Annotated in this window: 227 protein-coding genes and 5 riboswitches (1 of these 232 cut by a window edge); of the genes, 48 read left to right on the plus strand and 179 right to left on the minus strand. The window is 48.2% G+C overall.

Features of this window, described 5'->3' with window-relative positions; genetic code table 11:
* Nucleotides 1-208: 208 nt before the first annotated feature.
* The 11 genes from NYE54_RS19315 to NYE54_RS19365 form a co-directional block, all read right to left on the minus strand.
* Nucleotides 209-595: a YkvA family protein gene (locus NYE54_RS19315; RefSeq protein WP_339265450.1), complete on the minus strand. Its 387-nt coding sequence runs from the start codon at nt 593-595 to the stop codon at nt 209-211.
* Nucleotides 596-871: 276 nt separating this feature from the next.
* A complete protein-coding gene (locus NYE54_RS19320) occupies nt 872-1,666 on the minus strand; it encodes a DUF2935 domain-containing protein (protein WP_339265451.1) in 795 nt (264 codons plus the stop codon).
* 160 nt (nt 1,667-1,826) lie between these two features.
* Nucleotides 1,827-2,744, minus strand: a complete 918-nt coding sequence (gene hprK / locus NYE54_RS19325) for an HPr(Ser) kinase/phosphatase (protein ID WP_076321691.1) — start codon at nt 2,742-2,744, stop codon at nt 1,827-1,829.
* A gap of 229 nt (nt 2,745-2,973) precedes the next feature.
* Nucleotides 2,974-3,420 carry a nitroreductase family protein gene (locus NYE54_RS19330; protein WP_339265454.1) on the minus strand — a complete coding sequence of 149 codons (447 nt, stop codon included), beginning with the start codon at nt 3,418-3,420 and terminating at the stop codon, nt 2,974-2,976.
* Entirely contained in the window at nt 3,410-4,000 is a 591-nt protein-coding gene (locus NYE54_RS19335; protein WP_339265455.1) for a nitroreductase family protein, read from the minus strand. The genes NYE54_RS19330 and NYE54_RS19335 overlap by 11 nt, the downstream gene beginning before the upstream one ends.
* Before the next feature lie 73 nt (nt 4,001-4,073).
* Entirely contained in the window at nt 4,074-4,547 is a 474-nt protein-coding gene (locus NYE54_RS19340; protein ID WP_339265457.1) for a MarR family transcriptional regulator, read from the minus strand.
* A 461-nt stretch (nt 4,548-5,008) separates the two neighbouring features.
* Nucleotides 5,009-6,172, minus strand: coding sequence for an MFS transporter (locus NYE54_RS19345; RefSeq protein ID WP_339265459.1), 1,164 nt, complete (start codon nt 6,170-6,172; stop codon nt 5,009-5,011).
* Between the two features lie 67 nt (nt 6,173-6,239).
* Nucleotides 6,240-6,339: riboswitch (purine riboswitch) on the minus strand.
* 33 nt (nt 6,340-6,372) lie between these two features.
* The gene (locus tag NYE54_RS19350) at nt 6,373-6,798 is read right to left on the minus strand and encodes a VOC family protein (RefSeq protein WP_339265460.1); all 426 of its coding nucleotides are present in this window, start codon (nt 6,796-6,798) and stop codon (nt 6,373-6,375) included.
* A gap of 117 nt (nt 6,799-6,915) precedes the next feature.
* Nucleotides 6,916-7,737, minus strand: a complete 822-nt coding sequence (locus NYE54_RS19355; RefSeq protein WP_339265461.1) for a helix-turn-helix transcriptional regulator — start codon at nt 7,735-7,737, stop codon at nt 6,916-6,918.
* Between the two features lie 60 nt (nt 7,738-7,797).
* Complete coding sequence (locus NYE54_RS19360; RefSeq protein ID WP_339265463.1) at nt 7,798-8,238, minus strand: hypothetical protein; 441 nt, start codon at nt 8,236-8,238, stop codon at nt 7,798-7,800.
* Nucleotides 8,238-9,476 carry an aminotransferase class I/II-fold pyridoxal phosphate-dependent enzyme gene (locus tag NYE54_RS19365; RefSeq protein ID WP_339265465.1) on the minus strand — a complete coding sequence of 413 codons (1,239 nt, stop codon included), beginning with the start codon at nt 9,474-9,476 and terminating at the stop codon, nt 8,238-8,240. The genes NYE54_RS19360 and NYE54_RS19365 overlap by 1 nt, the downstream gene beginning before the upstream one ends.
* A 131-nt stretch (nt 9,477-9,607) precedes the next feature.
* Between NYE54_RS19365 and NYE54_RS19370 the strand changes: the two genes are divergently transcribed.
* Nucleotides 9,608-10,813 carry an MFS transporter gene (locus NYE54_RS19370; RefSeq protein ID WP_339265467.1) on the plus strand — a complete coding sequence of 402 codons (1,206 nt, stop codon included), beginning with the start codon at nt 9,608-9,610 and terminating at the stop codon, nt 10,811-10,813.
* Between the two features lie 1,913 nt (nt 10,814-12,726).
* Here NYE54_RS19370 and NYE54_RS19375 read toward each other — a convergent pair.
* The 9 genes from NYE54_RS19375 to NYE54_RS19415 form a co-directional block, all read right to left on the minus strand.
* Nucleotides 12,727-13,056 (minus strand): four-helix bundle copper-binding protein, encoded by a 330-nt coding sequence (locus tag NYE54_RS19375; RefSeq protein WP_339265469.1) that lies wholly within the window; start codon nt 13,054-13,056, stop codon nt 12,727-12,729.
* Between the two features lie 227 nt (nt 13,057-13,283).
* Entirely contained in the window at nt 13,284-13,934 is a 651-nt protein-coding gene (gene catA, locus NYE54_RS19380) for a type A chloramphenicol O-acetyltransferase (protein ID WP_339265471.1), read from the minus strand.
* A 229-nt stretch (nt 13,935-14,163) separates the two neighbouring features.
* Nucleotides 14,164-16,380, minus strand: a complete 2,217-nt coding sequence (locus NYE54_RS19385) for a stalk domain-containing protein (protein ID WP_339265473.1) — start codon at nt 16,378-16,380, stop codon at nt 14,164-14,166.
* Between the two features lie 180 nt (nt 16,381-16,560).
* Complete coding sequence (locus NYE54_RS19390) at nt 16,561-16,704, minus strand: hypothetical protein (RefSeq protein WP_339265475.1); 144 nt, start codon at nt 16,702-16,704, stop codon at nt 16,561-16,563.
* A gap of 38 nt (nt 16,705-16,742) precedes the next feature.
* A complete protein-coding gene (locus NYE54_RS19395) occupies nt 16,743-17,012 on the minus strand; it encodes a histidine phosphatase family protein (protein WP_256720460.1) in 270 nt (89 codons plus the stop codon).
* Between the two features lie 33 nt (nt 17,013-17,045).
* The gene (locus tag NYE54_RS19400) at nt 17,046-17,420 is read right to left on the minus strand and encodes a VOC family protein (protein ID WP_339265477.1); all 375 of its coding nucleotides are present in this window, start codon (nt 17,418-17,420) and stop codon (nt 17,046-17,048) included.
* A gap of 143 nt (nt 17,421-17,563) precedes the next feature.
* A complete protein-coding gene (locus NYE54_RS19405) occupies nt 17,564-17,713 on the minus strand; it encodes a hypothetical protein (protein WP_215163912.1) in 150 nt (49 codons plus the stop codon).
* Between the two features lie 32 nt (nt 17,714-17,745).
* A complete protein-coding gene (locus NYE54_RS19410; protein ID WP_339265483.1) occupies nt 17,746-18,258 on the minus strand; it encodes a GNAT family N-acetyltransferase in 513 nt (170 codons plus the stop codon).
* A gap of 54 nt (nt 18,259-18,312) precedes the next feature.
* Complete coding sequence (locus NYE54_RS19415) at nt 18,313-19,185, minus strand: aminoglycoside phosphotransferase family protein (protein WP_339265485.1); 873 nt, start codon at nt 19,183-19,185, stop codon at nt 18,313-18,315.
* A gap of 178 nt (nt 19,186-19,363) precedes the next feature.
* Here NYE54_RS19415 and NYE54_RS19420 point away from each other — a divergent pair, with 178 nt between their 5' ends.
* A complete protein-coding gene (locus NYE54_RS19420; protein ID WP_339265487.1) occupies nt 19,364-20,332 on the plus strand; it encodes an S-layer homology domain-containing protein in 969 nt (322 codons plus the stop codon).
* 103 nt (nt 20,333-20,435) lie between these two features.
* Here NYE54_RS19420 and NYE54_RS19425 read toward each other — a convergent pair whose 3' ends face one another.
* Nucleotides 20,436-20,711, minus strand: a complete 276-nt coding sequence (locus tag NYE54_RS19425) for a CD3324 family protein (protein ID WP_076321710.1) — start codon at nt 20,709-20,711, stop codon at nt 20,436-20,438.
* Between the two features lie 219 nt (nt 20,712-20,930).
* Nucleotides 20,931-22,391: a serine hydrolase gene (locus tag NYE54_RS19430; protein ID WP_339265489.1), complete on the minus strand. Its 1,461-nt coding sequence runs from the start codon at nt 22,389-22,391 to the stop codon at nt 20,931-20,933.
* 239 nt (nt 22,392-22,630) lie between these two features.
* On the opposite strand from NYE54_RS19430, the gene NYE54_RS19435 reads away from it, so the two are divergent.
* Together NYE54_RS19435 and NYE54_RS19440 are read left to right on the plus strand one after the other, a co-directional pair.
* Nucleotides 22,631-23,911 carry an XRE family transcriptional regulator gene (locus NYE54_RS19435; RefSeq protein ID WP_339265491.1) on the plus strand — a complete coding sequence of 427 codons (1,281 nt, stop codon included), beginning with the start codon at nt 22,631-22,633 and terminating at the stop codon, nt 23,909-23,911.
* 249 nt (nt 23,912-24,160) lie between these two features.
* Complete coding sequence (locus tag NYE54_RS19440) at nt 24,161-24,574, plus strand: hypothetical protein (RefSeq protein WP_339265493.1); 414 nt, start codon at nt 24,161-24,163, stop codon at nt 24,572-24,574.
* Nucleotides 24,575-24,614: 40 nt separating this feature from the next.
* On the opposite strand, the gene NYE54_RS19445 is transcribed toward NYE54_RS19440, so the two are convergent.
* Nucleotides 24,615-25,718, minus strand: a complete 1,104-nt coding sequence (locus NYE54_RS19445) for a beta-eliminating lyase-related protein (protein WP_339265495.1) — start codon at nt 25,716-25,718, stop codon at nt 24,615-24,617.
* A 262-nt stretch (nt 25,719-25,980) separates the two neighbouring features.
* Between NYE54_RS19445 and NYE54_RS19450 the strand changes: the two genes are divergently transcribed.
* Both NYE54_RS19450 and NYE54_RS19455 read left to right on the plus strand, forming a co-directional pair.
* Nucleotides 25,981-26,904: a cation diffusion facilitator family transporter gene (locus NYE54_RS19450; RefSeq protein ID WP_339265497.1), complete on the plus strand. Its 924-nt coding sequence runs from the start codon at nt 25,981-25,983 to the stop codon at nt 26,902-26,904.
* Nucleotides 26,905-27,059: 155 nt separating this feature from the next.
* On the plus strand, nt 27,060-27,266 hold the full coding sequence (locus tag NYE54_RS19455; protein WP_076321717.1) for a hypothetical protein: 207 nt from the start codon (nt 27,060-27,062) through the stop codon (nt 27,264-27,266).
* A gap of 51 nt (nt 27,267-27,317) precedes the next feature.
* Here the strand turns inward: NYE54_RS19455 and NYE54_RS19460 are convergent, their stop codons facing one another.
* The 4 genes from NYE54_RS19460 to NYE54_RS19475 all read right to left on the minus strand — a co-directional run bounded on the left by NYE54_RS19460 (nt 27,318) and on the right by NYE54_RS19475 (nt 34,550).
* Nucleotides 27,318-29,105: an ABC transporter substrate-binding protein gene (locus NYE54_RS19460; RefSeq protein WP_339265499.1), complete on the minus strand. Its 1,788-nt coding sequence runs from the start codon at nt 29,103-29,105 to the stop codon at nt 27,318-27,320.
* A gap of 113 nt (nt 29,106-29,218) precedes the next feature.
* Nucleotides 29,219-30,505, minus strand: coding sequence for a histidine--tRNA ligase (locus NYE54_RS19465; RefSeq protein ID WP_339265500.1), 1,287 nt, complete (start codon nt 30,503-30,505; stop codon nt 29,219-29,221).
* A 259-nt stretch (nt 30,506-30,764) separates the two neighbouring features.
* Nucleotides 30,765-32,834: a catalase gene (locus NYE54_RS19470; RefSeq protein ID WP_339265502.1), complete on the minus strand. Its 2,070-nt coding sequence runs from the start codon at nt 32,832-32,834 to the stop codon at nt 30,765-30,767.
* Between the two features lie 234 nt (nt 32,835-33,068).
* Complete coding sequence (locus tag NYE54_RS19475) at nt 33,069-34,550, minus strand: PLP-dependent aminotransferase family protein (RefSeq protein WP_339265504.1); 1,482 nt, start codon at nt 34,548-34,550, stop codon at nt 33,069-33,071.
* Between the two features lie 97 nt (nt 34,551-34,647).
* Between NYE54_RS19475 and NYE54_RS19480 the strand changes: the two genes are divergently transcribed.
* Nucleotides 34,648-35,562 (plus strand): EamA family transporter, encoded by a 915-nt coding sequence (locus NYE54_RS19480; protein WP_339265506.1) that lies wholly within the window; start codon nt 34,648-34,650, stop codon nt 35,560-35,562.
* Nucleotides 35,563-35,677: 115 nt separating this feature from the next.
* Here the strand turns inward: NYE54_RS19480 and gcvH are convergent, their stop codons facing one another.
* A complete protein-coding gene (gcvH, locus tag NYE54_RS19485) occupies nt 35,678-36,067 on the minus strand; it encodes a glycine cleavage system protein GcvH (protein WP_076321723.1) in 390 nt (129 codons plus the stop codon).
* Between the two features lie 176 nt (nt 36,068-36,243).
* Nucleotides 36,244-36,365: riboswitch (glycine riboswitch) on the minus strand.
* 186 nt (nt 36,366-36,551) lie between these two features.
* A riboswitch (glycine riboswitch) is annotated at nt 36,552-36,653 on the plus strand.
* Nucleotides 36,654-36,873: 220 nt separating this feature from the next.
* Between gcvH and gcvT the strand changes: the two genes are divergently transcribed.
* The 4 genes from gcvT (at nt 36,874) to NYE54_RS19505 (ending at nt 41,932) form a co-directional block, all read left to right on the plus strand.
* Complete coding sequence (gcvT, locus tag NYE54_RS19490; RefSeq protein WP_339265508.1) at nt 36,874-37,986, plus strand: glycine cleavage system aminomethyltransferase GcvT; 1,113 nt, start codon at nt 36,874-36,876, stop codon at nt 37,984-37,986.
* Entirely contained in the window at nt 37,983-39,332 is a 1,350-nt protein-coding gene (gcvPA, locus tag NYE54_RS19495; protein ID WP_339265510.1) for an aminomethyl-transferring glycine dehydrogenase subunit GcvPA, read from the plus strand. The genes gcvT and gcvPA overlap by 4 nt, the downstream gene beginning before the upstream one ends.
* On the plus strand, nt 39,329-40,786 hold the full coding sequence (gcvPB, locus tag NYE54_RS19500) for an aminomethyl-transferring glycine dehydrogenase subunit GcvPB (protein WP_339265512.1): 1,458 nt from the start codon (nt 39,329-39,331) through the stop codon (nt 40,784-40,786). The genes gcvPA and gcvPB overlap by 4 nt, the downstream gene beginning before the upstream one ends.
* A gap of 363 nt (nt 40,787-41,149) precedes the next feature.
* Nucleotides 41,150-41,932 carry an arylamine N-acetyltransferase gene (locus NYE54_RS19505; RefSeq protein WP_339265514.1) on the plus strand — a complete coding sequence of 261 codons (783 nt, stop codon included), beginning with the start codon at nt 41,150-41,152 and terminating at the stop codon, nt 41,930-41,932.
* 42 nt (nt 41,933-41,974) lie between these two features.
* On the opposite strand, the gene NYE54_RS19510 is transcribed toward NYE54_RS19505, so the two are convergent.
* Nucleotides 41,975-42,454: a nucleoside deaminase gene (locus tag NYE54_RS19510; RefSeq protein WP_339265516.1), complete on the minus strand. Its 480-nt coding sequence runs from the start codon at nt 42,452-42,454 to the stop codon at nt 41,975-41,977.
* A gap of 228 nt (nt 42,455-42,682) precedes the next feature.
* Between NYE54_RS19510 and NYE54_RS19515 the strand changes: the two genes are divergently transcribed.
* The 3 genes from NYE54_RS19515 (at nt 42,683) to NYE54_RS19525 (ending at nt 45,396) form a co-directional block, all read left to right on the plus strand.
* Nucleotides 42,683-43,024, plus strand: coding sequence for a hypothetical protein (locus NYE54_RS19515; protein WP_339265518.1), 342 nt, complete (start codon nt 42,683-42,685; stop codon nt 43,022-43,024).
* A gap of 63 nt (nt 43,025-43,087) precedes the next feature.
* The gene (locus NYE54_RS19520; protein WP_339265520.1) at nt 43,088-44,794 is read left to right on the plus strand and encodes an ABC transporter ATP-binding protein; all 1,707 of its coding nucleotides are present in this window, start codon (nt 43,088-43,090) and stop codon (nt 44,792-44,794) included.
* A 254-nt stretch (nt 44,795-45,048) separates the two neighbouring features.
* Nucleotides 45,049-45,396: a hypothetical protein gene (locus tag NYE54_RS19525; RefSeq protein ID WP_339265521.1), complete on the plus strand. Its 348-nt coding sequence runs from the start codon at nt 45,049-45,051 to the stop codon at nt 45,394-45,396.
* An 87-nt stretch (nt 45,397-45,483) separates the two neighbouring features.
* Here the strand turns inward: NYE54_RS19525 and NYE54_RS19530 are convergent, their stop codons facing one another.
* Complete coding sequence (locus tag NYE54_RS19530) at nt 45,484-46,137, minus strand: response regulator transcription factor (RefSeq protein WP_339265522.1); 654 nt, start codon at nt 46,135-46,137, stop codon at nt 45,484-45,486.
* A complete protein-coding gene (locus NYE54_RS19535; RefSeq protein WP_339265524.1) occupies nt 46,134-46,961 on the minus strand; it encodes a histidine kinase in 828 nt (275 codons plus the stop codon). The genes NYE54_RS19530 and NYE54_RS19535 overlap by 4 nt, the downstream gene beginning before the upstream one ends.
* Nucleotides 46,962-47,201: 240 nt before the next feature.
* On the opposite strand from NYE54_RS19535, the gene NYE54_RS19540 reads away from it, so the two are divergent.
* A complete protein-coding gene (locus NYE54_RS19540; protein WP_339265526.1) occupies nt 47,202-48,047 on the plus strand; it encodes a chemotaxis protein in 846 nt (281 codons plus the stop codon).
* Between the two features lie 42 nt (nt 48,048-48,089).
* Here NYE54_RS19540 and NYE54_RS19545 read toward each other — a convergent pair whose 3' ends face one another.
* The 6 genes from NYE54_RS19545 to NYE54_RS19570 all read right to left on the minus strand — a co-directional run bounded on the left by NYE54_RS19545 (nt 48,090) and on the right by NYE54_RS19570 (nt 54,126).
* Nucleotides 48,090-48,566, minus strand: coding sequence for a GNAT family N-acetyltransferase (locus NYE54_RS19545; RefSeq protein ID WP_339265528.1), 477 nt, complete (start codon nt 48,564-48,566; stop codon nt 48,090-48,092).
* 75 nt (nt 48,567-48,641) lie between these two features.
* Nucleotides 48,642-50,504, minus strand: a complete 1,863-nt coding sequence (locus tag NYE54_RS19550; protein ID WP_339265530.1) for an ABC transporter ATP-binding protein — start codon at nt 50,502-50,504, stop codon at nt 48,642-48,644.
* Nucleotides 50,501-52,288, minus strand: a complete 1,788-nt coding sequence (locus NYE54_RS19555; protein WP_339265532.1) for an ABC transporter ATP-binding protein — start codon at nt 52,286-52,288, stop codon at nt 50,501-50,503. Before NYE54_RS19555 ends, NYE54_RS19550 begins: the two co-directional genes overlap by 4 nt.
* A gap of 239 nt (nt 52,289-52,527) precedes the next feature.
* Complete coding sequence (locus NYE54_RS19560) at nt 52,528-52,773, minus strand: hypothetical protein (RefSeq protein ID WP_076321737.1); 246 nt, start codon at nt 52,771-52,773, stop codon at nt 52,528-52,530.
* A 232-nt stretch (nt 52,774-53,005) separates the two neighbouring features.
* On the minus strand, nt 53,006-53,560 hold the full coding sequence (locus NYE54_RS19565) for a chromate transporter (RefSeq protein WP_339265534.1): 555 nt from the start codon (nt 53,558-53,560) through the stop codon (nt 53,006-53,008).
* Nucleotides 53,560-54,126, minus strand: coding sequence for a chromate transporter (locus NYE54_RS19570; protein ID WP_339265536.1), 567 nt, complete (start codon nt 54,124-54,126; stop codon nt 53,560-53,562). The genes NYE54_RS19565 and NYE54_RS19570 overlap by 1 nt, the downstream gene beginning before the upstream one ends.
* Before the next feature lie 107 nt (nt 54,127-54,233).
* Here NYE54_RS19570 and NYE54_RS19575 point away from each other — a divergent pair, with 107 nt between their 5' ends.
* The gene (locus NYE54_RS19575) at nt 54,234-55,112 is read left to right on the plus strand and encodes a LysR family transcriptional regulator (RefSeq protein ID WP_339265538.1); all 879 of its coding nucleotides are present in this window, start codon (nt 54,234-54,236) and stop codon (nt 55,110-55,112) included.
* A 122-nt stretch (nt 55,113-55,234) separates the two neighbouring features.
* On the opposite strand, the gene NYE54_RS19580 is transcribed toward NYE54_RS19575, so the two are convergent.
* Nucleotides 55,235-57,472 carry an MMPL family transporter gene (locus NYE54_RS19580; protein WP_339265540.1) on the minus strand — a complete coding sequence of 746 codons (2,238 nt, stop codon included), beginning with the start codon at nt 57,470-57,472 and terminating at the stop codon, nt 55,235-55,237.
* Between the two features lie 167 nt (nt 57,473-57,639).
* Here NYE54_RS19580 and NYE54_RS19585 point away from each other — a divergent pair, with 167 nt between their 5' ends.
* Nucleotides 57,640-58,263, plus strand: a complete 624-nt coding sequence (locus NYE54_RS19585) for a TetR/AcrR family transcriptional regulator (protein ID WP_339265542.1) — start codon at nt 57,640-57,642, stop codon at nt 58,261-58,263.
* A gap of 130 nt (nt 58,264-58,393) precedes the next feature.
* On the opposite strand, the gene NYE54_RS19590 is transcribed toward NYE54_RS19585, so the two are convergent.
* From NYE54_RS19590 to NYE54_RS19605, 4 genes are all read right to left on the minus strand, one after another.
* Nucleotides 58,394-59,029 carry a nitroreductase family protein gene (locus tag NYE54_RS19590; protein WP_339265544.1) on the minus strand — a complete coding sequence of 212 codons (636 nt, stop codon included), beginning with the start codon at nt 59,027-59,029 and terminating at the stop codon, nt 58,394-58,396.
* A gap of 124 nt (nt 59,030-59,153) precedes the next feature.
* The gene (locus tag NYE54_RS19595; RefSeq protein ID WP_339265546.1) at nt 59,154-59,603 is read right to left on the minus strand and encodes an Rrf2 family transcriptional regulator; all 450 of its coding nucleotides are present in this window, start codon (nt 59,601-59,603) and stop codon (nt 59,154-59,156) included.
* Between the two features lie 140 nt (nt 59,604-59,743).
* Nucleotides 59,744-61,747, minus strand: coding sequence for a Na+/H+ antiporter (locus NYE54_RS19600; protein ID WP_339265548.1), 2,004 nt, complete (start codon nt 61,745-61,747; stop codon nt 59,744-59,746).
* 193 nt (nt 61,748-61,940) lie between these two features.
* Nucleotides 61,941-62,699, minus strand: coding sequence for an SDR family oxidoreductase (locus NYE54_RS19605; protein ID WP_339265550.1), 759 nt, complete (start codon nt 62,697-62,699; stop codon nt 61,941-61,943).
* Nucleotides 62,700-62,924: 225 nt separating this feature from the next.
* Here NYE54_RS19605 and NYE54_RS19610 point away from each other — a divergent pair, with 225 nt between their 5' ends.
* The gene (locus tag NYE54_RS19610) at nt 62,925-63,533 is read left to right on the plus strand and encodes a TetR/AcrR family transcriptional regulator (protein ID WP_339265552.1); all 609 of its coding nucleotides are present in this window, start codon (nt 62,925-62,927) and stop codon (nt 63,531-63,533) included.
* A gap of 172 nt (nt 63,534-63,705) precedes the next feature.
* Here NYE54_RS19610 and NYE54_RS19615 read toward each other — a convergent pair whose 3' ends face one another.
* On the minus strand, nt 63,706-63,891 hold the full coding sequence (locus tag NYE54_RS19615; protein ID WP_339273571.1) for an Lrp/AsnC ligand binding domain-containing protein: 186 nt from the start codon (nt 63,889-63,891) through the stop codon (nt 63,706-63,708).
* A complete protein-coding gene (locus NYE54_RS19620; RefSeq protein ID WP_339265553.1) occupies nt 63,888-64,118 on the minus strand; it encodes an Lrp/AsnC family transcriptional regulator in 231 nt (76 codons plus the stop codon). Before NYE54_RS19620 ends, NYE54_RS19615 begins: the two co-directional genes overlap by 4 nt.
* Before the next feature lie 170 nt (nt 64,119-64,288).
* On the opposite strand from NYE54_RS19620, the gene NYE54_RS19625 reads away from it, so the two are divergent.
* Nucleotides 64,289-65,269 (plus strand): NADH:flavin oxidoreductase, encoded by a 981-nt coding sequence (locus NYE54_RS19625; protein ID WP_339265555.1) that lies wholly within the window; start codon nt 64,289-64,291, stop codon nt 65,267-65,269.
* A 140-nt stretch (nt 65,270-65,409) separates the two neighbouring features.
* Here NYE54_RS19625 and NYE54_RS19630 read toward each other — a convergent pair whose 3' ends face one another.
* Both NYE54_RS19630 and NYE54_RS19635 read right to left on the minus strand, forming a co-directional pair.
* Complete coding sequence (locus NYE54_RS19630) at nt 65,410-66,000, minus strand: TetR/AcrR family transcriptional regulator (RefSeq protein ID WP_339265556.1); 591 nt, start codon at nt 65,998-66,000, stop codon at nt 65,410-65,412.
* 71 nt (nt 66,001-66,071) lie between these two features.
* On the minus strand, nt 66,072-66,257 hold the full coding sequence (locus tag NYE54_RS19635) for a hypothetical protein (protein WP_339265557.1): 186 nt from the start codon (nt 66,255-66,257) through the stop codon (nt 66,072-66,074).
* A 160-nt stretch (nt 66,258-66,417) separates the two neighbouring features.
* Here NYE54_RS19635 and NYE54_RS19640 point away from each other — a divergent pair, with 160 nt between their 5' ends.
* Nucleotides 66,418-66,687 carry a helix-turn-helix transcriptional regulator gene (locus NYE54_RS19640; RefSeq protein WP_339265558.1) on the plus strand — a complete coding sequence of 90 codons (270 nt, stop codon included), beginning with the start codon at nt 66,418-66,420 and terminating at the stop codon, nt 66,685-66,687.
* 209 nt (nt 66,688-66,896) lie between these two features.
* Here the strand turns inward: NYE54_RS19640 and NYE54_RS19645 are convergent, their stop codons facing one another.
* The 10 genes from NYE54_RS19645 to NYE54_RS19690 form a co-directional block, all read right to left on the minus strand.
* Entirely contained in the window at nt 66,897-67,907 is a 1,011-nt protein-coding gene (locus NYE54_RS19645; RefSeq protein ID WP_339265559.1) for a LacI family DNA-binding transcriptional regulator, read from the minus strand.
* 150 nt (nt 67,908-68,057) lie between these two features.
* Nucleotides 68,058-68,858 carry a 5-deoxy-glucuronate isomerase gene (gene iolB / locus NYE54_RS19650; protein ID WP_339265561.1) on the minus strand — a complete coding sequence of 267 codons (801 nt, stop codon included), beginning with the start codon at nt 68,856-68,858 and terminating at the stop codon, nt 68,058-68,060.
* Nucleotides 68,859-69,076: 218 nt separating this feature from the next.
* Nucleotides 69,077-70,108: an inositol 2-dehydrogenase gene (gene iolG / locus NYE54_RS19655; RefSeq protein ID WP_339265563.1), complete on the minus strand. Its 1,032-nt coding sequence runs from the start codon at nt 70,106-70,108 to the stop codon at nt 69,077-69,079.
* Between the two features lie 24 nt (nt 70,109-70,132).
* Complete coding sequence (locus NYE54_RS19660; protein ID WP_339265565.1) at nt 70,133-71,578, minus strand: CoA-acylating methylmalonate-semialdehyde dehydrogenase; 1,446 nt, start codon at nt 71,576-71,578, stop codon at nt 70,133-70,135.
* Nucleotides 71,579-71,829: 251 nt separating this feature from the next.
* Entirely contained in the window at nt 71,830-72,843 is a 1,014-nt protein-coding gene (iolC, locus tag NYE54_RS19665; RefSeq protein WP_339265567.1) for a 5-dehydro-2-deoxygluconokinase, read from the minus strand.
* A gap of 268 nt (nt 72,844-73,111) precedes the next feature.
* Nucleotides 73,112-74,008, minus strand: coding sequence for a myo-inosose-2 dehydratase (iolE, locus tag NYE54_RS19670; protein WP_339265569.1), 897 nt, complete (start codon nt 74,006-74,008; stop codon nt 73,112-73,114).
* Nucleotides 74,009-74,261: 253 nt separating this feature from the next.
* Nucleotides 74,262-76,127: a 3D-(3,5/4)-trihydroxycyclohexane-1,2-dione acylhydrolase (decyclizing) gene (gene iolD, locus NYE54_RS19675; RefSeq protein ID WP_339265571.1), complete on the minus strand. Its 1,866-nt coding sequence runs from the start codon at nt 76,125-76,127 to the stop codon at nt 74,262-74,264.
* Nucleotides 76,128-76,311: 184 nt separating this feature from the next.
* Complete coding sequence (locus NYE54_RS19680) at nt 76,312-76,764, minus strand: hypothetical protein (protein ID WP_339265573.1); 453 nt, start codon at nt 76,762-76,764, stop codon at nt 76,312-76,314.
* Nucleotides 76,758-76,997, minus strand: coding sequence for a hypothetical protein (locus NYE54_RS19685; RefSeq protein WP_339265575.1), 240 nt, complete (start codon nt 76,995-76,997; stop codon nt 76,758-76,760). The genes NYE54_RS19680 and NYE54_RS19685 overlap by 7 nt, the downstream gene beginning before the upstream one ends.
* A 539-nt stretch (nt 76,998-77,536) precedes the next feature.
* Nucleotides 77,537-78,577, minus strand: a complete 1,041-nt coding sequence (locus NYE54_RS19690) for a Gfo/Idh/MocA family oxidoreductase (protein WP_339265576.1) — start codon at nt 78,575-78,577, stop codon at nt 77,537-77,539.
* A gap of 187 nt (nt 78,578-78,764) precedes the next feature.
* Between NYE54_RS19690 and NYE54_RS19695 the strand changes: the two genes are divergently transcribed.
* Entirely contained in the window at nt 78,765-79,652 is an 888-nt protein-coding gene (locus tag NYE54_RS19695; protein ID WP_339265578.1) for an AraC family transcriptional regulator, read from the plus strand.
* Nucleotides 79,653-79,824: 172 nt separating this feature from the next.
* Here NYE54_RS19695 and NYE54_RS19700 read toward each other — a convergent pair whose 3' ends face one another.
* The 9 genes from NYE54_RS19700 to NYE54_RS19740 all read right to left on the minus strand — a co-directional run bounded on the left by NYE54_RS19700 (nt 79,825) and on the right by NYE54_RS19740 (nt 91,986).
* Entirely contained in the window at nt 79,825-82,194 is a 2,370-nt protein-coding gene (locus NYE54_RS19700) for a DUF4962 domain-containing protein (RefSeq protein ID WP_339265579.1), read from the minus strand.
* A complete protein-coding gene (locus tag NYE54_RS19705; RefSeq protein WP_339265581.1) occupies nt 82,178-84,421 on the minus strand; it encodes a heparinase II/III family protein in 2,244 nt (747 codons plus the stop codon). The genes NYE54_RS19700 and NYE54_RS19705 overlap by 17 nt, the downstream gene beginning before the upstream one ends.
* Nucleotides 84,422-84,429: 8 nt before the next feature.
* On the minus strand, nt 84,430-85,197 hold the full coding sequence (locus tag NYE54_RS19710; protein ID WP_076321757.1) for a 3-oxoacyl-ACP reductase family protein: 768 nt from the start codon (nt 85,195-85,197) through the stop codon (nt 84,430-84,432).
* 15 nt (nt 85,198-85,212) lie between these two features.
* Entirely contained in the window at nt 85,213-87,084 is a 1,872-nt protein-coding gene (locus NYE54_RS19715; RefSeq protein ID WP_339265584.1) for a histidine kinase, read from the minus strand.
* A complete protein-coding gene (locus tag NYE54_RS19720) occupies nt 87,081-88,130 on the minus strand; it encodes a response regulator (protein WP_339265586.1) in 1,050 nt (349 codons plus the stop codon). The genes NYE54_RS19715 and NYE54_RS19720 overlap by 4 nt, the downstream gene beginning before the upstream one ends.
* Before the next feature lie 110 nt (nt 88,131-88,240).
* A complete protein-coding gene (locus NYE54_RS19725) occupies nt 88,241-89,818 on the minus strand; it encodes an extracellular solute-binding protein (protein WP_339265588.1) in 1,578 nt (525 codons plus the stop codon).
* 125 nt (nt 89,819-89,943) lie between these two features.
* Complete coding sequence (locus tag NYE54_RS19730) at nt 89,944-90,816, minus strand: carbohydrate ABC transporter permease (RefSeq protein ID WP_215162994.1); 873 nt, start codon at nt 90,814-90,816, stop codon at nt 89,944-89,946.
* 18 nt (nt 90,817-90,834) lie between these two features.
* Entirely contained in the window at nt 90,835-91,797 is a 963-nt protein-coding gene (locus NYE54_RS19735) for an ABC transporter permease subunit (RefSeq protein ID WP_339265591.1), read from the minus strand.
* A gap of 6 nt (nt 91,798-91,803) precedes the next feature.
* Entirely contained in the window at nt 91,804-91,986 is a 183-nt protein-coding gene (locus NYE54_RS19740; protein ID WP_076321763.1) for a tautomerase family protein, read from the minus strand.
* 261 nt (nt 91,987-92,247) lie between these two features.
* On the opposite strand from NYE54_RS19740, the gene NYE54_RS19745 reads away from it, so the two are divergent.
* Nucleotides 92,248-93,441, plus strand: a complete 1,194-nt coding sequence (locus tag NYE54_RS19745; RefSeq protein WP_339265593.1) for a glycoside hydrolase family 88 protein — start codon at nt 92,248-92,250, stop codon at nt 93,439-93,441.
* 25 nt (nt 93,442-93,466) lie between these two features.
* Here the strand turns inward: NYE54_RS19745 and NYE54_RS19750 are convergent, their stop codons facing one another.
* The 13 genes from NYE54_RS19750 to NYE54_RS19810 all read right to left on the minus strand — a co-directional run bounded on the left by NYE54_RS19750 (nt 93,467) and on the right by NYE54_RS19810 (nt 110,521).
* A complete protein-coding gene (locus tag NYE54_RS19750) occupies nt 93,467-94,549 on the minus strand; it encodes an ATP-binding protein (protein ID WP_339265595.1) in 1,083 nt (360 codons plus the stop codon).
* Nucleotides 94,546-95,238, minus strand: a complete 693-nt coding sequence (locus NYE54_RS19755; RefSeq protein ID WP_339265596.1) for a response regulator transcription factor — start codon at nt 95,236-95,238, stop codon at nt 94,546-94,548. Before NYE54_RS19755 ends, NYE54_RS19750 begins: the two co-directional genes overlap by 4 nt.
* A 149-nt stretch (nt 95,239-95,387) precedes the next feature.
* Nucleotides 95,388-96,227, minus strand: a complete 840-nt coding sequence (locus NYE54_RS19760; RefSeq protein ID WP_339265598.1) for a sugar phosphate isomerase/epimerase — start codon at nt 96,225-96,227, stop codon at nt 95,388-95,390.
* Between the two features lie 3 nt (nt 96,228-96,230).
* Nucleotides 96,231-97,298 carry a Gfo/Idh/MocA family oxidoreductase gene (locus NYE54_RS19765; RefSeq protein ID WP_339273573.1) on the minus strand — a complete coding sequence of 356 codons (1,068 nt, stop codon included), beginning with the start codon at nt 97,296-97,298 and terminating at the stop codon, nt 96,231-96,233.
* A 744-nt stretch (nt 97,299-98,042) separates the two neighbouring features.
* Nucleotides 98,043-99,062 (minus strand): galactose/methyl galactoside ABC transporter permease MglC, encoded by a 1,020-nt coding sequence (mglC, locus tag NYE54_RS19770; RefSeq protein WP_100537674.1) that lies wholly within the window; start codon nt 99,060-99,062, stop codon nt 98,043-98,045.
* On the minus strand, nt 99,040-100,596 hold the full coding sequence (locus NYE54_RS19775) for a sugar ABC transporter ATP-binding protein (RefSeq protein WP_339265600.1): 1,557 nt from the start codon (nt 100,594-100,596) through the stop codon (nt 99,040-99,042). The genes mglC and NYE54_RS19775 overlap by 23 nt, the downstream gene beginning before the upstream one ends.
* Nucleotides 100,597-100,691: 95 nt before the next feature.
* Complete coding sequence (locus NYE54_RS19780) at nt 100,692-101,744, minus strand: galactose ABC transporter substrate-binding protein (RefSeq protein ID WP_076321771.1); 1,053 nt, start codon at nt 101,742-101,744, stop codon at nt 100,692-100,694.
* 172 nt (nt 101,745-101,916) lie between these two features.
* Nucleotides 101,917-102,918 carry a substrate-binding domain-containing protein gene (locus tag NYE54_RS19785; RefSeq protein ID WP_339265602.1) on the minus strand — a complete coding sequence of 334 codons (1,002 nt, stop codon included), beginning with the start codon at nt 102,916-102,918 and terminating at the stop codon, nt 101,917-101,919.
* Nucleotides 102,911-104,647: a sensor histidine kinase gene (locus NYE54_RS19790; protein WP_339273575.1), complete on the minus strand. Its 1,737-nt coding sequence runs from the start codon at nt 104,645-104,647 to the stop codon at nt 102,911-102,913. The genes NYE54_RS19785 and NYE54_RS19790 overlap by 8 nt, the downstream gene beginning before the upstream one ends.
* Before the next feature lie 99 nt (nt 104,648-104,746).
* The gene (locus NYE54_RS19795; RefSeq protein ID WP_339265603.1) at nt 104,747-106,381 is read right to left on the minus strand and encodes a response regulator; all 1,635 of its coding nucleotides are present in this window, start codon (nt 106,379-106,381) and stop codon (nt 104,747-104,749) included.
* Between the two features lie 199 nt (nt 106,382-106,580).
* The gene (locus tag NYE54_RS19800; RefSeq protein WP_339265605.1) at nt 106,581-107,939 is read right to left on the minus strand and encodes an MATE family efflux transporter; all 1,359 of its coding nucleotides are present in this window, start codon (nt 107,937-107,939) and stop codon (nt 106,581-106,583) included.
* 320 nt (nt 107,940-108,259) lie between these two features.
* A complete protein-coding gene (purT, locus tag NYE54_RS19805; protein ID WP_215163008.1) occupies nt 108,260-109,420 on the minus strand; it encodes a phosphoribosylglycinamide formyltransferase 2 in 1,161 nt (386 codons plus the stop codon).
* Nucleotides 109,421-109,501: 81 nt separating this feature from the next.
* A riboswitch (ZMP/ZTP riboswitch) is annotated at nt 109,502-109,582 on the minus strand.
* Nucleotides 109,583-109,645: 63 nt separating this feature from the next.
* On the minus strand, nt 109,646-110,521 hold the full coding sequence (locus NYE54_RS19810; RefSeq protein WP_339265607.1) for a LysR family transcriptional regulator: 876 nt from the start codon (nt 110,519-110,521) through the stop codon (nt 109,646-109,648).
* A gap of 111 nt (nt 110,522-110,632) precedes the next feature.
* Here NYE54_RS19810 and dapA point away from each other — a divergent pair, with 111 nt between their 5' ends.
* The 3 genes from dapA (at nt 110,633) to NYE54_RS19825 (ending at nt 113,718) form a co-directional block, all read left to right on the plus strand.
* A complete protein-coding gene (gene dapA / locus NYE54_RS19815) occupies nt 110,633-111,508 on the plus strand; it encodes a 4-hydroxy-tetrahydrodipicolinate synthase (RefSeq protein ID WP_339265609.1) in 876 nt (291 codons plus the stop codon).
* Nucleotides 111,509-111,795: 287 nt separating this feature from the next.
* Nucleotides 111,796-113,238, plus strand: a complete 1,443-nt coding sequence (locus NYE54_RS19820) for an ATP-binding protein (RefSeq protein WP_339265610.1) — start codon at nt 111,796-111,798, stop codon at nt 113,236-113,238.
* A gap of 27 nt (nt 113,239-113,265) precedes the next feature.
* Nucleotides 113,266-113,718 (plus strand): hypothetical protein, encoded by a 453-nt coding sequence (locus NYE54_RS19825; protein ID WP_076321779.1) that lies wholly within the window; start codon nt 113,266-113,268, stop codon nt 113,716-113,718.
* 30 nt (nt 113,719-113,748) lie between these two features.
* On the opposite strand, the gene NYE54_RS19830 is transcribed toward NYE54_RS19825, so the two are convergent.
* Both NYE54_RS19830 and NYE54_RS19835 read right to left on the minus strand, forming a co-directional pair.
* Complete coding sequence (locus NYE54_RS19830) at nt 113,749-114,381, minus strand: YdcF family protein (RefSeq protein WP_339265612.1); 633 nt, start codon at nt 114,379-114,381, stop codon at nt 113,749-113,751.
* Between the two features lie 144 nt (nt 114,382-114,525).
* Nucleotides 114,526-115,047, minus strand: coding sequence for a GNAT family protein (locus NYE54_RS19835; protein WP_339265614.1), 522 nt, complete (start codon nt 115,045-115,047; stop codon nt 114,526-114,528).
* Nucleotides 115,048-115,782: 735 nt separating this feature from the next.
* On the opposite strand from NYE54_RS19835, the gene NYE54_RS19840 reads away from it, so the two are divergent.
* The 4 genes from NYE54_RS19840 to NYE54_RS19855 all read left to right on the plus strand — a co-directional run bounded on the left by NYE54_RS19840 (nt 115,783) and on the right by NYE54_RS19855 (nt 120,872).
* Nucleotides 115,783-116,955, plus strand: coding sequence for an ROK family transcriptional regulator (locus NYE54_RS19840; RefSeq protein ID WP_215163014.1), 1,173 nt, complete (start codon nt 115,783-115,785; stop codon nt 116,953-116,955).
* Nucleotides 116,956-116,973: 18 nt separating this feature from the next.
* A complete protein-coding gene (locus tag NYE54_RS19845) occupies nt 116,974-118,254 on the plus strand; it encodes a hypothetical protein (protein ID WP_339265617.1) in 1,281 nt (426 codons plus the stop codon).
* Between the two features lies 1 nt (nt 118,255).
* Nucleotides 118,256-119,437 (plus strand): MFS transporter, encoded by a 1,182-nt coding sequence (locus NYE54_RS19850; protein WP_215163016.1) that lies wholly within the window; start codon nt 118,256-118,258, stop codon nt 119,435-119,437.
* Between the two features lie 226 nt (nt 119,438-119,663).
* Complete coding sequence (locus NYE54_RS19855) at nt 119,664-120,872, plus strand: peptidase (RefSeq protein ID WP_339265619.1); 1,209 nt, start codon at nt 119,664-119,666, stop codon at nt 120,870-120,872.
* Between the two features lie 121 nt (nt 120,873-120,993).
* Here NYE54_RS19855 and NYE54_RS19860 read toward each other — a convergent pair whose 3' ends face one another.
* Nucleotides 120,994-121,713 (minus strand): YebC/PmpR family DNA-binding transcriptional regulator, encoded by a 720-nt coding sequence (locus NYE54_RS19860; protein ID WP_076321809.1) that lies wholly within the window; start codon nt 121,711-121,713, stop codon nt 120,994-120,996.
* A 509-nt stretch (nt 121,714-122,222) separates the two neighbouring features.
* Here NYE54_RS19860 and NYE54_RS19865 point away from each other — a divergent pair.
* The gene (locus tag NYE54_RS19865; RefSeq protein ID WP_339265622.1) at nt 122,223-123,428 is read left to right on the plus strand and encodes an MFS transporter; all 1,206 of its coding nucleotides are present in this window, start codon (nt 122,223-122,225) and stop codon (nt 123,426-123,428) included.
* Nucleotides 123,429-123,477: 49 nt separating this feature from the next.
* Here NYE54_RS19865 and NYE54_RS19870 read toward each other — a convergent pair whose 3' ends face one another.
* The 4 genes from NYE54_RS19870 to NYE54_RS19885 all read right to left on the minus strand — a co-directional run bounded on the left by NYE54_RS19870 (nt 123,478) and on the right by NYE54_RS19885 (nt 128,899).
* Nucleotides 123,478-124,605 (minus strand): DUF4179 domain-containing protein, encoded by a 1,128-nt coding sequence (locus tag NYE54_RS19870; RefSeq protein ID WP_339265623.1) that lies wholly within the window; start codon nt 124,603-124,605, stop codon nt 123,478-123,480.
* Nucleotides 124,598-125,149, minus strand: coding sequence for a sigma-70 family RNA polymerase sigma factor (locus NYE54_RS19875; protein WP_339265624.1), 552 nt, complete (start codon nt 125,147-125,149; stop codon nt 124,598-124,600). The genes NYE54_RS19870 and NYE54_RS19875 overlap by 8 nt, the downstream gene beginning before the upstream one ends.
* A gap of 155 nt (nt 125,150-125,304) precedes the next feature.
* Nucleotides 125,305-127,023: an assimilatory sulfite reductase (NADPH) hemoprotein subunit gene (gene cysI, locus NYE54_RS19880; RefSeq protein WP_339265626.1), complete on the minus strand. Its 1,719-nt coding sequence runs from the start codon at nt 127,021-127,023 to the stop codon at nt 125,305-125,307.
* Nucleotides 127,024-127,060: 37 nt separating this feature from the next.
* On the minus strand, nt 127,061-128,899 hold the full coding sequence (locus NYE54_RS19885) for an assimilatory sulfite reductase (NADPH) flavoprotein subunit (protein WP_339265628.1): 1,839 nt from the start codon (nt 128,897-128,899) through the stop codon (nt 127,061-127,063).
* 245 nt (nt 128,900-129,144) lie between these two features.
* On the opposite strand from NYE54_RS19885, the gene cdaS reads away from it, so the two are divergent.
* Nucleotides 129,145-129,762 (plus strand): sporulation-specific diadenylate cyclase CdaS, encoded by a 618-nt coding sequence (gene cdaS / locus NYE54_RS19890; protein ID WP_339265630.1) that lies wholly within the window; start codon nt 129,145-129,147, stop codon nt 129,760-129,762.
* A 218-nt stretch (nt 129,763-129,980) separates the two neighbouring features.
* On the opposite strand, the gene bshB2 is transcribed toward cdaS, so the two are convergent.
* From bshB2 to NYE54_RS20050, 32 genes are all read right to left on the minus strand, one after another.
* Nucleotides 129,981-130,637 carry a bacillithiol biosynthesis deacetylase BshB2 gene (gene bshB2 / locus NYE54_RS19895; protein WP_076321817.1) on the minus strand — a complete coding sequence of 219 codons (657 nt, stop codon included), beginning with the start codon at nt 130,635-130,637 and terminating at the stop codon, nt 129,981-129,983.
* Nucleotides 130,638-130,659: 22 nt separating this feature from the next.
* The gene (locus NYE54_RS19900; RefSeq protein ID WP_076321818.1) at nt 130,660-131,004 is read right to left on the minus strand and encodes a YojF family protein; all 345 of its coding nucleotides are present in this window, start codon (nt 131,002-131,004) and stop codon (nt 130,660-130,662) included.
* A gap of 102 nt (nt 131,005-131,106) precedes the next feature.
* Complete coding sequence (locus NYE54_RS19905; RefSeq protein WP_076321819.1) at nt 131,107-131,598, minus strand: DUF523 domain-containing protein; 492 nt, start codon at nt 131,596-131,598, stop codon at nt 131,107-131,109.
* A gap of 184 nt (nt 131,599-131,782) precedes the next feature.
* Nucleotides 131,783-132,577 carry a helix-turn-helix transcriptional regulator gene (locus tag NYE54_RS19910; protein WP_339265631.1) on the minus strand — a complete coding sequence of 265 codons (795 nt, stop codon included), beginning with the start codon at nt 132,575-132,577 and terminating at the stop codon, nt 131,783-131,785.
* A gap of 189 nt (nt 132,578-132,766) precedes the next feature.
* Nucleotides 132,767-133,855 (minus strand): Gfo/Idh/MocA family oxidoreductase, encoded by a 1,089-nt coding sequence (locus tag NYE54_RS19915; protein WP_076321821.1) that lies wholly within the window; start codon nt 133,853-133,855, stop codon nt 132,767-132,769.
* Between the two features lie 14 nt (nt 133,856-133,869).
* Nucleotides 133,870-134,817 (minus strand): AraC family transcriptional regulator, encoded by a 948-nt coding sequence (locus NYE54_RS19920; protein ID WP_339265633.1) that lies wholly within the window; start codon nt 134,815-134,817, stop codon nt 133,870-133,872.
* 22 nt (nt 134,818-134,839) lie between these two features.
* Nucleotides 134,840-135,841 (minus strand): Gfo/Idh/MocA family oxidoreductase, encoded by a 1,002-nt coding sequence (locus NYE54_RS19925; protein WP_076321823.1) that lies wholly within the window; start codon nt 135,839-135,841, stop codon nt 134,840-134,842.
* A gap of 157 nt (nt 135,842-135,998) precedes the next feature.
* Nucleotides 135,999-136,523, minus strand: a complete 525-nt coding sequence (locus NYE54_RS19930) for a YfiT family bacillithiol transferase (RefSeq protein ID WP_339265635.1) — start codon at nt 136,521-136,523, stop codon at nt 135,999-136,001.
* Between the two features lie 91 nt (nt 136,524-136,614).
* The gene (locus NYE54_RS19935; protein ID WP_339265637.1) at nt 136,615-137,523 is read right to left on the minus strand and encodes a hypothetical protein; all 909 of its coding nucleotides are present in this window, start codon (nt 137,521-137,523) and stop codon (nt 136,615-136,617) included.
* Nucleotides 137,520-137,885 (minus strand): glyoxalase superfamily protein, encoded by a 366-nt coding sequence (locus NYE54_RS19940; protein WP_339265638.1) that lies wholly within the window; start codon nt 137,883-137,885, stop codon nt 137,520-137,522. The genes NYE54_RS19935 and NYE54_RS19940 overlap by 4 nt, the downstream gene beginning before the upstream one ends.
* A 173-nt stretch (nt 137,886-138,058) precedes the next feature.
* On the minus strand, nt 138,059-138,694 hold the full coding sequence (locus NYE54_RS19945; RefSeq protein WP_339265639.1) for a DedA family protein: 636 nt from the start codon (nt 138,692-138,694) through the stop codon (nt 138,059-138,061).
* 18 nt (nt 138,695-138,712) lie between these two features.
* Nucleotides 138,713-139,954: a glycosyltransferase gene (locus NYE54_RS19950; RefSeq protein WP_339265640.1), complete on the minus strand. Its 1,242-nt coding sequence runs from the start codon at nt 139,952-139,954 to the stop codon at nt 138,713-138,715.
* Nucleotides 139,955-139,976: 22 nt separating this feature from the next.
* Nucleotides 139,977-140,513, minus strand: coding sequence for a phosphatase PAP2 family protein (locus NYE54_RS19955; protein WP_339265641.1), 537 nt, complete (start codon nt 140,511-140,513; stop codon nt 139,977-139,979).
* Nucleotides 140,514-141,131: a VTT domain-containing protein gene (locus NYE54_RS19960; RefSeq protein WP_215162567.1), complete on the minus strand. Its 618-nt coding sequence runs from the start codon at nt 141,129-141,131 to the stop codon at nt 140,514-140,516.
* Between the two features lie 332 nt (nt 141,132-141,463).
* Nucleotides 141,464-142,111, minus strand: a complete 648-nt coding sequence (locus NYE54_RS19965) for an HAD family phosphatase (RefSeq protein WP_076321831.1) — start codon at nt 142,109-142,111, stop codon at nt 141,464-141,466.
* Between the two features lie 31 nt (nt 142,112-142,142).
* A complete protein-coding gene (locus tag NYE54_RS19970; RefSeq protein WP_144023430.1) occupies nt 142,143-142,304 on the minus strand; it encodes a zinc ribbon domain-containing protein in 162 nt (53 codons plus the stop codon).
* Entirely contained in the window at nt 142,255-142,953 is a 699-nt protein-coding gene (locus tag NYE54_RS19975) for a YjjG family noncanonical pyrimidine nucleotidase (RefSeq protein ID WP_339265646.1), read from the minus strand. Before NYE54_RS19975 ends, NYE54_RS19970 begins: the two co-directional genes overlap by 50 nt.
* A gap of 86 nt (nt 142,954-143,039) precedes the next feature.
* Entirely contained in the window at nt 143,040-143,288 is a 249-nt protein-coding gene (locus NYE54_RS19980) for a hypothetical protein (RefSeq protein ID WP_339265647.1), read from the minus strand.
* A 9-nt stretch (nt 143,289-143,297) separates the two neighbouring features.
* Nucleotides 143,298-143,849: a GNAT family N-acetyltransferase gene (locus NYE54_RS19985; protein ID WP_339273577.1), complete on the minus strand. Its 552-nt coding sequence runs from the start codon at nt 143,847-143,849 to the stop codon at nt 143,298-143,300.
* Nucleotides 143,850-143,907: 58 nt separating this feature from the next.
* Nucleotides 143,908-144,564 carry an HAD family hydrolase gene (locus tag NYE54_RS19990; protein WP_339265648.1) on the minus strand — a complete coding sequence of 219 codons (657 nt, stop codon included), beginning with the start codon at nt 144,562-144,564 and terminating at the stop codon, nt 143,908-143,910.
* Nucleotides 144,565-144,616: 52 nt separating this feature from the next.
* A complete protein-coding gene (locus tag NYE54_RS19995) occupies nt 144,617-145,096 on the minus strand; it encodes a GNAT family N-acetyltransferase (protein WP_339265650.1) in 480 nt (159 codons plus the stop codon).
* A gap of 15 nt (nt 145,097-145,111) precedes the next feature.
* Complete coding sequence (locus NYE54_RS20000) at nt 145,112-145,813, minus strand: class I SAM-dependent methyltransferase (protein WP_339265651.1); 702 nt, start codon at nt 145,811-145,813, stop codon at nt 145,112-145,114.
* Between the two features lie 156 nt (nt 145,814-145,969).
* Nucleotides 145,970-146,716 (minus strand): GNAT family N-acetyltransferase, encoded by a 747-nt coding sequence (locus NYE54_RS20005; protein ID WP_339265653.1) that lies wholly within the window; start codon nt 146,714-146,716, stop codon nt 145,970-145,972.
* Nucleotides 146,717-146,837: 121 nt separating this feature from the next.
* Nucleotides 146,838-147,395: a GNAT family N-acetyltransferase gene (locus tag NYE54_RS20010; RefSeq protein ID WP_339265654.1), complete on the minus strand. Its 558-nt coding sequence runs from the start codon at nt 147,393-147,395 to the stop codon at nt 146,838-146,840.
* A gap of 36 nt (nt 147,396-147,431) precedes the next feature.
* The gene (locus tag NYE54_RS20015; RefSeq protein WP_339265655.1) at nt 147,432-147,899 is read right to left on the minus strand and encodes a hypothetical protein; all 468 of its coding nucleotides are present in this window, start codon (nt 147,897-147,899) and stop codon (nt 147,432-147,434) included.
* Between the two features lie 42 nt (nt 147,900-147,941).
* On the minus strand, nt 147,942-148,586 hold the full coding sequence (locus NYE54_RS20020) for a hypothetical protein (RefSeq protein WP_339265657.1): 645 nt from the start codon (nt 148,584-148,586) through the stop codon (nt 147,942-147,944).
* Between the two features lie 133 nt (nt 148,587-148,719).
* Nucleotides 148,720-149,265 carry a GNAT family N-acetyltransferase gene (locus NYE54_RS20025; RefSeq protein WP_339265659.1) on the minus strand — a complete coding sequence of 182 codons (546 nt, stop codon included), beginning with the start codon at nt 149,263-149,265 and terminating at the stop codon, nt 148,720-148,722.
* A 48-nt stretch (nt 149,266-149,313) separates the two neighbouring features.
* Complete coding sequence (locus NYE54_RS20030; protein WP_339265660.1) at nt 149,314-149,655, minus strand: DUF3139 domain-containing protein; 342 nt, start codon at nt 149,653-149,655, stop codon at nt 149,314-149,316.
* Between the two features lie 17 nt (nt 149,656-149,672).
* On the minus strand, nt 149,673-150,299 hold the full coding sequence (locus NYE54_RS20035; RefSeq protein WP_339265662.1) for a hypothetical protein: 627 nt from the start codon (nt 150,297-150,299) through the stop codon (nt 149,673-149,675).
* Between the two features lie 7 nt (nt 150,300-150,306).
* Nucleotides 150,307-150,432 (minus strand): hypothetical protein, encoded by a 126-nt coding sequence (locus NYE54_RS20040; RefSeq protein ID WP_339265664.1) that lies wholly within the window; start codon nt 150,430-150,432, stop codon nt 150,307-150,309.
* A gap of 53 nt (nt 150,433-150,485) precedes the next feature.
* Nucleotides 150,486-151,652 carry a metallophosphoesterase family protein gene (locus tag NYE54_RS20045; protein WP_339265666.1) on the minus strand — a complete coding sequence of 389 codons (1,167 nt, stop codon included), beginning with the start codon at nt 151,650-151,652 and terminating at the stop codon, nt 150,486-150,488.
* 199 nt (nt 151,653-151,851) lie between these two features.
* Entirely contained in the window at nt 151,852-152,256 is a 405-nt protein-coding gene (locus NYE54_RS20050) for a NusG domain II-containing protein (RefSeq protein WP_339265668.1), read from the minus strand.
* A 228-nt stretch (nt 152,257-152,484) separates the two neighbouring features.
* Between NYE54_RS20050 and NYE54_RS20055 the strand changes: the two genes are divergently transcribed.
* The 3 genes from NYE54_RS20055 to NYE54_RS20065 all read left to right on the plus strand — a co-directional run bounded on the left by NYE54_RS20055 (nt 152,485) and on the right by NYE54_RS20065 (nt 156,652).
* Nucleotides 152,485-153,495, plus strand: a complete 1,011-nt coding sequence (locus NYE54_RS20055) for an ABC transporter substrate-binding protein (RefSeq protein ID WP_339265669.1) — start codon at nt 152,485-152,487, stop codon at nt 153,493-153,495.
* A gap of 114 nt (nt 153,496-153,609) precedes the next feature.
* On the plus strand, nt 153,610-155,298 hold the full coding sequence (locus NYE54_RS20060) for a helix-turn-helix domain-containing protein (protein WP_339265671.1): 1,689 nt from the start codon (nt 153,610-153,612) through the stop codon (nt 155,296-155,298).
* Nucleotides 155,299-155,473: 175 nt separating this feature from the next.
* Nucleotides 155,474-156,652 carry an MFS transporter gene (locus NYE54_RS20065; RefSeq protein WP_339265672.1) on the plus strand — a complete coding sequence of 393 codons (1,179 nt, stop codon included), beginning with the start codon at nt 155,474-155,476 and terminating at the stop codon, nt 156,650-156,652.
* Between the two features lie 98 nt (nt 156,653-156,750).
* Here the strand turns inward: NYE54_RS20065 and NYE54_RS20070 are convergent, their stop codons facing one another.
* From NYE54_RS20070 to NYE54_RS20110, 9 genes are all read right to left on the minus strand, one after another.
* Nucleotides 156,751-157,734, minus strand: a complete 984-nt coding sequence (locus NYE54_RS20070) for an AraC family transcriptional regulator (protein WP_339265673.1) — start codon at nt 157,732-157,734, stop codon at nt 156,751-156,753.
* 75 nt (nt 157,735-157,809) lie between these two features.
* Nucleotides 157,810-158,280 carry a hypothetical protein gene (locus NYE54_RS20075; RefSeq protein ID WP_098746226.1) on the minus strand — a complete coding sequence of 157 codons (471 nt, stop codon included), beginning with the start codon at nt 158,278-158,280 and terminating at the stop codon, nt 157,810-157,812.
* 14 nt (nt 158,281-158,294) lie between these two features.
* Nucleotides 158,295-158,834 carry a methylamine dehydrogenase gene (locus tag NYE54_RS20080; protein ID WP_339265677.1) on the minus strand — a complete coding sequence of 180 codons (540 nt, stop codon included), beginning with the start codon at nt 158,832-158,834 and terminating at the stop codon, nt 158,295-158,297.
* A 10-nt stretch (nt 158,835-158,844) separates the two neighbouring features.
* A complete protein-coding gene (locus NYE54_RS20085) occupies nt 158,845-159,372 on the minus strand; it encodes a hypothetical protein (protein ID WP_339265678.1) in 528 nt (175 codons plus the stop codon).
* Nucleotides 159,373-159,394: 22 nt separating this feature from the next.
* A complete protein-coding gene (locus NYE54_RS20090; RefSeq protein WP_339273578.1) occupies nt 159,395-160,030 on the minus strand; it encodes a hypothetical protein in 636 nt (211 codons plus the stop codon).
* Between the two features lie 232 nt (nt 160,031-160,262).
* Complete coding sequence (locus NYE54_RS20095) at nt 160,263-160,865, minus strand: GNAT family N-acetyltransferase (RefSeq protein ID WP_339265679.1); 603 nt, start codon at nt 160,863-160,865, stop codon at nt 160,263-160,265.
* 15 nt (nt 160,866-160,880) lie between these two features.
* A complete protein-coding gene (locus NYE54_RS20100; protein WP_339265681.1) occupies nt 160,881-161,465 on the minus strand; it encodes a DUF6320 domain-containing protein in 585 nt (194 codons plus the stop codon).
* Nucleotides 161,466-161,557: 92 nt separating this feature from the next.
* Nucleotides 161,558-162,829 carry an alcohol acetyltransferase gene (locus NYE54_RS20105; protein WP_339265682.1) on the minus strand — a complete coding sequence of 424 codons (1,272 nt, stop codon included), beginning with the start codon at nt 162,827-162,829 and terminating at the stop codon, nt 161,558-161,560.
* 84 nt (nt 162,830-162,913) lie between these two features.
* On the minus strand, nt 162,914-163,510 hold the full coding sequence (locus tag NYE54_RS20110) for a polysaccharide deacetylase (RefSeq protein WP_339265684.1): 597 nt from the start codon (nt 163,508-163,510) through the stop codon (nt 162,914-162,916).
* A 466-nt stretch (nt 163,511-163,976) separates the two neighbouring features.
* Here NYE54_RS20110 and NYE54_RS20115 point away from each other — a divergent pair, with 466 nt between their 5' ends.
* The gene (locus NYE54_RS20115; protein WP_339265686.1) at nt 163,977-166,334 is read left to right on the plus strand and encodes an Ig-like domain-containing protein; all 2,358 of its coding nucleotides are present in this window, start codon (nt 163,977-163,979) and stop codon (nt 166,332-166,334) included.
* Between the two features lie 1,010 nt (nt 166,335-167,344).
* Here the strand turns inward: NYE54_RS20115 and NYE54_RS20120 are convergent.
* The 8 genes from NYE54_RS20120 to NYE54_RS20155 form a co-directional block, all read right to left on the minus strand.
* Nucleotides 167,345-168,808, minus strand: a complete 1,464-nt coding sequence (locus NYE54_RS20120; RefSeq protein WP_339265688.1) for a glycosyl hydrolase family 18 protein — start codon at nt 168,806-168,808, stop codon at nt 167,345-167,347.
* Nucleotides 168,809-169,507: 699 nt separating this feature from the next.
* A complete protein-coding gene (locus NYE54_RS20125) occupies nt 169,508-170,116 on the minus strand; it encodes a YdcF family protein (protein ID WP_339265690.1) in 609 nt (202 codons plus the stop codon).
* Between the two features lie 162 nt (nt 170,117-170,278).
* The gene (locus tag NYE54_RS20130; protein ID WP_339265692.1) at nt 170,279-170,821 is read right to left on the minus strand and encodes a GNAT family N-acetyltransferase; all 543 of its coding nucleotides are present in this window, start codon (nt 170,819-170,821) and stop codon (nt 170,279-170,281) included.
* 99 nt (nt 170,822-170,920) lie between these two features.
* A complete protein-coding gene (locus NYE54_RS20135) occupies nt 170,921-171,409 on the minus strand; it encodes a hypothetical protein (protein WP_339265694.1) in 489 nt (162 codons plus the stop codon).
* A gap of 30 nt (nt 171,410-171,439) precedes the next feature.
* Nucleotides 171,440-171,862 carry a hypothetical protein gene (locus NYE54_RS20140; protein WP_339265695.1) on the minus strand — a complete coding sequence of 141 codons (423 nt, stop codon included), beginning with the start codon at nt 171,860-171,862 and terminating at the stop codon, nt 171,440-171,442.
* 41 nt (nt 171,863-171,903) lie between these two features.
* Nucleotides 171,904-172,494, minus strand: a complete 591-nt coding sequence (locus tag NYE54_RS20145; RefSeq protein ID WP_339265696.1) for a 2-phosphoglycerate kinase — start codon at nt 172,492-172,494, stop codon at nt 171,904-171,906.
* 52 nt (nt 172,495-172,546) lie between these two features.
* Complete coding sequence (locus NYE54_RS20150) at nt 172,547-173,023, minus strand: 2'-5' RNA ligase family protein (protein WP_339265698.1); 477 nt, start codon at nt 173,021-173,023, stop codon at nt 172,547-172,549.
* Nucleotides 173,024-173,099: 76 nt separating this feature from the next.
* Entirely contained in the window at nt 173,100-173,684 is a 585-nt protein-coding gene (locus tag NYE54_RS20155; protein WP_339265700.1) for a DUF3267 domain-containing protein, read from the minus strand.
* Between the two features lie 353 nt (nt 173,685-174,037).
* Here NYE54_RS20155 and NYE54_RS20160 point away from each other — a divergent pair, with 353 nt between their 5' ends.
* Entirely contained in the window at nt 174,038-176,302 is a 2,265-nt protein-coding gene (locus NYE54_RS20160) for a PQQ-dependent sugar dehydrogenase (RefSeq protein WP_339265702.1), read from the plus strand.
* Nucleotides 176,303-176,403: 101 nt separating this feature from the next.
* Here the strand turns inward: NYE54_RS20160 and sulP are convergent, their stop codons facing one another.
* Nucleotides 176,404-178,167: a sulfate permease gene (gene sulP / locus NYE54_RS20165; protein ID WP_339265704.1), complete on the minus strand. Its 1,764-nt coding sequence runs from the start codon at nt 178,165-178,167 to the stop codon at nt 176,404-176,406.
* Between the two features lie 158 nt (nt 178,168-178,325).
* Entirely contained in the window at nt 178,326-178,661 is a 336-nt protein-coding gene (locus NYE54_RS20170) for a metalloregulator ArsR/SmtB family transcription factor (RefSeq protein ID WP_076321867.1), read from the minus strand.
* 192 nt (nt 178,662-178,853) lie between these two features.
* Between NYE54_RS20170 and NYE54_RS20175 the strand changes: the two genes are divergently transcribed.
* On the plus strand, nt 178,854-179,486 hold the full coding sequence (locus NYE54_RS20175) for a hypothetical protein (RefSeq protein ID WP_339265707.1): 633 nt from the start codon (nt 178,854-178,856) through the stop codon (nt 179,484-179,486).
* Between the two features lie 47 nt (nt 179,487-179,533).
* On the opposite strand, the gene NYE54_RS20180 is transcribed toward NYE54_RS20175, so the two are convergent.
* The 15 genes from NYE54_RS20180 to NYE54_RS20250 form a co-directional block, all read right to left on the minus strand.
* On the minus strand, nt 179,534-179,668 hold the full coding sequence (locus tag NYE54_RS20180) for a DUF6886 family protein (protein ID WP_339273580.1): 135 nt from the start codon (nt 179,666-179,668) through the stop codon (nt 179,534-179,536).
* A gap of 100 nt (nt 179,669-179,768) precedes the next feature.
* A complete protein-coding gene (locus tag NYE54_RS20185) occupies nt 179,769-179,921 on the minus strand; it encodes a DUF6886 family protein (RefSeq protein WP_339265709.1) in 153 nt (50 codons plus the stop codon).
* 107 nt (nt 179,922-180,028) lie between these two features.
* Complete coding sequence (locus NYE54_RS20190) at nt 180,029-180,682, minus strand: hypothetical protein (RefSeq protein ID WP_339265711.1); 654 nt, start codon at nt 180,680-180,682, stop codon at nt 180,029-180,031.
* Between the two features lie 199 nt (nt 180,683-180,881).
* On the minus strand, nt 180,882-181,307 hold the full coding sequence (locus NYE54_RS20195; RefSeq protein ID WP_339265713.1) for an NUDIX hydrolase: 426 nt from the start codon (nt 181,305-181,307) through the stop codon (nt 180,882-180,884).
* A gap of 285 nt (nt 181,308-181,592) precedes the next feature.
* Nucleotides 181,593-182,414 (minus strand): YwqG family protein, encoded by an 822-nt coding sequence (locus tag NYE54_RS20200; protein ID WP_339265715.1) that lies wholly within the window; start codon nt 182,412-182,414, stop codon nt 181,593-181,595.
* 110 nt (nt 182,415-182,524) lie between these two features.
* Nucleotides 182,525-183,337, minus strand: a complete 813-nt coding sequence (locus tag NYE54_RS20205; protein ID WP_339265716.1) for a DUF2785 domain-containing protein — start codon at nt 183,335-183,337, stop codon at nt 182,525-182,527.
* Between the two features lie 127 nt (nt 183,338-183,464).
* Complete coding sequence (locus tag NYE54_RS20210; RefSeq protein WP_339265717.1) at nt 183,465-183,632, minus strand: hypothetical protein; 168 nt, start codon at nt 183,630-183,632, stop codon at nt 183,465-183,467.
* Nucleotides 183,633-183,777: 145 nt separating this feature from the next.
* Nucleotides 183,778-184,305, minus strand: a complete 528-nt coding sequence (locus NYE54_RS20215) for a GNAT family N-acetyltransferase (protein ID WP_339265719.1) — start codon at nt 184,303-184,305, stop codon at nt 183,778-183,780.
* A gap of 110 nt (nt 184,306-184,415) precedes the next feature.
* The gene (locus NYE54_RS20220; protein WP_339265721.1) at nt 184,416-184,634 is read right to left on the minus strand and encodes a GNAT family N-acetyltransferase; all 219 of its coding nucleotides are present in this window, start codon (nt 184,632-184,634) and stop codon (nt 184,416-184,418) included.
* Nucleotides 184,612-185,304, minus strand: coding sequence for a GNAT family N-acetyltransferase (locus NYE54_RS20225; protein WP_339265723.1), 693 nt, complete (start codon nt 185,302-185,304; stop codon nt 184,612-184,614). Before NYE54_RS20225 ends, NYE54_RS20220 begins: the two co-directional genes overlap by 23 nt.
* 193 nt (nt 185,305-185,497) lie before the next feature.
* A complete protein-coding gene (locus tag NYE54_RS20230; RefSeq protein ID WP_339265725.1) occupies nt 185,498-185,959 on the minus strand; it encodes an 8-oxo-dGTP diphosphatase in 462 nt (153 codons plus the stop codon).
* A 313-nt stretch (nt 185,960-186,272) separates the two neighbouring features.
* The gene (locus tag NYE54_RS20235; protein WP_339265727.1) at nt 186,273-187,091 is read right to left on the minus strand and encodes a radical SAM protein; all 819 of its coding nucleotides are present in this window, start codon (nt 187,089-187,091) and stop codon (nt 186,273-186,275) included.
* An 86-nt stretch (nt 187,092-187,177) separates the two neighbouring features.
* Nucleotides 187,178-187,891 (minus strand): 2OG-Fe(II) oxygenase, encoded by a 714-nt coding sequence (locus NYE54_RS20240; protein ID WP_339265729.1) that lies wholly within the window; start codon nt 187,889-187,891, stop codon nt 187,178-187,180.
* Complete coding sequence (locus tag NYE54_RS20245; RefSeq protein WP_076321878.1) at nt 187,884-188,432, minus strand: methylated-DNA--[protein]-cysteine S-methyltransferase; 549 nt, start codon at nt 188,430-188,432, stop codon at nt 187,884-187,886. Before NYE54_RS20245 ends, NYE54_RS20240 begins: the two co-directional genes overlap by 8 nt.
* Nucleotides 188,404-189,015: a bifunctional transcriptional activator/DNA repair enzyme AdaA gene (locus NYE54_RS20250; protein WP_339265731.1), complete on the minus strand. Its 612-nt coding sequence runs from the start codon at nt 189,013-189,015 to the stop codon at nt 188,404-188,406. The genes NYE54_RS20245 and NYE54_RS20250 overlap by 29 nt, the downstream gene beginning before the upstream one ends.
* Before the next feature lie 189 nt (nt 189,016-189,204).
* On the opposite strand from NYE54_RS20250, the gene NYE54_RS20255 reads away from it, so the two are divergent.
* Nucleotides 189,205-190,143, plus strand: a complete 939-nt coding sequence (locus tag NYE54_RS20255; protein ID WP_339273582.1) for a DNA-3-methyladenine glycosylase — start codon at nt 189,205-189,207, stop codon at nt 190,141-190,143.
* A 97-nt stretch (nt 190,144-190,240) separates the two neighbouring features.
* On the opposite strand, the gene NYE54_RS20260 is transcribed toward NYE54_RS20255, so the two are convergent.
* The 12 genes from NYE54_RS20260 to NYE54_RS20315 all read right to left on the minus strand — a co-directional run bounded on the left by NYE54_RS20260 (nt 190,241) and on the right by NYE54_RS20315 (nt 202,379).
* Nucleotides 190,241-190,714: a DUF3574 domain-containing protein gene (locus NYE54_RS20260; RefSeq protein ID WP_071220445.1), complete on the minus strand. Its 474-nt coding sequence runs from the start codon at nt 190,712-190,714 to the stop codon at nt 190,241-190,243.
* A gap of 225 nt (nt 190,715-190,939) precedes the next feature.
* Nucleotides 190,940-191,986 (minus strand): hypothetical protein, encoded by a 1,047-nt coding sequence (locus NYE54_RS20265; protein ID WP_339265733.1) that lies wholly within the window; start codon nt 191,984-191,986, stop codon nt 190,940-190,942.
* A 39-nt stretch (nt 191,987-192,025) separates the two neighbouring features.
* On the minus strand, nt 192,026-192,445 hold the full coding sequence (locus NYE54_RS20270) for an alpha/beta hydrolase (RefSeq protein ID WP_339265734.1): 420 nt from the start codon (nt 192,443-192,445) through the stop codon (nt 192,026-192,028).
* Between the two features lie 12 nt (nt 192,446-192,457).
* On the minus strand, nt 192,458-192,736 hold the full coding sequence (locus NYE54_RS20275; RefSeq protein ID WP_339265736.1) for a hypothetical protein: 279 nt from the start codon (nt 192,734-192,736) through the stop codon (nt 192,458-192,460).
* Nucleotides 192,737-192,849: 113 nt separating this feature from the next.
* The gene (locus NYE54_RS20280; RefSeq protein WP_339265738.1) at nt 192,850-193,806 is read right to left on the minus strand and encodes an acetamidase/formamidase family protein; all 957 of its coding nucleotides are present in this window, start codon (nt 193,804-193,806) and stop codon (nt 192,850-192,852) included.
* A gap of 436 nt (nt 193,807-194,242) precedes the next feature.
* A complete protein-coding gene (locus NYE54_RS20285; RefSeq protein WP_339265740.1) occupies nt 194,243-195,325 on the minus strand; it encodes a glycoside hydrolase family 172 protein in 1,083 nt (360 codons plus the stop codon).
* A 100-nt stretch (nt 195,326-195,425) separates the two neighbouring features.
* On the minus strand, nt 195,426-197,108 hold the full coding sequence (locus tag NYE54_RS20290; RefSeq protein ID WP_339265742.1) for a ribulokinase: 1,683 nt from the start codon (nt 197,106-197,108) through the stop codon (nt 195,426-195,428).
* Between the two features lie 148 nt (nt 197,109-197,256).
* Nucleotides 197,257-198,264, minus strand: coding sequence for a LacI family DNA-binding transcriptional regulator (locus tag NYE54_RS20295; RefSeq protein ID WP_339265744.1), 1,008 nt, complete (start codon nt 198,262-198,264; stop codon nt 197,257-197,259).
* A gap of 315 nt (nt 198,265-198,579) precedes the next feature.
* On the minus strand, nt 198,580-199,434 hold the full coding sequence (locus tag NYE54_RS20300; protein WP_339265746.1) for an aminoglycoside phosphotransferase family protein: 855 nt from the start codon (nt 199,432-199,434) through the stop codon (nt 198,580-198,582).
* A 1-nt stretch (nt 199,435) separates the two neighbouring features.
* Nucleotides 199,436-199,969 carry a hypothetical protein gene (locus NYE54_RS20305; RefSeq protein WP_339265748.1) on the minus strand — a complete coding sequence of 178 codons (534 nt, stop codon included), beginning with the start codon at nt 199,967-199,969 and terminating at the stop codon, nt 199,436-199,438.
* Between the two features lie 58 nt (nt 199,970-200,027).
* Nucleotides 200,028-200,315 carry a hypothetical protein gene (locus NYE54_RS20310; protein WP_339265750.1) on the minus strand — a complete coding sequence of 96 codons (288 nt, stop codon included), beginning with the start codon at nt 200,313-200,315 and terminating at the stop codon, nt 200,028-200,030.
* Nucleotides 200,316-200,498: 183 nt separating this feature from the next.
* Nucleotides 200,499-202,379, minus strand: coding sequence for a beta-L-arabinofuranosidase domain-containing protein (locus NYE54_RS20315; RefSeq protein WP_339265752.1), 1,881 nt, complete (start codon nt 202,377-202,379; stop codon nt 200,499-200,501).
* Between the two features lie 192 nt (nt 202,380-202,571).
* Between NYE54_RS20315 and NYE54_RS20320 the strand changes: the two genes are divergently transcribed.
* The gene (locus tag NYE54_RS20320; RefSeq protein ID WP_339265754.1) at nt 202,572-203,432 is read left to right on the plus strand and encodes an AraC family transcriptional regulator; all 861 of its coding nucleotides are present in this window, start codon (nt 202,572-202,574) and stop codon (nt 203,430-203,432) included.
* A gap of 26 nt (nt 203,433-203,458) precedes the next feature.
* Here NYE54_RS20320 and NYE54_RS20325 read toward each other — a convergent pair whose 3' ends face one another.
* The 3 genes from NYE54_RS20325 to NYE54_RS20335 form a co-directional block, all read right to left on the minus strand.
* A complete protein-coding gene (locus NYE54_RS20325; RefSeq protein WP_339265756.1) occupies nt 203,459-204,253 on the minus strand; it encodes an SDR family oxidoreductase in 795 nt (264 codons plus the stop codon).
* Nucleotides 204,254-204,371: 118 nt separating this feature from the next.
* Nucleotides 204,372-205,217, minus strand: a complete 846-nt coding sequence (locus NYE54_RS20330; protein ID WP_339265758.1) for an aldo/keto reductase — start codon at nt 205,215-205,217, stop codon at nt 204,372-204,374.
* A gap of 125 nt (nt 205,218-205,342) precedes the next feature.
* Complete coding sequence (locus NYE54_RS20335) at nt 205,343-206,548, minus strand: MFS transporter (protein ID WP_339265760.1); 1,206 nt, start codon at nt 206,546-206,548, stop codon at nt 205,343-205,345.
* 191 nt (nt 206,549-206,739) lie between these two features.
* On the opposite strand from NYE54_RS20335, the gene NYE54_RS20340 reads away from it, so the two are divergent.
* Entirely contained in the window at nt 206,740-207,144 is a 405-nt protein-coding gene (locus NYE54_RS20340; RefSeq protein ID WP_076321900.1) for a helix-turn-helix domain-containing protein, read from the plus strand.
* A gap of 241 nt (nt 207,145-207,385) precedes the next feature.
* A complete protein-coding gene (locus tag NYE54_RS20345; RefSeq protein WP_339265763.1) occupies nt 207,386-208,015 on the plus strand; it encodes a dihydrofolate reductase family protein in 630 nt (209 codons plus the stop codon).
* A 121-nt stretch (nt 208,016-208,136) separates the two neighbouring features.
* On the opposite strand, the gene NYE54_RS20350 is transcribed toward NYE54_RS20345, so the two are convergent.
* The 4 genes from NYE54_RS20350 to NYE54_RS20365 form a co-directional block, all read right to left on the minus strand.
* Nucleotides 208,137-209,135 (minus strand): ABC transporter substrate-binding protein, encoded by a 999-nt coding sequence (locus NYE54_RS20350; RefSeq protein ID WP_339265765.1) that lies wholly within the window; start codon nt 209,133-209,135, stop codon nt 208,137-208,139.
* A 31-nt stretch (nt 209,136-209,166) separates the two neighbouring features.
* Nucleotides 209,167-210,882 (minus strand): ABC transporter ATP-binding protein, encoded by a 1,716-nt coding sequence (locus NYE54_RS20355; RefSeq protein ID WP_339265767.1) that lies wholly within the window; start codon nt 210,880-210,882, stop codon nt 209,167-209,169.
* Between the two features lie 94 nt (nt 210,883-210,976).
* Nucleotides 210,977-212,011: an iron ABC transporter permease gene (locus tag NYE54_RS20360; RefSeq protein WP_339265769.1), complete on the minus strand. Its 1,035-nt coding sequence runs from the start codon at nt 212,009-212,011 to the stop codon at nt 210,977-210,979.
* Complete coding sequence (locus tag NYE54_RS20365) at nt 212,011-213,066, minus strand: iron ABC transporter permease (RefSeq protein ID WP_339265771.1); 1,056 nt, start codon at nt 213,064-213,066, stop codon at nt 212,011-212,013. The genes NYE54_RS20360 and NYE54_RS20365 overlap by 1 nt, the downstream gene beginning before the upstream one ends.
* Nucleotides 213,067-213,298: 232 nt before the next feature.
* Nucleotides 213,299-213,359, plus strand: a riboswitch (Fluoride riboswitch).
* 75 nt (nt 213,360-213,434) lie between these two features.
* Here NYE54_RS20365 and NYE54_RS20370 point away from each other — a divergent pair.
* The 3 genes from NYE54_RS20370 (at nt 213,435) to NYE54_RS20380 (ending at nt 217,818) form a co-directional block, all read left to right on the plus strand.
* Nucleotides 213,435-214,757 (plus strand): voltage-gated chloride channel family protein, encoded by a 1,323-nt coding sequence (locus NYE54_RS20370; protein ID WP_339265772.1) that lies wholly within the window; start codon nt 213,435-213,437, stop codon nt 214,755-214,757.
* A gap of 120 nt (nt 214,758-214,877) precedes the next feature.
* Nucleotides 214,878-216,238 (plus strand): IS1182 family transposase gene (locus NYE54_RS20375; protein ID WP_339265774.1). Its coding sequence is split into 2 segments (ribosomal slippage): nt 214,878-215,445 and nt 215,445-216,238, totalling 1,362 coding nucleotides; the frame shifts between segments, so codons are not numbered across the junction.
* A gap of 219 nt (nt 216,239-216,457) precedes the next feature.
* A protein-coding gene (locus tag NYE54_RS20380; protein ID WP_339265776.1) for an IS1182 family transposase occupies nt 216,458-217,818 on the plus strand; the annotation gives its coding sequence in 2 pieces (ribosomal slippage) (nt 216,458-217,025 and nt 217,025-217,818; 1,362 coding nt in all).
* 115 nt (nt 217,819-217,933) lie between these two features.
* Here NYE54_RS20380 and NYE54_RS20385 read toward each other — a convergent pair.
* The 3 genes from NYE54_RS20385 to NYE54_RS20395 are packed head-to-tail and all read right to left on the minus strand — an operon-like array spanning nt 217,934 to nt 219,872.
* Nucleotides 217,934-218,617, minus strand: a complete 684-nt coding sequence (locus NYE54_RS20385) for a hypothetical protein (protein ID WP_339265778.1) — start codon at nt 218,615-218,617, stop codon at nt 217,934-217,936.
* On the minus strand, nt 218,614-219,504 hold the full coding sequence (locus NYE54_RS20390) for an ABC transporter ATP-binding protein (RefSeq protein ID WP_339265780.1): 891 nt from the start codon (nt 219,502-219,504) through the stop codon (nt 218,614-218,616). Before NYE54_RS20390 ends, NYE54_RS20385 begins: the two co-directional genes overlap by 4 nt.
* Nucleotides 219,504-219,872 (minus strand): GntR family transcriptional regulator, encoded by a 369-nt coding sequence (locus NYE54_RS20395; RefSeq protein WP_009591066.1) that lies wholly within the window; start codon nt 219,870-219,872, stop codon nt 219,504-219,506. The genes NYE54_RS20390 and NYE54_RS20395 overlap by 1 nt, the downstream gene beginning before the upstream one ends.
* Nucleotides 219,873-220,106: 234 nt before the next feature.
* On the opposite strand from NYE54_RS20395, the gene NYE54_RS20400 reads away from it, so the two are divergent.
* The 3 genes from NYE54_RS20400 to NYE54_RS20410 all read left to right on the plus strand — a co-directional run bounded on the left by NYE54_RS20400 (nt 220,107) and on the right by NYE54_RS20410 (nt 224,023).
* Nucleotides 220,107-221,240, plus strand: a complete 1,134-nt coding sequence (locus NYE54_RS20400; protein ID WP_339265782.1) for a phosphodiester glycosidase family protein — start codon at nt 220,107-220,109, stop codon at nt 221,238-221,240.
* A gap of 190 nt (nt 221,241-221,430) precedes the next feature.
* Nucleotides 221,431-223,602 carry a restriction endonuclease fold toxin gene (locus NYE54_RS20405; protein ID WP_339265783.1) on the plus strand — a complete coding sequence of 724 codons (2,172 nt, stop codon included), beginning with the start codon at nt 221,431-221,433 and terminating at the stop codon, nt 223,600-223,602.
* Between the two features lie 19 nt (nt 223,603-223,621).
* The gene (locus NYE54_RS20410) at nt 223,622-224,023 is read left to right on the plus strand and encodes an immunity 7 family protein (protein WP_339265784.1); all 402 of its coding nucleotides are present in this window, start codon (nt 223,622-223,624) and stop codon (nt 224,021-224,023) included.
* Between the two features lie 155 nt (nt 224,024-224,178).
* On the opposite strand, the gene NYE54_RS20415 is transcribed toward NYE54_RS20410, so the two are convergent.
* The 4 genes from NYE54_RS20415 to pxpB all read right to left on the minus strand — a co-directional run bounded on the left by NYE54_RS20415 (nt 224,179) and on the right by pxpB (nt 227,365).
* Nucleotides 224,179-224,817 carry a pyroglutamyl-peptidase I gene (locus NYE54_RS20415; protein ID WP_339265786.1) on the minus strand — a complete coding sequence of 213 codons (639 nt, stop codon included), beginning with the start codon at nt 224,815-224,817 and terminating at the stop codon, nt 224,179-224,181.
* A gap of 65 nt (nt 224,818-224,882) precedes the next feature.
* Nucleotides 224,883-225,641: a 5-oxoprolinase subunit PxpA gene (locus NYE54_RS20420; protein ID WP_339265788.1), complete on the minus strand. Its 759-nt coding sequence runs from the start codon at nt 225,639-225,641 to the stop codon at nt 224,883-224,885.
* A gap of 6 nt (nt 225,642-225,647) precedes the next feature.
* The gene (locus NYE54_RS20425) at nt 225,648-226,649 is read right to left on the minus strand and encodes a biotin-dependent carboxyltransferase family protein (RefSeq protein WP_339265790.1); all 1,002 of its coding nucleotides are present in this window, start codon (nt 226,647-226,649) and stop codon (nt 225,648-225,650) included.
* Nucleotides 226,646-227,365, minus strand: a complete 720-nt coding sequence (gene pxpB, locus NYE54_RS20430; protein WP_339265792.1) for a 5-oxoprolinase subunit PxpB — start codon at nt 227,363-227,365, stop codon at nt 226,646-226,648. The genes NYE54_RS20425 and pxpB overlap by 4 nt, the downstream gene beginning before the upstream one ends.
* A 235-nt stretch (nt 227,366-227,600) precedes the next feature.
* On the opposite strand from pxpB, the gene NYE54_RS20435 reads away from it, so the two are divergent.
* The gene (locus NYE54_RS20435; RefSeq protein WP_339265794.1) at nt 227,601-227,777 is read left to right on the plus strand and encodes a hypothetical protein; all 177 of its coding nucleotides are present in this window, start codon (nt 227,601-227,603) and stop codon (nt 227,775-227,777) included.
* Nucleotides 227,778-227,860: 83 nt separating this feature from the next.
* On the opposite strand, the gene NYE54_RS20440 is transcribed toward NYE54_RS20435, so the two are convergent.
* Together NYE54_RS20440 and NYE54_RS20445 are read right to left on the minus strand one after the other, a co-directional pair.
* A complete protein-coding gene (locus tag NYE54_RS20440; protein ID WP_339265796.1) occupies nt 227,861-229,072 on the minus strand; it encodes a VWA domain-containing protein in 1,212 nt (403 codons plus the stop codon).
* Nucleotides 229,073-229,075: 3 nt separating this feature from the next.
* On the minus strand, nt 229,076-230,686 hold the 3' portion of the coding sequence (locus NYE54_RS20445; RefSeq protein WP_339265799.1) for a DUF5682 family protein. Its footprint extends 744 nt past the window's final position; only the last 1,611 of its 2,355 coding nucleotides appear in the window; its start codon lies beyond the right edge, outside the window; its stop codon occupies nt 229,076-229,078.

The following is a 230,686-nucleotide window of genomic DNA, read 5'->3' on the forward strand; positions in this document are numbered from 1 at the left end:
TAAGTCATCGCAGTTTCCCAAAAACGAGATGTTCTATTAAAAGTATTCGTCCGAATTCATTAATATCCTTTTGTTGAAATCCTAACGTCCCTGTTGAAGAAACCGTTGATGAGATCACCTAAAAAAAGTGAAAAGGAGCCGCAATCGTACGACTCCTATCATTTCGTTGCTAGCAAACTACTCCTTGATCCATTGAAGCTTTCGCATCCTATTGATTCAACACATGCCGATATGCAATAAGTGAAATCCATAGCACAGCCGCTATCCATATAACAATAATCATACTACCTGCAAACCAATTTTTCGGTTTACCGCGCTTCATCCGTTCCTCGGCTTGTAGTTCATGCTCTTGGACCACGGCTTCCGGAATCATCTTCAATGTGATCGCAATTCCAAGAGGGACTAATATCACATCATCCAGATAGCCTAGTACAGGGATAAAATCTGGAATCAAATCAATTGGACTAAAGGCATAAGCGACAACACATATGGCGAATATTTTGGCGTACCAGGGAGTCCGACTATCTTTATAAGCAAAATAAAGTAAAAAGACCTTTCTTTTTAGCATCCTAGCCCATTTCTTTATCCGATCCATCGTATTCGTTCTCCTACGTTGCATTTTACTTCATATTACCACGCTATCCTGTCCAACAGCTAACTGATTTCTACTGGTTAGTTAGGCGGCTATCGTTACGAACTCCTAGCCCTTTTGGATATAACAAAAAAAGTCGCCAACATGACGACTTCGTAGGAGACCTTGCTTATTCGAGGCAACCTTGGTCAGTTCAAGATGCACCGCCATCTTTTTATTGATCAGCATCCATCGAGTGACAGGCTTTCGATCAAATCCAAGGCATGCGGGCACCACTCTTCAACCAGTGACTCTCGGCTTTGTCGGATCGCAGTTCGGGTTCTGTACTTCACCCAAAGCAGCCAACTTGGACAAATAGTAGCACTCTTCACGATACATATGATCCGGCATCAGCGGATTAATCCGGTCCAACACCTCTCCGCGCAGTTCAAATTCTTCGAGTTCCGCCAGAAAGTGCATGAACACCCTCATTTCCATATCGACATCAGCATGGAATTTGCGCAGGGCAGGGAAATCTTTTATATGGGTCCTTAAATAACCCGTCATTTCTACTGCCTTTAGATAAAACCCTTCAAAATCTTTCTGAAACGCCATGCTTTTTGCAATTAACGGCTTTTCAGCAAAATCCAGATCGGCCGCTAGGCTTGCTGCATGACCATATGCATCCTGCAGCCACACCATATCATAATGCAAGGGATGGAACAGAGGTACGCCCTTACCTTCTTGTAACGCCTGTAGTATCCGAAGGTATTCCTCCAATTCATTGACCATATGGTTGACAAAGGAAGGGGTCAGGAGAAAGTCAATTTTGCCTGCAAGCTGTCGTTCCAGCAAATTCAGCTTGAATTCACGCAGTTCATAAGAGGCTTTATAGGCATCCTTCGTCAGTTTCTCGATGAATGTGGAGGCATCGGGTCGCCGCGACTCCCCTAGCAGCATATCAAATTTAGCCATTAAGGACTCGGCTGTGGCGATATCCCCTTTTTCCTTGGGTGAAAGCGCAGTAAAAATAAAACGACAGTGGTCGCCAAGAATCTGTAACCAAAACCGGTGTTCATACAAGGGATCACTCATTGATCTAGCCCCTTCCAATAGCGTTATTCTCAGAAAATATATGCTACTGACAGCCGAGTAGAACGCGGAAGGGATAATCGTAAGACAATATTCGCGACTCGAGCATCATCCATAACATAAAACAGGACAAGAAAAATTCTGTTGTTTGTCTAAGGCCGGCTCACGACTGCATCTCGTTTTCGATCCGTTTCATAAAGTCTTCAGCCGCGCTGTATCCGAGTTGTTTAAGATACCAATTGTTGGCCGCCGCCTCGATCAGACTGGCAACGTCGCGTCCCGGTTGAAGCTGAACCTCGATATGCGGAATTTGAATGCCTAAATACTCTGTAAACTGAGGTACCGCCTCAAGCTCGTTGTTTAGGGAATTTTCCCGCCAAGGCGACAGCTCAATATCGAGCACAATTCGCGTCTCGTCCTGGAACGCCGTGCGTCCGTATTGACGAACGACATTAATTAAGCCGATGCTGCGTAGCGCCAGAAACTCGCGTGTTGTCTCATTATGTGTGCCAAGAAGTGTCGAAGGGCCCAGCTTTTTAAGCACCACAATGTCGTCAGCCACAAACCGGTGACCACGTCTGATCAAGGTGTGGGCTGTCTCACTTTTGCCAATCCCGGATTTACCCCGAAGCAGGATTCCTATGCCCGATACATTCACACATACCGCATGGATCGACATCTCCGGTGCCAGTGTCTTCACCAAATAGCTGTCTAACTTAGCGATAAATTCCGTTGTTGTCTCTGTCGTCCGCAATAATGGTATGCCTTCCTGATTACAGAATAGCGTCAGATAAGGAATCTCCTGCTGTCCTGACGTAACAATAAAGCACGGCGGATGATATTTGACGATATTCCCGATATGTAACTTGCGTTCTTCTATGCTAAGCGTCAATAAATAGTTGATTTCTTTGCGACCAAGCACCTGCACTCGCTCCATAGGAAAAAAATCGAAATACCCGACAAACTCCAGCCCGGGCCTATGCGTCTGTGGACGGGTAATCATACGATCCATGCGATTGGCTCCTGCAAGTACTTCCAAATGAAAAATTTCCGTAAGACTTTGAACGGTGATCGACTTCATGTTGTTCTCCTCCTGCGGTTGCAGTATGTATTCCGATATATTCAACGAACAACAGGTATTTTCCTGCCTCTTTGTCTCCATTTACGAGACACCCACCCTTCCGGCTAATTTAGATCCAGGACGACCATGACTGCCTCCAAACATGAGTTTACATCAAAAAAAGTCGCCTATTTGGCGACTCTTGTGAGTATATAATGTGATCATTATCGTAGGCTTGCATGGCATCCATCTACAACAACTCAAAGGTAAGGTCCGGTGTGCTCTCCACCTTCACAGGCTCCATGGATTGTTCATGATATCCCATTTCCAGAACGGCAACGATCCGTTCGCCATCCTGAACACCAAATCGACGGGTGGAAGCTCTATCATAAATCCAGTCATTCATCGTCATTCGCACATGGAGCATGTGATCCTGAGCGAGCAGACGGAAATTCTGTATGAGGCAGCTTGCAGCTCCGTAATCTTCTTCTATCTTATGAGGATCATGATCTTCCTTAATAACCAATATCAGATAGGCCGAAGCCTGGTCCTGCAATTCAGATAGCATGCCTGTATTACCGGAGCCAATAAATATAAACCGCCAAGGTTCCCGCATTCCGTCATTAGGAGCCCATACAGCAACATTTAACAATTCCAGAATATGATTTTCGGAAACAGGTTTAGCGCTATAACTCATCAAATGGCCCCCCTCGACTCGATATCATTGTCCATTTCTTTTCAGCTTGTGTACGTGCTCTGCCTCTTGGAGCCTTATCGAAGTATCCGAGATGAAAAATACCAACCAGCCTCTCATTAGGCTGCAGCTTCAACAGCTCGAATAATTCTTTGCTCTGCATCATCGGTTCTGTATCCCACAGCGTACCGAGCCGACGTTGCCAGGCAAGAAGCTGAAAATTTTGCATGATCCCGCAGACCGCTGCATAATTCATATCTCTTTTCCTTCTGTCCGCATCCGTAGAGGCAATGATGATAAGATGGCCAGGTATATCGGTGACCCTCTTCCGAACGAAATCCCGAACCTTTTCCGGCAGCCATTTGACCAGTCTGTTCTTCACCAGCGGTTCCAGCATACTGACAGCCAAACGTTCCTTCGAATCCGCCGTCCCCGCATACACGCTTCGGAAGGCCACTTCCTCTGTGGACGGATAAAGCTGCCGCGCAGCGTAGAGTAATTCGATCACCAGCTCCTGGTCCACGGGAATGGAGTTAAACTTGCGGATGCTTCTTCGTTCTCTGATCGTCTTCACGAAATTCATGCATTCAACCCCCAGCCATTGCTCGCTTGAATAACCCTTCAAGATTACAAGTATCGCATCGGCGAACATATTCTTAATGATAAAAGTCAACCAAATCTCCAAATAATCGCTTCATAAGTTCAAGCTCGGATTCGCTATATCTGTCCAAAAAATCGATCATCCTCTGCTGCTCCTTGATATGGAGCTCATCATGAATAGCAAAAAGCCTTTTCCCGGCCGCTGTTAGCCGGAAGTACACTTCTTTTTTGTTATCATTGAGCTGGGCCCTGCGAACCCAACCCGCCTTCAATAATTTATTGGTTATCTTGGAGGTGTTCCCTTTGCTCAGGTTCATCGTTTCGGCAATGGATGTAACATTAATCGGTTCTTGCTCACCAATACACGCAATGGTATGTAGTTCCGTTATGTTTAGTGTGGATTCTATCTCTATTAGTTTCCGGAGCTCTTCGATAAAAGCGCTGCTTAACCGGTTCTCATATTGTTCTTTTTGCTGCAGAAATTGAATGAAATTTTCATGGATAGCGTTTTTTATTTTGCTCGTACTCATGATTATGCAAGCTCCTCGACTCATTGTTTTTTCATTATAACCAAAATTAGTTTCGCAAGAAACAATATGAGCATACCAGGGAAGTTATACCTCGGAAAGTTATGATGATTTCAGTTGTCCAGTCCATATCACCCCCTTCAAATCAGAATATTGTTTCCATTGAATAGATAACTAATCAGTAAAATGGGAAGCGAATCTAAATAACATTGAAATATTTATTCACATGAAACAATTATATTTTAAGGTTATTTTGATCCGATGTCAATTCCGTCCGTTCTTCATATCAGCCTTTAACGCAGCAGGATCTTCGCCAGCAGAACGCGTTTATGCCTTGTGCTTCTAGCAGAGCTTCTAGCGGAGCTTCTAGCGGAGCTTCTAGCGGAGCTTCTAGCGGAGCTTCTAGCGGAGAAAAAAGACAGCTGCGTCATCGCAGCTGTCTTTTGATAATGAGCAATAATGGACTATTTGCTTGTCTTCAATGCAAGCGCAGGTCTCGTTAAGGAATAAACGGCGCAGATTAGCGACACCATGACAATTCCTCCGCCTACCCAAGACGTACTGGATACGGTACCTCCCTGCTCTAACACAAGGCCGCCGATAGCGGATCCCAGGGCAATTCCGATCTGCAGCGCGGAATTGTTGAAACTCTGCTGGATATCGGACGAGCCCGGATCCACTTGAATCAAGTAATTCTGCAGCGGAGGGGCCAGACTCCAGCTTAATGCACCCCATATCATCATCACGACCAAAAATACGCCGATCGAGAATGTGGAGAACGGCAATAGGAACAGCACCAACATGAATGATGTAATGATGATTACAATGCTCTTATGCGACCCCAGCCGGTCGGCGAGTGCGCCTCCAAAGGCCCCACCGCCGACTGCGGATAGTCCGAACAGGAAGTAACAGATGCTGATCCAGTATGGACTCAGCCCAAGTTCGGATTCAAGAAACGGCGTGAAGTATGCATAAATCGTGTAGTGCCCTGCAAGCATGAATAAGGTAGCGAGATGCGCTCCGGCGATTTTCGATTTGCCGAGCGCCTTGATCTGAACGGATAACGGCGTGACATTTTCAGGCTTGATCCGATCCAGAAACATATAAATCAAGATCATGGAGCCAATCGACAGAATGCCGATACCGAGAAACAGTACCCTCCATCCAAAAGCTTCACTAATCAAAATACCGAGCGGCACGCCAAGCACCAACGATGAGCTGATTCCCATATAAATAACGCCTAATGCTTTCGCCCGATGTTCAGGTTCAACCACCTTGGCGGTAATGGTCAACGATAACACGATAATCAGCGCTGTGCTCATGGCAGTTAATATTCTAGCAGCCAATAGCATCGTAAAATTCGGGCTTACATAAGCCAGCAAGTTACCAATAAAAAAAACAAATAAGGAAAACATATAAAGCCGTTTCCGCTCCACTCTTGCCGTAAGCGCAAGGAGAACCGGTCCTGCTACCGCATAAACTAGGGCGAACACGGTAATCAGCTGCCCAGCCGTGCCGAGTGAGATATGCAAGTCATCCGCGATGAGCGGCAATATTCCGCCAACAATAAGTTCAACCAACCCGACGGATATCGTCGAAATCGCTAGAATTAATACTTTCAGATTCATCTGGAATAGAATCCCCCTTCTTCGATGTCGTATTTGCCTATAATCAACAAAAAAATCCTGATTACAAAAAATGAGAAACATTTTCTGTAATCAGGATTTTACGGTTCCTGGTAGAGACCCTCAGACCATATTAATGAGGTTATACATTCAAAATATTTTATTCAGTCGCAAAACAATCGTTGTTTAATTTATCACATCCGTTACGAAATATCAAGCTCCCAAGCAGGATTCCAGCAAATCTCCCACAAATGTCCATCCGGATCGAGAAAATGGCCGGAGTAGCCCCCCCAGAATGTGTCTTGTGCTGACACGGTTACCGTTGCACCCGCCCTTCTGGCTTGCTCCATCACCTCATCCACTTCTTCCTTACTGCCGACGTTGTGACCGATGGTAAACTCTGAGGAACTCGGAGGGGACAGAGGAACATTCGCCTCAACTGACAGATCTTTGCGATTCCATATCGCCAGCTTCACGCCCGCTTGCAATTCAAAGAATGCTACAGCCCCATGCTCAAATTCCGTCCCAATGATCCCTTCGGTCGGGAGTCCGAGTCCATCGCGGTAAAACTTCAATGACCGCTCCAGGTCATCGACGCCGATTGTAAGTACGGATATACGTGCTTTCATTATGGCATTACCTCCTATGCATCATCGTTACCTCATACTTATTTTCGTCGATGACTCTATTGAATGATTGTAAAAAACGGACAACGTGCTTCTACACATCAACAATTCCATCATTGATCACTTCAAAGCCTGTACGGGTGACATGCCATATAAACGCCTGAAGTTGTTAATAAAATGAGGCTGATCATAGTAGCCGTATTGGGCAGCAATATCAGGAAATCGGATCGGCTTGGCCTGATGCAACTCCAGCAGCAAATTTTGAAAACGAATGATCTCCGACATTTCCTTCGGACTGACGCCGAGTTCCTTCTGAAATGCTCTTCTTATGGTTCTCTCGCTATAATTAAGTTTATCAGCCAAGGCACGAACCGTTATTCTCCCTTTGGCGGCGTACAAATACTGCATGCCATGCTCCAGCAGCGGCTCGGAACGGACGTTATTCTGTCCTAAGACGCCCATTAAAAACCTTTCAACCACATCCATTCGGTTGGCGGAATCCAGTGCTGTGACCATTTCCTCGTTCAACTGATTCACATCCAGCCCCCATGCTTCCTCTAAGAACACAGGACCCTCACGGAAATCGGAAGCTGGATAATGTATGAATGGGCGGACGGACTCCGCAAAAAAGCGGACACCGAACAATGCCTGATCCTGCGTCAATCTCATGGCTTCATAAGATGACATCAGTCCGGTAATAAAGCCGGAGGTTGAAGCATCCCGTACCTTCAGATTAAATATAATATCGACGCAACCGTCAGGAAGAATGCGATGAAGCGGCTGCTGAAGTGGCGAAGCTGTATAATCCAAGGTCCAATAACAGGCCACATAAGGACTTAATGCAGGGCTTGGCAGATATTCGTGATAGGTGTAAGAAGAGTCCGGAGACGGATTCTCTATCGTTGGAGCTTGTATAGGGACATAGTTCCGCAATGTGTTCACCCTTTATTAACGTTGGATAGCGAATGACTCAAGTAACTAACAACTGAATTACAGCATTGATTAATGCTGCCCTGCTTGAACCCGAAGGTTCATCACATGACCGTCACGTGTCGTAGTGTAAACCTTCCAATCCCCCGTTACTCCGGTCCCATCATTCATGACAAATGTTCGGATGCCCTCCCTGCCGGCTTTGACATCCATATATCCGAATTCCTCCGTTCCTCGGTAGACATTCAGAATCACTGTACCCGAGCTGTTCCTATTACGAACCTTAACGGTTAATTTATTTCCATTATCTGGAATGGTGGTAAACGTATTCTCGTATGCACCGATACTTCGGTACTTATCTAAGTCTATGAATTGTACCTTATATGGAGCATGGCTTGTATCGCCCTCAACTTCCTCTATGTACGATACAGGATGTTGAATGTGTTCGCCCGCACTCTGTGGGAACAGCGCCAGCCCCAGGAACATGACAAAGGAAACTCCAAGCCATTTCATTACGACTTAAGCCCCCGAATAAACTTCCCTATACGATGTGCCGCTTCGTGCAAAGCTGGCTCTTCCTGGACCAACGCGATTCGCACATAGCCCTCTCCTTCGGAACCGAAAGCATCTCCAGGAATAACCGCTACGCCGGTTTCAAGCAGTAATTCGCGGGCGAAACGGCGCGAGCTCCATTGAACATCACGAAAAGCTTCAGGGAGCCGGGCCCATAGAAACATCGTGGCCTGAGGTTTAGGTACAACCCATCCTGCTTCGGCGAGTGATGCCACGAGGACATCACGCCGAAGCTCATATAGTGAGGCGACAGCCTGTTCCTCATGGCCAGATGCCATGGCTTGACGCAGTGCATGGACAGCCGCAATTTGTACAGGCTTGAATACACCAAAATCAATATTGCTTTTGTACTCCCGCAGCGCGCCCACTGCTTCCTCATGACCGGCAAGAAAGCCGATGCGACAGCCTGCCATGTTAAAGCTCTTTGAGAAGGAGTGAAATTCTACTGCGATGTCGATCGCGCCGGGAACCTGCAGAATACTCATGGGGCGATAGCCGTCAAAACCCATTTCGGAATATGCAAGATCATGAACGATCAGTACGTCCCATTGTTTTGCCAACCCGACCAATTTTTCGAAAAAAGCATAATCTGCCCGGACCGCAATCGGATTCCCCGGAAAATTCAACAGAATGAATGTCGCTTTCGCCCAAACCTCCTCCGGAATGCTGTCCAGATCCGGAACAAATCCAAACTCTTCCTTCAGCGGAAGATACCAAGGCCTAACGCCTGCAATCGCAAGCGCTCCGGCATAGATTGGGTAACCCGGATTCGGTACAATGGCCACATCTCCCGGATTACATATGGCCTGAGCCAGATGCGATAATCCATCCTGAGATCCCATCAAGGCGAGTATTTCGGTATCGGGATTGACATTTACACCAAAACGGTATTCCATCCAAGCCGCTGACTGTTCTCGAAATTCCGCGATTCCTCTAGTACCTGGATATGTATAGTTATCTTCTTTCAGCGCTTCTTGGCTAAGCACCTCACGGATATCCGCAGAAGGACCACGGTCAGGGCTGCCGATGCTCAAGTCGATAATATCTCTTCCCTCATGAAGAGCCTCTTGTTTCCACTCGCTGACCTCGGCGAATATGGAAGAACCAATCTGCGATAGTTTGTCTGCACGCCATGTGCGTTTTGAAGTTTGATTCGGCAAGATATCCACCCACTCCACTTTTTCCCTACATTATAGCATGAAGCTGGAGGTGCATCGCTTTAAAATCCTCATCTCAGGCTTGACTTGAAAAGCCTTTCATAACGTAAGATCGAAGCATACAAAAAGAGAATTCAGGAGAAGAGACAACCATGACCAGAACACGAGAGACCATCTTTATTATCGCCTTTACTTTTGCAGCCTTTGTACTTGGTACTACCGAATACGTCATTGTTGGATTATTAAAAGACATCAGTGTAAGTCTCAGCATTTCGCTTGCTGCAGCCGGTGTCCTCGTATCCAGCTTCGCTATTGCTTACGCCATCGGAACGCCGTTTGCGGTCACGCTGCTCGGACGTATTCCTCGGCATGTTACCATTCTGACAGCGTATATTGCGGTGTTATTGTTTAATTATTTGACCATCTTTGCCACCACGTACCCCGTCATGTTATTCATTCGCATCATCACCGCGATTTTGTGCGGATTAACTTTATCGCTGGCCATTGCCGCAACAAGCGAGCATATGAGCGCTTCCCGCAGGGCTGGCGCGGTTGCCTGGATCATCGGAGGTTTCTCGATTGCGAATGTCCTTGGCGTTCCTGTCGGAACGCAAATCGGCCAGATGGCCGGATGGCAAACGGCTTTCATTGTTACATCATTGGTCGGGATCATCCCGCTAGTTTTGATGATGGTTGTCATGCCCAAGAGCAATACCATTAGCGTAAGCTCCATGAAACAGCAATTTGCCTTGTTCAAGAACAAGCGGATACGACTTGCCTTCTTCATTCCGGTCCTTGGCGTAGGCTCTGTATTTATCGTATACACGTACATAACGCCGCTTTTAGAGAATGTAATGGGAATTCCGCAGCAATGGATCAGTACCGTTCTGCTGGCCTATGGCGCCTTCACCATTCTTAGTAATTGGCTCGGGGCCAAGGTAGCGCAAGGAAATTCAAGGGTAAAATTGAAAGTGATTTTCATCATCCAAGCGATGATTATGATGGCGCTTGCTCTTACCCTATCACTCCCGTGGATGGCCTTAATGTCGTTAATGCTGGTCGCCTGCTTCTCCTTTGCGCTCAGTACCGCCGTTCAATTATACCTGATTGACCTAGCGGATGAATCTTCAGCTGGCTCCAAGGACTTCGCTTCTACACTTATGCCGGTCGCATCCAATCTGGGCATCGCCGTTGGTTCTCTACTGGGCAGCCTTGTCGTGGATAACGTTGGTCTCGAATATCTGCCTTGGGCTGCCGTTGTGTTCGCAATCGGAGCATTTGCCGTTACCTCCCGCTGCCATCAGCTGGATCAAGAGCATATGGGTTTAACGCCTCTGGCATCGGCAAAGGCTTCGTAGAACGCCCTTTTTTCAATCCTTCTCATTCTTTTCTATGGTCGACAACCAGACCATCGTATCGGGATGGGAAACATTCCAGATCAGCGTTCATTAATCGTTAAATTCAAAAAGCTTACCCGTTATGTAACGGCGTAAGCTTTTTGTTTTACTGTTATTCAGTTTATCAGGCATGCTTGAATGACTGTCGACTATATGCCGATTAGCCGTGTACAAATTTCCTTATTACGATTCCGCCATCCAACATTGTTAAAGTCCATGGATTTGCGATATTTGAGGACACTGATTCCGCTATTTCATTGGTTTTACGCTTTTCGTAGCAATATGTGGACAAGAGATCCGTTATTGCGGGATAATTGGGGGATTAACCCGTGATTATGGTGCAATAGCGGATCCCGTGTCCGCATGAACTCCATAATGGGCTGATTTCGACAAAATAACGGATTCTCTGTCCTCATGATCTCCATATTGGGAGAATTCCAGTATATAGCGGAGATTACTCTGTCTGCATGTGCCCCAAAGTAAGCCGATTTCCGCAATATAACAGATCCTCTGTCCCCATGATTTCCATATTGGGCGAATTTGAGCATATGACGGGACTCTTCTGTCCGCATGTGCCCCAAAGTAGGCTGAATTCCGCAAAATAACAGATCCTCTGTCTGCATGATCTCCATATTGGGCGAATTTGAGCATATGACGGGACTCTTCTGTCCGCATGTGCCCCAAACTAGGAAGATTTCGCCGAAATAGCGGATCCTCTGTCCGAATATACCTAATTTATCCTATTTTTGCGTATAACTGCAATTCATTTCAGCAGCGATAGCCGTGTACCGAATCCCACATTATGATCCGCCACCCGACATCGTTAATGTCTATCGAGTTTCGATATTTGAGGACACTGGTTCCGCTATTTCCTTGTTATCACCCATTTCGCAGTAATATGCGGACATGAGATCCGCTATTGCGAGATAATTGGGGGGTTAACCCGTGATTATGGTGCAATAGCGGATTCTGTGTCCGCGTGAACTCCATAATGGGCTGAATTCGCCGAAATAGCGGATCCTCTGTCCGAATATACCTAATTCATCCTATTTCTGCGTATAACTGTAATTCAGTTCAACAGCGATAACCGTGTACCGAATCCCTCATTATGATCCGCCACCCGGCATCGTTAATGTCCATGGATTTGCGATATTTGAGGACACTGGTTCCGCTATTTCCTTGGTTTTACGCTTTTCGTAGCAATATGTGAACATGAGATCCGCTATTGCGAGATAACTGGGGGATTAATCCGTGATTATGGTGCAATAGCGGATCCTGTGTCCGCATGAACTCCATAATGGGCTGATTTCGGCGATATAACGGATCCTCTGTCCTCATGTCCTCCATATTGGGCGAATTTGAGCATATGACGGGACTCTTCTGTCCGCATGTGCCCCAAAGTAAGCTGAATTCGCCGAAATAGCGGATCCTCTGTCTGCATCTGCCCAATTTGTCCGATTTCTGCGTATAATTTTTATTCAGTTCAGCAGCGATAACCGTGTACCGAATCCCTCATTATGATTTGCCACCCGGCATCGTTAATGTCTATCGAGTTTCGATATTTGAGGACACTGGTTCCACTATTTCCTTGTTATCACCCATTTCGCAGTAATATGTGGACATGAGATCCGCTATTGCGAGATAATTGGGGGATTAACACGTGATTATGGTGCAATAGCGGATTCTGTGTCCGCATGAACTCCATAATGGGTTGATTTCGGCGAAATAACGGATCCTCTGTCCTCATGTTCTCCATAACGGGCGAATTCCAGTATATAGCGGGGCCTCTTCTGTCAGCATGTACCCCAAAATAGTACGTTTCCCGCATATAGCGGTTCTTCCCGCGTCGTCCTACTGTTCGATGGATGCCTTACTTAGGCAACCATCTCCCGGCATACTTTCGCACATCGGAAGCATGCTTCAGCACATTCCTGGCAGTGCTTCATATCATGCTTCTTACACTCGTTGCCACATGCTTCACAGACATCGGCGCAGATCCTGCATATTTCTGTGGCATACATACTGTTCGTGGACAGCGCTTGAGCAGCAAATCCGCAAATATCCGCACACTGCCGGTCCAAGCGAATGCATTCTTTCATCATCGCCACATCATGTTCATCCAAACATGCGGTGTAACAATGGTTACAGGCTATCATACAGCGCAAGCATTCCTCGATACATTGTTGAACTTGTTCATGTGACATCATCCATTCTCCTTTCGGTCTTAGCGTTCATAGGATACCTTTTGTCAAGGTTGTATGTAATTAACCAAAACTTGTGAAGATAATATGAGGATATTTTATAGAGTCGAGATCATTGGTGTGAATAGAAAAGACGACTGCGCAGCAGTCGTCTCTTATTTTTCATGATTGCCATGAATGGAACATTACCCGTAAATATACGGTCGAGTTGAACATTAATTGGAGATGAATTAAGTTAACCAGCCTTCACATGAATCCGCCAAACTCTGCAAATCTTGAAAGAACATGCTGGCATGGTAACCATCACACACAGCATGGTGCACCTGCAATGAGACTGGGAGCAGAATACGGCCACCCTGCTCGATATATTTTCCTCCGGTTATGATAGGAAGAAGATAGTCTGCTTCATTGACAATGTTTAGATTAAATCCGCTAAAGCTTGCCCAGGGTATCATGGATATGGGAAACGTGTTCAGCGGTGGATTCTCTTTAACGAAAATCCCTTTTGCATCCCGATAACGCTCCATGTCCTGCTCGTAATGATCGTGAAATCGATAGAAATCATTCGAACATGCTGTCCATAAACAGGAGAAGGTATGGTCATCATTATGGAAAAAAGTATAGCTTGGCGTCATCCGATCCCAGTAACCCAATTCCCCTTCGGGACTATAGGACGTTTTGAATTCGACCCGGTTATTGACAACCCTGGTAACCATATAAATAAAAGCAGGATAAAGCTTGAATCCATTAGCTTTTAACGAATACAGCAAGCGAGTAATGTCGATATCCACGGTAATGCTAAAGGTACATTTATTCGATCGATAATGCTCGTAATAAGGTTTTCTCGTCCACTGTTCAACATCTATAATATGAAATTTCATCGTTTATGCCCTCCTAAAATAAAATCGTTCTATTTCAGGAGGGAATATCCACTGATCTAATCACACGCCATCACTCCAAAGTTTCCGTATTAGCAGATTTCTGTTACATCTTCGAGTTTAACTGATTCTGCCCAGTTTCATTATTATAAATGATACAGCAAGAGGCTTCACTCCTCAAGCAGCTGCTTAAGTCGTAAAGCCTCTATGTCATCCAATCTTAATGAAGAACTTAAGGCATTTGGGTAAACAGCAGGTTTACTGGCAAATTGCTTCCCGGCGCAGCCGTCAGCATGATTTCAACCTTCTGTTCGTAATCGCCTGTACGGTAGAGGACTGCTTGCTCGCCGGGAGCTACCTGTCCAAGGGAATAGATCGGTACAATCGTTCCATTTATCATGGCATATCCCGAGTACTTACCGCCCCGTGGGTTAAACGAGATCAGGGTATCCGGCGCTACGCGATCCAAAGTAATTTTATACAAGACACCAAAGTTACCCGTGTTGTGCGTAATGTCTCCAACCATAGGGTCCATACCTTCCAGGTTAGGGTCATCCTGATTGTCTCCAAGTACGAGACGTTCGGAATCTGCACCTACCAGTTCGGAATAACGGATGACCCGCGTCGAATCCGGATAGGTTCCGCGGTTGTGAACACCATCACGATTCAGGATCGGCAGCGTGCTCAGAACCTTCAATGGATCGGATTTCTCATCAATCATCACAACATCGAACTGAATCGGCAGGTCGCTGTACATATCCGAGTATAGGGAGATGACATGTCCTTGCTTCATTCTAACATCGCTCAGTTCCGTCATGACCAGCTTCTGTTCACCTGGTGCAAGCGTTACTGAAGTTCGCTTTGAATCGTCCTGCATGGATTGGAAGTAGTTCAGCACAGACTTCTTGCCTGCTGCCGTTGCGATCGGCGACGGGCCTGCAAATCCCAAGTAATCTTGTCTGAGCGTTACCGGAGTGCTGTTCTTGTTTGTTGCAATAACGTACATTTTCACATTTTTATTCAAATTGTTCACATGGTGAATCATAAAGCGCATATCGCCAACTGCCGTCTCTCGGTACACAATGCCTTCGGTGTTGACGGTTTCGGGACTGTTACTACGAATCAAGGTGCTTGGCTCGTCGTAAAAATCATAATTGATCTTCGCACGTGAAGTCACATTACCGAGGAACGTGAATTTCTCCCCTTCCGGGATAAAGAGCATATTGAAATCCTCTTCTTTATATAACGTTTCGTTCGTCACGTTAATCGTCGTCTCGTAGGTGGAACTAAGTCCCTTCTTATCGGTGGCCGTTAACTTGATCGTATAAACGCCCGGTGTGAAGAAAGCATACTGTTTATTCTCCCACTTGTACGTCAGATCCTCAGGCTTGTCCTGGTCATCAGTACTTAGGTTCGTATAGGTAATCAACTCACCCATTTTATACTCGGACTTATCGGTCTCGAACATGGCAACAGGAGGTAGATTCGGCTGAATGACCGTAATCTTTTGGCTATAAGGCTCGCTCCACGCTCCTGTAGAATCCTGAACCGAGTAAGTGACTATGTATTCGCCTGGTGCATCGAAAATATCCTGCTTGCCTTCCCAGCGCTCGTCGATGATCTCACCTTGTACATTCTCCAGCTGCGGTGTATAAGTCACTGTTGTTTCTCCTGCAAAAATCTCTTTAGGTCCCACCGTAAACTTGGCTACGGGCTTGGTTTCCAGATTCATGATGACACGTTTGCCTACATTATCCGCTTTATATTTAATATCCAGCGCTTGGGTTATAGCTGTCAGCGGAACCATGAAGGTGCTATTCGTCTGGTAGGAGGTTCCCTTCATCTCTTTCGTCACGCCATTCACGGTATACTTGCTGCTGTCTGTTTTGAAGCGAAGCTCAGTGGTTCCTTTGGTAATGACGGTTTCTTTGGTCTTCTTATCGTAAGTGACCTTGAAGCCTACACGGTCCACAAGGGCACGAATGGGAACATAGGATACTCCCTTTTTGACTTGCATCGGCTGTGGTGCATTGTAGGTAACGCCGTCTTGTACCATTTTTGTACTATTAAAATATAGAATAAGTTCTTTACCTGTTACGGTTTGTTGGTTATTCTGGTTGTCCGGCTCTTCCGTAGTTGTTGCCGGATCTTTCACTTCGCCAGTTTCCTCAACCGGTACTTCGGTTGTTCCTTCTTCATTCGGCACTTGAGACCCTTCCGTCACTGTCTCTGTCTGAGTGGTTGTCTCTGTAGTATCGGTTGTTTCTTGAGCAGCGTCTGTACCCCCGGATTTTAATGCTTTGGTTGCCGCAGCATTTTGCTCGTACACTTCTTGGGTGACTGACTGTTGTGGCTTGTCTGCGGTATTTGCATCCGCGCTCGCCGGATAAGCTGCAGCTAATTGGGCAACAGCCAATACGGTTAGCAATGATCGTTTCTTCAGTTTCATTCCATAACTCCTTCTAATCCTTTTTTGATATTTATTGAGGTCATACTATTAGACGCAAATTTTGGTAAAAAAGTTTCTCTGATCTGTTAATAATATTTACGATGATATAGAACATTGTAAAACCTATGAAAACTCCCGCAACAGCACGATGGCCATAGCGGGAGTTAAATATATATTATTTCACGATAGATGCTCCTGCAAATTCGTAGCCGCAATCATCTTTTTCCCGCTCCGATCATATCTCCATAGATGAACACCTGTGTCGCCAGTCGGGATATGAATGTCCGTATGATAAGGAAGATTCAAGAAGCTTCGGAATAACATCGAGATCATCCCGCCATGGGAGACAATGCATACTCTTTTCAAGTCAGGCCATTATTTTGCTCCATTAAATCATCGTCATAGGTAACGGGGACTTTTGTCGTTTCAGCTATTGCTGCCGCGGTCTGCTTGGCCCGGTTTAACGTGCTGGAGAAAATGGCATCCACGGTGTATTCACGATGAATCCACTCCGCTAGGAGCCGCGCCTGCTGCTGGCCAAGATCCGTTAGTGCATAGTCAGCCCGTCCTTCACACCGATTCAAAATATCCGCTTCCGATTGTCCATGCCTGACGACCAGAATCTCAACCATGTCTTATCCCCCCTTTTTTTCACGCTTACGGCTCTATAGCTTATTACCAACCGCAATCCAGCGCCCGTCCACATCCTCAAATACAAACTCATGATTGTTATAATCCGTCGTCGACAAGGCTCTGACAATCTTCACGTCCAAATCGATAAGCTTTTGCTGGATTTCCCGTTGTCCATAAGTAATAAAATAAGCATCATACCCATATCCGTAACGGATTCGATTCGGAACAACCTCAATTTCCGTCTTCGTTAATACAATCTCAACAGAGTCCTTGTATAGGCACACATGCGGTTCTGCTGCATTAAAATAGTTCACAGCACGGAACCCGATTCGCTCATAAAACTCGCTGGTTTTCTCGAAGTTAGACGTCGGGAAAATTTGCAAGCAATGGGAAAACCCTTTATTCATCGTTCGATCTCCTGTTCGAGCTTATTTATGATCCTTCTCATTTCCACGCTTAAAATTCCCGGTCACATTAGCCAATTAGTTGGGCTCAGTTGATTGCATTTATCCACATTGCCCATCTTTTCATACTCCTCTAGATCGTAACTCTACGGTTTATTCTTTAATTCACGTATATCTTTGATCATGAGATCGAGTCTCTCAATGATTCTCTCGTCATTATCCAACTTCTTTTTGAGTCTGACCTCAATCACAATGAGTTCAATGATAAGCACCACGATAAGAACGCCGATGATCATAGCCCGCTCCTTTCTGAACCTGCTTTAATGCTTTATTTAACCAGCTCTTTAATCAGATACAGATTCAAATCGTCATCCGCACATACCATGTCACCGGGCACCACAGGTTCATTGCTGTACATAATCCCGTTGCCATCAGGAATATAACCGCGACGGACATAGATTCTTTGTGCCGCACCATAGTCTCTGTACAATCCCACGCCGATACCGATACGCGGCATTTTTTGGCGGACGATGTTCTCGAATTCTTCTAGGATGCTGTTAGCTATGCCGTTTCTCTGGTACGCTGGGAACACATTCAGATCATTGATTTCCGGAATATTCTGATCTCGAAAATATGGATAACTCGATTCGTATTTCAAGTGGGAAACACCAGTCAGCTCCTCATGAACAAAAGCCAACAAGGTGACACGCTTGCCGATTTGGTTCTCATATTCGCAATAATCATAATACTCATCCGGGCGATTTATATTTTGCTGTTGAAACGCTTCTTTCCAGATGCTTTTCAGCTCCGTGTTATCTAACACCTTTAATGTAACGTCCATTGGTTTACCTCGCTGTTATGTATTTTAATGGTAGGATTCAACCCTGATATTGTCTCATCTAAAATCTCGCATGCCTGCCTCAAACGCCTCAGCGTCTTGATGAATGACTCCATGCAGCGCCTCTTGCAAGGCAAATGTGCTTCTATAAAAATGTACACGCTCCGCAATTCGGTCTCCATTCGGATACATGGCGATGCACTTTTCGAAGAACTCTTGACCGTACCCCGACAGAATTCCCGCTAGATCATAAGCCGGATCTCCAATCCCAGAGCCTCCAAAATCTATAATACCCGTAATTCGGCCTTTCTCCGGACTCCAGAGGATGTTGGACGTGCCAAAATCACCATGAATGCAGGTTGGACGAATGTCATGATTCGCAGGGTTGTTCAGAAACCTGGTGAAGTTGCTTGAGATTTCCTCTTGTGCATCAGGCCTGATATAACGAAACAAATGGTCTTGAATTTGAGTGTACAATCCGGACATCTCTTCGTGGACATTTACGATATTCGTATCGTCAGCAATCCATTCATTGATCTCCACAGCATGAAGTTGAACGAGAAATTCGACCAACTGTTCCGCTACCCTATCCTCGATGTTCGAATTCCGGTGTGGAAGCAGATCTTCTGTCCATAACGGTTGACCTTCGATTAACGGATAGCCCATGAACATTTTGCCCACCTGCATATCGTCAAATGAAACATACATCGGATTCGGTATAGGCAGCGTTACCTTGGTCTTAATCCCATTCAATAACTGTGTTTCTCTGATCATGGCTTTGAGACTTGCTGCGTACTTAGGAAATCTGAAGACAAGCGTTTGATTCACAATCAACACATCGTTGTTCTGACCGATGCTGTCAATCTCAACATCTTGAATATGTAAATGTGGATAAACTTCTTGTATGCGCTGGGTATATGATGGATTCATGTATAAACTCCTTCTACTTGCGAATGTCATTAACCTCTATTTTAATGCTTTTCCTTAACTTGGTAAATCATTACAGAGCAATTTTGCAATTTCGTTGGAATTACTCTTGCATGACAAGCCCAAAGATGACATTATATTCCACGTAAGAAATCTGTCGCGATGAGGAGAGAATCCGGAAATGAAAAATTTAGGGAAAGTGCTGGCTGTAACTCTGCTTACGATCTGTTACATAGGGACGCATAGTGGAGTTGCGCTTGCAGATGAGACTCCGTTCAAGGATGTACCATTGAATCATTGGGGTTACTCTCACATTCAATGGGCCGTGGAGCAAGACGTGGTTGACGGGTATCCGGATGGAACATTCAAGCCGAAACGGACCGTGACACAAAGCGAATTTTTGACGATGCTCATTCGAGCTGCCTACCCGAAGGTTATCCCTGACGACTCCTCAACGACACCATGGGAAGAACCCTATATCACGTATGCCCGGAACTTAGGCTGGAAGGCTGCGTCACCGAAGAAGAAGCTTACGCGCGGATTGGCAGCTCAGTTGTTGGCGAACGCCACCGGCAAAAATTACGATCTAAAGGATTCTATCCAATACATGCTTGACTTGGGCCTTGCACAAGGGATATCAGGAAAAAACATCGAGGGCTATCAAGCAAATCAAGAAATCACACGTGCTGAGGCCGTGACCCTAATCGAGAGGTTCTCCATGAAATACAATAAGCTCCATAACGTATCATCAAGCTTGGAGTTATACTCTCATGCTGATTTATTCCACGAGTATACAAACAGCACCTATCACTTTCGACTCGAGATTCCCAAGAGCTGGGACACGCGCTATGAAGTCCGTGATCAATCCATCTGGAACAGCCATCATCTGAACTTCGTCAATACAATGACTCAAGGCACGCTGTTCACCATCTCCGTCTGGTCCAAGAATGACTGGGCTAAGCAGGAGGAAGAAATCAAGGGACAAATACCAGCTGTACAGCTCGGGGAACGAGGCAATCAGGTGTATGTATTCCACACACCTACTGATGTCCAATACGATCCATCGAATGATAACGCCAAGAACGAGTATCAAGGCATGTTTTTGGACGTACAAAATATCAAAAGTTCGTTCCAAATTTCCGATAAGTAACTTTTCTTAATTTAAAAGCGGCCAGGACAAGTGTCCTAGCCGCTTTTTCCTTCTGATAACTAATGCTATATAACAGTCTTACTAAAATGAGCTATGATCTCGCCTATTCTTTCATTCGTTCTGCCCGAATAATTCTACGGATCGATTGCTCTGTTAAATAATATCGTTCTGACAATGTACGGATGGAGTCGCCATGCATATAACATTTGAAAATGTTCTGATTCCGAATATCCAGATCCTTCTTTACCCCGGTTTGCTCTCCCCAGGACTTCCGATTCTCCGACTTTCTCGGAATATAAATATAACTTCCATCAATATATTGTTGAATGGTTTTGACTATGTGTTCAGGCAAAATATCTAGTGCTTTCTCGTATTTCATTCTCCCTGCTCCTATCTACATAGAATCTTGTAAATAGTGAGCAAAGCCGACACATGAAATATTGCAGCTCTAATTAATGTTGAAGAAGGCTCCGAACAAATTCTCTGCTCGATATTTCCGTGCTGCTTTGCCCGGAGCCTGATTTAACGACTTGAACGGTTGTGCTTCTAATGTGAGCCATCATGATTTTCACCTCGCCAAATTTGGATGATTCAAAGTTCACTCGCTTCTACTCTCTATTCTAACAAATTCAATTTCCTTTGCACCAGGCTCGAATAACAAAATAACGGATAAGCGATCCACATTCCCGTTCGAGTCCGTAAGAAAAGTCGCTTTGGTTTTAATATCAAACTCCGTAACATGGAGTTCAAACTGATTCGCATTTTGATGTGTGAGGGGGAACAGCATTGAATTGAATCCTGCCCGAAGCTCTCCATCTGTATGTTCAACCATCATTTCTCCATACGCTGCATGAACATACGTCCCTGTTAAATCTAATAAGGAACTGGACAATGGAACAATGGGTTCTTTCGCACCTGAAGTTGCCTCACGGTTTGTGGCCGGCTCGTTCGCAACGGTTGCTTCCTTCTTTTGTCCCAACGCTTGCCCACTCCAGTCCTTGACCTCGCCACCGAGCAAAGAATCGAAAATGTAATTGGCTATAAATACAGGAAGCGGAGTACCATTGAGATTCGACAACACCACGACGCCAATCTTCTCCGTAGGAATAAAGGCAACATGTGCGGTGAAGCCGTCAATATTGCCTCCGTGACTCACCATCCGTAAGCCTCGATAAGGTTCGATCAGCCAACCGAGACCGTAGCTGCCCATATTTGTATTATTTTCATTGACCTCGGTCATCTCGCAAACCATATGGGGCGTGTGCAGCGTATCCAGCACTTCGCTAGAAATGAGGCGCTGCCCGTTGTGCATTCCATGATTCATTTGAAACCTTACCCAATTCGCCATATCTTTGATATTGGAATTGATCGATCCCGCCGGGCCAATGGTATCTATATTTCGAAACGGAATGATTTGAGCCTGATCTTCAATTTGCATATAGGGAATCGCATAATCATGTTGGAGCTGCGTCTTGTCTACAGAGAATTGACTGGATGCCATGTTCAGCGGCTCGAATATCCGCTTCTGAACAACGTCTTCCCAAGATGATTGACTCACATGCCCGATAACATATCCCGCCACCATATACATGATATTTTGATACTGCCATTTCGTCCTGAAATCTACATTTGGTTCCAAGTACTGTAGTCGTTCTATGATTTCTTCTCTAGTCAGTGATGCGTTATACCACATGAGCTCATGCCGCGGTAAGCCTGAACGATGGCATAACATATCCCTCAGCGTAATCCGCTCCGTTGCAAAAGCATCAAACATTTTGAAATCAGGAAGATACTCCTTCACAGGTGTATCCAAATCCAAGATTTTTTCATCCGCCAAAATTGCGGCTGCCAGTGCAGTAAAAGCTTTGGTGGACGAACCGATCGCGAACAGCGTCTCACTTGTCACAGGCAGGCTTTGGGCGATATTTCGATACCCGTAACCCTCCGTCATGACGATCTCCTGATCCTTGACCACCGCAACGGACAACCCCGGAACCTTCCATGCCTTCATCTGCTCCTCGATATATGTATGGATGCCCTTTAACGATTCCATTGTCATTAAAATCTCTCCCATATGATCTCCTTTCCTTCAACTATACAATTTATGAAACAAAATATATGGGTCCACAACCTATGCATCATACATCATTCGACACCCCAAGACACATTTCCTTGCTAACCGACACACCACTCTCAAGTGACTAGGTCCTTGTTCCCCTTTTAACCATCAGTCCGGATTGGACTCGCTCGGCATGGTATACTTTTCCCAAAATCCAGTTATAGAAGGAGTCTCCTTTCGTGTTAAAAGAGCGCATTGATTTCTTGTGCAAGAAAAAAGGAATAGCTCGCAAAGAGCTGGTAGAGGGATTAGTGACAACCACCCATTTTGCGAACATCCTTGCCGAGCGTTATCCACTGGCCGAGGACCTTGCCGAGCATCTGGCACAGCGTTTGCAAGTGACCCCCTCCTACTTAGTCAATGCAGCTAATTCCGATAAGGATACACTCGAGACCGCGGAACGCATCTTTGAAGAATTATCCCAATCGGTCTCTCACATCACAGAGGAGCGCATATACGATCTTCCGGATCGACATGACAGTCTTACGGTAGAACTCACAACGGCCTTAATGAAGGCGGTCTATTATCAACAAGTGAACGATGCGGTGTCCCATGAATATCTGCACCAGAATTACCTCAATTTTTATCTGGAAAAATACGGCCGTCCCGATGACGCAGAACTCCCGCTGCCCGCGAAAAAAGCGATGCTGTTCTATAAAATCCAGTTCTATCGATCCAAGAACCGCTATCATGAGGCTTTAAGCCAAGTGAACCGGTTAAGCGAACATGTTCAGATCGGCACCGATTTATGGCTGACCACTCAAAACTTCAAAATGGAGGCCTGTATATTTTTGAAGCAATATGACCAGGCCAAGCAGGTGTTTGAAGGAACGATGAGACAGGTTTATGAAGACCGCTTGTTTCACCGCTTATCCGATCTGTACATCGCGTACAGCGGCTACTGTTATTCCATGGGACTGTATCAGGAGGCGCTGGTTACCCTCTCTATGGCAGAAGCCCATTTGGTCTATGCGGTAAACCAGGGGAACATGGTGTCAACCATCCTGAACAATCGGATTATCATGCTGACGATGCAGGGAGATCATGAAAAAGCGGAAGAAGAAATCAACCGTTTCGAAGGACTACTCGCGCGGGAAGTGGCGGAAGTACGGCAGCAATTCCGTCCAGTCCTATTGATTTACCGGTGTGAATTGACCTTAGCACAAAAGCAATGGGGGCTTTTAACCCAGTATATTCAGGAGCTGAAAGCGATAGAGCTTACAACGGATCAAGAGATGTCGGTTGCCTACTACCAATGTCAGCTAGCCTTGGCACACGGTCATCATGATGAATTTATGGGGCATGCCCTGTCTTGTCTACCATACTACGAATCCAATCATCTTACATTGCGACTTGAATCCTTATATGAAGCATTGGCCGCGGTATCGGAGGAATTAAGGAAATACAAAGAGTCAGCATCTTACTACAAAAAGCTGGTCTATCTGCTTCGAAGTAAATAATTCATGAGCTTAAAAGGTTACAAAAGCATGTTCCACCCGCAAAACTTTTGTTGTTCCCTTCATTTTAATCGCTGTACGACAGGATAAAGAGTGCACAAACCTTTGAATACGGCAAAAGTTTGTGCAGAAGTATCGTGTTGAGTTACTCCTAATGCCGGAAGTTTTGTATCCTTGCCAAACCATTGTCTCCTCAGACCCCCACGGGTAACATGGAATTATAAATAATTCTACTAGTGAGGTGCTAAGCTTATGGGATGGTTTGGAAAAAAGAAAAGTCCGGAGGACGCGCTGGAAAAAGCAGATAAAATGATGAACAAAGGTTTAACCGGCATGATGATGAAAGGTTTTGTTCCGAAAGAGCATCGCAATGCCATCAATCAAAGTTTGGAGCAGGCGAAGCAAGCGCAGATGGCAGCGACCGGAGCCCTGGCATTAACGGCCACCGCTAAAGTACGAACCGTACGGGATACCGGAAAGCTGATCAATTTCGACCCGGTTGTCATCCTGGAATTGGATGTAACCGAGAACGATGGGAGCCAATATACCAAAACGCTGGAGACCCTCGTATCGAAACTACAAATTCCTAGAGCCGGTGATATCATTGGTCTTGCCCAGCATCCGGCCAATTCGTCAGAGCTTGTCTATATGGGACCGATTGGATAAATATAGGCAAAATAAAAAGGACCTCATTCAGGTCCTTTTGTCATGTGCTCATAACTTCCTGCAATTTCTCATTCAACAATTGGAAGGCCTCTTGAATGCTTTCTCTCGGTGTTTTACCGTACCGTTCCCCAATGTGAACTTCCGTAGAACATTGACTTTCCCCTGCTTCGTTCAAATAACTGATCAATCCGATGCCCGTGACACGGAAAACCTCGATAAGAATGAGTTCAAGCTGTTCTTTGTTCAATTCAAAATGGACATGAAACATATTCGATACAGGCACGGCAGGCTTCGTATTCACGCCCTCGCACGAATTAAACAAAGCTGCAAGCTCTTTAGCCTCCTGGTAATATCGGCCCATGTTACCTATTCTTTCGGTGTAATAATAACTTGAACTAATGATATACGGGTAAAGACTGACCAGATCACCGCCATGACGCCTTTTCCATACCTTAGACTTCGCCACGAAATCGGTGCCGCCAGCCAGAATGGCGCCGGCAATCCCACCTATACCTTTATAGAAGGACACATATACACTGTCAAACAGTGCACAGATTTCTGCCGCGGTTTTTTGATAATAAGGGGTGATCTCGAACAATCTTGCCCCGTCCAGATGCAGCTTAATGCCTTGCGAACGGCAATACGCCGATATCGCTTCCAACTCTTCGTATTCGGGCAACTGCCCTCCAATTTCACGCTGCGGCAACTCCAGCAGCAAACATGCAATGTCACGATCCAGGCTCTGCACGTCTTCAAGCGTGATCAAACGCTCTTTATCGGCAAGAAGAATCGGTTCGATATGATGCAGCTCCTTAAGCCCGTCCTCTTCGTGAATCTCCAGATGGCAGAGGGGATGATAGGCCACTCGTTTCAGCTCCGCATCATCACACCAGATCCGCAAAGCAATCTGCTGCGCCATGGTTCCGCTTGGGAAAAAGACAGCTGATTCCTTGCCCAGAACGTCTGCCATGCGCGCCTGAAACTCCTCAATGATGGCCCCTTTGCCGTATGTATCCCCCATCTGCGACCCATCCACATCCCGAAATGCTTCAAGCAGCACCTCGAGATTCCTGCGGCTATGTCCAATCAATGGATAGGCTGTTTCGCCATAAGCTTCACTAATCGATTTACGCTGTTCTCCCATGTCGCATATCACTCCTTCTCTTCAACCGATAATAAGAACAAATCATCACACAAAAAATTTAATTTCCTCACTTATCAAGCATACTAGATAAATGAATAAGTGAGAAATTATTTTCACTTCCACAAAACATTCGGAAAAACTTGACAAAATCAAACGGTAAGATTACATTATATATGAGCATATGCTCATATTATATATAACACAAAATGTTTTATGATCTTTGATTACAATCAACAGATGGATCCGAAGGGAGTTTTCGATTATGCATCATCATAACCACCATCATGGACATGACCACAGCCACCATGATCATGCCCGCTCAGGAAACAAAAAAGGCCTTGCCATTGCCCTCATCATCACAATTGGCATCATGATTCTAGAGTTTGTAGGGGGCTTGCTAACCAACAGTTTAGCTCTGTTATCCGATTCCGGACATATGTTAAGTGATGCCAGCGCATTGCTGCTCAGTCTGGTCGCATTATGGTTTGCTACGAAGCCAGCATCGCCGAATAAAACCTACGGCTTTTACCGTTTTGAAATATTGGCAGCACTATTAAATGGAGTCGCCTTGTTTGTCATCGCCGGTTTTATCGTATGGGAAGCGATTCAGCGCTTTGATAACCCGCCGACCGTCGCCAGCGGAAGCATGATGCTCATTGCGGCCATCGGGCTGTTGGCTAACCTTCTCAGTGCCTGGTTCTTGATGCGGACGGGGGATGTGAAGAACAATGTGAATCTCCGCAGCGCATACCTCCATGTTATCGGTGATGCACTCGGCTCTGTCGGCGCAATCATCGCCGGGATCGTGATGATTGCCTTCGGATGGTATATTGCGGACCCGATCATATCCATCCTGGTGTCGATCTTGATTCTGAAGAGCGCCTGGAGAATCATACAGAATACCGTTCATATTCTGATGGAGGGCGCACCGGAAACGATTAACTCTGAAGAGGTAACGAAGTCCCTCCTGTCTATTCCTGGGATCACCGGCATCCATGATCTTCATATTTGGACGATTACGTCCAATTTCGACTCCTTGAGCTGCCATCTCGTCGCCCAAGATGACGCGAACACTTATGAGATCCTGCAACAAGCGATTGATCTTCTGGACAGTCGATTCCACATCGAACATGCCACGATCCAGATTGAGAATTCCACCATCACCCATCGTGAGCATAAAGTCTAATCTCTTCTCTGCGGTAATCCTTTAGTTCATGAAAAGGGGAAAAAGGGCTGCCGAGGTTTACACTTTTTACAAATTCGGTTGACCTCCATAATGAGAGTATCAAGACATTCTACTGGCGTTACAGCGAAATCTGAATGTCTGATAGGGAGGTTAACATGATCAACGATGTATATACACTGGAAAAGCTGAACGAATACCAGCAAGCAAAATGGGACGAACTTGATCGTCAAGGAAGATTCATTATTCATGACGAGATCGCGTGTGAATCGCAGCATACCTCAACCCATATTCGAATTCTCGATAAACTTCATGGCTTCTTTCGAAAGCGGAGATCCCGAAGAAGCCGTACGAAATCCTTATAAGTAAAAAGAGCAAGCGCGAATAACCGCGCTTGCTCTTTTTATGGGAAGAAATCATTCTCGCCAAATCTGCTTGAAGTCCAGCCATCCCAGATTATTGATGACCACCCCTTTATAAGAAGGATCCAAGCTTGCGTAAAATCTCGTGTGAGTCAAGAATGAAACATGCGCTTCCTCCCGAAGCCTCTCTTCAATATGGGATAAAATACTCAAACGCTCCTCATACCATTCGCTGGCAAGCGCATCATCTATGCATTCTTTCACCCAATGATGCAGCGAAGGATCCATGAACTCTTTAACTACGCTTCCCTTCTGCACGTAGTTCTCGATTAAACATACTTCTTCACCTGGAAGAACAAGGCCGTGCAAGATACAATCCATGCTGTGCATCACGTCCAGTTGGTGCATGGTATCCATCCTCTCCTCTCGGATGATCAATGGAATCCCGATGGAAGCGCATTGATTCTGAACCCATTCGGCGTCTTTAATATGCTTAGCGAGCGTAGCCAACGTAATGGGAGAGCCGTCATAACCCGACTGTTTCAGCAGTGACTTTGCGAGTTCGGGATCATATCGGTCTTTACGATAAGGCGCTTGCTCATCCATGATGAACCCTTTGGCTGGGTAAAGCCGATTGTCACCAAGTTCGCGTATCATCTCCGCACGGTTCAGAATGAGGCTGAATGCCCTGCGAAATTCGATGGACTGATAGGGCCCCGGCTTTTTCATATTCCATGTAATCAACGTCGTGCAGCCTTCGGAGGATTCGATGATATCAACAGCATGCTTCTCACCGTTATGATCGATATGCTCCGGATTCCGCAGCAGCCGCTCCCAACTGACCTCGCAATGCTCCGCATCTTCCGGCATCAAGATAATGTGGATGTTGTCCAAATGCGGCCTCCCATGATAATAATGGGGATTAGCATGAATGGTCAGCCGATCATCGGTCCATTCCTCTACCCGAAAGGGGCCCGTTCCAACAGGTTGCTTCCAGAACTGTTCTTCATGGACGCTTACCAAATGTTTAGGCACGATGGACATGCAAATGGAGCTAAGAAACCGAATGAAAATTCGATTCGGCTTGTTTAGAATAAAACGAACCTCTCGGGGGGACACCACCTCTACCCGCTGCAGTTCACGCACGATCCAAGCATTTCGTTTATCCCGTCCCAGGCGTTCCACCGTGAATTTCACGTCCTCCGCCGACAATTCTTTACCGTCATGGAACCGTATTCCTTTACGCAGATGAAAGGTCCAGATCGTTCCATCCTCATTGCTCTTCCAATAATGCGCGATAACGGGGAGGTATTGATCATTTGCATTATCGTATATCACCAACCGGTCAAATATCTGCTGGATCATGTGAGCTTGAAAACTGTAGTAGCATTCGGCGGGATCCAACGTTTCAATCAGGCGGTAAACCGGAAGCCGCAGAGAATCCATTGCTTCTTCTTCCCCTTCGTTCATCTCCTTGCTAAAGCCAAAATGCCCGTTCATCCATTCCACATAAGAATCATTGGTGTGCATACCCTGACCATAGGTACGCAGCAGTTCGAAGGCTTGCTTATATTCCCCTCTTATCGCGAGCTGCTGCGCTGCCTCCTGTAGCAGATTTGCTTGATCGGCGAGAAAGGTAAGCTTGGAACGGATTCCGCGCCCACGTCCCGCCTTCCATATAATCCAACCCTTCTCTTCCAGTTTGCGTATAACGAGCTTGGCATTCCGCGTTGTGCAATACAGCGTATCGGCAATCTGCTCAAGCGTCACTTCCGTAGCTGTACTCGCTGGAGCGTTAACAGCAAGCTTCTGGTGCAGCATGAAGAATTGTTCGTGCAGCATTGCAATCCGCTCCCCCTGGTAAAATCTATACGCTTTATTCTACTTGGAGATCGTTTCGAGCGCGAGTACCTTTTCGGTAGAAAACCATTATATTCGAAAAATAACAAAGGCATTCATCCTTCACAGGATTGAATGATAAGCTCTACCGCTTCCTTCAGAATCAGTGTAAGCTCCTTGCCCTCGGTCATTTTCTTCAGTCGGACCATGCCCGAAGCCGCTTCATCTTCGCCAATCAGGATGGCATAAGGGATGCTTTCAGCTGAAACGGATGCTAATGTTTTTTTCAATTTGCGTCGGTTGTCCGCCAATCGAGTATGAATCCCGCGATTCCGGAGTGCCGCTGCTGCCGTCAACCCTTCCGGAACGGTTTCTCCTATCGGGATAACCATAACGAGCGGCTTGTTCGTTTCAATCGGACGGTTCCGGATCATCTCCATGATGGATTCCATGCCAAACGAAAGACCCACCGTAGGATATGCAATATCCTCGCGTCCAACGAGCTGCCCGATAATCGCATCATATCTGCCGCCTCCGCCCAAGCTTGAACGGAAATCGTGCGATGCATCAAAAATTTCGTATACGGTTCCCGTGTAGAATGACAAGCCTCTTGATAGAAACGGATCAAATATGCAGATGTCTTGCAACCCGACGCGCTGCAGCATATTTTGCAGGATCTGTACTTCCCGTGCGCCACGCTCGTTGTCCAATTTGTATTTGCTTGTTATCTGCTCAAATGTCGGCTCCTTGAGATCAACAAAATCCAGAATTTGACGACAAATCTCCGGTTCGAGTACCTTGCCCGCAAGTTCTTGCCGAACCCCCTCTTTGCCAATCTTATCGAGCTTATCCAGGGTCAGCATGACGGATGGTTTCATCTCTTCCGGTACGCCCATAGCGCCAAGAACTTCACCCAGAAAGCTTCGATTGTTCCACCGGAGAATGATTGGAATGTCAAGTCTCCGAAACACTTCGGCTGCAAGCTGCATTAGCTCAACTTCCGCTTCTGGTCCCGAGATCCCTACCACATCAACGTCACACTGCAGAAACTCCCGCAATCTGCCGCGTTTCACGGGACCATCCCGGAATACCTTCCCCATCTCATAACGCTTGAATGGCTGGCTGATGGCGGGATTCAGCGCGATCACCTTAGCGAATGGAATCGTCAGATCGTACCGGAGCCCCAGACGTCGCGTGCCTTGATCCGTCAGCTGGTACATTTCCTTCAGAATTTCTTCCCCTCCTGCGTATTTGGAAGACAACAGGTCCGCTTCATTCAGAATGGTTGTCTCCATTTCAGCATAGTCATAGCATTCAAACACTTCACGCAGCGTCGATTGCACCTTTCTTCGGACCGCCTGCTCTTGGCCAAAATAATCATACGTTCCTTTTATATTCTGCATCGCTAACTCATCCTTTCTTTCTAATGAAAATAAAAAACGCGCCGGACCTCATGGTCCCGCGCGCTTGATATGCGGCAGGGAGGCCAACGCGAACAGCGTTAGCCCACCCTGTAGAATGACAGGCGTGCTAACGCTGCTTGTGATGATGAAGTTGATTGAATTTAATGTTTATCATATTAGTATCCCCTTCACCTTTTTTAGCCAGTGATTAAGGGGGATTATAGCGCAATCCATTTATTAATTCAAGGGCAATCCATTCTTAGATGGTGCGCGACCAATGGCGATGCGCCGCGATCGCCTCAATGAAGGCTTCGCCAAACGGCTTCAGATCCACATTCTCCTGAGCAACAACGATCCCTTCGCCGCTGGATGAAGGAAGTAAATTTGCCCCTTCGGCGATGGCTGCGATCGGTTTGAAATGCTGATACGCTTCCTTGACGAAATCCAGCACCTTCTGCTCCGCCAGGAGCTCCGATACACTTAACGCGCCGCCTGCGACAAGCACCGCATCGAACAAGACTGAATCCGCCCCCAGCAGCGAATGGTTCACTTCCAATTCCGCGCCGGCCTTGCCTTGAATTACACCCAGCTTCGCGCTAACCACTTCGGTGATGATGCCGGCTTGCTGCAGCTGCGTAAGCACAAACGGCAGTTCATCCGTGAATCCGTTGCCTGCCAGTACCGCCACTTTACGGGTTAACGGGAGCTGCACGGTATTCATCATGCTCAGTGCCGGAGAAGACTCGCTGGAAGCGGAGCCACTGGTTTGCGGAGGCATGGTTCCAATCCCCTCCGAAATTCGGGTGGCAAGTTCGCTATCAACGTTGGCGAACAGGTCGACGACCTGCTGGCGAATTTCCTTTCGCTGCACTTTACCAAGCTCGAACTGGAATGCGGCTACGATATGCTGCTTCTCGACCTCAGACATGCTGTTCCAGAACAGGGCTGCTTGGCTGAAATGATCCTTAAAGCTGTCACTGCGTGCCTGCACCTTACGTCCTTCCACCTTCTCGGTGTAATGCTCGTAACCGCCGCGCTCCACTGGAACTGGCTTCGGTGTGTTACCGGCAATGCCGTTCTTGTGGTAGCTGACTGGTCCCTTATTAATGGTCATACGGTGCATCCCGTCACGCTGATTGTTATGAACCGGTGCAATCGGGCGGTTGATCGGAATTTCGTGGAAATTGGGTCCACCAAGCCGTGAAAGCTGGGTATCGGTATAAGAGAACAAGCGGCCTTGCAGAAGCGGATCATTGGTAAAATCGATTCCGGGTACGACATGTCCGGGATGGAATGCAACCTGTTCCGTCTCCGCAAAAAAATTATCCGTATTGCGATTGAGCGTCATCTTACCGATGATTTTGACGGGAATGAGTTCTTCGGGCCAAATCTTGGTCGGATCAAGGATGTCAAAACCAAAACTGAATTCCTCATCCTCCCGAATCATTTGAACACCAAACTCAAATTCCGGATAATTCCCTGATTCGATCGCATCCCACAGATCGCGGCGGTTAAAGTCAGGATCCTTGCCTGCCAGCTTCTGCGTTTCATCCCATACGAGGGAATGCGTGCCGAGCACGGGCTTCCAGTGAAATTTCACGAAATGCGCTTGTCCTTCTTCGTTCACGAAACGGAAGGTATGGACGCCGAAGCCCTCCATCATTCGGAAGCTTCGCGGAAGCGAGCGGTCGGACATCGCCCACATAATCATGTGCGCGCTTTCCGAATTGTTTGCGACAAAATCCCAGAACGTATCATGGGCGGATTGCGCCTGCGGAATCTCGTTATGAGGCTCAGGTTTAACAGCGTGAATAAAATCAGGAAACTTCATGGCATCCTGTATGAAAAAAACCGGCATATTGTTGCCAACCAGATCATAATTCCCTTCTTCCGTATAAAACTTGGTTGCGAAACCGCGTACGTCCCTGACAGTGTCCGCTGATCCCCTGGAGCCCGCAACCGTGGAGAATCGGACAAACACCGGGGTGACGACGGAAGGGTCCTGCAGAAATTTGGCTTTTGTATAATCTTTCATGGATTCATATAGCTGAAAATAACCGTGAGCCCCAAAACCGCGGGCATGCACAATCCGTTCCGGAATCCGCTCATGGTCGAAATGCGTCATCTTCTCTCTGAAATGGAAGTCCTCCATCAAGGTCGGACCGCGCTCTCCCGCTTTAAGCGAATGTTCATCCTCAGAGACCTTAAGTCCCTGATTGGTTGTCAGTTCCTTAGCGTCATTGTCTACCGTGAATTGTTCCAGCTGTTGGTCCTTGCTCGTCTTGTTGTAACTGCTGTTAGCATTCGAATTGGCGTTTGAATTGTCCATTTGTCGGAACCTCCTGGTATGTAGGTAGTAGATGAGTGTCTGACGAAGTTGCACTTGGTAATAGATCCGCTTGCGAACCCGAAATGTAATTACCCTGCAAAATGGAATACGAATCCAGCTTCAAACTTCCTTCATGAAAAGCTCATCTAACCGTTCGATTGGGTTTCGCGCCTGCATCTCCTGTCTCCAGCAAAAAACAGCCCCCTCCTAGAGGTGGGCTGCTCTGATTGTAATTCAATGATTGTCCAAACATATGCTGCGATTTTGCACATAACACACCCGCTCCGATATCTCGATGAGACGACGGACCCCTTCTTCCAGCTGAATCTCGCTGATATACGAATAACTCAGCCTGATCCACGAGTCCATCTGATCCAGCGGGTCGCAGATACGCCCCGGCACAAACGCTACCGATTCCGCCAGGCATTGCTGCAGCAACGCATCCACGTTGACGTTTTCCGGCAGCTGTATCCACAAATTCAAACCGCCGCCGGGGCTGTTCCATCGCCATTCTGTAGGCTCAAGCAGCTTCTCCATCCTCTCTTTACGAAGCTCCAGCGCAATCCGCAGCTTGGCCACATGCTCCTGAAGTCTGCTCGAGAAGAAATAGTGCTGGAAAATCTTTTGCGTCAGCAGCGGCGTCCCGTTGTCCGACAACGCCTTGATCGGAAGGATGACATTCATCAGTTCCGGACGGGCAGCCAGCACCGATATCCGCAAGCCGGGGGCCACATATTTGCTGAAGCTTCGAATGTGAATGACATAACCTTCGGTGTCGTAGTAAAAAAAAGGCAGCGGCGGCGGATCTCCAAAATAAATGTCGTGATACACCTCATCCTCCACCAGAATGCACTGATATCGCTCCGCCAGTTCCACCAGCGCCTTGCGCTGTGTGATCGGCACCGTATATCCCGTCGGATTCTGAAACGTTGGGTTCATATAGAACAGCTTCGGTTTCTCCGCTCGCATAAGACCTTCAATTCGTTCAAGGTCGTACCCTTCCGGTGTAATCTCAATTGGAAGCAGTTTGACATTTTGCTGCACAAAAACATCGATCGCCGGACTATACGTCGGCCGTTCGATCAATACACAGTCTCCGCTTTTGACGAGCGAACGCGAGATCAGGTCGATCGCTTGCTGGGATCCCGTTGTAATGAGCAGCTCTTCCGGATGGACCGTTATGCCTTGTTTGTCCATAAAATAGCGAGCCATCTCCTCGCGCAGCTCCAAATCTCCGGATACGGAAGAATACGTGCTTAATACTTTCGGATACATGTCAAACACTTGTTTCACGTGATTGGACAAGAATGCATTTGGCAGCAGCCCAGGATCAATCAGCGCTTCCGACATCTGGTATTCGACCTGATGCCTGTGAATGTCGGACAAGCGGCTGCGATTGACATACACCGATTTGGCCTGATATGCCCATCGCGGGCTGGTTGTAAGGGATTCCGGTAATGTGTCTTCCGTCTTACCCGCTACGAAGTACCCTGATTTATATTTTACTTCCACGATCCCTTCCTCAAGCAGCAGCTGATAAGCCTTCAGCACCGTTAATCGGTGAACGTTCAAACGCTCCGCCATCGCCCTCACGGATGGGATTTTGTCAGTCTCCTTCCACTCTCCCCGAGCTATTCCTTCCAGTATCGTGTCATAGACCGACTGCTGTAATGTTCGCTTACCATGATTCTTGTCGTCCAGCGTTGATAATTCCATCTGCTCCTCCCCAATCCACATAAATCATATCTGTTCTACCTATCGCCAATCTGTTCTATTAACTACCTATTATAGTATAGAAAAAGGAGGATGCTACATGATTATTTTTAACTACTTGCTTATGTGCGCCATTTTCAGTACGACGTTTCTCGCCATCAAGATTGGCGTTGAAGCAGGACTGCCGCCGTTTCTCTCAGCAGGGCTTCGATTTCTTCTGGCGGGCGCCTTCATCTTCCTATGGATGATATGGCAGCGGAAGGCAAAACCGAGCCTTCTCCTGCGAAAGGAATTCCTTCTAATCGGGATGACCAGCACATTCTTGACGTTTGCAACGCTGTATTGGGCCGAGCAGTACGTGTCCTCAGGGATCGCCGCCATCCTATCGGCAACAGGCCCCATGATGATTCTGATGATTCAATCGGTTGTGATGCGGAAAAATGCCCGGCGTAGTGATTATTGGGGATGCGCGGTCGGTTTTGCGGGGGTATGTTTGCTCATTATGCCCGAGCTAGCGATGGGGAGCGATCTCATCTGGATTCTGAGCTGTATCGCAATTCTTATAGGCGAAATCGGTTATAGTGTGGGCTCCCTGGCTACCCGGAAATTGTCCTTTGACATGCCGAATGTCTCACCGATTACGATCAATGCGGTGCAGATGATGTATGGCGGCGCAGCCCTATTGCTGTTATCCCTGTTCAGTGAACAGGTACAATGGAATGGTATTCTAACGTTGCCAGCCATCGGATCTGTCTTGTATTTGACGATGGTTGGCTCGATGCTGGGCCATAGTCTATATGCCTGGCTGCTAAAAGCAACGAATGCCTTTTTCCCGTCCACCTGGCTCTTTGTTTCTCCAATCATCGCGTTGGGGCTGGGCGCATTTCTGTACGACGAAGCAATTTCTTCCTATTCCATCATTGGCAGCATGCTCATCATCGGCGGGATTCTGATCGTGAATCTCCCTGAGCTTCGAGCACGCCGGACCGCGCGCCGTGTGGCTTCAAGCACTTGATATCGAACCTGCAAGGCTCCAAGGATTAACGCAAAAATTAAAACGGCTGCAACTCGTAAACCTCATCACGAGTAGCAGCCGTTATGTTTCATTATTTAAGGTTATGATTCAATACTTAATCCACTTTGGCACGATATGCCTCTGCGGTGAGCAGCTTTCCGAGTGCCTCCTCCAGGTCACCTTCCACCTCAACCTCAATGATCCATCCGCCTTCGTACGGCTCTCCGTTCACAAGCTCCGGCTGATCTTCCAGGGAAGTATTCACTTTCGTGATGGTACCGGATACAGGGGAATACAGTTCCGATACGGTTTTGACCGACTCAATGGTACCGATGCTGTCACCTGCAGCAACGACAGCGCCCGCCTCGGGGAGTTCTACGAATACGATATCGCCCAGCTGGCATTGCGCATGATCAGAAATACCGACGCGCACCACATTTCCATCTACCTTCAACGCCCATTCATGATCGTCGCTGTACACCAAATTCTCTCTGATTTCACTCATTACGGATACTCCTCTTTTCTTAAAGAAATGAAATTAAGGTGAATAAATGAAAAAAAGGACGCGAAAAAAGGCATTCGCCTTCTCTCTGTCCTCGGTACCTGAGAGTTTATGATCGACCGCTTCTTGTTTTCGGTTCGACCTTTCCCCTTGGGTGGCTTGCGCACTCTCCAGAGCTGCGTCAGATGGCGGTTCGTTTACCTGAGAGATTACTCGTCAGCCTGGCAGGCGTAACGGTTTGCTCCTTCGGTGCCGCCAAGGTTTGAACCTTCTCGTGGCGGTCTCTCCCATCCATCATCATCCGCATATTCGGTTGGCTTATTCTCCCACAGAATAAAACAGGGATGCAGTGATGTCAAGATATCTGACAAAAATTTTAAGAATGAAAATATTTTGGTGAAATAAAGGTTGACACTTTATGGAGAGGCACGTTTATAATAATCACAAGAACGTAGAATGATCTGACAACTCAATAATTTTCACGCGGATGATGGTAGCGGGAGAGATTACCGACAAGATTGACAGGTAGCGCCGAAGGAGTAAGCCGTAACACGGTGAATCTCTCAGGCAAAAGGACCTTTACCGGACGCACCTCTGGAGAGAATTCTGAATGTAGAATCACCCACGGGGAAACTCACACACGCTTGACATTATACTTACATGACATGTGGGGTAACTCTCAGGTACAAAGGACAGAGCAGAAGGATTACGCAACGAGCGGGCTTTTTTTAGCACGGCTTGTTATCCTTCTGTCTGTCCTTTTTTGGTGTTTCCCCCAATTGATCATGCCAATTAGAAGAGGTGAAGAGATGAGTTCATTACAACGTACACCGCTTTACCCGCTTTATTCCGATTTTCCTTCTGCCCGCTGCATCGACTTCGGCGGCTGGGAACTGCCCGTGCAATTTTCTGGCATTGTTCAAGAGCATGAAGCCGTACGCAAGCACGCCGGCCTGTTCGACGTCTCCCATATGGGTGAATTTATCGTCACCGGACAAGACGCTGAAGCTTTTATCCAGAAGATGACCACAAATGATGTAACCCGCATATCAATTGGCCAGGCCCAATACACGTTAATGTGTTACGACAACGGCGGTACGGTAGATGACCTGCTTGTGTATAAACTGTCGGCAGATCGATTCATGCTGGTTGTAAACGCATCCAACATCGACAAAGACCTCCAGTGGCTTCAAGATCATCTTGCAGGTGATGTCACCATCCGTAATGTGTCCGCTGAGACGGCTCTCATTGCGCTTCAGGGACCTGCCGCCGTGAACATCATGTCACAGGTAACCAATGAGGCGCCAAGCGAACTCCCTTCCTTCCATTTTATTCAGAACGCACAGGTATGCGGCTGCACCGCCCTGCTCTCCCGCACCGGTTATACCGGAGAAGACGGCTTTGAAATCTATTGCTCCGCTGGGGATGCTCCCACAATTTGGAGAGAACTATTAGCTGCCGGAGAACCACATGGTCTTGTTCCAACCGGACTCGGCGCCCGCGATACACTCCGTTTCGAGGCGAAATTACCCTTGTACGGCCAAGAGCTCTCAAACACGATCTCTCCGCTTGAAGCCAGTCTCGGTTTCTTCGTGAAGCTGGACAGCGGCGATTTCATCGGTCGGGAAGCGCTTCAACAGCAGAAGCAAGACGGTGTACCGCGTAAGCTGGTCGGCATTGAACTCATCGATCGCGGAATTCCGCGATCCCACTATCCTGTATACAACAATGAAGGAGAACCCATCGGTGAAGTGACCAGCGGTACCCAATCCCCTTCACTCAAGCGAAATCTCGGATTAGCCCTGATCGAAACCTCATATACGGGTCTCGATACCGAGGTATGGGTCGAGATCCGCGGTAAGAAGTTAAAAGCCAAAGTGGTAAAGACACCATTCTACAAAAGAGGAGCTACCTTAACATGAAGCATCGTTACTTGCCTATGACGGATCAGGATCAAGCCGATATGCTTGCTGCGGTCGGCGCGGAAACGATCGAAGATCTGTTTGCCGATATCCCCCAAGCGGTCCGTTACAACGGCGTTCTCCCCATGTCAAAACGGCTGGGTGAGCCTGAGCTTCTCAAGCATATGCGCCGCCTGTCAGACCGCAATGCCGATTTCGACCGTTATACAAGCTTTCTGGGGGCTGGTTTGTACGACCACCACATTCCTGTCGTACTCAATCATGTGATCTCCCGCTCTGAATTCTACACCGCGTATACACCGTACCAACCGGAGATCAGCCAAGGCGAGCTGCAAGCGATTTTTGAATTTCAATCCTATATCTGTGAATTGACCGGCATGAAAGTTGCCAATGCCAGCATGTATGACGGTTCCACGGCACTTGCCGAGGCTGCGGCGCTCGCCAGCGGGGCAACCAAACGGAAGAAAATCGTCATTTCGCGTGCTGTCCATCCCGAAGCCCGTGAAATCGTTCTGACTTCGGCCCGCGGACTCGATCTGGACGTCGTGGAAGTCGGCATCGTCAATGGCGTTACCGACCAGGATGCACTCGCTGCTGCCATAACGGATGATACCGCCGCCGTGCTCCTGCAATCACCGAATTTCTTCGGCTGCATCGAAGATGTGAAATCAATCGAGCCGCTGGTTCATGAGAAAAAAGCACTGCTTGTGCTGAGCGTAAACCCGCTGTCCCTTGGTTTACTGGAATCCCCTGGCGTGCTTGGAGCCGACATCGTTGTCGGCGATGCCCAGCCGCTTGGCATTCCGGCATCTCTCGGCGGACCGACCTGCGGATTCTTCGCGGTATCCGAACCGCTGATGCGCCGCATTCCTGGTCGTATCGTGGGTCAAACCGTCGATCAGGACGGCAAACGCGGATTTGTACTGACACTGCAGGCGCGGGAACAACATATTCGCCGTGAAAAGGCAACGTCGAACATCTGCTCGAACCAGGCGCTGCTCGCGCTGTGTGCGTCCGTATATATGTCTACCCTAGGTAAAGCCGGCATGCAGGAAGCAGCGCTGCTGAATGTGCGCAAATCCCATTACGCTGCCGACCGTGTCGCAAACGGCTCCCTCTCCCTCCCGTTCAGCTCGCCGTTCTTTAATGAATTTGTGGTGAAACTGCCCGAAGGAACGAATGTGAAGCAGGTCAACTCGAAGCTTCTGGGTGCAGGTTATATCGGAGGTTATGATCTTGGCGCTGTGTACCCTGAGCTTCAAGGATGCATGCTGATCGCCGTGACCGAACGGCGGACGAAGGAAGAAATCGACCAATTTATTGGTGAATTGGAGGCGATCGTATGAAACCGGAAAAAGCCTTGATATTTGAACTCAGCAAGCCCGGCCGTGTCGCCTATTCCCTGCCCGAATGCGACGTTCCGGAAACCGACGCCGCATCCTTGATTCCGGAAAGCCTGCTTCGCAGCAAACCGGCGGAACTGCCTGAGGTCTATGAAGTTGATGTCATTCGTCACTATACCGAGCTGTCGAGACGGAACTTTGGTATCGATAACGGCTTCTATCCGCTCGGCTCATGCACAATGAAATACAACCCGAAGATCAACGAGGATGTTGCCCGTTTTGCTGGCTTTGCCAAGATTCATCCGTACCAGCCTGAAGAAAGCATTCAAGGCGCTCTGGAGCTGCTCTATACCCTGCAGAATGATCTCGCAGCACTGACCGGCATGGATCAAGTAACACTTCAGCCCGCTGCGGGAGCCCATGGGGAATGGACAGGGCTGATGCTGATTCGTGCTTACCATGAAAGCCGTGGCGAGAAGCGCACCAAGGTCATTGTTCCCGACTCCTCGCACGGTACCAACCCTGCCAGTGCAACGGTAGCCGGTTACGACACGATTACAATTAAGTCCAATGAGCGCGGCATGGTGGATCTCGATGCCCTTCGCGCAGTTGTCGGTGACGATACGGCGGCTTTAATGCTGACAAACCCTAGCACACTGGGGCTGTTCGAAGAGCAAATCGTGGAAATTGCGGAAATCGTGCATGAAGCCGGTGGCCTGCTATACTATGACGGAGCCAATTCCAACGCCATCATGGGCATTACCCGCCCCGGCGACATGGGCTTCGACGTAGTCCATCTCAACCTGCACAAAACGATGAGCACGCCGCATGGCGGCGGCGGTCCCGGTGCAGGCCCAGTTGGCGTGAAGAGCCTGTTGATCCCGTTCCTGCCAAAACCGATCGTGTCCAAACGCGAGGACGGCACCTTCTATTGGGATTACGACCGTCCACAGTCGATCGGCCGCGTGAAGGCGTTCTATGGCAACTTTGGCATCCTGGTCCGGGCCTACACGTATATTCGCACCTATGGACCGGAAGGACTGCGCCGCGTCTCGGAGCTCGCCGTGCTGAATGCCAATTACATGATGCATCGTCTGGCTCCATACTACGAAGTAGCCTACCCAGGGCTGTGCAAGCATGAATTTGTGCTGTCCGGCAAAAAACTGAAGGAGTTCGGCGTACGCACCCTCGATGTTGCCAAGCGGCTGCTCGATTTTGGATATCATCCGCCAACCATCTACTTCCCGCTCAACGTAGAGGAATGCATCATGATTGAGCCGACCGAGACCGAGAGCAAAGAAACGCTGGACGGTTTCATCCACACGATGATCCAGATTGCCAAAGAAGCCGAAACCACGCCGGAGGTTGTCATAGGCGCCCCTTATACCACGGTCGTGAAGCGACTCGACGAAACGACGGCAGCACGTAAACCGGTTCTGAACTGCACCTGCGGTTAATATTGAGTTAATCTATACTCCTTAAGAAAGGGTGTCCCCTCGCCGTAGGATCGGCGGTAAGAGACACCCTTTTTTGTGCTGGACAATATAGAGATTTAGTCACCTGTTTAATGACTATTTCAGCAGCAGCCAACTTCCCCTCATACGATGGGACTAACTCCCCGGATAAAATTGGGGGGCATTCCCATTCCAGCCCAATAAACCTACGGTCATTCCACAAACTATCCATGCTATCCATTAGCAGAGTCCCTTCCGCCTCCTTCTTGTTCTCTATTAGAAAGCCCAAATATATGATATAAAGTATATAATTATATACGGCTTACTTCTACCAAGCTGACCAAAGACGAAAGATGCGGTGATCGAATGAGTAACCCGATACATGGCCTGGACGCAAACCAATATCTTGAGCGTATTGGATACACGGGCCCGATTGTAAACAGCGCTTATATGCTCGCCAGATTGCAGGAACAGCATGTGCATACCGTACCCTATGAAAATCTCGATATCCTTGATCGAATTCCACTTTCCCTGGATATCCCCGATCTTTACGATAAAATCGTAACCCGGCATCGCGGCGGCTACTGCTTCGAGCTCAATGCGCTATTTGGCTGGCTGCTGCAGGAACTGGGATTTAAGGTCACTCATTATTTCGGACGCTTCTGGCGTGATGAAACCGATACGCCTGCTAAGCGTCGGCATCATATTCTGCAGGTGGATATCGAAGAACAGCGATATATTGTCGACGTCGGTGTCGGAGGAGCCGGACCGCGCCACCCTCTGGAATTGGTTGATGGCCTTGTGCAGACTCAGGGGAACGAGACCTACCGGCTCGTCCAAACCGAAGCGTATGGCTGGATGCTCGAAGAGTGGAAAAAAGAAGCCTGGGATCCCGTCTTCTCCTTTACGGAGGAACCTAACTTACCGAGAGATTTCATCACCACTTCATTCTGGTGCGAGTATGCCCCCGATTCACCCTTTAATAAAACGGCTCGGGTATCCATACGTACAGCGGAAGGCAGAAATACTGTGGATGATGACGAATTCAGAATTTACAAGGCCGGCGGCGTCCACACCTTTAAACCGGGCAATGCACAGGAATATGCCGAAGCGCTCTATACATATTTCGGCATCCCTATCCATAAATAAGAATAAACCGGGCTTTCCCATGCAGGGAGCCCGGTTTTATTATTAATATTCGATTTTGCGCTCAGCAGAGCTCCACGCTTGAAATGGCAGTAAATAATCCTCTGTTTGAACCTGCTTCATAGGGATGGAGCGCTGGTCCAATGGCATCGCAATTTCATCGTATATAAAATGATCATCGAATCCGATCTCAGCCGCATCCTTCTTCGTGCTTGCATAATAAACGGCATCGGGCCTGGACCAGTAGATGGCCCCCAGACACATCGGACAAGGCTCGCAGCTGGTATAAATCGTACAGCCTTTTAATTGGAAATCCTCCAGGTGCAGACATGCTTCCCTTATGGCTTGCACCTCGGCATGAGCCGTCGGGTCGTTCAGCGCGGTAACCAGATTCCGGCCCTTGCCAATCACTTGACCCTCCTTCACCACAATCGCTCCAAAAGGACCACCCTCCACAAGTTGAACGTTTCGATGGGCCTCTGCAATCGCTTGACGCATCCAGTACTCATGTTGATGTTCACTCACAGTGTACAGCTCCCTTCCCATGTTCATTCTGATCCCGGTGTGCGTATTCATCATCCATGACAATCTCCTGGGACAGCTAATTATCATCATAGCATATCTTCCATCGATCTCCTCAATTTTTCCAATCCAATGGAGAAAAAACAGATTGACGAATCGTATACAAATGTATACAATCACTTTAAATGGTATACAAACGTATACGTTATTATCGTTGAGGAGGTTGATATTATGCGCCAAGAGGAACAGGATACATCGAGTCAAGAACGGTCGGAGCCTCGGGACCGGGATAACCATCGGCACGGCGGGAGACACGGAAGACGGCGTGAGGAAGGCTGCGGCGGCAGGGAAGGCGGCAAGATGGCGCAGACGTTCCGCCGGGGGCGCGCGCTTTCTTTTCTCGACAATTTGGTTGTGAAACGAGAGACCTTGAAGAAGCAAGTCAATGACCCAGACTTTGAAGCCATCAGAGAAGTGGTCAGCGGAGAGTTGAAAGCAGTGGACCAGATTATTCAGGAGTACATTCAAGCTTTTGAGCTGTATGATACGAAACCATCGCAAGACAGCCCCTAATGGCTGTCCGCTAATCTTAACCCAATAACCCTGACAGAGGTAGAACCTGGAGTGTGATAATTCTTGATCAGAAAGTTTTTTTCGTACTATCGGCCGTACAAGGGATTGTTTATTTTGGATTTTACATGTGCCGTTATTGCCGGACTGCTGGAGCTTGCTTTCCCGCTTGCCGTCAGCAAATTCATTGACGATCTGCTGCCAAGCCAGGATTGGCCGCTTATCCTGATTGCCTGCATCGTCCTTCTCTCCATCTATGCGCTGAATACCGCGCTGCAGTACATCGTAACTTACTGGGGGCATATGCTCGGCATTAATATTGAGACAGATATGCGAGAGAAAATGTTCTCCCACATTCAGAAGTTATCCTTCCGTTTCTTTGATAATAACAAAACTGGACATCTTATGGGGCGCATCACGAATGATCTTAATGATGTCGGAGAAGTAGCCCACCATGGACCGGAAGATGTGTTCATCGCTGTTATGACGCTGCTCGGTTCCTTCTCCTTAATGGCTTACATCAACCTGGAGCTAGCTTTGCTCACCTTTATCATCGTGCCGCTGATGGCATGGCTGATCATTAAATTCGGCAGCAGAATGACCACGACCTATCGTCAACTGTTCCGTAATGTAGGGAATTTCAATGCCCGCATCGAAGACAATGTTGGCGGTATCCGTGTGGTCCAATCGTTTGCAAACGAAGAGCATGAGAATAAATTGTTTCAGGAAGAGAACAAGCAATTCCGGGCCACCAAACTGCTCGCTTATAAAACGATGGCAAAAAGCTCATCCATCAGCTACATGCTGATGCGTTTGATCACGGTATTTGTCATGATCTGCGGCGCGTGGTTCTTCATTCAAGGCAAAATTGAAATGGGTGAATTCATGGCCTTCCTGCTGCTCTCCAACATCTTCTTCCGTCCGATCGAGAAGATCAATGCCGTCATTGAGAGCTATCCCAAAGGCATTGCCGGCTTTAAACGCTACCTGGAGATTATGGATACCGATCCAGAGATCGCCGACGTGCCTGACGCCGTATCCCTGTCCTCCGTGCGAGGAGATATCCGCTTTGAAGGCGTTACCTTCGGATACGAACCTTCCCGGACGATACTGAATAACATACATCTCACGATCCGTGCTGGAGAAACGGTCGCGTTTGTCGGACCGTCCGGTGCGGGAAAGACAACCATCTGCAGCCTTCTCCCCCGCTTCTATGATGTGGATCAAGGCAAGATCACAGTGGATGGAATCGATATCCGGAATATCAAATTGCAAAACCTCCGCAAGTATATCGGCATCGTGCAGCAGGATGTGTTCCTGTTCTCCGGTACGATTCGCGACAACATCGCTTATGGCGATTTACATGCAACGGACCAGCAAATCTGGGAAGCCGCACGGCGTGCTTCGCTGGATGAACTGATACGAAGCTTGCCGGACGGTATGGAAACGGTGATCGGGGAACGTGGGGTTAAGCTGTCTGGCGGTCAGAAGCAGCGCTTGTCCATCGCGAGAATGTTCCTCAAGAACCCGCCAATCCTGATCCTGGACGAGGCCACGTCGGCACTCGACACAGAGACGGAAGCGCAAATCCAGAAGTCCCTGGCTGAGCTGTCCGTCGGCAGAACAACGCTGGTAATCGCTCACCGACTGACCACCATTCAGAGCGCAGACCGAATTATCGTCGTCAATTCCGATGGTATTGCCGAGCAGGGAACGCACCAGGAATTGATTCATTCCGGTGGTGTGTACAGCAGACTTCATCAAGCTCACTAACGAAGCCAACGATCCAATGTTATACATGGATATTAAACTGAAAGTCATGAAATTCCGCAACAAATATGTAAAAGGATGACTCCGCACGGAAGGGAGTCATCCTTTTTTTCGAGACGGCTTAAGAATCTAATCCTTATGACAAGCTGTCATGATATCACGCAAGAGAACTTTGGCCGCATTGTCCTTGGATAAAAAAGTTGCCACGCGGAAACATTAATGGCGTACTACAATGACATCGTTTCAGGAGGCGCTTTATGTTTTATATCTACTGTGTCGGTCTACTTTTTGGCGGGCTGTCGATCATCAACCTTGTCTTCTCGTACCAAACCAAGCATATCCAGCATTTGTTCTGGCCAACGCTGCAGTTTCAGTTATTCATGCTTCCTCTGTTTCTCATTGCTAACATGTGCATCGGATACGGAATCCGTTATGGATATAAAGCCACCGAACAGTTAGGCTATACGTTGATCTTCTCCAAATGCCTGGAAATCCTGATTTCGTTAGGAGTGGCTTACTTGTTCCTGAAGGAAGTTCCAACATGGAAAAATTGGGCCGGCATCGGGATCATTGCGCTGGGCATATTCCTTGTTAAACAGAAATGAACGCGTACACTCCTTGGACGTCTCTCTCGCTCGCTTAAAGTCATCCTTTGAGTTATCTTAGCGGATAAATAGACGCGGGCGTGACCGTTACCTCTTCCCCATCCACCCTTGTTCAAAGGCATAACGGGTCAGCTGTACCCGATTTTCCAAATGGAGCTTTTGTAAAATGTTCTTCAGATGGTTCTTGACCGTATTCTCGGATATACACAAGGCAGCCGAAATATCGCGGTTGGACAACCCCTCGGCTACGAGTCCCAAAATTTCTTTTTCCCGCGCCGTTAATGGACTATTGCTTAGATTCGGCTTGTCATGCTGCGAAAACTCCTTCAGGATACGAAAAGCAAGTTCCCTGCTCACCGGTGCTTCGTCCACGGCAATGGCTTTGAGGTACTCGTGCCATGATTCGGGATTCAGATTCTTCAGCAGATAGCCTTGCGCTCCACGTTTCAGGGCGTCAAACAAATGAGCGATATCGTCGGATACCGTAACCATGACAATTTTAACGTAAGGGAATTTGTCCTTCACTCGCTTGGTCGCTTCCAATCCGTCCATCCCAGGCATCTGAATATCCATCAGGATAATATCAGGCATCCATATTTCGGTCAGTTCCAGCGCTTCCTCTCCGCTTTTTCCTTCAGCCACAACCTCAAAGGTCGGGTCGCTGCTTAGAATGGTGCGAATTCCTTCTCTCGCAAGATCGCTGTCATCGATGATTAACACGCGAAAAGGCTGCTCGTTCATGCGGTATTCTCCTTCCGAATGCTGATTATCGTCTTGTTGTTATGTCTTTCTACCATGAACTTCCAGCCCATGGCCTCGGCCCGGTCCTTCATGATTTTGATTCCATACCGGTTGCTGCCGAGCGGCTTGTCCAACTCAAAACCTTTGCCATCATCGCTGACGGAGCAGTGCCAGCTTGAATCAACCGCTGTCGCAGTTATCTTCACATGGTTCGCTTCGGCATGCTTATGAATATTCAACAAGGATTCCCTGATCGAAGCCAGCAGTTCCACCTTTTCTTTGGCGGACAGCATGGCATCCGGGATTTCCCAATGAACGTCGAAATGCAGATTGGTCTCCTGCTTGATTTCCTCAATTAAGCTGTTCATGCTATGCATCCACGGAATGGCTTGCGGATCTGCCGGATATCGGAGATTAGCAATGGCTTCTCTAACGTAGGTATTGGTTCGGTGGACACTTTCCTTAATTTCCTGGTATGGAATGTCTCCGGTTACTCCCGATTTCTCAATTCGATCAATTTGTGCGTTCAGCAAGAATAAGGATTGGGCGATTCCGTCATGAAGCTCCCGGCCAATCTTCTCCCGTTCATGCATGGCCGCTTGCAATGCCCTAGATTGGTTCAGTTCCTCCTGATTGCGTTCAATCAATGCGAACAATTGAGTAAGAAACAGTATGGAAACCAAGAACACGATAACAGGTGCCAGCAGGTTGCCAAGATCCATCGATATATAAGGCAGCAGGAACTCATGCCGAACATACTCCCAAATGCCAATCGTCAACGTAGGAATGATCAGAATCAACCATTTCATTTGTTTATAGGACATACCTTTCCTCCTATTTCAATCTAAAACTTGAATGTACCGCCTCTTTACCTATCATGTTACCACTAGATATCCCTTCATTGTAATCAAATTTGGCCATGAACGGAATGACTCTAAAGAGCTACTAACCTTACCAAGTTTCACCCGTACTGTAATAACCTATTTACAATTCAAGTATAAATCGCGTATAAAGAGTAAAAGATATCCATTCATTCCATTTCCGATGAAGGGAGCTGCAGTTAGATGAAGCAAAAAATTGCAGTGATCATTGTACACGGATTGGGAACACAAAAGAAAGACTATGCGGATAAATTTATGAAAAAATTGAGAGAAACCTTCTCTCAAACCTCCGGTATTCCGCATGAGCAACTGGCCATGGAGGCTGTGCATTGGGCCGATGTATTCGCGGCACGCGAGTCTGAGTTAATCAACAGCAGCATTAAACCTTACCGTTTACGTTATCAGCACCTTCGGCAGTACGTGATCCACAATCTGGCGGATGCCGTGGCTTATCAGCCCGTAGAATCCGAAGATCAGAACTATGAGGCCGTTCATCGGACGATCAGTGAGGCGCTCCACCGACTTGCCTTCTCTGCCGGCCCCGAGGCTCCATTATGCGTGATCTCTCATAGCCTGGGATCTGTAATCGCCAGCAATTTCTTCTATGATTTGCAATTTTCCTCCCGCGGGCATCGTCTGGTCGTTGACCCGAAAGCTCCGCTGGAGCGCGGAGAACTCCTGACCTTATTCTATACGCTGGGAACCACCTTGCCATTGTGGAGCATGCGGTACCGCGATTTTGACAAGCCGATCAACGTCCCTTCCGGGCATCTGAAGCACTATCATGATCAACTGCTGGGGGAATGGGTCAATTTCTATGATAAAGACGATATCCTTGCTTATCCCCTTAAGAGTATAAATGAAGCATATGACCGCACGGTACGAAACGATGTATCCGTTAACGTGGGAAACTGGTTGACCTGCTGGAATCCCCTGTCCCACAGCGGTTATTTCTACAGCAAACCGATTCTGGAGTATATTGCTTCAAATTTGGAAGCTACCTGGCGGAGCGTCAACCAAGTAAAATAAAGCAATGCCGCAAAGACCAGGTGTCTTTGCGGCATTTTTATATCAGATGGCTATATTCATAACCCATTGTTCTCCCGTAGGCCCGATCCTTCTTCTGCCCGTATCTTCGAAACCAACCCGTTCATACAGCTGCTGAGCCGGAACATTCTTATGGTTCACGACCAACACCACTTCATCGCAGGAAGGAAACTGACTTCGAATGAACGATGGCAGCGCAAGCATCCCTCTTCTGGCATACCCCTTACGCTGCTGACGATGGTCAATGGATAAGGTAGTAAGCAGCATGGCATGAGAATTGCTTGTATACTCCTTGACGCGCTCCGTGGCGTGCAGGATAAAGAAGCCGACAGGATGATCATCAGCTAAAATGACGATGGGAAACTGACCTTCCACTAGGTTTAATGCTTCTTTCGGATGAGCGGTAAATTGGACTTGTTCATCCGGAAGCTCGAATTCATTCAAGATAGGCAGGTGTTCTGCCGAACGGAATTCCAGCTGAATTTGTTCCGCTTTTTGCATGGGGGGATATCTCCTCTGTCTATGGTGAAATGGATACATCTTTTACTCTATCGATTGCAATCTTGATCTTACTTATTATCCTGTTTCTTCGCCATACCACAGCTGCCGGAAGCTTTCGCTTGAAGCCAGCAGCTGTTCTGCCGTGCCTTCAGCCTCAATCTCTCCGCCATTTAACACGATGATATGGTCCGCATGGTGAAGTGCTGCTTTTCGATGCGATACCACAAGGCAAGTCGCCCCGCCGCGCTCGCTGAACAGCCGCTCCCATAACTTACGCTCGGTCTCAACATCCAATGCGCTGGATAAATCGTCAAATACATACAGCTCCGCGTCCCGTACCAGCATCCTTGCAGCCGCTGTCCGCTGAGCTTGACCGCCGGACAGCTTGACTCCTCGTGGTCCTACCATCGTCTCCAGGCCATGCTGCAGATGCTTGATATCTTCTTCCATTACAGCCGCATGTAGTGCGCGGTCCAGACTGCCCGGCTCCTCGATTATACCTAACAGTATGTTGTTACGCAGTTTATCACTGTACAGCCTGGGGATCTGCGCAGTATACGCACTCTGTGGAGGTATAAAGAAATCAGCGGGTTCTGTTATCCTCTCACCGTTCCACCGGATCTCGCCCTTTTCAGCTGGCAGTAAACCCAGCAGGGTGCGAACCAGCGTCGTTTTACCGCTGCCGATCATCCCTGTAACGACAGTAAAGGTACCACGCTTCAGGGTCAGATTAATATTCGATATACCGCGTCCGGTTTCGGGATATTGATACGACAGTCCTTGCGCTTCAAGCAGTAAAAGAGGTGGCGCCTCGATATAAGCCGTTTCCACGCCGTCTTCGGCTGCAGAAATGGTGGAAGGATGGATTCTTTCATTGGTCAACAAATCTTTCTGTGTCCTACGATTAGGATTAGCTTCCTTCTCTTTATTCTGTTTGTTCTTAACCTTACCGATACCGATATAATTGGCTGCTGTAAGCAGCGAAGCCGGTGCCCCTTGCAGCATGGATTTGATGCGCTGAAAACTGACGCCCATCTGCTTGTAGTAGGTCATGAAGTTGCCTACGTTGGATATGAGCTGCGTGACAAAAGTTAAATAATATACAAAGAGCGACAAGTCCCCAACCGTAAAATCGCCACTTCGCATCTTAAGACTCGCAAGCACGAGGATCAATCCTGTGCCGAGGTTGACGGAGTTGGTGAATACGGAAGATAAGGTCTCCGTTAACAGCTTATCCTTCACCATGGATTGGCGCCGTTTCTCACTAAGGCTTACAAACCGTTCCACTACGCGTTTCTCAGCCCCTGCGACTTGAATGGCTTGCACGTTGGCAAACATTTCGCTAATCGCACCGGTTACCTTGGCCGTCGATTCCCGGCTTGCTGCCCTGTATTTCTGAATGCGAGCTGTCGCAATCTGGGCCGCAGTGACCACCAGGATCAAAGGAACGAACACGAGAATCGTCAGCTGCAGATCAATGGATATAAGAATCCAGCTGGCAACGATAACGAATCCGACCAGTCCTAAAGTATCCACCGACCAGCTTGTCGCTTCTTCGGCCTGATCGACGTCATCCCGAAAATTGCTGATGGCTTCACCTGGGGAGCAAGGTATCGCCCGAGCTCCAGGCTCCTTCATGACATGGGACAGCATATTGCGACGAAGCAAGGTGCTGATCCGGAAGCGAAAATGCACGTCTGTCATGAAACCGCCGAAGATCAGCGCAATCCGGGCTAAAGCAGCGCCAATGAGCAGCACGGCAATCGCCCAAACGCCGTAGGGAAAAGCATATGTACCTTCCAGATGGTCAAAGAAAGCCTTGGTTAACAGTCCGGGGATCAGTGGTGCCATATGGATAAGGGACCATGCCAGCAGGTTGATCAGATACAAGCCAGGCCGGTACAGAATCAACCGCCAGAAAAAATGTCTTGTTTTCATGCCAGCACCTCCTCCATTCCAACGGCCAGCATGCGGCTAAACCGTGATTGCGGGTCTGAGGCAAGCTCTTCCCGGCGACCACTTTCGAGCATGCGACCATTCTCCAGAATAAGAATCCGGTCTGCACGTTGAACCGTAGCCAAGCGGTGGGCAATGATAATACACGTCTTCTCCTGCAACAGACGCGTAATGGCTGCTTCAATCCGGTATTCCGTTAACGGGTCGAGGCGGGATGATGCTTCATCAAGGATGACGAGACCCGGATCCGTCAGAAAGACACGGGCAAATGCCAACAGCTGGGCCTCACCAGCCGACAGGCTCCCCCCGCCTGAGGCCAGGTTCGTATCGAGCCCTTCCTGAAGCGAAGCATACCAGTCCCCAAGCCCAAGCTCCTCGAGCACGGATATGATTCGGCTATCCGCGATACCTTCATCAAACAAGGTCAGATTATCACGAACAGTCCCTTCCAAAATCTCAATATTCTGCGTAACCATGGCGACTTTGCGCCTCAGTTCATGAAGCTTGCAGATCCGGATATCCGTTCCTGCCAGCTCGATCCTTCCATCTTGGGGATCATAGAAACGCAGCAGCAGGCGGGCGATCGTCGTTTTGCCGCTGCCTGTACGCCCGAGCAGCCCTAGAGTCTGGCCTGGTTCGAGCCGCAGCTGCAGATTTTCGAGCGTAACCTGCCCGCCCTCTTCATATGAGAAGTTTAGGTTGCGGAATTCCACCGACAACGGACCTGATGGAAGCGGAGCTCCAGGTCCGTCTTTGATCTGGGGCTCGGTTGCCAGCAATTCCCGGACCCGCATCAAGCTGGCATCTGCCTTTTGTAAGTCCTCTAATTGGGTACGGATCTTCTCAATCGGCTTGGCTAACAGCTCGGTATAATAAAATACTAAATAGATGGAGCCGATCGTCAAACCGCCATGTCCATTCTTCCACAGTATGGCGCAGACGATAAATGCGGCCGCATTGCCCAGCGCAAACACCAATATTGTTGTGCTCCACATAAGGAAAAATCCGATGAATGCACGAACTCGAACCGGCAGCATGCGTCTGGCCATCTCGTAGAATCGATTCATGACATATCCAGCCGCCCCGTTGGCACGCGTATCTTCAGTGCCTTCGAGGTGCTCGCCAATGAATCCGTAGAAATCCGCATTCAGCTCGCGCCATCGCTTCCATATCGGTATCGCAAACCGCCGAATATGCTGAATGACGTAGATGCTGCCGATAACAAACACTGTCATGACAAAACCAATCCAGAAGTTCTCCCGATACAGAAGAGCCAGGATCCCGATCATAAGGAGCAGATTGCCGAACAGATGGATAATAAAGCTGGAGAAGAAATTAGCAAGCGCATTCACATCGCCATCGACCCGTTCGATTAAAGAGCCGGACGTTTGCGTTTTGTGGAAGCTCATATCCAGCGACAGGCAGTGCTCCGCCAATTCAGCGCGAAGCTTGTTGGTTGTCGTCCAGCCCAGATTCTCGCTATAGTAAGCAGCCGCAATGGATACACCTTGTTGGAGCAATGAAAATACGATAAAAAAACCTGCCGCATAATAAAGGGATGTCAGATTTCCCTCTCCTTGAGCCGTATCGATAAAATACCGGATGATCTGCGGATTAATCAGTTGCAGCCCGATTGAAAATAATAGCAGCACCGTTAGGGCTGCCAGCAGTTTCTTATGCGGGAATACGTATCGGAATAGCATCTCCCGGTACATGCCAATCCCCGTGGTCCTTCGCTTGCTGTTTAACGTGTGATCGCTTTGCATTCGTCTATAATCCCCCCGCTTCAGGTTAACCCTCTTGATAATAATAAGCTTCCTGGGAAGATATGACAAGAACATGGGTTCCTGTTTTCAAAAAAATTTACAGTCGATTGATCAGAAACCATCTGCTGCCGCAAAATCACTCTGATTAAGAACTCTTTTGAGCCCCGCGCCAAAAAGACCAGCCCCCTGAGCATGGGACTGGTCTTCAAAACCGTTTACGTATAGAGAATCACATGATCTTATGTCTCTGCCACTAATTTTAAGAATTGATTAATCATTTCGGGGGTGATTTCCTGGTTCTCGGGCATTTTGACTGCCGAGCTCTTATTAACGGATTGGATGGCCACATTGGATCTAGCTGCACTTGAAGCGATACCGGATCGGGCTTGTCCATCATGCACATTGTCATGGTTAGCTAACATCATCATCAGAAAAGCACTTCCAAGTCCTAACGACCACATACTCATTTTGTTTTTCTTGTTCATCTGCGTTGCTCCTTCCATCACTTGTAGTGACATACTTAGTATAAGGTCCAAACCTTAACGAGAGATGAAGGCAACCTAAAATCCAGTTAAGTAAAGTGAGGATATGATGATTACCTCTCATTTTCCATAATTCCTTTTATATACCATATTTATATTGAACAGATTTGAATTATTTGTTTACATAATATGAATTATGTTTGAAAACAACTCGCGACGAGCCGCGAGGATTTCTTTAATAAATAATGCCTCCCAGTATCCCCGTCAGAACCATGAGAAGGATCGGGTTCATCTTCCATTTTCTCAATACAAACAAAGATCCTGTAAATACACCTACAGCAATCCAATTCACTTTAGAAGCCATGCTTATTGCCGAAGTCCCAAGAAACGTCATTAGTAATATGGTTGCAGCAGCCGAAATAATAAGCCCCAGTGAAGCCGATCTCAAGCCGTTCAAAGCTTCAAACACATAGATAGATTTATTGAATTTTTGAAAAAAGCGATACAGCAAAATAGAAATGCCGACACCTGAAATCACGCAGCCGAAAGTTGCAATCATTGCGCCCGGTATCCCCGCGACCTGTAAGCCAACAAATGTGGAGGTGTTTACTGCTAATGGGCCGGGTGTCATTTGCGAGATGGTAATGATATCGGTAAAAACCCTTTGCGATACCCATGCGTATTTTTGAACTGCCAGTTCCTGAATGTACGGGATGATTGCGTACCCACCCCCGATACTGAACGAACCGATCTGAAAAAAGACCCATAACAGTTTCAATAGTTCCCCCATTATTTCTGCCGCCTTTCATTAAGCCACACTCGCACAATGCATAAAAAACAACACACGATGAGGATAATGGCTACATTGATTTCAAAGATAAAATTCGCCAAAAATGCTGCCGGAATCATCAGAGTAAGTAATAGAGAACGTTCTTTGATCATCATACTGCACATATCCACAACGAAATCAACGATAAGGGCTGCAACGCCTGCCTGCATTCCTCTCAATACTGCGGAGATTAACGGATCCGCCGCAAACGCAACATAGAACGTGGAGATGAATCCCAATATGACGAGGGATGGAATGACAGCAGCAATATAACTGATTACAGCGCCCGTCATCCCCGCTACCCGAAACCCTGCGAGAGTTGACAAGTTGATTGCGATTGCTCCTGGTGAGGACTGTGCAATAGCAGCCATATTGACGAGTTCATCTTCGTTGAGTAGTTTTTTCCTGGATACAAAATACTTCCGAATCATCGGAACAACAACATACCCACCGCCAAATGTAAATGTGCTGATAAACAAATTTATGCCCAGAAGCCAGATATATAGTTTGGTTCTTTGGCTTATCATCAGATCGCCTCCTTGTCACCCTGTTATTATGGAGGTTGATGATTGATTAGTAAAATGATATTATTTTGCAATAACGATTAGTTTTATTCATGGGAGGGGGAGCATCAATGATGACTCTTCGGCATTTTGAAATATTTCGGGCAGTAGCAGAAACGGGAAACTTCACAAGGGCTGCGGAAAGGTTATATATCACGCAATCGGCAGTTTCTCATGCCATACGTGAACTGGAAGAAAGGGCAGAAACAGCATTGTTTGACCGACTTTCAAAAAGCGTTCAGCTTACAAAAAGCGGCCGGCTTTTGCTGGAGGAAGTTACACCGATTCTATCTTCGTGCGAAGCATTAGATGCACGGATCAGCTGTTTGGAAAAACAAGCTCCCCTGCACATCGTTTCCAGCATTACCATTGCAGCGTTCTGGTTACCAAAAATCTTGAAAGCCTTTCAAAAAGATTGGCCTGATATACTGATCCATGTCGATGTGGTCAGCGCAGCGAATGCCATTGAAATATTGCGGAACGGCAAAGCTGACATCGCTTTGATTGAAGGTGCGGTTCCCCAAGGGCCTTTTACATGCATCCCTTTTGCTTCCTATCCGTTATATGTTGTGTGCGCTCCTGACTATCTCATCACGCACAAGGAGTTGACTCTGCAACAATTTTGCTCTGAAAAACTATTGTTGCGTGAAAAGGGAAGTGCGATCCGCGATACTTTAGACAGCGTTCTTTATTTGTCCGGACATACCGCACAACCTGCCTGGACAAGCGTAAATTCCCTAGCATTGATCGAAGCTGCCAAGGCTGGATTCGGCATCACGATTTTGCCTGATGTTCTTGTAAGTGAGCAGCTATTGCAGGGGGAATTGATTTCACTGTCTGTTCAAGACCTCTTGTTGAGAAATGAATTGCTTGCCGTTCACCATCGAGATAAATATCTGACAACTCCGTTAAGGGCCCTTCTTTTGCACATAGAATCTACGATGTCATGAAGCCTCCTCCTTATCTTACTAGCCCCCCCTTCGCGCACGTCAAAATCGGCAACAACCACCTTCATCTCTTACATAACCTTAAGATGAGGTGGTTGTCACAAGAAATCCATATTAAGTTAAGGCTACGCTTTATTTTCAACGGTCAATGTAGATTTCTCTTCGGTAACCATCTGTTGTTTGCCTGGCCAGAAAGCCCACTTGCCCAGGAGCGTTGTGATCGCGGGTACTAGGAAGGGTCTTACTATGAACGTATCCAGCATAACACCGATGGCCGTTATGATCCCAAACTGTACCAATACTTGAATCGGAAGCGTGGCCAGTACGGCGAAGGTCCCTGCCAGGATTAAACCGGCTGAGGTGATCACCGAACTCGTCTCGCCCACGCCTTCTTTAATCGCCTGCTTCAGGGGCATCTGCTTCCGTTTTTGCCATATGCTCGAAATCATGAATATGTTGTAGTCTTCGCCCAGCGCGACCAGGAATACAAACGAATACAGCGGTATGGCTCCTTGGATGGCTTCTGCCCCCAGACCGTAATGAATGATAATCCAGCCAAGCCCCAGGGCGGAGAAATAAGACAAGATGACCGTGGCAATCAGATAGACGGTTGCCACAACCGATCTCAGATATACCAATAGCAACAGCGTAATCAAACCGATGACGACGGGAATGATCAGTTTGGCATCATGTTCTCCCGCGATCTCCGTGTCATACTGGGTAGCCGTTTGACCGCTGATCCACACGGCTTCCGCCGGATTCTCGACTCCTGCCTTCGCAAGTGAAACCTCCGCGATCTCTCTGAGATCCGGAATATGCTGCATCGCTTCCATAGAGTAAGGATTCATGGATAGCTCGATTTCATAACCGATAATATCGTTATTCTCCGCCCCATTCTGCGGTTCGGATACACGATCCACATAATCCAGAGCCTTCAGGCGTTCTTCAAGATCTAAAGCTTGCCCCGCACCATCCACTATCAGCCGAACCGGCGCAAGCTCTCCTTCGGAGAACTGTTCGCCGATGACGGTGAATCCTTCGCGGGAAGGAACATCCTCAGGGAATGAGGATAGGAGATCGTAGGTGAATTTGATTTGGGATGAGAAGGTCGCAAGTCCACCCAGCAATACTAAAGCTACCAAGACGACGGTCCATGGCTTCGTTGTCACCATACGGCCGATCCGGCTCTCCTTCTCTTTGTGCGGTGCAGGAACCGGCTTTCCTTTTTTCTTGGCGCGCTCCGCTTGCATCTCCGGCGTTCTCGGAATGAAAGGATAAAAGGAACCTCTCCCGAAAATAGCCAACAATGCCGGTACCAATGTCAGACTGGCTATGAACATGATCAGAATTGACAAGCTGAAAGGCACCGCAAATCGTTGGTATGCCCCGTACTGAGCCAGAAGCAGCGCAAACAGAGACAAAACAACTGTGAAGCCGCTCATCGCGATGGCGCCCGATGAACTCGTAATCGCCTGGAACAAGGCTTTGCGTTTATCGGGTTCATGCCATAGCAGCTGGCGGAATCTCGAAATCAGGAACAAGCAATAATCCGTCCCGGCTCCAAAGAGCAGCACGGTCATAATGGCGATGGATTGGGAATCCACGGTGATTACGCCTTGATCCGCCATAAAACCGAGAATCGGGCTAGTTACCATATAGGCAAAACCGACTGCTACAAGCGGGATTAGGGCAAGAATCGGTGAACGGTAAATCAGCAGCAGCAATATCAGCACCAGAAGCACGGTTGCAATCATGAGCGATACGTCGGCATCCTCAAACAATCCCGTTGCATCAATAGAGATTCCAACCGGACCTGTTACGCGAGCACTGATTCCGTCTCCGCTCTGGATGGCCGTCTGAAACGGATTACTGCCCAGCAATTGTTCCGAGCGCTTCTCAAGTTCTGCCGTTCCTTCCTTGAGCAGGTCCGTCTCCCGGTCTTCTTCAAAAAATAGCGGCATCACCAGCGTGCTCTGATCCTCTGACAACTGGGCGCTTAAAGCCTGCGGAGGCAGCTGATGGAAAGGAACAACGGAGGTTTGATACGGGAGCGGATCGGATTCAAGGCTCGCCGTCAACTCCTGCAGCTTGGTTAAATCCCCTTCGTTCAATCCATTGGCTTTATGCCACACGATGAGAGCCGGTACTCCCCCGTTGCTAGGAAATTCCTTATCGGCAATGGCTTCCGCTACGACGGATGGTGCATCCTCCTTCAGGTTGGCTGCATTGTTATCCTCTTTATCTGCAACAGCCGGCCATAACAAATTCAACGCCAGTGCGATGAGTACCCATACACAGAGCGTGACCCATTTGCTTCGCTTCCCTGCAACCCATTTACCGTAATTCGGTCCTGATCCGTGCATTTGTAGATCCTCTCCATTCCGTGATGTTCTTTATCATGATCTTGTTTCTTTCTTAGTAAGACTGAAAACAAACCGCGCAAATTAATTATATATACCGGTAGGTTAATTTTCAATATTCATTTTGAAAAAACGACCTGCATGTCTTACACTATACACAGGAGGTCATCATGACAAAAATACGAAACCCCCGAAATCCCGGGCGTCCCAAAGCAGCTGCCGATCAGGCTCCTATCCAGGAAACCATCCTCTGGACCGCCTCCAAGTTATTCATGGAAAATGGCTACGAGCCCGTATCCTTGCAGCAGATCGCGAAGGCTTGCCAAGTGACCAAGGCTTCCATCTACTATCATTTCACAAGTAAACCCGAGCTGTTTAAAATAGCGGTAACCACGATTCTAGATAAAGCATATGCTTCTACTCGTCGGTATCTGCAGGAAGCCGATACCCTAGAGTCTGGATTGATCCGGGTAGCCGAAGCGAAGATTGCCAAGCCTCATGCCGAGATGGAGACCATGATGCGGGAAGCACAGCCTTTTTTATCCCAGGAGCAGATGGCCGCTATCCGTGAGGCGGAACAGCGCATTCATGAAGTCATCGCCGATCGGTTTAATCAAGCCATGCGTTCTGGTGAACTTCGGGAAGGCAATCCTTTGCTCATGGCGCAGGCTTTTTCGGCGATGCTGATGCTGGGCAATCGTGAAGATACCCGAAGCGGTTATGCCAGCCCTCGTGATATGGCTGTTGAGATCGTAGATCTATTCTTGCACGGAGCAGTAAACCTTCCGAAGTAACACGCTGCTCCATAACTGCATGCTTCACACATGAATCAAGAGATTTAGTTCACGAATCATGAGCATCGATCATATCAACGCAAAAGAACGGAGATCATCAAGCAGGATCTCCGTTCTTTTTGCTTATGTGTTAGATTTCATTCCAGAAAGCAACGTCTTCAAGCGGCAATCTTACCGTTGGCCGACCTGAAGCGGCTGCTTTCCCGATGGCAATCAACATGACACTGCGATAATGGGAAGGAATATTGAACTCTTCCACGAATTGAACTTTGTTATATCCGCCCATCGGTACGGTATCATACCCTCTGGCCCGTGCACTCAGCATCAGCTGCATGGAGATCAGTCCGGCATCCACATCCACGATGCTTTCTTTAACGGATGGATCCAGGTTCGCATACATATTTTCGGCCGTATAAATGAAGCGCTCCTTCACCTCTTCGGTCATATAACCGGCTTCTTCAGACATGGAATAAATCTTCTCGCCTTTTTCATACCATTTCAGATCGCCCAATACGGCGATGACGGCCGAGGCTTGAAGAACATGCTCCTGATTGTTGGCAATCGGATGCAGCTTCTTCAAGAGCTCAGCATCATCGATCACCAGAAAGCGCCATGGCTGGAGGTTGCTTGAGGAAGGTGCCAGTGTAGCGTCCCTAAGGATGGCTTCCATCTCTTCTCTTGGAATCTTTACCGACGGGTCATATTGACGAACCGAGTGGCGTTCCCGAATCACGGTTTGAAAATCGGATTTTGTTATTGTTGACATGGTTTTTCCCCTCCAAAATTATATTGTGCATTTTTTTGCACAGTTTAAATCGCGAGTTAACTGTGTTGATTTATGCACAGTATATAGCAGAGTGAATTTCTTTGTCAACAACATTTTGAAAGGTTCACTGAGCGATGTCCGCAATCGTGCGCGATTCCAGTATTTTTAAGGTACTGTCCTCAATCTCGGATAAAATGCCAACAAAGGATTCCTTGATTTCCTCAGCAAAACAATGACCGGGAGCTGCGTCCAGCATACTGTCGCTGATTGAGCTGTGGACCTGGAGAATCGAGTACACTTCAGCCAAAGTAATATCGCAGGCGTTCTTCTTCAGTCGGTAACCACCATCTCTTCCTTCACGCGATTCAATCATATCGGCTTGTGCCAGTGTTTTCAGTATGCGTCGAATCAACGTCGATTCCGAATGCAGATACGAGGCGATATCGCCGCTTGAGCATTTGCCGGAATGACGTTCAAGCGTCACAAGCGCCTGCACGGCGAGACTGAAGGTTTTATAGGTGGACGGGCAGGCCATTGTCGATTTCTTGGAGGCCACTTCTTTATTTACGCTCATGTTCCTACCCCCTTTTTAAGAATGAGATTGCCTTTAAACCTTTAATAGGTGTTCTGCAGCAGAAGCAGATGTTCCCATCTTAGCTTTTCATTATTGTATCGTAAACCTGACACTCCATCAAGCACAACAAGGACCATCATCTAATGGCCCTCGTCTTCAACCAGTGCTTGGGACTCATACAAATTCGCCTCTCGGTAATTCACATCCATTCTCAGATGGCTCGCAAGTGCCCGGTCAATATCGCCATGTTCGAACATGCTTTGAATCTCGTTACGCTCTGACTGAATGGCTTTAAGTTCCAGTTCCCTGCGTTCACTGCTAAGCTTCTGCTTTCTTCGGCTCCATACACGATCATTCTGAAGAAAATGCTCCATTGCACGATAGTCTGCAATAACCGCTTGCAGGACTTCCTGCCTCTGCGCCGGCTTCACCGTTTGGATCTCATGGATTGCTGCACGAATGGCCTCCAGCTTCAATGCCTTATACATCTCCCAATCCGGGTGATCCGGAGACATGGGCATTTCTTTGGACTCGTTTTTTTTCAACAAGCGCTTTAAATTCCGCCATAAATTCTTCGTGAGCAGCCTGAACTTATATCGGCTGGTCAGCAGCATCTCAACTTTGTTCAGCGAGGACAGGAATTGCTCCGCGACCCTTGCAGAAGCTTTATGTTCCTTAAGCCATGTTTCTGTAACGTTTCGTTCCGCAGTAAGTCCGATTTTTCTAACGGTGATCGTGGCTTCCCAGAACTCTCGCATGTCGCTCTTATCCGTTATTTGAGATTGCTGAAGCCGTTTGGTATACGCATAAATAAGCTGAACCGCCTCCTCCCTGTTTTCATCCGTCATTTCTTCCCGCACGGTACGTATTCCCGCTTGCAGCATATGAAGCCGTGCTTCTTTCTCACGATCAATCACCGCCGCCGTATTCACAGGTCTCTCACGTGTCAGCAGCGGAAGCAGCACGCTCGCGATGACCAGAGTTAACAGGATGACACCCGCGCAGATGAATAACATTAAGCTTCGCTCTGGAAATGGACGATGGTCCGCAAGGGTGAGCGGGATGGAGAAAGCCGCAGCCAGCGTTAATGCCCCCCGTACGCCCGACAGTGCAGTCAGCAGGGAAGACTTGAACTGGCGGTTCGTTGAAGCCCATACCCATATGAACCGCAGCAATATCAGAACAGCCGTTATTAGGAATATATAACCGAGGACTTGTCCATTGTTATAGGCAGGATCACTCCATATTTGATTGACGACCCCCGGGATTTCATGCCCGAGCAGAATGAACACCAGCCCGTTTAACGTGAACAGGATTACAGACCAGGTGCTGTCCGATACAACTCTAAGTTTAATGGATGCTGATCGCATACGATCCCTCTCCACGGCGTGGGTGACACCCGCCGCAACGACAGCCAGAATCCCGGACAGATGAAATTCCTCGGCTATAAGGTAGATGATAAATGGCGTCAGAATGATGATCAGCATATGAAGCGTGACGTCCTCCATACCGAGCCGGCGCAGCAGCATTCTGAACCAAATCACAAGAAACCCTAGAAGCGCCCCAACAACGATGCCTCCAATTGCAATGACAAAAAAACTGCCGATGGCTTTCGTTAAAGAAAAATAACCCGTCACTGTAGCTGCAATCGCAAAATTAAACGCAACGAGACCGGACGCATCATTCATAAGCGCTTCGCCTTCAAGTAAATGCATGATTTTCCCCGGCAGCTTCACTCTGCCTGACAGGGAGCCCACCGCAACCGCATCGGTAGGCGAGAGTATCGCAGCCAACGCAAAGGCAGCTGATAACGGTATGGTCGGAATAAGCCAATGAATGAAAGGTCCCGCGATCAGAACGGTTGCAAATACGAGACCTAGCGCCAACAGCAGAATATTGGACCTGAGCTTCCACAACTCGCTCCGTGGGGTCAGCTTCCCATCATTAAACAAGAGCGGTGCAATAAACAGGACCATGAACAATTCCGGATTCAGTGGCACGTGATGGAACCCGCGGATATAGGCGGCCCCGATCCCAAGCGCAATTTGAATCAACGGGACAGGAATGAATGGCAGAAATCGATTGATGATGTTGGAAATACCGATAAGAACCAGAAAAATAAGTACCATAAGAAATATTTCCACAGTGCATCTGCTCCTTCCTCGAGAAGAATAACTTATGTAACATGGGCATGTCTGTCAATAGACTGATTTAGGTTGTGTAGAATAGTAAAGGTTTATTTATGAGCTGGAAAAGTTTCACCTTCATGCCGCCACAAAAAACAAGGCTTCCTAAAGGAGATGTCCTTTAGAAAGCCCTAGTGCTTGCAAATGCTTATTAATAGGCAGTCCAGCCTGCATCGGCTGTAACAACAGTACCGTTTACAAAGCTGGCTTCATCTGAAGCCAGGAACAATACCACTTTTGCGATCTCTTCCGGTTCCCCTGCCCGTGGGTTCAGGTTGATACCAGCCATAGCTCTCTCCATACCAAACGAATTCGGCGCGTTTAGAGTGGTGCCGATATTCGTGCTGACGCCGCCTGGAGCAACCGCATTGCACCGGATTCCCTGCGTTGCATATTGAAAACCGACATTTTTGGTTAATCCGACAACAGCATGCTTAGCGGCCGTATACGCTGCACCTGCTCTGGACCCCATAAGCCCTCCAGCAGAAGCAATGTTGACAATGACCCCGCTCTTTTTCTCCAGGAAGATTGGCAATGATTTACGAATAGTTCTCATCGGTCCTGTTGTATTGATGGCAAATACGCGATCCCACAACTCATCCGTTAGATCCGCAGCCGGTACGAAGTTGTCCATAATGCCGGCATTGTTGATCAAAATATCAAGCGTTCCATATGCATTAACAGTAGCACCAACCAACTGCTGCACATCTTCTTCCTTGGCCACATTCGCTACCAGTGCCAGGGCCGTGCCGCCTTTTGCTGTAATTTCGTCAACAACGGCTTGCGCCGCCTCAAGACGCAGGTCAGACACGACAACTTTTGCGCCTTCGGCAGCAAACAGTTCCGCTGTCGCTTTTCCCATACCGGAAGCAGCACCTGTAACAATCGCAACTTTACCAGATAATCTCACGTTCCATACCCCCATAATAGGTTGTGATATCATTTTGGAAATCAAGGACAACAAATCAACAACTGTACAATACACGACATATGTCAATTCTAGTATAATCGTAGTATGATTTAGGTCACAATCATTAAAAAGCGTGGAAATGTACGATACCGAACAAAAATCATAAAATTGTTTATATTTTAACTATTAAATTCGTTATATTTTTAACCGAAAGGAATCGAATCTATGCAAACAAGCAATAAAATGACCGATCGTCGCATCGTCCGCAGCAAAGAAGCTTTAAAGCAAGCGCTTCTATCACTCCTCTCGCAGAAGAGCTTTTCCAGCATTTCCATTACGGAAATCGTAGAGTTAGCCAATTACAATCGAGGAACCTTCTATACCCACTACGACAACAAAGAGGCTCTTCTCGATGATATCCTGACTCCTTTAATGGAGGAGCTGATCGCATCCTTCAGGGCTCCTTACGGGGAAGTCGACGTGTTTCATATCGATGAGCTGCCTGCCAATGCGGTAAAAATATTTGATTATATTCACCAAAATGCAGACGTATATACGGCCTTATTCAAAAGCGATGTTCTACCCCTTGTCCGGGATAAAATGTTCTCGGCATTAAAACAAATCGCCATGGAGGATTTGGACTACCCCAGGGGAGAACTCAACCATGAACTACTCATCATCTACAACATGCACGCCTTACTAGGCCTGGTATTCCACTGGATCGAGAACAATTTCCAATACCCCGTCCCTTATATGAGAGATCAACTGGTTCTCATGATCAACTGGAGGCCGAGAAGCGTAAGAACACAGATTAAGCGCACGGACCTTACTTGAAATCAATGAGCGGATAACGTAGAAAAATAACGTAGAAAAACCATCAACCCGTTCAAAACGCAAATTGAACGGGTTGATGGTTTTGGTTGTTGAATTAACGGTTTTTCTTACAAAGCCCCCTGCCGCCGATCCGGTCCAGATCGTGAACCAGTCTTATCTCCCGCGGATATTCTTATTCTTGTTCCAGAGGAGTGGAGAGAACCGTCATGGTCGTTGTATGTCCATACTCGCTGCAATCATAGATGAAGGCTTCGAGAGACTTCATGGAAGCAGTTTCGATTTTCATAAGAAAATTGTATTGTCCGCTGACTTGATAAATCTGGGTGACCTCCTGCGACTGTTTGGCGAATGCCGTCAGCCGGTCACAATGACTGGCTTAAACAGGATGAAGGCCGTTACGCCCTTCCCCATTTTGTCAGGAGATAGAACCGCACGATACCCCGTAATTACGCCCTTCTCCTCCAGACGCTTCACACGTTCGGATACCGCAGGCTGCGTCATATTGACCTTTCTCCCCAATTCGGAGAAGGAGATTCTTGCATTATTTTTTAACAGCTCCAAGATTTGAAGATCAATCTGATCCATGATTACACTCCTCTGTCTTACCCAAATTCAATTTCAAAGTTGGATGTGCGAAACGCTTATAAATTCAAAGTAATACGGTAGGGATTCCTTGGGTTTCATCTGTAACTATAGGGCTATGATTTATACAATAGAGCTAGGTTAACAAGCATTCATTCAAGGAGGAATATACAATGACAATCAACCTGCACGATCCTATACAAATCGGAACGGTACAATTGAAGAACCGAATGATCATGGCTCCTATGCAGCAAAATCAGGGAACGCCGGATTCTTATGCAACCGATCATCATGTGAAATTTTACAGTGAACGGGCAGAACATGTCAGTTTAATCATTATCGAATCTACCGTGGTGTCCGCAAATGGCCGTCTGTTCCCGGATGATATCGGGATATATACCGAACAGCATACGGCTCCATTACGTAAGATTGTCGATGAGGTCCATTCAAAAGGAACGCCCATCTTCATCCAATTGACCCACGCCGGCAGAAAAGCATGGCCCAGCGTCACCGAAAAAAGATTAGCCCCTAGTTCGATTGCCTACGACGATGAATATGGACTGCCACAAACGATGTCCCAAGCCGACATTAACGCAGTCATCGAACAGTTCCGGATGGCTGCTCATCGAAGCCTGCAGGCTGGCTTTGATGGAATCGAGCTTCATGCCGCCCACGGTCATCTTCTCCACCAGTTTCTCTCTCCGCTGTCAAATCAGCGAACAGACACATATGGAGGAAGCCTGGAGAACAGAGTCCGATTGATCCAAGAAGTTCTGGGGGCCATCCGAACCGAAGTAGGGATCAATTACCCGGTGCAATTGCGGGTTTCTGCATCCGACTTTGCCGATGGCGGCCTGACACCAGCAGAGGTTGCACTCGCCTTGACGTACCTGGAATCCGAACTTGATGCCGTGCACGTATCTTCGGGCGGTCTCGTTCCTGCTGCACCTTTAGCCACACCGGAGGGCTACCAAACACCTTATGCTGCAGTGATCAAACAATATGTAAAAATACCGGTGATCGTGGTCGGCAATATCCGCACCCAAGCGTTCGCCAATTTCATTCTAGCAGATGAGATAGCAGATATGATAGCCATCGGCCGCCCATTGCTGGAGGATGCCAATTTCGGTGAAAAAATGCTGTCCTTAGCCTAATACTCCATCTCAAGTGACATATATTCGTTTATTTGCGCACTTCAATAAGAAAGCCAAAGGCCGCATCCACAAAGGTAGGTAGATTTGAACCACCCTTGGATACGGCCTTTTCTTTAATACCGATCAATTTCATCTATAATCTAGAAAATAACGTCGAGTGTACTTTCGACGATTCGATCGGCCAGCTCGCGATTCATCGTAGCGGAGTTCATCACCCGCAGTCCATAGTAGCTGCTTAAGAATAAGCTAGCCAGCTGCTTTGCAGAGCGTTCAGCCGGAATTTCCCCCGATTGTATCGCCTCTTCCATCACGCTGATCAAGTCTTCCTCAAGATCATAAATATATTGCCCGAATATCCGTTCAACCATCGGGTCCCGCCCAGCCCGTTCCATACTGATATTAACCGCCATGCAGCCGCGGTGGTTCGGGTCCGAAAAATCCATGCCGATTGCCCATTCAAACAAGGCGCGCAGCCTATCCTTAACCGGGATGGACTGGCCCAGAATCTCTCTGGATATCTCCAGGCCTTCATCATTGTAACGTCGAAGCACCTGCTCGAATAACTCATTCTTGCTGCCGAACGCATTGTACAGGCTCCCTTTACCCAGCCCTGTCTTCTCGCACAGTTCTTGCGTGGAACTCGCTTCATAACCCTTGGACCAGAATACGTCCGTGGCAGCATCAATGACAGCTTCCTTCTTGAACTCACGCGGTCTTCCGTTCGTGGTCATTCCCCTCATCCCTTTTGAACATGATCTTTGTTACCTAAAAGTATAGGGTTTATGTACCACTCAGTCAAATATTACCCGAGTTCCCCCGAAAAGATTCGTCGAACGGTTTCATACGCCAGCTTCGGACGACGATATTCATCTACAATACCTTTGCTGTTCCGCGTGCATGAACGATTCAGCAGCCATCCAAGCCCTTCCGTCACTCGGCAATCGCTAAATTGCCATATAAACATCCCGGATATGTATTCGCGCTCCATGTATGCCTTCAGATTGCTCGCGATAATATCGGCCTGCCGTTCCTCAGAGCCTTTCTCCCGATTCGGACTGCGGAATCCGTAGAACCCGTCCCCTGAGGTTTATCAGCGGATTAAAACCGACATCGAGGACCATTACGCCGATCCGCTTCATATTGGAGCGTTGGCTAAGAAACATGCCATTTCGGAGTCGTATTTGCGAAAGCTGTTCATGAAGCATCTGCATGTTTCTCCCAAGGACTACCTGACCGACATCCGTATGCGCCATGCAGAGCGTTACTTGGCATACACGTCGTATACCCTGAGGTTTATCGCTAACGCATGCGGATTTCATGATGAATTTCATTTCAGTAAAGCATTTCACAAGTACAAAGGTGTAGCACCCGCGGAGTTCCGCAAAACCTCAAAAGATGCGGATCATTCAGCCCTGTAACGGTTGCTAATTGGTGTCTCGGCGTGTACTTTCGAATCTAAGAAAACCTTATGTAATCGAAATAAAATTCTAAACCAAAAACGGACTTTAGAGACGTTATTTAGCAGATAGCAGCAATTCGACTGCCAATGCCCATTGATAACGACTCTGTTGTCCGTTTTAACTAGAAAATGATTCTTTTTTGTAACCTATTGTCTCCAGAAGATTTTTTATCCCGGTGGCGGGGCCGTGGATCGGCGAATGATCAACTCCGGGGGGAGCACAATGCGCTGTACAGGTTCTCCCTGGCTGGCCAGATTCCTGACCACAAGGTCCACCGCTAGGCGGCCCATCTGTTCCATCGGCTGGGCAATAACAGTGAGCGGCGGATCTGTTACTCGGGCCAGAATCGTATCGTCAAAGCTGACGACCGAACAGTCCTCAGGAACGCGCAGCCCGAGCTCGCGAATCGCCTGCAGGGCGCCGATCGCCAGCATGTCGTTGCAGCAAAACAGCGCAGTAGGCGGTTCCTCCAGCTCCAACATAACTTTGGCTCGTCTGAATCCGTCCTCGATCTTATGGTCACAGGCCGCAATATAGTCGGGGGAAAGCCCTAAACCGAACGAGGCGGCAGCTTCGACAAAACCCCTTACCCGCTCATTGCTGCTCGTCACCCGTTCATGCTCGGCAAGTACGGCCAGCCTGCGGTGACCCAGGCGAAGCAGATGCTCAGCAGCGAGACGGCCCCCTTCCAAGTCATGAACCCGAACGCTGCTGGCTCCAAGTGCCGGATTGTCCCGGGCGATAAGCGCTATAGCCAGCGAATGCTCCTGAAACGGCTTGAGCAGCTCACCATGGGATACGCCCGTACCGATAATAACGCCATCCACCTGCTTTTGCCTCAGCAGGCTGACATAGCGTTTTACCTTCTCTTCCTGGTTGTCCGTGCTGCAGATGATCACGCTGTATCCAAGCTGATGCCCGTGATCCTCGACCGAGCGTGCAATCTCGGCAAAAAAGGGGTTGGAGATGTCGGGGACGAGCAATCCCAGGGTATAGGTTTTTTTGCCGGCGAGAGCTGAGGCAATCGCGTTCGGCCGATAATTCAGGCGCTGCATGATATCCAGAATCTCCTCACGACGTTCGCGACTGATCTTGCCCTTGCCGTTCATGACATGAGAGACGGTAGCAATGGAAACGCCGGCTTCGCGCGCAACGTCATAAATAGTCGCTCTTATCATCCCTTGTGCTCCATTTGTTTAATTTTGGCTATTTCAATTTATTATGGGCTTTCATCTCGTTTAACGCAAGGCCGTTTTGTCGTTAATACTGCCTGCAGACATGCACACCTAGGATCCTGGTCCATAGCACGTTCCCTGACTTAGCTTGCTTTATCTCATAAGCCAATCATGATCCGGATCATTGCGGAATTTCCATATTCGCTTCGGCCCCGCCATGACGTTCAGGTAGTACACATCATACCCGGGAGGCGCGGATACCGGATGATAGCCCTCGGGCACCATTACGGCCTCGCCGTCTTTGACCGCCATCGTTTCGTCCAGCGAACGGTCATCGGTATAGACCCGCTGAACGGCAAAACCGCACTCCGGCTGAACCCGGTAGTAGTAGGTTTCCTCCAGCAGCGATTCCTCCGGCAGCTCATCGCGATCATGCTTGTGCGGTGGGTAGCTGGACCAGTTGCCCCCATCCGTAAACACCTCGACCACCAATAGGCTATCCGCCGGCTTTTGCTCCGGCAAAATATTATGCACCAGACGCGACATGCTCCCGCTCCCGCGGTTCTCCACGCCGACATCTTTAGGCGCGATGAGACGGGCCTGGTGAGTGCCTTTCCCCGGAGCAAGACACACGGCCAGCTCCATTTCGGTTAATGCCGTGACCTCGAACTGTTTCTGTGATGGCACATAAACCGTATAGGGAGGCGTCTTTTCAAACACGCTCATGCGCTTGCCAATGTTGTCCCAGCTCTCTCCCCCTGCCTTCACGTCGGCTCGCCCGGTTAACAGAACAAGAGCCGCTTCTTGATCTCCCGTGGCTCGGCTCAGCGTCTGTCCTTCCCTTAAACGAAATACTTCAAAGCCCACATATGCCCAGCCTGCGCTTTCCGGCGTAATGGACAGCACGCGCCCGTCCAGGTCCGGCGTCGTTATGGGTACAATTAAGTTCGGCATGGTGTTCCTCCTCTTTTATGGATTTGGTCTGTTAATGATGTAGTTTCAATAGATACGCTCTCCCGTTTGAGCAAGATATTCCAGCGCTTTGGCAACAGCTTCTCATATACCGATTTCAAGCAGATACTTAGCGAATACAAACGGTTATATCTTCTTGTTCAGCCAGCTTAGGCATCTCCCTACATCACATCATGCTGCCAATTACAGACTCTCCAGATTTAGCCTGCCGAAATGCCGGTGGTGAGCTCGGCCAGCTTTACCGGGCGGCCCTGCTGCAGCGAACGCTTGGCCGCCAGGGCGATCAGCTCTGCTTGAAGGGCGTCATGGCCGCTGACCGGCACCGGGGTGCCGTTCTGCAAGCTTTCGATAAATTGCCGCGTCTCGTTCATGTACGCTTCCTTGTACCGCTCAAGAAAGAAATACAGCGGTTTGTCGCGGGTGACGCCGTCCGGACCGCTGATAACAGCGGTGCTTGGATAGTCGTTATCGGCGGATACGCTGCCTCCGGAGCCAAACACCTCGATCCGCTGATCATAACCGTAGACGGCCTTGCGGCTGTTGTCGATGACGCCAAGCGCTCCGCTCTCAAACCGTAGCGTTGTGAGGGCGGTGTCGATGTCGCCCAGGTCTCCGATGGCAGGGTCCACCAGTACCGCTCCCTGGGCGTACACTTCGATCACCTCGCTGCCCGATAGAAAACGGGCGATGTCGAAATCATGAATGGCCATATCCATAAACAGCCCGCCGGACACTTTAATGTAATCCGGATGGGGCGGGCTAGGATCGCGCGAAGTAATCTTAATCAGATGCGTTTCCCCGATTCTTCCCTCTGACACAATCTCCTGAACCCTGCTGAAGTTATGGTCAAACCGGCGGTTGAAGCCGATCTGCAGACTTACGTCGGCCGCTTCCACGGCCGCCAGCGCCTCGCGGGTCTGATCCACGCTCATGCTGACCGGTTTCTCGCAGAAAATATGCTTGCCGTTCGCCGCAGCCTGCTTGATCAGCGGGACATGCGTATCCGTCGAGGAGCAGATCAACACGGCATCGATATCCGGATGTTCCATGATATCGTTACTATTAGTCGTAACCATAGGAATGCCGCGTTCCGCAGCCCAGGCCCTCAGCTCGTCGCCGGCGAACAAATCGCTGATGGCCGCAATTTTCGCACCAGGCGTGCGCAGCAGATGATCCGCATGGATTTTGCCGATTCGTCCAACACCGATAATGCCGATATTAATAGTTTTCATATGAACGTCTCCTCTGCTTAAGGGCTACCAACGCGCTGTTACCATTTTCTTGCGGGTATAGAACTCCACGCCGTCCGTTCCATTCGCATGCAGATCCCCATAGAAAGAATTTTTCCAACCGGAGAACGGAAAGAACGCCATCGGCGCTGGAACGCCGAGGTTGACTCCAAGCATGCCGGCATCGATATGCTCACGGAACTGGCGCACGTCGCTGCCATCCTGCGTGAACAGGCAGGCCCCGTTCGCGAAGTCCGAGCGGTTGGAGATTTCAATCGCTTCCTCCAGCGATTCCGCCCGCATGACGGACAGCACCGGGGCGAAAATTTCGTCCTTCCAAATCTTCATCTCGCTGGTCACCTCATCAAAAATCGTCGGTCCGACAAAATATCCGTCACCGCTCACGGCCTCGTCGCTTCGACCATCACGAACCAGCTTAGCGCCTTCTTGCTCGCCCGCCTCGATATAACGGATCGTGCGCTCCTTGTGAGCTTGCCTAATAACCGGCCCGAGGAAAACGCCTTCGTCCGCTCCGTTGCCGATGGTAATCTCATCGGCCGCCTGCTTCAGCTTCTCCATCAGCGGTTCCGCCACGTCGCCCACGGCCACGACGACGGAGCAGGCCATACAGCGCTCGCCGGCAGAACCGAAGGCCGCGCTGACGATCTGGGTCACGGCCCCATCCAACTCCGCAGTCGGCATCACGATGCTGTGGTTCTTCGCCCCTGCCAAAGCCTGCACGCGCTTGCCATGGGAAGAAGCGGTTTTGTACACATACTCCGCCACCGGCTGGGAGCCCACGAAGGATACGGCGGCGATGCCGCGATGTTCCAGAATGCCGTTGACCACATCATGAGCGCCGTGAACGATATTCAGAACGCCCTCCGGCAGACCGGCTTCTGTGAACAGCTCCGCCAGACGCTGAGCCAAGAGCGGCGTGCGCTCCGACGGCTTCAGCACGAACGCATTGCCGCAAGCGATGGCGAGCGGGAACATCCAGCACGGCACCATCATCGGGAAGTTGAACGGCGTGATGCCCGCCACTACGCCGATCGGATACCGGTACATGCCGGACTCCAGATTGGTGGCGATGTCAGGAAGCTGCTTGCCCATCATCAGCGTAGGCGCACCGGCGGCAAACTCCACGCACTCGATGCCGCGCTGTACCTCGCCGTGGGCTTCGGCATAGCTTTTGCCGTTCTCCGCCGTAATCAGGCGCGCCAGCTCCTCCCAGTGCTCCACGAGCAGCTGTTGATACTTGAACAGAATGCGCGCGCGGCGAGGCACGGCCGTCTTGGCCCAGGTACGTCCCGCTTTGGCGGCCGCCTGTACGGCCTGATCCACTTCCTCTTTCGTGGATAGCGGGACGTAAGCAAGAATCTCTTCCGTTGCCGGATTGTATACGGGATCGGTTGTTTCGGATCGGGATGGAACGAATTGTCCGCCGATATAATTGCTAAGGGTTTGCGTCATGGCTGGTATGCCCCTTTCGATTGGATCAGTAAAGATAAAAAAATGAATGCTCTGCTCTACAAGAAATGAAGATTAGCAAAATCACAAGTAGGGGTGAAATTTCTAGAAAGAATACACTCTCAAGAACAGGAGTAATCTCACGAACAAGGGTAATCACAAAACAGGCCTTATCTCAAAAACACGAAATCTTATGAACGGGCGAAATCTCAGTATTGATAGATCTCAATAAAGATCCTGAGCATGGACTAAACTCAGGTATTGGCAGTAATCTCGCCTCGCTTGCAGCACTCGATATAATCGTGAACCGCCGTGCTCGTCGGCATCGCATCGGAGCAGCTGTGGCTGGAGATGACGATGCTAGCCGCCGCGCTGCCGAATTCCATGCAGCGCTCGATGGTCCAGCCCTGCATCAGGCCGTACAGAAAGCCGGCAGCGTATGAATCCCCCGCCCCGAACGTCTTGATGACTTTCGCCGGAAAGCTCCGAGCCGTATGGCTGGCACCGTCTGGGGTATATGCGATGGAGCCTTCCTTGCCGTGCTTGATAATCACGATCTTGGCGTTATAATCAAACCATTTGGCCGCCGTGATGCGATCGCTGCGCTCCGGATTGCCCCCGAACTGCTCCATCATGTCAAACTCTTCGCGCGTGCCGAGGATAATGTCGCATGATTCCGCCGCTAAATTGTAATAGGTTGCCGTCTCCTGCGGGGATTTCCATGTGTACGGACGGTAATCGAGGTCAAACGCGATCACGGCGCCGTGGCGCTTGGCATAGTCCAGAGCCAGAAACACGGCTTCCCGGGAAGGACTAGCCGCGAGCGCGGTTCCGGAGATCAGTACCATTTTGGCGGAGGCGATCAGCTCCTCGCTCACGTCCCCTGTTTCCAGCAGCAAATCCGCAGCGTTGTCGCGATACATTAGAATGCTGCAGTCGGTCGGGCTCTTGATCTCGGTAAAGGCCAGACCCGTTACGGCTCCCGTACGATCGATTGTCACGCCCTTCGTCGTAATTTGGTTATCTTCGAGGTACTTTGTAATAAAACGCCCCATCTGATCGTCCGCCACCTTGCCGATGAAGCCTGTATTCAGGCCCAGGCGGGCCATCCCGATACAGATATTGGCGGGTGATCCTCCGACATATTTGGTAAACGTGGTCGTTTCCTCCATCGGCCGGTTAATCTCATTGGCATTCAGGTCGATGCACAGCCTCCCTACAGCCACAAAATCCATCGGTTTTGCGTTATTGAACGTGATTTCACTCATGGATAAACCTCCTTGATCAGATCGGCCGCGGCTGAGCATTCATATGACTGCATGACTCCGTTCGCTAATGGCCGTAATCATTTGCAGCTCTCGTAATACTTACAGTTCAAAAATACTTCCAACCGGTAGACACTCCCAGATCGCTCCGCCCGCACTTGAATGAGTTTACTTTTGTCGATAAGTATGTTACGATTCCACCCTCAAACTCAGTCGCATCGCCTTGAGCCTGACTCGACCCTCGAGCCGTGGCTTCAGCCCTGCATCTTCGTCAGGTCTCCAGGCCGTCCAGGTATTCAATCGCCCGTTGAGCATACTCTTTGGCAGGATGCATCTCAGGATCCTGCTCACCCTCCAGCATCGCCCAGCCGTCATAGCCGCGTTCAACAAGCTCTTTGATAATCGGCGCAAAATCGATGCATCCGTCGCCAGGAACCGTAAACACGCCCCTGCGGATGCAGCTTACGAAATCGCAGTTGTCCAGGCGCGCCTGTTCCAGCACATCAAGCCGGATATCCTTCAGATGGATATACGCGATCCGGTCATAATGCTTGCGGAGCAGCTCCAGCGGGTCGTTTCCCCCGTAATAGGCATGACCGGTGTCGTACAGGAGAGACACCAGCGAAGGGTTAGTCATGGACATCAGCCGGTCGATCTCGTTCGGCTGTTCCACAACCGTGCCCCCATGATGATGATAAGCCAGCTTCATGCCGTAGCTTGCCGCAATCTCTCCAGCCTGGTTCAGTCCTTCCGCCAGGCTTTCCCATCCGGCGTCATCCAGACGGAGAACGATGCTCTCATTCGGCGTCCGGCGGGGATCGAAATGAAGTGATCCCCCTACCTCCGCCGTGCTGATCACCTTGCTGCCTAACCCGGCCAGAAACTCCGCGTGCCGTCGGTAATCCTCCAGCTCCTGCCTGCGATAGTCGGGATCGGAGAACAGCACCGACTTCCACTGGGAGACCAACTGAATGCCGCGCGCATCCAGCTCCCGTTTCAGCACTGCCCGATCCTCGGGGAATTTCCTTCCCATCTCCGTGCCTGTCAGACCCAAAGCCGCAATATCATCCACAATCATCTCAAACGTCGTGTCGTCTCCATGGTCCCTAACGTCCTCGCCGACCCAGTTAATCGGATGAATCCCTAGCTTGAACAGCCTGTCACTCATTACCATCGCTCCTTTGCTTTGTTTAGCAGGGGTTTGCTTCTTTCCTCCTGGCCCTTAAGTTCGACCGGCTTCCTTTCCAGAGGCACTTGTTTATCCTTCATTGCTCCGAAGCGCTTGTGCGGTCTTCCGTGCTCCGAGTCGCTTATTTATCCTTCCTTGCCCCTAGTCGCTTGTATAGCTTGCCTTCCGTCGCCGGCCACCCGAATTTAAGCTTTCTTCACCGGGCCAAATAGTATGGCGCCTGCTCCAGCCGCTAGTAGTGCCTTGCTTCCTTGCTTCGGGCCGCCATCTGGCGCTGCGCTTCGGCCACCTTGCTTGAGGCCGACACCTCCGGCACCTCTACGCGCCACCAGGACTCATAACCGTCGGTGTTCGTTCCCGGAACGACCGGAATCTCGATCAGCGTTGTCACGTTTTCCTTCTGCGCCAGGAGCAGCGCTTCATGCAGCGCCTCCGGCCTGTTGGCCTTGTAGGCTTTAGCGCCGAGCGCACGCGCGTGCGCGGCAAAATCAATCGGGATGTACTCTCCGGTCAAGCGACCAGTCCCCTCTTCGCGGCGTCGGAACTCATTGCCGAACCCGTCGCTGCCGTTGCTCCGCTGCAGATTATGAATGCATTGGAAACCGTGGTTGTCGAACAGCAAAATCGTTATCTTCCGCCCTTCCTGCAAGCTGGTGACCAGCTCCGAATGCATCATCAGGTAACTGCCATCGCCGACCAGCGCATAGACTTCACGGTCCGGCTCCGCGAGGGCCGCACCCAAGGCGCCGCTCACCTCGTACCCCATGCAGGAGAAGCCATACTCCATGTGGTACGTCTTCGGTTCGGAAGGTCTCCATAACCGGTGCAGGTCTCCCGGCAGACTGCCTGCCGCACAGACGATGACGGAAGATGGGGAGATGACCTCATTGATGACGCCAAGGGCTCTCGTCTGCGACAAGCCGTCCGGATGCTCGGCAGCGTACAGGCGGTCCACCTCGCTGTCCCACTCTGCTTTCAAACTGGCAAGCTCGTTTTCTTCGTAACCCGCTTGATAGCCGTCCCTAGACAGCATCTGATGCAGCGCTTTCAACCCTTCCTTCGCATCGGCAATCAGCGCTTCGCCGCCGAGCTTGGCGCCGTCCGCGCTGTTGACATTCAGGTTCAGGAACGATACGTCCTCCCTTTGAAACGCCCATTTGGAGGACGTTGTAAAGTCAGAATACCGGGTGCCGATGCCGATAATCAGATCAGCTTTCGCGGCGACGCGATTCGCCGCCAGCGAGCCCGTTACGCCCATGGCGCCGAGGTTCAGGGGGTGTTTCCAGGAAAGCGCGCTTTTGCCGGCCTGCGTTTCAGCGACCGGGATGCCGAAAGCTTCCGCAAATGCAGCCAGATCCTTGGCAGCTTCGCTGTAGTGCACGCCTCCTCCTGCAATGATGAGCGGACGCTTGCTGGCTGCAATCCGTGCCGCCGCACGCTTCAGTCCTTCCGCCGACGGCGGGCGGCGGTCGATGACGTGTACCGTTTTCTCAAACAGCGAATCCGGATATTCGTACGCCTCGGCCTGCACGTCCTGAGGCAGCGCCAGCGTAACCGCCCCTGTCTCCGCCGGATCGGTCAGCACGCGGATCGCCTGCCGGGCGGCCGCGATAAGCTGCTCCGGCCGGGAAATCCGGTCCCAATACCGGCTCACTGGCTTGAATGCATCTGCGGCCGACACGGTGTAATCCGACGGGGCCTCAATCTGCTGCAGCACCGGATCAGGCTGGCGGCAGGCAAAGTTGTCACCAGGCAGCAGGAGTACCGGGATGCGGTTCACCGTTGCCGTAGCTGCGGCGGTGACCATATTGAGCGCACCGGGTCCGATGGACGAGGTGCAGGCCCATATCTGCCGCCGGTTTTTTTGCTTTGCGTATGCCGTGGCGGTATGCACCATGCCCTGTTCGTTTTTGCCCTGAACATAAACCAGTTCTCCCGAGCTTCGTTCCAAGGCCTCGCCAAGACCGGTTACATTCCCGTGTCCGAATATCCCCATCACCCCGTGCACGAATTTCGTCTCCACTCCATCAACAGAAATATACTGTGCATCCAAAAACTTCAGCAGTGCTTGCGCCATCGTTAATCGTGTCGTCGTCAACCGGTTCATCTCCTTTTCAGCTTTTCATCGTCGTTGCATCCTATGGATAAAACTTAATGTGAATTAAGCGCTTAACCTGTTGGATCGAGGCGCTTAACCATCTAAGAGTTAAGCGCTTTACAGAAAGTGTATGCCTTACTGGCCACCCAGCATGCCTTTCAATTTTATGATACCCCCGCCAGCATCATGATGCCGGTCCCGTGATTGTCATTCGCCACCATGAGCAGATCCTGCTTGTAATAATCCCCGGTAAAGGAATAACGGGACCCGCTTTACCCCGTGCACGCTCCCGCGGCGATCGTTGGCTCTTCCGGTCAGCCCCTGCCATGCCCGAATGGCGATATCGACGAACGCTGGAATCCAGAATTTCCAAAAAGGAAACGCTGTCATTTATTATCAGATTAATCATCTGCTCCAACCGATACAATCTGACGTTTATCACCAGCAGACCCTGGCTTCCAAAGGGGAGCGGCAAATTTTTGTACATGGAGACGACCTGCTTCGGTTCGTTCTCCCCCAGACCCGTCATGGAGCGTACGGCCGACGAACCCCGATAATCGTGCTCCTTCGCGGCGTGCTCGATAAAAGAACGGTCCGGAAACGATGAGAGGGAACTCTGTCCGCTGGTGGTCAGCACTGATTGATCCGAATGACAGTACAAATAGACTGATCAATCAAGTCGCTGTCCGTTTGCAGCACGCGAAGTCGTTTCACCAGGGAGTACATCAGATTCTGGTCGGATGACGGGGTACTGAACAGATAGCTTGAATATAGGGAACTTGCCTCCACTTCGTTCAGCACGTTCATCTCGATCGCATGGATGGAGCGGTCAAGGTCTTCCATAATAAATCTGGTGGATATACCGTTCACCTTGGCCGCCTCTTCGCGTGAGGCCTTGTTAAACATAATAAAAGAAAGAAACACGATAAGCGTAATGGTGATAAGGAAAATGGGGAAATAGGAAAGCAGCTTGCGATACCAGTTTTTCCAGGTTAAGCGTTTTACTTATGCTTGTGCTATATTGTAGCACGGCTTTGTCCCTCAATGGAAGAGCGGTGACTCCAAAGGAAGGACTCCTGAAAGGCATCTTTTACCTTACACCATGGTCATTCTGATTCGAGAAACCAACTCAGACGATGTTATTAGAGCAAGATTTTACGAATACTGTCCTCTCCATCTCTAACACTTGAATGCAATCGGTTTCTTCCTGCTTCATGCATCATTCGCACCGAAAAAGCAGGTACAGTCTATCATCTTCTCAACACGGTACTTAAAACAAAAAAGCCGCGAATCTGCGGCTTCATTTACCCTATATGTTTTCGTCCCCAACAACACCTGCATGAGCAGGCTACCGTCCAGCCAAGGCCAAAGTTGTATCAAAATGTTCTAAGGCTACTCACTCGTTCCCTTCAACCCTTCATGAACTCCGAAATCATGACTTTTCGTCCCGTCTTGGCACTCTCCAATGCAGCCAGCACCATCGCCATGCTGTAGACGTTGTCGCTGCAATCCGTCTCCGGCTTGATGCCGGCCTCGAGAGCATGAAACATATTTTCCAGGCAGCCGTGATGTCCGGTCTTCTCCATTTCGGGCAGCGTACCTTCAATCCGTTCATACTTCCGGATAAAGTTTCCTGATTGATCCCCTTCCGCCACGATCTCCGCATAAATATCATCATGGCCGTCCCAGATCGCCGTTCCTTTCTCTCCCGTCACGCGCCATGCGGCTTCCCAGGAGGTTTGGGCTCCTTCGGCGCACCAGGAACCGCGGTAATTGAACACGGAGCCGTCCGACATTTCATAGATGCATATCGCCATCGCGTTACCGGCATACCAGGAACCCGGCGGGTTAAACTCCTGACAGTACACGGATACCGGATCGGCTCCGCTGATCATTCGGGCCTGATCGAAGGTGTGAATGGCCATGTCAAGCAGCAGGGGACTGTCCATCAGGTCCCGAAACCCGCCAAAATGGGCGCCAAGGAAAAAATCCGCCCCTATGAACCCGGGCTTTCCAATCACTCCACCTTCAATCAAATCCTTGTATGCCTGAATTCGCGGATCAAATCGGCGGTTTTGCATGACGGCATGGGTTCTGCCTGCCGACTCTGCGAGCCTCACGATATCCAGGCATTCCCTCATCGATTCCGCTAACGGTTTTTCGCTGAATACATGACACCCGTGCTTAAGCGCTGCCGTGCTAATCCCATAGTGGCTGGCGGGAATGGTCACATCAAATACGATATTCGCTTCGCTTGAAGTAAGGGCCTCCGTAATATTGGTATATAGGGGACAAGAAAGTCCATGCCGATCGGCAAATGCCTTTGCAAATTTCTCTTGGATATCCACGAGGCCCACGATTTCAACGTCCTCTCGCCCTTTCGCATATTCCGCCCATGTATTCGCCATACTGCCGCATCCTGCTATCACAACTTTAAATGTCGTGGTCATGCTAACTCCCCCTGAATACGTCATAATGTTGTAAACCGCTTACAATTTCACATCCTGACCCGTTGTCATCATTCCAATATTGGCTTAATGTAAATGAAGCAACTTCATTATAATGGCGAAACTCAACAATTTCTCTATACAACCTTGTGCATTACCACTCTTATCTTGCGGTCCGAGGTGAAATCACATGTCCAATCCAAAAGAGCTTCATGAAAATACGAGACTAGACTATAAAGCCTATCCTGTGCAGGTATTTAATAACTTCTGCTCCCATGCCAAAACGAAAGACTGTATCCTGTATCTCCACTGGCATGAACACTTTGAGATCATTAGCATGCGCCAAGGGCACGCGGTATTCCATATTGATACAACTCCGTATGACGTAAAGGCTGGAGAAGTTATCATCATTCCCGGCGGCAGCCTGCACGTGGGATATGCCCTTGAAGATGGCCACGTGCGATTTGATTGTGTCGTGGTGAATGCATCCCTCTTTAACGATTTCCTCCATGATCCGATTCATGTGCGTTATGTCGCTCCCTATATGGAAGGCCAGCTCCGTTTCCCAGTCAAGCCTGCCGAGAACCACCCTGCTGGCGCAGACTGCTATCCGCTGCTGGATGAAATCATTGAAGAGCTTGTTGCCCGCCGTCCGGCCTATGAGCTCATTGCCAAATCCAAGCTGTACACACTGTTCGTTCTGCTGGCACGTACATTCATGCCCTTACAGTTCACGGAGAAGTCGGCCGAGCCGTATTTTGCGAATCGGGATCGTTATAAAAAACTCATTCAGCACATCGAGAGCAACATCGGTGAGAAATTGTCGGTAGAGACCGCTGCTGCAGAGGTCGGTTTGAATCCGTTTCATTTTTGCAAAATGTTCAAGCGTTTAACAGGGCGCACATTCGTCGATTACGTCAACCTGACCCGGATGAATGAAGCGGAGAAGCTGCTTCGCGAACGGACGTTAACCATCACGGAGATTGCCGGCATCGTCGGCTGCAGCAACCCGAATTATTTTACTAAGCTGTACAAACAGTACAAGAGCATGACGCCTTCTCAGGCTAGGCAGTTATAGATCCGGGTTCCAGAACACTCCTTAACGAACGATCTGCGGCCATGACCTGTACGAAACGCCAGCTGAATCATAAGTATGGTGACGAATATGCAAAAAAAGACTCCACATGCAGCAGCTTTCGCTGAAGCAGAGTCTTTTTGTGAATTTTGGATCAAATCAGCGCCTCTAAGACCTAATATGCCTTAGGCACTTCCACCTTTCTGGTGTTCCCATCCTCATTCGTGAAATAGATATGAACCCCATGGTCCTGATCGTCCAGAAAATACGAGACGTATTTACTCTCTTGTGCCCTCATGGGAACCAGGAGGGTCGCGATGCGATGGCTTGCGGCTGATTTCGTTTCAGCATGCAGATGCCACTGATTATCCAGTCCATCGATTTCTTCGGGGTCGACATCGGTGAACTGATTATGCTGATTCAGCGACAAGTCGCCGGATGAGCAGTACACGAATCGCCCTTCCATTTCCGCTTTGCTGCCCATCACCCGAAACGTCTGCCCGGACAGCTTCATCCGGTTCAGGGTATGAAACAGCCACTCGATGCTGGCTGGCTTGGCAAGATCCACCGTATCCACGATGACAAAATAAGATTCGTCAAAAAAATAGATCTCGCGCACATACCGCTCCAGATAAGGGACATTCTCCCGATAGGCCTGCGTAGCGTTCATACGGGCGTACCCATAACCCGATGACGCATCAACTTGCTCGACCTTTCCGCTGGCTTCGATGCAAAGCACCTTATCTTTTCCCGCATACTGACCATGGCCATCAATGAGAATATTGTTCGTGGAACGCGTCTGCCTCCGCCAGTTCATATGCATCGTGCTTCCAAAAGCGATGTAATATCCACTTTCAATTGCGAGAGGTTCGCCATACGCGTGCAGCAAGAATCCGTTCTGGTCACCGTGACTGTGGCTCATGGAACCGTAACGGCTGCTCTTTGCAAGCAGCATAATATGCTCATCCGGATCATCCATGCGGTGATGCATCGCCACCCAGTCAATATCGCGGAACCATTTGACGGCTTGGATGGTTCCATCCTTCGCTTCCGAGACGTTATCTATAGAAAACGGAACGGTAACAGAAGGAGAAACAGCTTCCACCTGAGGGTAATCATGCCGATACAGCATATCGTCAAAGCGGAAATCCCACCAGCCGTAATTGTAAAACTTGGAGTCGGCGTCCGTATCCGCCTTAACTACTTGTTCATAATACCACTGATATAATCCATTCCCTGTAATGCCTGCAAACTGGCGAATATTGAAAGCCGTCTTCAGACTGACGGGTTCGCCGAGATAGGACTGGTCCCCGAAGCTGGCCCGGATCGTATCCGGACTGCTGCAGTAGAGTGGGAAATCGCCCGTGCGCCCAAAGAACGGCCGTTGATAGAAATCGATGGATACGTAGTTGCGAATGAGATTGAGCGCATCGATCACAAATGCCATGCCCGTTGTCCAATAGAGCGGCCCCTCGGCCCAGCCTCCATCTTCTCCGCCCCAAGGCGAATAGAGGCAGGCGTAGTATTCCAGCGTGTAATCCAGCCATGTCTGTGCCTCAGCCTCTTCATGAAGCATGGCAATACAGGCCGGGACAAGCACCGAGGACAACGAACGAACAGCATGGCTGTCATAAGGGACATGATGGATTTTCGAGCGCTCCATCACATGGAAGGCCACCTGCTTCGTACGTCGCAGAAGAGCTCCCCTGACGAGATCAATCTCCTCTGCGCTGAGGTAATCGTGGAGCCAGTCGTATCCCCATGCAAGTGCACCAACCATCCGAAACGCGGCTTCATCGTTATAATCTCTGGATGTTGTTCCCTCCGTATCCCACCGGGCCGCGTGGAGCAGCCAAGTCTTCGCTTTGGCTATTAAAACATCATCCTGCAAAATGACCCCTGCCACGCTTAAGTGCCGGATAACATACAACGTTTCTTGGCAATCCATGTACATTTTTCTCCACAGCTTGGCGACACGCTTATTGCCGGGATAACGTTCCGGCTCCGGGATTAACGGCTTATCCAGCCACGGAAGGACCGATTTCTCGTAAAAAGCGCGCCAGCCGCAGTAATCATCATCCTTTCGGAGACCTTCCCGGAACGCCTCAATTCCCTGTTCGTCCAGCCATAACCGCGGATGACCGGTATACGTGCGTTCGTACCTTTCCTCTCTGCCAGGCAGGGGAGTCTCGGGCAGCCCCTCCGGGACATGAAACATTCGGGATTGGCTCCAAGAAGAACGGTTATGGTCCAAGTCTGCCGTATCCTCCACTTGCTCCCCGGTCAGCAAGGCATATCGCCAATAATAAGTACCCGGCTCCAGAGGTTGCTCCGGCGTGTATAAGTTATAGGGAATCGGCGATATCGTTGTTGTCGCTTCAGTTTCATACGAGGGCGAGGTCGAAATTTGCAGCATATAACGGTCGTTATCCAGCTGTCCCGGCATCCAGGTGAAACGAGGAGGATTCTCAAGCAGCTTACTCTCTTCATCCGGTTGATATGGCACGGACAACAATCCGCTTTTCGGTTCAAACAAGGTTTTCATCGAGTACCCTCTCCTTCAACCCGTTGTTGGTCATCGTGAAGCTTCTCGCGGTCCTTCCATCGGACAGGCTGAGCCAATCCCCATCTCCCGACCGGTTCCATTCCAATGTGAGCGGCTCGGTGCCGGTACGGTAAACGGCAATGAAGCGGGCTTTCGAATCTAATCGGTGAAGCCGGATTCCTTCCATGAGGCGGCCGGGATCGTCAGCAAGCCCAGGTGACTCCACCTGTGAGCATTCCATACCCTCGAAGGCGATAAATGAGATTACCGCCAGTGGCCCTGATGCATTGGCAATGTGGAGATTGAATTGCAAGCCATCCTGGGACAAGACGTGGGTGCACCTCTCTTTTACATATGCGTATCCATCTTCGTTTCCAAGATCCGTTTTAACGCGGCCCTGATCAGCATTTTGAAGTCCGCTCAGCTGTCCCATGCCAACGTAATGGAACCACCAATCCACGACTGCCGGTTCATCCAATTCCACTTCAAACCAATCCAGCAGCCACTCTTCCGTCAATATCAAATGTCGGTCCAGAATGGCTTGATCGTAGGCCTCATCGGCCCGCACCCAAATATAGGAACGGTTTGAAGCGGATTCATACCGTATGCACTTGCCTTCTGCCGGATTCTGGGAACGGCCTCCTACCGAGACGGTATTGTGGCAGGCTGTATGGGGATACCACTCCTTCTTCAGGATCGAACCGTACGGCACGGTTCCACGGTCTGGTGAAAGAGGCTGGTTCCCGACATGAATCATCAGATTCAGTTTATCGAAGTGACCATGTGATCCTCCATGAGGGCCAAAATCGACTAACGCCTGAAGCCCATTCGAATGGTACGACTTCAACAGGGCGAATCCGCTGTGAGGAAGAAAGACGGTAGGAGTACACAGATCGGACAAGTCGTTCTCGTTTCTGCCTTCGATGTCCCATGCTTCATTACCTTCAAGTTCATGACCTGCTTGGTTTGCATGTTCTGCATCGCCTGCTGCCTGGACTTCTCGTGTAACTCGGACTTCGATGATGTCCCCTACTTCCCATACTCCACCCGCTGCCTCCTTATGAGAACCCTTCGCCTCAGAAGCAGGCATTCCGTATTTCCCATCCCAATGGCCCGTTCCGTATAACAGAGCTTCCAGCATGCCAACCCGGCCGGCTTTTCCATTCAGTTCACGATACACATTGTCTAGCAGTCGTTGATAGCTCTTGTCTCCAAATACGGATAAACCGATTTCCGCAATCTCGGCAATTTCTCGCGCATAAGGAGCCCTGCAATAAGGACCGTCGTGAAGTGCTGGCAGGAAGCCGTTTGGGTCTGCCAATCGAACCAGTACCGTCAGCATGCCCTGCATGGATTGGCCTTGCTCTCCTCTCAGGGAAAACAGCTCTTCACCAACCCGGCTCCCCATTTCCGCAGCAATCAGATAAGCACGGAGTACGAATACGTGGTAATAAATGCTTCCTTCAAATTCGAGCTGATCCGGCCTAATGGCAATGCTGAGATGATGCCGCAGGCCGCCTTCCTTCACGACCAGCTGCCGCAGCTTCTCCGTTTCGCCTTGTACCGCATAAATACTGAACAGCGCGGCAATCAGCCAGGCGGTATAGTTGTTCTCGGGATTTCCGCGCTCCCGGGTCAAAATATGATGATACTCTGTCATGCTGCTCTCGAGCATGTGCAAGAACCGGTTAATCTTCCGGCGATCAGCCTCGTCGAACGACACTTGCGCATCCTCCAGCAGCAGGTAGCCGCGAAGCAATGTCGTTGCCCATATGGCCTCGGTCAAAGCCTGATGGAATGCGCGCCCTTTCAGCATCCAGGGCTGCGCATCGGGATGAACCGGGTATAGCGGAAATTGCTCCGCATAGCGGACAATCAACTTTTTTCCAAGATCGGCGTAGGCCTTCTCTCCGGTACCGGCATAGACGGCGGCAGATTGCAGGACGTATCGGGCCATGGCCTGATGCTTGAATACCAGCCATGCCCCCCTGTACGGTTCTCCTTCCACTTCGCAGCCATACGGACAACGAAAGGTGCTGCAGTCCGCCTCGAGCGGATCAAACACCAGTTCCGTGTGATGTTCGGGACACACGTATTGGTGCCACCAGCCGCCTGGATCAACGGGAACATCCAGCCTCCGGTCGATGACTTGATCGAGCTCGGCCTTCAGGATATCGATCGTTTGCACGCTCCAAGGGTAGAATTTCGACTTCGCGTTGACCTTCATCCAATCCCTCATCGCATGAACATACCGCCGTTAATTTCGATCGTCTCCCCAGTTATATAAGAAGACAGCTCCGAGACGAGGAACAGAACGGAGCCGGCGACATCGTCCGGGGTGCCCTCTCGGCCCAGCGGGATACCCTTGATCGTTGCTTTTCGCGCATCATCCGGGGTAAAGGTCGCATGAAACGCCGTTTGCCCGATAAAGCCGGGGGATACCGCATTCACATTAATTCCGCTTGAAGCGAGCTCCTTCGCCAAGCCTTTGGTAAAGCTCAGGACGGCAGCCTTGCTCGCTGCATAAATGCTTGCGCCCGGTCCACCGCCATTGTGCGCCGCAACGGAAGTCATGTTCACGATACGGCCTTGACCGGCCGCTTTCATCCCCGAAATGACGGCTTTGCTCACGAATACCGTGCTTTTCATATTTACATCCATGACCTTGTCGTAGAGCTCCTCGGTCATTTCCGCATTCGCCAGACGCTCAACCAAATGCCCTGCATTATTAACCAGAATCGTAACCGGGCCGCCGAATGCCTTCTCTACTTCAGCTACGAGCGCCTCTGCCTGCTCCACATGCGTAACGTCTGCTTGAAATGCATGAGCCTCACCGCCAAAACCTCGAATCTCCGCTACGGCTTCTTCAGCGGCATCCTTGCTGCTCAGATAGTTTAGGGCTACCTTAGCCCCACTTCTTGCCAGCTTCAACGCAACTGCACGACCAATCCCTCCACTCGAACCTGTGACTAATGCGATGTTACCCGATAAGTTAATATGCATATTGATCCCTCCTGATTAGGTTTGCAGCTGTTTCAGTCTGCTTTCTTGTTCACGCACTCTTTCCATTCGCGGCATCGTCATGACGATGCTTGTGCCTTGATCCGGCGAACTATGAACCGTTATCCCGTACTCTTCGCCGTAAACCATCTGAATTCGCCGATGGACATTCACGATACCGATGCCACCCCTGCGCCGGGCATGCATCCCCTCTTCATCATCGACCAAGCGGTTTTCCTCGAGCCTTTTGCGCAGTTTATGAAGCTTATGGTCAGCTATGCCTGCCCCATTGTCCTCGACGATAACCAGCAAGTTGTCCTGTTCGATTCTCGTGTCGATCCGAATGTAATGCCATGCTTCGATCCCTTCCGGAAAAGCATGCTGAAAAATATTCTCGACAATCGGTTGTAAGGAGAGCCTGACCATCTTCTCCAATAGGAGCTCGGGCGGCGTCGCCACCTCGATCTCGAAATCGCGCCCGATCCGATGCTGTAAGATCATCATGTAATGCCGCACATGATTCAGCTCGTTGGCAATGGTGATTTCCTCCAGGTTGGTCTGAATGGAATATCGAAGCATGAAAGCCATGGCCTCCACCATGTCCGAGATCTCGTCGGAATCCTGAACGATCGCGTAACAATTGATCGTTTCCAGCGTGTTGTACAGAAAATGCGGATTGATCTGTAATTGGAGCGCCTGGAACTCTGCCCGCTGGCGCTCCAGCTGGATGTCCTGCAGCTCCAGCTGCGTTTTCTGATTGTGGAGCTCCGTGTCGTATACCTGCTCGATCATATCGGACAAGCGGCTAACCATGAGATTGTAGCTATGGATCAATCCGCCGATCTCGTCCTCCCGCGGCTTCACATCGGTGATATGCGTCCAGTTTCCTTTCTCCGTCTGCCTCATCCCGTTCTTCAGATTGCGGATCGGGTTCACGATCGATTTGCCGAATCTGTAAGCCAGAACGAGCGCAATGATCAAAGTGACAACGCCTACGATAATGGTGGTGGAGCGAATGCCCGAAATCGGCGCCCGAAGCTCATCCAGCGGCATCATAATGACGAGGCTCCAGCCCGAATACTCGGACTGGCGCGAGATGATCATCGCTTTCTCGCCTAGCACCGGTTCAATGAAGCGATGATCACCCTTAGCGATAATGCGCTTCGGCAGGTCCGTGGTCGTGATTCCCTCCATATCCACGTGATCTGGGGCATAGACGACCTCGCCTTCGCGATCCAGGATGAAGAAGAAACCCTGCTCTCCAAGATCGACGCCATTCCATAAACCCGACAACTGATCTTCATTGAACTCCACCGCGAGCACACCTTTAACGTCGTAAGAATCCATTCCCCGGATTTTGCGGGCAACCGTAATGACGTTGTCCCGATCCTGTTCCAGCAGGCTGGTCTTCAAGATGACGATCTCCCCGTTCCCCGGCGTTTTCTCCGTCAATTCACGAAGTCGGTCCGACGGATCGATCGACATGGCGGAGAAATTCTGATTCTGATCGAAAATCGACCGGCCATGGAACCCCAGTATGTACATCATATGGGTCTGGGTGGGGTATTGAATGAAGATCTTCTGAAAGACATCCTTTCGAATGAGATGGGTGAACCGGTAATGTTCGTAGCTGTCGCTGGGGTCCATATCCAAAAATCGCTTCACCGAATCCTGCAGCAAAATCGTATTGCTGATCCGCTCGAACATCTTCAGCTGATTATCCGTTTGCCTTGCGGCGTTCGTGATGACGGTGGTCATATACTTCTCGACCTGCTCGTCAATCGCTTCGGATGATTTCATATAGAAGAAGACGCCGACCGTCGTAAGCGAGAACATCACGACGATGAAAAAGTACAGGAAGATTTGACGGGACAGGCTCCTCCGCATCATTGTATCCCCAGCATCTCCCGGTATTCGGAAGGGGTGTATCCGGTGACCTTCTTAAAGGTTTTCGTAAAATGGGGATGATCCGCATACCCCACTTCGAACGAAATGTCCGTAATTTTATAATGCGGAATAGCAAGGAGCTTCTTCGCCTTCTCCATTCGTTTCTTGATCCGGTAATGGACAAAGGTCTCGTCCGTCATCTGTTTGAACAGCTGGCTGAAATACGACGGATTGAGTCCGAGCATATCGGCAACCTCATCCAGCGAGAGATCGCGGGACAAATTGCGCTCAATGTAGGCTTTTGCTTCCTCGACAGGCTCCTTGGCATTTCCTTTTCGCTTCTCGCGTATGAGCTTTACCGTCTGATCCACGGCTTGACGAAATCTCTCGAAATAATGATGGTTTCCTCCGGGTTCCGACCCCGAAATGCCTGTCATACGCTCAAATGAATACACATCCCGACCGTTTAATTGCTTGATCAGTTTCGCATACAATTCATCCAGCAATTCCTGAAGCTGAATCGATTCGAGCCTGCGCTCGTTGCAGTAATCCTCGATTTCTTGCAGCTTGTTCTGGATATCGTTCATTTGTAAATGCCATACGGCCAGTTCCAACTGCTCGAGCCAATCCTCCAGCTTGGAGAGCGGAAAATAAAACCGCTGCTTCTCCTGCATGGACTTTCGATCCGCCATCAATTTATTCATGGTGTTATGTACCACCGATTTGGTCACAGGCTTGAGCAGATACTCCTTAACCCCATACGACATGCATTTCTGGGCGTATTCGAAATCACCGTAACCGGAGATGACGACCACCGTGATATCGCCGTATTTTTCATAAAGCTGCTTGCTTAGCTCCAAGCCGTCCATCTTTGGCATTTTAATATCTGTAAAGATGAAATCCGGTCGTGTCGTCTGGATCGCTTCCAATGCTTCCATGCCGTTGCCGGCCGTTGCCGCTTGAATCATGGCCGGATCCGTCTGCGTGATCAGTTTCGCCAAGCCCATCCTTATCATAGGTTCATCATCAACGACCAGAATGCGGTACATCACCCATTCCCCTTTCAAAACAGCGAGAGTAGTTTAGCTTTAGCAAGATACTCCTCTGCTTAGACAAGCAGAGGAGTCATTCTTCAACACTATACTAAAACATGCTCTGCTTATTCGAAAGCGTTTTCTTTTTCGTTATATCGTTTCGTGGCTTCCTCAATAATCTCGCTGCCGCCTTTGGACAGATATTCCTCGAGCACCTTGCCATAGTTATCGATAGGCTCCCTGCCGTATACCATGCGGAGCACATGCTCTAGAATCAGCGGCGGCAGTTCATCCGATTTCGGATTCAGCTCCGGATATTTCACCATCGCCTCCAGACGCGGATCGAATTCAATGCCGCGGCGGCCCTCTTTCGTAAGCATATTATCAAAAGCATTAATCAGCTCTTTGCCGGAATCCGACAACTCGGATACGCGTTTGTTGTAGGTCGTGTCCTGCACCAGCCACAGCCAGTAGTTCAAATAACGCATTTTATCCGCTCCTGCCGTGTCCGTTGGAACCTCGAAGATCGGCTTGCCGTCGGTTACCTTATAATCCTCGCCTTCAAGGCCGAAGCTGAAGAACAATTCCGCATCTTCACTGACCATCCAGTTGAAGAACTTCACGATATCCTCCGCTTTATCCTTCGCCTTTGCGTTGATGAAGAAGGAACGCGTGACCGGATTGTAATGGGCATATCCCCCTTTACCGTCTGGTCCTACAGGGGAAGGAATCAGCGCTACTTTCGCGTCCGGCACATTCTCCTTCAGCTGGGTGCCCCAGATCGGAAGCTCATTCGCGTTCATGGACCACATGCCCGCTTTGCCGCTCGTGACAATGGATTTGAAGTCCGCGCTTTCAATCGTCGCGAATTCCTTGCTGATCAATCCTTCCTCGTGCATCGTCTTATAGATCTGAATGGCTTGCTTCATGCTTTCTTCATCAAAGAAGGTTGGCTTTACCTTCCCATCCGGGAACACCTTGAATTGGTTCAGGTAACCCAGCACGTCATACGCACCGAAGAAGGTATCCGCATATTTGAAATTCTGACGTCCGGCATAAGGCTGCTCCACCCCGGCTTCCTTGAACGCGCGCAGCACATCCATCGTCTCTTCCACCGTTGTCGGGATCTCCTTGCCTACCTTCTCCAGCAGGTCGGTCCGAATCCATGTGGCCCGTCTCGACGGATTGGACAAGATTTCGGGAATTCCGTAAATATTGCCCGTCTTGGAATCCGTCATCCGCTTCCAGGCTTCCTCGGGGATAAACTTGAGCAGGTCCTGCCCATGCTCCTGCAGGAGATCGTTCAGCGGGAGAAAGACTCCGTTCTCCACGGCACCCGCCAGCTCGGGACCGCTGATTCCGCCAGTGCCCTGCACCACATCCGGAATGTCATTCGTTGCGAACATCTGCACCATTTTATCCTGATATTCGTTATGCGGAATCAGACGGATATCCAGGTCCGTATTCGTCATTTTCTCTAGCTCCAGCACGTACTTATCCTTGTTGATATCCGGATTCTTCTCAACGTAGGATACGTTAAGCGTCCGCATCGAAATGGAAAATTTCGATGCCCCCGCTTCATTCCCGCCTTGGTCGTCTCCGCCGGCATTGGCTCCTCCGCCTCCGCCATTGTTGCCCGAACAGCCAACGAGCATGGCCAGTACGAGACCTGACGTAAGCGCACGTGTCCAGCTTTTTCTCATGAATACCCCTCTTTTCAAGCTATTATAGTCGCTTATAACAGCGCTTTCAAACTTAATATCAGTATAGAGAGCCGTCTGGGCGGGAACAAGGAATGTCTTTGGCTCGGTTTGTCGTTTTTTTAGGGTTATTCCTTGATCGACCCGATCATCATCCCATGAATGAAGAAGCGCTGCAGAAACGGATACAAGAGAATGATGGGCAGCGTGGCTACCAGAATAACCGCCATCTGAATGCCCTGCACGGACTGGGAGCTTGCTTCGAATGCCATATTGCCCGTATCGGTCAGGCCCTCGTTCACCAGAAGCTCCCTCAATTTTACCTGGAGCGGATACTTGGCCCGATCATTGATATAGTAAAGGGCGTCCATATATTTGTTCCAATTGGTTACGGAGTAGAATATCCCTACCGTCGCCAGCGCCGGTTTCGATAACGGAAGCACGATGCTCCACAGGGTACGGACCTCGCTGCATCCGTCGATTCGGGACGAATCGATCAGTTCGCTTGGAATTTGGGTGAAGAAGGTTCGAAGCACAAACAGATTGAATGCGCTGATCGCCGATGGCAGCATCAAGGACCACAGCGTGTTGACGAGATTCAGCTCGCGCATCAGAATGAATTGCGGGATCAGCGGTGCCGTGAATATCATGGTCATCAGGATGATAATCATGATTGTTTTCCTGCCGACGTATTCGGGCCTGGAGAGCGGATACGCCAGCGAAGCGGTTGCTGCCAGATTGATGAAGGTTCCGAATAGCGTAATATAGACGCTGATCCCGAATGCCCTCCAGATGGAAATATCGTTGAATACATGCTTATAGTAGGCAAAGGTAAATTCCACCGGCCAGAACATCACTTCTCCGCGATCGATAGCGCCTGGGCTGCTGAACGACTGGGCAATGACGTTGAGAAAAGGGAGCAGCATGGTGAGTGCAAGAAAGGTAAGGATGATATAGTTCAATACAAGAAACAGTTTTCTGCCCGCACTGTCATATTTCACGTTGGTGGTCACTCCCCTCTAATACAGCGACTCGCCGGTCGCTTTCTTGCTGATGGTGTTTGCAATGGAAATCAGGAACAAGCCGACAACGGATTTGAACACCCCGATGGCGGTGGCATAGCTGTACTGCAGCTGCTGCAAGCCCGCTTTGTAAATGTACGTGTCCAAAATTTCGCTGGACTGGATGTTGAGCGGGTTCTGAAACACGAATACGCGTTCAAACCCGTAATCCATGAAGTCCCCGATCTTGAGCAGGAACAGGATCGTGATCACGGGAAGCAGCGCTGGCAGGGTAATGCTGAGGGTCTGGCGCCATCTTCCCGCTCCATCAATTTCGGAGGCTTCGTAGAGATCCGGATTTATGCCTGCGAGCGCCGCTAGATAGATGATGGTTCCCCATCCGACATCTCTCCATAATCCGGAGCCCACCAATACCGTTCGAATGTAGGAATCTTCGCCAAGGAAATAAATCGGCTCTATGCCGAACCAGCCGAGTATCACGTTCACGATCCCCGATGACGGAGACAGGATACCTACAAAGATACCGCTTACAATAACCCATGACAGAAAATGTGGCGCATAGAATATCGTCTGGACTATTTTCTTGTAAACGACCTGACGAACCTCATTGAGCAATAAAGCCAGAACAATGGGGGCGGTAAAAGCAAACAGAATGTCATATGTACCCAGCAGAAGCGTATTACGCAGAATTTTCAAAAAATCATAGTGCTGGAACATGCGCCCAAAGTGCTCAAGACCCACCCAGGGACTTCCCGTTACGCCCGCAAACAAATTGTAGTTCTGGAATGCGATCACGGAGCCCATTAACGGAACATATTTGAATAATCCGAAGAACAGCAGTCCCGGCAGCGATATGAAGTACAGCGCCCTGTATTTCCACATGAAGCCAAGTATCTTTCTCCGTTTATCGAGCTTTCCCACCACATTCGGGCTTACCGCTGCTTTGCTTGGCTCGGCCATCTGTCATCACCTCTTGTTTCTCAAATTGGCCGGTGCGTTGTCATCTATCGGAATTTCGTCAAACCGGATGCTGATAAATTCAGGCTCCCGGTCAATGATCCGCGACAGCTCCTTTGTAAAAACATCAACGATTTCGTTCTTCTGCTCATCCGTGCGTCCTTCGTACATTTTAATCGTAATTTGCGGCATCGGCTTATCGCCTCCTTAGGTAATGGATGTGATGAATATCCTTATCCTATAAGTTTTCATGACCGGGCAGCAATGGAGGAAGATCGGTTCCTTTGTGTTTTTTTTAGGTGGTTCGAAAGGCTTGTGTTTTTTTAAGATCGGCTTGTTATTTCAATAGTTCTTAAGCGGTTGGTATAGAATTCCGAAGCGTTCTGTGGAACAATGGTTCAAAGCAGATGCCAACTCGGGCCGCTCGATGCCATCAGTTATGGGAGGTTAGCGATGAACGGACAAGTTAAGGAAGAAGAAACAACCTATGGGTCGTTATGGGGGAAACTGGAAAAGAAAGTAATGCGTATGACGGAACAGCTCCAAGGCAAAGTTCCTCATGCGACAAAGAACGGGATCTATGATTCAACCCGGATCGATTGGTGGACCTCCGGTTTTTGGCCGGGAATGCTCTGGATCATGTATGATATGACCAAGGAGCCGCAGTATAAGGAATGGGCTTGGGAATGGGATGTTCGACTTGAACAAGCGCTGATCGGGGACAGTAATTTTCATCACGATGTCGGCTTTCAATTTCTGCCGACAGCCGTCATCAAATATAAACTGACCGGCGATCCGGATGCCAGGCGGAGAGGACTGTTGGCCGCTACATTGCTGGCTGGGAGGTATAACCCGGTCGGGAAATTCATACGTGCTTGGAATCAGGTGAAACCAACCTCATGGAATCATGGGAATGAAGGCTGGTCCATTATCGACTCCACCATGAACCTCTCCCTTCTATTCTGGGCTTCCGAGGAGAGTGGCGACCCGAGATTCGCTCATATCGCCAGAGAGCAAGCCAATACGGTTGCCGAGTTTTTCATAAGACCGGACGGCTCCGTTCGGCACATCTGCCGATTTGATCCGTTAACGGGAGAATTCATCGAAGCGCTGGGAGGACAAGGCTATGGACCGGAATCTGCATGGAGCCGTGGAGCGGCATGGGCATTGCATGGCATGGCTAACACCTATCGTTATACCCGCGATATACGGTATCTTGAAGCCGCCAAGCGGGTTGCCCATTTTTTCATAGCTTCCCTTGAAGAGGATTCCATCCCCCGCTGGGATATCCGTGCGGAGCGCAAGGAGATGGAACCATCCGATCGTGAAGAGACGGAATTGACCCCGATGACTTCCGAACCACGGGATACGTCAGCAGCATCCTGCGCTGCTTCCGGTCTGCTTGAAATCGCGGACCTGGTGCCTTTAACCGAAAGCGCTCTGTACCGCCAAAGTGCCCTGCGTATCATCGACTCCTTGACGGCCCATTACGCCGAATGGGATGACCCCGCGTATGAAGGCATACTGAAGGAAGCCACGGGACATCTGCCTGCAGGACAAAATATAAATGTCTCGCTTATCTATGGCGATTACTATTATGTTGAGAGCGCAGCCAAGTTAATGGGATGGAAAAACCGGATCTTCTGATCCGGTTTTTTGCATGTCCATTCATCTATTCTTCTTTCGGAATCCGGATATAGAAGCAGCTCCCGCCGGCAAACTCATCTCCGCTTTCGGCCCACACTTGACCGCCATGAGCGGAAACCAGCTGCTTGACGATGGCCAGCCCCATCCCGCTTCCGCCGCTTAACCGATTTCTTGACTTATCGCCCCGATACAGCCTTTCGAAAATATACGGCAGATCGAAGGAAGAAATCCCCTGACCTGAATCTTTGATTCGAATCAGGGCGTTTGCCCCTTCGTCCACGAGCTCGGCTTGTACCGTTCCGCCAGCTGGCGTGTAGTGTAAGGCATTACTTAACATATTGATTAGAACCTGAAGCATTCGGTCGGCATCCACCTCGGCTAGGATCGGCGAACCGCTGACATATTGCAGGTCCACCTTTTTTTCTTGATACATTGCTGCCGCCAAGGTGATGGCTCTCTCCATAATTTGACCAAGCTCCTGCTTGGATCGGGATAGTTGAAACTCCGGCGATTCCATATCGTGCAAATCCTCGAGCTCCGTGACAAGCTGAATCAATCGATCAATCTCTTTCAGGCACGTTTGAAACCGATCTGCGGTCGGCTCCCATATGCCATCCTCAAGTGCACGGGTGTGACTCTTTAATGTGGTTAACGGCGTTCGCAGTTCATGTGCGATATCTTGGGTCATATTCCTGCGAAGCAACTCCTGCTTCTGTAACTGCACAGCCAGCTCGTTCAGCGAAGAGCCGAGTCCCGCGATTTCATCGTACCCTTTTGTTGTCACACGGATGTCCCACTTCCCCCGCGTCATCATTTCAGCTGCTCGCTTCATCTGGACGAGGGGGGCCGATATTCTCCTTGCAACATATATACCTATTACGGAAGCAATCGCAATGGATAAGAGACATGTCAAAATGATGGATTGCATCTGCGCCTGCTCCAAATGATAATTCAGCTCAGCCATTCCATCATGCACGGATGACTGCTGCTGGAACATGGCTATATGATAATGGTTGGTCACAATATTGATCACGGTAAACATGATCAGAATCCCTGCCGTGGTACTGATAATGATGGCGGCAAGCCTCAGGTCCAGCCGATGCTTCAAGCCCCATCACCTCCAAAGCGGTATCCGAAGCCGTAAACGGTGATGATATACTTGGGCTGTCTGGGGTCTGATTCAATCTTTTGCCTCAGATTCTTGATATGCTGATCAATAATTCGGATGTCGCCGATAAAGTCATAGCCTAACACCCGGTCGACCAGTTCTTCGCGCGAAAAAATGCGCTGGGGGTACTTGGCCAACAGAAGCAGCAGTTTGTATTCGCTTGGCGTCAAGTTTACAACCTGTCCATGGCAGGTAACTTCGTGTTTCATCGAATGAATGGCCAGCGCGCCTTGGTGATACACAATAACGTCCGCCAAGAGCTTGCTGTCGTCTCCTCGTCTCAAGACGGCCTTGACTCTGGCCACAACTTCCCGAGGATCGAACGGCTTCACGATATAATCATCGGCTCCGATGGCAAACCCGCCAATCCGGCTGCTCTGGGCCACCTTAGCCGTTAACATGATAATGGGTACCGAGCTGAACGTACGAATTTCCTGACATATCCGCTCACCATCCATATCCGGAAGCATGAGGTCCAGTATAACAAGATCGACGGATTGCTCTCGCAGGAAATCGAACGCTTCGGCACCGTTGGCCGCTTCCAGCGTCAGATAATGCTCTTTGTTCAGGTAAGATACAAGAACTTCTCGAATATTCGGTTCATCATCCACGATTAGTATAGTCCTCATTCTGGTTTCTCCTTATTGAATCCTTCGTCAGTACAAATCAACTTTAACATAAGACCCCATTGTAACTGAAACTTGTGAAGATTCGATGAGGATGAACCCAGGAGCCCATAACATTCATAGGTGCTGCTGTTATTGCGTTGAAGTTCGTGTCATAACATGGCCTCTGTGATTTGGGACTTCAGATAAGAGACGCTTTGCGGCACCTGACGTTCATGCAGGCCATGAAGAATCAGCGGACCCTTGAAATGATAAGCGTGCAGCAATTTCATGTAAGCTTTATAATCCAGTTCGCCAGTTCCTGCAGCCGTATAATGAAATCCCTCTACGGTCGAATAATCCTTGGCATGCGCAATAATGACATGTTCACTGAGCAGTGACAGCGCTTGATCGATAACTTCTGCCAGTGGCCTCCTCTCAGTCGGACTGAACAAGTTCGCTGCATCCAGAACGAACTTTAACCGGGGAGAATCCATCGTATCCAGCAGCCGTCTGGCTTTGACGGCATCGCTGATCACATTGGCAGGCTCAGGTTCAATTGCCAGTTCCAGCTCGAACTCCTCTGCCATATTCACTAATTCACGCAGGGTCGCAAGCAGGTCATCCCATGCTTCCGGCGAATCGTTGTCCGGATGTGCCCTCCACATATTGTCCTTATCCCTTGTGCCTGTGCACAGGGTAATGACGGACGTCCCCATTGAATGGCACATCGCTGCCAAATGGCGAAACCGGCGAATGTCATGCTGGCGTAACCCCTGATCCGGGTGAATCATATTGAAAGTTCCGGATACTGCGGCTATATGTAGATGCCGTTTCTCACATTCTTCTCTTATATGCACCGCGGTTTCCAGATCGATCTCGTCCGGCAGTGATGGGAGACCCGCGCAGGTAAGATTGAATTGAATCACACTCAGTCCGTTTGCTTTCACTGCGTCCAAATTCCCCTCCAATGTAGGTCGTTCAAACGTCTTGGAGAAGATGCCCAGCCTCATGCCTCATACACCTCCCGTTACATCAGCCAGCTTCACCGTATTCCCGCTCTCCACCGATCGTGCAATTGCCGCCATGGCACGCATGGCTGCCACTCCATCCTCCAGATTGGCCCCTCGCATGGGTGCCTGCTCCATAATCGTATCCGCAAAGGCTTCAACCTGCAGCTTGAAGAAATGCGCATCTTCCCCGAGCGGACGATGATAACAACCGTCGCGTGAGGAGAATACCTCGACGTCGCTGGACTTAAAAAGCCAAGGATTATAGGTCTTGCCAATAACGCTTCCGTGTTCGCCGTAGATCTGAAAGCCCTCATGCCAGTCCATCCGCACGGCAACCGTTAGATCCAGATGTCCTACAGCGCCCGAGGCATACTGCACCGTGACAAACCAGTTATACGCTCCGAACTTTTGCGTGTTCCAGGCTGTAACGCTATTCATCTCTCCACCTAAAAATCGAGCCGTATCCACCAGATGGCTGCCATGTGTCAGCATGAAGTAACGCAGCTTATCCAGCTTGGGATTGCCTTCCGGCCTTAAGGCATTCGGACTAAGCTGCACCATGGGCTGCACGTTCTCGGTGACCGTATACCGGTAGGTTGAGTCGCAGTACCATGCTTTCAGCGCCAGCATCTCACCCATTTCTTGATCAATAAACTGCTTGGCATAAGCGATGCCCGGGTCAAAGCGCTTCATATTGCCGATTTGGACAATACATCCGGAATGCCGCGCCTTCCGCTGCAATTCCTCACACTCTTCTACGGTGACGCCAAGAGGCTTCTCCACTAGAACATGTTTCCCTGCTTCAATGGCTTTAAGGGCAGCTTCCACGTGGAATTGATCCGCGATGCCAATGATGACAGCCTCCACCCCGGGATCGGCGAGCATTTTATCATAATCATTGTAGATCTTGGTTGGCTGGTGGATTTCGGCCATGCGGTTGAGCAGATCCTCAGCTACATCGCATATCGCGTATAGCCTGGCATTGCGCGCTCTCCGGCAAGCCTCGAAATGTCCGTACTGCGATATGGGACCGCACCCCAGCACGCCGATATTTAACACCTTCTTATCCATCAAGACAGCACCTCCTGTAATGGATGATTATAAGAAAAACGTCTATCGACGTACTTTCTCAGAAGACAGACCGCGGTTAGAGGAAGTTTTTCTTGCGATATCAGGAAGGCCCAAGCCTCGAAGTTTATACTTCCTGATATCTAAAGAAAAACGTCTATCGACGTACTTTCTCAGAAGACAGACCGCGGGTATAGGATGTTTTTCTTGCGATATCAGGAAGGCCCGTGCTTCGGAGTTTATACTTTCTGATATCTAAAGAAAAACGTCTATCGACGTACTTTCTCAGAAGACAGACCGCGGTTAGAGGAAGTTTTTCTTGCGATATCAGGAAGGCCCAAGCCTCGAAGTTTATACTTCCTGATATCTAAAGAAAAACGTCTATCGACGTACTTTCTCAGAAGACAGACCGCGGGTATAGGATGTTTTTCTTGCGATATCAGGAAGGCCCGTGCTTCGGAGTTTATACTTTCTGATATCTAAAGAAAAACGTCTATCGACGTACTTTCTCAGAAGACAGACCGCGGTTAGAGGAAGTTTTTCTTGCGATATCAGGAAGGCCCAAGCCTCGAAGTTTATACTTCCTGATATCTAAAGAAAAACGTCTATCGACGTACTTTCTCGGAAGACAGACCGCGGTTAGAGGAAGTTTTTCTTGCGATATCAGGAAGGCCCAAGCCTCGAAGTTTATACTTCCTGATATCTTTACAAAAGCCGCGGGATATATTCCAGCGGCTTCTTTTCCTTTTATTTTTTGGCCATATATTTGCGAATATCAAATGCGACCGCTGCTACGATAATAAGCCCTTTAATGATCAATTGCCAGTATGGGCTGACGCCGATAAAGGTTAATCCGTAATTGATGACGCCGAAGATAAGAACCCCGGCCATCACGCCTGGCACCGTACCGATGCCTCCCGCAGTGGATACCCCGCCAACCACGCATGCGGCAATCGCATCCAGTTCATACATATTGCCGTAGTTATTCGTCGCGCCCCCGGTCCTCGCAGCCTCCAGTACACCGGCGATGCCATACAATGCACCGGAAATCGCGTAGATCGCTATAAGATTGCGGGCTACATTGATCCCGGATACATGCGCCGCTTGCACGTTACCGCCGATGGCATACATGTTTTTGCCGAGCCGGGTTTTGTTGAATATGACCCAGCAGATGAACGCAACGAAGACGGCGATAATGACGATGTAAGGGAGTGAATATCCGCCGCCGAAGTCAATGTAGCCGCTGCCCCACACGGTAAAGTCCGGTCTCAAGCCGCCAATCGGCTGGGATTGGTTCGGCTCCATATCAAAATAGATGGAATTGATGCCGTAAATGCCGACCATCGTACCGAGCGTGGCTATGAATGGGGGCACATGCAGTTTAGCTACAATGAAACCATTGATTAACCCAACGATAAGCCCCGCTAATATACCGATAAGAATCGGCAATACAACCGATACTTGGGGCAGGTCCGGGAAGAAGCGGTTTGCGTATACATCCGTTTGCAGCATGGAAGCCGATACAACCGCCGTTAATCCGACAACGCGTCCTGCGGAGAGGTCAACCCCGCCGGTGATCAGAATGAACGCCGCGCCAAGGGCGATAATTAATCGGGTGGAGGATTGCTGCAAAATATCCCGCAGCGTGGAGAAGGCCAGAAAATTGGGATCTGCGACTGCAATCCCGACAACAAGTAATATCAATACTACAAATATGGCGCGCTGCGCCAAATAATCTTTCACCTTACCGATGGTTTGCGTATTCATCGACTTCCCCTCCCGAATCAGCTGACCGCTGCTGTGCGGCAAGCCGCATGATTTCCTCTTCGCTTGCTTCCTGCCCTGCGAGAATTCCCGTCAGCCGCCCTTCGCTCATCACCATGATTCGGTCAGACATTCCGAGCAGCTCGGGCATTTCGGAGGAAATCATAATAATGCTCTTTCCTTGCTTGACTAACTGCGTAATGATCGAATAAATCTCAAACTTAGCGCCCACATCGATTCCACGTGTCGGCTCATCCAGCAGAAGGATTTCAGGCTCGGTCAGAAGCCACCTTGCCAGCAGCACCTTCTGCTGGTTGCCGCCCGACAGGTTCCGTATCTGGGTATGGACCGATGGCGTTTTGGTTCTCAGCTGCTCCACGTTCGTTCGCGCATCCTCGATTCCTCTGCGTTCATTTAACAGGAACGCGAAGTTCTGATACCTGCGAAGATTGGCAATGACGGTATTCTCATAAACCGAGAGAACCGGGAATATGCCAGTAACTCTGCGCTCTTCCGTCAGCAGCGCCATGTTGTTTTTCTTGGCATCAGAGGGTGATTTGATCTTTACCGGTTTCCCGTTAATCGAGATGGTTCCGGATGCCACCGGACGAAGCCCGAATATAGCTTCAACCAGTTCCGTTCGCTGGGCACCGACAAGGCCGCCAATGCCCAGGATCTCCCCCCGTCTTAGCTCGAAGGATACATTCTGAAACGATTTCGGATTCGTGGAACTTAATTGGTGGACCTGCATCCGGGTTTCGCCGGGAACGTTCGTCCGTTCAGGATAGCGCTCCGTCAAGTCCCGCCCCACCATACGGGTGATAATCAAATCGGTCGTCAGCTCGCCGGCTTGCCAGGTTCCCACATACTTCCCATCGCGCATGATCGTCACGTCATCGGATATGCGCAAAATCTCTTCCATTTTGTGCGAGATGTAGACAATCGACACGCCTTGCGAACGCAGCCTGTTCATGATGCTGAACAGATGCTCCACTTCATTCCCGGTCAGCGATGAGGTCGGTTCGTCCATGACAATCACCTTGGAGTGATAGGACACGGCTTTGACAATCTCAAGCGATTGGATCTTGGATACAGAAAGCGCTCCTGTTCTTGCCCTGGGATCAATATCGATATCGAGCTCGCGAAACAGGCGGAGCGTATCTTCTGCCATCTGTTTCTCATTCACGAATTTCAAAGGCCAGAAGCCCGTCATCGGAAATCTTCCAAGCCATATATTCTCCATCACGTTGCGATGCGGCACGGGATGAAGTTCCTGATGGATCATGGATATTCCATGATTCAGTGCGTCCTTGGAGCTGTTGATGGCTACCTTGCTGCCGTTTAAATAAATATCACCTTCATCAGGCTTGTATATGCCGAATAAACATTTCATCAACGTTGATTTACCTGCCCCGTTCTCGCCCATAAGAGCATGCACGGTGCCTGGTCTCACCTTGAATGTTACGTCGTTTAGCGCCTGAACGCCGGGAAACGCCTTCGATATATTCCGCATCTCCAGCACATACGGTTCCGTCACCTTCGGGATACCTCCTTCGCTAGCCGGATTGAAAAAAGCCGAATATAAAGGGACAACGCTTCGATTAGCCGCTGCCCCTTCCTATAACCCTGCTATTATTTCGCGTCGGCGATATTGTCCTTCGTTATTTTTTTGTAAGCGATCCATACGTATTTGCCGTCGGTAATATCAAATCCGGTGTTGTCCTTGTTCGGCGTTTCCCCTTTGGATAGTGCTGCGGCAATCGCTACAGAAGCTTTGCCCTGGCTCTTGGCATCATTAAGCACGGTGCCGAGAAGCGTGCCATCTTCCAGCGCCTGAATAGCCGGAGCTGTCGCATCTACGCCCACGACCGGCATATATTTGTCGCCGCTGAAGTAACCCGCTGCTTTCAATGCCTCAATAGCGCCGAGCGCCATATCGTCATTGTTGGCCAGAACCGCTTCAATCTTGTCGCCATGGGATGCAAGGAAGGCTTGCATCTTTTCCTGTCCTTTCACGCGGTCCCACATGGCGGTATCCACCGCTAGCGCTTCGACTTCGATCCCCGCATCTTGAATCGCCTGAACGGAGAACTTGGTTCGCAGCTCGGCATCCTGATGCCCCGGCTCACCCTGCAGCAATACATACTGCAGCTTGCCATCCCCGTTCTTGTCCGCCTTCGGATTGGCCTTCCAATAATCGACAATAAGCTGACCCGAAATCGTTCCGGATTCCTCCGCTTTCGCCCCTACGTAATACACCTTATCCCATTTGTTCATGTCTTCCGCGATCGGCTCCCGATTCAAGAAGACCACTGGTGTATTCGCAGTTTTAGCCTTATCGATAATGACACCGGCCGCCGTCCGATCCACCGGGTTGATAATCATGGAGCTGTATTTCTTTGAAATAAACAGATCGATTTTCTCATTTTGAGTTGGCTGCGCATTTTGGCTATCCACGATATCCAGTTTGGCTACGCCATTCGCTGCATCGGACATCGCATTCCGAACGCCTGTCATGAACGTGTCGTCAAACTTATAAATCGCCACCCCGACTTGAGGGGTGCTGCCACCCGCCGCTTCACTTCCCTTGCTATCGCTGCCGGTTGAACTGCTCCCGCCATTATTGCATGCCGCCGTGGTCAGCATCATGCCGGCCATAAGGATTATCAGCCATTTTTTCTTCACCTGGGTTGACCTCCCTTGTTTCATTCGAATTTTCAGTGACGGGTACGGCATTTATATGCCATATCTCACTGTCTACCGCCATTATGCCGCAATGCTCCTGACATTCGAATTCAAAATCCTCATGCTTTCTAGCAAAATTCTCATCACTTTACTTCTAAGCATCGCATCTTCTTTACTTCACAAATGGAAATAGCACCTTCTGATTATCCATCCAGAACATGTTGTCGGCATCAATTACCTTGGTCTCAAGCACAATCGGCTTGTCATATTTCGAACCATCTAAGACCTTCACGGCCTGTTCTACTCCCAGATAACCCGTGCTGAACCCGTTCTGCACAACGAGCTTATGAAGGATGCCATCCTGCAGAAGCTGAAGCTGCTCCAGATCACTTCCGAAGGTGACAATCTTGATCTTCCCCTGAACTTTCCTTCTCGCGACTTCTTTGGCCGCTCCCAAGGAAGCCTGAATATCAAGTGCCAGAATCCCGTCGACCGATTCCCGGTCCAGCAGCTGCTTGGCTGCCTGCCAGCATGCATCTTCACGTTTGCCGCACGCAGCTCCGTCCGCGATTTGAATCCCGCTCATTTCCGACAGTACACTTTTGGCGCCCACTTCGCGGGCCATTAGGTCGGGATCCTCCCTGTCGGATCGAAGTATGGCGATAACACCCCGACCTTCAAGTAAGTCAGCCAGCTGCTCACCCGCCTTGCGTCCGGCCACCTCATTATTGATTGCAATGGCGGACAGGACACCTGTGGTCATTCGCTCATCATTCAAAGCAATGACGGGGACATCAGCCGCTGATGCCTGATCCCCTAATTTCTGCAGTACGGCTTCGGATGCCGGATCAATCAAAATCGCGGAGGAACCTTTCTCCAGCACCTTCAATGCAGCTTGCAGTTGCTCCGCTTCATCGTCACTTGGCTCCAGCGGGATATAATCGAGCACCAATCCGTTTTCCTTGGCAGCCGCCTCGGCACCTAATCGAATGGCATCCCCCTGCTCTTCGGCGTGTATGGGAGCCACGAGGGCAATATGCCGGAGTTCGGTTTCATTCTCATCCATGGTTGCGCCTGATGAACACGATGTTAATAGGAACGAGGTTAGGATAAGCACGACGAGTAAGGCCTTGGATACAACCGGTATACGTACCACATGATGAATTCTAATCATTCTCCCGCCCCTCCCCTATGTCGTGAATGACCGGAATCCGTATGCGAACGGTAGTGCCCACCTCGAGCTCGCTCTCAAATTCCAGACCGTAACGATGCCCATAATACAATTGGATACGGTCATGAACATTTCGAACGGCCACGCCGGAGCCTGCCGTATTGATAAATGGAGCCGGATTATGATGCAGCGCTTCAACCTCTAATATCCTTTCAACCATCGCGGGAGACATCCCGACTCCATTGTCCTTCACCGTCATCTCCAATAGGTCGCCTTTGATAGCTGCCGTTATGTGAATATGTCCATGATCCACCATATACTCGATGCCATGTACGATGGCATTCTCAATTAAGGGCTGAAGCACCAGCTTTAACGTGTAACAAGACTGCGCTGCTTCATCCGCTTCGATCATAAAATCGAATTTCTGTTTATATCTCATCTGTTGGATGGTCAAATAATGCCTTGCATGTTCCAACTCCTCACGGACACTTATCGATGTCTTCCCTTTACTCAAGCTCAAACGAAACAGCTTCGACAAGGAAGTAATCATCGTAATGACCTCCTCCTTCTTGCTCATGCCGACCATGCGGACCACCGAATTCAAGGTGTTATATAAAAAATGCGGGTTGATCTGAGCCTGCAAAGCTTCCAGCTCGTATCTACGCTTCGATTCCTGCTCCTTCACAATCTGCTTCATGAGCTGCCTGATCTTATCCAGCATTAGATTGAAGCGGCTGGACAACTGTACCACTTCCAGCGGCCCCTGCATCGGGAGCTCCACGTTGAAATCGCCCCGTTCCACCGCCTTCATCGTTCTGCCCATCCGGCGGATCGGGCGGGTCAGCATAGCCGAGAGAATTAGGGAGACCACGATGGCAAGCACCAGAACAATCGCCACAACCTGAACCAGATAGCGATTGACCTCTTCTCTTGTTGTCATGATTTCATCCAAATAGGAAACCCCAACGATTTTCCATCCGATATTAACGACCGACTTCACCGTATTCAGCCGCTTGACTCCATCCGATTCATCAATGTAACTGTCCGAAGAAGTAAGTGCCCGTTCTACGCTCTCATTCCGAAGCCCCATGTAAATTAACTGCTGCTGGGGATGATACACAATGTTTCCCGCTCCTTCATCGATGATGTACGCATACCCCCGCTTACCCAGGCTAATGCGGCTGCTCAGCTCATCGATTTTCTTGAAGTTGATATCCACCAGCAGAATGACATACGTCGGCTCTCCGTTATGAACAACTGTAATTCCTTTGCTCATCGTGACCACCCATTTAAATGTATGGTCGTACAAATTCTGCACATGCGGCAGCGAGAAGCTCAGATGGTCGGAGACTCTCATGGCCGAGTGAAACCAGCTCTGCTCCGTCACCCGGGCGCTGGGCTTAACCGGCATGGCCGGGTGGTTCCTCAGCATATCGCCCTGTTCATTAAATAAAGCGATGGAGACGATGTCATCCCGACTTCGCATGATGGTGTTCAGCTGTTGAGTCACCTGCTCATCGTCCCATTGCCCGTCCGCGAGCATATTTTCCTCAATGGCCCGATACAGCTGTGCCATCCCGTCCACATAATCCTCGAGATTATAGCTGACCTGATCCACGATTTGCTGGGCATTCAAAAACACGCTTTGCTCCGCCGATCGCGAGAATTTATTGAACAACAGAACAGCTACCACGATCACGATAAGCAGAATAAATGCCGAGAAGGACCACATGATGATCGATTGAATGCTGTGTGCGCGAAATCGCCTAACCCACCGCTGAATGGTTGGTTTAAACGAGTCCCGCTTAGCATACGTGATTTTCACCGAGTTCTACCCCCTCGCTTGTGTCCGGTATTCCTTGGGTGAGATACCGACCTGCTTCTTGAAGCAGAAGCTGAAATAATTCGGATCTGCAAATCCGACACGCTCCGCGATTTCGAACGCTTTAAGTTCCGATGATCGAAGAAGCTCTTTGGCCGTTTCCATCCGAAGCTGCATCAAATACTGCACGTAGGTCATTTTGACTTCTCTTTTGAACACAGCGCTAAAATAGCCTGTACTGATATGAAGCTGTACGCACAGCTTCTGCAGCGATAGCTCCGAGTCACCGTAATGCTCCCGGGTATAATGGAGTGCCTTCTCCACGATGTCTTTGTACGCATGCTGCCTGGAGCTGGCGATATGTTTGCGTATAGTCAAACAGACGTCCTGAAGCCAGGCTTTAGCCTCCTGCAATCCGGAAAACTTGAAGATCTCCGCATGCAGCTGAGACCCTGCGCCGAACAACGCCTCGATCTCAATTCCGGATTCTTGAGCCGATCTCAATATAGCCGTTACAACCTCCAAAAGGTATACCTGAACGTCCTGAATGGTACAGGAGGCACCCATGAGTTCATCAAATATGTGCGAGATTGCTTCAGTTAATTCCTCTTCCGTTCCGAGTTTTAGACTGCGGTTCAGCGCTTGCTCCTTTAATTCATCCAGACGAACTCCCTCCGGTCTCGGGCGCTCAACATCATCAATGAAGATGACTTTCTCGGCACCAAGAATCAACCGGTAGTCGAGCGCCAGCAGCGCATCCTGATAGGAATACTTAAGGTCGGACAGATTCCGCACCATAGAGCCCACTCCAATCGTAACCGGGAGCTTCAAATAATGAAGAATGCTTTTTAACAAGCGGTCAAGTGTCACCTGCAGCTCGCTATACCACGCTTCGTTTTCGCTCTCGTCATTCGTAATCAACAGCACAATGCTGTCCTGATATATGAATACGCTTACAAGAAATTCGGGATCCAGAAGCTCCTTAGCAATGTTCAGCATGGCATGCAGCATTAAATCCAAGTCTCCCGAATGGCGAAGGGAAGTTGAGGACGTATGCTCCTTATCTACAGAAGCGGGATATAATGCCATAACGGCAGCCAGGTAACTCCCCCCATTTAAAGACAAACCGTAATTTCGAGTCTTCTCCTCAATGATCGAGCGGGGCAATTTCCGGGTGAGCAGAGACGCAAGAAACGATTCCCGAAGCAAAGGCAGGCTCGTGCGGTAATGCTCCTTCAACTGGCGCACATCCTCACGCTCCGTAACCTCCATATCGATCTTGTCTTTGATCTTCCCCAATAGCTCCGTGAAGCTTTCGGCAGAGAATGGCTTCAGCAAATACTCGTCCACGCTGAGCGTAATCGCTTGACGGGCATAATCAAATTCATCATATCCGGTTAAGATCACGATTTTGCACAGCGGCTGAAACTCTCTGAGCCACGAGGCCAGCTGGAGCCCATCCTGAAACGGCATACTGATATCGGTAATGACGACATCCGGCTCCAATCGCTCCGCAAGCTCCATGGCCTCTCTCCCGTTCTCCGCCGTTCCCTCGATCGTAAATCCGCAGGCTCCCCACTGGATTTCCTGCACGAGTCCCTCCCTAACATCAGCTTCATCGTCCACTAACAGCACTTTATACAAGGCAACCTCTCCTGTTCTAATCTGTCAAATTAGTTAAAAGCATCTAATGTGATCTTACCCCGGCGCATCCAAATTTGGAATGCATCTTTTTTCAAGCTTGATGAAGCAAAAAAAAGAACGAATGCATGGCTCTTGAACAACAGAATGATTTCTGTTCATTAAGTCATGATTCGTTCTGATTTCAATTGTGTAAAAATCCTTACGCCTGAACAGGTACGGAGACGGGTTTAGCAGGCGCGCTTAATCTTTTAATGCTCAAGTAATAGGCAATACCGAGCGGAATGACGGCTCCGAGCCAAGCCAGCGGATTTGCCAGGCTTGCGCCGAGGAACCCAATCTGCGCGGTCAGGAAGATGGCTGCCAATACCCGCATAATCAGTTCCATAATGCCGGCTACGGTTGGGATAAAGCTCTGTCCCAGCCCCTGCAGCGTGAAGCGGTAGATGAACAACAGCGACAGAAGCAAATAGGTGCTGCCGTTCGATAAGAAATACAGCCTGCTAAGGGACAGCAATTCTTCTTGTCCTTGACCGACGAAGAGGCTGACGGCTGCAGGACCCGCGAATATAACCAGCAAGCCCACGGCGATGCTGAATGATCCCGAGACCCAGATACACTGTTTAACCCCAAGCTTGATCCGGTCAATGCGATTTGCCCCAAAATTCTGGGCAGCAAAAGTCGCCATCGTAATGCCAAAGGAACTCATGGGCTGCGTAGCAAGCATGTCAATCTTCTGAGCTGCCGTATATGCGGCTACGGCCGTTGCCCCAAGACCGTTAAGCGTAATCTGTAAGATGATGGCTCCGATCGCAATAATGGAGGCTTGGAAGCCCATCGGGAAACCGACCCACATATGCTGGCGTATAAATGTCCAATCGATGGACCAATCGGCATTCTTGAACTGCAGAAGCGGAACTTTTTTGTGAATGTATAATAAGCAGAGCAGGCAGGAGAACAGCTGCGATACCACCGTGGCAAGCCCCGCTCCGGCTACTCCCATCTTGAATACGAGAATAAATAACAGATCAAGTACGATGTTCAGAATGCTTGCGACCACCAAGAAGAGAAGCGGCGTCCGGCTGTCCCCAAGTGCTCTGAGCAGGTTAGCCAGCAAGTTGAACAGAACGGCTGCGCCAACACCCCAGTTAATAACGATTAAATACGAATAAGCATCATCCAAAATTTCTGCCGGCGTGTTCATCATGACGAGGACGGGCCTCGTGAATATGACACTCACAATGGTGAGGAAAACCGTGAATACAAGACTAATCCATATACTTGTTCCCACGCTTTTGCGGACGCCCGCGATATCCTTGGCGCCAAAGCGCTGCGCCGTTATGATGGACAAACCTGCCGTCAAGCCTTGGGCAAAGCCAATGACAAAAAACAAAATACTGCCCGTCGAGCCAACAGCCGCAAGTGCGTTTACACCAATAGTACGCCCCACGATCAGGGTATCCGCCATATTATAAAATTGTTGAAAAATATTTCCGATCAAAAGCGGGATCGTAAACATGATAATCAGCTTGATCGGACTTCCTTGCGTCATGTCTCTCATGTAGATTCTCCTATGCCGTCATAAACGTTCCTCTATATATTTATTTGATATTATAATGCTTTAAATATGCCTATAGAGCATCGCATTAAGAACATTATAATGGGTGAAGGTCGTTTGTATTCTTGTGTATCTTATCATGAAAGAACATAAATTTCTGCATATTTATCATCAAAACCGAAACAAGAACAAGTTATCAGCATTTGAACCGTTCGTAGCCGATTTTGATCCATGATCTTTCCATAACAGAAGAGGCCAACCGGTTATTCCGGTTGACCTTTTCAACATAATATAATGAGCTATATCAATGGAATCCCGATGATTTATGCTTCTTCAACAGCAAGCTTATCCAAAGCCAGCTTCGCACGCGAACGGGCTTCCTCCACTGTGCCGGCGGTTGACAACGCAACTGCGATCCGTCTTCCGATCTTGGTCACCGGTTTCCCAAAAATGCGCAGCTGCGTATTCGGAACAGCCAGTGCTTGCTCGGCGCCGGTAACTGTATAATTCTCCAGCTCTCTCGCCGCTTTTAGCGGACGGCTGGCTCCCGGCGTTATCAATTCGATCTCCGGGATCGGAAACCCAAGAATGGCACGGACGTGAAGCGCGAATTCAGATAAATTTTGCGTGACCAGTGTAACCAACCCGGTATCATGCGGTCGCGGAGACACCTCGCTAAAATACACTTTATCCTCAGTCAGGAACAATTCAACCCCAAACAATCCATAACCGCCAAGCTCATCGGTGATCTTCCTTGCAATATATTTAGCTTCCTCGATTTGCTCTTCCGACATATTGTGTGGCTGCCAGGATTCGATATAGTCCCCGCTCTCCTGAATATGTCCGATTGGCGCACAGAAGCTTGTTCCATTGACGGAACGAACGGTCAGAAGCGTGATCTCCGACTGGAATATAATGAATTCCTCAATGATCACTCTTCCGTTCTGCACACGGCCGCCCTCCATGGCGATGTTCCAGCAGGACTCGATATCTCCTTCGCAGCGGCATACGCTCTGGCCTTTACCTGAGGAGCTCATCAGAGGTTTAATTACACATGGAAACCCCATGTCCAGAACAGCCTGTTTAAACTCCTCATAAGTATCGGCAAATCGATAGCCCGCAGTAGGCAGCCCTAACTCCTCTGAAGCTAACCGGCGAATCCCTTCTCGGTCCATCGTAAGCTTTGCAGCTCTGGCAGTAGGAATAACCCGGTACCCCTCTTCCTCCAGCTTAACCAGTTCCGAGGTAGCCAGCGCCTCGATCTCAGGTACGATCAGGTCCGGCTTCTCCTGCTCAATGATTGCGCGCAGTTTCTCCCCATCCAGCATATCGATGACATGGCTATGATCGGCAACATGCATGGCAGGAGCGTCGGCATAACGATCGACGGCTATGGTTTCCACACCCAGTCTCTGTGCTTCAATCACGACTTCTTTTCCCAGTTCTCCCGAACCTAGCAGCAGTATTTTCTTCGTTTTTAACATCGTTGTTTTATCCCCTTTTCGTAGTTTCAGAGACTTATAGAATCAGAAAATAATAAAGAGGTAAGGGAAATAAGCTTCCCTTACCTCTGCCCAGGCGTACGGCCGTCGTCATCTATGTGCTCCCTCATGGTCCCCCATGCTGCGCCAGTCACACATAAACCTATACATTGTTATTTAAATCATACTGAATCTTCCCGTTAATTGCAATATCACCATAAGGCGACATTAGGATTTAGACTTCAGCATATCGATCGCATCCTTCAGCGATTGGGAAAACCACTTCTTGGGGTGAATAACCAACTGAATGTCCAGTCGAATGTCGGAATGCGCAAAGGGAAGAATCGCAAGCTCACCACGTTTGATTTCCTCCTCTGCTACCATCTTCGGCAATAATGAGATGCCCGTACCGGACATCACATATCTCTTGATTGCCTCCGGATTGCCCAATTCCAGGCCTATTCGCATTGGAACTCCGCTAGCACGCAGCACCTTTTCCAACATCATGCGGTAATTACAACTATCCTCGGGCATAATCCATTCGGCATCAGCCAGGTGTTCTAGCTCTATAACAGGTTTAACAAGAAGCGGATGATTCGGATGGGCAATCAGCAGAAGGGGCTCTTCCCGAATGGCGATCCAATTCAAGGAGGAGTCCTCTGGTTTTCTATCCAAAATAAGACCGAGATCATACTCGCCCTCTCTCACCTTACTGATAATGCTATCTTCACGATCCGGTTGTAAGCGGATGACAAGATCTTCATGCCTTTGTTTCAGCTGGTGAATGACGGACGGAAGAAAATAAGCGGCCAGCGAGTCTATCGTTCCGATCGATAAGGTGCCTCCGCCTTGCTTGGTCAGCTTTTCCTTCGACTGCTGGAACAGATCCAGCATTTGAACGGCATACTCAAACAGCTCCTCGCCGGACTTCGTCAGGCGCAAGCCTCTGCCATAACGTTCAAACAGCTTGACGCCATATTCCTTCTCCAGCTTCTGAATCTGGGTGGTTACGCTGGATTGAGCATAACCCAACTCATTCGCGGCTTTCGTAAAACTCTGGCGAATCGCAACCTCCCTGAAGGTTTGCAGGTAGATGAGTTCCATCGCTATCTCCTTATCAATAATACTGATAGTAATTATCTATTATTATAGTTAACTCCGATCTTAATTCCCATGTTAAAGTATAGCCATCACTCATGAATTGGAGGAAAGGTTATGTTGAGTCAGCAAGAACTGCATGGCATTTTTATTCCTGTGATCACTCCCTTTTTACAGGATTACGAACTGGATCTTCCTTCTTATCATCATTATTTGAAGAGTTTGTTATCCTACGATATTCAGGGATTGGTCATCAACGGAACGACCGGTGAAGCGCCGACCGTAGCTTGGGAGGAAGTCGTGCAGGTTGTGGAGCAAACGCGGGGGAGTTTGGGCGGACGGCTATTACCGCTCATCATTGGTACAGGTACCAACGATACGGTATCCAGCATAAAGCGAACGGAACTGGCAGGCCATATCGGTGCTGATGCGGTATTGGTCGTCACGCCGTATTACAGTCACCCTTCGATCGATGGCATTCTGCAGCATTTTCGAAGGGTGGCCGAGGTCGGGATCCCGGTAATTCTGTACGAAGTTCCATCGCGTACTGGAATCCGGTTACCGGTTGATGTCATAAGAAGAATCATGGAGATCCCCGGCGTGATCGGGATGAAAGACAGCACTGAAAGTACGGAGCTCATGAGAAGCTTATCCCATTACGATACGAAGCCCGTTCTATGTGGCAACGATGTCCTCTTTCATGAAATGCTGGTTCATGGAGCCTCTGGTGGAATATTGGCGTCGGCCAATGTGAATACCGAGGTTTTCATTCGGGTGTTTCAATTAGCTGCCCAAGGAGATTATTCACGATCCGAAATGGAATTCGAAGACCTGCTTCCCTACATTCGTAAGCTGTTTGAAGAATCCAATCCCGCTCCGCTAAAATGGTTGCTTGCCAAGCAGGGTATCATCTCATCGGACACCCTTCGACTGCCTATGGGACCCATTACGGATGAGCTTAAGCTCTCATTAGATCATGCAATGAAAATCTGATACAACCGGCTCGTTAATGTCATCGATTTCTCCTTGGAATGGCAAGGCATTCTCACTGCCTTGTCATTCTTGCTGCCTTGTCATTCTTGAACTGCGTACGTCATCTTCCTCTAAAAGCCCCGCTCTATTTCTTTCACGTCTATGACATGTGATAGATTTCACTGATTTTTCGCCAAAACAAGATGTTTCCGTTAAAATCTATCGCTTTAAAGGATTGATGAATGACAGGGTCCAACATATAATATGGGTACATTCAATCCTCCCAGAATTTTGAAAGGAGATTTGCAGTGCTGCCCTATTCCAGCCCTAATCATGATTTTGCCTTTGAACAATCTGTAATCGGAATGGCAATGGTATCGCTTGATGGAACGATTCTCAAGGTCAATTCGGCACTATGTGATCTATTGGGATATTCGCAGCAGGAGTTAACTGCCGGGGCGCCGCAAGAAGAAAACAGCTTCCGCGAATTACTGAATCGAGTGGTTCAGAACGCAAAAGCTGCACATGGGCTTCAGCAATCCCTAATCCCGTTTGAATATGCTTATTGCCATCCGTCCGGTCGCGAGTTATACCTTAATGCACGTTGCTCTGTTGAGCAGGATCCGGAGCAGGGTCCCAAGGGATATTTGGTACAATTTGAGGATCGAACGCTGCTGAGACAGCTCATGAAACAGCTGGAGCAGATGGAACAGAAGCTCAACGAGAAGGAACATTCGTTTCTGCAGCTGCTGGAAGGACTTCCCCTCTCCGTACTCATCACAAAAAAAGGCATTGTCCACTATGTTAATCCTGCCGCGCTCAGACTTGTTAACGCTGCGCATCCCCGTGACGTCCTTGGAATTTCAACCGACGTGATCGTCGACGCATCGTACCATAACGCATTGATGAAACGCAGGGCAAAATATGCGGAGAACGGAGAGCTCGGAAGCTTCAATTATCTGATACGCTGTCTGGACGGACAAAAGAAGATGGTCACCGGGTTCACGTTAATCATCAATTATGAAGGCGAGAAGGCCGCTGTCGGCATCTTTAAAGACATCACAGAGCAGCGGGCAGAAGAGGATCGCGTGATGCAATCCGAGAAGCTGACCACCGCCGGCCAGTTGGCCGCTGGCATTGCCCATGAAATTCGAAATCCATTAACTTCGATTAATGGATTCGTGAAGTTGCTGCGATCCGCGGAGCGCAGCAACGAGCTTTATTTTGAAATCATTGAATCGGAGCTCAAACGCATCGAGCTCATTGTCAATGAACTCCTGGTGCTCTCGAAACCGCAGGGCGTTCACATCAGCGGACCCATCGACGTGTTTGCCATTATGGAACAGATCATTACGCTGATGAAGGTTCAAGCTGCCCTCAAAAACATCGAGATCATCCCTCATTATCCGAGGGTTCCGGTCTTCGTTCAGGGTGAAGTAAACCAGCTCAAGCAAGTATTCATCAATCTGCTAAAAAATGCCATGGAAGCGATGAATCAAGGTGGTACCATTACCTTAGACATTTTGCACAATTCTCAAGAGGTTCAAATTATCGTGCAGGATGAAGGGGTTGGAATGACACAGGAGCAAATCCAATCCCTGGGACAGCCTTTTGTTACAACCAAAGACACCGGGACGGGACTCGGAATGATGATTACCAAGAACATTATTCATAATCATGGCGGAACGATGAACGTAGAGAGCATACCTGATCACGGGACAACCTTTACGATCCATTTACCGGCTTTATAACGCATACATATTATCGGAGGAAAAGGCATGGACAATCAGGAACCAAAAACACATAAACAATTTGCGATGGACTGCTTCAATCAGGTATGGGATATCTTGGAGAACAAACAACGTACACCGGAAGACGAAGAAAACATGATTCACATATGTCACAGCTCGTTTTGGCACTGGACACGGGTTGAAGATCATACACAGCGCAACCTTTCCATTGGATATTGGCAGCTCTCCAGAGTGTATGCGGTAGCGGGTCAAGGCGAACAAGCACTGCGTTATGCCAAGCGCTGCATCATTGTCGGATCATCGGCAAGCCTCGAACCATTCTATATAGGTTACGGGTATGAAGCGGAAGCCCGAGCCTATCTGGTCCTGGGAAACAAGGAGCAAGCTATGGCGTCCAAAGAAAACGCGACAAGGTATCTCGATAGGGTAACCGACAAGGAGAGCCATCAGATGCTTGCGAACGATCTCAAGAATCTGTAATCGGACACGGCCTTCCTCTGAGCAGACCCCTTATCGGAATGGTGCAGCCAGTTGATAACCGATATGATAAAAGACTTCTCTGATTAAAAAAGGGACTTTGCTTCTCAGGCTCTGATACGCACTCCGGGATGCGGGTGAAGGATTGGCTTCCAGGCCCATATCTTCTGCCATCATCATCGCCCGCTTCATATGCAGCGGGTCACTTACAATAAGGTAGGAGGACAGCCCTGCTGAATCTCCTACCTTATTGGCATAATGCAGATTTTGCTCGGTGATCCTCGAAGCCGTTTCGATAAGGATATCGCTCTCTGGAACACCGTGCTTGATGGCATACTGCCTGGCGACTTCCGATTCAGCAAGTTCATCCTCCGAACTACGTCCACCTGTAAATATCAGCTTGTTTACGAACTGACGGTCATACAGCCAAAGTGCATGATCAATGCGTCCCTGAAAAACAGGCGAAGGCTCTCCTTCCCATACTGCAGCCCCCAGCACTATTGCTGCATCAGCCGGGATATTCACTATTCTTTGTGCGTAGTTCCAAATCGTGCTGCCCACATATATCGTATAAATCAGCAGGATTCCCATTAGTCCCAGCAAAACTCGAATCACGATACGCTTTCTTCTGCCCCCCGCTTCCCTTGCCGGCATATTTCGCATCATGTTGCACCTCCAAGCCCAATCTTAATCTAGCTAAGGCATCCGTTCTAAGCAAGCCGCCCTTATTCACAGATTTCAGAAAAAATAAGCCCAATGCACCTCATTGTTATGAGAGATACATTGGGCACGCATGTTACAACAACAGAACTATGAAATAGTACGCCATTCAGACTTTAGCATAGCATAGGAATACTCATCCCACCAAATATCGCCACGAGGGATACACTGTTGAAAATAGCCTTCTCTCCTCATGCCCAGCTTCTCCATCACCCGGTACGAAGGTGTATTCTCGGGCTGGCATGTCGCAATGATTCGATGCAACCCCAATACCTCGAAGCCGTGCTGAAGCAAAGCTCTGGCGGCTTCCGTGGCAAACCCCCTACGATGATAGGTCGAATTAAACACCCAGCCGATTTCATACGTATGTTCGCCGAACCATGGATGAAACACCATGTGACCAATCACATGCTGATCTTCCTGCAGCATAACCGCATAATGATGAGCTTTTTCACCCTTGTTCTGCTCCAAAAATTGCTTCACCGTTTCTTCCGTATGCACCGGCTCAGGCATGTAATGCATCACCACCGGATCGGATGTATACTGCAGAACATCCTGCCAATCATCTGGTTCAAACTCGCGAATCACTAATCTTTCGGTAACGATATCCATTTGCCTAACTCCTCTTCAAGTTGTATTTAAGTGTCCTCATTCCTCACACTTCAATACAGAGGCAAATGCGATTCGCCGTATATGCAGATCTTTCTTGATAACGCCGGGTCACCCTCTTTCACTGTACAGACTACTCCGAATATATTCGCCCTAAATTATGAGACTCCTTCATAATATGTCAAATTCCCGGTTATTTTGGCTGAGAATCGATTTCATTTTATCAAAATGCATGCCTTCATGATATAAGCAAAAGCTTAAGAATTCTTCTACCCTGGTTAACTTTAAACCTTTGGAGGTTGTATAGGGAGATAAAACCGTTCAAATGGACAGCCCTTCTCCCTATAGATATTCTTAACTATAGTCTGTAATCCGTGACGGAAAATCAGCAGCAATAAAGATAGAATGTTTATTGCTGATTCAACTCGTCCAATAGCTGAAGCAGCGTTTCTTCCTTCACTGCGCTACCCCCTCGTCTTTTTCATCAATAACATGATCCTCCAACAATATGGTATCAGATATGCGACGACTTGAACGGGATCCAGTCGGCAACCATTTATTGTTTAATGAATTTCCATTGACACCGGTTTCATTAAGGATATATTATAAACTTAAATAGAGTTTTTCAATATTAATTCTTCATAAACATTTTGATAATCCCACATTCACGTCCTTTTAAGTTTATTTATTAAACTTAAAGGGCAGAGTGTTTAAAGAGGAAGGTAGTGATCGCACACAATGGAAGTACATTTGCCCAGCACGATTCGCAGGATGAACAAAGAGATTGTGCTCAACACCATTAAGGATATGGGACCTATAGCCCGGACCGACATTGCCAAAGAGACCGGGATAACCAAGGCAACCGTGTCCGATATCGTCAAGACACTCATTGAGGAGAAGTTAATTTTTGACGAGAAGGATGACGCCGATTTAAGCAAACGCGGCACAAGACTTCATTTTGCCAAGAACGCCGCCTTCGGTATCGCCGTTGATCTTGGGGGGACTACCCTCCATTTCGGACAATTCAATCTGGCCGGCGAATGCATCGCTAAGCATACCGTTGCTACTTATAAGCATCAGTCAAGCCGGGAATTTCTAGACCATATGGCAACCGACATCAAAGATTTCATTGAATCTACCAGACAGCCGGCCAACCGCCTCGCATTCATAAGTATTGCCACTCCCGGAATCGTTGATCCATCCTGCGGCATGGTCCTTGAAGGATCTCCCAACTTGCCGGAATGGAAGAACATTGATCTAAGGCAGTACTTTAGCAACGTATTTCAGGTACCCGTTACCGTTGAGAACGACGTGCGAGCTGCGCTTGTCGGCGAGATGTATGCCGGCGCGCTCCAGAATTTAAACTCTGCCGTGCTCATTGGCATTGGAACCGGGCTGGGTTCCGCTATTCTGATTGACGGCAAATTGATACGAGGTGCAAGAAACGCAGCAGGTGAAATTGGTTACATGCTGTTTCAGCAGCATCATTTGTATACCCCATCGGACAAGGGACACTTTGAAATTATATGTTCCGGTTCCGGTTTGGAAGCTGCTGCGCTTAAGATTTTCGATAAGAAGCTTACGGCTAAAGAAGTATTTGAGATGTCTGTGGAGGGAGATATCCAGGCACGTCATTTGGTTTCTAGATTCGAGGAGCATTTGGCCCTGGGCATTCTGAATATTATTTCCCTGCTCAATCCGGAGAAGATCCTGCTTATGGGTGGATTAACGCAATCCCTCTCGCTCGAAGGATTGAATGCCAAAGTGGGGCTCCACACTACGGACGTGACCGATGTTACGATCGAGATATCAACCCTACAGCATCAATCCGCACTGCAAGGCATAGCCATTCTGGGCTTAAAGCAAGCTTACCCGTCACTTCAATATATGAATGACAAACAACTCTACTAACAGGAGCGTGATTATAAAATGTCAGGAATCCAATTGCACCCGCATGATATTGTAGACGAAGGTATACCGCAGATTATGTCTTATATTCGTAAGCTGAAGGATGTCCGTTACATCTTCCCTGAAGTTAATACCATTTTCGAACGAAATCCGAACCCTGTTGGCCGTTTACCGCGAAACGCCGTGCACGAAGTTGTATTCGGTACGGGAACGATGCACGCCATCCTTCCTTCTTATGAGGGCTCTGGACTTGATCAGCGAAGAGAACTCACCCTCAGCCCGGATCAGGACCCTTTGATGATGATTAAAGAATCACTGCAGGACGAAGAGTACGAGATTATCCCGTGGCTGAATATTTTAAATGGCCATTTTGAAGGCCGTTTGCTCGCCAACAACCTAGTTACGGATATGGATGGACAAGTCATACCTCACTGGCTCTGTCCCAATGCCCCTGATGTCATCGGCTTCTGGGAAACAGCATTGCTCGACTTGCGCAAGCGCTACGGATACACCACTTACATGATTGATCGCATCCGGTATCCGGATTGGGGCGGCGAAGAAGTGAACCCGAAAGGATTGTTAACTTGCTTCTGTCCGCACTGCGAGAAGAAAATGCTGAAACAGCACATGGATGTAAGCGCCCTCAAGGATACGCTGAGACAATGGACCTCCCTAATTGCAGAGAAAAAATTCGAGGAGGCCGTAACGTTTGCCCAAAACCATGTGCTTATACAAGAATGGATCACGTTTCGTCAACGAAGCGTAACCGGCTTCGTGGAACGTCTCATCGATCGCGTAAGGAAAGTAAACGAAGACTTTACCTTGTGGCTGGACCTCTGGCCTCCTGCTTACAGCTGGATGCTCGGTCAGGATTATGCAAGCATCACGAAGTTTGCGCCCGCCTTGAAACATTTTCCGTATCATAAGCTGGGCGGCGGTGCGGACGTACAAGGACTGATTCATTATTTAGCGGATACTGCAGAGGAACAGGAACGTGCATTCCGAGCTTTTAAAAGATTCTTTGAGCTTCCGTACGACCTGTCCTATGAGACGTTTAAGCGAGAAGGGTTCCCTATTCAATTTGTCGCTGATCAGAACAACAAGGTGCGAAATCTATCCGCCCCCGATACGCGTATCTATAGCGGAATTCAGATGTGGAACATCTCTCCTCAGAATCTGATCGAGGCCGTGAAGGCCGGTGAGCGTAGTGCCGCAGATGAACTGCTGTACTACTGTTACGGCTGGGCTGCGGATGAACTGTTTGAAGCCATACAAACCTATCGAGAGAAAGGAATGAACTAGCATGCAAAAAATACAGCGCCCCATTATTTACTTTCTCATCTTTGCTACCATGTTTGTACTCGGCGGAATTCAGAACACCAAGGGGCTCATTCTGGAGAAGGTCCAGACCGATATCAATCTGGATCTCAGCCAAGTCGGCGTTATGGTATCCGTCTTTCAAGTAGGATTTTTGCTGGCAAGCCTTGTGGCCGGTATATTCGCAGACCGTAAAGGCATCAAGATTGTCATGACCTTCGGTACGGTTCTGATGATTCTCGGTTTAATCGGAACCGGCTCCTCCTATGCCGTGGCCTTCTTCCTCGGATTCTATCTGATTGTCGGTGTTGGTATCGGCTCCATGACAGTCTCTGTTGCGACGCTGATCCCCACCTTCTTCAAGGAACGATCCGGCGTGGTGTTCAACCTAGCCAACGCGTTATTCGGAGTTGGAATGATTGTTACTCCGCTCGTACTGAATGCGATTTTCTCTCACAACATCAGTTGGCGGATGTTCTATATCGGAGTAGCCGTCGTGATTGCCCTCATTCTGGCTGGACTTATGATGTTTAAACCGGAACGGAAGGTCGTCTCCGAAGGACAAGATAAAGTCAGCTTGATGTCGGTTGCAAGATTGTTTAAGGATCGCCAAATCTTATACGTCATTCTGTTCATTTTGTTCTATGTTGCAGCAGAAGCCGGATTCCTGAATTTCTTCCCTATCTTCTATACGTCGCTGGACATAGCCGGGATGGACGCGGCGCAGAAAGCCTCAACGGCAGCGTATATCATTGCCAGCTTTGCTTTCTTATTTACCATTGGACGTTTCGTGGGCGGGTTCATCATCTACAAGCTTGGCGAAAGACGCACCTTGATCGGATTCTCCGTATTCGCTTTTCTAGCCTTGATTCTCGGGCGGGTCCTAGTTGTGAACGCCAGCTATCTGATGATGCTGTTCGGACTTGCCCTGTCCGTATTGTTTCCGACGGCTCAGGGCATTGCTTCGAAACTCACGAAGCAGGCCGGGTCACTGCAAGGCCTCATCTACGTTGCCTCTGGTTTGGGAGGTGCCGTTGTTGGACTCTTGATTGGAGAAGTATCCGATTCCTTTGGCATTCAGCATGGATTTAATATGATCTTTCTTTTTACAGCAATTATTACAGTGTTGGCCCTGCTTATTCGCACCCCTGGACGGACAAAAGCCTAATCATTTCTGCATAATCATTACGCTCCCCAAGATCGCCCGCAGCATCGGGCGATCTTTTTATTTTTGGACTGCCACGATGCTCACAAGAGATTTTTCATCTTCTGTGCAACATTAGCACGTCCCGTCCGTCTATGGATATATAGCAGCAAGTACATATTACCAATTCATGATAAGACTTAGCTGAATCCTAGCGTTCTATGATAATCTACATTTGGAGGATACTACCATGAAAAAAATCTACAAAGTACTAACAACCGCTACAGTTCTAGCGATGGCGGCACTGCCGATAGCAGCGAATGCACAGGACGTCCCTCCTGCTTCAGCCCATACGGGACAAGGTAACATCATGAACCAGGTGAAGAAAAGCGTGCCTGGAACGATGGGCTACATAAAGGACTTCGTAAATGACAAAACAGGCACATGGATTACCGTAGCCGGCCGGGGGTTGGCAGCAACCGACCAACAAGAAATCAGGCTCTCCGTATCCAAGGATACTAAAATCATCGATGCCCAAGGGAACCAGGTCCAGCTGCAAACGATCGTGGATAAAAACAAAGCGATAAAAGCTTTCTATAGCCCAAACATAACGAAGAGCTTACCCGCTCAAGGTTCGGCGCTTACGATTATTGTTCAGGATCACGACTTTGCCGTTATAGATGGAACTATCTCCGAGGTTAACAAACAAGGTATCCTTGTGGAGGGAACCAATCTGTACAACGACAGCCAAGAGACCATTCTGCTTCATCTGGATCCAAAAGCAAAAATCATCGATCAAAATGGCAACACAATGAAAGCAAGCGACCTGAAAACCGGCATGAGCATTCGTTCCTTCTATGGACCTGCCGTTGCGTTAAGTATGCCGCCTCAATCAACAACGAATTATATTCGGGTCAACGCGGATGCCGAGAATAACGATCAGGAGCAAGCAGCCGGCATTGACGGAATCCTTACAGAAATGAAGGATGGAAGAATTAGCGTTTCCGGTAAACCAGTTAAAGCAGGTGACCTCGAATACATCGTGCTCGCTGTTGATGGCGACACAAAGATTGTAGATGCCGAGGGCAAACCATTAACAGCTGAAGCCTTGAAATCGGGTCTGCGAATCGAAGCTGAATACGTGTCCGTGATTTACCCTGCCCTGTCGCATGCAGATAAGATCGTGGTCTCCGATACCTCAGCGCCCAAAGTCGAAGGCACGATAACTGCATCCGAACGCACTTCTAAGGATCAACTGTATATCAATGTAGGTTCAGATCAATCCACGGATAACGATATCATCATCACCATCTCCAAGGATACTCAAGTGATTGGACTGAATCCCGACGAGAAGCTGGAACCCGGCATGAAAATCGTGGTCTCCCACTCCCCGATCATGACCATGTCCATACCCGCATTCACTTCCGCCGAAGTGATTATGGTTCAAGCCGACAACTAAGCTAATGTTCTGGCTGCTTACCGTAGCTAAAATAAATCGCCAAAAAACAAAAAAACATCGTACTCAGGAATTCCTGAATACGATGTTTTTTTAATGTAGTAAGATATCAATCGTTACTTAACTATTCCTCAAATTCCACGTTGTGATACACCTGCTGAACATCCTCGAGGTCTTCCAGTGCATCGATCAGCTTCTCGAACTGTACCTGTCCTTCTTCCGGTAAGGTGACAAAATTCTGAGCCAGCATGGTAAGCTCGGCAACGGTAAACTCCGTAATTCCAGCGGCTTTGAATGCTTCCTGAACCGCATGGAACTGGTCGGGTTCAGCATAGACGATCACCGCTTCTTCCTCTTCCAGGATGTCACGGACATCCAGATCGGCCTCGAGCAGCAGGTCCATAACTTCCTCAGCCGACTTACCTTCAACGCCGATTACTGCGGTTGGATCAAACATATAAGATACTGAACCGCTGACGCCCATATTGCCGCCGTTCTTATTAAAGGCAGAACGTACAGCAGGCGCCGTACGATTGACGTTGTTGGTTAAAGCATCAACAATGATCATCGAACCATTCGGACCAAAACCTTCATAGCGCAGCTCTTCATAATTCTCATCCCCGCTGCCTTTGGCTTTATCCAAGGCACGGTCAATAATGGCTTTCGGCACATTGTATGTTTTGGCACGCTCAAGAACAACCTTCAGCGCACGGTTGGACTCGGGATCCGGCTCGCCTTTTTTGGCAGCAACATAGATTTCTACACCGAATTTCGCGTATACGCGACTTGTATTAGCATCCTTGGATGCTTTCTTTTCCTTAATATTATTCCATTTACGGCCCATACATTTCCGCTCTCTTTCATCATTGAATCTGTAGCCGGTATTCAATAAATACCCTTGTCCATTATATCTCTATTAAGTCCCTTGAACAAGGTTAAGAGCGTATATCCGGAAAATAGACACATCCCCGTAATCATCAATCCGTGATGATCGCCGACGAGTAAGCTATAAGGAAGATTTTATATTCCAACAAATGAACGAGAAATTCTTGAAGGAGGCTGGAATTGCCCCCAGATATGTATGCCGGGTTGACGAACCTCCGGCTATTGCAAGTCTTGTTCGTGCTGGTCTTGGTGCTGCCCTCTTCGAATGTCTCAAAGGCACTTCCTGCTCATGAACAAATGCGGGAAGCGCTTTTTTTACGAAAAAAGTAGATGAAATAAAAAAAACAGTTGATTATTTATAGACAAAATAATATTATGTCTATGTATCAAACAACGAAATGCGCATTCGCTTGTTTTTTACGATATCCCATCTGTTAAGTACAGATCCCGAAAGGAGACACCTTCATTTTGCTTAACAATCCCTATGTTCGAACGATTGTCTTGTCACGCATTCTCTTGAATCTTGGCATTTGGGTTCGTAACTTTGCCATTCTGCTATACGTTACCGACTTGACAGGCAATAACCCTGTGTATGTATCCCTCATATCCGTAGCTGAATTTGCGCCCATTTTCTTGTTTGCCTTCATCGGCGGTACTTTCGCGGACCGCTGGCGACCCAAGCGTACTATGGTCAGTTCTGATGCATTGTCTGCGGTATCGGTATTTCTCGTACTGATCGCCGTTCATAACGGGTCGTGGCAGGCATTGCTGGTACTTACGTTCGTCTCAGCTTCGCTGTCTCAATTCTCTCAGCCCTCAGCGATGAAGCTGTTCAAACAGCATGTACCCGCTGAACAGCTGCAATCCGTGATGGCCATGTTTCAATCGATGGTTGCCTTCTTTACGGTCATCGGCCCGATCGCCGGTGCATTTGTATATCAAACGTTCGGCATAGAAGTATCGCTGATCGTAACAGGCGCGTTATTCCTGGGTTCTGGATTGATTCTGACAATGCTGCCCCGTGATTTACAGGAAGAGACACAATCCAAGCAGCAGAACCTGAAACAAGAGCTTATTGAAGGCCTTCGTTATGTGTGGAATAATCAAACGCTTCGAACCCTTGGCGCGACCTTCGCCGCGGCTGGCTTGGGAGCGGGACTTACTCAGCCGCTCGCGATATTTGTGACGATTGAGAACCTCGGTCAGGATAAGTCATTCTTGCAATGGCTGTTAACGGTCAATGGGGCGGCGATGCTCGTCGGAGGGGGCTTCGTCATGGCATTTGCTAAGAAAATACCCCCTCAAACCTTACTTGCTCTCGGCCTGAGCGTTAGTGCTGTCGGGACCCTTGGTATCGGCTGGTCAACCAGCGTCATCTTTACGATACTGCTTCTAGTGCTTAACGGATTCTTTTATCCGACCATCCACATTGGAATCAACACCATGATCCTAAACAATACGGAGGGGCCGTATATCGGTCGGGTCGGCGGCGCCCTAACCCCCATCTATATGGGAATGATGGTGCTGGGCATGTCGCTGGGGGGATTGCTCAAAGACCAACTGTCCCTGTTCGCCGTTTATGCGGCCAGCACATTCTTATTCCTGACCGGTTCGGCGCTGCTGCTCCCTCTGTTGAAAAAGAAAACGAGCACCGCAAGCGTATTGGAGCAATGAACAACAATAAGAGCCGCCTCACACATTTCTAGAGGCGGCTCTTATTCTCTTATTTTATTTTGAACTCCAGCATATGTTTTTCTACTTCTTGTTCAGATGCATACGATGAACGGGATTCAGGATACAACTTCAGTACCATAGACTCTGGATCATCCAGCATATTGCTGCTGAACGTATACTGAGACCCATCCTCCGTTCCGTGTCCCAACAAGCTGGACAATTTATAAGTTCGCCCATCTGCCGTCTTCGATACAATTTCGAATGGTTGTACCATGTCACTTATCGAAAGCTTGGTTTGAAAATCAATTTTTTTCCCAGGATCGTAAGCGAATCTTACTTGTGTCATGAGCGGAGAAATCTCAACCTCAGATAACACAATCTGATGATCGCCTAGCTTGAATGTTTGATTTGGTTGATACGTCTCCGTCTTGATTGAAGCAAATTTCGGATCCAAGTTGAACTTAATTTTCATCCTCTCGGAGTAATTCATCTCTGACTTGACCGTTCCTGTCTTGGGATCAGACAGTTTGCCTCGATCTACGGATGCAATTTGAAAATCCACTTCAATGCTTCTAGGGAAAGGTTGGCTGCGATCCAACTTTAATGTTCCACGCCCTTGCCAGCTTTGACTCTCCCAGCCTCCTATTTTTGAGGTATTTCCTAAAGAACGGCCTGTTTGCGCATCCTTCATTCTAACACTGTTCACATCATAGATCTCCTGGCTGTAATCCGTCTTGGCTGAATATAACAGTATTAATTTGTTCTCGTCCGCTGTAACAGCATCGATGTTAATCTCGTAAAGTCCCGATTTCACCGACTTGTTGATCATCTGAATATAATTGTTTCTTATCGCCGACTCCAATGTACTTTGATCGATATCATAGTCCATTCCCTTAAACTTGCTCAGTGCTCCCCAGTCCAACGTCTGCTCCTTGGCTGCCTGTGGAGCAACGGTGTCCTTGAACGGACTGAGCAGCCACAAACCGGCAGCCATAATAGTTATGAGTGTGATAGCAGCCACTTTCAAAGAAAGATTTCGAGATTTCCCGCGCGTCCGTCCCATCGCCAACCCGCGCTGAATAGCGTATGTAGCATCGATAGCATGAAGCTGCTGCCGTTGTTCCTGACGGATCTGTTCCGCATCGGCAAGCATTGCTTGTTCTTCAGGACTAGTCATCCTGCCATTCCCCCCGATTATTCATTAATTTTCGTAAATGCTCCAGCCCCTTGTACTGCCATGTCTTTACTGTTCCCTCCGGCTTGCCGAGGATCGCAGCTATCTCCTTCAGTGTCATGTCATTATAATATTTCAATATCAGCACATGTCGGTACTTGGGCTTCACCTTTTTCAGAACGGGCCACATAGCAAGCCTGTTATGATTGAACCCTTCCAAAGCTGGTTTGACAATCGCTTTTTCCAGCTCATGATCAGGCACTGGGACAGCTCGCTTGCGACGTCTCTGTTCGTCAATACAAACATAGATCAAGATGCGGATGATCCAGGCTTTGAATGCTCTCCCTTCTTTTAACGTTGAACGCTTGACCCATGCTCTACACGTCATCTCCTGCACTGCTTCCAGGGCATCATATCGGTTGCACAAATAACTGTAAGCAATATGGATCAGTGTGTCCTTGTGTTCCATAATAGCCTGGTAAAAATCGGTTTCTTCTTCCGTTGTTGTCAGTACCACCTTTTTCATCTCTGCTTGGGAGCCCATCATGATCTCCTCTCCTTCTCTCTCTATATGATGCTCTATGGGTTAAGACGGACGAACTCCCAAAACGGTTTTAATTTATCTCAATCCCATGTGCAATAAACAAAACAAACCGAAGCTCTCCTCAAGAAGAACTCCGGTTTGTTTATAACTGAGTATCATTATGCATGAAATTGTTGCCCGTCTAATACTTCCTTCACGTAACCGGCACGAATAACAAAGTCACCGAAATGCTCGCCTTGCTCGCGTTCTTGTGCAAATTGCTTCATGATGGGACGAAGGGAATCCAAAATTTCGGCCTCACCGATGTTTTCCTTATAAAGCTTGTTCAGTCGGTGTCCGGAGAAACCTCCACCCAGGTACATGTTATATTTTCCAGGCGCCTTTCCGATAAATGCGATTTCGGCCAGCATCGGTCTGGCACATCCATTCGGGCACCCGGTCATTCGAATGACGATATCCTCTTCGCGAAGTCCGTTCTCTTCCAGAATGACATCGATTTTATCCAATAACGTCGGCAAATATCGCTCGGATTCTGCCATCGCCAATCCACATGTCGGTAGGGCTACACATGCCATGGAATTTCTTCTCAGGGCAGAATCATGATGACCGTCCATAAGTCCGTAACGCTTGATGAGTTCTTCAATCTTTTTCTTCTTGTGGCTGCTGATATTGGCAATGATCAGATTCTGATTGGCCGTCAGACGAAAATCTCCATTATGGATTTGAGCGATTTCACGCAGGCCTGTCATCAGCAGGTAATCGGCTTCGTCTTTCACACGCCCGTTTTGGATGAACAGTGTAAAATGCCATTTGCCATTGCTGCCTTTAACCCAGCCGTAGCGATCACCATTATGATCAAAATGAAACGGTTTTGCCTCCTCCAGCTTCCAACCCAGACGGCTTGTGAGCTCGCCCACAAACCAATCGATTCCGCGATCATCAATCGTATATTTGAAACGAGCATGCTTGCGCACCGCACGGTCTCCGTAATCACGTTGGATCATCACCGTCTTCTCGGCCAAGTCAACGATCTGCTCGGGTTTGCAGAAACCAATGACTTTTGCCACTTGAGGATAGGTTAACGGATCACCGTGTGTCATCCCCATGCCACCGCCTACCGAAACGTTAAAGCCTTTCAATTGTCCTTCCTCAATGATTGCAATGAGGCCAAGATCTTGGGAATACACATCAACATCATTGGAAGGCGGCACAGCCATCCCGATCTTGAATTTCCGCGGCAGATACACCGGCCCATAAATCGGCTCCTGCTCCTCCTGGAGGCTGTCTACAATCTTCTCGCCGTCCAGCCAAATCTCATGATACGCACGCGAGCGCGGATCGAGATGACTGCTAAGCATACGTGCCCATTCGTATACCTCCGAATGAATTTCGGATTGATAAGGGTTCGGATTGCACATCACGTTACGGTTGACGTCACCGCAAGCAGCCAATGTACTAAGCATGGCTTCATTCACTTCTTGAATGGTGCTCTTCATATTCCACTTCAGTACGCCATGAAGCTGAAAAGATTGGCGTGTGGTCAAGCGAATCGTTCCGTTGGCATACTTTTGGGCTACATGGTCCATCATCAGCCATTGCTCCGGAGTTACGACACCGCCAGCGGCACGAACACGCAGCATGAACTGGTAAGCAGGCTCAAGCTTTTGCTTGTGTCGTTCGTTACGCAAATCCCGGTCATCCTGCATATAACTGCCGTGAAATTTCATCAGCCGGTTATCGTCTTCGGGAATCGATGCCGTAATGCGATCCTCTAATGTCTCTACAAGACTGCCACGCAGATAGTTGCTTCGACGCTTGATGTCCTCAACATCACTATGCGGCGCACTATGGGGTGATACTAGATTATTATCAGACATGTTCCTTTTTCTCCTCTCGAAAACCACAGGGATGATCTCAATACACATCCCGCTGATAACGTTTCTGTTGCTGCATGAGCGTCAGATATTCCGCAGCTTCTTCCGGACTCATGCCGCCTTCTTGCTCGAGAATGGACCCCAGGGCGGAATGCACATCATGAGCCATCTTCTTCTCATCGCCGCAAACATAGACGCAGGCTCCTTCTTGGAGCCACTGATATAGCTCCTTGCTCTTCTCCAGCATGCGGTGCTGTACGTACACTTTTTGGTCCGTATCCCGAGAGAAAGCAACATCCATACGCGTCAGTACTCCATCCTTCAACCAACGCTGCCATTCAATCTGATAGAGGAAGTCCGTTGAGAAATGCTGATCTCCGTAGAACAACCATGATTTCCCTTCTGCCCCCGTCTCTTCCCGTTCCCCCAGAAAGGCTCTGAAAGGTGCCACGCCTGTACCAGGTCCGATCATAATGATCGGAGTGTCCGAATTCTCAGGCAGCTTAAAGTTCGGGTTATGCTGAATGTATACCGGCAGCGAATCGCCAGCTTCCAGACGCTCTGCCAATTGTACGGAACATACGCCGTAGCGATGGCGGCCATGTGCTTCATAACGGACCGTTCGAACGGTAACATGAACTTCATCGGGAAATGCTTTGGAGCTGCTTGCGATAGAGTAAAGGCGGGCCGGAATCTTGCGTAGTATGGATACAAAATCACTCGCCGCCACTTGCTGCAGACCATAATCCTGTACCAGATCGAGTAAATCCCGTTCCTCAATATAGGTGCGCAATTCCTGCTCATGACCTGGCTTCAGCAATGATTGTAGTCCTTCATTCCCTGAAATCTTAACCACTTGCTCGATCAGAGGTTTCGTGAGAACCGTGATTTCATAGTGACGGAGCAAGGCATCTCGAAGCGTTCGCGCTTCACCATGCTTATTAATGACAACCACTTCATCAGCATTCCATCCCATAGCAGCGATGAGATCATCCACCAGCTGCGGGTGATTTTCCGGATAGATTCCCAAGCTATCGCCCGGCTCATACTGCAAATTCGAACCTTCAAGAGAAATTTCGATATGGCGTGTTTCACGGTCGGATCCTCTTCCGTTCAAGTTCAAATTTTCGAGGATTTCCGCTTGAAATGGATGGCTTCTTGAAAATTCCGATTCCGTACTATCGCTCAGGGCTACCGCACTCCCATTTTCAACAACGGATGATCCCGCTCCAGCCTCGTTCAACGATAGAAGAACCTGATTCATCCAATCTGCAGCCGACTCATCAAAGTCCACATCGCAATCTACTCTTGGCGTCAGCCGCTTGCCGCCCAATTCCTCGAGCCGCTTGTCGAAATCTTTACCCGTTTGGCAGAAAAATTCATACGAGGTATCCCCCAGCGCCAGTACGGAATATTGAAGATGGTCTACCTGAGGTGCTCGCTTGCTATGCAAAAATTCATAGAATGGGATTGCATTATCCGGCGGTTCACCCTCTCCATGCGTACTGACGATAATCAGGAGATTCTGTAACTTCTTCAGATTATTCGGTTTAAAATCGCTCATAGAAGACATCGTGACCTGCAGGCCAACCTCTTCCAGCTTCTTCGATAACTTTTTCGATAATCCATGACCATTGCCTGTCTGTGATCCGTATAGGATGGTGACTTCTTTAGCAGCTGTTGCCACTGGCGCCGATACAGCGGCTAACGTGTTCGCTTGCGGTGCTGCCACAACTGCTGCTGCGGCTGCCGTTCCCTGTAATGCAGCGATAAATCCGCTGAGCCAGGTCCGCTGGGATTCTGTCAGTGTGGGCAGTAGGCGGTTCAGCAGCTCCACCTGTTCCTGATTAAAAGGACTGTTCATTACTTGAAGTTCCAACAATATCCACCTCTCAAAAGCGCACATTATTAATTCCTACTATTACGATACAATTAATTTTATTTCTCCTTTGAACCTATCACAGCTTACCTGGACCGGTCAATTACAATGTTCTTATAGCATTTATCAGTTTTACTAATAAATCGGATTTTCCGAGTTTAACTATAAGTGAAACTCCACCAGCTTTAAAGAATATCGATATCCCCGAATGGTAATGATACCAATGATAAGGAGGAAGATATCGGATGCAAAATCAGGATTGTAATTTTACGCCGCTGAAAAACAAATTAAAGGAACAGCTCTCGGATATCACCAGACAATTACAGCATATCATCGTCAATTTGGACCAGGATAGTTCATGTCTGCTGGGTGAGTTAGACCTTGTCAGAACTAAATTTTTGGAAGCTGAATCGATTTCATCAACGTATTATCTCAATTGTTTTCTCTTCCCCTTCACAAGCAAATACCAAGAAATCGCGAAATCCATATATCATCTCAGTCAAAAAAAACGGGGTGCGCTCATTGTGATTCAACGGGAAGATGGTCTGGATTCGTTAATAACGCCAGGGATTCCCTTGTCTGCAGAAATCACAAGTCCCTTGCTTGAATCCATATTTGTTCCCGGCAGCCCGCTGCACGATGGGGCTGTGCTCGTACGTAAAGAGATGATTATTTCCGCCGCAAACGTGTTGCCTTTAACAGCAAAAACCTATGGTGAACGTAAGCTCGGAACCCGTCACCGTGCAGCCATTGGCCTATCCGAAATCAGCGATGCCTTGGTACTCGTTGTATCAGAGGAGACAGGCAAAACCTCCTTCTGTATGAAAGGAACGCTTTACCCCTTATCCATTAGTAGCCCCTAATTAGTCAGCACATGGATCTCGGCGTGGCCGGAATCGCTGCATCCTTCATCGTGCAATACTTAATCGATAAATACCGTATTTATATCCATCCGATTTGTTCTAAGAAGGCGGCACGTCGATTCATTCTCTCCGCAATGCATTAAGACCAAACCATGCAAAAAAGAGCCGCAGAATTAGCATCTGCGGCTCTTTTTATGGATCCATCCCATGTTGGAGATTTATTCAAATGTATAGGTCCAGAAACGTTCCGTCCCGAAGCGCTGCTCCACTTCCTTGGCCTTCATCTGTTTCTTGCCCAGCAGCTCCGCTGCTTGGAATTGAGAGCGATGGGCTTGAATGGAGTTCAGCTTCTGTACCATAAACATGGATACATCTTGATAAACATCCGGTTTACCCAATTCTTGCTCACAATTGTTGGAGAATGCCAGACATTGAACGACTGGTCGATCCCCGGCAGGCATACGCTGAATCGTGCGGATTACAGCCGCTCCCGTTGCATCATGGTCAGGGTGAACGCTATATCCAGGGTAGAACGTGAACACCAGCGATGGCTTTATCTCCTGAAGCAGGGAAGCAATCGCGCTATCCAGCTTATTTTGATCCTCGAATTCAATCGTTTTATCATGGAAACCAAGCAATCTCAAATCCTGTATGCCTATCGCTTTGCAGGATTCCTCCAGCTCTGCTTTGCGAATGGTTGGAAGCGTGATACGGTTTGCAAACGGGGGAATGCCCATATTGCGGCCCATCTCCCCAAGCGTTAGGCAAGCATAGGTCACATGAGCGCCTTCCATAATGTATTTAGCCAACGTTCCGGATAAACCAAATGCTTCATCATCCGGGTGCGGCAATATGACCAGTATGTTTTGCTCCATCAATCCTCGTCTCCTCTCTCTATTAAAAAGGCTCCCGGCTCAGCTGCAAAGCGACAACCAGTTTGCCCTGACTGTCATGACCTGCCATGATCAGCCGATCGGTATCACTCTGTTCGAAATGGGTGAGTCCTTCCGTATATACCCAGCCTTGACTCATTTTCAATCCAACCCGATAGGGTCCATTGCCGGATATAGAACCGTGGCTGTAACGAATGGTTGCATTCGTAATAAAGTTAGCCGCGGGGTGCTTCGTGCTGTCATAATGGGCAGCATAAGCGCCTGTTGTCATCTCAAGGTGAATATATAAATCCTGGTCCTTCAATTTATCAATCATTTGTTGTACTTCGGTTTGATTTATGAGTTCCATAATTCCCTCCAATATAAAGAATCACAACATGTAAGCAGTCGATATGATAATTCTATCATAATTATAGAGCAGGACGAAAATATATAAACGAAGACGTTTGATTTATCTCCCAATAAAAAGAGAGGCGTATTCCGGCTGTGCTGCATATACGCTAAGGTCGTGCTCTGAAATAACCTTATAACCTTCCCTGCGCAGCAGAGCCGTAGTTACGCCATAACCGGCTATCTTCTCATTGGCAAATTCTCCATTATAAATCATGGCACTGCCGCAGGAAGGACTGCTCTCTTTCAGGACGATCAGCAATGCTCCGAGCTCTTGTGCCACTCGAAGCGCTTGGTAGGCACCATTTATATACATCTCGGTCACGTCTTTCCCGGACAATTCAACCACTCTAGCATTCCCTGCCAGTACGTCATCACCGTTTCCTCCGACGATCTCCGCAGGCTCCCGTGGAGTTGAGAATCCGCCAAGAAGTTCGGGACATACGGTCACAGCTTTCTTCGATTTGACCAGCTGCTGAATGTTCGCATCCAAACTGTCCGTAGCGTTATAACGAACCTGCAAACCGGCTAAACACGAGCTTACAACAATCACAGGTGACACCTCAAATCTCTCGTTCTTACTTACAAATAACAATACTGCCTATGCCATTCGCCCTCATTTAAGTATCAGGAATCAGAATCCAAATGTCAACGAAATGCAATGAAGAGCTGCCATGGTGTGAGGTAGCCTTCAATGCCAAAAGTGTATCAACATACGAACCGATCCTCTCCAGGGCTCAACGCAGCATGGGAGCAACCCTTTTGAGAAAATGATTCATTAATAATGGCAAAGAAATCAGAATCGGCGGATCATCCAGCCGGGGAACATGCAATGTTACATGAAGATGCGGGGTCTTGAAGTTTGGGGTAACGATAATGGGTTCCTTCGAACGGGTACGCAGCGTGGTAGACTTAGGAAGCAGGAAATCAACCGCCTGCATGCCCCATGGGACCGAAGTGGCCATCAGATAATACGTTCCGGGTCTGACGTCGCCGAACCGAAACGAGCCGACGGAGGATAACAAAGTTCCGTATAACGGTAAACCTTCGGGAATCGGCTTGGCGAACAGCCCGATCAAGATGACACCCTGAAATGGAGCCGTTGCCTCTACCGTGCCCTCAACTGTCAGATTGGGATTCACAACCGGTATGGAGTCACGCCAGCTGTTCAGTTTCTGTAGGGATAACAGATGCTCGTCCGCCTCTTCCCTCGAGTTTCGAAACTGGGAAGGGGTCACTCCTACTCTTTCCGTAAAGCGTGTTGTAAATGTACCCAGACTCTGCTGACCGATCTCCATGGCGACATCCCGGATACTCAGATGTGTATGTAATAGCAAGTCCTTCGCCTTCTCCAAACGAAGCGAGGACACATAATATAATGGAGGCAGTCCGATTCGATCCTTAAATATACGCGAAAAATGATATGGGCTGTATCCTATGTAATCCGCCAGTGTCGATAACGGAAGAGGCTCATAAATATTATTGTGAATATACGCGATTACCTCATCGATTTCAGCATATCGATCAGTCATCAGGTCTGCACCATCCTTCATTCCGGATATTATGTCTGGGTCCAATCCAACTCTTCCGAGGAACAATTGTTCGCATTTATACTATCATATCCATCTAAAAAATGGAAGCTTTTATATGTTAAAAATATCACCTCACAAGTATAAACAATCACAAAAAAAAGCCGCGCTGCACGCGCGGCTTTCTTACCATCAATCCAAGTCCGGAATATGAATCTCAACCTCTTTTTTGCTTTGGGAAGACCGCAAGATGCCGTCCAGAATCGCTTGATTCCGAAGCACCTGCTCGCCCGGGATCGGTGCCGGCTTGCCTTCGCGCACAGCGCTTACGAAATCCTTGATTTTCTCCTCAAATACGTTAAGCTCATGGTGGACCAGCGGTATTGCGCTTTCGGTATGATGACCTTGGATATCATGGAACAAGGAGATCGATCCTACCTTCCCATCCCACACACCGCTCCAAGGGCCTGAACCTGCCGGTGTAATCTTCATGCCCGCATCCGTTCCAAGGAACATGGTCGCCCCCAAGGTATCCATATGCATAGCCCACGAAGTTTTAAAGTTAAGCACAAGGTCTCCTTCGAATCGTATCATCGCTACGCCGAAATCCTCGACGTTAAACGCTCCGGATTCGGAGTGATATTTGGGATTCGTGCCAAAATAATTCGATGTATACGCGGATACCGTCAACGGTTTGGGATATCCAAGTGCGTTCAGGGCCATGTCCAAGGAATAACAGCCAATGTCCGCCATGGCACCTGCCCCTGAAATCTCCTGTCGAACAAACGTGCCACCCGGCATCCCACGGCGGCGACCGCCTCCGGTTTCCACATAATAGACTTTTCCAAGCTCGCCGTTTTGGATCAGATTCTTAATGATGCCCATGTTCGGATCATAACGCGGCTGGAAGCCTACATTGAGCATATTCCCTGTCTTCTTCGCGATCTGGACCATCTCGATGGCTTCATCCAACGTGACCGACATCGGTTTCTCGAGCATTACGTGTTTGCCCGCTGACAGCGCATCAATCGTGGTACTGTAATGAGCGACGTTTGGCGTACAGATGCTTACGCCATCCAGGTCGAGATCCAACAATCTGCGGTGATCATCAAATCCGATTGCCCCCTGAAGTCCCCAGCGCTCAATAAATTGATCGGCTCTGCCGGGTAAAATATCAGCTACGGCAACAATCTGCACATCGTCAATTTGTTTATAATACTTTGCATGCTCCCCCGCAATGCCGCCGCTTCCAATAATTCCTATTCGAATGGTTTTGCTCATGGCTGATACTCCCCCTACAATTTCACATTCATTGCTCGATATGTTGATGGCGTATATCCATATCTCTTTCGAAACACGGTATGCAAATAACTTCCGCTTGAGAAGCCTTCGTGGATGGCGATTTTATCAATCGACCAATTGGTATCGATCAGCTTCCTGCATACGGCTTCAAGCCGGACATGTTCCAGTATTTCGCTGAAGGACTGCCCTTCCGCTTGCTCCTTGAATATTCGCTGCAGCTGCCTTGAGCTGATATGCAGCTTCTCCGCGACGTCATCCAGTACAACCTCTCCCGAAGAGTTTGCATGAATATACTCCAGGGCCAATTGATAGCGGTAAGCCTTCATATCTCGTGAAGGCAGTTCCGCTTCCGATGGCTCGGATTCATATGCGCGTACAGCGCGCAGCAATATCTGAATAATGCACTGCTTAATCGTTGTATACAGACCCGAATACTTCTCCTGAGAAGCCTGATAAGCCTCAAGGAAATAAGGCATCGCACGATGGATATCCATCGTTGGCTTCAGCGGTAATCCCCTCAGCTTCTCCATACAGTCATCGGCTTCCGCCATTTCCCATGGATCCGAAACAGGCAGCACCTGGCTCTCATGCTCGGATACCTCATCGCGTGGAATAATGTCCACATGCAGACATAATTCGTCCATCGGCTCCGCTGCATCCGCCTCCTGATAATGAAGCACATTCGGACCCGTTAAATAAAACATGCCTTCCCGCAGCGGATAAGGTTCCTCTTCCATAATAACGGTCCCCTTGCCGCGGGGTATGAAATGAAACTCATACTCCGCATGCTTGTGGAAGGAGACAATCTTTCCTGGCGGAAAGGTGGTGAGATGAAACCGAAGAACCCGGATCTCATAACGCCCCCAATAGACTCTCAGATCAAGTCGCTCCAAGGCATCCTGCCGATCTTTCATCAATTCGTATGGAAAATGGTTATTCATCCTGATGCATCATCCCTGTATCTTATGCTTGCAGTTCATCCAAACGAATGGCGCGATGCTCTTTGGCCGAACGGTTGGATGCTTCCATTAGTTTGGTTAGTTCAACCGCAAATGCGATATTTTCCTCTGCAATGGTATCCTCTTGAATATGGGAAATCCATTGTTCAAATGCACTTGCACGATTCGCCGGTACCGGCAGCTCAATCCAAGCATCCTTGTACTCTTCTTTTTTCGTTGAACGAATCAGAAGTTTGCTATCCGGCGTTCCGTACAGAATCGTTCCATCCGTACCATGAATTTCAATCGTAAATGGCGAGAAGCTGTTAACAAATCCGGCTTCAACCACACCGACCGCTCCCGTAGCTGTAGAAAGCGTAGCAACGGCGTTGTCTTCCACTTCCTTACCCGTGATGTATCCGAAATTCGCATTGACATCAACCGCTTCTTCACCCAGGAACAAGCGTGTCAAATACATCGGATGACATCCCAGATCGATTAAGGCGCCTCCACGGCACTGCTCCAGGCTGTAAAAATGCTCAGGCAGCCATCCGGCAGTCGCGCCATTATGAGACAAGCGTACACGAACAAGTGTTACGGTGCCAAGCAACTCTTGCTGCAATACCTCGCGGATCGCCAAAGTATAACCGTCATTCAGTCGCGGTAGCGATACCGTTAATTTGACTTGGTTCTCATTCACGGCATTGATGATATCATTGACTTCTTGCAGGGTGGCAGCAATTACTTTTTCCGTGAAAATGTGTTTGCCTGCTGCCGCAGCTTTCAACATCACTTCTCTATGCATGGATGTCGGAGCATCCACGATCACAGCATCGATATCGTCACTTTGCAGCATGTCATCCAAGGATTCATAAAAAGGTACGCCTTGCTTCTCCGCTGCTTCTCTTCCGCGCTCTGGGTTCTCATCCCATACCGCTACGATTTGAGCATCCGGATGCTCCTGCGCTTGTTTCGTATAATCCCACGCGTGCACATGCCAATAACTAATTTTTCCGATTCTAATCATTCTCGTCACCTCAGTATCTAATATTAGGACATCATGCCATTAATCTATCACACGAACCGCCCGATTCACAGTGTAAAATTGCGACAATCAAGTTAGATATCACGACACGGTGACACGTAAAAAACTCCGCCAGTTGACGGAGCAGGCTGTGCTGTATCTAAAATTTCAATCGTTCTTTTGCAGATGTGACATGTGCAGTATGGTGCTTTCCATGCCAGGCGTACATGCCCATGGCGTATTCCAGACTGGTTTTTCGCTGGTTCTCTGGGTGATAGAACGTTCTGAGATAGTCTCCGTTATCCATGATGTCTAACAAAGCACCCCATCTGGCATGCATGCCATCAAGCAAAACAAGCGATGCCTCAATGTCCAGGATCAATGAATCTTGAAGGGCAGCCCACTTCTGCTCGTCATAAGGCTTAATTGTTGGGTTGTCTTCCGTTAAAGCAAGTTTAAACCGAATATAGCTGTTCATGTGGCTATCTGCAAGATGGTGAACGACTTGACGGATCGTCCAACCTCCATCTCGATAAGATACATTCAGTTGTTCCTGGCTTAGCCCCTGGACTGCAGCCCTCAGTTTCTCCGGCAGGCTCTTAATCTCTTGAATCCAGAGCTCCCTTTGTTCAGGCGCGGAGTGCCCTTCCCATTCAAATTGCCCTATCGGGTATCTCAAATCCATGTTCCCTCACTCCTTGACCATCATTTTTTGTAAAATTCGTATGGTAATGATATTAGCATTTTACAACGAGTCCAGTATCCCTGATCCGATGTCAATCCACCGCAATCCGTTCAAAATTACGCAGCGTCCGAAGTGCATTCCATGTCAGAACGCCCTTCCATTCCTCCTTGGCCAACGGCCATACCTCTTCGTACTGGTACCAGCTCCAATTGGGCTCCCAGGCACCATCTTCCCCTTGATTCTCTATAAGCAAATCCAGTTCCAGCGGCAGAAGCTCTTGGTATTTAGCATAATAAGGTGAATTCGGAGAATCCATAATGCTGAGAGGCGTTGCTCCGTATCCCTCGCGGCTGCCAGGATCCCTGCTTATGCAATTATCCATGAAGACCTCAAGGGTTTCTTCGATCTCGGAAGCCTGTTCTTTCGGCAATCTTTCGTTCAAGCGCAAATAACAAAACAATTCATGCATTTCATGAAGATCGCTAGATTGTTTCAGGTAGTTCACAGCATAATCAATCCTTGATTCCAAAAACTCTAAAGGGTATAACTCCCGCTCGTCGATAAAATAGGCGGTGATATCCGCATTCGGATTTCCCCAATGATCCTTGAAGGCTCCGTACTGCCACCAGATCGCCCTCGGAGACTGCTCGGCTTCCTTAGGAATAATGTCCCACCCTGACCGTTCTGGCACATAGGAGTGCTCAAGATACTTTAACGTGGATATAACCCGTTCGCTGCGCTCCGGATGATCTGGATTTAACCGAAGAATCTCAAGCGCTCTGGTTGTTGCCAGAGCAGATGACTCCTTGCAGCGAAGATCGGGCTCAAGACCATGACCAAATCCACCGTCCTCGTTCTGATAGCTATCGAGCTCGGTTAATACGTCAGTAAACGACCCGTCCTCGAATTCGTACCGGAATAGTGCCCGTTCAAGGTCCCTGGCCTGGTGCAGCATATATTGCCTGGCTTGTTCAAATCGCATCCTGTTTAGCTTCTTCACTTGGATTCCAACTCCTCGTAGAAAGTGATTCGGTTGCCGAATGGATCAACGACACATAGTTCTTTGCTGTTCCAAGGTGCAGTCTCGATTCCAGGCCTGGAATACGGATAGTTCTGGCTTAACAGCTGTTCGTGAAAATCTTCAATCCCTGCCATCTCCACGCGAATGGCTGCTCCTGGGGAACAGTCTCCGTAATGCTCCGTCAAATGAATCGTTAACAAATCCTTTGTTATTTGCATGTAGAGCGGTGCCGAGTCATCAAACCGATGTTCCCAATCCAAGGTAAAACCAAGATATTGGATATAGAATTCCCTTGCCTTCGTTTCATCGAATACCCTGAATAATGGTATGATTTTGCTCATGATCTGCCCCCTACTACATCCTTTATTTTTCAAACTCCTTATGTATGTACTGCTGACTTATTTAGAATATATCATAAATTCTGTAAGGCTCGTCCCAAAAATAAAAACCCAGCACAGATACATAAAACCACGTTTGCTGGGCCAGCTTTGGCAAGTATTCTTTTCATTTATAACTATTCATTCCTGGTCACTTTGGGCAGCTTCTTGGCTTTCTCGCGTTTAACACGACTCCACACCAGCAGAACGAGAAATGAACTACCCAGGCAGACAAAGATCACTTTCAAATAATGCTCAACCACATTCAGAATGTACTGCCACTGTTCGCCGAATATAAAGCCTATGCTGAAAAAGACCAGCACCCATGAGGCTACCCCCGTGTACCCATATAGCCACACCGTTCGATAGGGAACCCGAATCATGCCGATAAAATACCCGATAAATTGCCTGACCCCGGGTATGAAAAAACAAATAATGAGCAGCTTATTTCCATACTTGTTGTAATAGGCCTGCGTTTTCTCTACAAGGGACGGCTTAATAAACAGCCATTTTCCATAGCGCTCTATAAGCGGCATCCCCAGCTTGTATCCCAGGATATAGGTAATGGTTAGCCCCATAGCCGCTCCCATAAAAGCAGAGCCAACGGCAGGAACCATATCGATGATTCCTTTATAGGTCAAAAACCCGGTATAGGTTAAGGTACTATTTCCAGGAGGAATTGGAAGAGCAATAAAATCAAGGGGAAGCCCAATCAATAACACCAGGTAGCCGTATTGTTCAAACAACTGCTCAACCAATTCAAACAAATTCATGGGGAAAACTCCTTCATCTTACCGATAACTGTCATAGTAGTGTTGTAGAGCATCATTTACATAAACTTCTTTGTTCAGCACCTCGTAGGGCACCGGATTCATATTTTCAGACCATTCACGAGAATGGCGCTGATTCTGTTGAATATCCATCAATCTTGTGAGGACTGATAAAGCCGAATTTTTATGCGTGTTAATGGCCGCTCTTCGCTTCATTTCTTGCAATAAGGGCGGACTTGTAATTAATGTTAGCAATTGGTGCTGCAGTTCACCCGCCATGGCTTGCCGTGCCACGCCTATTCCAACCAGGTAGTCCGCATTATCCTGTTCTTGGCCTGGCAAGGGTTTCACTAACAGCATCGGCCGTTCCATCGTTAATGCCTCGGAAATCGTGAGGCCTCCCGGCTTTGTAATCATTAGGTCCGCTATCGCCATCAACTCATGCATACGATCTACGTAACCCATGACCGTGATTTGCGGATGCTCTGAAAACTCTTCCAGCAGTGATTGATATAATTTCATATTGCGGCCGCACACGACCATAAACCGAACACCCTGCGGGTATGCCCTTGATTTCAAGAGTTCGATTATTTCTTTATCGATCATCCCTTCTCCACCGCCCATAATCAGTACGACCTGTTCGGATGGACACAAGCCGTAATAGGCTCGGAGCCGTTCCGGATCGACAGGTTGACTATACAGCGGATTAACGGGTATGCCGGTCACAGAGATCTTTTCGCTTGGCACGCCTTTGCGCTCCAATGCAACCTGTACCACATCGGAACCAACCATGTAATAATCCGTATGAGAGTGTATCCAGTAGCTGTGATCCGTATGGTCCGTCATGACGGTTGCCGTCGGCACATTTGTGAAACCCATCGCTTTCAGCAGAGACATCCCCGCTGCTGCCGGCGGAAAGGTACTGACCACGACAGCCGGATTTTCCGTTTCCAGCATCGTGCTGAGCCTGTGAAGACTGAAGGTACTAAAGCGTTTCAGCATCTGGATGAGGGTGTTTTCCTCGCGCGTTTTCTGGAATAAGTATCCATAAAAGGATGGAAAGTGCTTCATCCATTGCACAAAGAAAAACTGACCAGCCACATGCAGACGTGGATGAGTTAACTCCATGTAATCAATGACTTTCACGCGCAGATGAGGGTAGTTTCTTTTTGCTGATTCCACAATGGCCTTTGATGCCTGGTTGTGACCCTCTCCCAGACTTCCGGTTAATATGATGATTTTTTGCTCATATATGGATCTCATGAATATTACTCCTTATCTAACGTTATGTGATTCCAATGACATGCATCAGGTAAACGACCAGCCATCCAGAACCGAATCCAATCAGACTGCCTGCCAGGCAATCAGTTGGGTAATGATATCCCCAATATATACGGGATAGACCGACCAGCGCAGCCAGGATAATTAGCAGTATCGTAGGCAGCGGAGATACCAGAAACAACAATGGTGTTATGACGGCAAAGATCGCCGTGGTGTGTCCTGACGGGAAGGAATAGTCCTTCAATGGAAAATTTCCAATCTTCACCTGCTCTAGAACCCGAAACGGACGATCTCTTCTGACGATCTTCTTGATGAGGACAACAATCAGATGGCTAACGGTTAAGGCAATGGCACTCTGATATGCCGTTATGTCCCATGCTTCAAATGCAGCCCAGGCGATGAGCAGTGCGCTCAGAATCGTAAAGGTGGCTCCACCGAGATGGGTAATGCTGCCGAACAGCCGATCAAAGGCTCTGTTGCTGATCGTCTGGTTGCACCAGACAAATATCCGGTGATCAAATCTTCGTAATCGCTCGATCATTCATTCTTCACCTGCCGTTACATCAACTGAATCTTTTGAACCCTGCACGACAGGGATTTCCGAACGTTTTTTCCTGCGTTTCTTGATAAAATGAACCGTCAGCCAAATTCCTCCAATCAGAGCACCTACGGACATCAAAATAATCGTAAGCACGCTGTCCACCATATTCTCTGCAGCACGGCCATATACGTAGAAGAGCACACCTACGGTATAGAACTTCACGGCGCGTCCGATCGCTGCGTAGGTGAGAAGTTTCCATAAGGGATAGCTCATGCAGCCGGATAGAATGGTGAAGATTTTAAAAGGAATCGGTGTAAACGCACCGACAAGAATTGCGGCTTCGCCATGCTTGGTAAACAAGGCGGTGGCGGAATCGTGCCATTTTTTCTTCATGACCTTGGTTAAGACCAAATTTCCGGAAGCCTTGCCAATTCCATAACCGATCGGCGTTCCGATCAAGCAGCCGACAAATCCGATCGAGGCGAGCCAGATCGCTCGGTCCGGACTCAATGCACTTAAAGACAATTGCGAGAAAAGTGCCGGAATCGGAAAAATAATCGCATCGATCATGGCATGAATAAATAATCCGATATCGCCTAAATTACGTAAAAAATCCATCAGGTCTTGTCTCCTCTGCTAGACTACACACTGGGCAATCCCTATACTGTGCGATATCGTGGGTCAAATTTATATCCGAAATCATCCGTTCACATTCCTCTCACATATCATGTTAATGTAAGAATATCATGATTGAAGAAAGATGACTTCCGTCTTCAGACGATAATCAACCTAGACTTAGGTCTAGATACTAATAGTAGATATAATATAGTAGATATAGTATAAACGAGTTTTATGATCAATAAGTTGAGTTTATAACCATTTGGACCATAAACAAAAAAAACAGCTTAGCCGCAATATGCGGCCAAACTGCCAAGCTCTAAGACCATGAACTATTCAAATTGACAAATTTGCGCGACCTCTCGGACCGAGTTCACCACATGATCGGCCTGCGATAAGTCCTGATTCCCCGAGTTCGGGTTCACGAAGCCTATGCAATTCATTCCAGCCGCCTTCGCTGCAGCAACGCCATGCCTTGCATCCTCAAGCACCATGCAATGCTCTGGATTCACTCCGAGCAATTCAGCCGCCTTAAGATACACATCCGGTGCCGGCTTCCCTTTCTCCACTTCTTCACCGCTCACAACGCATTCAAACTGATCCAAGAGATCGAACTTACGCAAGACGGCCGATATAAATACTGGTGGCGATGATGATGCAATAGCTGCCGGTATGTTACGTGCTTTAAGCTCCGCAAGGAGCTCCCGAATGCCATCTATAGGCTCCATTTCCCGTGAGGTGAGTATTTCAATTTTATTGGACAATTGGTATTCAATGATTTCCGAAACGGATTGAGCAAGCTGATGTTCATCTTTAATGGCTGCCCACATCTCCGGATTGGTCATGCCTACATACTTCTCCAGCTGTTCATGGGTTATCGCCGATCCGTAGTCGTTCATCACCTGAATATCGACTTCAAAGTGAAGCGGTTCACTGTCAATAATGACCCCATCCATGTCAAAAATAAATGCCTGTATCATGTTCATGCTCCTTTGTTGATATGTATTTTAGTTAACGCCAGATAATATCGAGTAACGTTCCCAGCACTCCGGTTTTATGGCCTCTGAGCACATCGGGATTGAATACTTCGACGAAACCGCATCGGGTACAGGATACAACAAGATCACTCAGATGAAATAATATCGTGCAGTTCCATAAGGGAATGGATCTCATACTTAGGTTGAATGGATGTCGGGTTTGGCTTGCGCAGTGGGTTATACCAGCAGGTATCAATCCCGTAATGGATGCCTCCTTGTATATCGGAAGTTAACGAATCGCCGACGATGAGAACTTCCTTCTTGTCGGGATGATTCAACTTATCGAATGCATAATCGAATATGCCTTCGTGGGGCTTCTGGGACCCAGCATCCTCCGAAACAATGATGCATTCAAAGGAATCGCATAACGGAGACCGGCTAATTCGGTTAAACTGCACTTCCTTGATTCCGTTCGTGATGATAGCCATTCGTTGGCCGCGTTCGGCCAGTTGACTGCACAGCTCTTCTGCCCCTTCCATCAGAAAGGAGCCTTGCCCTAGATATTTTATGTATATATCGCTAAAGGCATTGGCATCCAAGGCGCACTTGATGTTGTGTTCTGCCAACAGCCGGTCAAACCTGGCCGTACGCAAGTCACTTTGTGTAACCTTCCCCTCCTCGAAATCACGCCACAACTGCTGGTTAATGCGTCTGTATCTGTCTACGATGGCATCCGTGCACTCCTGATCAATCTCGCCAAAAACGCCGGACAACGCAAAAGCCTCCGATTTGGCATAGTCGTATAATGTTTCATCTGCATCAAATAAAATAACGTTGTAACGCACGGCTGCCCTCCTTCTCATGCTGCTTAACTTCAACGATTACCCTTCTGCTACCCAGCATATCATTTTATTCATTCTGACTCATCAAATCAATGCCCGGATGTCGAAGTTAATTTGGATTGTTGGTTCAATTCCTTAATCCTTTGCCTTTGTAGATGATCTAGACGATTTCTGTTACTCTTCACCAACTCTGTCAGACGCATGAAAATTAACAATAATATCGTAATGATTACACCTGCTGAGAACACCATCATTGCCCATTCGCCCACGCCCAAGAGCGTGATCAAAAGCAATTCCGTCACAATAAAGATTCCCGCTTCAAGGGCTAGCTGTTTCATATGGCCTCCCTAATTCTCATCGCATAAATTATAGTGATGATACCGTTCCTGCTCAAGTTCGATCTCGCCGATATAGGTAAACCCGCATTTTTGGATCACTTTATTGGAGGCATGATTATGAACGACGGCTAAAGCGCTTAGCTCGCGCTCGCTTGTATTCCGGAACAAGAACTGGATTAATGCCCGTACAGCTTGCGTAGTATATCCCTTATTATAATGCTGATTCGAGATTCCGTACATAATCTCTCGATTGGGCTGAGGCAGCTCTTCCTTAGGACCTGTATTGCACCAGCCGATACATTCGCCTGTTTCTTTTAAGACCATGGCTAGCCGCAGACGCAGCTTCCCCACGTCCCCGCCGTCATGAACGGTCTGCAAGAACTGCCGATTCTCCACAATTTCATAGTTGATTAACCATTCGAGCCGCTGTTCCCTGGGTACATCCCAACCGGGCAGGAACTGTCTGATCTCAGGTTCGTGCGTGATCTTAAAGATCGCATCAAGGTCTTCCACCATATATTCCCTGAGCAGGATGTCCTCACATTCAATTGTGAAGGGCATTCCTGGGGAATGGATACTTGTCTTGTTCAATATAGTCCTCCTGCATTCATTCGCTCGCTCATTTTCCCTGGCCCATGACGAGGGCTATTAACTGATCGGGCCGAGTATAAATATCATCAGGTTCAACGCTAAATTCTACGTTCTGTACGGTATCAAACCAATGCGCTCCAATGGTGAGCACCTGGGCTGATTTGCCTGCCGCTATATCGGCATCGCTGTCGCCGACAAAAACCACGTCCGATGTACTCAGACCGAGCAATTGAACGGCTTTGAATATCCCTTCCGGGTCCGGCTTGGAACGTTCAACCTCATCACCCGTGATAGTAGCGGCAAAAAAACCGTCCAGCTCCAGATTTCTAAGACAGATATCCAGGCACCTTCTGCTCTTGCCCGTAATAATGACCATGGGTATATGTAAATCCCACAACTTCGAGATTAGATTCTGGATCGATTCCGACACCTGTACATGCTTCTGAAAATCCTTCTCAAACACTTCGTAATAATATTCTACGGCTTCGTCAACATGGGCTGGGTTCGAGAGATATTTAGTTATAATCTCTTCCTCCGTTGGACCAAAGGTCTCCACGATTTCCGCATCCGTCAACGTTTTGCCTTCATATTTCAAGAAAACCGCCCGGAACGCTTTAAACGAAAGCGGCAACGTATCTGCTAATGTACCATCAAAATCAAACAGCACCGCCTGAATGGTGGACATACCTCGCTCCCCTTTCATCCTTTCCTTCAAGAACGACTATACACCATCCCACTCAGACTAAATTCATCCTCATCTGAATGGTAATCATCTTCTGATCATCATCTAACGTCGTAATACGGACATCGAAGGGCTCAAATCCAAGCTTATGATAAAAAACCAGCCCTCTGGAGTTGGTATTATGGCAGCTAAGAGAAAAGGTTGTCATTCCATATTTCTCTTTGGCTATATCCATCATGGTCTGTAACAGCTTCTGCGCGGCTCCCATTCCCCTATGCGACGGAGCAACGATAACATTGCCGAGCAGCAGAGATTGATCAACATCCTCATAAAAATTCGCATAAGCGACAACCTGCCCTGTAGATTCTTCAACAATAACCGTAGGATCATATCGATTTTCTAGCAAACTCAAGATTTGCTCCGGCGTCCAAGGAAACTCCGATCTGGGACTCACGTAAAACAGCTCCTCCGGCGTTTGAGGAAAGCTGCATATCGTTGATAAATCCTCGTCTGCCAGCGGCCTATGGGTGTACATATTACAAGCTCCTCCTTACTTCATATTTCGTGCAATATACATGCCTCTTCCAATCAAGCCTTGCGTATCATGCTCCACGTGAAGGCCCGCTTCCTGGAATGCCTTAATCATCTCATCCACGGTAAAGAGCCCCATACGATGCTCCTCCGTATAATGTTCAATTCCATGCTCGCTTCCAAACAAATACTCGAATTTCATGATCGAAATATTGCCTTCGCGGTCCGAATGGGACATCCTGCTGATATGGATCCCGCGACGCTCAGTCATGATCGCGTCCACTCTTCCGGCGGTCCAGACATCCGGTGTAAACCACGGCTCAACCAGAATGACACCCTCCTCGTTCAGATGCTCCTTAAACTGCGTAAGGGTCTGTACCAATAGATCCAGCGTTTTCACATAACCGATGGAGCTGAACAGACACAGGATCACATCATATTTCCGATCCAAGTGAAAACGGGTCATGTCGGCAACCGAATAATTTCCCTCAGGATTTTTTGACTTCGCTATCGAGACGAATTCGGGATTTAGATCAATACCATCGATTGCATAGAACTGCTTTAAGAACAAAGCATGTTCCGCAGTTCCACAGGCAACATCGAGCATGGTCCGGTAATTCTTGCCCTGTCCTTCAATATATTCCCGGACCAGGTGCGCCTCCTGCTTATAATCCTTAAGGCTGTAAATTACATCATAATATTTCGACGATAAATCAAACATGGATTCACCAACTTTCCGCATCGGATAACATCAACTCAAGCCGGGTCATCCGTGCCAGGCATCTTCCATGATTATACAACTGTTCATCAGATTGAGTAACCCCTTGTTCACATAAGCAGCGGATTCATCAATATCCATGATTTGGGTCGCATGTGCTTACCCTTCGATACGTTTGTGTCTGTACCAATAGGAATAAATCTCTTTGTACTGAAGACGATCATACAATCGGCTTGCAGCAAGATTACTCTGTACCACCTGTAAATAGCTGCTCGTGGCTCCATTCTTCTTGGCCCACTGCAGTATATGTAACAGTAACTGTTTGCCAAACCCGCGATTTCGACATGCCGGAGCCGTAACCAGATCATATATTCCTACAAAGCCCTGCTCCAAAGCTCCGATCCCGCATGCTACAGGTTCAGCTTGATCATATAGGATGAAGAATCCATACGGTATCACGGAATAGTTAAATAGCTTTCTTTTCACAGCCTTGTTTCTCTCGGAAATTCCGGTAACATCCCCGAGCACATTCAGCCATTCATTGGTTAGCTTTTCTTCGATCTTAACCTCCTCATGGGATGGAGGCTCAATATCATCCAAGTGATCCAACACTCTAAAGCTGGTAGGATCCTGTATGGTATATCCCCTGGATTCCAAAATAGGATCGAGTTCCTGCGGATTGAATGGTGTCATTTTAAATATGACGTCAAGCCCGGCCTTTACATATAAACGCTCACATTGTTCAATCTGGCCATAAAGGTCTATCGAAGGCTCTGTATAGAGAGCATGAATGGAGTTGGATCTCTTGGTATAACCGTCTGCAAATCGTAACAGCCATCCATGATGTGTCAAGGTTTGGAGCGCTGGCCAAGCGTTTAAGGTAAGCTCTTCGATTCTCTTATGCACGTATACCACTCCTACAACATGATAGGTATAAATATACGATAATACGAATTTTTACTCAATAAATAAAAATGTCTGCTTTCAACCAGAACTTCCACTTGGCTTCGATTGTTCGAATAACCGCCTATAATCTGAACAGAACAGGAACATCCACGAGCCTTCTTTTCCATATCATATGGTCTGCTCCGCTCCCCCAATGGTCCTGAAGGACATAATCGGGTTCACCTAGCTTCTTCTTCCAGATCTTCTGTGCTTGGGTGTATCCGCTATCCAAACAAAATTCGGTCATTCCTTTATTGAGAAGCGTAAGATACATGACATTTAACATTAAACTTCCGATCCCTTGCTGTTGGTAATCAGGATGAACAAATACCGTTCCGATTTCAACCACATCACGCCATTCACCATCAGTAGCTTCCCGGATCAATGCATTGGATGGTCCAAACTCGATGCAGCTCACAATGTTGTTGTCTAGCAGTCCGATGAGAAAGTATCTCTGCTCTCCGTGCGTATCAAAATCCGCGTTCAAGTACCTATTTTTGCTGTCGATCTCCTGCTCCATATCTTCAAGTAAATCTGATAAACCTTCTTTGGCAAAAGTATCGGTAATCACGAACCTGAAAAAATCATCCATGGCATCTATATCGCCGCGATTGGGTCGCCTAACTCCTACTTGAAGCATGAAAAGCCCCCCCTTGTACCTTCAATTACAATAGACTCACAGATTTTTGGTGTGTTTCATAACATGTGCTTTAATTTCATTCTTTTGTTCATCGGTTAGCTGGACGGGTTTCCATGTTTGGTCATCAGGGATGTGGATGGTTAGAGGCTGATCAAACTCCTGTTCGAGATTGTTTGTATCCTCCGTCTGTAGATTTTTCAATCGTTTATGACTCTGATCATATACCTTTGTTATAATAAAGTTACCATTGCTATCATAATAATCTTCAATCGCCCGTACTCGTGACTGAGTTTCCCCTCGATTGTCTTCATAATTGGTAATGGAATTCACTTTTTTATAACCTGCGGGTACAGAGAATCCATCTGCATTCATCATTATATTTTCAGCGATAAAAGCTTCAACATGCTCTACCTTTTCACCTTCGCTCTGACAGGAGCACAAAACCAATACCATCCAGACAGAACAGATCCATAAACCCAATCGAAGTTTATTCTTCAGAGCCACAACCTCCTATATATCCCTAAGTAATTGTATTTTCTTTTCAATTCAACCTCCATGTTCATGAATTCCCGATGGGATGAATAATGTGTTCAACTCGGCAGCTGTGTCCTGTATGAACGTTTCCACTTTATCTAAGGTAAAATAAATCAGCTCAACCTTCGGCTCATTACGTTCATCCAACAGCCACTCTAATTTGAGCGTTCGGTACTGCTCTACCTCTGACTTTTCAACAAAAAGAGGTATGGAATGTCCTGCCGAATCCTTAAGCTTATTCAAAATGGAGTCTGTCCAATGCTCTGATCGTTTCAATTCGAATTCAAGCTGGCTGACCTCCTGGTTGTATGTATATCTTATGTTTTCTTCGTCCTCTATGTTTTCTTGCTTAAAATCAGCGTACAACGACTGAACCCACCGTAAATCCGTGTAGATATGCGCAAAATAACCGTATATATATTCTCTCCAAGCCTTCTCCGGCTTCAGATTTAGATAATGCAGATAATTCTCCTTGATGAGATTTGCATCAGGCAGCCTTCCGTCATGTACCAGATGCGTAATCCCTTTCTGTTCTCTCGTGATCTTGCCTCTAACATGAATGGCATCCGGAGCGATGCTCCCGATCAGCAAGTACGGAGACGGCTCCGGTACGCCCAGCTGCTGGGCAACCGCAAAATGGACCATGGGCCACGGCATAGCGATAACCTCCTGAACTTATCGTAATTGTGAGAAAGACCCAGCGCCCCAAATGCTCCCATCTCAGGTCTGAGTCTTGATGATCGGTTTGTCTTATAAATCATTGTAGTATATACCTTTCGTTTCCATGCGTTTACTCCAAGCGTTCATTGCGGATAACCATATGTAGGTGGTCTTCCCAGACGCCGTTAATCTTCAGGTATTTAATAGCCAGTCCTTCTTCGTAGAAGCCTAGTCGTCTCACTACATTCAATGAAGCTTTGTTTCTTGGCATGATGTTAGCTTCCAACCGGTGTAACTCCAACGTATCAAAACAATAGGCGACCACAGCCTTTAGCGCTTCGGTCATATATCCTTTCCCCGTGTGAGCCTGTGCCAGCTTGTATCCCACATGTGCCGATTGAAAGACGCCTCGAACGATATTGCTGATCGAAATCGAACCGATGATTTCATCATCTTGATGCAGCCACACTTTAAACAGAGATCCGTCAGCTATGCTTCGACTCTCCGCAGCCAGAATCTCCGCCTGTTTATCGATGGTGTAGAACTCAGCTTCTCTAGCGGGCTCCCACACCTTCCAATGGTCATCGTTCTTGACTATAAAATCCACCACATCCGCTGCCCGATCCTGATCCACGGTCTTCAACTGCAGACGCGAAGTTTGTAGTGTAATGGACATGCAAAACTCCCCCTTGAACAGCTTAAACTGAAATCAGATCATACCATATTAGTCCCTTGGGATATAATGCCTTAGCTTTGATCGGGTAATTCCACGGGCTTTCCCCTCTGGCGTCAATCGGTATTCGAACTGCATAATCGTATCATGTGCAAAATAAATATATTCGACATCAGGCTCGTCCTTGAACACCACGACGACATAAAAGGGAGGCAGCTTAACGCCCCAGACGCCTTTTACCGACTGTATCTCATCCTTGCTGTAATGTTCTTCTTCTAGCAGGTAGGCATTCACCTTCTTAGCGTAGATCATTTTATTCGCCTGCACGTACACAAAGGGAGACAGAAGCACAAGAGCTAACAATACCAGTAATGCAATTCTGATTTTCTTCATTTTATTCCCTGCTATTTTCATAGATTAAAATGCCGTTTAACCTCTTCGTAGTTCTCCTGAATGCTTCTGCTTCCGTCCACGAAGATAACCTTGAATCCCCGATCCATGGCGTCCTGGGCCACATATGCCGCAAAGCCGATATCTCGTCCCATCCAATTCTGAAACGCGGTATCAGGATCATCACATTGATTCAGAATATCATGGATCCATTCCCGCTTCGCATAATGCTCCTTCTGGAAATCCGGTACCGGCACGACCCAGATCGCCTGATGAGGGCTGGATACCAGCTCTGCTACTTTTTCCGGCAAAAGCGCTGCACCCTCCACAATGATGGGGCTCGTATCCGGCATGGCCGATACATCATCCACAATCATCCGGAATTCCTCGCGATAAAACTCCAGTTCTTCATGAACCTGCTGCTCTACAGGTCGTGACCACAACGCATTCCAGGTCATATCCTTCAATCGGAACATGGTGGGAAACTCAGACGGATTGCTTGCGTTCACATGCTTCTCGTTGAACAAATCACATTGATAATAGGTGTAGCCATAATCTTTCGTGATCATTTCAGCAATCGTGGATTTGCCTGAACAGGGGGACCCCCCGATCCAATATACGTGGGAGTAGTCTTTTTTCTCGTTCATTATATAATCACGTCCCTCTGTCGCTATCTTGTCTTAACTCGTTTCGAATCTCCAGCAATACGTTCCAGATCGCCCTCAAATATGCCACAACGAATAAAAAGCCTACTATCAATATCAATGCGAGCATTTCCATCTTCACCCCACCTTACTGCTTGGACTGGAGACCTGCATTCAACCATATCTCTTCTATATGTAATCCCTCTTGCCTTCAGCGCTTTTTCGTATTCGCAGCGTATCAAACAATCGCCCTTCATCATCGATGGCGCGCACTTCCAAGCGATCCAACGTTACAACGACTTGCAGAAAATGAGGCACCGCCAAAGACTGCGAAGTATGCCATTCCCTCTTAGGCAGCAACCAGCCCGGCATGGCTCCGGCGCCGCCTGCTACGATGTACACGATGCCGTTGTCGTAATCCACGGTTCCTTGCGTCAATGGGTGGCTTCGCTCATATACAATCGTATGCGAGTTGATAACCAGATCCACGCCATACCGTTCAAATACCGGGCAAAGCTGCCGCAAATCCTCGACTTGATAGCCACCCGAAACATATGGCGGGTAGTGAAAATATACAATTTTCCACCTGCGATTGCTTGTTGAGAGCTCGCGTTCCAAGAAATCATACTGCGCATTTCCCGGACTCATTACGCCGGAGCTGCGAGGATAATCTTCTTTTCTGATCAATTCCGTGCTGTCCAAGCAGATGAAATGAGCGTCTCCGTAATAAAATGCGTAGAAATTCTTCGGTTCGGGAAAAGCAAACAGATCGTAATACCATGACGCGTTGTCCTCATGATTTCCCAGGCAACTGTAGATAGGTGTATCCACAAAAAAATCTCGTCCAGGCCCAAAGAAATACTTGTCCCAATCCTCAGCAAGCTTCCCGTCATGGACGACATCTCCTACAAACAAGGCGATATCGGGTCGATACTGCTTCATCCGGCTGAAAATTCTCTGATTTATACGTCCTCCCGACGAATCAAACCCGCTGTAACCCCCGGTTTCACTGGTCACTGTAAAAGAGAATGGCTCACCTTGTCCTGCTGCTGTCTTGAACATATAAAATCTTGAATCAATCTTATAGGATTCATGCTGGGTGTAGATCCTGTAATAATAGGTGGTTCCGGGCTCGAGACCCTCCACCGTTATTTGATGTATCCGTGTTGGAGACTCATTAGCGAAAGTACCGAATAGGTCAACAGGCTGCTTGTAGTTCCCTTGATGTCCGCTATGTATTCTCTCAGCAAGTAGAACATCTACCCTGGAAGTTGCAGGGAGAGACGTTTCCCACATCACGGTCATAGTGTGTTCGGTCGGGTTTTGCAGGTACGGCCCTTTCATAATGGAAAGCATGTTCAGCCTCCTTCGTTCCTATTTTTCGGGAAATTATGGTAGCACGATCTCACTTCCTCTCTAATTATAACTATCCTTTCAGCTAAAAAGTTACGCTAACCTTACATTCACGCCAATGTCCTACATAACGAAAAGAACCGGCAAAAACCCCCGGTTCTTAGTGAAATTTATGATAACCATACCCTCTTGTACCCTGAACTTAGCCTACCACAGCATCCAGTTCCGTCTCACGCTGTTCATGTTCGGGGACTAACACCTCGACCACGACTCTAGTCGGCACGCAGATGATCTGCTGGTAGGGTTCCGAAATAAATCCCATATCCAGTGCAATTCTCCTCGGGGCATCCGAGTATATCATCTGGATCCCGTAGTCGTACACTTTCAGGGTGTTGTGTCCAAACTTGGTCTTAATATCAATGATACGTTCGTCCCCGGTCAGTGGGACGGTTTCGTATTCTTTGCCATTCACCGTAATCAAGGCCTGCAGTTGTCCCTGCTGGTAATCCACATGGCTATGCTTCCACCATTGCAGACCCGTGAAGGAGCCAAGGATCAGGATCAAGGCAAACAGGATCATATCTCCGCGTCTTAATCTGGACAACATGCTCCCTCCTGACATGCACAGTCTTTGGAACCCAAGTATGAACGATGTGCAAAGCCATCGAAATGAATTTTGTCACATTCGTTATCCACTTCAAACGGCTTGTACAAACTGAAAAGGAACCTTTTCTTTTGTCCATTGAGTCCGGAACAAGCATCCGCTATGATGTTTTTAACGAGAATGATTATCATTATCTCTAATATTTTTGAAAACCGTTGTGGAGGAGAAACCATGAAACCTACTAAAAAATTGCCCATAACTATCAGCATCCTTGCATTGATGAGTCTCATGTTGATGGCATGCAATGGAAGCAGCCCCCCTTCTTCTATGAAGCAGGGAACGGCAGGAACTGCTATTCAGCCAACCGTCAGCCCTAACGACTCCCCCCCATCCGATACTGGCTCGGAAGATGCTATGCGTTCCTATACGGATTATAAAGGACACAGTGTTGATATCCCCGTATCGCCAAAGCGCATCATATTCTCCGGTGAAACTTTCAGCGATTTATTGGTCTTGGATGTCCAAGTAATCGGTACCGATATGAACCGGATGAAAGGGGCCGTTTATGAAGACAGGATTCAAAATGTGGAAGACATTGGATTTCCGACCAGCTTCGAGAAGGTGCTCGCACTCAACCCGGACTTGATTATCGTGGCGAACCCAGACGAGACGGCATACGAACAACTGTCCAAGATAGCACCCACGCTTATGTTTGATACATTTGCTCCTTTGGAGAAGCGTTTGCCGGAGCTTGGCGATATTCTCGGCAGAAAGGCGCAAGCTGAACAATGGGTAACCGATTATGAGGCTAAGGCAGATGCCATGTGGCAGCAACTGCAATCCGTCGGCATGAAACCCGATGAGACAGCCTCCGTCTTCACGTATTATCCGGGGGACCGGCTCTTTGTCATGGCCAGCACGGGCTTATCTCAAGAACTCTATCATCCTAACGGCTTTAAGCCCACGCCAAATATTCAACAGTTGCTGGATGAAGACAGTGGATTCAAGGAGATCTCGATGGAGAACCTTCCCGAGTTTGCCGGAGACAGAATCTTTATCCTGAATCCGGTTCAGCCCGAAGCTCAGAAATCCACACAAGACATGATGAACAGTCCGATCTGGGCTAGCCTTCCTGCTGTCAAGGATGGGCATGTGTATACCATCGACATTGCTAAATCCGGTAGTGACGCAGCTACAAGGGAATGGTTACTTCAAGAGCTTCCGAATATGATAACCGAATAACTGACCATCTGTATGAGACAGTTCAATACTTACCTATTGAATTGTCTCGTTTTTCTATTTACAATTATCGATATTGATTATCATTATCATTAAGATTATGGAGTTGTTGCCATCATGAAGGCGAATCCCTTTCAGATCCCCTATCGTTCCTTAACTTATCATTTAGTGGATGCGGATAGCCGAACGGAGTCCATCGGATGGACATCGGGTAGTTTGACGTCGAACTCCCATACCTTGTTAATCTTTGCCAAAGGTAAAGGCAGTCTGCATATCGATCAACATGTCCTCACGATTACGCCTGGCAAGTGTTATTTACTGTGTCCCGGCACCACTTATCAGGTTCATAACGGAACGGACAACGCCATTCAATACTCCACGCTTGCCTTCGCGGTCATTCAAGTTGGTGAACAGCAGCATACAACATACAAAGACGAACTCATTCCGGGGAAGTTTGAATTATGTGCGTATCCTAGTTCTCATTTGCTCCGGCTGATTGAATCGTTACATTCTAACGGTGAATATTCATCTAATATCCACTGGGTGCAGCAGCATGCCAAGTTTCACGAATTGCTCGTCTTTTTGCTTCAGCAAAATATTCAGGCAGACCGTGAACCAACCTCTGTGCAAGCCGTAGAGAGCGTTATTCAATATGTTGACGAGCACTACATGTATCCTGATCTGACGGTAAAACAACTGGCGGAGATGGCCGAATTATCGACCTGGCGTTTCACGCACATATTCCAGGAACGAACCGGGAAAAAACCTCTGCATTACTTAACCGACTTGCGCATTAATCGCGCCAAAGAACTTCTAGCGCAAAGGAATGAACCGCTGCGAAACATCGCCCAAGAGATTGGATACACGGATGAATACTATTTCAGCCGCCGTTTCCGCCAGATTACGGGGATGTCACCGAAGCAATTCGCCGAACGCATGGACGTCAGTAAACGCGTAAACGACTGGACCGGACATGAAGTCGATATTCCGTCGGTACCAAATCGCATTCTGTATTACGGCGAAACTTTCGGTGATCTGCTCGCGATCGGAATGCGGCCAATGGCAGGCAATTGCCTGACCAATACCCATAACCAGCAGGCTGATATTCAATATGCTCTTGATATAAGCCATCGGAAAAATTCGATTGAAACCATGGAATGGAAACCGGATTTGATCATTTTGGCCCATGCCGATGAAAAAGAATACCGATGGTTCTCCAAAATCGCCCCTACTGTCACATTCAATTCCTTCGCTCCTCTCGCCCATCGTTTGCATACGCTTGGCGATTGGCTCGGAAGAGCGCATGAGGCGGATCAATGGCTCAATTGGTATCGAACCAGGACGGATAACATGTGGAGGGAACTGCAGCAAGCCATGAAGCCTAGCGAAACCGCGTCCGTCTTCGTATATGACCATGGATCCCGTCTCTTCGTTATGGGAATGTCCGGTCTGTCAACAGGTCTATATCACGCGCGTGGATTTCAACCGCCGGAGCCTATTCGCAAGGTGCTGAACGACGGGTTGGGTTATAAGGAAATTTCGACTGAGGAGTTGCCCTTCTTCGCCGGTGACCGTATCTTTATGCTTATACCGGGCAATGCCGTATCCAGGCAAGCTGCGGAAGACATGATGCAGTCCTCGCTATGGGACAACCTGCCGGCTGTCCGGAACGGCCTTGTTCATGTGTTGGGGGCAGAACGCTGGAACTACGGAGATGCCCGAACGCTGGTAAAGCTTCTGAACCTGCTGCCTGAACTATTATTGTCTACGTCCACTTCTAAAAACCGCCTTATAGTTTCTCAATAAGCAATACATGGAAGTATACGAAAGCCATTCATCCTATCCCTTAAAATAATCCGTTCCGCCACAACTTCATCCGCCAGCAGGTAGCGAATAATCGCGAGTATACTTTAGGCTTATGAGTAGCAATGTTCACAACGTAATGTTGCTTCAAATAGGAACGATAGGAGGAAACAATAGAATGGCTAGAATCCGGATCGGCATGTTCTTCAGCGTATTTGTCGCCATGGTCGGATTAATGATCATCGCTCCCGTTATGCCGCCCTTGATCAGAGAATTGGGATTAAGCGAGACGCATTCGGGCTTGATCATATCCCTGGGCTCTATCGCAATGGCCGTCATGGGACCGGTATGGGGAAATTTAAGTGATTCCAAGGGCAGGAAGCCTGTCATTGTATTTGGTTTTATCGGCATGTTCGTCAGTTATATGTTATTCACTGCGGTTATGTACCTGGGTCTTCATGATAGAATCTCCGGTGCGCTGCTTATCCTTCTGCTCATTGTTACTCGGGCTATGGTGGGTTTCTTTATTCCGGCTGTTCCCTCTTCAGCTCAGGCGTATATCGCCGATGTGACCGACGAGAAAGGGCGCTCCGCCGGAATGGCACTTCTTGGCTCGGCTAACGGCTTAGGCTTAGTATTGGGTCCTGCTATTGCCGGCGGGTTTGCGCTCATCAGCCTGATCGCCCCGCTGTATGCTGGCGCCCTTCTACCGGTAATCGCTGTGGTTGCTGTACTTTACCTTGTCCCTGCCACAAAACCGGTCATTCAGCAGAAGGCCCCCCGTGTGAATCCGTTCCAAAAAGGAGTTTGTCTTTATTTATTTGCGGGCCTGGCCACCATGCTGGGCATCATTACGGTGCAAGTCATCGGCGGGTTTTATTATCAGGATCAGCTCGATCTGACGACCCAGGAAACAGCCCGTATGATCTCCCTCAGTTTGATGATTAGCGGAGTCGCCATGATTGTCACGCAGGGCCTGCAGATGAAGAAACTCAAATGGCCGCCAAAAGCGATGATTCTGATCGGCGCTGTACTGCTTATGGCCAGTATGCTGCTGCTGCTCTTCACCGGAAGCTTGATAAGCTACTTCATCGCATTCTTCTTATTCGGTGTGGGCACCGGGTTGATGATGCCGGGATTTATGGCAGGCGCTTCGCTTGCGGTTAGCCGCGAGCAGCAAGGCGGCGTAGCCGGCCTGGTGTCTGCCGTTCAGGGCATTGCTGCCATGATCTCCCCGATTCTCAGCACGCCCCTCTATCGAGTGGACAAACATATCCCGTTTGCGCTGATCGGGATCATTGTCCTTCTGATGGCATTGGTTGTGCTTGGAACACGGGATCAGCCCCTCTGCGAATGATGCTTGATTCGACGACTTAAACAAAATAAGGCGTCCCCAAACGGGGAGGCCTTATTTCGATCACAAGAAAGTTAAACGAATTCGTGTAAATCTCTGTATCAGTAGTACTTCTTAACTTCAGAAGGGCTGACACCATAGGTTTGGCGAAATGTCTGCGAGAATGCACTCACATTGCGATAACCTACGGCCAAGGCTGCCTCGGTCACGTTAGCCTCCCCGCTATGCAATAATTCCATCGCCCGCTCCATCCTGACCTTCCGGATGAACCCATATACGGTTGTCCCGTAGCATTGCCTGAAGCCCATCTTAAGTTTATAATCATTCAGCCCAATTTCTCTGGCCAGCTCCAGCAACGAAGGCGGTGAAGCATATCTCGACTCCAGAATCCCATGAGCGAGGCATAGCTTGCGTACATCAGCCGCTGATAGCCCTTCAGGCAAGGATTCATGACCGAACAGCTGCTGGATCGTTCGATCCAGCAGTTCATAGGCTGTACCTTCAACAAGCAGCATGGATCGCATGGGCTGACAAACATCATGAATCAATCTCTTGATCAGTTCTTGTTCATAGGAGCTGAAAGACAAGTGGATTTTTTGAAATTCGGAAACATCCAGCAGCTGCCTGAAATGATTCTCTTCACGTCCTGCAGTCTGGGCCACCGCAAAATTAAACAGGGAGACAGGAATGCCAAGCGAGAAAGACTGATGCCGCTCTTGGTTCGGTAGCGCAAAGCGAACGTCAATATCCTCCATCAACAGCAGGGCGCTTGTCCCACGGTCCAGGGTGCGATCCTTTCCGCCAATATGGATATGCCGTTCTCCGCTAAAATTGAACTGAATCTCGATCATCGGCTCTTTCGATTGAAACCGGTTCGTAAACCGGCGATGATATTGATAATCCGAATAGCATATCTGTAGGCCGCTATAGGTCCGCAAGCGGTAGAAGCCACCTTCTCCCGCAGATGGAGCGAGCATATAGGCATTGCTGCCGGACTTTTGAATATTTAAAGTGGCAAAATAAGCATCATAGATCATCTGCAATGATTCCGAGCAGCTGGAAGCTGCCGAAAAATCCGGCTGCATACCGGGCACCTCCCACCTTGGATTACAATGTTGATTTCATCATGAATTGCATAAATCACATACCTTATTCTTCTATCAATACAGCTCCGTTGACCTGCATGCACAGATCACATACCGCCCATAGACTTGGGCTCCCTGATAACACCAATCTCGGCCGATATAAGGGTGCACATATTGCGAGATGCAATCCTGACACTTGGCTCGATGTCCTACTGGATCACTCGTATACCACCACCCGGAAGGATAAGGACATAGACCTTTGCAATCGTTAATCACCGTCTTGGGTGTGCAAATAATATAATCGGACGGACAGGAAGCATCTGCGCCGCAGCCCGAGCAATATTGTCCATGCGGAGGCCGGCAGGGCCCCGCAGCAAACGAGATTTTGACAATATCGTCATCATCGGGCCGGACCAATACTTTGGCAAGCGTCTCGGCCGTTTTTTGCGCAAATTTATTCAGTAGCGACTTCCGATTCATCTTCCGGGTAACCCGGCTGATCAACACCTGCGTCTCTTCGTCCTTGTTCTCCGGCTTCCGCCACATACTCTCACCTCATCTTAAGAAGCCCTTGATGCTTTCGCGTACGCTTCAAGTTGTTCCCGACTGTTGACCAATCCCTTATGCCGGATGACGCCGTTCATATCCACCGCATAGGCATAGGGGGTGACCTGCACATCCAGATGATTCGCAAACTCCGAACTTACGATCAGCACCTCATCGTCATAAGCCATTTTTCGGACATAATCCGATGCTAAATCCACGGACGAGAATAACAAAAGAATGGGTTTCACGTTATTCATCTGGGCGATCCGCCTAAAATCAGGCAAAATATCGGCGCATTCCTTACACGTCGGCGATCCGAACAGCATGAGGGAAGGCGTGCCAATCAGCTCGCTCGTGGACCACTCGGCTCCTTGCAAGGTCGTCGTTGTGGCCCCGGGTATTTTTTTGCCGACCGGAATGCCGGACTGATTCACGCCTCTCGCGGTACCCATCACCATAATCCCCAACTGCCGGAACAGGACCAGGTTCAGAATGACCAACGGTACGACCAGAATCCACAGCATGGTATATGAGATCCAGAAGAACGTGTCCATCGCGGCCTCCTTACAACCTTTTTATTTTGGAAATATGTGTTGCGGCAATCTCTCGGTACATTCGGATCGCGTGCAGCGCATCCGGAACGCCTATGATGATAAACAGCGATAGCAGCAACATCATCCCCTCCATAAGCAGGCCGGTAACAGCGAAAGAGTGACTATGCGCAAACCAGACAGGATGGCTGTAGGCCAATCCCATGAGACCCATCGCCAGATTGAACCCAATCAATGGAAAGCCAAGCTTGGAGTTGATCTGAGGTCCGAGGCAGCCGCAGTCCACCCTTCCTTTTTTCCGGATGAAATAAGCGACGCCCAAGCCCTGAACGAAATAGAGTAAAGAGATGCCCCGGAAGCTGAGCCGCGATGGAAAACAATATACCATGGTAACGGACAGGACTTGCAGTAGGGTGAGCAGAACATGCAGACGGGCACTTCCGGGGAAAAGATCGGGGTCACCGAATACACGGCTCCAGCCAAAGCTCACCACCGACAACAGCATGGGCAGAGTAACGGATATCGCGAGCAAATCGTACATGGGTCCCTATGCTCCTTTCTCTTCAGTAGCTGATGATCCAGATGATGGAACCGATAATCAGCAGCTTGGATACCGTTTGCCGCACGGCCGTGAGAAGCGTGAGGTTGCGTACTCTTTTTTCAAGCATACGGTACACGATGGATCGGATCAGCGGGAGGCTGAACACGGTACCGCGAACGACTCCAAACGTTGCGCCTGCCAGCAGGCTCAACCACCATGGAGCGGCGAACAAGGAGACCAGGATATAGGCGTGAAAGAGGACGCCCACCTGCAATGTGATAAAACCCAAGCCCAGAATCTGGCCCCATAATACCGCGGAACGGTACCCTGCGTGCTTGATCCATTCCGAGGGAACGATGAAATTGCCGGATGGAAGAATTCCCGTTTTCTGAATGAACTCCAAGCCCAGGAGTATGGCAAACAGCACGACAATAAAATAGTTTTGATATAAACCAACAGGGGTTAATTTGAGCAAAAGATTGATGAACCCGATCGCCAGTCCCGTCATAGCGCCGCCCAGGGTACAGGACACGATATACACCAGCGCATATTTGGATTTACTGACCTTCGTGCCCTCCAGACTGCCTAACACATTCAGCCCACAGGTGGTGTCCACGCTGGCCACTGCAGCACCGACGGAAAATATAAAGAGCAACATCGACAGCAAGTCATGCCACCTCCCCACAATCCCTAGGAATGAACCCTTCACTTCTTCATCTTATGAGTGACAGCCTGTCGATTATTTACACAAATATGCGATGGATATGCCCGCTACATGGCTATCTTATTGAGAAAAAAAGAAACCGTCCATGGACAATCTCCATAGACGGTTTTCCTGAAAACTATATTCTTTTCGATATGGAGTGCCGTAACGTATAGGGGCTCTTTCCCTAATAGCGTGGATCAGGCTTTCTCCATTCCATAAAGATACGGTCGTTGAAGCCTTTCTCCCCTGAGTCATCCTCGGATAAACGTTTAAACTCCCGGAATCCTAATTTCTGATATAACCGAAGCGCGACCTGGTTACTGTCGGTCACTTCCAGAACATAACGCTTGTATGGCAGCTCCTCCATGACATGCTTCATTAAAGCGGTGGAAACGCCTTTGCCGCGCGCTTTTGTGGTAGTTGCCACACATTCGATATAACCCGTCTCGTCATCATAGGGCAATGCCGGGTTAAATTCATTTTTCATGACGTTATAAGCAAGTTCCCCTGTCTTGTCTCCAAATGCTTCCTGAAGCGGAGCTATTTCGACCGGCATGGCCCGCTGCCCATGATGGGAACAGGCTAAAATCCCGATCATGATTCCCTGGACCTCTGCTACATAAAACACCTCAGGACTGAAGAGACCCCGGAAGGCTTTCTTCAATGTGCTTCGGTCCTGGGTGAAATAGGACAATTCGTTATAATACCCATCAACAAACACTTCCGCCACTTCCTCGCGAATGTCTCGTTCATAATCTGCCATTCTTCTAATCGTAATGGAGCACATGATGTTTACCTCCTGTCAAAAATGTAATCTGCGCTTCATATCCTTTCGAAATCCCTTATCTGCAATCAGGCACATCCCGCTAAACGTTAATAAGGCATATACGGCCGCCGCAACGGCTGTCCATAATACGTGCGACATGCCGATGGCGTACAGTAATAAGGGCACAAACCCAAGCAAGATCAGGGTTAACAAGTAACCTGCGAACTCGCGCCAGCGCATTTTTCTGGTGCAGCATATAACGGTAATCAGCAGGGTTGCCGCCATCATCAGGAACGGAATGACGTAGCCGGTCGACCAGTAATTCGTACCCGCTGCGACGTTGAGCCAAAGCAGCATGCCGGACAGCCCTAGCAACTGTACGACGATTTTGCCGCCGAGGTGCGACTTGGACATTAAGGTATGTCTGATGAACAGCCATGAATAGAGCACGCAGGGCATGAGGTACAGACTCCACCATACTTCGTGATTTCCCAGAATATTTATAAGAACGGATAAGCCGATGACGGACACGGCAATGAAGGTAAGCCACTTGGATAAAAGACTGCTCGCACGCTGCTCCTCAACAGCCTCATAGACGGGGTACCAAGAATTATCTCCCACAGATGGTGCGTTGCCCTTACCCTGTAAATTTCTCCGGCATAAGGGACATGTTGCGTGCGCCGGGTTTACGGATACCCCACAGCTCTCACATCTCATGCACCCATCCCCCAATCGTTGCTGACGATCCTTATATCCAATCCGCTTAAGATGGCAAGCTGACGAAAAAAGTGCCTGATCACATCGCTTTCAACGATATTCCTGGCAAAGGTGATGGTCAGCTGGTCATTGATCGAACTGACGGCACAGTTCATTGGACTCTTGGCCGTAGGATACATCGTGGTTTCCATCGACTCGATATGCGCAGCCATGCTCGCAGGGATGTCGACTCGGCCCAGATTGGTAAGCGTTAGCGTTTTGGCCTCTTCACCGAAATGGTCGAATCCATAACGAATCGCCATATCCTTCAGTTTCAGCGGCGTGAATCGGGATAACAGGTTCTTCTCGTATTTCATGCTGCCGGCCATCGCTTGGCTTAGATAAGACTTCGTCGTTTTCTCTTTCATCTGTGCATGCACGATACCTTGTACATCATCCAATGTCATGCCTTCCTTCATCTGTACGCCAATGTTGATGACTGCAAAAAAGTTGCGCAGGCTGCTCGAAGGGAAGATTTTTCGCAGGTTCACCGGCATGCTAATCACGATCGGCCGGTTCTCGTTGTTGAAAGGCAACGTGGTCTCATAAACCGCCATGATCAAAATCGCTGTCAGGTAAGCGGTGAGGGTCACTCCCTTCTGCTTGGCCGCCGCATTCAGGCGCGAGGCGTGAATCATGCCGTGGATGACGTTGTGTCCATAAGGCGAGAATCGGGTGCCGGGAATTTGCAGGGCCTCCGGCATTCTGGAATCGGCCGTGACCGAAGTATAATGAGCTTTAAAGCTGTCCTGTGCTTCGGCATAACGGGCAAATGAAGCGGGCGGCAGAATCAGACCTTCCTTGTCCTCCACGTTCTCACCGAGCAGATATAAATACTGGAACACCAAGGTTTTGAGGAACTCCAGAGCCCCACCGCCGTCTGTTAGCGCATGGAAAATCTCCACGCTGATTTTGTTGCCATGATATAAAATCCTCACCAAACTTCCGTTCTCCGTCGAGAGGGCTGCAGGAGCACAGGGATAGGTGGATTCCGGTTCCACCATCAAACGTGTCTCCTTCTCCCGTAGAAATTTCCAGAACAGGCCATTTCTAAGCTCGACGTTCAATAGAGGGAATCTCTTTATTACACTATCGAGCGCCTGTTGTAAAACTGATGGCTTCACGTGACTTGTCAGCATCATCGACAATCGGTAGGTTGATGAATTCTCCCTTCCCGCAACCGCGGGAAACAGCTTCCCGGCGTGGTCAAGTTTATACCATTCTTCCATCTGTTGCTCTCCTCATTTCTTGTAGAACTCCCATTTAGCAGTTTATAACTGGATTACCTTATGTACGTCGCAATGCCTTTTCACTCAAGCTTCAAGCCCAGCCGATACCAAGACGACATGACCCTCTTCATGTGGAGGCCGCTTATCCGCCATTGAAAATCGCTTCATCAGCGATGAGCGGGTATGTATTAACATCATCGGAACAAGTAATTCGGTTCTTCGATCAATCCGGCTCTTCCCATCCGGGTGCATCACCGATAACAGCATTCGCAGGTAGGAAGTGGTCAGCTTCTGGAACAAGTCCGGTTTCATCGCTTGATGCTCAAAACCAAGCCCATGAGTTAATCCACGGTGCAGCAGTGTAATCCCGACCAACGCGCTCACCTCGCTGAACTCGGACTGGTCTTCATATGCACGGCTAATCTGCTGCATGGACTTTCTTGTAAGTCTTGCTATTTTCAAAGCCGCACGATCTGGCCCTTCCGATCGGATGAGTTTCAGAATCGTTTCATTATCCAAATGAAGCTCGCCTACCAGATCTCCATTCTGAATAACCGTCGAGTCCTCGCAGACGATGCACTCGCCTCGATGCTTCTTAATCATGACCGTGCATATGCCAAAGCGCGAGATATGCGAGCTGCGGAACCTGGAAATGAAGCTGAAGATACGTTCCCATATCATCCAGGAGCTTTGCATGACGGTTTTAAGTAATTTTCGCAGCAGTTGAAACACCTCACTATATATTTTATTGAATATTTTATTGAATATTTCATTCCATGATTCTCCAGTAAAATTCCGTTAATCTCAGCATAAAGCAGATCTGCACAGGTTCACACCGTCTCAGGTACAGAGTTGCTCTCAGTCTCAAGACGTAGATGCGGATAAAAAAAGTTGCCAATCCGAACGTTTTCGAGATGAGCACAGCTCTTGCTGAAATACTCAAAGACATTCCCCTATTCCAAAATAATAACCTGACACGTCCCTAATATCGGTTCTAATCGATTTTTTTCGTAATATTAAAAAGTAAGCGCTTCATATTTTTGCAAATGTATAGCCATTGTAACTGCCGGAGAGTCCATTAGGTTTACATCAAACTGACAAGGATGTGACTACGATAATGCTTTCACATTTACGTAGGTGCGGGCTTTTGTTTCTGGCGGCAGTGCTCATCTCTACAATCTGGGTTCCACTCCCACATGCCAAGGCAGCAGCGTTAATTACAATCGATTCCCATCAGGATGGGCAAACGCTTCAGCCGGGTGTGTCTGAGTTATTCGGGACCTACAATGGTGTGTATGAGCTTCAACTCATCGTAGACGGAGAGTTTGTAACGGATGTTCAGATGGATGATCCCAATGGCGATGACAGTGGGACCTGGTCCTACAAGCTCGATACGAGTCAATTGGACGGTTCAGTCGAAATGGTGCTGAAAGCAAATGACGCGGTTACGCGTTATGGAATCTGGTCTCCTTGGATTCACCTGAACATCGATAATCCTGCAGCTCATATTCCAGAAGTGGAGATTACCAGCCCTATTGAGTATACTTTGCAGCGCAACAAAATGGATATTAACATATCCGCAGCAGGTAAAAATCCGATATCACTGGTTGAGCTCCGCATCGATGGTGGAGAATGGCTGCAGGTCTCCCCTGCCAAAAACGGCTATAAATATACATTTGATTCGCGTCAATCCCCGCGACGGGTTCACAGTCTGGAAGCCAGAGCAGCCGATTCTTATGGCAATATAGGCTATAGCCTAACGGTCTATGCAAGAACAGGGGGGCAGCCACCGGTTAACCAAGGTAATCATCCCGCGACGGTTACAGATGCCGTTTATACGAATCTCTTCCACCCAACTCCCTTCAACGTAATTGAAGAAGTATACAGTCCCTCCGCGACGAACCCTGAAACGGTAACTAGCAGCACCTATAACTCAGAACCGCTGACAGATCAAGATCGTGCGATCTGGATCTGGGAAAATGCCTCCTACCCTCTCGTTCTGAATTCGAATTCCCGCGTTGTCCTCTTGTCCATGGCAAAGGATACCGCAACCTTTAATCAACGTCCGATTACGACGCTTTATTTGGCTGTAGGTCAATATAACGGAACCAAAATGCTGGAAGATCATCGTAGTAAGGTCCAACAATTCATCGAGTGGGCACACGCCGAGGGTTTTCGGGTTCAAGCGTTGATCGCCGGTGGTACCACCCCACCTTACTTCGGAGCCTATAATCGATATCAGTCTCATGCCGTAAGGGAATTTGAGCAGATACTGAATTACAATTTGGCCTCCGGCGAGTCTGCTCGTTTTGATGGCGTGAACTTGGATACAGAACCGTATATCCTGCCGGATTTCAAAACAGCAAAGCCTTCCGTCCAGGTTCAGTACCTGGATATGCTGCAGCTGCTGATGGAACGTAAGCAGGCATCGGGACTCGCCTTGTCAGTCGGCGCAGCGATTCCTAGATGGTACGACACTTCGGCCGACGCCAGCAATATTACATGGAATGGAAAGACGAAATGGCTGTCTGAGCATATTCAGGACACGGCCGATTATATTTCGATTATGAATTATCGCGATCAGGCCGATGGGAGCGCCGGTATTATCGCACAAGCGCTGAACGAGCTGGCCTATGCAAATACGATCGGCAAGCCGAAGTCGGTTGTGATCGGAGTCGAGACGAAAGACATCGCGGATGGCGGGGATCCGGAAACCATCAGCTTCCATGAAGAAGGGCGAACTTACATGGAGCAGGAGTTAAACAAAGTGTATGACGCTTTTCTGAACGATTCAGCGTTTGGAGGCATCGCTCTCCATCACTACTCCTCGATCGTTGATTTTCCAAGCGAATGGGGACCTGGCGGCTACGCATGGCAGCCTCCTGCTGATCATGAACCGCCAAGTACGGTTAGCGGGGCAACAGCTGCCACGTTTGATTTTCAACGCATTAATATAACTTACAATATGGCGATGGATAACTCGGCCGTGAATGCTTATCGGATCTACCGCGGGACTGAAGCCGACTTTGAGATCGGACCCGCTACTTACGCGGGAACCTCTAAAGGACTTTCCTACAAAGATGCCGGACTGCTGCCGAGCACCACCTATTATTATAAAATCACGGCAGTCGATATCAGCGGCAATGAAGGCGCTCCCAGCGCGGCTGCTTCAGCAACAACGGCGCCGTCCACCATGAAACCGATGGTTATTGATCAGATGACCATCACCTATTCTAATGGTGCCGCCAGAGTATCCATGCAGATGGTTGATATGGAAACAAGGCAGCCTGTTACGGCCAAGATCAGCGGAAGATTCACCCATATGGCAGGCAAATATGTTAATGCCACAACAAATGCGGAAGGCGTGTTCCAATCGCAATCCGAGCTCATCTCCGCATCCCGTGGCGAGATCGGTTTCCTGCCACGGCGCATCATGGCCGACTCCTATTACTGGGCCAGTGCTTGTGACCAACTCCCGTACCCAACGGTGATATGGGAGCCTTGAGGCTCAGTTTGATTGTACGTTACAGTCGCATTTAGACAAGATACGCCCAGGCCTAAGCCTGGGCGTATCTTGCTTCACTATTTTTGAAGGAATCGACATTCTCTCTATAGGATCGTACGGGAAATGATCGCACCTAGTTAATAGCAATATCCGCATCAACAAAATTGTTGGGCCATGTAGGTCTTACCTGTACAGCTATTCCCGCTGATTAATATGATCATGTATGCACCTCCCATAACGGCCATGTCTTAGCTTTTGTACTATATTTCGTACAAATGGGCATCATGCAAGCAACCAGACTCAGCATTTGTACGATATATCGTACAATTGGGCTTGCCGCAAGCAACCAGATTCAGCATTTGTGCTAAATATCGTACAATCGGGCTTGCCGTCAGCAACCAGATTCAATATTTGTGCGAAATATCGTACAAATGGGCTTGCCGTCAGCAACCAGACTCAGCATTTGTGCGAAATATCGTACAATTGGGCATACCGCAAGCAACCAGGTTCAGCATTTGTACGATATATCGTACAATTGGCATACCGCAAGCAACCAGATTCAGCATTTGTGCGAAATATCGTACAAATGGGCATACCGCAAGCAACCAGACTCAGCATTTGTGCGAAATATCGTACAAATGGGCATACCGCAAGCAACCAGATTCAGCAATTGTACGATATATCGTACAATTGGGCATACCGCAAGCAACCAGATTCAGCATTTGTACTATATATCGTACAATCGGCCTTGCCGTCAGCAACCAATCTCATATTTTGTTCGAAAAATCATACAAACGAACGCACCACGAACGTCTAGTTTCGGCAAAGAAACCAAACAGAAACCTCTCCATGTTAATGATGGTTTTATACCACCACATATCAAAGAGAGGTTTCCTATTTGATAACTATAATTTACTTAATGGTCGACAGCCATCCACACAGCTCTGGACCACGCAACGTGCGCACAAGGAGCAGTACACACGTTGTACTGATTGTACAGTATCCTTAAGTTAAGGCAGCGTGTTCAAGAATGGTCTTACCGTTTTGGCAAGCGTGTAATTCGTGGTCGCATCCCAGTTAATGGACCAAGTCATTGCTCCCCGTATATCAGGGTATTTAGCAACGGGCTTATAACTTCCACAGCTGTTTCCAGTTGCTAGACAATTCAGGGCATTATTTACGACCGTTGGAGAAACATATCCGCCTCCAGCTGCTGAAGAGGTAGCAGGTACTCCCAATCCCAATTGGGAAGGTGATACCCACTGCAGCGTTAAGTCTGAAAGAGCCGTCAGGAAATCAACAGTGCCTTGGGAATAGCATTTTCCGTCCCGACCTAGCATGCATCCGGAATTATAATACTGGACGTTAATTACGGTTGTCATATCCTTTAGATTGTTATAGAGCTTCATATAGGAGGTGTTTGGATTCTGCATGTCTATCGTTTGGGGAGCCATCGTCAGAACAAAATCATTTCCTACTTTTTGCTTCAGTTGGCGGATCGCATTGGTTAAGTTAGGTACATTCATGCCATGCTCCAGATCAATGTCTATCCCATCAAGTCCAAATTGAGTGATGATTCCGTACATGCTATTCACAAAGTTCGCTACATTCGGGGAAGGATTATTCAAATTAATGTTTCCCTTTTCCCCTCCAATGGATATAATGACCTTCTTGCCTTGAGCACGTTTAGCCTGAATATCCGCGATCAGTTCAGCATTTGTGTACCCACCGAGAGCAGCGGATAGCGCAGAATCTACATTGAAAGTGACACCACCAGGGTTAGCAGGGTCCATCTCGGCAAACGCTAAAACAATGATGTCGTACTGATCCGGTATATCTCTCACTTTCAATTTGCTGGCACCATTGACAAAGTTCTGCCAGTACCCTGTCAATATATGCTTCGTCGGCTGGGGACCTCCGCCTGGTCCTTCTGTAGTTGTTGCATTCACGGTCGCACTAGCAGGGGAAAGATTCCCGGCAGCATCCTTAGCAATGACCTTAAAAGAATATGTCGTTTTCGGTGAAAGACCCGTTATTGTCGCTGTCGTACCGGTAACAGATATGGCAAGGGCTGTGCCTTGGTATACATCATATCCTGTCACGCCTACGTTGTCCGTAGATGCTTGCCAGGATAAAGTAACACTTGAAGAGGTGACTGCGCTTACAGTTACATTCGTAGGAGTTGTCGGAGCTACAGTATCACTACCTCCACCACCTTGAACAAACTGCCACAATGCAGGAACATTAGGCGGTTCCCACCCGGGTAATGAGGTATGAGATTGAATGGCTTTATACGCTTTCCCATCGTATGTCACGTTGTCGTTTACGACATAAGACACATTGGGTGCCCAAGCACCCCGTTCTGCTGCAGAAACCTCAAGGGGAAAAAAGTTCATAATCATAGACACGACGACCAATAAAGGCAACATCATCACTTTCGATTTGTCCAGAACTTTGGATAAACCCTTTTTCATCCATTAATCCCTCCTCAATAATTGATAATTAAGCTTTAGCCCTATCTTGCATAAAATGACAAACATCACCTCCTGTATAAAATACAATCATCCTGTTACATTTCAAAAACCAAGATGATCCATTTCACTTACTCAATTTTGATTCATTTACATATTTCGCAAGTTGATTTATATGTTAATAATTTACTTTATATGTTAATTATTATAAATATCTCTGGAGGATCAATTTAGTCTATGTAAGAAGATTTTTTAAACAAGATGCGCCCGGGCCTAGGCCTGAGCGTAGGGTTGCTTCCCTATTTTGCAAGATAAAAATAACCGTCCTCCTTGAAGTGTATTCAGGAAAACGGCCGCTGTATGGTTAGTTTAGTTATGGGTTATGTTTCGGGATCTCCGGATAGATTTCGCCACTCTCATGACCGTATGCAATGGTGATAAAAACCCAACTCTTTGTGAAGCAGCACTACGAATGCGGATCATACTTTTGATCCCTGTTGCCCCCAGATTTCTTATTGTACTTCTCCAAGGTTGAAATCCGGGGGCAAAGGGGACCGCTCTGCTTCTCCAGCATGCTTCCGCCTTCTCCGTTAGAGAATCGAAGACCCTAAAATGCGAATTATCGAACATGCTTCAATATAGTAAGTTCGAATCCTTGTAACGGTTAAAAACTGGAAATACTCAGTGAAATCGTGATAATGTTCAAATTTCAATATCCGCATCAACAAAATATCGGCCCCTTACCCCGCCAATCACTTTGTTAAGCTCACTCAGTACACGCTTCTCTTCGATAGGATTGGTCCACCAATTGTCGCGCCTCCCTTGAGAACGATGGTCTGGGCACCACACATACTCATACCAAGGAGGCATAAAGGTCCTGAGCATCAGCTGGCATCGACGCATATGACCAGGTGCACTGACGAGCAAGAGTCGATGGATTCGTTGTAACCCTAATGCCCGATCAAGCACGGTTAGGGAAGCCATAATGTTTTCCTTCGTATGGTTGGACATCGTTTCAATAAAAATGGATTCTGGCGGAATACCCATTTTTGTCGCTTCATCCCGCATCATGACCGCCTCGGGTTGCTCCCACTCGCCAAATCGGTCTCCACCAGTTAATAATAGATAGGGGGCGCGACCGCTTTTGTATAATTCAACCGCTTTCCATACTCGATCCAGGTTTTTTCCGCCAAACACAAAGATACAATCTCCGGACTGCGTACCATCATCCACTTCCGTTTCCGCCCCGAATACCACCGATGTGATCTGTTCTCTCGTTAATGTCTCCGGATTCATCTGTGAGATCAACAATAAGAACGCCTCCCGTTTATCAGGTTCATCAAACCCAAGCAAAGCTTGGTCGACTTCAGTATCGATAAAATTGCAATAGCTTTGCAGCGTCTGGAGCCCTCATTGTCCCATTAACTTGGACTGAACGGCAGCAGCATCCGTTAGGAAACTCTATACTTTAATCTAATCTACAGATTTAACACGCTTTGCCATAATAATATCCGGTTTTCCTATTCCATTCGCATCTGGTATAACGCCGACGATTACAAAACCTAACTTTCTATAAAAGTTCGCTGGGTGATCTAGACTTTCAAAATTGGATAGATGGGCCGGAATATCATCATACAAATTCACGTTTGCTAGACTGGTTTGATTATACTCATCATCCGTACCCAATATGATGGTTATACCTCCGCGTTGGTAGACCTGACGTTCAAAATCGATCACTAATAACTTGCCAAAGCCTCGCATTCTACTATCTTTTCTAATAACTAACGGATGCAGTTCCCACACATTACCGTCATACTGACTTCTCCCGCCAATCCACCCGATAACTTCATCATCCCCATTAACTAATACTCTACTAATTGAATCATCACTAAGAGATTCGAAAACTTCAAGTATGGCAGAATCTATTGTGGGCCATGCTTCAAAACTCTCATGCAATAGCCTAGCTGTTTGATTTATCTTTTCTATGTCATTTTCTAACAAATCAATTATGATCATGCATGTACTCCCACCATTCTTTAGGTTCTATAACTTCATCTCATTCCTATAGATTATTCAAAAAAAGACGGATCACACGATCGTCCCATACCTGCACCTCTATATATCGTTCTGGTCCTGATCTCCATCTTTGTTCCATTCTTGCGGCCAACCATATTCGTCCACCAGCCGGAGGTTTTCATTCTTTAAATAGACCTTTCCTCTGTAAGGCTTGTCGTCTTTATAACGCATTGTGGGAAATAAGTCACCATACGTAAAACTAATCGTCTCGGGGTCAACATCATCGAGGGGAATCTTGACTTCCCTCCCGTTCTGATACCACCGCTTGATCCATTCACAAGGGCCAAGTGTCATGTAATGTGGATATTTATTCATCGCCCTGCCACCCTTGGCTATGAATAGCTCTTTTGCATACGACTCTATTCCACGTCGGATTACGATATAATCATCTGCACGTTGACTCGCAAACATATTTTTATTTTGTTGAAGTCTTCTCTGTATTTGCTGCGCTTCTTCTATGGATAGTGCGGATAAATTTCGAAAGGGTCCGGTTGCTGCTTCATAATAATGATATAAGAATAATTCCATAACTCCTTCCTTTCCCTGATTACAGCGATATTATTTCGCTCGTAGATTTAAAACCCCCTCATGTTTCTCAGAAGTCTCTGAAGCTTCAAATATCAGCCCGTCCATGGTCAACTTACCCTGATTCCATTTTAATCTGGATACATGTAGTTTTTGGTCTGTTGACTGCAAATTCATGGGATGATCTGGAATCTCCATCTCAATCTCATGATCATTTATGATTCTGACCTTGGATTTATGAGAAGAAATGACTGGAAGTCCACTTCCATATATCATATAGAGACCATACTTTTGATTATTTTCTTCATAAAAATACACACCCGTCCCTTTTGCATCCCACTCCCGATTTACAATGGTTGTCCATATTTCATATTCATTCTTCATCCATTGATTAACACGAAATAATAAAAACATAGATAGGACCACTGCAATGGCAAGTAATAATTGTTTTTTCATAGGCTACTCCATATTATTAAATAGGGCTCATCCTTTATATTTCACGACTTGTTATTTAATCGATTTCCACTTTCGATTTTCTGCTTCTCACTTTCGATGTAGTCATATACTTTTGTAATCTCTTCTTCGTAGTTCTCTTTAATTTCAAAATATGGGACAGCAGCAGAAGCTAAACACTTTTCACGGAAAGCATCATGCTCCTGTATATATTCTGTAGCCGTTCCTTCTTCAGGATACATCCGAGTTTCGATAGCATTTCGATGTTGAATGATGTTGGATTGGAAGTTTTGCTGAATATACGTGGTTGAGAATCCCAAGAATACCGGTATGATGTGCGCTGAGTAGGATGGCTCGATATCCTGAAGATGGTGAGGCAGGATGTAGCAGCCCTCAATGATTAGATTCTGATTATTCTCGATGTTCGTCTTGATGATCCCCTTGAGGATCGGCCATAATTTTTCACCGATAAACTCTGTTGAATCCAGGGGGGTGAAGCCACAGTTCATATCCGCTCTGTATAATCCCATTTTCAAATGGTCGATCGAAAGATATGGAACGTGATACCTCTCCAGCAATTGTTGCGCCATATAGGTCTTACCCGTGCAGCTATTCCCGCTGATTAGTATGATCATGTTCGTCACAATTCTCCTTTAATGGCATAGGCATCAACTCGTTAGGCAAAAATCAGCCCTTTTTTTTATATTTCTCTTTTTTATCCGCTCTATAGAACAAGCTGATATGAGTTGCTTGAAATTCTTGAACTGAGCTAACATACGACTCCAGCTCCTTCTTCATTTCGATGATCGAGTCAGAAACTACAGATTTTCGAGCAACCGTGATATGCGGTTTGTATCGTTCTAACTCAAAACATTTCATGATTTGTTCCTGATTGGGGTTAAATATCGTTACAAGTCTCTTATGTAGTTCTATTAACTCATGGGATTTCACTTCTAAATAAAGGACATCCATATTCCCGAAAAATTTTAGGTCTCCCACACGTATTGGAAAATCACCAAATTCCGAAATCACCTTCTGACACGGTCGTAGCGACCCTGTATCTTCCGTTAGTCCACACGATGCTTTTACCGTAATGTGGGGTCCGGAACTTTGATGACCGTTATACTTGTCTCTTAATTTTATAATTTTATCGTGAATATCCATGGGTGGGACAATTCCGAAGTAATACTCCAATGCAGCTACAACTCGCTTTTATAATCTATTGCGGTCCATGATGATATTACTGCAAACGGTAGTATCCTCTACAAAATATACTATTCTTAGGTTTAATAAGAATTAGAAAAGAATTGATGATATCTGAAGATGATATGACCATGTTAAACCAACAAATATATAACATGAGTGATTTCATGAATCCGCTCATACCTATTGAAGCAAAAGCTGGAACTATAGACAACATCATAAGCGGAAGACTCATGAATAACCAAAACCTCTTTTTAGAAAGAGGAGTATCAGTATTAAGCCAAAAAAATATGCCGCTAAAAGTCAAACTTATATCACCAAGCTTATAGATAACTATAATGTGAAAGAACTCATGTATCACGAATATACAAGCACTAAATAGGATTAATGTTATATAAAACACAACACTACTACTGGAACTGATAATTTCTTGATTGGTTTCCGTGATCAATTGTGAGATTAAATCAACGCCAAAAACAAGGCCAGGTGCTAATGCAATACTTATCATTAACAAATATACAAACTTCATATAATGTGTTCGGAACCAAGGCTTTCGAATAAAAGGAATCCATGAAGAAAAATCAGTATCTGTTGCAGGAAGATTTTTAAACCATAAAATCATGTGTTAATTTCGCTCCTTTTCCAATTCAATCGGTACCTCTTTGATGCACGACCACTACATAGTTCCCGTTAATGATCATCCATCATATGTTCTTGTAGCGGGGCTTCTTCCATGATTATACATCTGTCCACAAAAAGGCGACAGCCAGAAATTACAGAAGAGATCAACTTCTCTTCTCAGAAACCATACATTGGGATTTTATTCAAAAAGTTAAACCCTTTTTTATCCAAATGTGGTAAAGTAGAAGTCGAAAGTATAAGCGGTTTAACTTTTGGAAAGGAGGAATTCATGATTCATTGTTTGTCAAAGCCTTCCCCTGTTGTCATTCCAAAAATTAAAAAGGAAGTGTCGCGATGATCACACGAAGCAAAATGATGGTCTTAAGTCTCTGCATTTGTATGTTGATCACATTATTTCCTGCATCGGGCTTTGCTGAGGCAGAGGTTGAGGAAGAAACGGCAGCTGCTGCTGTGCCGAGTCCGTGGAAGCAACAAAATATCGGTTCACCGTCGGTGAAAGGCAATGCATCTTATGATCCAACTGCTGATCAATTTTCCGTAAGCGGTGCGGGCAAGGACATCTGGGGTAAATCAGATCAGTTTAACTATGTGTACCAGCCCTGGACGGGAGACGGCGCAATTATCGCCCTTGTCTCTTCTCAAACCAATTCACACGAATTCGCCAAGGCCGGTATCATGATAAGGGAAACGCTGAATGCTGATTCCAAGCATGTCGATTTGCTGTTGACACCTTCGAACGGGTTCACATTCCAGTATCGGGCAGAAACAGGCGGAACTTCCCAAAGCGAGAAAATTGCATCGACGAGCCCAGCCTGGATAAAGCTAGAACGTAAAGGTAACGTCATTAAAGGATATGTATCCAACAACGGATTGAACTGGGGCGATTTAGGCAATGTGACTCTAAACATGAATGCCTCGTTGTATGTAGGATTGGCTGTCAGCAGCCATAATGAGTCTAAATTAAGCACGGCTATTTTTGACAAGGTGAAGGTAAATGCGTCAGGTGATGTATACCCGCCTACCGAACCGACCCACTTGCAAGCAACCAGTGTAACAGATACAACGGCAAGCATATCCTGGACTGCATCATTGGATGATGTTGGCGTGAAGGATTATGACGTGTATAAAGACGATGTGTTGGCGCAAGCGAATGTAACGGATACTTCCTACACCTTTACCGGTTTAACCCCGAATACCACATATAATTTCACGGTCAGGGCAAGAGATACAGCAGGGAATATTTCCAATGCCAGCAGTCCTCTCACCGTGAAAACGACGAACCAAACCGATACTCAGGCGCCGACTGCCCCGACAGAACTTGAAAGCTCAAGCAAAACATCTTCATCAGTCCATTTGACCTGGACGGCATCGACAGATGACGTAGGCGTGTACGAGTACGATATTTATAGAAACGGCTCATTAGCAGGCAGCACGTCTGCCACATCCTTCAAGGTAACAGGACTTACGGCAAATACCACATACAGCTTCACCGTTAAAGCCAGGGATTTAGCAGGAAATATATCTGAGGCCAGCCAAGCGTTGTCGGTTAAAACGAACCCTGCCTCTTCCGATCCATATACACCAGAGGTTGTCGCTAACAACTTGGAAACGCCATGGGCTATCGATTTCGCACCGGATGGACGGATCTTCTTCACGGAACGCAACAGCGGCAGAGTTCGTGTCGTTGAGAACGGGAATTTGAAATCAACACCGGTCATTACGCTCAGCTCTCCTTTTTATTATATGCCTAAGAGTGAAGGCGGCTTATTGGGACTGGCGCTTGATCCTAATTTTGCCACCAATCATTACATGTATATCTATCATTCCTACAAAACATCCGACAACAAAGTAGCCAACAGAGTTGTTCGTCTTAAAGAGAATAACAACAAGGCTACAATTGACAAGGTTCTGATCACTAATCTCCCTGGTGCGGTCTATCACAATGGCGGCCGCTTGAAAATAGGTCCGGACAACAAACTGTATTTCGGTGACGGCAACTACGGAAATAAAGATGATACACTCTCTTACCTCGGAGGGAAGATATTCCGCCTGAATTTGGACGGTACCATTCCTGCCGACAATCCATTTGGCGCCTCTTCTCCGATCTATAGCCGTGGACACCGGAACCCTCAAGGATTAGCATGGCAGCCTGGAACGAACCGTCTCTTTGAATCGGAGCATGGTGAATCCTCCAAGGACGAAATCAACTTCATAGAGCCCGGTAACAATTACGGCTGGCCTAAATATGAGGGCGGGAATCAGAATCAAACTGGCATTACACCTCCTCTGATTTATGCAAGCGGTACAACCTGGGCTCCCTCCGGCATGACCTTTGTAACTCAAGGGCCATGGGCAGGCAATCTTCTTGTTACCAACCTAAAAGGTAAACAGATCATCCGCATGGTCATTGGAGAGCAGAACGGAAAGCCGACGATCAACAGTAGTGATCTTAATTATCTGTTTGTGAATAAATACGGCCGCATTCGCGACATTGTCGAAGCGCCGGACGGTTCGCTTTACTTCGTTACCAGTAACAACGGCGACAAAAATGGTGACGGCTCTCCAGATAAACTTGTTCGATTGGTTCCTAACTTCTAGCGAGTTTGAATCAAGTTAATAGCTATACAAACCAGCGCGTGCCGATACCACATTGGCACACGCTGGTTTAAGTTACAGCTGAAACCACAGATCATATAATTTCATCGACTTGCTGTATCTAAGCAACGAGCTCCTTGTATAGCATCCTTTTGGAGCACCTTGTTCGATAATGTGGTGCACTCGCGGAAAGCAAAATGTTTACATCCTAAACATTGGTTATGATCCAATCGGGATAATGCGTAATCAATCGCCTCACCCGTATGCCAAAAGAAGTGAGCCGCCCCAATAAAATCAAACAAGCCAGTTCTCTTCAATACTTCCATTGGCTGTGGTTGGACACCTGTAATAAGAACCATCCCCCCAAACTTCTCGAAGTGTTTAACCAAGCTGGCTAAATTGTGCTCCCCTGTTGTATCCATAAAGGGTACTTTCCCCATACGTAGAATTAAGACTTTAGGTCTTTGATGAATCGTATCCATGATCGACATCTCAAACATGTTCGCGGCACCAAAAAAAAGCGGACCTTCAATTGTGTACATACCGATTTGGGGACAATCATGCCCCTCGGTTACCATGTGTGCCTTTACTTTTTCATGGTTATTAGCTGGATCGGGAAGCACTTTAGTTACTCTCAAAACGTCACTCATTCGTTTCACAAACAGAATGACAGCCAAGATTAATCCCACTTCAACAGCAGTCGTTAAATTCGTAAATACGGTTAGTATAAATGTAATGAGGAGTACAATGGAATCGCTCGTTTTGGTTTTCAAGACGTGAGCAAATTCTCTTCGTTCGCTCATATTCCAAGCAACCAGCATCAGGATGGGAGCCATACTGGCAAGTGGAATCTCAGATGCATAAGGTGCAAACAAAATGAGTACCAAAAAAACAACAATACCATGTATTATTCCGGACATAGGCGAGACAGCACCGCTTTTGATATTGGTTGCTGTCCGTGCAATGGCACCAGTTGCTGGAATGCCTCCAAATAGAGGTGTCACCATATTCGCGATGCCTTGCCCAATCAGTTCACGACTGCTATGATGACGACTGCCGGTCATGCCATCGGCTACAACTGCCGATAACAAAGACTCGATACCACCCAACATCGCGATAATAAAAGCGGGACGAATCAGCGTTTCAATACGGTCCCAGGTTATTTGCGGAAAATGGAATTGAGGTAATGTACTAGGAATTGCTCCGAATGATGATCCAATCGTTGCTACGTCTCCTTTGAAGAACACAGCCGCAACCACACTGGATACGACAAGCCCCACTAAGGAACCCGGAACCTTCGGCATAATTCTGGGTGTAAGGAGAAGGACAACCAAACAAACCCCGGCTGTTATGACGCTGTAGATATTCGTGGTTGTCAGATGCATCACAATTTCCTTCATGTTAGGCAGAAAATTTTCATGTTTCTCGATACCACTTAGACCCAAAAAATTAGCAATTTGTCCGCTGAAAATAATTACTGCGATTCCAGCCGTAAATCCAATGGTTACCGGGCGAGGAATAAACTTAATCAACGTGCCAAGTTTAAATAATCCCATTAAGACAAGGATGATGCCAGCCATGAATCCGGCAATCAGCAAATTTTCGTATCCATATTGCATGACTATAGCGAAAAGGATGGGGATGAATGCACCGGTCGGTCCCCCAATTTGAAATTTAGAGCCTCCGAGCAAAGAAATTAAAATACCGGCAACGATGGTTGTATAAATACCATACTCGGGTTTGACACCAGCAGCAATAGCAAACGCCATTCCTAATGGAATGGCGATAATACCAACAATCAGGCCTGAAATAAGATCTTTACGAAATGCGGATGCATGATATCCCTCAAATCTTCCCGTCCATTTCATCTGCTTTACCTTCTTTTTTTCATATATTTGATTATTTGAATATATGTGAGATGTTACTCCTGCCAATGAATAATGTCAATCGCTAAAATCGTCTATTCTATAAACGAAAAAAACAAGGTGCTCCTGAGTATTGCTCACGGATGCCCTTGTTTTTTTAGTTATGGTTCATTTCGGATGACCTCAAGCAAAGAAATCGCATCAACGAGATGATTATCGAATATTTGCTTTGTAACAGCTAGCAATTCTTTAATCAACGGGTCACGTAAGGAATAAATGACCGATGTTCCGTCTTTTAAGCCAGTAACTACATTTTTATTTCGTAATACTGACAATTGTTGAGAAACGGCTGAACCTTCTGAACCCAAAATACTTTGCAATTCGTTGACGTTTTTATCTCCTTCGCTCAGCACCTCAAGAATTCGAATTCTCATCGGATGAGCCAGCGCTTTAAAAAAATCAGCTTTAAACTGTTGAATATTTTGATTTTGGTTCATGGCTATACTCCCTCAGTGGCTAAACTTTTGAATATATGAATATAATAACACAACCGTATACCAAACATCGCGTAAAAAAGAAACGCCTGAGCATCGATTGTTATTTGGTTGCAACTATCGTATAATACCCCTTATATTCAAATTTTTGAATATTTGATTTTATACCATTAATAAATAAGGAGTGGATGCGAAATGTCAGGCTTTATGGTTAATGATCCATCACAACAAGATTCGCTATCCATTCACCCATCGTTGTTAAAAAAAGTGAGCAGGCAATCTGTCATTACGATTGGTATTCAAGCTCTGCAAGAGGTCGGATCCGATCCTATTTGCAAAGTCTGCATTGCCAATGGAGGCTCCTGCTGTAATAGTTGCAGGCATCTTGCGGACGGAATTGGATGTCAGCAACGTAATACAAGTTGTACGGCATGGTTATGTGGGTTTCTTAAATTTTTGTTGTATGAAACAGGCCTGTTACGAGAATGGAATGACTTTTGGGACCAAGTACCGGGACAAGGTTTTCGTGAGGATTTCACCCCAGAAGTTTTCTTCGTGGAAAAGTCGTTACACCTTCCGGACATTCGAAATCTTAGCGAAGCTTTGGCTGCTGATCTTCAGGAGTTAGCCAGAACTCACATTGCGATTGGGTTCATACTTACACTTCGGGAAAAAATAGATAAAAATATTGACCAATTGGAGTATTTTGAAGATGATCCAAAAAAGCAAATCAGCCTGAAAAGAAGCATTAAAATGTTATCAGGTCCTTTTTATCGTTTTCAAAAAGAACTACATGATTATCGTCAAAAGCTTCAGAACACTAAATAACACCCGCAGGTTCTAGATCTGCTAGTTTACGGAGCATCTGCTCCCTCCTACAATTTCTTGGCATTATTAAACCTATGTATTCCATATCCCTTAAAATCTGAAGAAACTATTGATTCCCTAAGAGGACATAAATTGGGTGTAAACCTTAATTCAATTCCCTTACTTAACAGTCTCTCAACCAGTCAATCAATCTTCTCTATACCCATTGGTTTTACGGTTTGATAGGAAATATAATATCCTGCAGTCTTATCAAAAACTTCAAACCCCTCGTCTTCAAATTGGTCATACGATTCGCGGACAATCCCTTGGGAAGTAATAGGAGAATTCATGTTCCGCATCGATTGCCCAAACAACTGCCGGGAAATCCGGTCGATTCTGTTTTTCTCTTGGGATGAAGATTTCAATATCAGCCTCTTCGCTAAAATGAAAAAGCATTCATGCACCTCATTTCTTCCATGATTATACATCTATCAACCAAGGGGCGATAACCATAATGTGTTAATTGATTGTTAGTTGAAGTATACTTCTTCCTGATTATACATTTAAAGATTTCTAATTGTTCTAAGTATTTCTCTTTTTACTTTCTCTACCACGCTATTTTTTTCTTGATTTGCATCAATTATGAGATCTGCCTTTTCCTTTACCCGGATTCCATTGAGTAAATACATCTCCTTGACTCCTCCATATAAATAATCCGATAAAAAATGATCTAGCAAGCTTATTAAAACTTCCGGATCATGCTTTAAGTTCTTAATCAGATCATAGATTCTTCTTCCAAGAGATACCTCGGGACTAACATCCAGGTAAATTACTAAATCTATGAGATCTGCCACTTCATCCCTTTCCTTTCCAAAAGGCTCTTCAAGTAATATGATCTCACCAGGTTTTAATTCTAGTTTTTCTTTTGGTTTCAAATTACCATACTCTTCTGCCCAACCAATTCCCTTATTTAGGATTACGGATTCACCATTTATAAGACAGATTAAATGTTCTCTAAGCAATGGTGTTTTAATTTCATTTGGATCTCCTCCACTGTGAATCCAACTAACAATACTCTCTGGAAAGTCTTTTCTTGATACGTAGTCATCGAAAAACAATGTTACGCAAGACAGTAGCTCTTTAGCTAATTCAATAACCAATGTACTCTTTCCAGACCCGGAATAACCGCTAACTGCAACTACTAAAGGTCTTTGCATCTACATCATCTCCTATAAAAAATATAAGAGCAGATCTCAGTAGAGATCCGCTCTTATTGTTGATCATCATAACATAGAAATTGTGCATTTCAAGTACTACTAAAGATTTTAATGCCTCGAACAGACTGAGTGCAGAACGTCCTGCAGCGTAAGCATATGGTTAGATGATGTATGCAGCGTCTTTATATACTTTATACTCTCATATATTCTTCTCGTCATTAAATTCAATACAAAACGGTTGCGTTTCTGGGCTTAAACAGCACTCAATTCTTTGTCTAAAATCTTTCCATTCAACTTTTTTCAGTGCTTCTTCTATTGAAAAAAAGCCTGACTCCAAGCTCTCTGATGATTGTATTAATTCTCCACCTATAGGCTTCGCTAAAAATAGTGTATTGCAAATTGAATTTCCTACGTTCTGAAATATTCCACAGAATTTGATGATTTCTATGTCTATCCCTGACTCCTCTTTGGTTTCTCTTATGGCTGCTTGACTTAAAGATTCTCCTACTTCAACTTGACCACCAGGCATCTCCCAGCCTCTTCTTGGTCCTTTAATAAGCAACAATTCGTTCTTTTCATTTATTACAATGGCAGCAGCCGAAACAATATGCTTGGGTGGATTCATAAAAGTCTCTCCTTAGTCGTTTGATGTAATTATGATCTAAGGTATTTTTGTTTCTAAATGCTCTTTCACAGGTTTCACCTAACTTTCTTGTATTCACGACGTCGATCTCCCTTAGATCGTTCCTATCTTAGGGAGATCGATGTGTCCAACTGATTCCGTTCCCTATTATCTGAGCTCGCTCCGGGCGAATCCTCTTCAACCCCGGCCGGACCAAGGGGCATTTGCCCCGATGCGTGAATATGGTGTTGTATGACGTACTCAACTTCTGTGAGACTCTTAAACCAACTAAGTGCCCACTCGACTAGTCATAATGTGATCAAAATTCAGATTTATTAAATCCTCTTTCTTAATAAAGAAATATAAAAGACCTGATAAATCCCACTCCATCCCAATATCGCTATCAGAGTCACATTGGAATAATAGCGTTTCAGTTAATGGATAACTACCAAATTGTAAAGTATCTATGTGTCCAAGAAATCTATATCCTATTCCTAGACTATACTTATCTAAAAATTCCGGTCTAAACTTAGACCAGTACAATTCGAGGGTCTCTTTATCAAGGATTATCTGATTATCTTGTAGATAATCGGAATCTGGAATCGTTAACTCTACATTGAAATTTACCGAACAGCTCTCAAAAATTTGGACTCCGCTTAATTCATTTGATGCAGTAACTCTCTGTAGCTGTGAGGTTGTTGGATGGTATAGAACCTTTCCATTCTTATATTGATCAAAATCAAACTCTGGGTCTTCATACCATATTTCATCGTTATAAACATAAAAGAAATATAACACGCCTTCCCTCAGATATTTCTCGTTAAAAGACTGCATTGGTAATTCACTCAAGTTAATTTGAGCTAAAAATGACATGGGTATGTCTCTCCAATGCGGCCAAGAAAAAGATGAGGGTACATCGGGACTCCCCCCAATCTTACTTTTGCCAATCTCAATGTTAATTTCTGCTGTCGGTACGGGTGTTAAAAAAATGCCCGGTTCAATCAATGGCTTAAAGGCATCCCAATAATTTCCTAACCCCGAATCTGTAAATAATTCTTTGATATCATTATAATTTGCTGGACCTATGTATGTGGGCGAGACATCTGACATTTTACGTTCACTCTCCGAGTCATGATCAGAATCATATGTACAACTTGTCATAATATAGATTACGACAATGAAACAAACCATTCGATTTAGCTAGAATTAGACTTGTTTTTTTAAAGCTGTTTTAATGTTTTTATTATTTCATTTGTTATAACTTCAGATCCGCTAATATCCAGTAATTTAAAATAGACACTTCGTAAAAGGTTTTTGGTATTTCCTCTTATAATCTCATCTTGAGGATATATTCCCAATCTTTCAAAACCTCCAAGTTGTTGCACCCAATTAATTATAATATCTTTCTTTAGAGTATTACGTTTTACAATTTGAAGAACGACTTCGGCTATCCTTTCATCTTCACCGTTTGTAAAATAATAGTTATTAACACAAGCCTTTTCCCCTATCAATTCTAAAATAAACAATATCTGTTTATGAGAATAATAGGACGAGGCGACGATTGAATCTAAAGCATCAGCCGCATGTGCAATCGAATGTGCCCATCCCTTGTCTAATACATATCCTCTAAAATCCTTTTCAAGTTCAAAATATAAAGTCACTCTAGAGTATATATATTCATAATCCGTTTCAGTTAAATAATTGGAGATATCGTTGTAATGTAAAGCAAGTGGTATGAACAATACTGAAAAAGAACGCGTAAATACGGTATCTTGATCGTTATCCCCAATTCCATAGAATAAATGATCATCATCTAAGGTAACGTATAATACTTTTCTTACTGTTTCTATACTTAGTTCTTGATTCATTATCCATTTACTTAAAGTTCCATAAATGAGTTGATCCCTTAATTCCTCATCGATCGACCCAATGTGTTGAATCATTTCTTGAACTACTTGATCAATATCTGTTCCCTCAGGAACCTTATAATTATTATCTCTTACATCTCTCAGAAAGCTTTTAATGTTGTTCATTTTTTTCTCCTTTTGTTTAGGGGTTCAGGTACTAAGGTTGCGATATCTCCATCAGGAATACAGGATCGGGAAGCTATTTGCCCTGCTCGGGAACGTAATGTTAGACGATTTTATTAACCTTGATTCATTAACTGTCAAATAATCCTATGTATCGTTTTTCTAATTCCTTATTAAATAAATCTATAGGTCTAAAATATTCTCGTTGATTATTTAGATCTATCGATTTGTAAACTCTATCATTATTCCATCTATTTAAATCATTATAATTATCAAATTCTTTTCTTACTTCCTGCATGATTAGAACACACTCCTATTGTTAGTTGTTGTATAAACAGCTTCCTCGAAGTCTCTCCAACAGCCCACGGGCGTCAGCATGCCCGCTGCGTAAACGCATTGTTATGCGATTCCCTTGCCCATCTTCCAAACTGCTTCAACCTTTATCAATCTTCAAATTTGTTATACCAGAATACTGCTTTTTCATTAGCTGTCGGAAATTTTGAATAAAGCATATTATCAACTCCACCGATAATAAAATTGTTCTTGGAGTAAAACCTACATGCTGAAATATTAACATCTTGAGTTTCGAGCATAAGACCGATAAGTTTATTCTCCTTTGCCCATTCAATTGCTTTCTCTAGTAGTATTTTCCCAATCCCTTTGTTTCTCCAATTCTTTGCAACAGCGATATCTTCTAATAAAGCATAGCCATTCCAATGAGTACTAAGTTGTATTTGGCCTACACAATTATTGTCAACATAGTAGAAGTAGACAGCTTTTTTATCGTTATCTATATAAATTACGTCGATGTCTTCATTGTCATATCCCTTAGTATATTGTTCAGAGAATAGTTCTTCCGTGTAAGTCCAAATATCGTCTTCGTATTTAGGAATTATCCTTCCGAATACTGTCAATTCTTCATTAGCCTTATTAAAATCCTCTATATTTTCATGTGTCATTTTAATAATCATAATCCCAAGTATCTCCTTAGATAGTTTACGTTTACTCAGATTTGCAAGGGAGTCGTAACTGCGGTTAGGGAGTTGAATATGGTTGCTGAGTCCGCTTCTTCGAAATGCTGCTAATACATCTCGTCGGGCGGTCTACTCAATCGGCTGTCCGGTCTATAATATTTAGTTACGATATGGTACAAGGATTTTTCCTTGAAGCCGAGACTCTCGTACAGCGTTTTCGCAGGATTGCCTTTGACTACCTCAAGCTTAACGATCTTTTCACCACGATGCATCATCTCATTCAAAAGAAATGAGACGAAGGCTTTACCGTATCCACGAGATTGCATCTGGCCGAACGGCCACCTGACGCAGCTCACAGCCGTCAATAACTCCACATGCCGCTATTTCACCATCGATATCCATTACAAATCTGTTGTTTCTATCTTTCAAAAAATGATTCCGTTCCCATTCTGAAGGAGCAATATAATACGATGGGAGAATACCAACTCGTTCACGCATTTTGTAAAAAGCCATTTCGCGAATAACATGCCACACAGGATAATCATCATCTTCATACTGCCTGATAGGAAAATGACTTTCAGGAAGAATTTCTCCTTCACGCACCATGATATAAGAAGAATGAAGTATATGGTAACCGTTCTTACATACAAATTGCAGAGAAGACCGATCGCCGTCCATACATGCACCAATCGAACGTTCGACTGCCTCGTATTGATTAAGTAATTGTTCTGCGTTTTCAATAAGCTTGCTACCGATGCCTTTTCCTCTATATTCCTTTCTTACAAAGATTGTCATCTCGGTTCCTCTCCCCTTAAAACCGCTAAAGGAGAGAAATCCCACGGTCACATTGTTGTAACAAGCAACAAATATACCTTCAGGAAAATTGATTTCGGTCTCCAGAAACTTTTCCTTAAAGTATTCATCCCCAAACAACATGGCTTGGATAGCGGATATATCCCTTTCGGGTTTGTAGGGTTCTATTATTAGATTCTCCACCTCGATAATCCTTTCAATTAATAGGGAGGTAACATCACCGTTTTGTGTGTTTTATCCCCTCGTTATAATCATGACATCAATGTATCGCCTGAATCCTATTCCTCGAACCATCTACGTCGACCAAGGGGCGAATGCCTCGCAGTAGGAATGTCATGTGAGTTGATGTAATTGCCATCTCCAAAATACCGTTAAATCATGTTTCCCTTATATGTACTTCTTTCTCTCCATCTTCCCAAACCACATGAATTTCGAATGTCCCATCTTGGAAAAAGAAGGGCATTCTTCTTCTGATAGATTGTTGCATAGGTAAATGTTCTAAATCTGAAATCTTCACCCACTCTGGTATACCTTCTGTGAAATCCGACAATAATTCTCCAGAAAAATCGTTTGTTAAGTAATTTAAAATAATGTGTCTATCATTGGCTTCTTCATTTACATACTCATAGATCCCTTTAAACCTCAGATTTTTAACAATAAGTCCTGTTTCTTCTTTTACTTCTCTGATCGCACCTTCAATTGGACTTTCAGGAAATTCCAATTTACCTCCAGGAGCAATATATCCCTTAAAATTATCATGGGTTCTATTAAGCATTAAAACCCTATCCTCATCTTGCACCATACATAGAGTCCACATCTTATAATTTACATCTTTCATAATTCACCTCATCGATATAACTTCTTCGCAAAAGTAAACGGATTGATCAGGTAATTTCATATTCTCAGCTACTCCATTTATGTATTCAATATCTCCTCTTTATCTGATAATTTCATAACGTCAAATCCATCTTCATTGTGCATTCGCTCCTCTGCCGTCTGACTGGTTATTTTCGCCTATCATACCATAATCATCTATCACGAGACATGACAAAAAAAGACCAGAAACGAACTCCTGGTCCTGGCCTAAACCTATCATAATCTATCTAATCCATAGATCACGCATCATCTTCTCAAACTTGCTAACCTAAACCTTAAGGTTCAAAACCCTTCTGGCTCACAAACAACTGCTCCTCCGGAAACTCCCTGCTAAATCGGTCATAGACCACCTGATAAGCAGCTGGATCGTACCATTCGTGCTCCCCAAGCTCCTCGTACAGAGCCTGAACCGGCAGTCTTTTTGTACGTTTCCCGCCACTGCCATCCCCCATAAAATAATCGTCGATGCACACGCGAGTCACGAGCGGCCGCAGGATCTGTGGGAAAGCCTCCGTGCTCGGAAGCACGGGTGCAATCGCTGCTTGAACGGGAATTCCTGCGTCTCTCAGGAGTGCCAGGACTTTCAGTCTCGCTTGGATCGGCGGGGCTGATGGCGTAAAATGCTTGCGCATCTCATCACGGTCCGTCTCGACCGTCATGCTTACCCGCACGCGTTCTCCTAACTGCTGCAGCAGATCAATATCCCGCCGGACCAACGGACTGCGTGTCTGTACGAGCAGAAAATCCGGCGGTTCGCTGACCATCACCTCAAGCAATGCACGAGTCACTTCTTCCTTGGCCTCAACCGACTGGTAAGGATCGGTGCTGGAAGACATGAAAATCGTGACGGGTCCCTTGGACTTGGCACGCTTCAGTTCTTTACGCAGGATGGCAGCAGACTCGAGTTTAACGTCAACCCAGCTCCCCCATTCCTGATTGCGGAATATCGATACCGGCATTTGCCGGACATAGCAGTAAGAACAAGCGAAGGTGCAACCCGTATACGGGTTCAATGTATGGCTGTATCCATTCAGGAATCCCGTTCCTTTATTGAGCAGGGTCTTCGGCGTTTTATAGAGCACTTCTTGTTTCACCTCGGACACCCCATTTCTACACTTTCTTCTATTATACTATTTCTCTCCTCACAACCCATAATGAATGAGTAAACACACGCGCCCCTCTACTTTGCATCATGAAAAATAATCCCGAGGCTGTATCTGGTACCCGACGTAATCGTGCTGACGCCATGCCGGAGCGTGGTCCGGTAATACCCCCGTGTTCCCTGAACGGGACGATGGTTGGTCGGAAAGATCAACCCCGCTCCTTGTTCCAAGGTGATTACATGGCCCCGGCTCTGTGCCCGCGGCCGCTGCTCGATAAGCAGAAACTCTCCTCCCGAATAATCGACTTCCTTCTCATTCAGAACAAACACCACTTGAAACGGGAAAAATTCATCTCCGTACAAATCCTGATGCAAGCAATTATAGCCGCCCTCTTCATATTTCAAAATCAACGGCGTCGAACGCTTTTGCCCCTGAGCATGGCACATCTCAAGAAACTCATCCAAGCTCGCCGGATACCTCTTCTCATGTCCAAGCTGCGTCAACCAACGGTTAGCCGTCAGCGCAAGCTCTGGATAGAAGCCTTCCCGAAGCTGCTGCAGCGATTCTGGCAGCGGAGCTTGATAATACTTGTACTCTCCGAGCCCGAACCGGTGCCGAGCCATATTGATCGTGCTTCGAAACCGATCCTCTTCCGAATAGGTGTTGATAATCTCTGTACACTCTTCAGAGAGCAGCAGCTTTGGTAGGACAGCATATCCCTGTTCATCCAAAGCTCCTTGTATCCCCGTCCAATCGAGCCCTGCTATGCGTTGCGGCAATGAATTAGGCATAATTCATCGTCTCCCTCATCCTGGCTCGCTCACCCTCAAGCTCCAGCAGCCGGGTCTTCATGGCAAGCCCCCCGCGATACCCCGTCAATGCGCCGCTTTTGCCAATTACCCGATGACAAGGAACTGTTATCAGCAGCGGATTAGCCCCAATAGCCGCTCCTACAGCTCGAACTGCTGCCGGCTTTCCGATCTGGTTGGCGATGTCAGAATACGTAAAAGTCTGCCCATACGGGATCTGGCATAGCGCATTCCATACCGCCATCTGAAAAGCGGTCCCCTTGTAATCCAAAGCCAACTCAAACCGATCGCGTGTCCCCTGAAAATACTCCATCATCTCGGCGGCATATGGCTGCATAGCTTCATCATTCTGCACGATTTCACAGCCAGGGAATTTTGCTTGTACCCAGTCCTCCAACTCTGTTAAAGGCTTATCCTGTGATCCGACGTAGCATAATCCCTGCTCCGTGGCCGCGATGTATACACTCCAGTTATCATGGCGCAGTTGAGTCCAGTTAATGGTAATCGAATGATTGGATTTCATGATCGTGCACCTCCGCACTCGTATTTTTTAAATATTGCCCGCGATAGCTAAGGGGGGTCATCCCCGTTTTCTTCTTAAACAGCGTGATAAAATAAGCCGTGTTCTCCATGCCCACTTTATGGCCGATATCCGAGATCGCCAAGCTGGAATTCGTCAGGAGCTCCTTGGCCTTGCCGATCCGGTAATCCTGAATGTATTCCATCGGGGTCTGACCTTTGACACGCTTAAATATCCGGTGTAGATGGTACGGACTGCCGTGGCTCACATCGGCCAATACATCAAGCGACAAATGATCCATGTAGTGTGTATCGATATACTCGGTGACAAGTTCAATCCATTCGTGGTCCGGCAGACGTTCTCCCGTCGGCTTGCACCTTTTGCATGGCCGGAAACGCTCAGCTTTCGCTTCATCCGCTGATTGAAACACGCGCACATTTTCAAACTTCGGGGGTCTGGATTTACAGGATGGTCTGCAGAAGATCTTTGTTGTCTGCACCGCATAGAAAAACTTGCCGTCACTGTCCTTGTCGTTGTTGATAATGGCCTGCCACTGGGCTTCGGTCGGTTGTATTCGGTTTGCCACGTATCCTCACCTCCGCTAACATTATAACCACAGGATAATCCAGTTGTACGCTTTTTGGAATAGAAGAGCAAGATAACAAAATTATACGGTCTGCATTTATGGTACAACTAGTATGGAAGAGTTCAGGAGCGAAAGGAAACGATGAAGATGCAGAAGCGAAACCAGATACATGACGATAAGCCCTATACTATGGAGAACCACCCCCCCCGGGACAGCTGGGAAGATCATGCCGAAGCCATAAGGCTGTTCGTACCGAAGGAGTTCAGTTTTACGGAGAACCTCAATTATTTGCAAAGATCGCCGAACGAATGTCTTTTTCATATCCGGAATGACAGCATCTACCGGGCTATCCCGCTTGATGGTGACATCGCTGTGATTGAAGTCAGTGCGGAGCCTCAAGAACAGGCGATCCTTGTTCGGTTTTTGGGGAATACCGCCCCCTCCGATCCCTGCAAGCGGGCGGAAGTAGCGGGTTATGTTCGGGACTGGTTCGATCTGAATACCGATCTCGTACCGTTCTATACGATGGCGGAAGCAGATCCATTACTCAGTCAAGCCGTTCAATCCTTCTACGGGCTTCGCAATATGGGTATTCCCGATCTGTTCGAGGCTTTGTGCTGGGGCATTCTGGGGCAGCAGATTAACCTGGCCTATGCCTATACGTTAAAAAGACGTTTCGTAGAAGCCTTCGGCCGCCGCGTGGAATGTGAAGGAGAGGTTTATTGGATTTTTCCAAGACCTGAGGACATTGCACCGCTGCGTGTTGAAGACCTGGACGGGCTTCGGATGACCGTGAAAAAAGGCGAGTATCTTATCGGAGTGGCCCAGCTTATGGTAGAAGGAAAATTGACCAAGGAGCAGCTGCTTGAAGCAGGTAGCTTGAAACAAGCGGAGAAACAACTGGTCAGCATTCGCGGGATCGGACCATGGACGGCCAATTATGTGTTGATGCGCTGTTTGCGAATACCGGCCGCTTTTCCCATCGATGATGTGGGTTTGCACAACGCCATCAAACATCTGCTGGGCTTGGAGGTCAAACCGACGAAGAAGGAAATACTGGAGCTGTCGGCAGCATGGGCGAACTGGGAATCCTACGCCACCTTTTATCTGTGGAGGTTTCTCTATTAAAGTTCAAACATAATAAAGAGGACGTCTCCCTCTTCTGCCATCACTGACAGCAGGGAGACCTCCCCTATTTAGCAAACCCTTTGATCCGAAGAATCAACTATTCGATGAAGTACAGTTTACCGTCAACCTCGAGTGAGATCGCGGATTGCGACAAATCGTCTTTAAGCTTCTTCGCATAATCCACCACTTGATTAAGCGAGTCCTTGTCAAGCTTCTCGGCAAACGCGTACACGATCGTTACTTTTTCCTTGATCAGTGTTTTGTTATTGTCCACCCATGCCCCTTCACCCGGAATCGCCGTTGCCCCGCCAAACCAGCCGGACAGCTTTGTCAGTGTTTGGTCAACAAACTTCTGATGAGCTGCATCCGTAATCGGAATATCTCCCTTCACCGTTGAAGGCACGTAAATCTTAACGACATGATCCAAATGGAACTGATCGTTCAGAGCACTCTGTGTAATGGCGGTTGCCGTAGGATTGCCCTCTGCACTAAAAGACTGCTGAACCGGTACTACGATAAGTGTTAACAATAATGCCGCTGCAAAAGCGATAAGCCAACCTTTTCTCTTCATGTCCATTTCTCCTTTATGTATGGTCTCGTATCCCGTACAAGCATGGCATTTCAGTTCTCCAGTGCAACCTTCCTGCCATCCGCACGATACAAACTAGCACATATTATATACTGGCCTTTGCTTATCAGCTATGGGACATACGGATTATATTATGCGGAATCATGTAAAAAAGCCGATATTCCCGATAAACAAACTACGAGAATTCGACTTTTGATGATTACAGCGCTATTTTATCGATCCGATCCAGGATAAACTCTCCACCGAACGATGATCCATGCTGCCGTTCAAAATAGCTTGAACATCATGCAGCGTATCCTGCAAATGCACCCGCTCGCCAGGTAACCCGGTGTAAGCCTCGGCAACGTAAAAAGGCTGCGTAAGATAAGCCTCAAGCCGTGCTCCACGCTCATAAACCTCCGTCTCGGATGCCGGAATGGCCTGCAATCCTCGCACTTGAACCAGTGAACGCAGCTCGCGATAACGGCGCAGCAGCTTCTGGGCCCGCTGTTGGACCGATAAGTGAGCCTGATCCAGATGAACGCCTTCCGATACGGAAGATGTAGAATATAACGGGTTCACGGCAGGAAACATATGTCTGGCCGCCAGATCGGCATCGAAATACCACAGCGTCTCCAGCGGACCGTAAGGCATGTCTTCATCGACAACCGCACCTTTAAGGTCCACAAGAAAAGTCGTGACCTGCCTCAAACCCTCTTGTTGGAGACGTTCCTGGAGGTCATAGATTTTGCCGGTCAAGACATGCTCCCGGTCCGCTGCAAACACAATCTCTTTATCGGGATTTGCATTCGTCACAATGGAATAGGTTTCTCCTATAGAATTGGCAACCCGTTCTACATCATTCAGCATATCCTGCAGCTCGGGATATTCGCCTTCCGGCTTCAGCAGAATCGTCATATACCCTTCCTGCTTGAAGTGATGAAACAATTCACCGAGCAGCACCAATTGGCCCATTCCGGGACGGGCGACCAGCCCGACGGTACCGCCTTTGGCCAGAGGAGCAAATAGATCAAGGGGCTTAATGCCCGTTTCGATCATCTCCACGCTTTCCCCGCGCAGGATCAGTTCATCCAGACTGCATTTTGCCAGAGATGCCAATGCGGCAATGGTGCGGACTTCCGCCCGACCAACGGGAATTTTTCCTGTGCATAGGTTGGAGACCGTGGCTGGCCGTAATCCCACGGATTTGGCTGCGCTGGTCAGGTTCGGAACCCTTTGTCGTAAAAGTGATACATTCAGCTTCAGATTGTCCAAGTGCGTACACCCTTTTTAGTGATAGATTGATGGTTCTGCCTAATCTCTTTTTAGAAAAGAGTCTGCGGTGCGGACAAACACATCCACATCCGGTTCAAAAATATTATGATCATGCTCCTCGAACGCCACGATGCTTGCCTGAGGCAGCGACAGCTTATATTGTTCCACTGCTTCTAATGATAACCCGGGATGTGGTTTTACGCCACGGATAATAAGGACTGGGCATGTCAATCGGGTTAAGTCGTTCCACAATTCGACCTTAGCCGATTCATGTTGCAGCGCCTGTAAAGCCGATGTTTTCATACGGTCGGACAGCTTCTTTCCTCTCCAAGACGGTAGCGAAGCGAAGAATTCCACCCATCCCGCTAGCAGCTGGGTATGAACCGCGGGATAGTCTCCGATGATCAGGCCTTGAATGCGTTCCGGATTCTGAACCGCGTAGCCTAACTGATAGGACACCCCTCGGGAGTATCACATGAGTACGAATTGCTCAAGTTCAAGATGACGAATGGCTGCATCAATGTCGCTAATATGGTATTCAAGCGTATATCCCAAAACAGGCGAATCACTTCGGCCCCGGCCACGAAGTGTGATGACAACGATATGTCTGGGCGTCAGCTTTTCCATTATGGCGATGTAATCCTCAGCCGACTCGGACAATCCCGGGATGATGACCAGTGAGGTTTGTTCATTCCTAAGCTCCCGATGTACCTCCGTAACGTGAATATGCACCCCTTGGTTATTGACCATCTTCTCGTATAACTGCAGAATAGACCTCCTGAAAAATTGTTGTTTATCTATGCAGTGTGATCATAGGGTTATCTCTCTTTTTATCCTTCTGAGCCATCCCCCTGCACTCCCTTTCACCTCAACGCCCCAAAAGGTAAAAATGCGTGCACGCCCTTAAGGATGTTCACGATCTGAGTTACCCGCAGATCCAATGTTAAGGTGGCGTAGGCATACGCCTCCGTTCTTGAAATAGTGTAAAGCTCGGTCATGAGATCAAGCATCCCGCTTAAGGCCATCCACATGGCTTCGTCCAGATCCTCGTGGAACCCCATCGTAAGCCACCCGGTACTCGTCTTGGCTCTGGGCATCGTTATGGGCATGTCGTCACGGACATGAAAGGTTAGACACACCTTATCCATGGGGCATTCCAGGGCGGGACCGCTAACTTCGCCGTCGCCCTGAGCCGCATGTCCATCCCCTGTTGAGAACAGCCCGCCATCCACAGGAATCGGCAGGTACAACGTGCTGCCAGCTGTCAACTCTTTGCAATCGAGATTGCCTCCATATGGGCGCGGCACAAAAGTCGTATGCTTGCCTTTTTCCTTCGGCGGCATGCCCATAACCCCCATAAACGGTTTCAGGCCGATGCTGTACTTGAAATCTCCGAACTGACTTCTGCCTGTCATTGTCCTGGCATCCAATTCAAAATCCAGCGTCACTTCCTTGGTGTTGGTCATGCCCAGCTTCTCGTTCCAATAACTCGGAAAACCTCCGGCAGAGGTCCACCCCCACGATCCGGGAATTACTTCGTTGATCTGAATCTCCAATGTAAGTCCGGGTTTAGCCCCTTGAATATGGACGGGACCCAATAACGCATGCCCAAAATGCTCCTCCTGCCGCTCCGGCTTGCGCTCCGTAAACTTCGTTCTCGCCGCGCCCGGGGCAGCACGCTTCTCCAGTCCCCAACCCGCATCTAAAGTTTGATACACGACAGTATCCCCAGACTGAATGTATAGGGCAGGCTCCAGTTCCCTGCTAAAAAATCCATGAAGCGTATGAATATCCGGTTGTAGCATATGAACCTGTGACATCCATCTTTCTCCCTTCACAGCCATAATCAGAGTGGTCATTTCATGTCTCATATTCACTCTGTTACTCTATAAGGTATTTTAAATTACTCTTAGAGTCAATAATAAATTACTTCAAAACGCAAAAATAATTACTCTCAATACATTCTGTTGCTCAATTCCGATTGATACTAAAGGGTCGTTGCAGCACAAAAAAACCGTCCGCTGCGCAGCTTCACTGCGAGGGACGGTTCATCACCATGTTCACTTAAATTTCATATCAGCTAATGATTGAGCGTTCATGGGAATTATGCCCGTTACTATACTTCCCATCATTTTCATTGCACTCTATCAGGTTGATCTGGCGCATAGTTCTTCTTTGGAAACGCCATGTGCACCCTTAAAGAGCTCCATTTATTCACACTATCACCTTACCGGCAGGTAAGCAATAACACCTCCTTTATATAACCTCCCGCTCATCATTATCCGGAAGCTCTGGGAATGGCGCATGAGGCTCGGCCTGATACCAGAACGCCGTCGATGCAATATCGCTCTGCTGCGGAAGATACCTTCCTCCCGACCTCCAGCCGAGATCCTGAATGGTCACGCGAAGATCGCTTTGAAAGCGGATCGGATCCATGACATGCCATCGATACATGCCAAAACGCTGCTGACTTCGATACAATCCGTCCGGCTTCAGCACTTGGTGCATCCCCAGATATGGCGTCGAGTAGGTTCTATAGGTACCCATCGGCTGCTCCCAGTTCCAGGCTCCGCCAAAATAATCTTCCGTTCCCGTACCGCATAGGGTCGGATAATCCTGATCCCCGTCCATATAGAATTTGATCTCGCCTTCGCCCCACCAGCCGTTATTGTTCACCTGCCAGGCGAGGTATGTCCCTACATAGTGCCCGTGTCCAGTCACCCCATCCAGAATGGTGTAAACCTCTTTATAAGGAACGGGATTCGTTCTCCGCCACTGCGCATGAAAATAAGCCTCATCTTCCGGGATGTCCGTCAGCGTATAGTCAATTTGATAGTAAAGGACTGCCTTTTCCGGCGCACGGTTCTCCATCGTCAATCGGGCTTGCTTGCGAAAGGGCATCTGCCAGTAGCTGTTCATGCCGCCGGCCGGATTCACGGCAACCGGAATCGAATTGACGTCGCTGCGCTCGCCCCATCCGTTACAGAACAAATCGCCGACGGGTACCTCAACCGAAGGGTCTTTCTCATCATCCCAATACATTCGGATAATCAGATTGCGCCACAGTGTTGGATGACAGGTAAGCCAGATATGCTGAATCGCCCCGGGGCCCTGAATGTCACCCATCGTAAAGGTTTCTCCCGGTAAAATCTCCACGGAAGGGGAGACCTTCCAGCCCACGCCTAAATCCCTGGAAGCCGCTGCACCCGTGCCATCGGTGGCCATGCCGCCCTTTCCTTTTTCACCGGTAAAATTCTCCGCGCTGATGGATCTCGTCTGCGCATTGGACAGCCGGGATAAATTTCCGAGGTGCATGTTGAGCCCATTAAAGTTCATCATCTGTTATCGCTCCCTTAGTATGTGATATCGTATCCGTACCGCTCTTTCATGACGAACGAGGCCTGCAAAGCGGCCATCCCGCGTTCATTTAGGTGTTCATTCATGCATTCATTCCGGGTTTACCGCTCCTTAATGCCTTCAAGCGTTTCAGCACCCCATTTTCGCCTCTGCCCAAATAATCATGAAGTCCTTTATATTCCTTGTATAATTGGTCATACACACGAACATGAGCTTCGTTCGGCTTAAAAGTGTCTTCTCGAACACGGGCCATCGCTTCCGCCGCCTCTACGATGCTCGCAAAGCCTCCTTGCTCTTTGCCTGCCACCACGGCGCCGAACATGGCTGCGCCAAAAGCAGCCGTCTGGATGGTATCCGCTACTTTGATTTCTTTGCCGGTAACGTCAGCATAAATCTGCATCAGCAGCCGGTTTCGCTGCGGCAATCCGCCGCAAGCATAAAGCTCATCGACTTCTACGCCGCTTTCGGTAAAAGCCTCGATGATCGCCCGCGTTCCAAAGGCAGTGGCCTCCAGCAGCGACCGGTATATTTCCGCCGGCTTGGTCTTCAGGGTCAATCCAAGGATGACACCGCTAAGATCAGCGTCCATCAGGACGGAACGGCTTCCATTCCACCAGTCGATAGCCAGCAGTCCACTTTGGCCAGGCGCATATTGCGCCGCTTCCTTCTCAAGCCACTCATGAATGCCAAGGCGCTCTTCGGCAGCCTTGCGCCGGACATATTCTGGCACTGCCTCATCCACATACCAGGCGAATATATCGCCAACGGCCGATTGTCCGGCCTCATACCCGTAATAACCGGGAATGATCCCGTCCTCGACGACACCGCAAATGCCTTCACCCGTCACTTCCTTGTCGCTTAAAACCAAGTGGCAAGTAGAGGTGCCCATGGCAAGCACCATCTTACCGGGGGTTACTGCACTGACAGCCGGCACCATGGCATGGGCATCGATGATAGCTACAGCTACCGCAGTGCCCGGCAGAAGCCCGGTTAAGGCTGCCATCGACTCGGTTAATCCGCCCGCTTTTGAACCCAGTGGCTTGATCGGGCCTCTCAGCTTCGTCTCCACAAGGGACCCGAACCTCGGATCAAGCGACTGCAGGAACTCCTTGGACGGATATCCCTCCCTTTTATGCCAATTGGCTTTGTAGCCTGCGGTGCAGCTGCTCCGTGCGAGCTGACCGGTCAATTGCATGACCACCCAATCGGCAGCCTCCATAAATAGTACAGCTTGCTCATACAGCTCAGGAGATTCATTCAGAATCTGTAAAGACTTCGCAAGCATCCACTCCGAGGACAGCTTTCCACCATAGCGTGCAAGGAATTTCTCCCCTCGCCGCTTAGCGGCTTCATTGATCAGGTTCGCTTCATCCTGCGCCGCGTGATGCTTCCACAGCTTTACCCAGCTGTGCGGATTGTCCCTCCATTCCTCCAGCAAGCACAGCGGAGTCCCGCCAGCATCCAGTGGCATCATCGTGCATGCCGTGAAGTCAATACCGATTCCGATGACTTGATCCGGTGATACGTTTGCCTCCGACAGCACACGCGGGATGGATTGCCGAAGCACCTCTATGTAGTCGTCCGGATGCTGCAGCGCCCAATCCTGCTCCAGCTTCAAACCCGAGAGGACCAGCACCTCGTCCATGACTCCGTGCGTGTACGGCGTAACATGGGTAGCAACTTCTTGCCCTGTCGTGATATCAACCAGTAGAGCTCTGCCCGATTCCGTACCGAAATCCACGCCAATGGTGTATAACTGTTTCATGTTATCTGCCTCCTATTTGTACAAAGGACCATAAGCTGTGCATGCCCGGTATTCGGCCGAGACCGGCTCCAGTCAGCCGAAAGCGGTCAGGCGCTTGGCCGGAATATCAGTGCCTCCTGTGCATGCATACTGGAATGCGGAGTATCAATCAATTTAATTGTTTCACTTCATTGCGGTATATCTCAAAAGCCGGTTCGGACAGCGGAGCTTCTTGGCGAATTCGGTGTAGAAGAATCTCTCCGGCTTTGATTCCCATGTCATAAGGATGCTGTTCTAGGTAAAAGAGTCCCGATTCCTTAAGTAATGGACCGGCCTCTACCTCACCGAAAGAGGCTACAGCCATGTCGGTCGGAATCTTGAGACCGCTGCGTACAATCTCAAGCAGAACGCCAAGACTCATGCGGTTATTCAGGGATATAATAGCGGTTGGCCGATGCTCCGACCCCAGAAAATGCCGTACTGCTCGGATTCCGTCCTCTGTAGAAAAGTCACCGTTATACACCTTGGGTTCCTCATTCAACCCGTATTCCTTCATCGCCTTCCGAACACCGTCAAGACGTTCCCTGCCCGTGCTGGATCTTGTCGGACCGTTTACCACACCAATAACCGTATGCCCATCCTCAAGCAGCTTCCGGGTTAGGCGGGATGCGCTTTCGGTATTGTCCTCGGCTACCAGATCGAGATTCATCCCCGTTTCCTGAGAGTCCAGCTTCCGGTCTACGAGAACGATCGGCATTTTGGAATCCGCCAGCTGCTTGATCGCTGGATCATTACCGCCTGACGTCGCCAGTACGACAGCGTCCACGCGCTTTTCCTGCATAAGCTTAAGCAATCGTCTTTCCTTGTCGGGATTCTCATCCGAGCTGCAGAAAATAAGTTGAAAGCCCTCTTTGCCTACAATATCCTCAATGCCTCTGGAAATGCCCATAAAATAAGGGTTGGAAATATCGGGAACGATGACGCCGATCATATAGGTTCGGTCCTGCTTCAGACTGCGGGCGATGGCGCTTGGACGGTAATTCAACTGGTTCACCGCCGCCATCACTCGCTCTTTAATCTCATCGCTTACATAATCGCTGTCGTTCAGCACTCTTGAAACGGTTGCCGTGGATACTTCTGCTGCCGCTGCTACTTGTTTAATCGTTGCTTTTGCCAAACATTGTTCACCTCAAAACGTTATGATACCTATATGTAATCGATTACGTAAACGTTTACATTCACAGAGTACAAGATGGGACGTGCTTATGTCAACCCTCTTTATTAAAACTTCGGAGAGAAGTTTAATCGAGCTTTTTGTAGAGCTTCAACTTATCTCAATCTTGGTGGATTGGAAGGCTTATCACGCTCAAATTCTAATAGAAAAAAAGCCCCGTACCATCATGCACAATGGTTATAGGGGGCTCGATGTACTGCTGCAAGATTCCACAACTGTCCACCTCTTATTTGGGAACCAGACTGTGTTATTTTGGGATCAGACTTCAAGAGGCTTGAATTTTAAATACGTGTTGCTCTTCAATATCGAACTGACCCTTGCGATCGTATCCTTTCTAATGGGTAGGCGGGCCACTTTACTAAGCAAAACCCAGCGCAGACAGGCTATAGCTTCAAAAAGCTCGAGCTCATCTGCTTCGTAACGGTTCTCGGTACAAAATACAGCACGGTAGAAAGAAGCTCGCTTTTCGCTCACATATATCCACATTAAGAATATCGACCAAGCGATGTCATACCTGGGATCGCCCATTTGGACATTAGTCCAATCGATGACGGTCAACTCGTCTTCCATCTCAAGAATATTGCCCAGATGGTAGTCGCCATGGATGACACAATCTTGTTTCATGTTCGCACGCTGAACAAGCTCCATCAATGGCTGTTTGATATCGGGAAACTCATCAATTCGAGGATAAAAATAGGAGATGAAATCATATCTCTTCAACCCAGAGCCTCTCTGGCTATCCAGGGGAAGCTTATGTATATCCATTAGCATCTTAGCAAGTTTCATTAGTTTAGGCTGATTCACATTTTGAACGGGAGTACCATCGTAACTGGTCAGCAAAACTGGGTTGCCATTCCGGTCTGTCCCCCAGCCTAAAGGTTTCGAAACCGCGCTTCCATGCGTGCACAATGCATTCAATATGTGATATTGCATCTGAACGTTGGGCTTGGAATCTTTATTCCAAACCTTTAGTACATAGTCTGCCGTTAATGTGGTGATCATCATCACTTCTGCCTCCATCCCGGAATCTAATGGGACGGCATGGAATGAAGTTTCATGCTTGAGCAATGACTCAAGCGTCTCGTTTTTCTCCAACCAATTTATTTCTCGCAAATTACGTTCCTCCGTCATTATGCAACGACTCGATGGTCGTGAAAATATGGGAATAGACAGCTTTAATATTGGTCTCATTCATTACGTCATTGTACAAACCGTAACCCCAGTATTGATCACCCTTGCCATAGTATCCTGTTGCGTACATATCCGTTGAAAGATCCGGAACCTCATCGTAGGACAATTCTTCGATCGTGAAGGGGACATGAGATTTTTTAGACTCGATATAGAAAAAAGGCACTTCAGCCTGATGATAAACTTTTGTATACTTGGGCTCAGAAGCTTCCACCAGATGTTCTTTGGTTATGAAAACAGCGTCAAGCTCCGCGGAAAGGTCTAGATCCTCTAGCTGCTGAAACGTAACCTCCCTAAAATCCACATGCCCCTTCTCCCTAACTTGCGGTGTTTCTCCGATCACACCAATAACGAGGCTTCTGCCCTTATAAAGGGGCATATCGATCGAATCTCGTTGAGCATTGCCATTTATCAGAATAACAAATACAAGCAATAGGATTACTATTATTTTTCTCTTCATGAGATCTCCTTCGTCAATTTTCCCTTTCTCACCAACGCATTCCATGTCTCTTATCCCATTACTCTTTCTTTTTTATACTTCTTCCTAGCGACAACAACATGCGTATTATCCAATAAATCACCATTACATTTAAAAAATAAAGCAGCAGTTGAATGTGAACGCCTTTAATAAACCAAGGACTGCTATCCATGTGATCCGGATAATACTTGATAAAAAATCTGAACGGAAATCCATATTCGATTCGTGGTGTACTCTCACCCTCTGCCCATATTTTACCCGGGAACACAAGGATGGTTAACAGAGCCAGCCATGCCGAGATATTCAATATCCTCTTATCTATTCTCATACGATCACCTCCATATGGATGATTTCTAACATCTGAGCACGAGATCCAACACCATCTTTTCTAATAACTCCATATTATGTGTATTCCTGAGCTTCGTAAACATTTATCTTAACCTTTGAAAACATATCTGTATAACAAAAAAACCGCGATCCACGCAATTTTTCGATGGTTCAATCCATTTAATTATTTCTTAGCGACTCTTCTCCGCTCCCCGATAAGAGGAAATTCACCGATCCGAAGCCTGGCGCTTCCGTACGGAACTAACTCCAATTCCGTAATGGGCTGTCCGTCCGTGTTCGGATGCAGCGGAGGGTTTCCGGCATTATTGCCTTCCATTTTCCAATCCCGAATCAGTTGACCTTTAACCTTCACCCTGACAGGTGCATCCTTCGCCAGGAACGGCTGGCGGACCATATCCTGCTCAAGTACCTCGAATGACGTATCGGCGACCAAACCGTACTTCCACGGGGATGCAGGGTATATCTCCCAATCGTGGAACATGTCGCGCTGCCGGATCATCTGCCAGTTCTCCTTCACGGGTAGCACATACACCAGCGGCCCTCTTTCAATGCTGGTAGCGTACATGCTGCGCGACACGGTCTTCACTTCCATGGGCAAATGAATGTCCAATCGGTCGCCGTTCTGCCAGTTCTGCACGATTCTTGTATAACCGGACTCCACCTGGAATGGCAATTCGCGCCCATTCAGAGTTATGAGTGGATCGTCACACCAAGCCGGGATGCGCAGCGAAAGAGGAAACGATGCCGCGGATTCCAACGACAATTTAATTTGAATCCGATCCTTGAACGGATATTCTCCGGTTACCTCGACGACAGCCGGAACTCCTTGACGACCGGCCGTGGTCCTCACCGTGCATGGGGCATAGGAAACCGCAACAAGCCCGTCCTCCTGATCCTTCATCCACAGATGCGATGTCAGCTTGGGCCAGCCTTGATGCATATTGGCCGTGCAGCATCCGAAGTTCGGCTCCAGACCGAAGACGTTGGCGTCCGGACTGTTGCTCCAGGCTCGCGGAGCGACATTGCAGATCATCTGGTTGACTTGCTGATCATACTGATGCGAGGTCCAATCCGGGGAGATGGCGGCAGGCAGTGCATTAAATGCAACCTTCTCCAAAATATCCCCGAAACGTCCGTCCCCGAAAATACGCGTCAGCTGCTCCATCGAGAACATATACTCCACGACGGCACATAATTCTACGCCTTGACTCGGATGGGTGCCGGATAACCATTCGTCTCCGGAGAACATGCCATGCGCTTGGCCGTGATACGTCATCAGGGAATCGATGCCTCGATGTACACTTTCCCGCTCCACCGAATCGCCATTCAGTTCAAACAATACGCCCGGCGTTTTGATTCCCATCGCCACATTCACGACATGGGTTGTCCAATCCCACTCTTCGACCTTGCGCCAGAACGGAAAATCATGAAAGATGTCGCTCCAGTCCGTTGTTTGTCCGGCAACGATATCTGCAAGCTCTAACAGAAAGGGTTGCGCCGTACGTTTATGCAGCCACACGATGCACAGCAGCATCTCCGCTCCCCTTGTTTGGGCCCAGCCCCGCAGCGGCTGTTCCTCGATAACCGAATGGACATAAGTAAAAAACTTCGTCAGAAAAGGGACGATCCGTTCATCGCCCGTTGCTTCCTCATGCTGCATCATCACTTTCAGCATGATCATGTAATGCCACCAGTCCTGCTCCTTATCGATATCCTGGTTCACGGAGGTAATGCGCACCGGACCGAACATGCCATTCTCCTGCTGGCTCGCAAGCGACCACTCGATCCACCGATTCGCTTTGGCAATCAAAGACTCATCTTCGAGCAAATAAGCTAACGGAAGCAAGCCGTCGACATAATACGGTCCCCGTTCCCAGCTCTCTCCCTGGCCTCCAAGCCACCCGTTCTCATCCCCTACGTCTTTCCACTGTTCTTCCAAATGTCCGGTAAACCCGCTTGCTTGAATCTCCAACTGACTCTTAAGCCAGCCAGCCGGTTTAATTGCTCCTAATGGCAAGCTGTTAAACGCAGTCTCATGCAGCATCAACTTCCACGCTCCTTGTTTCTGTCTTGTTGGTGCACACTCTGGTAGAAATATACCATCTGGGCCAGGCGTTACCCTATACACAGAAACAACATCTTTTTATCCGATTGCAACATGCTGTCTTATTGAATCCGGAACAGTAAAACGATTATCATAGAGAAAAGTTCGTTTGAGGAGGAGGCCTGGTCGCAGATGATCTTCCAGTTCACAGCGCCGCCGCTACCGCACTATATGATTTGTGGAGAAGATACCTATCAGGTAGGAGACCAACATCCGGATCGCTATAACATTGGGGTCTTTGATCTGATTCTGGTGACAAAAGGGGCGTTATTTCTGGAGGAGAACGGAGTTGCTTACAGGGTAAAGAGCGGCTGTCACTTGATTTTAAGACCCGATGCCGCGCACCGTACGTATCTGCCCTGTCAGGAGGAGACCCACTTTTATTGGCTGCATTTTCAGACGTGCGGTCGTTGGATTGAAACGGAGGAACTGACCCTTTTTGCCTTATCGCAAACCGATCAGCCTATTGTACAGATCGAGAGTTTCTCTTTTTATATACCCAAGTACGGAGAGCTACCTTCGATAGAGCAAGCGAGACTCCTGATAGAGCAATTTCAGAACCTTCAGCCATTGTCTTCTTCGTCGGCACGCTGGAAGCAGGAGCAGCTGCTGCATGAGCTGCTCCTGCTGTTTCAAGCCGAAGAGGATGGAATCCAGCATCAGAATCCTCAATATGCCATAGCCGAACGAACCGCCAACTATTTGAGACAACATTACAAAGAACCGGTTAGCTATCAGAGATTATCCGATGCCATGCACTTCCACCAGAACTATCTGTCGATCTGCATGAAAAAAACGTTCGGCTGCACGCCCCTGGAATATCTGACACGGCATCGGATCGAACAAGCCAAGCGATTATTGATCCACACCAACGATCCGATCGGACGCATTGCGGAAGAATCCGGATTCGGCTCTTTTCCGTATTTCATTCGCTGCTTTATTCGTTATACAGGCTTCAAACCCAAATCCTTTAGGCAGAAATACCGTTCCTAACAGAGCGTTCACAGCACCTCGGTTGCTTAGAATACGCTTCGTACCAAGCCCCCGTCGATTCGAAGCGCTGAACCGTTAATCGCCGAGGATTTGGGACTGCTGAGATACGTAACAAAATCCGCAACCTCCTCCGGTCGAATCAATCGCTGAATAATGGAAGTCGGCCGATTCTCCTTCATAAACCGCTGCTCGGCTTCTTCGATCGATAGATCCTCATCCGGATATAGCGTATTCAGCATCGTTTCAACGCCTTCCGTAAGAGTGGATCCAGGCATGACGGTATTCACCGTGACGCGGGTTCCTGTCGTCAGCTCGGCCAAGCTCCGGGAAAGGGACAGCTGCATCGTCTTGGTTGCGCTGTAATGCGCCATCTCCTGAGACGGCATGACGGCTGCTTCACTCGCGATAAAAATAATTCGACCTTCATTGCGATTGATCATGTTCTTCAAATAGTGCCGGGTTAACCGAACACCGCTCATAATATTGGTCTCGAAGAACCTAAACCACTCCGCATCAGGGATATCGAAAAATTCAGCAGGCTCAAAGATCCCTAAATTGTTGATCAGAATATCGACGACCGGAGCAGCTTCCCTGACCTGATGACAGCCCTCCTCCGTTCCGAGATCCGCCACAGCAATACGCAGCTCGGCGTCCGGATGCACAGCGTGAATGTCATGGATCGTCTGCTTTACTTTGTCCTCATGTCTTCCATTTATTATGACGGATGCTCCCTCGGCTGCAAGCGACATGGCAATCGCTTTGCCAATGCCGGATGTCGAACCCGTTACCAATGCGACTTTTCCCTTCAGATCCAAATTCATTATACTCTCTCCTTCCGTTATGTAGGAATGGACCCTCCTGATTCCCGTCGTTACCGCCCGAGGTCCAGGAGAGTCACAATATTTATTACACTACTATCCTTGCGTAAACGCAGATTTTTCAGAAATCAAAATGGTCCGGGTCCGGTCCCACTCTGTGATTTTGATTCAAGCTGTCGATGCGCTGCATCTCTTCATCGGACAATTCAAAATCAAAGATTGCCGCATTCTCCGCAATCCGATGTTCTTTGGTCGATTTCGGAATCGTGACAACGCCGTTTTGTAAATCCCAACGAAGAATGATCTGAGCGATGGATTTATGATGCTTTTCTGCAATTTGCTGAAGATCCTCTTGATCCAGCAGCTTTCCTTGCATTAATGGAGACCATGCTTCGAGCTGAATTCCATTCGTACGGCAGAACGCCTGCAGTTCTTTTTGCGTTAGTCTTGGATGATATTCGACCTGGTTCAACATCGGTTTAATTTCCGTTTCCTTCATTAACTTCTCCAGATGATGGATTTGGAAATTACTCATGCCAATGGCTCTCACGCGTCCTTCCTTGTACAACGTTTCTAACGCCTTCCACGCATCTATATATTTCCCTTCAACCGGCCAGTGTATAAGGTACAGATCCAAATATTCCAGACCCAGCTTCCGAAGGCTCTCCTCGTAAGCCTTCATAGTCGATTCATAACCTAGATCGGCATTCCACACTTTGGATGTGACAAACAGATCTTCCCGCTTGATACCGGCAGCTTCCAACCCCTCGCGAATGCCTTGTCCGACGCCCTCTTCATTGCCGTATATGGCGGCCGTGTCCACGCTGCGATACCCATACTGGATGGCCGTACGGACGGCATTCACCAGCTCCGGTCCTTCTTCTACCTTAAATACGCCTAATCCAAACCAAGGCATGTTGACGCCATTATATAAAGTGGTTGTATCTTGTAAGTGTTGTGCTGTCATGTTGATAAACCTCCGAACATTTTTTTGGGTTGTGATGTTGTGATGAAAGTTAACCTATATTGAAGTATCTCCGATAAAACGCTTTGACATCACCTCCCTTCACCATAAAATAATCATTCAGGCATTCAGGCCGCTTGCTTTTCCGGCTTCTCCGAGTTCTTCCGTTCCAGCTTCAAGCTCCATCCGGTGAGAACGACCGCGCCGAGCACCATCAGTGCCCCGATCCATGCCGTATGAATCAGGCCCATGGAGTTCGTGATCAAGCCGCCCAGAAAAGCGCCGATGGCGATGCCGGCATTAAATGCGGCAATGTTCAGCGCGGAAGCCATATTCACTGCCCCGGGTGCAAACCGCTCAGCCAGCATTACGACATAAACCTGTAGTCCCGGCACATTCATGAAAGCCAGAAATCCCATGAGAATAATCGTGATCAATCCCGCCACTTGATACGGTGCGGTAAACGTAAGCGTGAACAGCACCAGCGCTTGCGCGATGAACATATAGAATAGTGCTCGAAGGGGGTTGCGATTGGCTGCCTTCCCGCCGATCACATTACCGACCGCAATGGCGATCCCATATACAAGCAGGATAATGGCCACCGTATTTTCCTTGAAGCCTGTTATATCCTGCAGCAATGGGGATAAATAAGTGAAGACCACGAAGGTCCCGCCATAACCGAGAGCCGTAATCAGGAGCATAAGCAGCAGTCTTCCATTCGTCAGCAATTTAGCCTGGTCACGGAATGAAGTTCGTTCTCCCCTAGGCAAGTCCGAAGGGACCAGGATACTGTTCGCGATCAGCGCAACAATACCGACCACAACAATGGCGACAAAAGCAAGTCTCCATCCCCATTGTTGACCTATAAACGTTCCAAGCGGAACGCCGGTAACCGTAGCTACCGTCAGCCCCGTAAACATAATGGAGATTGCGGACGCCCTGCGGTTCTCAGGCACCACGTTTGCGGCAATGATCGAGCCGATCGACATAAATACGCCATGCGAAAAGGCCGAAAGCACGCGTGCTGCAAGCAGGATACCAATGGAAGCTGCGCCCGCTGCCAAGCTGTTACCAATAATAAAAATGATCATGATCCAGAGCAGCAAAGTCTTCCTGGACATCCTTGATGTCAGCGACGTAAGGATCGGCGCACCGAAGGTAACGCCAAGCGCATACATCGAAACGGTTAATCCGGCTGTCGTCACCGATATATTCATATCCTCCGCAATCAACGGCAGCAGCCCTACGCTGATAAATTCCGTTGTTCCGATGGCGAAGGCACTGATTGCAAGCGCCAGCAGCGCCAGCAAACTTCTTCTTTTATCTATCATCATGGTGTTGATATTTCCCCCTATCCTATTCTCTTGCTTGTATATTGTAAAAATATTGAGTATGGTTTAATCCAGCCGGCAAATGCTATTATGATCTATATCATTTATTGTGTGAAGAACGTACTTTTTTGTAATGTAGGTACCTGATAGTACCCTAGATACTTTTTAGTGCCTATTAAAATAGGAGGATGAATATGCAAACGAAGAAATACAACATCGCCGTCGAAGCGACATTGGAAGTGATCGGGGGCAAATGGAAATGCGTGATCCTCTGCCATCTGACCCATGGACGTAAACGAACCAACGAGCTGAAGCGTCTCATGCCGAACATTACGCAAAAAATGCTGACGCAGCAGCTGCGGGAGCTCGAGGACGATGGCGTGATCAATCGGATTATTCATAATCAAGTGCCGCCTAAAGTGGAGTATGAGTTGAGCGATTACGGCATGAGTTTGAGTGGAATTCTCGATATGCTCTGTGCATGGGGCGAAAAACATATCACGAAAGTATACGGAGACAAATTCAGCGTGCTTGAGGACAGTATCCTGAATGATAAACTGAAAGTCTCGGACGAGCCCACAACCACAGATACACGCTAGACCTGATTTATAAGCAATACTGATACAAAAACAATGGCAAGGTCCGTGATCACGGACCTTGCCATTTTCATATACACCCTCTTCTATGACATCTTCGAAGATAGCAAATCATAAGAAATTTAGACATATCGTGAATGCTATACTGATCCCGGAATAACGTTTTTCGTAAATACGAGTCAATACAGGGAACTAAAGAAATATAGGCAACAAGGAAATTTCCGGATGGAAGGTGAACCAATCCATGTCTCAAGTTATTGCTGAAATGTCGATGTCATTGGACGGATATATTACAGGCCCGAATCATAGCGCACGGCTGCCCCTAGGCAAGGGAGGTGAACGACTGCACGAATGGATCTATGAGCTCACCAGCTGGCGCGAACTGCATGGCCTGGCCGGGGGCGAGTTTAATCAAGACGCGGAGTTGATCGCCGAATCCAATCGCAGAACGGGCGCTGTCATCCTCGGCCGTACGATGTTCGATCACGGCCATCCATTTTGGGGAGATACCCCTCCATTTCATATGCCGGTGTTTATACTGACTCACGAAGCTCGCCCCGCAGAAATCAAGAATGGCGGCACGACTTATACCTTCGTTACGGATGGAATCGAACGCACATTGGAACATGCCAAAGCTGCGGCGGGGAGTAAAGACGTTAAAATTGCCGGAGGCGCCAACGTGATACAGCAATTTATCGGAGCAGGTCTGCTGGATGAGCTCCTGATCACGCTGGTACCGATCCTCCTCGGCAACGGTCAGAAATTGTTCGAACATATCCACTCGCCGAATATCGAATTTGTTCGGACCGCTGTCATCGAATCTCCGAATGTCACGCATCTGAGATTCCGACTGTTCCATCACACGAACGCATAATAGCGGCCCGTATTCCTGGCACTGAACTAATATTCATGAGAACACAAATGGCAGACCGCTCTTGTTCAGGGTCTGCCATTGCCGTCCATCACTATCCGTGCGGTATCACCGAGCTCGCTGGTTATTTCGCGTTTTCCTTCTCTTTTTGGCTGACGATCATTTCCGTCACTTCCTCCGCCTGAGCTAGGACAGCAATCGGATCAAACGGCCAAAATCGTTTGGCATCGAGATAAAACACGCGATCCTGCTTCACCGCTTCAATCGAAGTCCACACCTTGTCCTTCTTATCCATCTCGGCGCCGTTAGACTCATCAAAGAAGATATAATCGCCTGCATAATCTTTGAGTACTTCCATGGAAACCTCTTTGTAAGTCACGTTAGCATCAATCAATTCTTTTTGGATCGTTGCCGGAGGCGTTAGCTGGAGCTCCTTGTAGATCGCCAAGCCTCCTCGATAAATGCCATCTCCGTAGAGATAGAAGGTTTTACCGAATGCGCCAAAGATCGAGAACGTCTCTCCCTCTTCCAACACACCGCTCACTTTTGTGCGCAGCGCATCTATTTTTTCATCGAAACCGGCGAGCCATTCTTTTGCTTCTTTTTCTTTGCCCAGTATAGCACCGAGTCCCTCCACTTCTTCGTGCACGCCTCGATAGGTTTCATAAGGGAGAATGACCGTCGGTGCGATTTTGGACAATTTCTCGTATAATTCCGGGTCCGAGTTAGCGCTGATAATCAGGTCTGGGTTCAATTCCACAATCTTTTCCGGAGCGCTTTCCCCCGTGTTCTCTATGCCCTCAATCATGTCTTGAATATGGACGTTCTCGAGATCCGTCGCTGTCGCGCCGACCGGCTTTTCTCCGAGCAACAGCAGAGTTGGCAGGTAGGCATCAACTACAATTCGCTCGGGAGCGGCCGGAATTTCGATTTCTCCGTTAATCGTATCCACCTCTCTAGTCGTGGGCGCTGAGGCCTCAGTCTGGGGCTTGTCCGTGCCCGCAGCTGTTTCACCGGCAGAGCCGCCATTATTCACGGTATTCCCATTCCCGCTGCATGCCGAAATAACGATCGAGCATAAGACGAGCGTGGAGAGCATGACACGTATTTTAGACTTGAACATGTTTTATCCTCCTATAAAATGATAGCTGGATTTAAGCCCCGAATTGGGCTCGATGTAATCGGCTGTATATGCCGTGCGCCGCGAGCAGTTCTTCGTGGATGCCTTGTTCGGCAATGCCTTTGTCAGCAACAACCACAATCCGATCTGCGTTCTTGATGGTAGCGAGCCGGTGTGCAATTATAAGTGTCGTCCGACCTTCCGACAATTCGGCCAATGCCTGCTGAATCGCCGCTTCGGTCTCCGCATCCAATGCGGACGTCGCTTCGTCCAGAATAAGAATCGGCGGATTCTTGAGGAACATACGGGCTATCGACAGGCGCTGCTTCTGTCCGCCGGACAGCTTGACGCCTCTCTCGCCAATTAAGGTGTCCAGCCCATCCGGAAGTGAAGCGACCAGCTCCTCAAGCTGGGCACGGCTCATGGCTTTCATAATATCGCTATCGTCAGCGTCAAGTCGGCCATAGGCAATATTTTCGCGAATGCTGCCGTCAAACAGGAATACATCCTGCTGCACGATGCCAATATGGGAACGAAGGGATTGCAGCGTCATGTCTCGGATATCGATCCCGTCAATCGTAATCCGGCCAGCGTCTGTATCATAGAAACGCGGCAGCAATGAACATAACGTTGTTTTGCCCGCTCCGGACGGCCCCACAAGCGCAACGGTTTCACCGGCACTTATGGACAAACTGACATCCTGCAGCACTTGATCTTTGTTCTCATACCCGAAGGATACCCCGTGAAAGGCAATGTCTCCCCGCAGACCGTGAACCGGCTTTGCATTAGGCGTATCCGCAACGTCCGGTTCGCTCTCAAGCAGCTCCAAATAACGCTTAAAGCCGGCGATTCCCTTCGGATACATCTCAATGACCGCATTAATCTGTTTAATCGGGCCGAGGAAGACGTTGGACAGCATGACAAAAGCGATGAATTCCCCGTTGGTCATCCGGCCTTCGATCACGAACCAAGTACCGCACACCAAAACGAACAGGGAGATGAATTTCATCAGGATAAAGCTAATCGAAGAGTTCCACGCCATAATGCGGTAGGCAATCAGCTTTGTCACGCGGAAACGGTTGTTGTTCTCGGCGAAACGAGCCATTTCATGCTCCTCATTCGAGAAGGCTTGAACCACGCGGATACCGCTGACGTTGTTCTCCACCCTTGCGTTGTAATCGGCGATATCGGAGAACATGCGCTTGAACGCAGCCGACATTTTTCCACTGAAATAGAGTGATAAATAGACCATCAGAGGTACTATCACAAACGTCATCACCGCAAGCTCCCAGTTAATCCCGAGCATAATGCCCAAGGCTCCGGCAAGCGTCATAAGGGCAATGAACAGATCTTCCGGACCGTGGTGGGCAATTTCCCCGATATCCATCAGGTCGTTTGTCATCCGCGAGACGAGATGTCCCGTCTTGTTGTTGTCAAAAAAACGGAAGGATTGCTTCTGAACCCGATCAAACAGCTTTTTGCGCATATCCGTCTCAATGTTGATGCCGAGTTTATGCCCCCAATAGGTGACCACGTAATGCAAGAAGGAACTGACAACATAAATGCCGAGAAGACCCAAACAAGCGTATAAGATCCACTTCCAGTTACCACTCGGCAGCAAGTCGTCAATCACGCGGTTGACGGCAACCGGGAATATCAATTCAAGTAAAGCCGCAAAGATAGCGCAGCAAAAATCCAGGATGAACAGCCTTTTATAAGGCTTGTAATAGGAAAAAAATCGACGCAGCATAAGGACCTCCTTAATCCGTAATTCCATTATAGAAATGAGCAAGTCCTTTCCTTTAATAAAGCGCACATTTTAGATCAGTTACGATCTTATCCTGTTACGCTCTCGACCTGGATAACAGGTACAGGAAATAGGGAGCACCAATCACCGCAACCACGATCCCCGTCGGAATCTCAGATGGTTGGATGATCCAACGTCCCAGAGTATCGGCTGTGATGACCAGCAGTGCACCGACCAGCGCCGTTACCGGCAGCAGCATCTGATGCTTCGCACCGACCAACCGTCTGGACAGGTGGGGCGCGATAAGTCCGACAAATCCAATTCCGCCGCTTACCGCAACGCATGAGGCTGCCAAGCCCACCGCCGCTGCCAACAGCTTCAGCTGCTCCCTTGTGACGGAAGCACCGAGTCCCGTCGCCATCGGTTCTCCAAGATTGAGCACGTTCATCACCTGCGCTTTATACATGACGAAGGGCAGAAGCACAAGGATCCATGGGAGCAATGCCAATACAAACTTCCAGCTGGAACCCCAAATGCTGCCCGCTAGCCAAGTGGCAACAAACTGATATTTTTCAGGACTCAAGCGCAGCGTTAGCACGATCATAGCCGCACTAATGCCCGCCGCAACGGCAATCCCTGTTAACAGGAGCCCCGTCGGCTTAAAACCCTGATTTTTCTTATAGGCCAGCACGCATATTAATGCAGCGGTTAAGCTGGCCCCAATCAATGCAAGCACCGGCAGTAGATAGACAGGGGCCGCCGTCGTGCTTGGAAAAAATGAAATGAACAGCATCACCATCAAGCCTGCTCCTGCATTAATCCCCAAGATTCCCGGATCCGCCAGCTCATTACGGGATATTCCCTGCATCACACATCCCGATATCGCTAGCCCGGCCCCAATAAGCAGCGAGATGACGATCCGCGGCAAGCGGAATTCGAACAGCACCAGCTCCTGCTTATCCGTCCCGCTGCCAAACAAGGTTTTGATGACCTCAAGTGGCGATAAACGAATGACTCCCGTGTTCATACTGATCAGAAATACCAAAACGATCAGTGCAGCCAGCACAGACAGGGTTATGATTTTGCGCTTCTTGTCTTTTCGCCCATGCATGGTGTTTGTGATGGTCTCCATTACAGTTCCCTCCTTTCTTTGCGTGCCAAGTAGAGGAAGAAGGGCACCCCGATCAACGCGATGATCGCGCCCACCGGTGTCTCGTAAGGAGGGTTCACCATTCTTGCTGCTAAGTCGGCAATGACGACCAGCAAGCTCCCAAGAACAGCCGAGCAAGGAATGATGAGGCGATAATCCACACCGACCAGCTTGCGCGTGACATGCGGAATCATGAGACCGACAAAGCCTACCGCACCGACAACCGAGACGGCAGCCCCTGCCAGCACCAGCACGATCACCGTTCCGGCCAGCTTGACAAGTCCCGTTCGCTGCCCGAGCCCGCGGGCGATCTCATCGCCGAGGCTGAGCATGGTAATGGAGCGTGACAATGCAATAGCTCCCAATATAGCAGCGACGATCCACGGCAGCATAATCTTCAGATGGATCCACTTAATCCCCGCCGTCCCGCCGGCATACCAGAACGCCATGTCCTGTCCGACCTGAAAATACAATGCGATACCTTCGCTAAGCGCACTTAACAGAGCACTAAGCGCAGCACCCGCTAGAACAAGACGTACCGGTGTCAGACCGCCTTTTGCCATGGAACTGACACCATACACGAGGACCGCACCTAATCCTGCCCCAAGGAATGAGAACAGAATCAGGTACATATAAGGCAGCCCTGGAAAAAACGAAAAACAGAGGGCAATGGCAAAACCCGCTCCCGCATTTAATCCGAGCAAACCTGAATCAGCGAGCGGATTCCGAGTCATTCCCTGCATGATCGCGCCCGATACCGCAAAGCAGGCACCCACCATCGCTCCACCGAGGACTCTCGGCAAGCGCAGTTCCTGTATGATCTGATGCTCCGTCACATCGGGATTAAAGAAAAACACCGCCTCCCATACATTTCGCAGATCAATCTCGGCCGCTCCGAGCGATATCGATAGAGCTATGCCAAGCACCAGCGCTGCCACGCCTCCGGTAAGAATCAGGGTCGCAGCCCATGGCCGCCCCTTGAGTTTAACGTGGGTCTTGGAATCTGTAAGACTTGGATTGGACGTGTTTGATGACATCATTTTCCCCTCAATACTTTGATATTGATTCTCATTATCATCTGTAACTATAAAATAAAGGTCTTTCCTGCGTCCATGGACATCTTGAATTTCTCATCTGAAAAAAGTCCATGCCCAAGTCAAGCACTTTTTTCCAAATAAAAGCGATATTTCTTTGGGCTTAATAAAAAGCTCCGCTCCTATGGATTGTGCCATTGACAGTGAAACCTCTATTCCATTACAATAAATGCTAATTGAATGAGGCGATGGAGTTCGCCATAACCGCTTCAATAGCTAATGACTCCTACCAGAGGTCGCTTTCCTGGTAGGAGTCTGTTTGTGTATTGAAGAAGGGTTAGCGGCGAATATATAGAAACGGGTGAATTTGCATGATTAAAAAATGGTTTGAAGGTACCGAAAAATGGCCATACGCCTTGTTGTCCGGTTACTTCATCAAATGGATCGTTCTGGGAAGTGTTGTTGGATTGATGACGGGCAGTGCTTCCGCCTTCTTTCTTTACAGTCTGGACTATGTAACCTCCCTTCGCATGGAGAACCCTTGGCTGCTGTTCTTCCTTCCCTTGGGAGGAGCCGTGGTCAGCCTCCTCTATTACAAGTTTGGCAAGAGCAGCACCAAGGGGAATAATCTCATCCTTGAACAAATCCATGGCGGTACGGAATCCGTTCCATTGCGAATGGCACCTTTAGTTCTAATCGGAACATTAATCACGCATCTGTTTGGGGGCTCTGCAGGACGTGAGGGTACTGCCGTTCAGATGGGAGGAAGTTTATCGGAGTGGTTCGGGAAGCTTATCCGCGTCACGCCGGCGGATCGAAAAATACTGCTGATCTGCGGAATTAGCGGCGGTTTCGGATCCATCTTCGGCACGCCGCTAGCGGGAACGCTATTTGGACTAGAAGTCCTTGCCATCGGACTGATCTCGCATCAAGCCCTATTACCTGCATTCGTAGCCAGCTTGGTCGGGAATCTGATCGCCACCTCCCTATGGGGCGTCAGCCATCTGCATTATCCGATCGGAGAAATTCCGGCTTTGAGTTTCCTGGTGATCCTAAAGGTGATTTTCGCCTCGATACTCTTTGGTCTGACAAGCCGACTATTCAGTGAGCTAACCCATTCCTTGAAGCGGTGGTACAGTTATTTCTTCCGCAATCCGATGATCAAAAGCGCTGTCGGCGGCATCATCATCATTGGGCTGGTTTATCTGCTTGGGACACGCGATTATTTGGGACTGGGTCTCCCCCTGATAGAAGCCTCCTTCACAGACGAGGTATCACCTCTCGCCTTTCTCGGCAAAATCATCTTTACCTCGCTGACGCTCGGGGCAGGGTTCCAAGGTGGAGAAGTAACCCCGCTGTTTGCCATCGGGGCAACGCTGGGTAACGCGTTATCGGAATGGATCGGATTATACGCCCCGTTCCTGGCTGCATTAGGATTTATTGCTGTCTTCTGCGGAGCAACGAACACCCCGATTGCTTGCTTTATTATGGGAATCGAACTGTTCGGCAGTGATGGCGCCGTGTATATGTTTATGGCCTGTGTGATCAGTTACCTGTTCTCCGGGCACTCCGGCATCTACACCTCCCAACAAATCGGCATATCCAAACACCTGCTCCTCTCGTTCCCGCTGGGCACCACGCTTGCGGGAGCGAAGACGTTAAAAAAACAGAAGCACAAAAAGACGTCCGAGTAATCGGACGTCTCAGGCTGTCGAGAAAGTCTCGACAGCTCTTTTTTGTATATTTAATTCAACACGACACCGCGTTAATATTATATAATATTAGTAAATAAACCGTTCGGAAGGGTGTTAAATATGTTGCGTTCTAACCGAGAAAAACAGCAGGCTTACGAGTTTGTTTCGATTGAAGAATTGGTTCCTCAAGATCATCTGCTCCGTAAAGTGGACAAGTATATCGATTTCTCTTTCATCGACGAAAAGGTCCGTCCGCTTTACTGTGCTGATAACGGGCGACCAGCCATCGACCCTGTTGTGTTATTTAAGATGATTTTCCTCGGTTATTTTTACGGCATCCGTTCCGAACGTCAACTCGAACGTGAAATTCAGACCAACCTCGCCTATCGCTGGTTTTTGGGGTTAGGTCTGACCGACAAAGTGCCGGACCATTCTACGATTAGCTGGAATCGTCGCACTCGTTTTAAAGATACGGAGATTTTTCAAGAGGTCTTTGATGAGATTGTGCTGCAAGCCATTCAGCACCGTATGGTAGGTGGACGCGTCCTGGTTTCCGATTCGACCCATGTCAAAGCGAATGCGAATAAGCATAAGTACACAAAGGAACAGGTTTTACAAAACACCCGTGATTATGTAGGTGAACTTAATGCCGCCGTAGAGGCCGACCGGAAGGCACATGGAAAAAAGCGCTAAAGCCTAGAGAGGACGTGATGGAGGAAAAGGAAGTCAAAGTGAGCACGACAGATCCGGACAGCGGTTATATGATCCGCGATGGGAAACCGGAAGGATTTTTCTACTTAGACCACCGTACCGTAGACCTGAAATACAATATGATTACGGATGTACATGTCACTGCGGGAAATGTCCATGATTCTATACCCTATTTGTCCCGTTTGGATCGTCAACAACAACGATTTGGTTTTAAAGTAGAAGCTGTTGCTCTGGATTCCGGGTACTTGACTTCACCTATCTGCAAAGGGCTGCAAAGCCGAAACATATTTGCTGTTATTGCTCACCGAAGATTCCATCCGACTCAAGGTTTATTCCCAAAATGGAAGTTCACGTATGAAGCAGAGCGTAACCTTTATATCTGCCCGGCAGAGCACGAACTGCAATACAAGACGACCAACCGCGAGGGATACCGGCAGTACGCTTCAGATCCTCAGCACTGCAAGAGGTGTCCGTTATTAAACGAATGCACGCGGTCTCGCAACCACCGAAAGGTGGTAACCCGTCACGTCTGGGAGGACAGCAAAGAATGGGTGCGAGGCAACCGGTTGAGTCGATCCGGGAAATATCTCTACCGAAAACGAAAAGAAACGATTGAGCGAAGCTTCGCGGACGCAAAAGAGCTCCACGGGTTTCGCTATTGTCGTTTGCGCGGGTTGCAGAACGTCAGGGAGCAAGCCCTGATGACAGCAGCCGTACAGAATATGAAGAAGATGGCGATCCACCTGGATCGCCTGGAAAACAGGGGGTAAACCCCATTCCCCCCTTTTGAAGTGACCATTTGAAATGTGAGAAACCCTGTACTTTGAAAAAAGTACAGGGTTTCTCGACAATCTGAGACGTCCGAGTAATCGGACGTCTTAGGCTGTCGAGAAAGTCTCGACAGCTCTTTTTTGTATATTTAATTCAACACGACACCGCGTTAATATGGTATAATAATAGTAAATAAACCGTTCGGAAGGGTGTTAAATATGTTGCGTTCGAACCGAGAAAAACAGCAGGCTTACGAGTTCGTTTCGATTGAAGAATTGGTTCCTCAAGATCATCTGCTCCGTAAAGTGGACAAGTATATCGATTTCTCTTTCATCGACGAAAAGGTCCGTCCGCTTTACTGTGCTGATAATGGGAGACCAGCCATCGACCCTGTCGTGTTATTTAAGATGATTTTCCTCGGTTATTTTTACGGCATCCGTTCCGAACGTCAACTCGAACGTGATATTCAGACCAACCTCGCCTATCGCTGGTTTTTGGGGTTAGGTCTGACCGACAAAGTGCCGGACCATTCTACGATTAGCTGGAATCGTCGCACTCGTTTTAAAGATACGGAGATTTTTCAAGAGGTCTTTGATGAGATTGTGCTGCAAGCCATTCAGCACCGTATGGTAGGTGGACGCGTCCTGGTTTCCGATTCGACCCATGTCAAAGCGAATGCGAATAAGCATAAGTACACAAAGGAACAGGTTTTACAAAACACCCGTGATTATGTAGGTGAACTTAATGCCGCCGTAGAGGCCGACCGGAAGGCACATGGAAAAAAGCGCTAAAGCCTAGAGAGGACGTGATGGAGGAAAAGGAAGTCAAAGTGAGCACGACAGATCCGGACAGCGGTTATATGATCCGCGATGGGAAACCGGAAGGATTTTTCTACTTAGACCACCGTACCGTAGACCTGAAATACAATATGATTACGGATGTACATGTCACTGCGGGAAATGTCCATGATTCTATACCCTATTTGTCCCGTTTGGATCGTCAACAACAACGATTTGGTTTTAAAGTAGAAGCTGTTGCTCTGGATTCCGGGTACTTGACTTCACCTATCTGCAAAGGGCTGCAAAGCCGAAACATATTTGCTGTTATTGCTCACCGAAGATTCCATCCGACTCAAGGTTTATTCCCAAAATGGAAGTTCACGTATGAAGCAGAGCGTAACCTTTATATCTGCCCGGCAGAGCACGAACTGCAATACAAGACGACCAACCGCGAGGGATACCGGCAGTACGCTTCAGATCCTCAGCACTGCAAGAGGTGTCCGTTATTAAACGAATGCACGCGGTCTCGCAACCACCGAAAGGTGGTAACCCGTCACGTCTGGGAGGACAGCAAAGAATGGGTGCGAGGCAACCGGTTGAGTCGATCCGGGAAATATCTCTACCGAAAACGAAAAGAAACGATTGAGCGAAGCTTCGCGGACGCAAAAGAGCTCCATGGGTTTCGCTATTGCCGTTTGCGCGGGTTGCAGAACGTCAGGGAGCAGGCCCTGATGACAGCAGCCGTACAGAATATGAAGAAGATGGCGATCCACCTGGATCGCCTGGAAAACAGGGGGTAATCCCCCACTTCCCCTTTTGAAGTGACCATTTGAAATGTGAGAAACCCTGTACTTTGAAAAAAGTACAGGGTTTCTCGACAATTTGAGACGTCCGAGTAATCGGACGTCTTTTGCCTTACACCGAGCTTTTACGAATCGAGCGGTAGCTGACGAGTGCGAGGATAACCGAGATGGGAATGAGCCACAGGGACAATTCAAAGGCAGTATGTTTGACAACCCAGTCAATCACTTGCCCCCACCAGCCGTATTGGGTAACCAGAACGCTGGCCCCCGACAATATAATGAAATAGGCCGCAAACATGATAAATGTCTTAATGCCGCGATGACGAAGATAGAACACGCCGATTCCTATTCCGATAAAGGCAAATGTAAGAAGCAATATGAAATAAATGATGAATTGTTCAAATAACGTGCCGTCATTCAAATACGGCAGTTTGAAGAACGATATCCGGTCTCCCCAAGAACTCGTAAAGCGTTCAATTTCGGCTAATGCCAATAATATAATCGACGTTATGACGCTGTACGCTACCACCATCAGAACAGAGCCCAGATAGAAGTCCGTTCTTCGAATGCTGAATCCGAGGGAAAAGGGAAACAGCTGCAGCACCGATACAAGAGCCGCGATAAACACATAGATAAAGATTGTTGCCAATCCCCCGGCATAGAACGCTTCACCATTAACCAACACGCTGATCATGTAGTTGATCAGAAAGCTGAATGCCGTGATGGCCCAGGGCAAATAAAACCAGGATAGTTTCTGTCTCGAATAAATATGGATTACGCCAGGAATTCCGTTCATGGTTGGATCCCCACCTTTTCGTGCTTAGTTAAATATACGATCAATTGTTGAAGGGAAACGGGGGTTGTTTCTAAGCCCAATTCCTCCGCCTCTTTATGCAACTTCGTTGTCGCGCTTCCCATCACCGTGACGGATAACATGGAAGCGAACGACTCCCGATGTATCACTTCCAGCCCTTGGATAAACGATTCAACCGTTCCGGAGGGACCAACGATCTTAAACGCACGTCCCCGCAAGTCATCCGTAGCATCGTCAAGTAAAATTCGACCGGAATCAATGACGATAATATGCTCCAGCAATCTGCTAACCTCATCAATCAAATGCGTGGACAGAATAATCGTGCGCGGATGATTGGTGTAATCCTCGATCAGATGATCATAGAACAGCTCTCTGGCCACGGCGTCGAGTCCGAGGTAAGGCTCATCAAAGATCGTGATCGGTGCGCGGCTGGCGAGTCCGACAATGATACCGACCGACGACAGCATGCCGCGGGACAATCTCTTTACGAGTCGTTTCATAGGCAGCCGGAATACCTCGATCAGTTTGTTCGCATATGCCGCATCCCAATTCGGATAAACGTTAGCGGCAATTCCCATAACGTCCTTGACCGTAAAGATATCCGGATATTTCTGGCCTTCCTTAATGAAGCATACCTGCCGGATCACCTTCTGATTTTCGTATGGATGCTCTCCGAATACGCGAATCTCCCCTTGGCTTGGGAACAGCTGCGCCGTTATCATCTGCATGATGGTCGTTTTGCCCGCGCCGTTCCTGCCCAGCAATCCATAGATCTTATTCGCCTCAATGGTAAAGCTCACATTATCGACAGCCGTCGCATCCTTGTATGCCTTGCTCAAATTCTTGACTTCGATCACGGTTTGGCTCATCAGTCTTGCTCCCCTCTGCGGATCATTTCCGATAATTGATCTTTGGTAATCCCAAGTTTGGCCGCTTCCTTAACCATGGCGACAACGTACTGTTCATAAAACTCCGTCTTGCGCTTTTCCATCAGCAATTCACGAGCCCCTGAAGCTACAAACATGCCAATCCCCCGTTTCTTGTACAAAATCCCTTGATCCACCAGCAGATTTACGCCTTTGGCAGCCGTTGCCGGATTGATCTGGTAAAAGGCTGCAAACTGATTCGTTGATGGAACCTGTGTCTCCTCAGGCAGCCGGGCTTCGATGATGTCGTCTTCAATTTTGTCGGCAATTTGCATGAATATCGGTCTGCTGTCATCAATCTGAAATGCCATTTACCTCACCAACTTTCATTTATAACCTTCATTACATCATTGGTTAGTTACTCATGTAATTAACCATATAAGAGATGAGGTTAAATGTCAATGGGTTATCGGAATTTATTTACAAAAACAAGACAGGAATTGGACTTTTGTCCTAAATAAATAGTCCTTATCTTCCGATAAAGTATAGGCACAAATCCTGCGTTGCCCAATACAGATAAAGAGAAGAGGAGCTTGAGAGGAAACATGAAAAGAATTATTGCAATCGTTGTACTAGCCATGCTGACGGTAATAACGCCGCTGTATGCCGCATCCGCACCCAAGAATTTGGCTTATGTGGATAAGAACAGCCAATCCTATATTTCGATTGGGGTACTCAAGACCTATGACGGCGTAAAGGTGGCGTATACAGCCGCTGAAAAAAAACTCACTATTACTCGCGAAGATACAGCTCTCACGCTATACCTGGGCAGCCTCAATGCCTATGTAAATGGCAAGAAGGTTCAGGCTAAAGCAGCCCCGTTCTCCGAGAACGGCTCTACTTATGTACCGCTGCAATTTGTCAGCCAGCATCTGGGTTTACAGCTATCCTGGAGCCAAAATAGATCCACCCTGAACATCACGGATGGGAATGTAGCAAACACCCTCCCCGTTCTTTCGGGGAACATGATGACCCGTTCATCCAAGGCCGTGACGTCGGCCAGAAAAACATTTAAGGTGGGCTCCCGTTCCTTCAGTGCACAGGTGGTTACCGTTTCACTTCTCCATCCGAAGGTGGAACTGGACGTCGTTCTGGCAGGCAATAAAGCAGGGAAGGTCGAGGATTTGCGCAGTATAGCCAAGCGTAGTAACGCCGTAGTGGCTATAAACGGTACGTTCTTTGATGCCTACACTTCCGGTGCATACAAAGCACCTTACGGCTATTTGGTCAGCAAAGGCAATATTTTGCACAAGGCCTCGGGGGATAATCGGACGATCTTCACCTATGACAGCAACAATCTGGCCACCATGATTCCTGGACTTGATTTCAGATCCATATATGATGCCGGACATTTGGAAGGGGCACTTCAAGGTGGCCCGCGTCTACTGACTGACGGCAAGGTAACCCTGGATGTCAAGAAGGAAGGCTTCAAAGATCCGAAGATTCTAACAGGCGGCGGCGCACGAAGCGCGCTCGGTATCACGAAGGATCATAAGCTGATTTTGTTAACGACAGGCGGAGCAACCATTCCACAGCTTGCTGAAATTATGAAACAAGCTGGGGCGTACCAAGCGATGAATCTGGATGGTGGTGCCTCCAGCGGCTTGTATTATAATGGATCTTACTTAACGGCCCCTGGGCGTCAGGTCAGTAATGCCATCGTCGTAAAATATAAATAGTTACCTCCTCTCCCCTGGTTATCCGGATATTCTGCCGGCTGATCAGGGGTTTTCTTTTTAGGCAGCACTACCTCTGCTTGGAGCCGCATATGCTGATCAAGAAAATGTTTCACGATGAGGACCCATTGTGTAAATATATAGCAAACTGTCTTTTGTGAACGTTCTAAGCTAATGGTTCATTCAGCGGGGGGTGGATTCCATTACATCGTCTATTGCGGTCATTCGGACGAGAATTAGAGACACGGTGGAGGGGATATATCGGGTTTGGAGGGAATGGATTGGGAGATACCCTTTCATTGCCAAAGTGTATCACTTATTTTCCTGGCTTTCCCTGCTGGTGCTCGTTTTAAGTCTGATTCTGATTGAAGAATCGCGGACCATGCTTGTTCAATATTTGTGGTCTTTCTACGTACTGCTGCAATTTTGGCTGCTCAGCCGAAGCAAAACCGTTACCTGGAAGCAGGTCAGCTTGTTTGTTCTCTCAGGGATTCTTTTGGTCATTCCCTTGACCAATGGGACCATGCAGGGACTTCATTTGATCTTTGGAGGACGGACTAACGACACATGGTCATTCGCCGTCATGACCCCAGTCGTTGAGGAAATCTACAAGCTATTGCCTCTGGGATTGTATTTATTTTTTTCAAGAAGAGCTACTTCGTTAAGTCTGAGCGATTATGTTGTATTAGGGGCTGCTCCCGGCATTGGCTTTCAATTTATGGAGGAGCTGTCGAGGCGCTTAGTCCAAAGCAATTACGGGGTGTCTTTTCTCGGCGGCAAAACGCTCCATTGGGAGTTCTTCGATTGGTTTCCGGGCTACTTCGAGGAAAGCTTTATTCCGACTATGATGAATGTTACGCATCCTGTACATAGTGCCATGATCGCACTCGGAATTGGCATCACTTTCCGGTACGCCAAACGCCTCTCACGCTGGGCCTATGCATTTCCGGCTGTCCTTCTGCTATGGGCTATCCTGAATCATGCAGCCTGGAATGGGCAGAATCGGCTGCCGGAGTGGGTGCTGACTATTCATGAATGGACCGGTGAGGGCTACCGAACCGAAGGCTTCTTCCTGGTCCTGCTGGTTGCAGGGTTGTTCATCGACTATTTCGATCTGTATCGAATCCGTGATCGTCTCCCGGTTCTGAAGGGTGAGGCCCTCATCAATCCATTAACGGAGTGTTGGCAGATGACGCGGGCTCTCTTTACGGACAGGAAACGCCTCGGTTACTTGATTGGATTCTACCGAGAACGACGCGAGCTCGGATATTCGATTTTATATGGCAATCTCGAAGCAGCAGGCCAAAGGGATCAGGTCCAGGAAAATGTAAGAAAGTATACTGCCGTTCTGGGAGCCATCGGCATCCTCATACTTTCTGCCGGGATCCTGTCCAATATCGGAGCTACGATGATAGCCGGCGACTCCTCTTGTTTCGCGTGCTTGTTCGACTCACTCCAGAACTGGTGGGATCGGCTTAGCGGCTGGGAACAAGCGGGTATGATATTGGGAGCCTTTGCCCTTTCCCTGCTGTTTGTCAGCTTCTGGCCCGCTCTTGGTATTGCCATGACCGGTGCAGGCATTGCCGGTGGCGGACACGAAATTGCCGGATACATCCGCGACCCGAAGAAGCTGCTATCCCCACAAAATGCGGCCGCTGCCGTGTTAGCCGTTATCCTCAGCCGGATTCCGATAGGTAAAGGGGTATCTTGGCTGTCCAATAAGCTGGGTCCCCGTGCAAGAAGGTGGATGGATACGCTTTCCGAGAAGATCGGTTTGAAAACGCGCGATGAGCCGGATACTCTCTCTGGCCGATCTCGCGATGATCGAAAGCCTGACGGTACGAATGAACAACCGGAAGAGAATCCGCGGAAGCCGGATGATGACCATGAGAATAAACCTGATGATGATAAGCCGAATCCAGATCAACCTGACACCGAAAAGCCGGATGAAGATAAACCTAAAGACAAACCCGATGAAGATAAACCTGACGAAGCTGAAGGAACAGCGCAAGAGGTGCCGAGATATTCCGGTGAGCTGCAGAAGGTTAACAAGCCGGATGCTGCCGCGGACGCGCTTGCGGAGCGACTTGGTGGAGAATCGAGAATGAAGTTTGATTCCGACCCGATCGGGCGGGAATTCGACGCGGTTAGCGATGAATATATTGCCCAGACCAAGCCTGCCCTGCAGCAGGTTAACAAAAAGGTCCGTGATCAAATGAAAGCGACCTTTGAAGCAGCGGAGCAAACCGGAAGGAAAGTCTATTATCATTTTGAAGGGGAGCCTGCCCAATCGGTTATTGACAAATTACATGAATACAGCCAAAGATATGGAATAGAAGTCCACATTGATACCGATCCATTATAACGACAAGGAGTGAGCATTCATGTATGAATTTCACGGCTGGGCTACTATCCAGGAAAATCCTGCGGAAGCGGATGCCGGGCAGCTCGACATGATTATTCAGAAAATACAGCTTAAGATGACCGAATTTGCATGGGGCAGCGGCTTGCTATCCTTAAATGCGGCTAACGGCTTCTATTACCTTCATGTCGGAGGTTTTACGAACCGCAAGGGAGCCGAGGCTGCCGAGATCGTGGCGCTGTACCAATTGATTGGAGAAATCGCTCCCGGTTCATACGGTCTTCTGTATACCAGAGATGATGAGAATCTGGAGGGTTATGATAACGAGTTCCGGGTTCAGGTGCTGGCACGCGGACAATTACGGGAACAACGTGATCCGTTTCTCTCCCCTTGCGTCCCGGTAATCGAAGATGCAGTCGATTAATGACATGATGTATAGAGTTAGAAAATAAAAAAAATCCCGTTACTCGCTATGTCATGATGTTCTCATGGATGGCGGGTTACGGGATTTATTGTTTGTTAATCATGTATTCGATCATGTATCTACCACTCATTGCGTAAGGGCTGAGCGACCGTGACTTAAGCTCGTCCGTTCAATTCATCCATCGTGGCCTGTACGATGATCCGCAGGCCTTTCAACATCGTTTCATGGGATAAAGTCGGCAAGGACGGCTTCTCCACGGCCATCTCTATCGAAGCCGGAAAATGCACAAATCCGCCAATGGCAGATTTTTGCTTAAGGCGAATATCGTTCAAAATCGCATACATCGTATTATTGCAAATATACGTTCCGGCTGTATTGGATACCGTAGCTGGAATTCCCGCTTCCTTCAACCGGTTGACCATCAAACGGATGGGAAGGGTTGAAAACAGTCCGTCCGGTCCGTCAGCGTCTATGGGCTCGTCTTGAGGTCTTACACCCCGATTATCCGAAATCGTCGATTCCGGCGGTATATCCTTGATATTAATGGCGATCCGTTCCGGTGTAATGGCGGTCCGTCCACCCGCTACGCCGCAGGCAATGACCGCATCGGGCTCGTATGCCTTCATCTGTTGCAGCAGTATTTCCGCACACTCATCATAATGTACGGGAAGCAGCAGCGTTCTGATCTCTGCACCGGGGAAGGATTCGTGCTTGATCTCCTCAACCAGTCTCTCCGTTGGATTGATAGAGCTTCCGCCAAATGGTTCAAAGCCTGAAATTAATATTTTTAGCATATATCATATCTCCTGTACTCGTTTATGTAAGCTGCCGGGTCACAAAAATAGCATCCTAACTTTTATTATAACAGCGCTTGAACGCTTATGCCTTCTGCTTCAAGCCGTGATCGCAAGGTGCTGGCGAATAACGATGCATGCGCGCCATCTCCATGAATGCAGACGGTATCTGCCGTAATGGGAATCACCTTGCCGCTCAGAGAAACTACCACTCTGTCTTTCACCATCCGTACGACTTGCGTAACCGCAGCTTCGGGATCCGTTATCATGGCATCCGGCAGATGTCTCGGCGTGAGGGTGCCGTCATCCTGGTAAGTACGATCCGCAAACACTTCGCTTGCTGTGCGAAGCCCTGCCCTTTCCCCCGCCGCGATTAACTCGCTGCCCGCCAACCCATACAGAATGAGTGTTGGATCGATATGCTTGATCGCCGATGCAATCGCATCCGCAAGGGGTCTGGAGGTTGCTGCCATATTATACAGAGCACCGTGAGGTTTTACATGCTGCAGCCCAGACCCTTCCTGTATCGCAAAAGCCATCAGGGCTCCAATCTGATAGGTTACCATGTCATAAGCTTCGGCAGGCGTTATCTCCATTCTTCTTCTTCCGAAGCCAGCCAGATCGGGCAAGCCAGGGTGCGCGCCGATTGCGGCACCGCTCTCAATCGCTTGACGGACCGTTGCCCTCATGACAGCCGGATCACCTGCATGAAATCCGCAAGCAATGTTTGCCGAAGTTATACAGCGAAGAAGCTCCGTATCATGGCCTAACTTGTAAGCACCGTAGCTCTCTCCCATATCGCAGTTCAGGTCCACTCGAACCATGCTGACTCACCACTCCTTTAATTTAAGCTTGATCATGGCCTCCAACATCCGAAACTCTCGAACGTGAGCCGTATAAAGCTGTTCTGCTTCTGCCAACGAAATACCCGCAAAACGAATTGCTGCCCCAGGAGACAGCTGAGCGATCAGCGAAATATCAACGGTCGCCACTTGCGCAATTTTGGGATAACCTCCAAGCGTCTGCCGATCCGCCATTAGAATGATGGGCCGGCCATCTGCGGGTACCTGTACCGTTCCAAGGGCTACCGGCTCGGATATATATTCCTTTGCATGGCTTAGTTGAAGCGGCGGACCGGACAACCTGTAGCCCATACGGTCCGATTGCGGAGTTACGGTGAACTGTTCTTCGAACAGCGCCTGCTTGCTGATGGCGTCAAAGTCATCATATTGACGCCCTTTCAGCACGCGTATCACCGCCTCCTGCCTTGAACCAGGATACCCTTCAGCAGAAACGGCCCAATTCACGGTGAGGAAACCGCCGTAATCATCAAGGTAGCGTTCAGACATGACCAGAGGAAGCTGAGAAGGATGAGCAAATAGTGAATCTCCTTTCTTCAACGGCCTCCCTTCATATCCTCCGATTCCGGCCCTTAAATACGTACTCCTGCTGCTCATTACCTGGCAGACATCAAATCCGCCCGATACAGCCATATAAGCGCGGCAACCCGTTACCGGCTGTTGAAAGCTCAGAACACGGCCCGCTTTGATCAGCACGGGACGCCACATTGGAACTTTCACACCTTCAATCGAGAGTGATAGATCCCCGCCTGTAATGGCAACCCACCGATCGCTATGAAATTCAACCGCGAATCCTGACCATGTAATTTCCAGAACGGCCTGTTCATTCTCATTGCCAACTAGTCGATTGGCGATCCGATAAGCGGAATTATCCATTGCTCCTGCCGTGATAATCCCGTATCTGCCGTAACCCCGTCTTCCCGCATCCTGAAGAGTAACAAGAAGTCCTGACTTTAGTACGGTTATACTCATAGGCCCACTTCCCTTAACCGTTCAAATTCCTCAACTTGAATAGGCCGAAACCGGATATATTGCCCGCTCTTCAACAGCGTTGGCGGCTCGGCTTCGGGACGAAATAAAACGAGCGGCGTCCGGCCGATAATCTGCCACCCGCCCGGCGTTTCGATCGGATAAATGCCGGTTTGCGTGCCGGCGATTCCTACGGATCCAGCCGGGATTTGCAGCCGGGGAGTCTGTTTCCTCGGTGTCGCAATCTGCTCCGGGATACCTCCGACATAGGGGAAGCCGGGCGCGAATCCGATCGCGTAGATTAAGTAATCCTGCCCGGAATGAATACGAATGACATCCCTGGGAGATAGGTGGTTCTGCTGAGCCACTTCGTCCAGATCCGGCCCATAGTCGCCCCCATAACAAACCGGAATGTCAACAACCTCATATTTCGTGATGGTCTTCTCGCAAGCGCACGCCTCCATCCGCTGCTCCAGCATCGAACAGACGTAAGCAAACACGGTATCGAACCTCTCTGGCTTGCCGATCTTATCATAATCATAGTAAACCGCTACGCTCGTATACGAAGGGATGCATTCGATCCAGCCTGGAAAAGGGTTCTGTTCCATTCGCCTCGTCATAGCTGTGACCTGGCGATGCACCTTCTCGCTCACGATGTCTTCGAATTGAACGAGAACAGCCGAATCCCCTAAAGGGAAGAACGAATAAGACTTGCTCATAGTACATTCTCCGTTCCATATGTACTGCGGATTATCGTCAAACATTGAACGATTATTCCTATGATAGCAGAGAAACAGGCATCCGTTGAATATGAAGTTAAATATTTGACGATAGAATCAGGAACAGCTGGCTCTCTTCGGATCATGCCAAGCGTTAATGCCGTTTTTCTGCATAATTTTAGGGAATGGTTGGCAAAATACAGAAGACGTACTTTGATAAGGAGGTGCCGCCAACATGAGCCAACAAAACCATAACAGTAACGAACCGACAAAAGCAGAAGTTCAAACCACGAAATTGAACAAAATGCCGATTCCAGGTGAATTTGACACCAAAATCTCCGCAGAAGAAGCAGCCGAGGTATTTAAACAGCAGCAGCCAAACGCTGGTCATAGCTCCGAGAATCAACAATAATACAAGTAGAAGACCTCACGGAAGATCCGTTGTTTACAGGATCGTCTGTGAGGTCTTTTTCGCGCTCCGTTTATACTTCCGATTCATATCCCCTTGGTGCCTAACCTCTTCGCTAATTCCGCCAGATCATGCCCTTTAAGGGCGCCTTCCACCAGCTGCGGTAGAAGTGCAGGGGTGCACGCAAAGCAAGGTGTCCCGTCTCTGGACAGTAATTTGGCTACCTGCTCATCATAGAACGGTTTTCCCTCGTCGGATAATGCGAGGAGACACATCGTCTTGACTCCCGCTTCCCGCAGTTCACGCATTCGCCGGATCAGCCCGGCTTGATTGCCGCCTTCATACAGATCCGAAATGATGATAAACAGCGTTTTTTTCGGTTCATCAATAAACTGCTCGCAGTAAGCGACCGATTTATGAATATCCGTGCCGCCGCCGAGCTGGATACCGAATAACATATCCACCGGATCATTGGCACACTGCTCCGTCAGGTCAACGACCTCCGTATCGAATACGACCACACGGGTGTCGAGCGAGGGTATGCTTGCAAATATGGATCCGATAACGGAAGCCCAGATCACGGATTCCGCCATGGAACCGCTCTGGTCGATATCCACGATAACGGTCCATTCTTTGCTCCGTCTTGCCCTGTCAAAATAATAAAAACGCTCCGGCACGATCTGCTTGCGGTCCGCATCATAATTTTTCAGATTTCGCTGTATCGTCCGCTTCCAGTCAATACCGCTGAGCGAAGGAAGCGGTGTATGCTGTCTGCGGTTCAAGGCACCTGTCACAGCCCGGCGAATATCTTCCTGCAGACGCTGGACAAGCTCATCCACAACCGCCTTCACCAGCAGGCGCGCCGTATCCTTGGTTTTCTCGGGAATCTTGCCTTTCAGGGACAGCAGCGTGCCAACCAGCTGTATATCCGGCTTGACCGTAGCCAGAACCTCCGGTTCAAACAGCAGCTGCTTCCAGCCCTTTCGTTCCATGGCATCATTCTGGATAATGGACACCACGTCTTCGGGAAAAAAGGAGCGGACATCCCCCAGCCACTGCGCAAGCCGGGGAGCCGACTTTCCTTGCCCGGCTGCCCGCTGCCCCGCGGCCGCACTTCCCGCTTCCGCTCCGCCGTCCGTATTATCATAAATCGCGGCCAGCGCACGGTCCATAATCATCTCTTCCTCCGACAGCTGTATGCTCCCTCCGGGGCTGTAGCCCGCCAGCTGAGGTTCAGCCGACTGGCCCAGAATGAGCCGCCAACGTGATATTTGGTTTGGTTCCGGTATGCAGCTCATCGCCTAAAAATCCTCAAAGTCAAAATCATTCAAATCGTCAATCATCTTCGCTTCTTCCTCCTTCAGGTCACCGGTCAAAATCTCGGCAGCCTGCTCTGCATTCACGCCCCATAGCTCGCCAAGCAGTTCGGCAATCATCGTCTTCTCCTTCGCCGAAAAGCTGCTGAACGCCCGGCGTAGAAATACAAGCGCACGAGTGAATTCATCATCCTCCAGGGACTGGATGTATTCATTCAGTTGCTCCCACAGACTTAACCGCGAGAGAAGAGCATACCTGTTCCGCATCGATAAGCCTTCAAACCATCCTGCACCCAAATCGGCCGGAATGCCGGGGGATAATCTGCGCGACACTTCTTCGGCACACTGCCCGGCGGAAATCGCATTCCGCTCCATCAATACCGCACACGCATATCCTGACAACCGGGCGTTCAGGTCATCTCTTTCGGACAAATGCCCGAGCTCTTGCAGCCAAAGTTCCTCATCCACCTGCTCCGCATGCTCCATGGCGACACTGTTCAGTTCATTCATGGCGGTGATCATCGGGCCTGATACCTCGTCGCTGCACTGGCTGCCATCGAGCAGAAACAAGCAAGCGCGCATAAAGAGCTGCTGCAGCAGCGGTACTAGCGGCTCCGTATCCATCCGCCTGATCCCGCCGAAACGGATCAGCACGGATAACTCCCGGGAAGCTGCCGCAATCTGAACGACATCGCGGCTGTCCACAGCAAGCTTTTGCAGGGTCTGCCGACCCGCTTCCATCTGATGAATCATCCCGCATTCATAGGCGATCCGGATAAGCGTAGAGGCTTCGGCAATCGAGCTGCAGCCCGCCAGCTTTTGCTGGAGCATATAAGCGGCAGCCACCTCTACCGTCTCCCCCAGCAGCGTCGATTCAACGACCTGAATTTCAACCTCCGGTGCCCATTGCACAACCCAGTGCTCGGCCCACGCACCTTGCTCCTGCCCGCTGGGCCTGGCTTTAACAAAATCAATTCCCAAGAGCTTCAAGCGATGAAACAAAAAGGACCGGTTCAAATCGAGATACGCGGACTCTTTCGAGGTTACTCTCCGGTTCTCGCGCAAATCCAAGATTAAATCGTTGGCAACAACCGATTTATACTTCTCCAGCTTCAGCCTCTTCAACTGACGGTTCAGGTCGTCCTGGATCGGGGTCTGGCTGACGCCTTCCGCCAGTTCGCCGATCGCCGTGCCGATCTCCACACGTGCAAGCTCCTCTGCCACGACGGCAAGTTCGCCGCGCCCAAGCAGCGTCTGGGCCGCATCCCGCAAATCCCGCAGTGTCGGGAGACCGCCCCCGTGGAGCGCTGCCAGCGACTCCGCTAGCCGGACGGCTTCGATCACCTCCGCCGTGGAGCGGTGGGTACCGTTCTTTCTCATCGAGCCCGCCACCATGGATAAATAATGATGCGGCAATTCCGCTAAAGAGCCCTCCTTCATTCGTTCCCACATCATCTCAAAATAATGGGGAGCGATATTTCCGGCACCATAACCGGAAATGGACGACAGTTTATAATAGGAATATGGCATTAGCGTCAGCTTGGTTATCCGGGAAGGAAGCTGATTCAAATCCTCGTCGCTCATCGGACTGGACAA

The sequence above is a fragment of the Paenibacillus sp. FSL K6-1330 genome, from assembly GCF_037976825.1.
GTDB lineage: Bacteria > Bacillota > Bacilli > Paenibacillales > Paenibacillaceae > Paenibacillus_AQ.

What these genes read in the sequence shown, in the direction of transcription:
- NYE54_RS19790 (WP_339273575.1), bottom strand. Translation starts at nt 104,647, where the DNA reads ATGTGGTCCTTCTCGGCATTTATTCTGCTTATCGTGATCGTGGTAGCT.
- NYE54_RS19515 (WP_339265518.1), top strand. Translation starts at nt 42,683, where the DNA reads ATGCGCCAAGAGGAACAGGATACATCGAGTCAAGAACGGTCGGAGCCT.
- NYE54_RS20095 (WP_339265679.1), bottom strand. Translation starts at nt 160,865, where the DNA reads ATGTGCTCCATTACGATTAGAAGAATGGCAGATTATGAACGAGACATT.
- cysI (WP_339265626.1), bottom strand. Translation starts at nt 127,023, where the DNA reads ATGTCTGATAATAATCTAGTATCACCCCATAGTGCGCCGCATAGTGAT.
- NYE54_RS19810 (WP_339265607.1), bottom strand. Translation starts at nt 110,521, where the DNA reads ATGGAACTCATCTACCTGCAAACCTTCAGGGAGGTTGCGATTCGCCAG.
- NYE54_RS19970 (WP_144023430.1), bottom strand. Translation starts at nt 142,304, where the DNA reads ATGAGATCCATTCCCTTATGGAACTGCACGATATTATTTCATCTGAGT.
- NYE54_RS20435 (WP_339265794.1), top strand. Translation starts at nt 227,601, where the DNA reads ATGAGCCAACAAAACCATAACAGTAACGAACCGACAAAAGCAGAAGTT.
- NYE54_RS20190 (WP_339265711.1), bottom strand. Translation starts at nt 180,682, where the DNA reads ATGCAAAGACCTTTAGTAGTTGCAGTTAGCGGTTATTCCGGGTCTGGA.
- mglC (WP_100537674.1), bottom strand. Translation starts at nt 99,062, where the DNA reads ATGAATACGCAAACCATCGGTAAGGTGAAAGATTATTTGGCGCAGCGC.
- NYE54_RS20440 (WP_339265796.1), bottom strand. Translation starts at nt 229,072, where the DNA reads ATGAGCTGCATACCGGAACCAAACCAAATATCACGTTGGCGGCTCATT.
- NYE54_RS19330 (WP_339265454.1), bottom strand. Translation starts at nt 3,420, where the DNA reads ATGAGTTATAGCGCTAAACCTGTTTCCGAAAATCATATTCTGGAATTG.
- NYE54_RS20120 (WP_339265688.1), bottom strand. Translation starts at nt 168,808, where the DNA reads ATGAAAAAGGGTTTATCCAAAGTTCTGGACAAATCGAAAGTGATGATG.
- NYE54_RS19690 (WP_339265576.1), bottom strand. Translation starts at nt 78,577, where the DNA reads ATGACCACGACATTTAAAGTTGTGATAGCAGGATGCGGCAGTATGGCG.
- NYE54_RS20340 (WP_076321900.1), top strand. Translation starts at nt 206,740, where the DNA reads ATGCAAACGAAGAAATACAACATCGCCGTCGAAGCGACATTGGAAGTG.
- NYE54_RS19875 (WP_339265624.1), bottom strand. Translation starts at nt 125,149, where the DNA reads ATGATGGGCTCCCAAGCAGAGATGAAAAAGGTGGTACTGACAACAACG.
- NYE54_RS19990 (WP_339265648.1), bottom strand. Translation starts at nt 144,564, where the DNA reads ATGTCCACCATTCAGGCGGTGCTGTTTGATTTTGATGGTACATTAGCA.
- NYE54_RS20220 (WP_339265721.1), bottom strand. Translation starts at nt 184,634, where the DNA reads ATGCAATCTCGTGGATACGGTAAAGCCTTCGTCTCATTTCTTTTGAAT.
- NYE54_RS20145 (WP_339265696.1), bottom strand. Translation starts at nt 172,494, where the DNA reads ATGATCATACTAATCAGCGGGAATAGCTGCACGGGTAAGACCTATATG.
- NYE54_RS19700 (WP_339265579.1), bottom strand. Translation starts at nt 82,194, where the DNA reads ATGAAAACCTTGTTTGAACCGAAAAGCGGATTGTTGTCCGTGCCATAT.
- NYE54_RS19400 (WP_339265477.1), bottom strand. Translation starts at nt 17,420, where the DNA reads ATGAATAAAGGGTTTTCCCATTGCTTGCAAATTTTCCCGACGTCTAAC.
- NYE54_RS19835 (WP_339265614.1), bottom strand. Translation starts at nt 115,047, where the DNA reads ATGGATATCGTTACCGAAAGATTAGTGATTCGCGAGTTTGAACCAGAT.
- NYE54_RS19620 (WP_339265553.1), bottom strand. Translation starts at nt 64,118, where the DNA reads ATGGATCAGATTGATCTTCAAATCTTGGAGCTGTTAAAAAATAATGCA.
- NYE54_RS20140 (WP_339265695.1), bottom strand. Translation starts at nt 171,862, where the DNA reads ATGAAAAAACAATTATTACTTGCCATTGCAGTGGTCCTATCTATGTTT.
- cdaS (WP_339265630.1), top strand. Translation starts at nt 129,145, where the DNA reads ATGCAAAATCAGGATTGTAATTTTACGCCGCTGAAAAACAAATTAAAG.
- NYE54_RS20420 (WP_339265788.1), bottom strand. Translation starts at nt 225,641, where the DNA reads ATGGTTCGAGTGGACCTGAACTGCGATATGGGAGAGAGCTACGGTGCT.
- NYE54_RS19725 (WP_339265588.1), bottom strand. Translation starts at nt 89,818, where the DNA reads ATGAGAAAAAGCTGGACACGTGCGCTTACGTCAGGTCTCGTACTGGCC.
- NYE54_RS20245 (WP_076321878.1), bottom strand. Translation starts at nt 188,432, where the DNA reads ATGAAATCCAATCATTCGATTACCATTAACTGGACTCAACTGCGCCAT.
- NYE54_RS19930 (WP_339265635.1), bottom strand. Translation starts at nt 136,523, where the DNA reads ATGGATTTGAGATACCCGATAGGGCAATTTGAATGGGAAGGGCACTCC.
- NYE54_RS20385 (WP_339265778.1), bottom strand. Translation starts at nt 218,617, where the DNA reads ATGAACGGAATTCCTGGCGTAATCCATATTTATTCGAGACAGAAACTA.
- NYE54_RS20020 (WP_339265657.1), bottom strand. Translation starts at nt 148,586, where the DNA reads ATGCCGTGGCCCATGGTCCATTTTGCGGTTGCCCAGCAGCTGGGCGTA.
- NYE54_RS19710 (WP_076321757.1), bottom strand. Translation starts at nt 85,197, where the DNA reads ATGCATATTAACTTATCGGGTAACATCGCATTAGTCACAGGTTCGAGT.
- catA (WP_339265471.1), bottom strand. Translation starts at nt 13,934, where the DNA reads ATGAAATTTCATATTATAGATGTTGAACAGTGGACGAGAAAACCTTAT.
- NYE54_RS20345 (WP_339265763.1), top strand. Translation starts at nt 207,386, where the DNA reads ATGTCTCAAGTTATTGCTGAAATGTCGATGTCATTGGACGGATATATT.
- NYE54_RS19445 (WP_339265495.1), bottom strand. Translation starts at nt 25,718, where the DNA reads ATGGGAGAACAGCGTAAATCGATTAGTGAAGCTTATGGCGAAACAGCC.
- sulP (WP_339265704.1), bottom strand. Translation starts at nt 178,167, where the DNA reads ATGAAATGGACGGGAAGATTTGAGGGATATCATGCATCCGCATTTCGT.
- NYE54_RS20030 (WP_339265660.1), bottom strand. Translation starts at nt 149,655, where the DNA reads ATGAAGAAAATCAGAATTGCATTACTGGTATTGTTAGCTCTTGTGCTT.
- NYE54_RS20325 (WP_339265756.1), bottom strand. Translation starts at nt 204,253, where the DNA reads ATGAATTTGGATCTGAAGGGAAAAGTCGCATTGGTAACGGGTTCGACA.
- dapA (WP_339265609.1), top strand. Translation starts at nt 110,633, where the DNA reads ATGTTGAGTCAGCAAGAACTGCATGGCATTTTTATTCCTGTGATCACT.
- NYE54_RS20290 (WP_339265742.1), bottom strand. Translation starts at nt 197,108, where the DNA reads ATGAAACAGTTATACACCATTGGCGTGGATTTCGGTACGGAATCGGGC.
- NYE54_RS19575 (WP_339265538.1), top strand. Translation starts at nt 54,234, where the DNA reads ATGATGACTCTTCGGCATTTTGAAATATTTCGGGCAGTAGCAGAAACG.
- NYE54_RS19535 (WP_339265524.1), bottom strand. Translation starts at nt 46,961, where the DNA reads ATGTCCTATAAACAAATGAAATGGTTGATTCTGATCATTCCTACGTTG.
- gcvH (WP_076321723.1), bottom strand. Translation starts at nt 36,067, where the DNA reads ATGAGTGAAATCAGAGAGAATTTGGTGTACAGCGACGATCATGAATGG.
- NYE54_RS19645 (WP_339265559.1), bottom strand. Translation starts at nt 67,907, where the DNA reads ATGATAAGAGCGACTATTTATGACGTTGCGCGCGAAGCCGGCGTTTCC.
- NYE54_RS19475 (WP_339265504.1), bottom strand. Translation starts at nt 34,550, where the DNA reads ATGGAATTATCAACGCTGGACGACAAGAATCATGGTAAGCGAACATTA.
- NYE54_RS20090 (WP_339273578.1), bottom strand. Translation starts at nt 160,030, where the DNA reads ATGTTGCTCTTTATATTTTCCGTCGGTGCTGCAGTGGCCAGCGTGGAC.
- NYE54_RS20370 (WP_339265772.1), top strand. Translation starts at nt 213,435, where the DNA reads ATGATTAAAAAATGGTTTGAAGGTACCGAAAAATGGCCATACGCCTTG.
- NYE54_RS19410 (WP_339265483.1), bottom strand. Translation starts at nt 18,258, where the DNA reads ATGGACGTTACATTAAAGGTGTTAGATAACACGGAGCTGAAAAGCATC.
- NYE54_RS19345 (WP_339265459.1), bottom strand. Translation starts at nt 6,172, where the DNA reads ATGAATCTGAAAGTATTAATTCTAGCGATTTCGACGATATCCGTCGGG.
- NYE54_RS19480 (WP_339265506.1), top strand. Translation starts at nt 34,648, where the DNA reads ATGATTATTTTTAACTACTTGCTTATGTGCGCCATTTTCAGTACGACG.
- NYE54_RS19855 (WP_339265619.1), top strand. Translation starts at nt 119,664, where the DNA reads ATGAAAAAAATCTACAAAGTACTAACAACCGCTACAGTTCTAGCGATG.
- NYE54_RS20255 (WP_339273582.1), top strand. Translation starts at nt 189,205, where the DNA reads ATGGAGAACCACCCCCCCCGGGACAGCTGGGAAGATCATGCCGAAGCC.
- NYE54_RS19785 (WP_339265602.1), bottom strand. Translation starts at nt 102,918, where the DNA reads ATGATTAGAATTCATCATGTGGTACGTATACCGGTTGTATCCAAGGCC.
- NYE54_RS20360 (WP_339265769.1), bottom strand. Translation starts at nt 212,011, where the DNA reads ATGGAGACCATCACAAACACCATGCATGGGCGAAAAGACAAGAAGCGC.
- NYE54_RS19945 (WP_339265639.1), bottom strand. Translation starts at nt 138,694, where the DNA reads ATGAATTTGTTTGAATTGGTTGAGCAGTTGTTTGAACAATACGGCTAC.
- NYE54_RS20160 (WP_339265702.1), top strand. Translation starts at nt 174,038, where the DNA reads ATGATCACACGAAGCAAAATGATGGTCTTAAGTCTCTGCATTTGTATG.
- NYE54_RS20320 (WP_339265754.1), top strand. Translation starts at nt 202,572, where the DNA reads ATGATCTTCCAGTTCACAGCGCCGCCGCTACCGCACTATATGATTTGT.
- NYE54_RS20280 (WP_339265738.1), bottom strand. Translation starts at nt 193,806, where the DNA reads ATGTCACAGGTTCATATGCTACAACCGGATATTCATACGCTTCATGGA.
- NYE54_RS19430 (WP_339265489.1), bottom strand. Translation starts at nt 22,391, where the DNA reads ATGACAATGGAATCGTTAAAGGGCATCCATACATATATCGAGGAGCAG.
- NYE54_RS20330 (WP_339265758.1), bottom strand. Translation starts at nt 205,217, where the DNA reads ATGACAGCACAACACTTACAAGATACAACCACTTTATATAATGGCGTC.
- NYE54_RS19525 (WP_339265521.1), top strand. Translation starts at nt 45,049, where the DNA reads ATGTTTTATATCTACTGTGTCGGTCTACTTTTTGGCGGGCTGTCGATC.
- NYE54_RS19440 (WP_339265493.1), top strand. Translation starts at nt 24,161, where the DNA reads ATGGGATGGTTTGGAAAAAAGAAAAGTCCGGAGGACGCGCTGGAAAAA.
- NYE54_RS19755 (WP_339265596.1), bottom strand. Translation starts at nt 95,238, where the DNA reads ATGAGGACTATACTAATCGTGGATGATGAACCGAATATTCGAGAAGTT.
- NYE54_RS19385 (WP_339265473.1), bottom strand. Translation starts at nt 16,380, where the DNA reads ATGAAACTGAAGAAACGATCATTGCTAACCGTATTGGCTGTTGCCCAA.
- iolC (WP_339265567.1), bottom strand. Translation starts at nt 72,843, where the DNA reads ATGAGTGAAATCACGTTCAATAACGCAAAACCGATGGATTTTGTGGCT.
- NYE54_RS20230 (WP_339265725.1), bottom strand. Translation starts at nt 185,959, where the DNA reads ATGAAAGATGTAAATTATAAGATGTGGACTCTATGTATGGTGCAAGAT.
- NYE54_RS19315 (WP_339265450.1), bottom strand. Translation starts at nt 595, where the DNA reads ATGGATCGGATAAAGAAATGGGCTAGGATGCTAAAAAGAAAGGTCTTT.
- NYE54_RS19340 (WP_339265457.1), bottom strand. Translation starts at nt 4,547, where the DNA reads ATGAGTACGAGCAAAATAAAAAACGCTATCCATGAAAATTTCATTCAA.
- NYE54_RS20400 (WP_339265782.1), top strand. Translation starts at nt 220,107, where the DNA reads ATGAAAAGAATTATTGCAATCGTTGTACTAGCCATGCTGACGGTAATA.
- purT (WP_215163008.1), bottom strand. Translation starts at nt 109,420, where the DNA reads ATGTTAAAAACGAAGAAAATACTGCTGCTAGGTTCGGGAGAACTGGGA.
- iolB (WP_339265561.1), bottom strand. Translation starts at nt 68,858, where the DNA reads ATGCCGAACTTAATTGTACCCATAACGACGCCGGACCTGGACGGGCGC.
- NYE54_RS20050 (WP_339265668.1), bottom strand. Translation starts at nt 152,256, where the DNA reads ATGTTGTCCAGATTAAGACGCGGAGATATGATCCTGTTTGCCTTGATC.
- NYE54_RS20000 (WP_339265651.1), bottom strand. Translation starts at nt 145,813, where the DNA reads ATGTTTGATTTATCGTCGAAATATTATGATGTAATTTACAGCCTTAAG.
- NYE54_RS19940 (WP_339265638.1), bottom strand. Translation starts at nt 137,885, where the DNA reads ATGAGCAAAATCATACCATTATTCAGGGTATTCGATGAAACGAAGGCA.
- NYE54_RS19950 (WP_339265640.1), bottom strand. Translation starts at nt 139,954, where the DNA reads ATGAGATCCATATATGAGCAAAAAATCATCATATTAACCGGAAGTCTG.
- NYE54_RS20350 (WP_339265765.1), bottom strand. Translation starts at nt 209,135, where the DNA reads ATGTTCAAGTCTAAAATACGTGTCATGCTCTCCACGCTCGTCTTATGC.
- NYE54_RS19630 (WP_339265556.1), bottom strand. Translation starts at nt 66,000, where the DNA reads ATGACCACGAACGGAAGACCGCGTGAGTTCAAGAAGGAAGCTGTCATT.
- NYE54_RS20335 (WP_339265760.1), bottom strand. Translation starts at nt 206,548, where the DNA reads ATGATGATAGATAAAAGAAGAAGTTTGCTGGCGCTGCTGGCGCTTGCA.
- NYE54_RS19740 (WP_076321763.1), bottom strand. Translation starts at nt 91,986, where the DNA reads ATGCCGCAAATTACGATTAAAATGTACGAAGGACGCACGGATGAGCAG.
- NYE54_RS20260 (WP_071220445.1), bottom strand. Translation starts at nt 190,714, where the DNA reads ATGAAGAGAAAAGGTTGGCTTATCGCTTTTGCAGCGGCATTATTGTTA.
- NYE54_RS20195 (WP_339265713.1), bottom strand. Translation starts at nt 181,307, where the DNA reads ATGAATCCACCCAAGCATATTGTTTCGGCTGCTGCCATTGTAATAAAT.
- gcvPA (WP_339265510.1), top strand. Translation starts at nt 37,983, where the DNA reads ATGAAGCATCGTTACTTGCCTATGACGGATCAGGATCAAGCCGATATG.
- NYE54_RS19925 (WP_076321823.1), bottom strand. Translation starts at nt 135,841, where the DNA reads ATGATTAGAATCGGAAAAATTAGTTATTGGCATGTGCACGCGTGGGAT.
- NYE54_RS20315 (WP_339265752.1), bottom strand. Translation starts at nt 202,379, where the DNA reads ATGCTGCATGAGACTGCGTTTAACAGCTTGCCATTAGGAGCAATTAAA.
- NYE54_RS19505 (WP_339265514.1), top strand. Translation starts at nt 41,150, where the DNA reads ATGAGTAACCCGATACATGGCCTGGACGCAAACCAATATCTTGAGCGT.
- NYE54_RS20240 (WP_339265729.1), bottom strand. Translation starts at nt 187,891, where the DNA reads ATGCCTAATTCATTGCCGCAACGCATAGCAGGGCTCGATTGGACGGGG.
- NYE54_RS20040 (WP_339265664.1), bottom strand. Translation starts at nt 150,432, where the DNA reads ATGGAAATGCTCGCATTGATATTGATAGTAGGCTTTTTATTCGTTGTG.
- pxpB (WP_339265792.1), bottom strand. Translation starts at nt 227,365, where the DNA reads ATGAGCAAGTCTTATTCGTTCTTCCCTTTAGGGGATTCGGCTGTTCTC.
- NYE54_RS19425 (WP_076321710.1), bottom strand. Translation starts at nt 20,711, where the DNA reads ATGAAATACGAGAAAGCACTAGATATTTTGCCTGAACACATAGTCAAA.
- NYE54_RS19715 (WP_339265584.1), bottom strand. Translation starts at nt 87,084, where the DNA reads ATGATGCGGAGGAGCCTGTCCCGTCAAATCTTCCTGTACTTTTTCATC.
- NYE54_RS19830 (WP_339265612.1), bottom strand. Translation starts at nt 114,381, where the DNA reads ATGATGCGAAATATGCCGGCAAGGGAAGCGGGGGGCAGAAGAAAGCGT.
- NYE54_RS20310 (WP_339265750.1), bottom strand. Translation starts at nt 200,315, where the DNA reads ATGAGAATAGATAAGAGGATATTGAATATCTCGGCATGGCTGGCTCTG.
- NYE54_RS20410 (WP_339265784.1), top strand. Translation starts at nt 223,622, where the DNA reads ATGTATGAATTTCACGGCTGGGCTACTATCCAGGAAAATCCTGCGGAA.
- NYE54_RS19705 (WP_339265581.1), bottom strand. Translation starts at nt 84,421, where the DNA reads ATGAAGGTCAACGCGAAGTCGAAATTCTACCCTTGGAGCGTGCAAACG.
- NYE54_RS19375 (WP_339265469.1), bottom strand. Translation starts at nt 13,056, where the DNA reads ATGTCACATGAACAAGTTCAACAATGTATCGAGGAATGCTTGCGCTGT.
- NYE54_RS20110 (WP_339265684.1), bottom strand. Translation starts at nt 163,510, where the DNA reads ATGATATGGGAACGTATCTTCAGCTTCATTTCCAGGTTCCGCAGCTCG.
- NYE54_RS19585 (WP_339265542.1), top strand. Translation starts at nt 57,640, where the DNA reads ATGACAAAAATACGAAACCCCCGAAATCCCGGGCGTCCCAAAGCAGCT.
- NYE54_RS19860 (WP_076321809.1), bottom strand. Translation starts at nt 121,713, where the DNA reads ATGGGCCGTAAATGGAATAATATTAAGGAAAAGAAAGCATCCAAGGAT.
- NYE54_RS19745 (WP_339265593.1), top strand. Translation starts at nt 92,248, where the DNA reads ATGAACGGACAAGTTAAGGAAGAAGAAACAACCTATGGGTCGTTATGG.
- NYE54_RS19395 (WP_256720460.1), bottom strand. Translation starts at nt 17,012, where the DNA reads ATGGTTGAGATTCTGGTCGTCAGGCATGGACAATCGGAAGCGGATATT.
- NYE54_RS19570 (WP_339265536.1), bottom strand. Translation starts at nt 54,126, where the DNA reads ATGATAAGCCAAAGAACCAAACTATATATCTGGCTTCTGGGCATAAAT.
- NYE54_RS19840 (WP_215163014.1), top strand. Translation starts at nt 115,783, where the DNA reads ATGGAAGTACATTTGCCCAGCACGATTCGCAGGATGAACAAAGAGATT.
- NYE54_RS20175 (WP_339265707.1), top strand. Translation starts at nt 178,854, where the DNA reads ATGTCAGGCTTTATGGTTAATGATCCATCACAACAAGATTCGCTATCC.
- NYE54_RS20275 (WP_339265736.1), bottom strand. Translation starts at nt 192,736, where the DNA reads ATGGTCAATAACCAAGGGGTGCATATTCACGTTACGGAGGTACATCGG.
- NYE54_RS20305 (WP_339265748.1), bottom strand. Translation starts at nt 199,969, where the DNA reads ATGAAGAGAAAAATAATAGTAATCCTATTGCTTGTATTTGTTATTCTG.
- NYE54_RS20045 (WP_339265666.1), bottom strand. Translation starts at nt 151,652, where the DNA reads ATGCTTTCCATTATGAAAGGGCCGTACCTGCAAAACCCGACCGAACAC.
- NYE54_RS20080 (WP_339265677.1), bottom strand. Translation starts at nt 158,834, where the DNA reads ATGGACACGTTCTTCTGGATCTCATATACCATGCTGTGGATTCTGGTC.
- NYE54_RS19735 (WP_339265591.1), bottom strand. Translation starts at nt 91,797, where the DNA reads ATGGCCGAGCCAAGCAAAGCAGCGGTAAGCCCGAATGTGGTGGGAAAG.
- NYE54_RS19825 (WP_076321779.1), top strand. Translation starts at nt 113,266, where the DNA reads ATGGACAATCAGGAACCAAAAACACATAAACAATTTGCGATGGACTGC.
- NYE54_RS19465 (WP_339265500.1), bottom strand. Translation starts at nt 30,505, where the DNA reads ATGCAGAATATAAAAGGAACGTATGATTATTTTGGCCAAGAGCAGGCG.
- NYE54_RS19470 (WP_339265502.1), bottom strand. Translation starts at nt 32,834, where the DNA reads ATGGACAATTCAAACGCCAATTCGAATGCTAACAGCAGTTACAACAAG.
- NYE54_RS19550 (WP_339265530.1), bottom strand. Translation starts at nt 50,504, where the DNA reads ATGAAAACAAGACATTTTTTCTGGCGGTTGATTCTGTACCGGCCTGGC.
- NYE54_RS20395 (WP_009591066.1), bottom strand. Translation starts at nt 219,872, where the DNA reads ATGGCATTTCAGATTGATGACAGCAGACCGATATTCATGCAAATTGCC.
- NYE54_RS19320 (WP_339265451.1), bottom strand. Translation starts at nt 1,666, where the DNA reads ATGAGTGATCCCTTGTATGAACACCGGTTTTGGTTACAGATTCTTGGC.
- NYE54_RS20105 (WP_339265682.1), bottom strand. Translation starts at nt 162,829, where the DNA reads ATGGAAGAATGGTATAAACTTGACCACGCCGGGAAGCTGTTTCCCGCG.
- NYE54_RS19455 (WP_076321717.1), top strand. Translation starts at nt 27,060, where the DNA reads ATGATCAACGATGTATATACACTGGAAAAGCTGAACGAATACCAGCAA.
- NYE54_RS20215 (WP_339265719.1), bottom strand. Translation starts at nt 184,305, where the DNA reads ATGATTATTAAAATGACACATGAAAATATAGAGGATTTTAATAAGGCT.
- NYE54_RS19850 (WP_215163016.1), top strand. Translation starts at nt 118,256, where the DNA reads ATGCAAAAAATACAGCGCCCCATTATTTACTTTCTCATCTTTGCTACC.
- NYE54_RS20390 (WP_339265780.1), bottom strand. Translation starts at nt 219,504, where the DNA reads ATGAGCCAAACCGTGATCGAAGTCAAGAATTTGAGCAAGGCATACAAG.
- NYE54_RS19900 (WP_076321818.1), bottom strand. Translation starts at nt 131,004, where the DNA reads ATGGAACTCATAAATCAAACCGAAGTACAACAAATGATTGATAAATTG.
- NYE54_RS19765 (WP_339273573.1), bottom strand. Translation starts at nt 97,298, where the DNA reads ATGGATAAGAAGGTGTTAAATATCGGCGTGCTGGGGTGCGGTCCCATA.
- NYE54_RS19545 (WP_339265528.1), bottom strand. Translation starts at nt 48,566, where the DNA reads ATGCAAAAAGCGGAACAAATTCAGCTGGAATTCCGTTCGGCAGAACAC.
- NYE54_RS19565 (WP_339265534.1), bottom strand. Translation starts at nt 53,560, where the DNA reads ATGGGGGAACTATTGAAACTGTTATGGGTCTTTTTTCAGATCGGTTCG.
- NYE54_RS19720 (WP_339265586.1), bottom strand. Translation starts at nt 88,130, where the DNA reads ATGTACCGCATTCTGGTCGTTGATGATGAACCTATGATAAGGATGGGC.
- iolG (WP_339265563.1), bottom strand. Translation starts at nt 70,108, where the DNA reads ATGAAAACTATTAATATCGGCATTATCGGTGTTGGACGAATCGGCAAA.
- NYE54_RS19420 (WP_339265487.1), top strand. Translation starts at nt 19,364, where the DNA reads ATGAAAAATTTAGGGAAAGTGCTGGCTGTAACTCTGCTTACGATCTGT.
- iolE (WP_339265569.1), bottom strand. Translation starts at nt 74,008, where the DNA reads ATGAGTGACAGGCTGTTCAAGCTAGGGATTCATCCGATTAACTGGGTC.
- NYE54_RS19450 (WP_339265497.1), top strand. Translation starts at nt 25,981, where the DNA reads ATGCATCATCATAACCACCATCATGGACATGACCACAGCCACCATGAT.
- NYE54_RS20205 (WP_339265716.1), bottom strand. Translation starts at nt 183,337, where the DNA reads ATGAACAACATTAAAAGCTTTCTGAGAGATGTAAGAGATAATAATTAT.
- NYE54_RS19335 (WP_339265455.1), bottom strand. Translation starts at nt 4,000, where the DNA reads ATGAATTTCGTGAAGACGATCAGAGAACGAAGAAGCATCCGCAAGTTT.
- NYE54_RS19540 (WP_339265526.1), top strand. Translation starts at nt 47,202, where the DNA reads ATGAAGCAAAAAATTGCAGTGATCATTGTACACGGATTGGGAACACAA.
- NYE54_RS20010 (WP_339265654.1), bottom strand. Translation starts at nt 147,395, where the DNA reads ATGCTTCAAGTAGGAGTTAGGCGACCCAATCGCGGCGATATAGATGCC.
- NYE54_RS19800 (WP_339265605.1), bottom strand. Translation starts at nt 107,939, where the DNA reads ATGAGAGACATGACGCAAGGAAGTCCGATCAAGCTGATTATCATGTTT.
- NYE54_RS19555 (WP_339265532.1), bottom strand. Translation starts at nt 52,288, where the DNA reads ATGCAAAGCGATCACACGTTAAACAGCAAGCGAAGGACCACGGGGATT.
- NYE54_RS19660 (WP_339265565.1), bottom strand. Translation starts at nt 71,578, where the DNA reads ATGACGCAAACCCTTAGCAATTATATCGGCGGACAATTCGTTCCATCC.
- NYE54_RS20025 (WP_339265659.1), bottom strand. Translation starts at nt 149,265, where the DNA reads ATGTCCATTACACTACAAACTTCGCGTCTGCAGTTGAAGACCGTGGAT.
- NYE54_RS19695 (WP_339265578.1), top strand. Translation starts at nt 78,765, where the DNA reads ATGTCCAATCCAAAAGAGCTTCATGAAAATACGAGACTAGACTATAAA.
- NYE54_RS19415 (WP_339265485.1), bottom strand. Translation starts at nt 19,185, where the DNA reads ATGAATCCATCATATACCCAGCGCATACAAGAAGTTTATCCACATTTA.
- NYE54_RS19760 (WP_339265598.1), bottom strand. Translation starts at nt 96,227, where the DNA reads ATGAGGCTGGGCATCTTCTCCAAGACGTTTGAACGACCTACATTGGAG.
- NYE54_RS20060 (WP_339265671.1), top strand. Translation starts at nt 153,610, where the DNA reads ATGAAGGCGAATCCCTTTCAGATCCCCTATCGTTCCTTAACTTATCAT.
- NYE54_RS20415 (WP_339265786.1), bottom strand. Translation starts at nt 224,817, where the DNA reads ATGCTAAAAATATTAATTTCAGGCTTTGAACCATTTGGCGGAAGCTCT.
- NYE54_RS20200 (WP_339265715.1), bottom strand. Translation starts at nt 182,414, where the DNA reads ATGTCAGATGTCTCGCCCACATACATAGGTCCAGCAAATTATAATGAT.
- NYE54_RS19625 (WP_339265555.1), top strand. Translation starts at nt 64,289, where the DNA reads ATGACAATCAACCTGCACGATCCTATACAAATCGGAACGGTACAATTG.
- NYE54_RS20035 (WP_339265662.1), bottom strand. Translation starts at nt 150,299, where the DNA reads ATGAACGAGAAAAAAGACTACTCCCACGTATATTGGATCGGGGGGTCC.
- NYE54_RS20075 (WP_098746226.1), bottom strand. Translation starts at nt 158,280, where the DNA reads ATGTGGCGGAAGCCGGAGAACAAGGACGAAGAGACGCAGGTGTTGATC.
- NYE54_RS19460 (WP_339265499.1), bottom strand. Translation starts at nt 29,105, where the DNA reads ATGCTGCACGAACAATTCTTCATGCTGCACCAGAAGCTTGCTGTTAAC.
- NYE54_RS20135 (WP_339265694.1), bottom strand. Translation starts at nt 171,409, where the DNA reads ATGGAATTATTCTTATATCATTATTATGAAGCAGCAACCGGACCCTTT.
- NYE54_RS19405 (WP_215163912.1), bottom strand. Translation starts at nt 17,713, where the DNA reads ATGATCATCGGCGTTCTTATCGTGGTGCTTATCATTGAACTCATTGTG.
- NYE54_RS19995 (WP_339265650.1), bottom strand. Translation starts at nt 145,096, where the DNA reads ATGTACACCCATAGGCCGCTGGCAGACGAGGATTTATCAACGATATGC.
- NYE54_RS20065 (WP_339265672.1), top strand. Translation starts at nt 155,474, where the DNA reads ATGGCTAGAATCCGGATCGGCATGTTCTTCAGCGTATTTGTCGCCATG.
- NYE54_RS20055 (WP_339265669.1), top strand. Translation starts at nt 152,485, where the DNA reads ATGAAACCTACTAAAAAATTGCCCATAACTATCAGCATCCTTGCATTG.
- NYE54_RS19920 (WP_339265633.1), bottom strand. Translation starts at nt 134,817, where the DNA reads ATGAATAACCATTTTCCATACGAATTGATGAAAGATCGGCAGGATGCC.
- NYE54_RS20185 (WP_339265709.1), bottom strand. Translation starts at nt 179,921, where the DNA reads ATGCTTTTTCATTTTAGCGAAGAGGCTGATATTGAAATCTTCATCCCA.
- NYE54_RS19390 (WP_339265475.1), bottom strand. Translation starts at nt 16,704, where the DNA reads ATGTTATTCCGAAGCTTCTTGAATCTTCCTTATCATACGGACATTCAT.
- NYE54_RS19560 (WP_076321737.1), bottom strand. Translation starts at nt 52,773, where the DNA reads ATGAACAAGAAAAACAAAATGAGTATGTGGTCGTTAGGACTTGGAAGT.
- NYE54_RS19985 (WP_339273577.1), bottom strand. Translation starts at nt 143,849, where the DNA reads ATGCCCTTCACAATTGAATGTGAGGACATCCTGCTCAGGGAATATATG.
- NYE54_RS19635 (WP_339265557.1), bottom strand. Translation starts at nt 66,257, where the DNA reads ATGGAGCGCGAATACATATCCGGGATGTTTATATGGCAATTTAGCGAT.
- NYE54_RS19870 (WP_339265623.1), bottom strand. Translation starts at nt 124,605, where the DNA reads ATGACTAGTCCTGAAGAACAAGCAATGCTTGCCGATGCGGAACAGATC.
- NYE54_RS19955 (WP_339265641.1), bottom strand. Translation starts at nt 140,513, where the DNA reads ATGATCGAGCGATTACGAAGATTTGATCACCGGATATTTGTCTGGTGC.
- gcvPB (WP_339265512.1), top strand. Translation starts at nt 39,329, where the DNA reads ATGAAACCGGAAAAAGCCTTGATATTTGAACTCAGCAAGCCCGGCCGT.
- gcvT (WP_339265508.1), top strand. Translation starts at nt 36,874, where the DNA reads ATGAGTTCATTACAACGTACACCGCTTTACCCGCTTTATTCCGATTTT.
- NYE54_RS19595 (WP_339265546.1), bottom strand. Translation starts at nt 59,603, where the DNA reads ATGAGCGTAAATAAAGAAGTGGCCTCCAAGAAATCGACAATGGCCTGC.
- NYE54_RS19980 (WP_339265647.1), bottom strand. Translation starts at nt 143,288, where the DNA reads ATGAAACAGCTAGCCCTTGAAGCGGGAATCTTTATTGTGACGGAATTG.
- NYE54_RS19360 (WP_339265463.1), bottom strand. Translation starts at nt 8,238, where the DNA reads ATGAAATGGCTTGGAGTTTCCTTTGTCATGTTCCTGGGGCTGGCGCTG.
- NYE54_RS20285 (WP_339265740.1), bottom strand. Translation starts at nt 195,325, where the DNA reads ATGATGAACTTTAATGGGCTCAACATGCACCTCGGAAATTTATCCCGG.
- NYE54_RS20170 (WP_076321867.1), bottom strand. Translation starts at nt 178,661, where the DNA reads ATGAACCAAAATCAAAATATTCAACAGTTTAAAGCTGATTTTTTTAAA.
- NYE54_RS19910 (WP_339265631.1), bottom strand. Translation starts at nt 132,577, where the DNA reads ATGACTGATCGATATGCTGAAATCGATGAGGTAATCGCGTATATTCAC.
- NYE54_RS20365 (WP_339265771.1), bottom strand. Translation starts at nt 213,066, where the DNA reads ATGTCATCAAACACGTCCAATCCAAGTCTTACAGATTCCAAGACCCAC.
- NYE54_RS20150 (WP_339265698.1), bottom strand. Translation starts at nt 173,023, where the DNA reads ATGGATATTCACGATAAAATTATAAAATTAAGAGACAAGTATAACGGT.
- NYE54_RS19915 (WP_076321821.1), bottom strand. Translation starts at nt 133,855, where the DNA reads ATGAGCAAAACCATTCGAATAGGAATTATTGGAAGCGGCGGCATTGCG.
- NYE54_RS19580 (WP_339265540.1), bottom strand. Translation starts at nt 57,472, where the DNA reads ATGCACGGATCAGGACCGAATTACGGTAAATGGGTTGCAGGGAAGCGA.
- NYE54_RS20425 (WP_339265790.1), bottom strand. Translation starts at nt 226,649, where the DNA reads ATGAGTATAACCGTACTAAAGTCAGGACTTCTTGTTACTCTTCAGGAT.
- NYE54_RS20210 (WP_339265717.1), bottom strand. Translation starts at nt 183,632, where the DNA reads ATGCAGGAAGTAAGAAAAGAATTTGATAATTATAATGATTTAAATAGA.
- NYE54_RS19610 (WP_339265552.1), top strand. Translation starts at nt 62,925, where the DNA reads ATGCAAACAAGCAATAAAATGACCGATCGTCGCATCGTCCGCAGCAAA.
- NYE54_RS19845 (WP_339265617.1), top strand. Translation starts at nt 116,974, where the DNA reads ATGTCAGGAATCCAATTGCACCCGCATGATATTGTAGACGAAGGTATA.
- NYE54_RS19590 (WP_339265544.1), bottom strand. Translation starts at nt 59,029, where the DNA reads ATGTCAACAATAACAAAATCCGATTTTCAAACCGTGATTCGGGAACGC.
- NYE54_RS20130 (WP_339265692.1), bottom strand. Translation starts at nt 170,821, where the DNA reads ATGATCATAATTGATTTGTTAGAAAATGACATAGAAAAGATAAATCAA.
- hprK (WP_076321691.1), bottom strand. Translation starts at nt 2,744, where the DNA reads ATGAAGTCGATCACCGTTCAAAGTCTTACGGAAATTTTTCATTTGGAA.
- NYE54_RS19960 (WP_215162567.1), bottom strand. Translation starts at nt 141,131, where the DNA reads ATGGATTTTTTACGTAATTTAGGCGATATCGGATTATTTATTCATGCC.
- NYE54_RS19350 (WP_339265460.1), bottom strand. Translation starts at nt 6,798, where the DNA reads ATGAAAGCACGTATATCCGTACTTACAATCGGCGTCGATGACCTGGAG.
- NYE54_RS20155 (WP_339265700.1), bottom strand. Translation starts at nt 173,684, where the DNA reads ATGATTTTATGGTTTAAAAATCTTCCTGCAACAGATACTGATTTTTCT.
- NYE54_RS19530 (WP_339265522.1), bottom strand. Translation starts at nt 46,137, where the DNA reads ATGAACGAGCAGCCTTTTCGCGTGTTAATCATCGATGACAGCGATCTT.
- bshB2 (WP_076321817.1), bottom strand. Translation starts at nt 130,637, where the DNA reads ATGGAGCAAAACATACTGGTCATATTGCCGCACCCGGATGATGAAGCA.
- NYE54_RS20085 (WP_339265678.1), bottom strand. Translation starts at nt 159,372, where the DNA reads ATGTACGATTTGCTCGCGATATCCGTTACTCTGCCCATGCTGTTGTCG.
- NYE54_RS19965 (WP_076321831.1), bottom strand. Translation starts at nt 142,111, where the DNA reads ATGATACAGGCATTTATTTTTGACATGGATGGGGTCATTATTGACAGT.
- NYE54_RS19370 (WP_339265467.1), top strand. Translation starts at nt 9,608, where the DNA reads ATGACCAGAACACGAGAGACCATCTTTATTATCGCCTTTACTTTTGCA.
- NYE54_RS20070 (WP_339265673.1), bottom strand. Translation starts at nt 157,734, where the DNA reads ATGCAGCCGGATTTTTCGGCAGCTTCCAGCTGCTCGGAATCATTGCAG.
- NYE54_RS20355 (WP_339265767.1), bottom strand. Translation starts at nt 210,882, where the DNA reads ATGCTGCGTCGATTTTTTTCCTATTACAAGCCTTATAAAAGGCTGTTC.